This window comes from Enterococcus villorum, assembly GCF_007990225.1.
Classification (GTDB): domain Bacteria; phylum Bacillota; class Bacilli; order Lactobacillales; family Enterococcaceae; genus Enterococcus_B; species Enterococcus_B villorum.
The window spans coordinates 1-205,025 of the sequence record NZ_BJWF01000002.1 but is presented as its reverse complement, the minus strand read 5'-3'; the positions used below and the strand labels follow the sequence as shown (position 1 = coordinate 205,025).

Sequence of the window (205,025 nt, the reverse complement as noted above, 5' to 3'; positions counted from 1 at the left end):
AGATTACATTATAAATCATGGGTTATGTGTTTACTAGCTTTGTTTTTACATCAATGCTTTAACATTTTTTTCATTATAAAAATCAATACAAATTGTAAAATTTAATCATCAATTTGAGGGAGTTTTGAAATAAACTCCAAGAGATAGGTGAATGATTCCAATTTCATCTATCCATTCAGTTGCCGTAAAATACAATCAAACTTCACAAGTGTTAACAATCGAATTGTCTAATGAAATTTACACTTATACAGGTAGATCAAATTGTTTATGTTCAACAATTTGCATCCTCGTTAAAAAAACTAGCATCACAATTATATTAAAAAGTATCCATTTCGCTCAGACTACTAATTCTATTCAGGTCTTGGTTCTAAGTCAATCTCCATTTATTCATTTTTATCCTATAATTCATTCAATTTTAACCGGAGATGAGCGCTTTTTAATACTAACTTAGAAACTTTATCTTGCTCATTTCTTTATTCTTTTTTATTCGTTCTCTAAACAAATAATAAATTTTCAAAGTAAGTGATTTTTTAAATTAAATGTTTCCAAAATGGCTGATGCGTTATTTTTTGTTCTCCTTGTATATCTTTAATTTCTTTATATATTAAAAATAATTCTAATAATGCAAACAACGCCGTACCAAGCAAGCTAGGAATTAAAATCCACCAACTAATATTAATATAGTTCACCAAGTTCAACCATACAGTTAAAAGACAAACTAAAAATAGCAACTTTGTATCACCTCTCTTAAACAAGAGTATATAATTTCTTGGTTTTCAAGAGGATCAAAAAACGTATTTGTTAATGGATAAAATCGAATTTGTGTTTTAATAGAAAAATACATAACATATAATTTTAGTTAGTAACGAGTGATTTTCTAAAAAACTTCTCTTGTCACCTTTCATTTATTGTAAAAAAACAAAATCGTTTTTTCAGTTCTAAATTTTAGTTTCATGGAAACAGGTCACTTACTTTTCTTTCATCTATTCCCTCAAATAAAATAATTTAACAAACAATAGCTGATAGATAATAAAAAACTTTAGAAAATGAACTTATAGCCTTTTTCTTCCTATTTTTGTTACTACCTATCAAAATACATCTGTTACAGGAATCGGAAAACCCATTTTTTACTTCAGTACGGTTGTCTTCAAATTAATTTGCCATTCTCCGTCTGATTGAATTTCGATCAGATAATTGTCGCCATCCTTTGTAATCTGGATCACCTGTTCTCCTTTATAATTGGTTTGCTTTTTCTTAATAGTTCCCACCACTGTTCCATCATTGTCTAATAGGCGAATGACTATTTGCTTGCCATTCGTAAAATCAACTGAGAGAATCATGGCTCCCTTTTTTAAAGAAAGTTGGGAATAAACGATATCGCCAGTTCCAGTTTGACTCCATGTACTAGCAAGGTTATTCTTGTCTGAACTAGTCGTTGAAGACATCTTTTCCGTTCCTACGCCATAATTATCATCTCTTGCAGATTGTGGACTATTCACTTCGATACGGCAACCTACGAGTAACAGAATAACAAGAAGAAATAATAAATCTACGCTGATTTTTCTCATATTCTCACATCCTTACAATGACACATCCTGCTAAAATTACCACAAGTAAACTCAATATAGTAATTCTGATTAGTTTTTTCATTTTTTCCTTCCACCCCCTTTAGGTAATATACTTGGATAGATAATTCTGTATTTCATTTCCCTTCAATTAATATTAAAATCATGTAGTTTCTAGTAACTTTCCCTTTCCTGAATTTATTTTTATAATCACTTGAACATTGTTGGTTAATTTCTGCTTCTTATGACAACATAGAATGTGTAGCTACTACTCAGAATTTATATCATGAATGATTATTAGTAACGCATAATACTTTATCTAGCGCATACTTTATACACTGTGTTCAGATGTTACCTTTACTAAAAATTTTCACCGTTTTTCATTTAACAATCACCATTTTAATGATTATTTTATTGACACATTTATCTAGTCAAAATTCCAAAAGTTTCTATTTTAGAAACTTTTGATACAAAAATTTTTGTCACTGGCCTATCTAATACATTCACTATATGAGATCATCCTTCTCTCTTTTAATTAAACTCATCTATTTTCAACAATAATATTTTATTTTTAAATCCTATAGAATCCACTATTTCTAAAAATACCTTTTGTTTCACATAATTCTTTTGGCAGATAAAAAACACAGTTATTTCATCATTATCACCCCGTTAGTTTCTTTTTTAGCAACTTTACATATTCATAATACATTGCGTTTTTAGATACGTCAACAAATAAAGTTTCTTTTTTCGCACTTTTTTAATATCTTTTTTCGCAACTATGGTACAATAGTTGTGAAAAAAGCAACGTGGGGAGGCTTTTTAAGATTGAATAATAAAGAGTTGATCAATAGAATCATCAATTTAAGAGAATCCAAAGATTGGACTCAAGCAGAACTGGGCAGAAAAATTGGCTTAGAAAAATCTGCTATGAATAAAGTTGAAAGTGGTTCAAGAAAAATTACTACTGAAGAACTACAAAAACTTTCAAAAGTATTTAATGTAACAACTGACTATCTTTTAGGCATAAATCAAACACCTGATTGGGCTGATGATAAAGATTTAGTTGAACTAGATAAACTGTTAGAATCCAATGTAAACATGGCTTATGGCGGAGAAACTCTGACTCCTGAACAAATTCAACGTGTCAAAGACATTCTTACTGCAACTTTTTGGGATTTAAAAGAAGAAAACAAACGTAAAGAGAAGTGAGTTTTATATGGAAAGGGACGTTATTCATTTAGTGGGAAAAATTACGCGGAAATATCACTCCGCTAATCCTTTTATCATTTGTGAACAAATGGGCATTCTACTTAAATATGTTCCCTTTCTTGAAAATCCAAAAGGACAATTCCAAGAAATTCTTGGAAAACCTATAATTTTTATAAATGACTCACTACGGGATTCTGAGGAAAGATTTTACGTTTGTGCTCATGAGTTAGGTCACGCCTTATTTCACAGAGATTTGTCTAGTTATTACGTCTCAACAAGAACTTCACGTAATAAGTCAGAAAGCGAAGCAAATTGTTTTGCTGCTAATTTGTTAGTTTCTTTATATAAAGAAGAGCTGGACCACTATCCACGGCAAATTGAACTGCTTAGTAAATACTATGGACTTCCAGTAGAAGCATATCATTTTTTGACTTAATTCTGGATTTATTTTTTGAATATTTGAATAATAAAGTATGTTTTATGTCTTCTGGGGAGTTGGTCATAATGCCATACTTTTTATTATGGCGACTATCACTACCTGCCATTAAGTGGGAGTAAAACTTTATAAATAGGGATGATTTATTTAATGAGAGTATTTGACTTTTTTCAAGGTAATAAATTTAAAAAACAGGTTGAAGAATTAAAGCAGGAACTTAATACCCTTAAGGAAACAAGACTTTCAGTAGAACAAATGACTGTAATAGAACTTGATGAGACCATTCAAAAAAAACAGAAAGAAATAGAACTTCTTGAAGAGAAAATCTCCTCTTTAGTAGAAAATAAAGAAGAATATAATAATCAGATTGCAGATAGAAAAAGTGAGCTTAATGAACTAAAACAGAAACTTATTTCAACTGAAGATAGCATTGAGATGGAATCGTTCGGTTTATATAAACCGAAATATGACTTTGCAAGCTCTTTAGCATACAAAGAACAATTACAAGTAATCAGAGGGTCTCAAAAAGAAGAAATTAAGAATAAAACAGCTACATATTTTTCGACAAACTGGACTGTAAATGGAAGTATAGCTAAAGGTCGAAAAATGACAAATGATAATATCAAACAAATACTTAGATCCTTCAATAATGAATGTGAAGCTGCTATTAATAAAGTCAAATATAGTAATCTAGCCTCTATCGAGAAAAGAATACAAACTTCTTATACTCAACTAAATAAAATGAATGAATCAGTTTCGGTAGCTATTACTCCAAAATATTTAGACCTTAAACTTCAAGAGCTATATCTTGCTTTCGAATATGAACAAAAGAAACAAGAAGAAAAAGAATTATTGCGCGAACAAAGAGAAAAAGAACGAGAAGAAAAAGCTCTCCAAAAAGAATTGCAATCTAAGAAAAAAGTAATTGATAAAGATATCAATCACTATAAAAAAATGATCGATGAACTAAACGAAAAATTAAAATTAGTTTCTGAAGAAGGAAGACTTGATTTAGAACAAGAAATCCTTGATTTACAAACAAGTGTGCAAGAAAAAGAAGAAGAAAAACAAGAACTTGATTATAGAAGTGCACATGCTTCTGCTGGATATGTGTATATTATTAGTAACATTGGAGCTTTTGGTCAAGATGTGGTTAAGATTGGAGTTACTAGAAGGCTTGATCCTCTAGAGAGAATTGCAGAACTGAGTAGCGCTTCTGTACCATTTAAATTCGATGTTCATGCTTTAATTTTTAGCTACGAGGCTTACCAGCTAGAATCCGATTTACACAATTACTTTGATAAATATCGAATTAATAAAATCAATCACAGAAAAGAGTTTTTCAAAGTCCCTATAGATGAAATCGAAAGTAAACTAGAAGAATATAAGAATTTAACTATTGATTTCAATAGGAATCCTGATGCTGAAGAATACCATCAATCAATTGCTGTTATTAATAAAAATTTAAATTGATGTAAAGAAAATGGGAAAAGAATGCGCTGTTTGCAGTAATAAACTCGGACTTGTAAGATATACTTCCTCTGACAAATATAAAATATGTTGGAAATGTATAAGGAAAGCTGGTTACGGAATGAATGCATCATTTTTAACCATAAGAAAAATACCTTTAGAAGAAATTAAAACACGTTGCGAAAATTCAAACTTCGCTCTCCAAAATTTTGATTCGCAAACAATATATACTCAATTTGATGACTTACTACAAAAAGCTACTTTTAATGCAGCATTTAATCAAGAAATTGTAGTAGATTACAATGATATTATAGACTATTCAATCTATGAGGATGAAGATACCTTGACTAAAAGTGGCTTAGGAAAAGCGATTGCTGGTGGTATAATTGCTGGACCTGCTGGCGCAGTAGTTGGAGCTATCATAGGCAAAGGACAGCCAGGAAAACCTGTTGTCTCACGTTTGGGTATAATTTTAGAACTTGCTGATGGACGCACTATTACAGTTCCATTTATAAAAAAGTGACAAAAAAAATTCCTATGAAACTAGTTTAGTTTACTCTTACCTTTCAAAAACTATAAAAAAACTGCAAGAAATAGTACTTATGGATGATGTTGAAGAAGAAAATGAAGTTATAGAAGCTAAACAAGAAAATCCTAACTCAGTACAAGAAATTGATGTCCCAACGCAACTTCTTAAATACAAAGAATTACTAGATTTAGGGGTAATCACTCAGGATGAGTTTGAAGCTAAAAAAAAAGAGTTGTTGAATTTATGAAAATCATACAATAATCCAAAATCTATAATTTTATAATTTAAAGTGAGAAAGGATAAGTAATATGTTAGAAGTTACAGGTTTTATCAAAGATCAATATCCAAATATTCCTCACAAAAAATTATTATCACATACTACTTATGAAGATGGTTTTTACTTTAAGATTTTTGTTGATTATGATGATATTAGTGATCGCGCTATGGCAATTGAAACTTCTGGTTCGATTATAGTAAACGCTGTAAATAAGAAGTATAATACTGACTTTCGTAAATCTAATAGCTATACGTACTTAAACCAAATAAAAATAAAACCAATTTTAAAAGATTTTTCAGAATTGATGCATCTCGTAAATGATGAAATATTCAGTTATCAATTTATAGAAGCCAATGAAGTTTACGATCAAAATTTATTCTTAGCAGCTGGTTGTGTTTATGGGGTATGCGTTGAACGCCTATTATTTTTACTAGGACAACGTCATGAATTAGACATCGAAATAGACAACACTCAATTAGGAACATTAATCAATAAACTAATTAAAAATAAAATCATTGAAAAAATAGACGAAAATAGATTGAAAAATGCTGCCAGATTTAGAAATCAAACAGCCCATACAAATTCTTTTTCTTTAAAAATGGATTGTGATATTTTAAGAAGCTGTATAGACTATATTATAAAAAAATATTTTAAATAGATATCTCAAAATGATATCTATTAAGATTACTATATTCATCCTTGCCTGTGTCTAATTTGAAGAACATTTATATAAATACGAATACATACTTTTTTATTTTTAAACAGAATGCAATAAATAGATAAATTCTTACTATTTGAAAAAAGCTACGATAGGATTGATTTGTATGCGCGGAGGCGTTAGAAAATGCGGAAAACGTTGGTATTATTTTGAAGATATCAATGAAGATGGATCAAGAAAAAAAGTAGAAAAAGTCGGCGGAGATACTCGAGAAGAAGCTGAAGCTGCTTTACGTAAATTCTTGATAGATATTGATGAAACTGGACAGTATTTTTTGGGTACAGATACCCGAGTAAAACAATATCTTGATTTTTGGATGGAAGAATATGTCAAATTGAACTTAAAATACAATACTTACGTAAATTACCGTTATACTATCAAAAATCACATCAACAAGTATTTAGGAAAGAAAAAGCTAACTAGTCTCTCTCCTGCTCTACTTCAAAACTTTATTAATGATGAGTTTAAAAAAGGCTATTCAAAAAAGACAATGACCATTACACATTCTGTACTTAAAAATGCATTGAATATGGCTGTCTATCCGTGGGGATTAATTAAACAGAATCCTATGTTATATGTAAAAATACCCAAATACGAAGACCTTCCAACTACAAAAAAAGATTTAAAAATCATTTCTCTTCATGATTTTGATCGAATGCTTGAAATTACTCCAGAAGGACATCCTTTTTATATTCCTTTAAATATTGGATTTTAAACAGGCATGCGTGTGGGAGAAGTTTGTGGACTTACTTGGGATAATATAGATTTTTCTGCTGGCACAATTACTGTAGAAAAACAGATGGTAAAACAAGACAAAGAATGGGTATATGGTACACCAAAGACTAAGAGTTCAAATAGAACGATCTTCATTGGACAAACGTTACAATCTATACTTAAAAAACATAAAAAACAGCAATTAGAAAATAGAATGAAATATGGAAAATTTTACAGTAAGTCAAACGCAGTCTGTACGAAAGAAGATGGTGAGTTGGTTACACCAAGTGTTGTAAAATGGAATACTAGACGAATATCGAATGCCTTGACCCTCTCTTTTAATTTTCATTCGTTGAGACATACCCATGCTACACTCCTTCTTGAAAATGGAGCAAAGATGAAAGAAATTTCTGAGCGATTAGGACACAGTAGAATTTCAATTACTATGGATACCTACTCACACGTTACTAATAAAATGCGAAATGAAACAGTGGACATCATGGAAAATTTGAGACAGAACACTTAAGTTCTGCCACCGAAAAAAACCACCGGTGGCAATCCGGTGGCAAATCCATGTAAACATGGTCTATTTTTTACAACACTTTCAAACAAACCCTTCCTATTTCTTCGGTTCGTCCTCATCCATTTTCAGAACAGCCATGAAGGCTTCTTGTGGGACTTCAACAGAACCGATCTGTTTCATCCGCTTCTTCCCTTCTTTTTGTTTCTCTAATAATTTGCGTTTACGAGAAACGTCACCGCCATAACATTTTGCCAATACGTTTTTACGCAAGGCTTTGATGTCCGAACGTGCGACGATTTTTTGACCAATAGCTGCTTGGATTGGCACCTCAAATTGTTGACGTGGGATGAGTTTTTTTAGTTTTTCTACAATGGCTTTACCACGCTCATAAGCAAAGTCGCGGTGAACGATAAAGCTCAACGCGTCCACTTTTTCACCATTTAATAAAATATCCATTTTTACTAACTTGCTTTTTTGATAACCAGACATTTCGTAATCAAGAGAGGCATAACCTTTTGTGCTTGATTTTAACTTGTCAAAGAAATCAAAGACGATTTCTGAAAGTGGAATATTATAGACCACATTTACACGATAATCATCCAAGTAATCCATCGTAATAAACTCACCACGTTTTCTTTGAGAGAGTTCCATTACTGCGCCAACATAATCATTTGGTACCATGATTTGTGCTTTTACAAATGGTTCTTCCACATCTTGAATTGTTACTGGCTCTGGGAAGTCAGCTGGATTGTCTACAACTGTCATTGAACCATCTGTTTTGTTTACATGATAAATAACAGAAGGTGCTGTTGTTATTAATTCTAAGTTGAACTCACGCTCCAAGCGTTCTTGGACAACGTCCATATGCAACAATCCCAAGAATCCACAACGGAAACCAAATCCAAGTGCTTGTGAAGTTTCAGGCTCAAATTGCAATGCTGCATCGTTTAATTGCAATTTTTCTAATGCTTCACGTAAATCATTGTAACGAGAAGTATCAATTGGATACAACCCACAATAAACCATTGGATTCATTTTACGGTAGCCTGGTAAAGCTTCTTCTGCTGGGTTATCTGCTAATGTTACTGTATCCCCTACTCGTGTATCTTGAACTGTTTTAATACTTGCAGTAATGTATCCGACGTCACCGACCATTAAGAAGTCTCTAGCAACAGCTTTCGGTGAAAAAACACCTACTTCAGTCACATCAAAAGTTTTACCATTGCTCATTAACTTGATTTTATCACCTGGCTTGACCATGCCGTCTGTAATTCTGACATTTAAAACCACTCCTCGATAGCTATCATAAACCGAGTCAAAAATCAAAGCTTTTAAAGGTGCTTCGAGATCCCCTGATGGTGCTGGTACATATTCAACAATTTGTTCAAGAATGTCTTCAATGCCAATACCAGCTTTCGCACTTGCTAAAACAGCTTCGCTCGCATCAATTCCAATAACATCCTCGATTTCTTGACGCACACGTTCAGGGTCTGCTGCGGGAAGATCAATTTTATTGATCACTGGTAAAATTTCAAGATCGTTATCTAAAGCTAAATAAACATTGGCTAATGTCTGTGCTTCAATTCCTTGAGCTGCATCGACAACTAACACAGCTCCTTCACAAGCCGCAAGACTTCTTGATACTTCATAGGTAAAATCGACGTGCCCTGGAGTGTCGATCAAATGGAAAATATAGGTTTCGCCATTTTTAGCTGTATAGTTTAATTCAACGGCATTTAATTTAATCGTGATCCCACGTTCACGCTCTAGATCCATTGAGTCTAATAGCTGATCCTGCATTTCACGAGACGTCACTGTGTTCGTCTTTTCTAGAATACGATCGGCCAATGTTGATTTTCCATGGTCGATATGAGCGATAATCGAAAAATTTCGAATTTGCTCTTGGCGTTGCTTCATTTTTTTTATATCCATAGCGTCTCCTCTTTTCGTTTAATCAGCATCTCCCATTATATCAATGAAATGAGGGAATTTAAAGACTTTTTACGTAGTCAGCTTTAGAAGTTTTTTTTTGAAAACTTTGCTATACTAATAGCAAGTAACTAATTGGAGATGAAAGAATGGATCAAAAAGATTTCAGAGAAAATCTTGTGCTAAAACCTGTTACCGAAAAAGAAGTCGATCAATTTAATGAATTATTGTCTTACGTTTTTCAAGTAACAGAAGCAGATATTGAAGAAAGTGGTTTTGAAAATAAGCGGGCATTTATCCGCTCAAAGCGTCCTATTTTAGAATTATCCGAAGTTTTCGGATGGTTCCATGAAGATAAATTGATTTCTCAAATTGCCATTTACCCTTGTGAAGTGAATATTCATGGTACGCCTTATAAAATGGGCGGTGTGACTGGTGTCGGTACTTACCCAGAATATGCGAACCGTGGCTTGATGCAAGATTTGATTCTCGTTGCTTTAGACAACATGCGTAAAAAGAAACAATGGATATCTTATCTCTACCCTTACAGTGTACCTTACTACCGACGCAAGGGATGGGAAATCATGTCTGATAAATTGACTTTTAAAATTCGGGATACACAATTACCAAAACATGTTCCTGTAAAAGGCATGGTGGAACGTTTACCAGTTGATCATCCCGATGTCTATCGAGTCTATCAAAAATTTGCCACTCAGAACCATGGGGCTTTATTTCGTACTCATTTTCACTGGGAAGAATATTGGCGTTTTGAAAATAAAGAAGAACGAACTGCCGCAATCTATTATACGAATGACCATGAACCAATTGGTGTTTTATTTTATTGGGTGGCTGAAGAAATTTTCCATGTAAAAGAAATGTTTTATTTAAATCAGGAAGCACGAAACGGTTTATGGAATTTTATTTCTGCCCATTTTTCAATGGTTTATTGGGTTCATGGTGATATTTATAAAAATGAACCTCTTGCCTTTTTAATTGAAGACAGTCAAATCAAAGAACAAATCGAACCGTATTATATGGCAAGGATTGTTGATGTCAAAGAATTTCTCAAACAATTCCCGTTTGTTTCCACCGCTTGTCCTTTCCATTTTGTCGTGGAAGATCCTGTTGCTTCATGGAACAATGGTATTTTTGGTTTAGTTTGGGATCAAAATGGTCAATTGGATATTGTAAATGAACCTGTAGGAGAACCTGTTCAATTGTCCATCCAAACATTGACCTGCTTAATGATGAATTATCGTCGTGCGACTTATCTTGCTAGGATCGAACGGTTAAAAACAGATGATGAAACGCTTAAAACACTCGAATTGATTCTTCCAAATATGGAAGCTTATTTCAGTGATTATTTTTAAAAAGGATGTTGAGAAGATGAAAATTTATTTTGCTGCCCCACTTTTTGCCAAAAGTGATTTATTATATAATGCAATGCTTGTGAAAGAAATTAGAACACTGTCAGAGGATATAGACATATACTTGCCACAAGAAAACGAAGCAATCAATGATAAAACTGCTTATGCTGATAGTAAAATGATTGCTTTAGCTGACACGCAGAAAGTATGTGAAAGTGAGTTAATGATTGCTTTGTTAGATGGGGGAACAATTGATCCAGGCGTAGCCTCAGAAATTGGTGTGGCGTATGCAAAAGGAATCCCTATTATTGGTCTTTATACAGATAGTCGGCAACAAGGTGGTACTCATCCTAAAAAAATTGATGCTTTACAAGAAGTTGCAGAAAACCAATTTCATTATATCAATCTTTACACGATTGGTTTGATTAAATTAAATGGGATGATTGTTTCGAGTGAAAAAGCATTATTCCATAAAATAAAAACTTATTTAGATGGGGGCCTGTTCCGTGAATAAAACAATGAAAAAAATTCAGACGGCACTATTAATATTTGGTGCTTTCGTCGTTTGCTATAATATTTATGAATTTACCGTACAAAAATATTCAACTACTCAAGGGATCACCTTTATCATTGAATCACTAGCTGGAATTTTATTGATTTTTCTTCCCCAAATCGTGAGAAAAATAGCTAGAATATATGTGCCAGATGCCATTGTTCTATTTTATTGGTTTTTCTTATTTATTTCTGTATTTCTAGGAACTGGCATGCACTTAATTAGCATTATCTCTTTTTGGGATAAAATTTTACATGCGGTTAGTCCGATGGTTTTGACGGCATTAGGTTATGGTTTGATTGGCCTATTAATGAAAGATGCACCGATTTCTAAAACAAATCCTTGGCTATTTTTACTTTTCGGTTTTGCTTTTGCTGGCGTATGTGGCGTCTTTTGGGAATTTTGGGAATTTCTCTGTGATCAATTTTTAGGAATGAATCTTCAACGTTTTGCTGCTTCTGACGGCACGTTATTTGTAGGTCGTGCGGCTTTAATGGACACGATGGGTGATTTATTTACAAATACAATTGGTGCATTGATCATGGGCATTTTTGCTTGGGTTCAAGGAAGAAACAATAAAGAGTATTTTGAAAATTACCGACTAAAAATATTAAAGTGAATAGTTGATTCGATCAGTACAAAAAAAGAACCGAGATTATCCCTCGGTTCTTTTTGATTTATTCTGTTTCTTTTAGTTCTTCCGTTTTAAATTGAAGATTTCCATCTAGTAAGGTGATTGTCACTTTTGATTTTGGTAAAACATGTCCAGCTACAATTTCTTTAGCCAATGGTGTTTCAACTTCTTTAGTAAGGAAACGTTTCAATGGACGCGCACCATACGCAGGCTCATAGGCATTTTCTGCGATCCAAGTTTTCGCTTCGTCACTAATAGTCAAGATAATTTCTTGATGTTCAAGTCGTTTAGCTAGTTGAATAACCATCTTATCCACGATTCCCTTCACGTTTTCAAGGCTTAACGGTGTGAATAAGATTGTATCATCAATTCGATTTAAAAATTCTGGTTTAAAGTGACCACGAAGAATCGTTCTTACTTGTTCTTCCACATCCTCTGGAATTGTTCCATCAGCTGAAACACCTTCAAGTAATAATTGAGATCCAATATTGCTGGTCATAATCAGCACAGTATTTTTGAAATCAACAACACGGCCTTTAGAATCCGTCAAACGGCCATCATCTAAGACTTGTAATAGAATATTAAAGACATCTGGATGAGCTTTTTCAATTTCATCAAGTAAAACAATTGTATAAGGGTTGCGACGCACCGCTTCCGTCAATTGCCCGCCTTCTTCATAACCCACGTAACCAGGAGGCGCTCCAACTAAGCGAGACACCGCATGTTTTTCCATATATTCACTCATATCAATTCTGACCATATGATCTTCAGAGTCAAATAAGTTTTCCGCTAGAGCTTTGGCTAACTCTGTTTTCCCCACACCTGTTGGTCCTAAGAAAAGGAAAGATCCTAATGGGCGATTTGGATCTTGCAATCCTGCGCGCGAACGGATGACAGCATCACTGACAGCATCCACTGCTTCGTCTTGACCAATCACACGTTTATGCAAGGTTTCATTAAGCTTGATTAATTTTTCACGCTCACCTTCCACTAGTTTCGTCACTGGAATACCTGTCAGTCTTCCGACAACTTGTGCAATTTCATTTTCAGTGACTGACTCTTGCACCATTTTAATCTCGCTCTCTTTAGCTTTTGCTTCTAGTTCTTGAAGTTCTTTTTCTAATTGAGGAATCGTACCATGTCGCAACACAGCAGCTCTTTCTAGATCATAGTTATTTTCAGCATCCTCTAGTTCATGTTTGGCTTTATCAATTTCTGCACGTTTAGAAGAAACAGTATTTACTTCTTCTTTTTCTGTTTCCCATTGCATCTTCATAGCATTAACTTCTTCACGAAGGTCTGCTAGTTCTTCTTGTAAACTTCTTAAACGCTTTTTACTTGCATCATCAGATTCTTTTTTCAAAGCCGCTTCTTCAATTTCTAATTGCATCAACCGACGTGTCACTTGGTCTAATTCAGTTGGCATAGAATTCATTTCCACCCGTATCGTCGCACTTGCTTCATCAATTAAATCAATGGCTTTATCGGGTAAAAAGCGGTCGGTAATGTATCGATCAGACAATGTTGCAGCCGCAACTAATGCATTATCATGAATATTCACACCATGATGGATCTCAAAGCGCTCTTTTAGCCCACGCAAAATGCTGATTGTATCTTCAACAGTTGGTTCTTTCACTAGTACTTTTTGGAAACGACGTTCTAGTGCTTTGTCTTTTTCCATATATTGTCGATATTCATCCAGCGTCGTAGCTCCTATCAAATGCAATTCACCACGAGCAAGCATTGGTTTTAATAAGTTCCCTGCATCCATGCTACCCTCAGTTTTACCTGCGCCAACGATATTATGGATCTCATCAATAAATAAGATGATCCGTCCATCACTTTTTTTCACTTCTTTTAAAACAGCTTTCAACCGTTCTTCAAACTCTCCACGGAATTTTGCACCAGCGATTAATGCTCCCATATCTAAAGAAAAAATTGTTTTATCTTTTAAGTTTTCAGGAACATCTTTTCGTACGATTCGTTGAGCTAAGCCTTCAACAATCGCTGTTTTTCCTACACCAGGTTCCCCGATGAGTACTGGGTTATTTTTCGTTTTACGAGAAAGAATCCGAATCACATCTCGAATTTCTTCATCTCGTCCAATGATTGGATCCATTTTACCGCTTCTCACTTGCTGCACAAGATCGACGCCATATTTTTCTAGCGCTTTATATTGCTCTTCTTGATTTTTAGATGTCACTTTTTCTCCTCCCCTCATGTCTTCAATATTTTTACGTAATTCTTTTTCAGATAAACCATTTTTGGTTAAATAAACCGTTAATGGGTAATGTTTTAATTTCATCAACGCCAAGATCACAATTTCAGTAGAAAGAAATTCATCTTGGAAACTTTCCCGTAGTTGATCTGCTTCATTTAATAAGTTAAATAAATTTTGACTTAAGTTTTGACCATATTGAACATTGCCTCCTGATACAGATGGATATTCATCTAATACACGGTCGACTTCTTTTTCAAAAGCCTCTACATCTATTCCAGCATCAGTGTAAAGATTTCTTCCAAAATGATTTGGCTGTAAAAAAATCTTCCATAAATGGGCAATATCAATTTCTTGATGCTGTCTTGTCACAGCAATTTGTTGTGCTTCGGCAATCGCTTCTTGGAGCGTAGTTGTCATTTTTTCAATATTCATTTCATATACCTCCTAATTAGAGAATGCTTAGGTAAATATTCATTTCGACCCTTATTATAACTCTTTGGTCAGTTTTGGTCAAAAGATAACTTTCACTACTATAAAAAAACACCACAAAATGGATGAAATTGTAGTGACGCCCAAAAATTAGATTTTTGGTCTAACTTTTGGGGTCGCTTCAATCTCCAAAATTTGTCGTGTTTTTTCTTGTTTTATCTTGAATCATTGGTTGATCTTTTTTTCACGTCTCTGATCTCTTGTTTAATGACCTTTCTTCGATCAGCCAGTACATAAAAGAATCCATAAATAAAGGGCAAAATAAATGAACTGAATCGATAAAGCAATAAAGAGGAAACCGCATCTACCGTACCCACAAGTGGCTTAAATAATAATAGATAGACAAATTCAAATGAGCCGATTCCTGCTGGGGTTGGAATCACACCCGACAAAACCACAGCAAAACTGATAAAGGAAAAGGTCAATAAGAAATCAATTTTAGGATGATTCTCTACTAAAAAAAGGTAAGGCATAATATACCAAAATAGAAGTTTAAACATATTCCAAAAATAAATACGCCATAATGCGGTTCGATCTTTAAGAATTGTTTGAACAGTTTCTCTCAAAGAATAAATTTGCACATTGCATGTATCTACCCATTTTCTCAAACGTTCACTTTTAAATAATCGATTGGAAAGTCGAACAAATAAAATTTGTAAACGAAGACTCATTGAGATCGTCAATAAAAAGACAATAATCACACCAGTTAAAATAATTCCTGCAATAATGAACCAAATCATAGCTGGTCCTTTTGAATAAAATAATGAAAATTGGATGATTAATCCAATGACTGCATAAGTGATCACAGCTAATTTGTACATGATCATGTGTAAAGCAGTGACACCTGCTCCTTGAGAGTACTTCATTCCTTTTTTATTATAAAAATAGATTTCTGAAATTAACGTGCCCGTCCCAAAAGATACGATTCGATAAAATGCAACATAACTAGATGTCCAAAATCCATCAAAAGTTGAAAAATGTGGAGCAAAGGGGGTAACAATTTCTTTAATTGAACGTCCCTCTACTATTTGATAGATGGTTCCTAAAAGAAGGGCTATAAAAAGAACAATCAGACTCGTTGATAAAATTTCAGCAAAGATTTCAGCAAAAGATTGATTGATTAAATAATAAATAATAGCAAATATCCCAATTAATAAAATCAAATTCAACCCTATTTTTAATTTTGCTCCTTTTGTTGACATGGTTTACTCCTTAATGAAAAAAATAAATTAAAATCAAATCAACAACTACTCCTGCTGCAAATCCAATTGTAAATTTCTTTTTTCTCGTTTTATGACGAAAGACTTCACGTGAGATCAATCCACCAATCCCACCACCTAATAAGCTAACAAAGATCAAGTTACTTTCAGGTACACGCCACTTTCCTCTTTTTGCTTGATATTTGTCGTATCCCATTAAACAAAACAAATAGATATTTACCAAAACAAGATAAAACCATAAGGGATTGTGTATGAATACATCCATAGCTATTTCCTCCAAATTCCAGACATTTATTCTTTTTCTTGAGGTGCAAATACAGCTAGGCCTTTGGGAACTACAACTAATTCGATTGGTAAATCATCGGTCGCATCACCATCTGTACGTGTACCCACATTTTTTTCACGTGCTTGGATGTTTATTTGGCTGGCAGTCAAATAGTTAATCCCTGGTACGGAATAAATTTTTCCTTTAATGATTCGAGGAAGATAGAAAACAAAGCGAAAAATGTCTAAAGAAGGTATGATCGTTACATGAAACATGCCATCATCTGGAGAAGCAGAGTCATCAAAATTCGTATACCCGCCCACAGAATTTGACATCGTAACCGTTAATAATTGCGTTTTTCCTTTCCAATGTTCTTTCTCCGTTTTTATATCTAAATGATATTTTTTCTTTTTCAATAATAAATGCACAAATCGTTTAATAAAAATCCAAGAACCATATCTTTGCTTTTCTTTCTGACTAATCCAAACAGCTGTATCTGCTAATATTCCGATAGTTAACGTAGAAATAATTACTTCATCATTGACTTTTCCATAATCGATTTTACGTATTTGACCATCCAAGATGATTTTCGCTGCTTCTTCTTTATCTAAGGGAATGCCAAGTACACGTGCTAGATTATTCACTGTTCCTCCTGGTAACAATCCGACTTGGTAATGATCAAGTTTTTCTTGAAAGGCTTGAACAATATGGTGAATGGTGCCGTCTCCACCGATAATGATTAGAGTATCTACCTGATGTTCTTCCGCTTTTTTGACTAAAGTCGCATGTTTGACTGAAGGACCTGTTTTTGTCAGGTAAACTTTCAGTTCTGGTCGTTTCTTTTTGGTATAGTCTTGAAACCAGTTTGCTAATTTTTCACCTTCATCTTGTCCTGAACTTTCATTATAAAAAACTAGCAATTTTTCCATTCCTTTTCCTCCTCTTTCCTACAAAAACAAAGGGGGTTAAACGCTCCATTAACGGCTTCGTCTCCCCCCCATTTAGAAAAACAAATCACTCGAAACTTCGTGTGGCTCGATTCTTCTTTCTATTTGATTTTAAACGTTTGTATTCAATTCTGCAATTTTTACAATCACATCTGTTGCCTTTTCCATCACTTGAAGAGAAACAAACTCAAATCGTCCGTGCATATTTTCACCACCTGCAAATAAATTAGGTGTAGGAATACCTAGATAAGAAATTTTTGACCCATCTGTTCCGCCACGGACTGGTTCGATCACGGGTTCGATGTTCAAATCAATCATTGCTTGTTTTGCTAATTCGACAATACTCATATCTTTTTCGATAATCTCACGCATATTATAATATTGATCGTACATCTCTACTTTTACACGGATTTGATCGAAACGACTATTTAGTTTTTCTTGGATGTCTAGAATCTTCGCTTTACGTGCTTCAAATTTTTCACGATTGTGATCTCTTATGATATAACTCATTGTTGCTTCTTCGGTATTACCGTTCAATGCCATTAAATGGAAAAAGCCTTCATATCCTTCTGTTTTTTCTGGCACTTCATCTACTGGTAGCTCATTATGAAAATCAATGGCTAATTGCAAGGCATTAACCATTGTATCTTTGGCTGTTCCTGGATGAACGTTTTTACCTTGAATAGAAATATTTGCTTGGGCGGCGCTAAAGGTTTCGTATTGTAATTCTCCTAATGGTCCGCCATCAATGGTGTATGCAAAGTCCACATTAAATTGATCCACGTCAAATTTATCGGCTCCAACACCAATTTCTTCATCAGGACCAAAAGCTACTTTGATTTCTCCATGAGGGATGTTTGGATTTTTAATCAAAATTTCCATTGCTGTCATGATTTCGGCAATTCCAGCTTTGTCATCTGCACCTAGCAATGTACTTCCGTCTGTGGTAATCAGTGTATGACCACCATAATTTTTTAAATTAGGAAAATCTTTGGTGTTCAATGTATATTTTTCTTCACTATCCAAAACAATGGTTGATTCACCATCGTAGTTTTCAATGATTTGAGGATTCACATCCACAGCGTTAAAGTCCGCAGTATCCATATGAGCAATAAAACCAATTGAACGGACTTTTTTATCCGTATTACTTGGCAATGTTCCCATGACAAATCCATTTTCTTCATTGTAAAAAACATCAGATAGTCCTAATTCTTCTAACTCTTTTTTCAATACTTGTGCAAAAGCAACCTGTGTTTGAGTAGATGGGGTTGTTTTGCTCGTTCCATCAGAGCGTGTTTCTGTTTTAACATAACGTAAAAAACGTGGTAAAAGATTTTCGTACATAAGCAGCTCTCCTTTTTATTTAAATTGAAATGGGTTAGTATCCGTTTCAGAAACAAAGAAATCGATTGACCAATTTTCTTCTAACTTCCATTCCTCAAATTTTTCGACAAACTTTTCTTTACATAACGCTTCGATGTAATGTCCCGGATCAATGGCAGTTAATCCTGCACTTTGCATGTCTTGTGCTGTATGATAATAAATATCGCCAGTAATATAGACATCTGCATGTTGGGACAAGGCGTGTGGATAAAATTTTTCACCACTTCCCCCACAAATCGCTATTCGTTTCACCATAATATCATCAAAATTAGGACGGACCACTCGAAGTCCTTCTAACTGAAACGCTTCTTTTACACTTTCTATAAATGTTTCTAACGGAATTGCATCTGACAATTCGCCTATTCTACCAATTCCCCATGTTTCTACTGGTTCATTGATAGAAAACAAATCAAAAGCTACTTCTTCATAAGGATGCACGTGATACATCGCTTCCAATACGTCATTTTCAAGATTTTCTGGGAAGATGACTTCTACTTTTGCTTCCGTTACTTTTTCAAGTTGTCCCTTCTTTCCAATGCTAGGATCAGCTTCTTCATTCGGGCGGAAACGGCCTTCGCCAATCGTTGTAAAGCTTGTACGATCGTGGTTTCCTTGTTTACCGGCTCCAGCTTTGGCTAAAGCGTCACGTAGTTTTTCAGCATCTTGGACTGGTACATAGACAGCTAGTTTTTTATAATGACGTTCATGTGTTTTTAGCAAATAATTTTCTACTTTGATTCCCAATTTTTCACAAAACCAGTCATTTAAGCCATCTTCAATAATATCCATATTGGTATGGGCTGCATAGACCGCAATCTCATGCTTTAATAGGTCTGCATACATTTTTTCTTGTGGATTATCCGTTGTTAAACGTTTGACTGGTCGAAAGATTGGCGGATGTTTTGCAATCAGTAAGTCAATCTTTTTTTCAATAGCTTCTTGAACTACTTCCGGACGCACATCTAAGGTCATCATCACGCGTTGGATTGGTCTATTCAGTGTCCCAATATGTAACCCGACTGGATCATTCGCTTCTGCGAGCCATTGGGGACAATATTCTTCAAATTTTTGAATAAAAACTTTACCGTTTATTGCCACTCGTTCAACGCCTCCTCTATCCATTGGATCTCTTGTTTAATTATTTCCATTCTTTCCTGTTGATTTGTGGCTTTTGATAATTGGTTTACAATGCGCTTTCGTTGTTTCAATTCTCTTTGCCATTTGCTTTTAAAAATTTCTGTCTTTTCTTGTAATAAAATAGGACCAAACATGATCTCTTTCTCATTATACATACGCATTTTTTTCGTCTTTTCTGCGACAATAATTTCATATATTTTCTTATTTTCTTCTAAAATCTGCTCAGCAATGATTTCATACTGATTTTCTTGCAACCATATGCGTAGCGTTTGCTCCCCAATATTCGGTTGCAAAATCAAACGTTCATTTCCAGTTAAACGCTTGTTTTGAGTTCCTGCTTCTAAAATATCGCGAATCAACGAACCGCCCATCCCAGCAATTGTAATAGTCGTGATTTGATCCGTTGCTTCTATGGCATCTAAACCATTTGCTAGGCGAACAATAATACGTTCTTTCAACCCATTTTTTTGCACTTGTTTTTTCGCCGAATCATAAGGACCTTTCACCACTTCACCAGCTACTGCAAATTCAATTTTTCCTTTTAACATCAATGCAACTGGTAAATACGCATGATCAGAGCCAATATCTGCTAAAAAAGCACCTTTAGGAACAAATTCACCTACTGCTGCTAAACGTTTTGATAAGTCTAAGTGGTTCATACTGTCACTCCTTTTCACGTCATTATAGCATTTTCAGCATAAATTAAGGAGACTTGAAAAATAAAAACATCAAATCTCCTTGATTTTATTTCTATTTTATCTTTCTTTATTCAATCACTGAGATTTTAATAATTGAATGACCAGGAATTTGTGGTGGAATAGACATCGTCATCATTGGTTTTTCTGTTAAAATAAATTCAACTTGATCGCCTTTTTGAAAAGCTTCTTTTCCGCCTTCTAATTACTCATTAGAGGCGTTTAATGTCACTCCATCGTTTGAAAAGGAAGTGCCAATATTTTCTGGATCTTCTATTTCTTTTACATTCACTACTTTGATTTGAATTGTTGTTTCATCTGACTCAGTGATACTTTCAATATCACCTTGAAAAACGCTTTGCTCCTCTGTTGAAGAATGACTTATTTTTGCAGGCGTTTCCGCACTGATTGAATCAATTGATTCTAAACTTTCATCTTTACTACCACAGCCTGTCAGTAAAAACAGTAATCCCGTCGCAAGCAAACAAGAAAAAATCACTTTCATCCCTTTGTCCTCCAGATAATATTTATATTGATTCTATTGATGATCGGTTTTTTTCACCATTTACTAAATGGTTAACACCCCATCATTCTTTTTATAGTCAATCGATTTTTATCACTTTCGATAATTGATCATTGGAAATTTGCGGCGGCATTTTTTTTGTTGCTATGATGCGATCAGACGAAAAGATAAATTTTATTCGATCGCCTCTTTTTAATTTTTTTATCTTACCTTGAAATTTCTCTTTTGGTATTTTGATGGTAAAAATTGATGAAAAAGGGTGGTCCTTAGCTGTCGCTTGTACAATTCCAACATAACGACCTTCTTCTTCCAAGTCACTGATTGTTTCGATCGTTCCGATTACTACGAATGGTTGATGCACTAAGGTTTGTCCGATTTGTTCAGTCTGTTCAGTTGATTCTCTGCCTTCATGAGACAGATTATTGTTGCTGTACATAAAACAAAATAACAGAAACAACGGAAAGAACAAACTTAGTATCACAAGTTTCATAGTAATCTCCTTAAATAGTTTTCGACTTTTATCCGTTTCTTCGATTACGTCCGGTCATTTCAATCTCTTTGGTCAAATAACGGATTCGTTCCATGATTCGTTTGGCTTTTAATGGTTCTTCATCCCCACGTTGAGTTACAGATAAATGTTGTTCAAGTTCATTCATCGTAAAATTCGATGAGAAAAATGTCGGTAACTGTTCTTGCATTCGGTACTGTAATATGACACCGAAGACTTCATCTCTGATCCAACTGCTCATGGCATCCGCACCAATGTCATCCATCATTAAAATAGGTGAACGTTTCACTGCATCTAACTTTTCTGCTACTTGGTCTTTGCCGATCGCTTGTTTCATCTCCACAGCAAATGTGGGAAAGTGTACTAAAGTTGTCGTATAGCCTTTAACCGCTAATTCTCGTGCCGTTGCTCCTAAAAGGTAGGTTTTACCGATACCAAAGCTACCTACTAAATAAAGACCTTTGTGATAACCTTTTGGATCCGCACTGTACTGTTCAACAAAATTTAGTGCCTCAAAGCTTGCATAGCTACGTCCATCGCTTCGCTCAAAGTTCTCAAATGAAGCTTCTTGAATATCTTTTGGCATATCCACGGCTTTAATTCGATTTCGAATTTCTTCTTGCCTTTTCTTCGCTAACAAAGCTTCTGTAGGCACGTATGTGACATCTACATAATGAAAGTTCAATGTTAATTTGGGCTCATAGCCGGGAGCGATCATCGTCGGATCGTTTTGCTCAAATTTTCGTTTTTCTTGGACAAATTCATATAATTTTGCATAACTTTTCTCAATGTCTTCTTGTGTCAAGGCTTCTTTGTGAGCCGTTAAAAAAGCCTGTACATCCGAATCATTTAAGACTTCTTCAATCATTTCAGCAAATTTTTGTTGATAATTTCGTTTGCTGATGATTCGCTTTAATTCTTTTCCGACATCTTCCATTAGCTATCTCCCTCCTTTTTAGCGAAATATTCTTTGAAACGTCTTTCAATCTCTTCTTTTTTCTCACTACTGATCTTTTTCTCTTCTTTTGGTTGATTGACCCAATCTGGCAGTTTTTCTCGGCGAACGTTACGGCGATTAGTAGCATACGTTTGTTTTGGTTTATTAGCTGTTTGAGTTGCTTTACTGCTGATTTTACGTATATGTTCCACGGCCTCTTCTGGTGTTGATACTTTCTTTTGAGCCCATTCATTGGCAATCGTATTTACATAATTGGCTGTCAAACTTGAGTGACCTTTGATGACAAGAACATAGTTAATCAAGACATTGATCACGCTATTTGAAAGACCTGATCGTGAAACCAACTCTTGGAGTAACCAAGTCTCTTGTTTCGAAACATAACCACCTTTTTCTTGTTTTAGTGCCTCTAAATATTTCATAGGTGGAATACTCTTGGCTTCTGTTATTAATTGTAGAGCTGCATTTGTCAAAGTTGGTACAGGCGCTTTTGTTTCGCTCTTAACCGTGGTTGCTACATTTTCTGGCTGACTAGTTTTCTTATACTGTTGTTTGGTTAAAATCAAACGTTGAAGTTCTTTTAAGGAGACTTCTTGAGCAGAAAAGTCATAAGCCTGAACAACCCATTCCCCTAGAGTTAATTCATCAAAACCATAAAGAAGATGATACATGGTTAATTGTTCTTTCAATGCAGGATCTATCGTTGGAATATGTTTTTTTGTGAGCCAATCAGTTAAAAAGTGCCAATCTAAAGAAGCTTGTTCCTCTTTATTTAGGACTGACTTCACGCTTGGTTGAGTAAACGAATCCTGCATTTGTTCAATTTTTTCTTGATCAGCCGCATATGTCTCTTCACTAAAGCGATAAACATCCAAAAACTTTTTAGTCATTTTTTGATAACCATTTGTTGAAAACTGTTTGGGTTGAAATAATTGGATCAACTGATCAAATCTTCTTTGCCCTACTTTTTCCAATAACAAAAAAGCAAGCACATGATCTTTGAAAAAAGCAAAAGGTTCCATAGGCTCTAATAGTTCATAGATAAAACAAGAACCTAAGCTAGGGTCTTCTTTGTAAAAAACATCTAATAGCCCGATTCCTTCTAATTTTTTACGTGCTTCATAAAATTGTGGCAATCCGCAATTCAAGCTACTTAAAAGATCAGCATGTAATCCTTCCGTTCCTTCTCCATGTTGTAAAGGAATTTCTGATAGAAGAGTAAAATACAGGCTTAAGGCTTCGCTACCGATTAAAGGTTGGTATAGGTACAGTAAAGACGTTTTCCCATCTTCCTTAAGAGGATAGCTTTTTCTTCCTTGGTAGATATTCTTAGGTTGAAGCTCTTTCCATGCATTGTCCAAGGAAATTGGCCTCCTTTTACTTCATTTTGTTTTTTTTAATTTATTCTTTATTATTTTCTTTGGCTTTATCCACAATATCTTGCAATTCTTTTAAGAAAACAGACATATCTTTAAATTGACGGTAAACACTAGCAAAACGAATGTAGGCAATTTCATCCAGGTTGACTAAATCCTCCATGACGTATTCCCCAATCAAAGTCGTCGATACTTCGTTTTCGCCAAGACTTCTCACCCGATTTTCGACATGGTTAACGATTTGTTCCATTTGTTCCATAGCAACCGGTCTTTTTTCCGCAGAACGAATCAATCCCCTTAAAATTTTGTCGCGATTAAATTCTTCTCGCTCTCCATTTTTTTTGATGACTAGTAAAGGCGTTGCTTCAATTCTTTCAAATGTAGTAAAGCGAAAAGAGCAGTTCTCACATTCTCTTCTTCTTCTTATCGCCCGTCCATCATCGGCTTGACGACTATCGATTACACGAGAATTATTGTGTTGACATCTCGGACATCTCATTTTTTTCACCTCTTCATAGGAGTAATTTACTTCTTAAAATCAAATATTTGTTACATATCTTAAATAAACTCAATAGTTATTTATTCTATTCAATTTTTATTGATAAATGATATACACTAATAGTTACGCAAAAGGTATTCTTTTCTCATTGTCGCTTATTTTCATAAAAAATATTTCCATCTGCAACTAGTTGTATTATAACATGAAACAATTCCTTCATGCGACTCTGCTATGTAAAATTCCCCTGTAGAAAAACATTTTTTTCTATATGTTTACCTAATTTGTCTTAAATATCAAAAAATAGCGCTTGACTTTTTAAACATGAGGTAAGAAATGAGAACAAAAAATGTAATAATTGACAAACAAAGAAAAAGTAACCGTAAGAAACCAGCTAAATGTCTAGTTTCTTACGGTTACTTCGTGCCACTTTTAAAGCATTAGATTGCTTAAAGTTTTTCTTCGATTCCTGTATAATGCTTCATCCGTTGCTCATCAATTTTTTGTTGTTCAGGAATATGATCTGCTTCTGGAAGTGGCGTTTTTTTATGCGTAGGATCTTCTTTGTGGCGTTCTTGCGTCAGGTCTTGTTCTTTGGCTTCTTTTTCTGCCTGTTGGTCTTCTAGTTCATTGATTCTTGCTTGGTAGCGTTCATCATTTTCTTTTGCAACTTCTGATTGTGCACGTCCTTCATCAATCAATTCATCTTTATTCAACATTTCACCAATTTTTTCTTTTGCTGAACCTACGATTTTATCTTTTTGATTTTTAAAAGTCCCCATAACAATTCCCCTCTTTTCTTTATATTCAGCATAGCAAAATATCTGAATATACTCAAAGAAATCGTTTAATGAACGTTCCCAATTCATTCGCTTTATTATCCATATGAGGTGAGTGCTTTCACTTACAAACGAAAATCTGCTAACCAATTTTCGATTTGCTGCGTCAGTTCTTCTTTACTTCCACGATTATCAAAAATGATATCTGCCCGTTCTTTTTTCTCTTCAATTGATAACTGACTTTGGATTCTTTGGGTAGCTTCTTCGTAGGACAACTGGTTTCTTTTCATTAACCGTTGTAATTGGAGGTCTTCAGGAAGATAGACAACTGCTACAGCGTCCACTTCCTCTTCATAATGTCCTTCAAATAGCAAAGGGATGTCTACAACGACTAATGGATAGTTTGCTTTTTTCTCCCTAATTTGCTCTTTGATCGCATGACGGATAAATGGGTCTAGTAGTTGGTCAAGTTTTTTTCGCCGTCTATCTGAATAAAAAACAATCTTCGCTAACGCACCTCGGTCAAGTGTCCCATCTTTTTTAAGGATCGCTTCCCCAAACTCTTGAACTAAGCTTCTTAGTCCTTGCGTATTGGGTTCAACTACCTCTCTTGCAATAATATCTCCATCAATCACTGGTATGCCATGCTTAAGAAATACGGCAGCTGCGGTACTTTTCCCAGTTGCAATTCCTCCGGTTAAACCTAGCACATAACCTACTTTTTGATTCTTAGTTTTTGGCAATTTGGACAATAGTGCGTCCCCCTTTGCGCTACTTTGGTTTTAACGATTGGCGTATGACAACGAATACATGGTTTTCCTGTTTGTCCATAAACATGTAAAGCCACTTGAAAGTTCCCTGATTCACCTAATGCATTCAAGTAACTTCTGATAGTTGTTCCTCCTGCTTCGATTGCTCGTGATAAGACATCAATAATTGATTTTCTTAACAACTCAATTTCTTTTGATTTTAGCGTATTCGCAGGTTGTTCAGGGTGAATTTTGGCTTCCCACAAAGCTTCATCTACATAGATATTTCCTAAACCCGTGACTAATTTTTGTTCCAACAGCAATGGTTTGATTGCTTTATGTGACTTTTGTAATCCTAGACTAAATCCGTCTAATAAAAATTGATCCGGTAATGGTTCTGGTCCTAATTTCATGATTCCTTTATAAGTAGCACTTGCCCCTTTTTCAACCAAGGTCATGCGACCAAATTTTCGTACATCATGATAGCGAAGCTGGCTTCCATCTTCAAAGAAAAAAATGATATGAGTATGTTTATCAATGAGCTCATTTTTTTCAACAAACTGATATTTTCCTTCCATTCTCAAATGGGATATCAGCTCATAATGGCTTAAGTGAAAGATTAAAAATTTCCCTCTGCGGTCAATGGATTCAATTTCTTCTCCTATTAATGAAGCTTCAAAAATCGGGGCTTCTGGTTGCTCCACAATTTTTGGCCATAAGACTTGCATTTTTTTGATTTTTTTTCCTGTCACTAAACGTGTTAGTCCTTTACGAACTGTTTCGACTTCTGGTAGTTCTGGCATTTTTTCACCTTCGTTTTATTTGTTCTGATTCACTAACTGTGCTGTTTTATTATTTTGCTTCATACCATGTTTTTCCCCAACTGCTATCAGTAATCAATGGTACATGTAAGGAAACTGCATTTTCCATGACTTCACTGACTAACTTATCCAATGTTTCTAACTCTTTTTCAGGCACTTCAAAGACTAACTCATCGTGTACTTGTAAGAGCATCGTCGCTTCAAGCTTTTCTTCTTTTAAACGTTTATTTAATTCAATCATCGCAATCTTGAGAATGTCTGCTGCACTTCCTTGAATTGGTGTATTGATGGCTGTTCTTTCTGCAAACGAACGGATATTATAGTTTCTAGAATTGATATCTGGTAAGTAACGACGACGATGATAAAGAGTTTCAACAAATCCTTGATCTTTAGCTTGCCGAACAATTCGCTCCATATATTCCTTTACACCTGGATATTTTTCAAAATAGGTATCAATATATTGTTGAGCTGCTTTTCTTGTGATTCCTAGATTTTGTGACAAGCCGTAATCAGAGATACCATAAACAATTCCAAAATTAACAGCTTTCGCTTGGCGACGCATATTTGGTGTCACATCTTCCGCCTTCTCAATACCAAAAACTCGCATGGCCGTACTTGCATGGATGTCTTGCCCTTCAAGAAAGGCGGCTTTTAGATGCTCATCATTCGAAATATGAGCAAGTACACGTAATTCAATTTGAGAGTAGTCAGAAGAATAAATGAGCCAATCTTTTTCTCTTGGAACAAACGCTTGGCGGATTTTTCGCCCTTCGTCCAATCGAATCGGAATGTTTTGTAAGTTTGGGTCAACGGAACTTAAGCGTCCAGTTTGTGTTAAGGTTTGAATATATCTCGTATGGACTTTCCCATCTGATTGAATCACTTTCAGCAATCCTTCAACATATGTCGACTGAATTTTCGCAATTTGACGATAAGTGAGAATATCATCCACAATGGGTGCTTGTTCTCTTAGCTGTTCTAAGACATCCACGGCAGTTGAATACCCCGTTTTTGTTTTTTTAATTACTGGTAGACCCATTTTTTCGAATAAAATGACCCCTAGCTGTTTTGGTGAATTTAAATTAAAGGTTTCTCCTGCTTCTTTATAAATAATTTGCTCGATTTCTTTTAGACGTTCAGAAAATTCAATTTTCATTTCTTGTAAACGTGAAGCATCGACTTTGATTCCGGTGATTTCCATTTCAGCAAGGATGATGGAAAGTGGTAATTCCATTTGCCGGAAAAGTTCCATTTGATTTTTTTCTTCTAACTCTTTGCTTAATTGTGGGGTCAAAACATTAATAGCGGCTACTTTTCTCGCAAGATGAGCAAAGAAAGCTTCTTCGTCTGCCGGCAAACCTTTTTTCGCACCTTTTCCATAAACCACTTCATCTGAATGGACTTCATGATAGCCGTAATGCGCAGCAATTCCTTCAATATCTGTGCTTTTCTCATTTGTATCCAGTAAGTATGCGCCAAGTAATACATCAAAGTCGATTCCTTTGGTTTTTGTCGTATAACGGTTCAATGCAACATAGGTCCGTTTCGCATCATACACTTTTTTTAATCGATTAGGGTCAGCTAACCAAGAGTAAAATGCATCATTTTCAAAAATCCCTAAATCATTTGTCACATAAATTTTCTTGTTTGTGCCCCAAGCGACACCAACGATATCTTCTGTGTGATAATTATCCCCCATCATTTCCACGTATAAAGCCATATCCGTGGTAAACATGTCCTCATGAAATTCATGGACAACTTCAAATAAGATATCTTCCATTTTTACTTCTTCTTCAACAACATCCAATTTTGAAAGAAATTGTTTGAAGTCCATTTCTTTATAGAAAGTGATTAATTTTTCTAGATTTTTTCCTTCATACTTCAACCCTTCAATGGAAACTTCCACCGGAGCATCTGTATTGATCGTAGCTAATTTTTTAGATAAGAATGCTTGCTCTTTATCATTGATTAAATTTTCTTTCATTTTGCTTTGCTTCATTTCATCAATGTGTTCATAAATTCCTTCAACAGACCCATACTCTTTTAATAATTTGATGGCGGTTTTTTCACCGATTTTCGTTACGCCTGGAATATTATCTGATGCATCTCCTGCGAGTCCTTTTATGTCGATAATCTGCTTGGGTTCTAATCCATCATATTTTTCAGCGACATGTTCAGGGGTGTAACTTTCGATGTCACTGACACCTTTGACAGTAATGTCGACTTTGACTTCTTTACTTGCCAATTGAGTCAAATCGCGATCGCCTGATAAAACAACCACATCAAATTCTTCTTTATTAACTTTTTCAGCTAATGTCCCAATGATGTCATCGGCTTCATAGTTTGGTAGTTCGTAATATTTTACACCTAAGCCTGTTAATAATTCACGAATATAAGGCATCTGCTCTTTAAACTCTCCAGGTGTTTTGGAACGTCCTCCCTTGTATTGGGCATACATTTCTGTTCGAAAAGTCGTTTTTCCTGCATCAAATGCAACAAGCACATGCGTGGGTTGTTCTTTTTGCATGACATTTTCAAACATCGTGTTAAACGCATAGATAGCATTTGTATGCAATCCATTTCGATTTTTAAATCGCTCTAATGAATTGTGTAAAGCAAAAAATGCACGAAAGGCCACACTATTTCCATCTACAAGTAATAATTTATTTTTTGTCATTTGCTTAACTCCTTACTGTAAAGTTCTTATCCATTCTAACAAAGAATACGGAGGAAAGCGAAAAGAAAAACACGCAAAACAATATTTATGAAACAAAAAAAGAGTGAAAAGCATTTGAACTTTTCACTCTTTAAACGTTGCTTCGATTATACATATTATGCGACTTAATTGTTTCTACCAAAAATTCTTAAGAACGCTAAGAATAAGTTGATGAAATCAAGATAAAGTTGTAACGCCAAGAAAACGGCAATTCCGCTATGAGCGGATCCATTTGATTGCAGATAAACTGTGCGGATTTTTTGGTTATCATAGGCGGTGATACCAGCAAAGATTACCACAAGAAGAAGTGAAATAAATAATTCTACCGCACTACTTCTTAAGATAAACACATTCAGGATCATTGCGATAATCACACCGATCAACGCAGCCATCCCTGCACGACCTACGCCACTCAAGTCTTTTTTAGTGAATACACCCACTAATGACATTCCTAAGAACATGCCAGTTGCTGTGATAAAGGCTTTTGTAATACTACCAATGTCGTACCAAGCAAGAGTAACGGCTAATGTTAAACCATTTAAGATAGAGTAAGCAATAAATCCACCGATTGCTAAACTTGGGTTCTTTGCTGCTTTGACTCCAAGAACAACAACTAAGATCAATTCGATGAGCCAAAGTCCTGTAAATCCTAATGGAAAGTTGCGGATAAATGTAAAGACTTGTTGCGGATAAACTTGCAACGCCAGATAAGAAATCACCGCACTTATCGCCAATCCCCCACCTAAAAAGCCATAAACCTTTGCATAAAATTGATTGATTCCTGATGTAACTGTTCCTTGATTATTCATATGATTCACCTTCACTTTCAAGTACGCTTTCTGTTTTTAGTTCTAACGGCGGTTGAACCAGAACTACTGCATCTAAGACTCTTCTTTCTTCGCCATTTGATGCTTCAACAGAAATTGTCACTACGTTTTTCATTTTGTCTACTTTGATGACCTCAAACTGAAAAGTCAATGTTTCGTAATGGAAAACTGGTTCAATAAAATTCACGGAAAAATTAACGACATGGGAGCCAGGACCAGGTAAGTGTTTGGAAATGGCACTTGTTATAATCCCCATCAACATGACTGAAGGAACGATTGGTTGATGATATTCCGTATTTTTTGCAAAATCATGTTGGATATATAATGGGTTGGCATCATTCGTTAGCCCTAAATACAATAGCAATTGATTATCTTCAATTGATTCTGTTAGAGATAACGAGTCACCTTCTTCTAGTTCATTGATTGTTTTTCCAAGTTTACGTGGTTTACTTATGTTCAAATTAGTAACCCTCCAGTTTATATATTAATCACTATTTATTGTACCAAAACACCTTAAAAAGGCAAGTTCCATTCCCTCAATTGAAAAAAGTTTAAGGAATACAAAATAAACATACCAAATTTTATTTTGTTATTTTATCCTTTTTTTATAAAAATAGATATTTTTATTGAAAAAATATTTATTTATGTATAAAAATGATCTCTATCTGCTAATTTTTTACTTTAACAAAATAGAGATCACTTGATTTATTTGCGCTCAAAAACATTTTGCTAAACGGATAAAACGTTTATAGAACATTTTTGGTTGTGTTACTTAATAATTTTTCATATGCATGTTCGAATTTTTGAACATCTCCTGCACCCATAAAAATAATGACTGCTTCATGGTAATCAAGCAACGGTGAAACATTTTCTTCACTGATGACTTGTCCACCTTTTTTAATTTTGTTTCCAAGGTCTTCGATTTTGACATCGCCTTGTTCTTCACGTGCAGAACTAAAGATATCACATAAATAAACTTTGTCTGCTAAATCAAGAGCTTCAGCAAACTCATCCATCAAAGCAATGGTACGTGTAAAGGTATGTGGTTGGAAGACTGCAATAATTTCTTTATCAGGATATTTTTGACGAGCACCATCAATCGTTGCTTTGATTTCAGCTGGGTGATGAGCATAATCATCAACAACCGTCATATCAGCAACAATTTTTTCACTAAATCGGCGTTTGACACCAGGGAAAGTTAACATTTCTTTTGCCACTTCTTCAAGGTCTAAATGTTCAAAATAAGCAACAGCAATCACACCTAATGAATTTAAAATATTGTGTTTGCCAAATGCTGGAACGGTGAAATGACCAACAAATTGATCTTTGTGGTATACGTCAAAAGCAGACCCAGTTGTTGTACGTTCAATATTTCGCGCTTGAATATCATCATCTGGCGATAATCCGTAATAATAAATCGGCACATCCGCTTGTAACTTTCTTAAATAAGCATCATCCCCATAAGCAAAAATGGCTTTTTTGACTTGGTGTGCCATTGTTTGAAAGGCAGTAAACACATCATCAATACTTGTATAGTAGTCAGGATGGTCAAAATCAATATTTGTCATAATGACATAATCAGGGGAATACGCTAAAAAGTGACGACGATATTCGCATGCTTCAAAAGCAAAAAATTCCGCTTGAGGATCGCCATGTCCAGTACCGTCACCAATCAAATAACTTGTTGGACGGATACCTGTCAACATATGTGAAAGTAAACCTGTCGTACTTGTTTTACCATGGGATCCTGTGACAGCAATACTTGTATAGTTTTGAATAAAATCGCCAATAAAATCATGGTAACGAACAACTTCTAAGCCCAATTCTTTTGCTCTTTGAATTTCTTCGTGCGTATCTGGAAAAGCATTTCCAGCAATCACTGTCATCCCTGGTTGCACATTTTCTGCGTTAAAAGGCAAGATTTTAATATTTGCTTTTTCTAAATCTCTTTGTGTAAAAAAATATTTTTCAATGTCTGATCCTTGTACTTTTAATCCTTGTTCATGTAAAACAAGTGCCAAGGAACTCATACCTGATCCTTTGATACCAACAAAATGATACAATTTGCTTTGATTTTCCATTTGAATCCTCTTCTCTTAAATATCATCCATTATTTATTTACTATTACAACACGTTCCCCATTATCGTATAAACGATGAAAAATTTCAACCAAATATGTTTGAGTTAGCTGATGCTTGTCATCGTTTCAAGTAATGAAAAAACAACAGATCTTTTTTTATTTCTACTGATTCTTTTTTTTACTTATTTTATGTGCGTAGGAAACTTCCATTTGTCGTGGAAGAAATCCGTTGATAAGCATCCCAGACGTTAGATGGTATATCGACATGATTCATGTAATTCTTTCCTTTTGGTCCATAGCCGTGTTCGTCATCATTCAAGCGAATCATTTCCCCTAAAACTAATGAGTAAAAATATTCCTTTGGCCATTGTTCATTTAGTGCTGAGGGGACAAAACGCAAACAAGGATTTAATTCAATGATTTTTGGAATAACTGGCACATAATTGATCCAATTCACCTTTTCTTTTTGCCAGACCTTTTCAAAAGTTGCCTTTGTTCGTCGTTGCAAGGTTGGGTCATTCATCAATAAAATTGATTCGGGTATTTTGCCTTTTGAACGAAGAATTTCTAAAGAATTTTGTGCGTTTTCCCCAGAGTTCGTCGAGTTTGTTTCTAAAATAAATACTTCATCAAGTATATGGTATTTATTTGTCAGATAGTGGAAATACATCTCACTTTCACTTTGTTCTTCATTGAATAAAATGCCTTGATTGGCGAAATTTTTTCGAAGAAATTTGGTCGCATGACCAATACCGCCTACTAAAAAAATTTTCTCGACTTGTCCATTTAAATAAAGCGCCGCTGCTTTATCAGCTAGAATTGGCAAGCAATTCCCTGCTAGAATCACTAATGGTGCCGATATTCTTGTCTCGTTCGGTTCAGCTAAAAAGGATAGTAAACAATTCCAATCCTTTAATTGATCCTCTTGATTCTTCATTGCATCCTCTCCTTTTTAGGTTTTTGTTTTTTCGATTCTTTTGATCACTCATTTATCCTATTTGGACTTTTTACAGTTTTTTGCCAACTCAATTTACCACGGCATTTTCCGCAAACATATCGTTTCGTGTCAATTTTACGTTTACGATAAATATTGGTTTCACACTCCTGGCATTGATACCATTCGATTTTGCTTATTTTTTGAGAAGAAACTGCTGGGGCATAGCGAAGCCCCCCAGTTTTTTTTAAAAGAGCTTTAAAATCTGCATCTTGGTGTCGGTACCCTTTCTTCAATAGGTGTAAATGGTAGTGGCACAATTCATGCTTGATAATGCCCACTCTGGTTGCTTCATCTACTTCTTGAAACATTTTAAAATTGAAGTCTAAATGATGATCGGTCAAATGATAGCGCCCTCCAGTGGAGCGTAAACGCTTATTGAAGACTGCTTGGTGTTTAAATGGCATTGAAAAACAAGTTAAGGAAATTTCTTCAACAAGTTGTTGCAATTCTTCTTGTGTCACTTTTAATCCTCATAAGGAGACAGCATAGTCAAACTGATTCTGCCTTTGTTAGAATCGACTTCTTCAATCCATACTGTCACGACATCGCCAACAGAAACAACGTCAGTGGGATGTTTGACAAATTTTTTGCTTAATTTAGAAATATGCACTAATCCATCTTGTTTTACACCAATATCTACAAAAGCACCAAAGTCAATCACATTGCGTACCGTTCCTTTCAATTCCATTCCTGGTTTTAGATCCTCCATGCTCAATACGTCAGAACGCAAAAGTGGTGCAGGCATTTCATCTCGCATATCTCTTCCCGGTCTTGTTAATCCTTCTAAAATATCAGCTAACGTTTCTTCGCCAACTGCCATTTCCTTTGCTAAATGCGTTGCGGATAAATGATTCAGTGTTTCTACTGCTTCTTTTTGTCCTAACTCTTTTTCAGATAAACCATGCGTTTTCAAAATTTCTTTAGCGATACTGTAGCTTTCGGGATGAATGCCTGTATTATCTAGAATGTTTTTCCCCTCTGGCACACGCAAAAATCCGATGGCTTGCTCATAAGCTTTTGGGCCCAAGCGAGGCACTTTCTTCAATTGTGCACGAGTCTCAAAGGCGCCATTTTCTTCTCGGTAGGTGACAATATTTTGAGCGGTTGTTTTATTTAATCCAGCAATATGCTGCAACAATTGAGGACTGGCTGTGTTGACATCCACTCCTACCTGATTGACGACCGTTTCTACTACAAAATCCAATTGAGCGGCTAAACGCTTTTGCGAAACATCATGCTGATACTGACCCACGCCTACCGCTTTTGGATCAATCTTAACTAATTCAGCTAATGGATCTTGTAATCGTCTGGCAATTGAAATCGCACTTCTTTCTTCGACTTGTAAAGTTGGAAATTCTGTTCGAGCGATATCACTCGCTGAATAAACAGATGCACCTGCTTCATTGACAATTGCATAATAGGTTTTGTGATCTGCTGATTTTAGCTGTTCCGCAACAAATTGCTCGGATTCACGACTGGCTGTTCCATTGCCAATTGCAACCATGTCTACTTGGTATTGATTAATCAATTGAACAAAAGTAGATCCTGCTGCTTCACGTTTTGCTTGTGGAGCTGGTTTATGTGGGTAAATCACTTCAATAGCTAAAACTTTTCCTGTTGCATCAACGACTGCCAGCTTACATCCTGTTCGATAAGCTGGATCAAATCCCAAAACAACTTTTCCTTTCAAAGGAGGTTGCAACAAGAGATTACGCAAGTTTTCTCCAAAGATGGCAATGGCTTGTTCATCAGCCTTTTCTGTCAATTCATTGCGAATTTCTCGTTCGATGGCAGGTTGAATAAAACGTTTATAACTATCCTGGTAAGCCGTTCTCACAAATATAGCTGCTGGTGACGTTTCACTTGTGATTAATTGCCGTTCCAAATAAGTAAAAATAGCTTCTTCTTCTACTTGGAGAGCCACTTTTAACACGCCTTCTTTTTCGCCACGGTTGGTTGCTAAAATTCGGTGAGACACGATTTTGTGAATCGGTTCGGAAAAATCATAATACATTTCGTATACCTCTTTTTCATCTAGTTCTTTCTTTTTCACTACGCTGACATATGAACCTTTGTTATACGTGTAAGAACGTATCCAAGTTCGATATTTTGCACTGTCGCTGACTTCTTCTGCAATAATTTCATGTGCTCCTTGTAAAACTTCTTCAACGGTGTGCACTTCTTTTTCTTCATTGATATATTTTTTTGCTTCTTCTTGCACATCGCCATTAGGCAATTGGCGTAACCATTGGGCAAATGGTGCTAATCCTTTTTCTTTGGCAATGGTTGCTTTCGTTCGACGTTTTTGTTTGTAGGGACGATATAAATCTTCCAGTTGTTGCATTTTTACAGCGCCAATAATGTCTTTTTCTAGTTCCGGTGTTAGTTTTCCTTGTTCATCGATCAAACGAAGAACTTCTTGCTTTCTCTTTTCTAAATTCTCAAGATAAGCATAACGTTCTTCAATCTCTCTAATTTGTACTTCATCTAAACTATTCGTCATTTCTTTTCGATAACGTGCAATAAATGGCACCGTATTGCCTTCATTCAATAAGTTCAATACAGTCACAATTTGTTTGGAATGATATTCAGTTAGCTCTTTTTGAACCAATTGAATAATCGTTTGATTTACATTTTCTACCATCAAGATGCTCCTTTTCCACTAAAAAATCATTCTTACCAATTTATGTTTCAATTGAAAAGAATGATCATTTCTCTTGTACTTGTCTATTTTAACATACTTTGTAGCAACGAATAACCAAACAAATAAGACAGAACAAAATCCTCTAAAAAATAAACAAAACTTGGCTTTTTTGCCTCATCTGCAAAGATTGATTCTCTTACGTTATACTTTTTACTAAATGCCTTGCCAAGGACCTTCATTGTTTTGGTATTCAATGTCTTGAACAATTCCTTTTTCATTGAAGATAACGCCGTGCATGGATCCGCCAAATACTGCGCCTCCGTCGATCCCAATTTTCTGATCTTTCTTCCATAAATCTGTTGTTTCCATGTCTCCATGTAGCATAGGTGTAATTGTATGGCCAAATACAATGGTTTTTCCTGTCTGGTTCTCGCCTTCATGGAATGCCTCTCGAATCCAAATGAAATCATGAGGACTTGTTTGATGCCAATCTTTTTTCGACAAATCTACCCCAGCATGAACAAATATGTAATTTTTCCATTCATAATAAAGTGGACGTTCGCATAAAAAATCAATTAATTCACTGTATCTCGAGCGAATCATCATCGCTATTTCAGTAGGTGAATATTCTTCAGTTGCTCCTGTGTGTAACAAACTTTCAATTGTTTCTTTCCCCCCATTACGCAAGTAAGGTTCGTACCAATCTTCTGGCTCTTTGAGAAAATCTAAAAAATATTCTTCATGATTTCCACGAAGATAAATAGCACCTGTTTCTTTGACCAATCCCATTCCCAATAAAAAGCATTCCTTAGTTTTTGACCCACGATCATTCAGATCGCCAATCAACACTAATTGATGAAGCAATGGATCATATTCTTTTACTAGTTTTTCAAACAGATCATATTTCCCATGGACGTCACCGATAGCATAAATAAATGGTTTCATTGCTTTTTCTCCTTTTCTCTTTAAGTAACAACAAATGTAAATCAACTTAGAAAAAGTTTGAATATTATCTAAAATTTTAACTTGTTATTTGGTAAATAACAAATAAATACGCAAAAAAAGCCTAATCCAGAAAAAAATCGTAGAAAGCTGTTCAAAATGATCACAGAATCGATTTTGACCTTCCATTATTCTACCATTCATGACTGTTTCGGCTTATTTTAGTTTTTATCTATTCATCCAAAAGAAGCTAATTTTGCTTCAATTTCTTCGTTTGATAATTGATGCTCTTTGAGATAGCGATTTTGAGGGTGTTTCGCACATTCTATGCAACAAGAGCCTAAATGTTGCTCTTCATTTTCGACAGAAGTTAAAAACTGTCGATTACATTCAGGATTGCCACAGTTGATGTATCGTTCACAAGGCGTACCATCGAACCAATCTTTTCCTACAATCTGTTTATCCACATGGTTGATGTCAACTGCAATACGTTCATCAAAAACATACATTTTTCCATCCCATAATTCGCCTTGGACTTCAGGGTCTTTTCCATAAGTCGCAATGCCTCCATGCAATTGTCCCACATCTTTGAATCCTTCTCGTACTAACCATCCAGAAAATTTTTCACAACGAATCCCACCTGTGCAGTAAGTGACTACTCGTTTGTCCATAAATTCTTCTTTATGGTCTCTTATCCATTGTGGCAATTCTCTAAAACTACGGATTTCCGGACGCACGGCGCCACGAAAATGACCAAGATCGTACTCATAATCATTTCTTGCGTCAATCACCACAGTCTCTTCATCTAAAATTGCTTCTTTAAATTCCTTCGGTGATAAATAATTACCTGTCAATTCTTTGGGATTGATGTCCTCTTCTAGTTTCAATGAAACAAGCTCAGGTCGGGCACGGACAAACATTTTTTTAAATGCATGCCCATCGCTAGGATCAATTTTAAAAAAAGTATCAGCAAAGCGAGCATCGTTATGCATCTCTTCTATATATTTCTCAGTTTCTTCGATTGTTCCAGATAAGGTACCATTAATCCCCTCAGTGGCTACTAATATTCTGCCTTTTAAATTTAACGATTGGCAAAAAGCAAGGTGTTCTTTTGCGAATTGTTCAGGGTCGTCAATTGTTGTGTAATTATAATAAAGTAATACTTGATAATCCATCGTTTCTTTCCTTTCTTCTTTTCCTTCGAAAATAGTATAGATAAGAAAAACAGGTTTGACGATATTTTTGCTTGTGTAATGATGTTCAAGCAACTATGTTTACATAATATAATTATAGTTATGTATAATCAACTTAGCTGATTCTCTTCAAAACATTCATTCAATAACTATAGGCCATCAGCTTACAATTAAGATTTCAGCTGATAGCCTATGAAATTTATAAAATCAATTTTTTTCAAATAAGCCGAACAAATCCATTAACGTACAAATAAATTTATAGCTCTTCATTCACTAACTTTGTTTTGTTATTTTCCATCACTTTGAAAAAAGGATAATAGATGATCGCACTAATGAATATCAATATCAGACAAAAAACAATATTTCGCCAATCCATGCTTGAAAGATAGGCTTGCGCAAAAAACGGAGTGAATGAAGGATCAACGATAAAACCAATACCAATTAAGCCAATTTTTTGAGCAAAATAAGTTAGCAATAAAGAAATGACGGGCGTAATCAAAAATGGAATAGCTAGAATTGGATTAAACACAATCGGAAGTCCGAAAATGATTGGTTCATTAATGGAACAAATCCCTGGAATAATAGATAATTTTCCAATCGTACGATATTCTGAAACTTTGCTACGCATCATCAGAATAACTAGCCCAAGTGTCCCCCCTGCACCACCTAAAACAGAAATACGAAACATTTGTAAATTCATGAGGTGGGTCATCTCTTCCCCGTTAGCCATTTGCTCTGCATTCAGACCAGTTTGAGCCATTCCTAAGGTAAATACAATGGGAAAAATAATCGATGATCCATTAATCCCAAACAACCATAAGATATTTCCTAAAGTTACGATTAACAAGAACCCACCAAGACTTCCAGCAATGTTAGTCGCAGGTGTTAAGATGTTCATGATTGTTTCTGGAAACATATTGTTAGTCATACTCAAAAAAATGAGATTCGTTCCATAAAAAAGGAGAATATTTATTAACAGTGGAACTAGTGTATTGATAAAAGTCGCTACCATTGGCGGTACGGTATCTGGTAGCTTTAGTTTAATATTTTTCACTTCAAAAATCCGATTAACTTCCACGACTAACAGTCCAATGATAATTGCCACAAACAAGCCATTGGTTCCTAAATAGTGTAAATTTATGGTTCCATCTTTTACTGGTGTACATACCATTAGAAAAATAACGGATGCGACCATTCCATTCATTGATGGATTGATTTTGTATTCACTTGCAAGAGAAAAAGCAATACCAAATACACTAATTAGTCCGATAATTCCCATAGTTAAATCATAAGGAGCGGTAATTAAATCGTAATTAGCCACGGCAAAATCTTTCCATCCCGCCAAAAATTTCATAAATAGGTTGGCTGTTTCTGGATGGTATTGATTTAAGTCAATGGGTGGATTAGCAAAAATTAGAAAAAAAGAACCGATGACAATAAACGGCAGGCTAAACATCATACCACTAGAGATTGCTTTAAGATGACGCTGATTCCCGATTTTTGCAGCGATAGGACTAAGCATATCATTAAGTTTTGTAATGATAGTAGAATTTTCCATGAAGATGCCTCCTTTACACTTGCCAAGGGTTAAAAACGAAGGTACTTGTAACGACATGATTTGGGTCATATTTTTTTAGAATTTCTTCATATTGTTCTTTATAGTTGTTGTCTATTTTTGCTTGAGGAATCACTTTGCTGGCTTCATGTAAAAAATGTTCTGAACCTCTTCCCATTTCTTGCCCACGAATCGTATGCTTATCTAGCGCAATATCTGGAATTTCAGGAACATATCCCATAGCAAAATTCTTTATAACAATATTTTTAAGTAAATCAGAAGAGCGGTCTTTTTCAGATCCACATAAATAACGAATTGCATGAAAGAAAAACATAGCCCGATCAGATTCATTGTATTGAAATTCCTTGCGCATTATATTCAAATTATTGATCATAATTGCTGCCATAGGATTCCCCATGCCAATATCCTCTACGCTGATAGCCAATAATCGTCGCCATAATTTCTCTTCAAATTGTGGCGAAGTAATATACATTTCATAGGCAATTTCACAGGCTTCTTTTTCTTTTCCTCGACGAATTAATTTTTGTAATGCCGAAATCACTTCGTCGCCTCGCAGACCATTTCTAGTAAGCATTTTTGCCCAAGGGTCTTGAATAAAATTTTTTTCTGTCATATCATAATACTCCTAACTAAAGAATCGAATTTGAGGTGAATCTTATGAATACTGAAACGCTAATTGAAAAATATCAGTTAAATGATTCAGAAGCTGCTGTTCTACGATTTATGGATAACAACCGCAAAGAACTAAAAAATTTAGGTATTCGTGACGTGGCAAAAGAAACCTATGTTTCAACTGCAACAATCATCAATATGGCGAAAAAAATTGGATATTCTGGTTATAGTGAGCTAGTATTCGCCTATCAAAACAGACAAGCAACAAGCAATTTTTCTCAGTCTTTCTCAACACTTGAGAAAGAGAAATTCATCCACTTACTATCCATCTATCGTGAAAAAAGAATAATGATCCTAGGGTCAGGCTTCTCTCAAAATATAGCCAATCATTTTTCTGAAACATTAAACCTTTATGGATTTCGTGCAACAGCAAACAGCCATTTAGAATTTCTTCGAAAAAATGTTGAAAAAGACGTTTTAATCATTATTGTTTCAAATTCTGGTGATACGTTTCGCTTAACTGAACTTGCAGAAATGTCAAAAAAGCATCATATCGATTTAATTGCTTTTGTTGGGGAAAAGAACTCTAAAATTGGCCAACTAGCAACTTTAACCATCAGTACACAGACTTATACACCACAAGTTTTATCCACACATCAACCTAATTTTTTCTTTGGAACAGCGTTAAATCAATTTGAACAGTTACTAAGTGAAGCACTAAAGTTTATCTTTGATTAGAAGAATAAGGTGGCCACTGTTTCTTCATTTTTTAATATAAATGTTGAACCAATCATTTTAAGTAATTTCTGAAATTTAAAAACATGTTTTTAAATTTACAAAATTGTTTAATAAAATTTTTAAATTATAAAGTAACACTTGCCTTGTCATAAAATATAGGAGAGAAATGTAGCCATTAGTTATTTATTATTTTCCCAAACCAACATAACCATACAGCTAAGCAAGGCTTACTAGAGATAGAACAAAAATTTTATTTTAGTATAAAAAATCACTATTTTCAGTCTCTAGCTGATTCTTCTCTATTCAAAGAAGATTTATAGATTCTTCCGTTTAAAATAAGGATCTAATCTTAAGTAAACAGCATTTGAATTTTAGAAAATATTCGTTACAAGAAAGTTTTCCATAACAGTATCAAGGCAACAAAAATTAGGTAGCATTAGCTAACCATGATTGGTTAAATAATGCTACCTAATTTTCGTTGAACATTTTTATGTTTTGTTATCTTTTCTCTTTGCTATTCTCTTATTCTTGGTTACTCTACAATTTCATTTAGCTCTACTTTTTACTATGTCTTTTTTATTCCATAAAATAGGAGACTAGAACTATTAGGAATCATCTTTTTGACGTTTAATAGCTGATGCCTTTCAATCTCTTATCCTATTTATTCTTTACCTGTAACTGCAAAATAATTGCCATCAGGATCAGCAAAATTAAAGACGTATTCTTCTCCTAATTGTACTAGATCACCTAATGTCGTTCCTTGTTCTTGCATTTTTTTATAAAGTTCAAACACATTTTCACTATAAAACATTAAGGAAGGTGAACTTCCAGCAACTTCTGGTGAGTGTTGTTCAATAAATTCGCGATCATATAATACCAGCGAAGCAGTAGCTGTTTCAGATTGAGCGATTTCGACAATTAATGTTCCATCCATTTCTTGGCGATCGATTTCTTTGAAACCAATTGCACGCCAAAAAGCTACGTTTTTTTCAACTCCATCCACGTAGAGCATGATTTTCATTTCGTTCGTAAACATCTTTCATTCCTCCCATATTTCTCCTCATTAGAAGCCATAATCTTTACTAGTTTAGCATACAGATACTAGAAAATCTATGTTTCTCACGTTACGTGTCGGAAAGTAGATTATTTGATTGAATAAATTTAGTGATTAGTCGTTACTATTTTTTCACTTTTCGGAATAAAAAATACTTTTTATTTATTCGCATGAAAAAACAGCCTCATTAAAAATGAAGGCTGTCTTTTTTTATTTATTGTTAAATAACTATGCATTAACATCAATTACTTTTGAGTCGTCTTTAATTGCTTCTCGATCCAAATCCTTAATTCTTGCACTTGTCACGATACCAGCTACCATGCTACCACTAACATTAGTTGCCGTACGAGCCATATCAATCAATGGCTCAACTGAGATCACTAACCCAACGATGGCGACTGGTAAATTCATTGCGCCTAAAACGATCAAGGAAGCAAACGTTGCGCCTCCTCCCACACCGGCTACACCAAATGAACTGATCGTTACAATGGCAATCAGCATGAGGATAAATCCAGGGCTAAAGACATTAATACCTGCTGCTGGTGCCACAATGGTTGCTAACATTGCAGGATAAACACCAGCACAGCCGTTTTGACCAATCGATAAGCCAAAACTTGCAGAAAAGTTTGCTGTTGCTTCATCTACTCCTAGAGCTTTTGTCTGTGTTTCAATATTTAATGGCAATGCGCCAGCACTTGATCGAGAAGTGAAAGCAAAACTCAATACTGGAAAGGCCTTTTTAAAGTAATCGATTGGATTTACTTTCACAGACATCAAGATCAGTGAATGAACAATTAACACAGCAAACAATGCAAGATAAGAAGCAAGCACAAATTTCCCTAAATTGACGATGGCGACAAAATCACTAGTAGCCATGACGTTCGTCATTAAGGCAAACACTCCATAAGGTGTTAAACGTAAAACTAAAGTAACAATTCGCATCACTATCTTGTATAAACTATCAATCAAATTGGAAAAGAATTCTGCTTCTTTCGGTGCTTTTCTTTTGATTCCTAAGTAGGCAATTCCTACAAAAGCAGCAAAAATCACGACCCCGATCGTACTCGTAGCACGTGAACCCGCTAAATCAGCAAATACATTTTTAGGGATAAAAGATAAGATTTGTTGTGGGATGGTCATCCCTTCGATTGTTTCTTGTCTTGTTGCTAATTCTGAGATACGAGCTGTTTCAGCTGCTCCTTCTGTGAATTTCGCTCCTTGAAGGCCAAATAATATGGTTGTACCAATACCAATCAATGCTGCAATCGCTGTTGTCGCAAGTAAAGAAGTTAAAACCGTCGCACTGATTTTACCTAGCTTTTCAGAAACTTTCATTTTTGTAAAAGCACCAACGATCGAAACAAAGACGAGTGGCATAATCAGCATTTGTAAGAAACCAACATACCCTTCTCCTACGATATTGATCCATTCCATGGACTGGCTAATCACTTCATTATTGACGCCAAAAATTAGTTGCAATAACCCACCGAAAACGATTCCGATAGCTAATGCTGTATAAACACGTGTTGAAAATTTTGCATGGCGCTTTTGCATACGGTAAAACACATATAATAATGCCGCAAAAACTAGAACCACTAAAACTGTGATGAGTGTTGTCATTTTTTTCCTCCTCTAATTTTTTAATGACAAGTCCATCTAAGGAAGTAAAGGTTCCCGAAAATGATTCTTCAATCATTTTCCTGAAAAAGTATTTTTTTCAGTGACTCACTCATTTTAGACTATTTAGGGAGAAAATACATTCGTTTTGCTTACAATTAGTAATAGAAAAAAACAATTGGTGATAGCTATAAACTATCACCAATTGTTTTTATGCTTCATTTTCTGCTTTTTCTGATTGAAAATTCAATTTCACACCTGGTTGATCCAAAGCAATCTCTGTTACTTCATACGCCATACGTTTGACGATATCAAATAACGGAGCAACTAATTCGTCCACTTCTTCTTGTGTTACATCGTTTTGTCCTTCAATTTTCCGGTTAAGAATATGATTGATTTGGCTAACACTTCCGGATAAAACATATGTATCAAATACTAAACGAAATTCTAGTCGTGCTCCTACAATACTGTGTTCTTTAGGATAATTTTCAATCGTTTCTTTCAATGGCGAAAACCCTACTTTTAAATCTGTCTCGACTTCTTGATCAGGCATTCTTAAATCGTAGTGAAATGCCTCTACTACTTCTTTTTGTCTTTTGATTTCCATCTAATCACTCCTTAATAAAATTATAACACATCCAACTTTGAAAGGGGATACTAATTTGTTATTTTTCTGTCATATCAAGGATTTTAATTAGCTGGTCAACGATATAATCGGCAGAAATATCATCTAAAACGTGATCGTTATCAAACAAACAAGTAGCGACACCAGCATTTTTGCCGGCTTCTATATCCAAACGTCGATCGCCAATCATAATTGTCTCAGATTTTCTTAGCTGATGTCTTTTGATTAAATCATTTAATGAGTCAGGCGCTGGTTTACGCGGAAAATTCCGATCAATTCCTACTACTTCATTGATGTACTCCGACAATTGGAACTTATCCAGTAATTCCCATGTAGATTCTGTCAAGCGATGTGTGAGGATAAAGTGCGATGCTCCCTGTTTTTTTAACGTTTTTAATACTTCTTTTGTCCCTTCAAATGGCTGAGATAATTTGGGACTTTGCGATTCATAATAGTGAAACAAAGGGGTAAACTCTGTTTCATTTAGTTGATAATCTTTTACAAGCTGACGAGTAGAATGCTTTTTCATGATAGGATAAATCTCTTCTTTTTGTACATTAATGCCTAGTTCTTTCATTGCCTTAATTGCACCATTAACCATCGCTGGATAAGTATCAAACAATGTTCCGTCAAAATCCCAAATATAATTTTTTTTATTCATTTACTTCGTTCCTTCAGCTAAAAATATTCACGATTCATTACTTTTATTCGGATTTTTTCTTTTTTAGAGCAATATTTTATCAAAAATTTCTAAATTCGTATTTAATGTATATTCAATTGGCTGAGCATTAGGAATATCAATGGTATCCATTTTATTTTCTGGCACATTTTCTAAATACTTCGTTAAGGCACGTAAACTATTTCCATGTCCTACTACCAATAAATTTTGCTCATCCATTAAACGAGGAGCAAGCTGATCTTCCCATAATGGCATAATCCGCTTAACGGTCATTTCCAAACTTTCACCATGAGAAATTAAGCGTGGATCTAAAAAATCGTAACGACGGTCAAAATGATTTTCTAATGCCAAGGGAGGAACTTCTTTGTATCCTCTGCGCCATTTCTTTACTTGATCTTTCCCATATTCTTTTTTCATCTCTTCTTTATTTTTCCCAACCAGTGCCCCATAATGACGTTCGTTTAGCCGCCAAGTTTTTTCAATTGGCAAATACAACTGCCCCATTTCTTCTAATGCAAGTTGGGAGGTTTTAATGGCTCTTTTTAACACGGATGTATAAACTTTATCAAAAAATAATGCTCTTTCTCTCATTTTCTTTCCTGCGTCAATAGCTTGAATCATTCCTCTTTCTGTTAATGCCACATCCAACCAACCTGTCCAATAATTTTCAAAGTTTGCCTCACTTTCGCCATGACGGAGTAAAACTAATTTCATTTTTCTCACCTAAACTTTCGTTTCAAATTGTGTCCCACATTTTTTACAAGTCACTCGAATTTTTCCCTTTCCTTGAGGCGCTCGTTGATTTTGTTGGCATGTTGGACACGAAAAGAAAGTATAACGCATCACCTTTTCATTCGCTCGTTTCTTGTTTATTAAACGAAACAAAGTTTTTTTCCAATGATCAGTTTTATGGAGAAATGTTTGATTTTCATTCAATCTGGGATATATTTTTTTTGAAAGATAACGATAAGACAGCAATACAAAGAAAACCATTGCTAGAATATACCCCATTGAAAATGGTAACCAAAAACGAAACAAAATAAAAAACAAGGCTAGAATAAGCAATGTGCGATTAAGAGCATCAAATTTTGCATATCTTCCTCGCATCAATTGCTTATATTTTCTTCTACCTTCTATTAGGCGCTGTAGCCAAATTTGTGTCATAATAAAACTCCTCCTATTATTAGGTCTATTATGTCAAAAAAAGACAAAAAGAAAAAGCTTTAATTTGCTTTTTCCATGGTTAATTGATGGAGTACATTGCGATTTTTAGTAAAATCAATGACAATGACTTTCTTCTCATGTTCTCTTTTTACGACTCGGAACGTATCATCTAACGGCAGAATTAGTTTTTTTGATGATCTTTCCTTCAATCGAATAAATCGCCGTATCAACGATAAAAGCTGTGTGAATTGTATAGAGGTATGCAACAAATTTGGATGCCTTTTCAATAATTGTGCAATTTTGAATAGATGGCGCTTTTTCCCAATTTCATTTAAAAAACTTTTCAGAATCCTTTGTTGTCTTTGAAAAATCGAAAAAGAATTTTTCTCATCTATTTTGTAACGCATCTGTTCCTGTAAATCTTTGGTAGACAGATGAAGTAATTGTTCATTCTCTTTAATTTTTAATCCATTAGGAAATAGTTCTGTCATGACTTTATCCCAGCTTGTTAAGGAAAGTTCTAGGTATTCTTTTACCGGTAATTCTAATTCTTTATTGAAAAAAAGTAAAAGCTTAGCCAAACCTTCTCTTTGATAAATTTCCCCCAAGGTTTGTCCTTCTAAATGAAACTCTGGCGAAAAATGCAGTAAAGTTTTCCCCTCATTTAATTGAACATAAAGAAATGTCGAACGATCCATCACTTTGTCCTTTAAAACAACTAAAACATTCATTTTTCTCCCCCTTATCATTTTAAAAATAGCATATTTTTGTAAAGTTGTCTGTTAATAATAAAGGGCTTCATAAAAATTTAGAAAATCACTCAATTGTTGTTTGTTCAAAAAGAATAATTTGTTATTTTTCCTTTTCTTCCGGTCTACCTTTAGCTTCATCTCTTATCTATATTGGTGATATTCCGTCATTCTTACTATTTGTTTAAGCAAATAAACAAAAGAAGGTCGAACATGGAAAAAACAATAAATAATCCCCTATTTCCTCAATCAAAACAAGCCGAAGAGACGTGAAAATATTGGATTTTTCCGTCTTCTTCCGCTTGTTTTACCCACAATTACTCGTCGTGGTTTATTCTTGGAATTTACTCCTAACACTTTCTTTGTTGTTTAGCTTTAGATACTCGCTTTTTCTTTGGTTTTGGCATCTATCTTTGAAAGAAGCAAATCAACCAGTTGTGTTCTAAATTCTTCGTAAAAGATGTTTTCTTGATTAAATAATAATGGATTACTTGTATGGCTATCACTCATCCATTCTCTTGGCTCATCACTACCTAAAAAGTCATGAATCAATTGTTGTGTTTTGGCTTCATTATACTTTTCCGCCTGTTTAATCAAATAAAAATCTTCTATTCCTCGTTGCAACTGTTTATACCGTAAAGATAGCAATAGATGACCAGAATAGCTTGGATAAATCAGACAGGTATCACCGATTGGTAAAGAACTTGTATTATAGCGAATATCTTCTCGTACATTTTCAGGCCAGCAATTATATGCCCAGCGAAGCATGCCATTTGTTTTGAAACAATGAGCTAGAACGCCTTGAATCCTAGTTTCTAATAATGGACTATGCAAAAATGTATTTGGTCGATTAGGATAATTACAAATATAATATTGCGTTTTTCCAGAATGACTTTGTGATAACTGCTGATAATTGTTGCAGGTACAGTAAAAGGAAGTCACAGGATAATCAATATCCGGCAATAATTGTTCTAATACATTTTCTTTATCAAAAGCTACTTTAATTTGTACATTTTTATCAACTGATTTTAGTTCAGATAACGAAGCTTTAAAGGTTGTCACTTCATGAATCTTTGGTTCATCAGAAAGAATCCTTACTTTATCCCATACGCCAATTTCTTTGAAATGTTCAAATAATAATTTGAAATATGTTTTTAATTCGGTTTTGCTTTCGATAAATGACATCTTTTGACAAGCTTCATCAAAATAACGAACCACGATTTTCTCTGGATAGTCCAATTTTTTGATCAATGGGAAAAATGGTGGTTGCCAAACACCCAATAACCCAAAAACATCAATTTCTTGGTCAATACCTGCTTTGGACATACACTTTAAATATCGATCTAAAATAGAGAAATCACAAACCAATTCCCCATTTTGATCTTTTCTTACTTTAATCATTGAATATTCATATAAGTTCGCTGGATAATCTTTAACGATATAATTGAACCAGCCTTTCCAAGGGATTTCTCCAGCAATCACGGTCACCGCCTTTTGTCCAATTTTAGCTAAGCTTTCTGCCATCTCCTGAATCAAATCAAAATGGGCATCACTCCATAAAGGTACTTGAAAGCTACGAGCCAAATTAGAAGGTTGCTGCCAAATATCCAAGTTAAACTCTTGTGTCACATTTTCTGGAAAACAATAATTAGACACTTCCATTTTTAATTTTTTTGTCAATACAACTTCATCACTTGCTGTAAGATGCGAACGATAAAGAGTGATTTCTAAAGAGTAAGTCCCTGCTTTTATTTCAGAATCTAAAGGAAATTCAAGATAAATCGGCGCATAGCGATCTCCTGAATAAGTTTTACTTGTTTGTTCTAGTAATTTATCTGCATATAAAATGTCTTGATTGCCCAAATAGTAATCAATAAATTGTGCTTTTACCGGCAAGTCAGACCGAATAGCGACACGATAAATCGGTACCTCGATGGCATCTGGTATAGAAAATTCTTGTGTCAAAACAAAATGATTTTTCATCCCATCATGTAAGAGCAATTGACAAGCATTGTTACTGTTTTTATATAGAGTTAATTGTTCTATTTCTTTTGGTTTTTCAGCTATTAAACGATTGGACGCTTTATAACTTTCATGGACAAGATAAGCCTTCATTTCTTTCCCCTCCTTGGGTTGTTTCAATTCCGTCAGTCATTGTATAAATCGAAAAGGCATTGTTTTTTTCATTTACTGTTGTACCCACTATAGTAAAATCTCTCACGACTAAAATCACGAATATTCTTGATTAATTGATAAGGTCATTCTGATTGTTTTATAAAAATCATTGCGTATTAGTTAAGTGCCTTCTCATATATAAATAAATTTCCTTCTATCAGAAATCGCTTCTAAAAATTATTTGCAAAAAAAGGATCTCCCGTGGGATCCTTTTTTACTTTAACCCATTTGACAAAAATCATTTAAATCCTAAAGTAATATTTTTGCTTGTCTTCAAACATATTTCCTGTGAATGGAATATAGTATCTATTTCCTCTTACAAGAAAAAGTTATCTTTTGCTCAGTCACTAATCTTCCAAACCATTTTTTGCGATCACCTTTTGATACCAGTAAAAGCTATCTTTTTTATAACGAGCTAGGTCAAATAATTCTTCATCTGTGCGATTAACATAAATAAAACCATAACGTTTCTTTATCCCTTCGTGAGTGCTGATTAAATCAATGGCACTCCACGGACAATAGCCTAGCATTTCTACCCCATCTTCAATTGCTAGTTCCATTTGTTGGATATGTTTTTGTAAGTAATCTATGCGGTAATCGTCATGTACTTTGCCATCTTCCAATTGTTCGGATGCACCGATTCCATTTTCAGTCACCAGTAATGGTAAACGATAACGTGAATAAATTTCATTTAATGTAAAACGGAAGCCTTCTGGATCAATGGGCCAGCCAAATTCTGTCATTGGCAAATTGGTGTTTTCTACCGTTTGGAAAAAACCAGGAATACCAAAACCAGATTGTTGGTCTATTTTTTGTTCTTTGTCAAAGTAGCTAGAAACGGTCATCGTATTATAATAATTAAAAGCAATATAATCACAGGTTCCTTCAGCTAAAATCTGTTGATCACCCTCATTAAAGGTTGGTGCTGCTCCGATTTTTTCTAACAGATGCCAAGCATTATGATTATATTTACCAAAAACTGCAACATCTAAAAATAACCAATTTCTAAGCGCGCTCATATATAAAGCTGCCATTTGGTCTTCTGGTTTATCAGATGCAGGATAGACACTGGCAATATTAGGTGCCGGTCCAATTTTACCACCATAGTTTCCGTTATGGTAGTTCTTAGTGACTAGCGCTTGCGCCACTAACATATGATGATTTTCTTGAAATTTCTCTTTCATGCTTTTGTTACTTGTCCCAATGATCGAACCTGCTAATGCCATTACATTTTGTTCGTTAATTGTTTGCCACAAAGGAACATCTTGACCAAAGTTGTCAAATAATACTTGGCAATAATCAGCAAAAGCCTTAATTGTTTCTCGATTTTCCCAACCCCCTTTTTCTGCAATATAAACGGGCAAATCAAAATGAAAAACAGTGGCAATTGGCTGGATATCATTTTCAATTAATAAACCGATCAAGCGTTTATAAAAATTGATTCCTTCTTGATTGATTACCCCATCCGGCATCACTCGACTCCATGAAATGGAGAAACGGTAAGCTTTTAATCCTAGTTCTTTAAACAAACGAACATCTTCTTCGTAACGATGGTAGTGATCAGCCGCCACTTTAAAATCCGTCGTGCCTTCTGGAATATCTTTGACATCTTGAACAGAAGGACCTTTCCCATCTTCATTCCAAGCCCCTTCTACTTGATACGCACTGGTAGAAGCCCCCCATAAAAAATCATTTGGAAATATTTTTTTCATTCTTTCAGCTCTCCTTTATGGATGCGCCAATTAAATTAGCATCCGCTTGAAATTTTGCCGCTTCAATCGTCATGGGTTTAAGTGTTTTTTTAATAATAGGCGCTATTTCAAATAACGATTGATATGCTTTTTGAATGGTTTGAATCAAATAGTGTTGTTGACTGATCCCACCACCAATCACAATTTTTTCTACATCTAAAATTGTTTGTAGATTAAAACAAAGGACTGCTACATCTTTACAATAACGATTAAATAATTCTTTAGCAGCTTCATTTTCACTATTTTTTAGCGTGAGAAAAACTATTTCTCCATCATTTTCTACAATCAACAATTTTGCTAGCTTATTGATGAGAAAAACGGCTGAAAGACCCATGCCCACAAATGAATCGGCACCTGTCATTTGTCGATCACGGATCAAAAAACTAATTTCTCCCGCCTGATAATGGGTTCCTTTATAAAGTTGACCATTGATACAAATGCCCATACCGACGCCCGTACCTAAAATAATGGCAGCCCCGTTTGGAACATCTTTCAAGTTGCCATACTTCATTTCACAAGCAGTAGCGGCTTTTGCATCGTTTTCTACTGTGATTTCGACGTTTTCCAACTTCAAGCAAGATTTCAAATCAATTTGATCAAGATAAGGAACAGCCCCCCCGAAGAAGACTGTTCCTGACTTATCCACTGATCCAGGTACCGAAAACGCAATTTTGCGAATCGATTGGATCTGCTTGTATTTATCTATAATTTCAATGATTAATTGTTGAAATTCTTCTTTTTTCTTTGGGGTTGGAAAACGTTTTTTATAAGAAATTCCGGTTTGATGGATCAACGCAGTTTTAATCATCGTTCCACCAATATCAATTCCTAAAACACTCATTTTCTTTCCTCCATTACGCTTGAATTTCTTCTGTAATGACTCCGTCCATTGATTCTTTTTCTTTTTTTATTTTCGCTTCTGCTGCTAATTCCAATTCGTATTCTTTCTTATCTGCGATTTTAATAAATGGATACCACATAAGGATCCCAATTCCCATACAGATAACCATTAAGATTGTGTAATTCAATCCACCAGAAAATGGCATTTTAATAAATGTTGGTGTTGTCCAAGGCAATAAACTCATCGTAGGATTTAGAGAAATTGGTAAAATCGTTGTTGCTAATCCCCACGTCACAAATCCAGCAATTAATTGTGCAAATACTTGCGGGATAAAGAATAAAGGATTCAAGATAATTGGCATTCCAAACATAACTGGCTCAGTAATGTTAAAGATTGATGGAATAAATGATAGTTTACCTAATTGTTTCATCTTAGCAGATTTACTACGGATCATTGTGAAAGTAACGAATCCCATGAAGCCAGCGGCATACATTCCCATATAAATAACCGAAGGAATCAAATATGGTAATTCTTGACCTTGTTGGTAAGCACCAATATTTGATACGATCATCGTCATACTGATTGCGCCAAGAGGTCCTTGCAACACGGCATTATGAATACCGAAGAACCAAAGTATTGCTAGTAATTCCATGATGATAATGATAGATAATGGACTAGCAACAAGTGAATTAAGAGGTGCATTAATCACATCAATAAAGAATTGGAAAATAGAACCAGAGCCTGTAAGTCCAAACAATACACGTACGATAAAGACACAAACAAAAATAATTGTTACTACAAATACTGGTGCTAAGGATTGCGTAACCATTGGTGGCACACTCTCCGGTAATTTAAGGACAATGTTTTGTTTTGCTAGAAAAGCATAAAAATGAGTAACAACTAATGCGACGATCATTCCAATAAATAATCCTTGACCGCCTAAGAAGTCTAAGCGTAAAGCCGCAATTGATGAATCAACTGCTTTCCCATCTTGCATGACTAACGTTGCTACTGTTTGTGGCATTAACATGATAAAACTAGCTAAAGAAATAATTGCTGCATTTCGTTCATTTGTGCCAAGTTGTTTGGCGTATGAAAAAGCTAAACTATACACTACATAAAGTGAAAAAACACCAGTTGCACCATTGGTAATGGCTTCCACATGTTCATATACATGAATTGAAGTTAAATAATCGGTCCAACCAGGAATAGGAAAGTTCCCTACAATTGTAATCAAAGCAATCCCAAGAGTGATTGGACTTGTTCGAATAAATCCTTCCATTAATGCAGCTAATACTTTATTTTGTTGCAATTTTTGTGATAATGGCAATAACTTACTACTTAAAAACCCTTCTAATTTTTCCATTATATTCCCCTCCAGTTTTTATAATTCCAAATGTGATACTTTTTCTACCCCTGCAATATCTAAATAGAAATGATACGTCCCTTTTTCCAACCACTCCTTACCATTATTATCGATAACCGTTAAGTCCGAAATAGGAATTTTTATTTTTAGTTGTTTTTCTTCTTGTCTATTTAAGTAGACTCGCTGACTGCCGACCAATCGTTTATTTGGTCGAACAATTGCAGATGATTCTTGATGCAAATAGATATGTGCCACTGTTTCAGCTGCAAAAGAAGAAATATTTTTAACAAGATAATCCAATTCAATCTGTTGATCTACTTTTTTACTTACTAATAAATTGCTTTCAAATTCTGCGTAACTTTTTCCTGTACCGAATTTAAACAATGGCTCATTTGATTCATCAAGATATTTTGAGATAAAGCGATCAGAATGTGTGCCGCTCTCTAGTGGTCTTCCTGTTGAATACTGTGCAAAATAGATCGGAACCTGCCCTTCACTTCTTGGGAAAGTCATAGCTAAACGCCCAGAAGGACTGGTTTTTCCTGCCAATAAATTCGCAATGCCCACGCCTCCCATTGTTCCAGGGAACCAAGTAAGTAATAAACTATCAAAGTACTGTTCCACTTCCGTCAAGACTAACGGACGACCTGTATACAGTATACCTACAATAGGTTTGTTTAATTCACGTAATTTTTTTATTAAACGCTGTTGCTTCAAAGGTATTCTTAGATGTGCTTTTGAAGCACCTTCGCCACTTTCAATGAATTGCTCACCAAAAGTTAATAAAATGACATCTGAATCTTTTGCAACCACTAACGCTTCATCAATTAATTTTTCTGCTTCTTCAATTGGTCCATTTAACATTTCCATCCCTTTTTTCAAAGGCCCGAACCCTTCATAGGAATCAAATAAATTATAGCCTTTGGCAAATGCTAGCTGATTGGATTCAAAATGTTGGCTTAATCCTTCTTCTAAGGTAACTGTATCTTGTGGTTTCCCACTAACAGAAGCCCAAAAACCTAATGTTAATCGGCTCTTTCCATATGGTCCAATTACCGCAATTTTTTTATCTTTTTTTAGTGGTAGAGTGCCATCATTTTTTAAAAGAACGCAACTTTTTTCTACAAGTTCAATGGCTGTCTTTTTGGCTTGATCTGTTAATATTTCGCCAGTATTTTCTTCTTCTAAGCCACGAAATGGGTGTTCAAACAAACCAAGTTTATTTTTTAATGTTAAGATTCGCCACACCGCTTCATCAAGTAGCATCATAAAATGAGGATCTTCTACTAATTCCGATAAGTGATTCGCATAAATGGACGTCATCATGTCCAAATCGACCCCTGCTAATAACGCTTTTCTTGCTGCATCTCTTTTGTCTTTCGCATATCCATGTGGAATTAATTCTTTAATGGCCGCGTAATCGGAAACTAATAAGCCTTCAAACCCAAAACGCCCTCGTAAGATATCCCGATTCAACCATTCGTTGCCAGTAGCAGGCACACCATTTAATAAGTTAAATGCGGTCATAACTAATTCACAATTTGCCTCAATGGCTGCTTGGTAAGGCTGAAGATATTCATTAAACAATCGTTGATTAGACATATCTACTGTATTATATTCGCGTCCTGCCTCTGGAGCACCATAAGCCGCAAAATGCTTCAAGCAAGCTGCTACATGGTTTTTAGGCACCTGCGTCCCACTTTCTCCTTGATAGCCTTCCACTATATTTTTGGCAAACTCTTTGGCTGTATAAACATCTTCTCCTGGAGATTCCATCACTCTTCCCCAGCGAGGATCACGTGATAGATCTAACATCGGTGAAAATAAGACATGTAAGCCGCTTAAGTAACTTTCCTTTGCTGTTAATTCCGCTGCTTTTTTAATCAGATCGAAATCATATGAACCAACTTGTGCAAGTGGCATTGGAAAAATTGTCCGAAACCCATAGATGACATCTGACATAAACAACATAGGAATTTTATGTTTACTGTTTTCCAAGACTTTTACTTGCAACTCTTTTAGTTTTTGAGGATCATTTACATTGTAAATCGATCCAAGCTCATAGACATTTAGGTCCTTAGGCAATCCAAGTTCTTCCATTGGACCCGTGTTCATTACGTCATTTTCGATGATGACACTGCCGTTCAATTGGATCGTTTGTGCAATTTTATCTTGGACGGTTAAATTTTTAAATAATGTTTGTAACTCAGATGTTTTCATTAGAACCTCCTTTTTGTAACCGCTTTACGAGATTGATTATAGAGGATAAAAAACACATTTTATATAAAAAATCACTGATTTATATCAAAAAATTAATGCGATAGAAAAATAATTAATGTAAGATAAACAAAGAATCATTTTTAACATAAGGGGGAGTCTTTTGTAATGAACATTGAGAGTGTTAAATTGACTATGGATCTTTTGTATCAAAAATTTCTTATTCCGATGATCCTATTTGATGAAGAAGGAAAATTGATTTATCCAGAAGGGTCGGAAGAATTAGAAGATTCTGTAAAAAAACACATCACCTTTAAAAAATCTGAACGAATTCAACTGTATAATATGAAAACCTATCTATATGGTCATTTCTCGTTTCAAGCTGAACAAAAAAAATTCCATATGATTGTTGGGCCTTGTGGCGTGATCGGCTCTAAAGAAACTTCTTGCTTTTTTATGGGGCATGAATATCATTACGACATTCACTATTCAAAAGAAGACAAGTATTCATTTGAAGAATACATTCAACTTTTATACACAATCCTGACACAAAAAGCTACAACAAAAGAGGATTTTCTTTGGTCTTTCCAACAATCAGAAGATAAGAAAAGTCTACATACTGATCATAGTTTTGAAAATAATATTTATGACCGACGAGTGCATAAGGAAACATTTGACTCCTATCATTTTGAATTGCGCTATTTAGATTATATTAAACGCAATGAACCTGAAAAAGTAATTTGGATTTTCAATAAAATGAAAGAAACTTATAAAGTAGCTTTATCTCCTTTTGAATTAGAAGGACTAAAGTTGAAATTCGCTGCTTTTGTCGCTATCGTTACTCGAATGAGCATCGAAGAAGGCGTCCCAATCAATCAAGCGTTTGGTCTCTCTGATTCTTTAATACAAGGTCTGGTTCACATCCATTCAGCCAATGAATGCTTGCAATACATGAAAGAAGCAACTTACCGCTTTATGGAATTACTTCACAGCTATCCGTTAGCAGAAAAATCACTCTTAGTAAAAACAATTGTCAATCATATTGACAACCATTTATATGAGCGTGTTACAATCGATGAACTCGCAGCAATTACTGAAAAACATAAAAATCATTTATGCAGTCATTTTAAAAAGGAAATGGGAACCACTGTCCATCGCTACATTCAAGAGAAAAAAATTAGTGAAGCGAAACATTTACTGCTATTTACTGATCACTCCTATGATGAAGTCGGCAATCTCCTTGCATTTTCTAGTCAAAGTCATTTTATTCAATCATTTAAAAAAATAACTGGTTATACACCAAAAGAATACAAAAGCCTCCACTATGCTCATTCATTAGTTTAAAAAGTTGCTTTTCTTATTATACGGTTATTTAACAAAAAGAACATTCAGAATTTAAAAAATTCTGAATGTTCTTTTAATAAAGACGTCTAAGTGTATTTATTTATTGAAAAAACGATGTCTTTTATTCCAAAATTCATTTTTATCTAAATAAAATACCATATTTTGTCATATAGGTCTCTCGATTTTCTATGTGTTGAATGGCTGCGTACAGCTGTTTTTTCAACGTCGATTTTTCCAATGGTATTGGATAATATCTTTCTTGCGCGATCAGTTCCTTACCCAAGACATCAATTTTTTCCGTAATTTTTTTATCCAGGTCGTTCATTACCACTTGATTTTGCAAACCTAAATCTGTCAACACCCAGCGATTTATATTTTGCGTGCGATCAATCATTTCTTCAGAAGAAGTTAATCGATTCTTCGTTTCTGCGTGATAGATTTCAATCACATCTCCTTTTTGTAAGGAAATGTTCACTTCCTCTACTTTAGCGTTCGTTCCTTCTACATTTTTTGTATATTTTAAATTTCCCTCTCTATCTTTTATAGAGACGGTTAAATAAGTTTCTCCTACAAAATAAACATGAGGTGATTCGCGTGTAATTGACACACTCACTTCTTGGTCGTTTAAATTTGTGGTCAGTGAACCAAAATAGGTATCTCCAAGACCAAGAAAATCAATTTGTTGATTAGCTAAACTGCTAATTTTTATTTTCTTCATGTCAATGGTTTCATGATTTTGTGTTTCTTTAACATATACATACACATTTTGTGGAATAAATTCTTTCATTTTTGCGCCGCTAAATTCCAAATGATAAATGCCGTTAGGAATATTTTTGAAAGTCATTTGCTTGCCTTGGATGGTTTGGCTAGCAATCTCTTTGGCGCCATCTTTTAATCTTACTTTTATGCCAGATAAGTCACTGATATTCTCCGTTTCTAATTGAACCGTCAGATCACCTGCTAGGTTTAATGCTGCAATTTCATCATTTCTTACCATCTCAAAATTTGAATTAATTAAATAAGAAGGATCCACCAACGCACGTGCGCGTGTTAGTTGACTTTCAGGAACAACATCTGCTAAAGAAGCCACTGCTGGATAGCCAGAAAAACGATTTTTTTCTGCTTGATTTTTTTCAAGCGAGATTCCCCATCTTTCTAAAACTGGTGTAAAATCTTGTTTTGAATTGTCACTATAAATGCGATTCATTAATTCGGGTAATGGGTAATCCTCCCGTTTAAAGTTTGGTTGTTTAACCAATTGTCGATATTCTTGATACATTTTAGTAAAAGAATCATCTCCTGCTTTTTGTTTCAACAAAGACAGTAAAATAAGTTTTTGTCGGTGACTTGCGACAGCATAAGTTCCATCTTGTTTCATCATTAAATCGTATAACTCTTTTTCAACTTGTTCCTTCTTACCATAATCAAATAACCAACCATTTTGATCTGCCGCTTTGCCATATTTACTATATTGATACTGCGTTCCAAATAAATTATTGGAGACTTCACCAGTGTACATACCTACACCATCAAATCCTGCTTGGTAACCATGAGCAATTTCATGTAAACTTCCCCAACTATTTTTAGTTAACCACATGTCAACGGTATCTTCACTATTCGCTGTCCATCTACTTCCATAATACGCTCCCCCTGGGCCGGATTTGTCTGCTTTCAAAAAGTAACGGTTCTCTCCATTTTGATTTTCTTTTGTCGAACCATCAAAACCAGCTATTTGATTGTATAAAGAAAATATATCAGTATAATAGTCAATCACTTCATCTAACGAATGAAAATCTTTTAAATTCCGAGTAATTTCTTTGTCTTTTTTAGGAATAAACAATTGAAAATCTGGTCCTTTAACTAAAGCAAATTCACTATCATATTGATCCCACGTACCAAAAAAACTTTGTTCACTTTTATTGTATTCGTAAATAGGTAGTGGTTTTTGTGTTTTCGAATCAACCACTTCATATTCAATTTGTGCGGATACGCTTTCATAAGGTGTATCGATAAAAGGAACTAATGGAATATCAGCACTAATGCTTACCCACTGCGAACCTACATCCATACTTTTTTCAACTGAATTATCATTTCCTAATAATCTAAGTTTTAAGTTCGCTTTAAAATTCGTGTTTGTTTGTCTTACCTTTAAAACGGTGTTTTCTCTAAGTATAAAGCCTAAATCCTGACGATCGTGTTCTTTTCCTTTACTCATCCCTGCATCAAATATCCATGTAGGTTCTGAGATACTAAAGATTTCCTTTTTGACAATCTCTTGTGCATGAACATTTACCGAAAAGAAACAACCAAAAAACAACAAATAAAATAAATTAAAAAAACACTTCTTCATAAAAAAATCCCCTGTCTAGTTATTTTAAATAACATAATAAATAAATACATTATAATATTATGTATGATTTCATTATAATGCAAATTTATTTTTAAGCAATAAAATACCAAAAATAAACAACATTATTTAATGTAAATCAAAAAGAAGGCATTTTCCTCCCCATCAAAATCACACATAAAAAAACGATAGTTAGTAATAAAATAAAAAAACATATAACGAATAAAGAAAATAAAAATACAAATATAAATTAAAAAAATATCCTATTTCTTAATTATTTTTTCCATAATTTTAACCAATAAAAAAAACTTAAACACTTATCTCCGTGCTTAAGTTTTTTTCAATTGATTTCTCTTCTTTGATTACTTCACTGAGCCAAGCATCCCTTGAACAAACTGCTTTTGTAAAACAAAAAACACAATTGCCGTTGGTAAAGTAGCAATTACTAGACCTGCCATAATCATACCGTAATCAGGTGTATAGGATGCGCCCATCGCTGATAAAACCAATGGAACAGTTCGTTTATCTGGTGATTGTAGCGCAACTAATGGCCATAAATAATTATTCCAACTACTCATAAAAGTAATGATTGCTGCAGCCGCATAAGTATTTTTAGCAGTTGGCAAGTATACGCGAAAGAAAATACTCAGTTCTTTTAATCCATCTAATCGAGCAGCCTCTACCAAGTCTTTAGGGAAAGCTTTGGCATTTTGTCGAAAAAAGAAAATCAGAAAAGCGGTACTAACGGATGGCAAAATAACTACTAAAAAACTATTTATTCCTAAGATTGTCCCATTTAATTTTGAAAACATACGGTATAAAGGAATCATCAGTGCTGCAAAGGGAACCATCATTGATAAAAGTAAAATATTAAAAATTCTTTCTTTTCTTTTACTTTTATAAATTTCAAATCCATACCCTGCCATGGAAGAAATCAAAAGCGCCAGTACCGTGGTCACTAGTGCAATCAGTGCAGAATTACCTAAAGATCGAGCAAAATTTAGGTCGTTTGAAAAGAGTTTTTGAAAGTTAAGAACGATTTCATTTCCAATTTTTAATTTTCCTGTTGTAATATCAATCGACGCATTTGTCATTCCCAAAATCATCCAAATAAAAGGAAAAATTGAAACAAACGAAGCAATGCTTAATGAAATATATTTCAACATGTTCAACCACTTAAAAGCTTTTGTTTTCCCTTGTGTTCTTTCTGCTATTTCGTTACGTTGGATCATCGCTTTCATTTATTTTCACCTCCAATTTTTGATTGAATCATTGATAAAAGTACAATAAACACAACAATCACAAACGATACTGCAGCTGCATAGCCGAAATTAGGAGTGAATTTATAACTTAAATTATAAATATATTGTGAAAGGGTCGTCGTAGCATTAGCTGGTCCTCCATCTGTAATGTTTTTTACTTCATCAAAAAGTTGCAATGTACCGATCGTCGAAGTAATGGAGGTAAACAAAATGATTGGTTTCAAATTAGGGATGGTGACCTTTATTAATTGTTGCCACTTAGAAGCACCATCGATATCTGCTGCTTCGTAAATCTCTGGATCAATGTTTTGCATGCCTGATAAAAAGAAAATCATATTATAGCCTGTCCAACGCCATGTAATTGAAATGATGATCAATACCTTTGCCCATGTTGGATGAGTTAACCAAGCAATAGGATGTTCAAGTAAGCCGATTGTCAATAAAAAGTTGTTGACTAAACCCGTTTGAGAAAACAAACTTTTCATAATAAGAGAATAGCTTACCATTGAAGTAATACAGGGCAGAAAAATCGCTGTTCGAAATAAACCTTTCATCTTTAAGTTTTTGTCGTTTAATAAATTAGAGATAAATAACGCTAAAAACAACATGATCGGCACTTGAACAATTAAATATAAAAATGTATTAAAAAAAGCCTTTTTAAATGTTGTGTCATTCAGCATCCTTTGATAATTACCTAGACCATTGAAAGTCATATTCATAGCAGGACCTGTTTGAAAAGAGGTAATTAATGCTAAGATCATTGGGATAAATACCATGATGGAAATCATTAGTACGGGTAGAATAAGAAAAGCATTCCCATTTTTAAATAAGTCTTTTTGCTTCATCTTTTTACTCACTTTCATTGCATCATTCTTTTGTTTCATTATCAAAATCAATATAGATAACGGTATCTACGCTAGAAATCACTTTATTCAACTAATCAAATTTTATTAACTTCTTACAGGATCTAAAAATAATTGCTTTTATTGCTATCCTAATAAAGGATATAAGTTTTTCAAAAGACATTAAGTTTGTACGAACGTCTCTTTTGTCCCTACAAACTTAATGCATTTAATGAATGTTTTAATCAGACTAATTTGCCAATTGCGCTTCTACTTGTTTTTGCGTATCTGCCAACACTTTATCCGTGTCTTCACCATTAATAATACGATGCAGAGATTCGGCCACAACGGCTTCAATCGCATATGTTTCTTGTCCGTAATTCACTTGAGGGATAGCCGCTGTCCATTTTGAAAAATCTTCGAATACCTTTTGTCCGCTATAAAAATCTGATGCTTCTTGATAGACTTGTTGGTCTTTTGCACTTAACATTGTAGAAACCAAACCAATTTCTTTTGCCAATGTTCCCATCAAATCTTCATTCGTTGCAAAAGTTGCTTTTAGAAAATCTTTTGCGTTTTCCTCACCTGACACACCTTTGATCAGATACCAACCAGCGCCACCTAAATTAGAAGCTTGTGCTTTTTGCATACTTTCTGGTAAAGAAGGGATTGGCGCAATAGCCCATTTGCCTGATTGATCTTGTGCCCCTTGAATCGTAGAGGAATACCAAGCGCCAGTTGGACTTGAGGCAACAGAACCTGATTGTATCGCTGTCACCCCAGCATTCCAATCAGACGTTTGCTCTACCAAGTCTTCTTTTAACAATGTGGCGAATAAGTTCAGTCCGTATTTTAATGATGCATTATTTTCAATCGTTACCGTTTTTCCATCTTCTGAGGTGTACCATTCACCCGCTTCTTGCATGATCATACGGACACGCCCTAGATCAGATGGATTGACTTCTGCCATCTTTTTACCAGTTTTTTCTTTTACATCTCGTGCTACTTGGATATAGTCATCCCAGCTTAGGTTTTGCATATCTTCTTGACTATACCCAGCTTCTTTTAATAAATCAGTTCGATAAAAATTCGCTGTAACTCCTGAGTCAAAAGGCACCCCATAAATCTTATCGTCTATTTTATTAACGGCAAATTTATAAGAAGCAAAATTTGATTCATCAACAATATCCGTTAATTCAGAGAAAGCATCCGGATAAGAATTCAAGTAACCTTGTATCCGGTAATCTTCGATCAGTACAATGTTTGGTAAACCATCCGTATTTCCACTTGCTAAAGCCGTGTTCAATTTCTGAACAATATCATCTTGTGACATTGTCACTACTTCCACTTCAACATCTTTATTTTCATATACCTTTTTTGCTTCATTGACTGCTTTGATATTAAATGTCTCATCCCAAGCCCAAACACTAATTTTGTTTTCATTGTTCGTCGATGAATTTGATGCATTTGCACATCCAGCAAACAAAGCAGTTGCCGCTGCTAAAAAAGTTGCACTTATGAATAATTTTTTTAGTTTCATATCTAACCCACCCTTTTTATTTTTGTTAGGTACAAGGAGAATAATAGCAGATAATGTAATCGTTTTCTTTATTTTTCAAAGACTTCAAAAAAATCTCCTAAAATAAGAAAAAAATACAAATGTGCACACAAATTTTTTTGAGATTTTTATCAATTCACCTTGCATTTCAATGAAATAGAACGTATTTTAAAAATAGAAATAGTTTAAAGGAGGGAAACAATTGATCAATCTAATGCTGATTGACGACGAAAAAACAATTCTTCACGGTATATTAAACTTGCTTGATTGGTCCAGTCATGGTTATCAAATAAAAGGAGCTTTTTCAAATCCCTTAGAAGCACTTGATTTTTTTTCGAATCATCCAATCGACATCGTTGTTACTGATCTGGTTATGCCTGAACTAAATGGAATCGTCTTATCTCGCCTCCTCAAAGAAAAAAATCCAGACGTCCAAATTCTGGTATTATCTAGCCATGATGATTTTCAATTGGTGAAAGATTCTTTTAAGGAAGGTATCTCTGATTATTTACTGAAGCCGAAATTAAATCCAGAAAATTTACTTTCTGCATTAAATCATTTAGTGAAAAAGAAAAGAAATAGCGCTTCTTCAAGAATGTCATTAAATAGCGCACTAACACAGTATTTTTCGGGACAAGATACCGCACTAACGAGCAACTATTTTCACCATTCAACCTTTTTTTTGATTTATGGTGAAAACGAAGATTTATCTCATCTTCGTTTACTAAATAAAAATAAAGTTGCTTTTCATTCTTCTGTTGAGTTTTTTCCTTTTGTTACCATTGATCATGAATATGGTTGTTTAGTGAATGTTTCTTCCATTGATCGTATAGAAAAAATCAAAAACCTTTTAGAAGAAACAGCCAAAGAAAAAGATCATTTACTAATTATTTCGACATTTTTTAATTTTGCTGAATTGTTTGATGGGTTCAAAAATTTAAAAAAAATCGGAAAAGGACAACGATTTTACCAAAAAAATGCTGGCGTCATTTCCCAAGAACATTTACTTCCACTTATCCCACATTATGAACAAAGTACAAAAAGTTATTTAACTAAAATTGTTAATAAAGATTATGTATCCGCTATCAGAGAGATAAAATCAACCATTGACACACTAATAGCTTTAAAAATCAGTCCTTTGTATTTAAAACACGAAACGATTAATCGATTATACGTCCTCATCAACGCAATGGAAGATGAACAAGAAAATAATACCGAGTTGACTCATTTAAAAATTACTTTACCAACATTTATTACGAACCAGTCAACAATTGAAGCTTTCTCAAAATCATTTACTAAAACTATCAATCAATTAATGGACTGGATCGCTCCACAGCCAAAAGAAAACTCAGCAATCCTGACAGCGATCTATGAATATGTACAGGAAAATTATCAGCAAGATTTGACACTTCAAATGATTGCGGAAAAATTTCACTTTTCTTATAGTTATTTATCCACTATTTTTACAGAAAAATATGGAATTAGTTTTACAAAGTATTTAAAAAAAGTGCGCATTCAACATGCAAAACGCTTGTTAATTGATTCAAAAGATACACTTTCAGAAATCTCTTACAAAGTTGGGTTTGCTGATCTAGGTTATTTTTCAAGAGTATTTAAAGAAGAAACAGGAATTAGCCCTTCCCACTATCGAAAAGGAAAATTAAACAATGAAGAAAAAGTTCAAAGAATATGAATTATTTACAAAACTTCTCATTATTTTATTTATCGCTCTTTTTACTCAAGCGATGATTATTTCTTTTTTTATTTATGATCGTTCAAAAAATGCTTATATTAATTTATTTGATAAATCAAATGAATTAGCATTAGGAAAAATTCAACGTGATTTCGCTATACTAAATGACAATATTGAAAATACTTTGACTGTGATTGCAGATAATCCAGCAGTCGAAAATTACTTTTCTAAAAAGAATCAAACTTCTCTTATGAATTTTAATCAGTTAAAAGAGATACAGCAAATGAATCGGTCTTTTACCATTATCTCACCCTATATCAACTATGATCTGATGATTTTTGGCGAAAATGGACGAACTTTTATTGGCAATGATATGATAGCCAAGCTGAATGCTTCTACCTTTTTTCAGTCACAAGTCATTAAAAAAGTAAGTGCCAATCAAGCAGCCACACAGATGATTTTTGTTGATTTTGGTTTAACGACTCGTGATCAAGCAGCGCATAGTATTCTTTTTATCAAAAAGTTAACAACTGCATTCAATCACATTTATGGTTATGCCGTTATTGCCATTACTTCCGATGAATTTGCTAACCTCTTTAACGATACCATCCATTCAGAAATATCTAAGATTTATCTGGTCAATGATTCAAATGAAATTATTGCTTCAAATGAAACTAGTCTAATCGGAAACAAAACCGACCTTTTGAAAGATTTAACCAGTAATGAAACAAAAACAATCGGACATAATCGTTTGACACGTGTTCCTTTATATCGGCAAAATTCCGCTTTGATCAGTAAAATTGATATTCATTCCTTGACCAATCAAATGGGGGTGGTATTTCCAATTATCTTATTTAATTTTATAACGGTAATCATTGTAGGCTCCGTTGTCTTTAGCTCCATGAATCATCAAACAAAATCGATTTATGCCTTGATTCATTCTTTAAAACATATCAAAAATATTCCAAATAGGACGCAAATAAACGTTCAAGGCACCTACGAAACAAAAATACTAGGAACAACAATCAATCAGCTCTTAACAACAATTGATGAAAATTACATGATTTCCATTGAGAATGAAAAGAAAAAACGAAAATTAGAGATACAGACAATGCAAGCACAAATCCATCCTCATTTTATCTATAACACATTGACTAGTCTAAAATTTTTGATTTGGCAAAAAGAAAATCAAAAAGCGATTAATGGTATCGATAACTTTATTGATTTACTGAGAAGTACGATTGGTAAAAAAGACGAACTCATTACGGTCAAAGAAGAATTAAAAAGCGTGAAAAGTTATGTCAATATTTTGACTCTAAGATATGGAGAGGATATCTCTACTCGTTTTATGATTCCTGATGAATTACTTTTTTATAAAGTACCAAATATGATGATTCAGCCCATTATTGAAAATGCTTACATGTATGCTTTTCAAAACAAAAAAGTTGGTTTCATTACCTTATTTGGAAAAATGAATAAAAATCAATTATTTTTTGAAATCGTTGATAACGGGGACGGCTTTGATACAAACAAAAAGGAAAACGGAAAGGACTATTTTTCTGGGATTGGTATTAAAAATGTCAACGAGCGTATTCAATTGCTTTATGGACAAGACTATGGCGTTCACATCCATTCGATTATTGGTTCAGGTACAACTGTCACAATCGTTTTGCCATTGCTTGAATAAACAAAAGTCAAGCGCTAAAAAACTTCTAAGCGGTTAGTGTTTCATTCACCGCTTAGAAGTTTATTTCATTATTTCACTATAAAGCTAAATTCATGATTTTTTTCTGCACTGATACGATAAGCTTCTTCCACATCTGCTCCCCAACTGTTAATTCCACCCACACCTCTTACTTTACCTAATATAACTAAAACGGTTCTTCTTGCTGGTGGTAACTCTTCTATGTGAGTGGCATTTTCAAGTTCTTCTGCTTTATAAGGCAAAGCAGAAAAAGCAAAATCACCCGTTACTTGTTCAAACCTTAAAGAAAATTCTTCTCTTTTTTTGTCTGCATTATTCAACGTAGCATCCCTAGTGATTTCTAACCACTTTGTTTTCATATGAACCCCACAGTCTTGCGGTACAAGATAAGGAGTAACAGGTAACCCCTCCACCCTGTACACGCCTTCTTTTCCCCCAGCCATTCGATCTGGATAGGTTTCGCCAGAAAGACCTTCGTATTCAAAATACTTTGCTGGGGTAGGCATAATAAAACGAAGACCTAACAACGGCAGATCAGGTAAGCCTTTTTGCCCGTAATAAGTCACAGTAATTTTCATCTCCCCATTCTTTTGAACAATATAACTTACATTAACGGTTGTTTCTGGTACAGTATGAATCGCTAATGTAAAAATAATTTCTGCTGACTGTGCGTATTCATGATTAGAATAGCGGTTATTGATTGGGGCAATTGGTCGTTTTATCTCTTTTTGATCGACTCGCACTTGAACGTCTTTTACTTTTGGATACATCCCTGCACCTAGCCACATGGATGAACGTTGACCAAAACCACTCCCCCGATCATTATCTGTTAATGCACGCCAAAAAGTCGGCAATGTTTCTCGGTATAACCATTCTTTTCCGTATTTATTTAATGATTCCAACCCACCTCTTGTATAAGAAAATAGATAATGAAACCCATTTCCTTTTAACGCAAAGGTACAATCCCCATAGATGATTCTCATCTTAGTTGCTGTATTTTCCATAATAATACCTTACCTCCTGCAATGCTGGTTTTTCTTGTCCATCGGCAAAAACGATTCCATTACCAGAAAATTCATAATCACTTGGCTTATCATCAAAATCGCCACCATATCTCATGACTTTTTGTTGGGTGATTGGATCTGTCACTTGAATGGCTTGATCTTTGAAATCCCAAATATAACCACCTTGATACATAGGATATTTTTTTAATAACTCCATATAAGAACCAAGTCCTCCTAAGGAATTACCCATATCATGCATAAATTCACATAAAATAAATGGCTTTTGCGCTTCATTTTCCAAATAGTTAATAATTTCCGTGGGTGAAGCATACATGCAGCTTTTCACATCAGAAATGGATTCTTCGAAAGCTGGATTAGGAAAGTTTCCTTCATAATGAACCAGTCGATCTGGGTCTTTTTCTTTGAAGTAATCATTCATTAAACGAATATTTTCCTCTGCATATGATTCATTGCCTAAAGACCAAAATAAAATACTCGTGTGATTTTTGAACGTCTCAAAATTTGACTTTGCTCTATCAAGTACAATTTCGCGCCATTGCAATATATTCCCGGGAACGTTATATGATGGTTCAAAAGCACCCATTTTTTGCCAAGAGCCATGAGATTCTAAGTTTGTTTCTGCCATAAGATGGACACCTGCTTTATCACAAAGATAATACCAAGGAATTTGGTTCGGATAGTGGGAGGTTCTAACCCCATTGATATTTGCTTTTTTTATCGTTTCTAAATCTTTCTTCATGTCTTCGATGGTAATTACCCGTCCTGTTTCAGGATGCCATTCGTGACGATTGACCCCATTAATGATCATTCGCCGACCATTTAAATAAATCACTTTATCCTTGATTTCAATTTTACGAAACCCAAAAGGATAGGAACTGTATTCCGTTATCCCAGTTTCGTCGAATGTTTCAAATTCAGCAGTATATAAATTGGGCTGAAAATGATCCCATAATTTGATGTTTTCGATTGGGATATGAATCGAAAGTTCATCTTTAAGCACTACTTTCTTTTGAAAAATTTCGTATCCTGTACCATCAAGAATACGAACACCTAATTGTCCTTTGGTTGTTTTATTTTCAATTGCTAAGTGGATATCGACCCACCCATTTTGAAAAGAATTATCGACTTGCGGTTTAATCCACATATCTTTTAGATGATTACACCCTCTAGCAACTAACTTCACATCTCTAAAGATACCAAAGAAACGGAAAAAATCTTGATCTTCAAGAAAAGCGGCTGTACTTCTTTTGTGTACTTCTACGGCCAATTGATTTTCTTCTTCTAGGTAGGGAGTCAAATCAAATTCTGATGGTGTAAAGGAATCCTCTGCATAACCGATAAAATGACCATTTAACCAAACATACATCGCCTGCTCCACCCCTTCAAAAAAGACAGAAATCGAATGCCCTTTCATTTCTTCCTTCAAACGAAAGGTGGTGAGATATGAACCGACTGGATTATACTCTGCTTGAGAAAACATTCCAGCTGTTTCTTCTTGACTAGCCGTTGTAAATGGAGGACGTCTAAATTCATGACCTTCCCATGGATACATCGTATTAATATAATGGATTTTGTCATATCCCGCTAATTCAATATGTCCTGGCACGTTGATCTGATCAAAACCAGATGAATCAAACTCTTTTTCAAAAAAATTCACTGGACGTTCTAGCGCATTTTTTGAATAGTGAAATTTCCAACGGCCATTTAATGATTGGATACGTGAACTCCCTTTTTGAACTTCCTCCCGGTTTGCGTAAAACAGATGGTCGCTATGGGCATTCATTTGATTCATGCGATATACTTGTGGATCGTCTAACCATTCAATCATTGCTTTCATTTACTTCTTCTCCTTTATCTATACTTATAAAATGGATCAATTCGGTTTGAAAATCACCATAAAAATCTGGAAAATAAATACCGACAGTCATGAGCTCCGAACCCGAATAAATATCACCAGTCTTTTGATTTTTGTAAAGCTTTTCTGGGACTAAGCCAACTAAGCAAACCTCATGAAAATCCGGTTGTGCGTTTGCCAGTCTTCGACTTAAAAATAAAAGAACTTCATTTTGGTCTTTGGACACAAATTCCCAAGAAGCGATGTTTTGTTCAAAAGGATTTTTCAATCGATAAAAATCACCATATTGAACTGTCTGTCTAATTTGCTTATAAAAATCAACTTGTGTTTTTACAGCCACTTTTTCATCTGCAGATAATTTGGTTAAATCTAATTCATAACCAAACACCCCACCCATTGCCACGTCACTTCGTGTTTTTAAACGAGTGATTCTACCGGTTTGATGATTAGGAACTGCAGAAACGTGAGCTGTCATGGCAGAAATTGGGTACCCTAGGCTTGTGCCATACTGAATATTAATCCGTTCCACTGCATCTGTATTGTCGCTTGTCCAAGATTGTGGCATATAATGAAGTATTCCCGCATCAAATCGTCCACCACCACCAGAACATCCCTCCCATAGAATATGAGGATAAGCTTTCGTTAGATTTCCCATCATCTCATAAAGCCCTAGAACATACCGATGCATCACTTCTCCTTGATTTTGCTTTCCTAACGAAGCGGAATAAACATCTGATAACGACCGATTCATATCCCATTTAATGTAATCGATCTCAATACTATCTAGCAATTGGCGAAGCTGTTTTTCAATAGCCATTCGCACTTCTTTTTGAGTAAAATCAAGGACATGCTGTGAACGTGATGCGGCTGGTACTCGATTGGGTTCTTGCATCATAAATTCAGGGTGTGTTCGATATAATTTTGAATCTATTGAGATCATTTCAGGCTCGATCCACAAACCAAATTTCAATCCTTTTTGATGGACATAATCTGCTATTCCTTTTAATCCACGTGTTAATTTCTCTTGATATTCAAACCAATCCCCTAAGGAAGATTGATCAGAATCTCTTTTACCAAACCAGCCATCATCTAAAACAAACATCTCAATTCCTAGTGTTTTTGCTTCATCCACAATCGCTTCAATTTTTTTACTTGTAAAATCAAAATAAGTGGCTTCCCAGTTGTTTACAAGAATCGGGCGTTGTTGGTATTGATGAGTTCCTCGGGCGACCCTTTCTTGCAACAATTGATGCGTGACTTGACTCATACCATTCAATCCTTGATCCGAATAAGTCAAGATTACTTCTGGTGTCTGAAAATGATCACTTGGTTGTAATTCCCAAGAAAAATTATAAGCGTTAATCCCACCAACTAAGCGAACCTGATTGATTTGATCTTTTTCAATTTCAAACGAATGATTTCCTGAATAAACTAGATGGATCCCTATGGCCTCGCCTACAAATTCAGTCGTATATTTATTGGTTAAAACAATAAATGAATTCATTTGATGGCTACTTGTTCCACGTCGACTTTCAAAGGACTTGATTCCATCTGAGATTGTTTGTCGTGAAAGTTGTCTTTCTTTGACATGAGCACCAGGTAAAGCAATCACTTCATCAAATCGTCCTGAATTGGTAAAATCAATCTGAAACGAAGCCGCTTTTTCAAGCATAATTGAACTTTCTGATTCGTTTCGGACTTTCACTGAACGAGTAATGATAGCTCGATCTCTATAAATGGTATAAGCTAAATCAACATAAATATCTTCTTGGCGATCTTTTAAAGTAACGATCAGCGTTTCTGCCTCGTTTTCTTCTTTCACATATGCTTGGGGCAAGCCATCTAGTGTTAATTTCCCTTTTTGAATCTGATGTTTTTCATATCGTAAATCAAGTAAATTGGAGCCATTCTCTCGACGGATCATAATAGAAGGAAGGCGATAGTCCATTCCCCCATGACCTGAATATTCTTGTGGTAAGGTATCCTTAGAATAACTACGATCGTCATTTAATGGCACATTACCAGAAAATCCACGATCTCTTCTGGGATATTTTTTATGATGATGGTATTTTTGTATTTTCTTGCCAAAATAAATATGAGCAAGAATGTCACTTTCTTCCACTTGAAAAAGATAGGAAATTTTTTGATTGGTCAAGTGAAAGACTTTTTCATTAGTATCAAATGTTATCAATGTTGCTCGTCGTTCCTCATTCACTGGTCTCATTTTTTCACCTCTATATGTTGTCGTAACCGTTTACTTTTCTTACATTTCCTGTATACTGTTTACTAAACATAATTGTCAATAAAATTTTTTATTTTTTAGAGGTGAAGAAAAATGGTTGGAATTAGAGATGTCGCAAGAAAAGCAAATGTTTCTCCCGCTACGGTATCTAGGGTCTTAAATGAAGATAAAACCATTAGTGTATCAGTATCAACCCGACAACGCATTTTTGAAGCTGCTGCTACTTTGAATTACGATATCAACAAGCGAAAATATGTAAAAAAAAGGCTCCCTTCTATTGGAGTGATTTCAGCAATTAGTAAAGCAAGTGAAGAAAAAGACATCTATTATAAAGATTTACGTGCGGGATTAGAAGAAGAAGCTAGTCGCTTACATATTGGAATGAATCGCATGTATAACGTATCCGACAATCCAAGGAAATGGAAAGATTTAAATCAGTTAGGGGCCTTAATCGTCGTGGGCACCATTGCTAAACCAGCTATTGCTGACCTCTTGGCGCAAAATCAGCATTTAATAGTGGTTGATAATCCAGACATCCAACAAGAAGTGGATATGGTCTATGCTGATTTAGAACGAATGACCAAAGCTGTCTTAGAACTTTTCATAGAGCAAGGTCACACTAATATAGCCTATATCGGTGGTTATCAAATTGATATTAATGAATTGGGTGAAAAATCAACAACTGAAAATGAAAAAAGACTTCGTGCTTACCTTCACTTTATGCGAGATAACCATTTAGAAAAACAAATCAATTATTATTTAGGCGAATGGACGGAAGAATCCGGCGAACGACTAACAAAAAAACTATTGAACAAACAAAAACAAGATTTACCTACAGCAATTCTTATCGGTAGTGATCCTTTAGCATTAGGTGTCTATAAAGCATTACAAAAAGAAAATATCATCATCGGTAAAGACATCGTTCTAGTTAGTTTCGATAACATCGAAGCCATTGCTCATTTATCTCCAGGATTAACTAGTGTAGCAATCAATGCAAAAGCAATTGGTCAATCAGCCGTAAGACTAGCAGTTGAACGAATTGATCATCTAAGAGATGATCCAATCATCTTGACCTATCCGACCAAACTTGTCGTGAGAGAAAGTTTTATACCCAATAAATGAAAACGATAAATGCACACTACGTTTCAAAAGTACTTAAAATTTGTAAGATATGAAAAGGTCAGAAAAGTAGTGATTAAATCCGAGCAAATAAGCGCTGAATTGTTAAAATAGCTTTTCCTATTTTAACAATTCAGCGCTTAATGTTGAGATGTTACTACTTAAATGACATGGATCAGTCTTCTTTTTTATAATAAATGAATGTCTCAGCTTCACTTCAATTTTTTAAGTGTTTTTTCTTAGAAAAGAATGGTTGAACCTTCTCTTTTTTCTCAGTTAATCATCTTTTCATCCTCGTTTTTTCTTTTTGATTTCTGAATCCCCTAACCAGTAAACATGAAAACTACTCTTTATTTGAAGTTTCTATCCAAGCCTGATAATATTCATAATCTTTTCCTTCTTTTGTCCGATTCGTCAATAAATACTGACCAATTACATTTCCTGTCTCATATCCTTGACTTGTTAACTGTTTTTTTACTTCCTCAATATTATTGTTTTCCGTATGATTCACTTCGACTTGCAATAAGAAACGATGATAGTTTTTATCTGGATCATTCTGCCAAACAACTTTAGAAAGCTGAATATTCTGTGATTCTTTCTCTGTACAAAAACCATAAATCATTTCTTTCCCCTCAGAAAAGTCAAAATAGCCACCGAAACTGGCATAGTTTTCAAGATATGCTTTTGAATCTAAAATATCCTCTGACTCAACAATTACAATCGCTTCAAAAGGGATTTTTTCAACGGATAGTTCTTTATTTTTTTGATCAATCATTAATTTCAGTTGCTTTTTTCGAGCCAATATTTCTTCATGTTTTTTTTGTAAATTGTTTTTTTCTCGCATAATGCGTTGTTCTGTTTCCGCAATCGTTTCATAAAGTTCTTCCATCGTTTTTCCATATAAATCCTTCATTTGTTTGATTGGAACATCTAATTTCCGATAAAAATTGATGTCATAAATTTGAAAAATGTCTTCAATGCTAAACATTCGATAATTATTTTCTTCCTGACGTAAAGAATGAATCAACCCTTGTTCATCCCAAAAACGAATCGTTGATCTGGGCACATTCAACAGTTCTGAAACTTCACCTATTGTATAAAGTTTTTGCATACTTTCACCTCAACTAAATTTTATCGTTTTTTTTATTGACCTTCAAGTAACTTTAAGGTGTAGAATTCATTATTGTCAGGCAAAAGGAGGAAACAAAATGAAATTATTAAAAGAATTTTTATGGAAAAATAAAAACATTGTTTTATTGACATGTTTATTTATCTGTTTTCAAATCATTGGTATCCTTGGGGTTCCCAAATTAGTGGCAACTTTAATTGACGAAGGAATCGCTAGTGGTCAAACAAATAAAATTTACACTATCGGATTACAAATGTTGATGGTTGCATTATTTGGAACAATTTCAGCTATCGCTTCAAGTTACTTTTCTGCTTTAGTTTCTGCAAAATTTGGCTATCAAACAAGAGAAAGATATTTTGACAAGTTTCAACAATTATCGATCAAAGATATTGAAACATTTGGCAATGCTTCTTTGCTTACACGAATGACAAATGATGTGGATAATGTTCAGCAGATGATCGTATTGTTTTGCCAACTGATCTTACCAGCACCAGTGATTACAATATTTACGTTAGTGATGATGCAACAATACTCAAATATATTGGCTTTTCTTACATTCGTAGCCGTCTTTATTTATGCTGTCGTCATTTTTATTTTAATGAAAAAAGGAACACCACTTTCTCTTAAAATTCAACCTAGAATGGATCGTATTACCATTACGTTAAGGGAATTTTTTACTGGTGTAAACATGATACGCGCATTTAATAATCAAAACTATGAAGAAAAGCGCACCAATCAAACTTTTGATCATTATGCCACGCAAATGATTCGGGTAAATCGGATTTTTGCATGGGTTACACCCATTGCTTTTTTACTTATGGGTATCGTTTATGGAGCGATTTTGTGGTTCGGGGGCTCTCTTGTTAGTGAAGGTACGTTACAAATCGGTATGGTTACAGCAAGCGTTGAGTATGCAATACTGACCTTAGCTTATTTAATGATTGCTGCAATGGTACTAGTAGTTATTCCCAAATCAATATCATCCCTCAAAAGAATTGAAGAAGTCTTGAATCACTCTGTTGAAATCAGCGATCCGAAAAATTCACACTCAGAAAGTCTCACGATAGATAGCGAAACAGCATTAGCCTTTGATCACGTTTCTTTTAGTTATGCAAAAAATTCAGAGCCGGTATTAAAAGACATTCATTTTTCTGTTCCAAAAGGTAAAACGACTGCCATTGTTGGTGGGACTGGTTCAGGAAAAAGTACCATTGCAAAATTAATTCTTCGATTAAACGAAGCGACAAGTGGACAGATCACTTTAAATGGTCAACCCATCAAGCAACTAAAACAAGAAACGCTTCGTTTAGCTATCAGCTATGTTCCTCAAAAAGCTTTCTTATTTAGCGGCACGATTCTTTCAAATTTACAAATGGGAAATGCTAATGCTACAGAGGATGACTTGGCACGTGCCGTTCGTATTGCTCAATTAGAGGAAGTTTTAGATAAATTACCAGATAAATTAACAAGCTACGTATCTCAAGGTGGAGATAATTATTCAGGAGGACAAAAACAGCGAATATGTATTGCAAGGGCATTAATTAAGCCGGCTGATATTTATCTTTTTGATGACAGTTTTTCTGCTTTAGATTATAAGACAGATGCAAAGTTAAGAGGCGCTTTGCAAGAAGAAATGTCAGATAAGACCTTAATTATCGTGGCACAAAGGTTACGTACGATCATGCATGCCGATCAGATTATTGTCTTAGATAATGGTCGTATTGTCGGTCAAGGAACCCACGAGTCCCTTTTGGCTAATTGTCGCTCTTATCAAGAGTTTGCGAAATCACAAGGAATTTTGAAAGAAGGTTTTTTATGAAAATAAGTGAAGTAACCATCAAAAAACAAAGTTTTAGCCGTTTTTGGAAAATGATACAAACAGAACATCCCCTTTTTTACGGATTGCTTTTTTGTAGTATTATCGGAAATTTAATGGTCGTTGCAATGCCTATGATCATGGGGATTGGAATTGATCATCTCTTGCGTCGTATTCATGACGTTGGGATTGGTCATATGACTATGACGGATGTCAGTGAAACCCTCCTGTTACCAGTTATTTTATTAGTTGTTTTTTCTTTTCTTAGTAGTATCGCTTCCTTTATTCAAGAATACACAATGGCTTCATTGAGTGAAAAAATTACCGTAAAAGTACGAAAAGAAATAACCAAAAAATTTAAGACACTACCAATGTCTTTTTATGATCATCATCAAGTAGGAGATATTATCAGTCGCACAACTACTGGATTAAATCAATTGTCACAAGTTTTACTCACAGGCATCAATCAATTTTTCTCCTCAATTGTAACGATCGTATTTGCTTTATTGATGCTTTTTTATATTGATGTCAAATTGACTCTATTCGTCTTCTTGTTAATTTTTGGAAGTGCATGGGTAACTCAAAAATTTGCCAATAAAAACAAAGTGAAATCTGATGAAAACCAAACAGCACTTGGTTCTTTGAACAATAAAATGGAAGAATATTTGACTGGTAACTTAATCATCAAATCATTTAATCAACAAAATGATGCAGCTAAATCCATTCGTAAAGCCAATCAATCACAATATGAAGCATTTAAGAAAGCACAGTTTATGAACTTTGCCATTTATCCAGTGATTCGCTTGGTCAACCAGTTAGCATTTATCGCAAGTGCCATCTTCGGAAGCTTTTTAGTTTTTTCTGGTAGTATCACTCTTGGTCTTTTACAAGCCTATTTACAGTATATCAACCAAATTTCTGAGCCTATTTCGTCCGCTTCTTACGTCATTAATTCTATTCAATCTGCGATGGCTGCGATTGATCGTACTTTTGAGATCATGGATGAACCGAATGAATTACCTGACTTTACAAATAGTCCATTGATTCATACACCAAAAGGGGCCATTGCTTTTAAAAATGTCCAATTTGGCTATACACCTGATAAAATTTTGATGGAAAATGTTAGTTTCTCTGCTAAACCAAAACAAACAATTGCTATCGTTGGACCTACTGGAGCTGTTAAAACCACTTTAGTTAATTTATTGATGCGTTTTTATGAATTAAACAATGGTATGATCACCTTTGATGGGATCGATATAACTGAATTTTCCAGAAGTGAACTACGAAAACAATTTGGCATGGTTTTACAAAATACTTGGCTTTTTGAAGGAACCGTCGCTGAAAATATTGCCTATGGTAATCGTCTAGCATCAAGAGAAGAGATCATTGCTGCAGCAAGAATCGCACAATGTGATCACTTTATTCGTACACTTCCAAAAGGCTATGATACGATCATTTCAAGTGAGAATGGCGCTCTTTCTCAAGGACAACAACAACTTTTAACGATTGCTCGCGTCTTATTAGCTGATCCCGCTGTCGTTATTTTAGATGAAGCCACTTCTAGTGTGGATACACGTACAGAAGTAATGATTCAAAAAGCCATGAACGCCGTAACAGACAACCGTACAAGTTTTGTTATCGCCCATCGATTGTCTACTATTGAAAATGCCGATTTGATTTTAGTAATGAAAAACGGCAACATTGTTGAACAAGGAACACATGATACCTTATTAAGTAAACCCACACTTTATGCAAGTTTGTATAATAGCCAATTTCAAGCAACCTAATAAAAAAGATGTCTCTTTGAAAAATCAAGGAGGTACTCTTAAGCATCGTCTCATCCTACTTTTTGTATTTTCAAGCATGAATCAAGAAATAGACTGCGACGAGTAACCACAAGAGAAAAAGTCAAAGAATTTGAAATAGCTTTTCCTATTTTCCAAATTCTTTGACTTATTTTTCGTAAAAGTTGTTTCTAGAACATCATCCAAAAACAAGCGATACCAACACCTATTAACACCCCCCCTACTCCAATCGCTAATTGTTTAAACTGACGATTGACCCTTTGTTTGGCTTTGATCTTGCTGAGCTGTTAAGTAATCTCAGGAAAATCTTTTTTCACTGTTCTTTGTATTTAACTAGACACACCTTTTATGTTGTTTGCATGTTTTCAATCTAATTCTTTTTATTTCTCCAGATGAAAAAACTTCCCTGCAACGCTTGACACTGCCACTGAGAAATTGGCACACTTCTACCTTGCTATAACTGACTTTCGTTTTCTCGCTGAACGGTTCCTTAATACATTTTGTTTATTATTTGTAGCGATACTTTCTAGCTTTTTTGAAAGTCTTTGTTTTTCTTTATTATCTGTAGCTGTATTTGCTAGTTTTTCTGAAAAGCTTTGTTCCAATGATAGGTCTCTTTTCTTTCTTTTATTATCACTTTCAATGTCAATATAATATCTTGGCAATTCAAACTTATCCATGAGTTTATTGTACTCACTCCTATACTTTTCTGCTTCTACTGCGCTCATTTTTCCTGTTTTCAAAAGTGATTCGATAGCATTTTTCTCATTCATTATTTGAGATTGAACAAAATCTCTTCTATACTCTAAACTTGGAAGTAAGTCATATCTTATCTCATCACGTTGTGCTCTTAAGACTTCGATACTATTAGGAAGGCTTAATTCAGGAACCTGCTCCTTAAAAAACAACATATCGTCTATATCATTAGTTTTATTATTTAAATAAGTTATTTCTTGGATGACCATGTCTAACTTTAATTCAAGTATCTTATTTCTCCTTTGAATATATGTTTCTGGAGTAGAAATAGTAGGAGTAGTAGGAATCTCCGTTGTAGTTGTCATAGCTCTCTTCGTGGTGGATGTATTGTTATCCATGTTAACGCCGTAAAGAGGCTGTTTAGATTTATCAATAAGTTCATTGTACTTATTAATATACTCTCTTGCTTCCACAGCGCTCATTTTCCCTGATTTTACAAGCGCCTCAATAGACTTTTTCTCATCCATTAGGGCAGATTGAATAAACGTTCTTTGTTTCTCTATGGGTAATAAGCCTGCTCTTATATTTTCACGTTCTTCTCTTAATTTTTCAATACTTAAAAGGTTGTATTCAGGATTCTTCTTCTTTTCAAGTAACAACTCCTCAATGTCATGAACTTGACTACGTAATGACGTTATTGCTCCTATCACATCGTTGAAACTTGATTCAACTTCTTTAATTCTTTTTCGAGCCTCCGATTCTGATGTAAAAATAGTAGGGCTCGCTGGTGTAGTTGTCGCAATTCTCTCTGTCGTAATTGTATGATTAATCATGTTAATATCAGGAATTGGCTCTTTAAGTCTATCAATGAGTTCATTGTACAGATTAATATACTCTGTTGCTTTCACAGCACTCATTTTTCCTTTTTTTACAAGCGGTTCTATAGAATTTTTCTCATTCATTAGGACAGATTGAATACCCGTTCTTTCATTCTCTAAAGATAGTAGGCGCGCGTTCAAAAATTCAAGCTGTTCTCTTGATTCTTCAATACCAGGAATCCTATCATCATCAGGATTCTTCTTCTTCGCGAGTATCATATCCTTTGCATATTTAGCTTGTCCACGTATTCCCGACACGCTTATCCTCATCGCTTCGTAACGTGATACACGTTCCATAATTCTTTTTTGAATATCTAATTCTTGCGGAGAAATAGTAGGTCTCGCTGTTGTAGATACGTCTATAGTTGGTGTAGGTCTTTCTGTTGTAGGCGCGTATTTTGTTAAATAGCTTTGTTTCACTAAACTGTCTATTCTCTCTTTTGCGTTATCGAGGTTAATGTCAGGAATTGGCGGTTCAAATTTATTAATCGTAATGAGTTCATTATACTTACTAATAAACTCTTTTGCTTCCACAGCGCTCATTTTTCCTGCTTTTATAAGCGAATTTATATAATGTTTCTCATTTATTATTTGATCTTGAATAAGCCCCCTTTCATAGTCTAATTTCGGAAGTTGGTTATTCTTTATCTCATCACGTCGTGCTATTAAATCTTCAATCCTATTATCAATTTTAGGATTTTGCTTCTCCGCATACAAAGCGAACTCTATGTCAGTAAGATGCCTATAAATCTCCGTTGTTCGTTTTTTTACCTCATAGAAATTTTTTTCAATCATTTTATTTCTTATTTGAATATACGTTTCTGGTGTAGAAATAGGAGGTCTCTCTATTGTAGTTTTGTTATTTTCAGCTATCGCCGAAGTGTATTTTGAAAGGCTTTGTTTCACTAAACTGTCTATTCTCTCTCTTGCGTTATCAATGTTAAAGTCATGAATGGGCTTTTCAAGTTGATTAAGGAGTTTCTCATACTTATTCATACACTCCGCTGCTACCGAAAAGTTTATTTTTCCTTCTTTTATAAGCGAACTTATATAATCTTTTTCATTTATTATTTGAGATTGAACCAAATCTCTTTCATACTCTACTTTTGGAAGTTGGTTATTCCTTACATCATCAAGTTTTTCATTTAAGTATTCATCGCTATAAATAGGTGTATATCCACCAGGGTTCTGCTTCCTCTCGAGTAAGTTAAATTTTAAGTTACTACTAGTTGCCCAATCAACTGTATCACGTAAATACTTTATTTCTTTCATCACCCTGCTTAAATCTGATTCAAGCATTTTATTTCTTCTTTGAATATATGTTTCTGATGTAAAAATAGTAGGGCTTTCGGTTGTAAATGTATTATTTACAGCTGTTGTAGGAGTAAAATTTGGAAAAAGTTGATTCATTCTTCTGCTATCAATATCAAACTCTTTACTTGGCTTTTCAAATTGATGAATGAGTTTATCATACTCATTAATATATTCTTTTGCAAATGAGGGGCTCAATTTTCTGTTTTTTACATGCTCCTCTAGACATTTTCTCTCATGAATTATTTCAGATTCAATCTCCTTTCTATCAAACTTTAGTTTGGGAAGTTTCTCATTCTCCATAGTATTAATGGCTACTTTTATCTCCTGAATATCATATGGAGTAAGATTCTTATAAGTGTGCAACCGTGAATCTAAATTATTAATTTGTGAACACAAATCATTGATTTTTTGAGTTAAATCGTTGTACTTTTCTGAAAGATCTGAAAATCTTAATACCGTATATCCCTCTAGTTCAGAAAGAGGAGGTATCGTTGTTTTAGGAGTGCTCTCCACATGGATTCCCTTTGGTTTTGTAGACTCTTCTAAAGAAAAGCTATAAATTGGCCCATCAGAATTACTAATGAGATCATCATACATCTTAATAAACTCTGCTGCTTTATCAGAGTTAATTTTTCCTTCTTTTACAAGCGACTCTATATTTTTTTTCTCATCAGTTATTTTATCTTTAACTAAATTTCTTTCCTTCTCTAATTTTGGAATTAGATTTTTATTTATATTCTCAATATCTGTTTTTATGTTATTAATATTATGAAGAGGTTTAGCTTGAGGAGACTGCTTATTCTCGAATAATTGTATTACTAACTTCTTAGCTTTTTCACTTAATTTATTTATTTCATGAGTTAAGTCGGTGTACTGTTTTGAAAGATCTAAAGCGCTTATTAGAATCTGTCCACCTTCTCGAGAAATAATAGGTTTCGCTGTTGTAGTTGTTGTAGAAGTATTCCCCAAACGGGTTTCCTTTGCCTTTGATTTTATAGACTTTTGTAATTCTTTTATCATTTCTTCACAATCGGATATAAGGTTATTAATAGTTTCTTCATCTATTTTTGATTTATTTATTTTAAAATCATACTTTTTAACATATTTTAAAGCATTCTCTTTATCAACGATTTTACCATATTCTAAAAATATATTAATAGTCCTCTGTTGGTCTATCATCATAGTTTGATTAATTAATAACCTATCTTTCAGGTCATGAAATTCTTTGTAGAATTTTTGAGTGTGCCGAAGAGTAAAACTTTTACTGTGACTTTCTTTTTTTAATTCGTAAAATTCTGTCCTTTTATTTTTGATAAGTTCTTTTATTTTTTGTTGTTCAATTTGACTCTGTTTAAAATCTTTCTTATAAGGTATAGGTAGCTTTTCTTTAGGACTATGAGCAGAATATGGATGCCTGTGATAACTATCTGCCATTTTTGAGGATTGTTGAGAATCCATCTCATTTCTATGTTTTGTATGTCTTTTTTCGCGTAGATGCGTTTCATCTGATAAAAAGCTAATTTCAAAACTGTTTTCTAAATCTGATATTTCTCCTAATTCCTTTCCTTGGTTTTGATTCTCTGAGTGAAGTGTTCCATTTAAAATGTTCGCTGTTTGAAGCGCCATAGTTACTATTTGGTCTAGTTTCATATCCTATCAATCTCCTTTTCATTTTATACTTTTCACTTATCCTACAAAAAATAAAAAGTTAGACAAAAAAAAATCGCAACAACTTATAAAAACTATTATATAAATGGAAAACGCTCTCTGAATTTGTTTCATATAGCGTACCATAAAAACGCTTTCATATCTATAAGAAGTTTCAAGAATTCTGATCATAATTTTTCTGGATTCATTCGCAAATGCTGAAGCAGTTGAAGAATTTGCAGAAAGTGCCAAAGAAAATGAGAGAAGTTATCGTGAAGTAGACGTAGGTATTCTAGGAAAGATGTACTCCCTTGAAGACCATGATTTAGACAGGAATACTTTACTGTATGGATAAAAATGAATGGTTAGTCTTCCAACAAATCGTTTTGACACTAGTTTATCCAATCAGCGATTAATTTTTTCTTCGATCATAAAAAAGAACCAATACAAAATCATAGATTTTGTTGTTGGTTCTTTTCAAGCAAACATCAGTTGCTTTTTTGACTATTGTCATTTACTTATTATAAATTTTTGGTCCTTTACGCATATGACGACGATCATTTTTTGGTTCGGCCATTTTTTTTGAACGGCCTCCCCCTTGTTTCTTTTTAATTAGTTCAAGCATTTTTTCTTTTGAATCCATAATATCTCCCCTTTTTTTCACAAAATAGCATCTATTCATTTTAGTACTTGTCTCAATCAACCACTAATAATCATGCTTTAGGTGTAATCAACGCAACAAGTTCTACATGATGAATTTGTGGAAATAGATCAACCGGCTGTACTTTCCTTACTTCATATCCTGAATCAGCAAATAACTTCGCATCTCTTGCAAAAGTTGCTGGGTTGCAAGAAATATAAATTATTTTTTCTGGAGACATACCAACTGTTGATTCAATAAAATGACTGTCCAATCCTTTTCGTGGTGGATCAACAACGATGACTGATGGTTTGATTCCTTTTTCTTGCCACTTTTTCATCACTATTTCTGCTTTGCCGACTTCATAATGCGCATTCTCAATTTTATTGGTTAATGCGTTAAATTGTGCATCTTCAATTGCTTCTGGAATCAATTCCATGCCATATACTTGTTTCACTTGAGCCGCTAAAGATAAACCAATTGTCCCAATTCCAGAATAGGCATCAATCACCACATCTTCTTTCTTTAAATCAGCAAATTCAATAGCCGTTTGATATAGTTTTTCAGTTTGTTCGGCGTTCACTTGATAAAATGATTTAGAAGAAATACGATAAGTATTGCCTAATAATTGATCCTCAATGTAACTTCTGCCAAATAACACTTTTTCCTTATCACCTAAAATCACATTCGTTTTCTCTTCATTAATATTTTGTATCACAGAAACGACTTCTGGTATTTCTTCATGGATAACAGCAGCAATTTCTTTTCCTTTAAAGAACTTTTCTTTACGTGTCACTAAAACAACCATCATTTCATGAGAATAATGCCCTCTTCGAATGATAATATGACGAATTTGCCCTTCATTTTTGGCTTCATTGTAACCACGTACTTGGAAACGTTGTAAAATTTCTCTGACACATTGAATCGCTTCGTCAATTGCTGGATCTTGAATATAATAATCTTCAATTTCAACAAGATCATGACTATTTTTTTTGTAAAAGCCTGTCGCTAAGCGCCCATCAATTCGTCTGACTGGAATCTGTGCTTTATTACGATAGCCAACTGGATTTTCCATACCAATCGTAGGTAAAATTTCCACATCCGGCATTTTAGCAATTTTGTTCATGACATTCTCCACTTGTTTTTGTTTAAATTCAAGTTGTTTCTCATAGATTAAATGAGCAAGCGGAGCAATACCTGTCCGAAGCAAACGATTATCTTTCAAAGGCTGGCGATCAGGTGACTCAGTTAGCCATTTTTCAACCTTTGCGTAACCAAACTTATTTCCAGCCTTTAAAACAAGAACCTCCACTCGTTCACCTGGTAAGGCATTTTCGATAAATAACGGATAACCATCAACTTTAGCCACCCCCATTCCTTCATAACTTAAATCAATAATATCCAATGTATATCGTTCATTTTTTTTAACAAACTGTTTCTCTTTCATAAATATCTCCTTTATTTGAGGTTGCGAAAAGAGCTTTTTGACCTAAGTAATAGTAAAAAATTGAAAAAAAGCTTCTTACATTTTACAATTTTCTTCACTATTTCTGAAGTTCGGCTCTTTGAATACCTTTTTCAAAGCTGTATCAGAAGCATTCAGCTCCCAGAAAGTAAGAGATGATTTTCTAAAATAGCTTTTCATATTTTTAATTTTTTGGACTTATTTCCGTAGAAGCAATACTTTAAACACCGTGAATAGATCGTGACAGAAGCATCTAGCTCTGAGTGAGAAGGGTAACGAAAGAAAAAAAGACTCTTTTTTCTGGTTTTCTGAGTTTTAATTACTACCAAAGTGGTAGCTCCGAAATATCCACTACCTTTAATCTTAATAAACTAAAATACTTTTTCTTCTTTTTCGACTGTCACAGATTTTTTCTTTGCATCTTTTGTTCATAAGTAACACAAGATTACCTGACTCCTAGTTAATCAGAACTTTTACTTTTTATCATACGAAAGGGTGGAACGATCATTTGTCCCACCCTTTCCTCATTTTTCTTTATCTGCAATTTTGCCATCACCATCGATGTCTTCATCGGTCAAACGTTCAACTTCCTTCACAAATTCTTTGCTTACTTCTTCTAGTTCTTCTTCTTCTGAAGCAGTTATCGCTTCATCAGGTATTTGATCCGTATTGGCAAAAAATTCGATATGTTGATGCAAGTTTTGGAAATTCATTGGTGCATTACCACCATATTCGCCATCTAAATTGATCATGACAGGACGATTGATATCATCTTCTGTTTCTACAAATAAATGACTTGTTTTGGTATAGATGACACGAGAATCATCAACGTGTCGTCCACCATTTAACATCAATGCTGCAATATGCAAAATTTCAAAAATATTTGCTGTTTTAACAATGATCAATGAAAATTTTCCATCATCTAATTTCGCATCAGGCGCAATTTTTTCAAAACCACCGACTGAATTAGTCAGACCTAGGAAAAACATGGAGGCATTGCCAATATATTCTCCTTCATCATACTTCAAGCGCATTTTTATGGGCTTGACCCTCGGTAACATTTCTGCTCCTTTAGCTAAATAAGCTAAATAACCAAAAATACTTTTTAACTCAGAAGGGACTTCATAGGTTAGCTCAGTTAAATAACCGCCAGCGGCAATATTAATAAAATAACTATTATCGGTCTGACCGATATCCATTTTTACTGTCTGATTTTTTTTAATGACTTCAGCAGCGGCTTTAATATTGTCTCGAGGAATTTTTAATGCACGTGCATAGTCATTCGTCGTACCAGCTGGAATAATCGCCATCTTTGGACGTTGTTCAAGAGGAGCAATGCCGTTGACAACCTCATTGATTGTACCATCACCACCAGCAGCCACTACTAAATCAAAGCCCAATTTTGCTACGCGTTTTGCTTCATTTCTGGCAGAATTTTTTTCTGGTGTAGTAGCATATGCACTTGCTTCATAGCCAGAATCCTCCAAAGCTTGGAGGATATCTGCTAGATTCTTTTTCAATAATTCTTTACCAGAAGTTGGATTATAAATAACACGAGCTTTTTTCATGATTTACTCCTAGCGTTTCGCTAATTCATCTTGAAGCAATTTGTTGACAATTCCTGGATTTGCCTGTCCTTTGGTTGCCTTCATGATTTGTCCTACTAAGAAACCAACAGCACGGTCTTTACCATTTTTAAAATCATCAACAGATTGTTGGTTGTTGTCTAAAATTTCATTGATTATTGGTAAAAGTTTGCTTGGATCAGAAAGCTGTACCCAACCATTTTTTTCTACGACTTCTTGGGCATGCCCACCGTTAGTAATTAATTCACGGAACACTTTTTTCGCAATTTTAGAACTAATAGTTCCATCAGCGATCAATCGAATCATACCTGCTAGGTTTTCAGGTGTTAAGTTCGTTTGAGCTAACTCTAATTTTTCACTGTTTAAATAAGCAGAAACTTCTCCCATTAACCAATTTGATGCTTGTTTAGCATCAGCACCATTGGTTAATGTTTCTTCGAAGAAATCAGACATCTCTTTTGTTAATGTCAACACCATAGCATCGTACTCTGGCAAACCTAATTCTTGGATATAACGTTGACGTCGTGAAGCAGGCATTTCAGGTAAGCTTGCTTTTACTCTTTGAATCCACTCATCATCGATCACAAATTTTGGAATATCAGGTTCTGGGAAATAACGATAATCACTAGAACCTTCTTTGACACGCATCAAGGTTGTTTTATTTGTCGTTTCATCAAAACGTCGTGTTTCTTGTTGAATTTCTCCGCCTGAAAGCAATACTTTTGCTTGGCGTTTTTCTTCAAAAGCTAGACCTTTTTTTACAAATGAAAGTGAATTTAGATTTTTTAATTCTGCTTTGGTTCCAAATTCTTCTTGACCATAAGGACGTAAAGAAATATTTGCATCACAACGCATTGAACCTTCTTCCATCTTCACATCACTAACTTCAGTAAATTGAATGATTGAACGTAATGCTTCTAAGTAAGCATAAGCTTCTTCTGGAGAACGCATATCCGCTTCAGAAACGATCTCAATTAGTGGTGTTCCTTGACGGTTTAAATCCACATAAGAATAGCCACCAATTCCGTGCATGTTTTTACCAGCATCTTCTTCTAAATGAACGCGTTCAATACGAATTTTCTTTTTCTGCCCTTCCACTTCGATTTCAATCCAGCCATCATGTCCAATGGGTTGATCAAATTGTGAAATTTGGTAAGCTTTTGGATTGTCTGGATAAAAGTAATTTTTACGGTCAAAATGAGTATCTTTAGAAATTTCGCAGTTCAAAGCAAGTGCTGCTCGCATCCCAAATTCTAAAGCTGCTTTATTCATTACTGGTAAAACACCAGGATAACCCCAGTCGATGACATTTGTGTTGCTGTTTGGTTCAGCACCAAAATGAGCAGGCGCTGGAGAGAAAATTTTTGAGTTTGTCTTTAGCTCCACATGGACTTCAAGCCCAATGACTGTTTCAAAATTCATTCTTATTTCCCTCCTAAAATTTCTGGTTTTTGTTTATTAAATTCTGTTGCTTGTTCAAAAGCATAAGCTGCTTGATACATTGTTTTTTCGTCAAAGTAATTCCCGATAATTTGTAGACCAACTGGCATATTTTCTGATAAACCAGCAGGAACGGACATGCCTGGTAATCCAGCTAGGTTAACAGGAATCGTTAAGATATCGCTCATATACATGGTGATTGGATCGTTGATATTTTCACCGATCCCAAAAGCAACTGTTGGAGAAGATGGACCAATGATCAAGTCATAATCTGCAAAAACTTTTTCAAAATCTCGTTTGATCAAAGTTCTTACTTGTCCCGCTTTTTTGAAATAAGCATCATAATAGCCGGCACTCAAAGAGAAAGTTCCCAGCATAATCCGGCGTTTGACTTCTTCACCAAATCCTTCCGTACGTGAATTTACGTAGACATCTTCTAAGTTTTTCACGTTCTCAGAACGGTAGCCGTAACGGATACCATCAAATCGTTGTAAGTTTGAGCTTGCTTCTGATGAGGCAATGATATAGTACACTGCCACGCCATATTTTGAATGCGGTAAACTAACTTCTTCTACGGTTGCGCCTAATGAACGGAATGTATCAGCTGCTTTTAAGATTGTTTCTTTCACACCAGGAGCTACTCCTTCTCCTAAGTATTCTTTTGGCAAAGCAATTTTCATTCCCTTAATTTCGCCAGTTAAACCTTCTGCAAAATTAGGCACAGAAACACCAGATGAAGTTCCGTCTTTTTCATCATACCCGCTGATCGCTGTCAATGCTAATGCATTATCTTTTACTGTACGAGTCATTGGTCCAATTTGGTCAAGAGATGAGGCAAATGCAATTAAACCAAAACGTGATACCCGTCCGTACGTAGGTTTCATCCCTACGATACCATTAAATGACGCTGGTTGACGGATACTTCCTCCAGTATCACTACCTAAAGAAACTGGAATTTGTCCGGCAGCAACTGCTGCTGCAGACCCACCAGAAGAACCACCAGGTACTTTTGAATGATCCCAGGCATTCTTAGTTTTCTTAAAGTACGAGGTTTCTGTACTTCCGCCCATCGCAAATTCATCCATGTTTAATTTACCAACCGGAATCATGTCCGCTTGATACACTTTATCCATTACAGTTGCATCATAAATTGGATCGAAATTATATAAAATTTTTGATGCAGCTGTTGTCAATAAGTCTTTAGTCACAATATTGTCTTTGATCCCAATCGGAATCCCAGCTAATACATTGCTTTCGTCAATACCTTTTTCATCCAAAGCTTTTGCCTGTGCTAATGCCTTTTCTTCATTCAATGTAATGAATGCTTCAATTTCTGGTTCCGTTTCTCTGATACGATCAAAAGTGGCTCTTGTTAAATCTTGTACAGTAATCTCTTTGGATACCAACATCGCATGTAGTTCTTCTAGAGAAAGATCATATAATTTTGTCATTATGCGCCAGCCTCCCCATTATCCATAATAGCTGGCACTTTAATAAAGCCATCTTCTGTTTCTGGTACATTTCTCAATAATTCATCGCGATTCCAACCTGCACTTGCTCGATCTTGTCGCATGACATTCACTGTTTCAACCACATTTGATGTAAATGGAACACCTTCAGTATCTACTTCTTCTAGCATTTCCACCATATCAATAATTTTTCCTAATTGATCAGTAAAGCTTGCTAGGTCTTCATCTGCAAACGCAAGCTTTGCTAATTTGGCAACGTGTTTTACTTGTTCTTCACTGATCGCCATACTACCCCTTCTTTCTTAAACGAGTTAAAAACTTTGCTCTCTATTTTAACACAAGAGTTTCCTAACTGAAATTGTTTATTGAAATTTGTCTGAAAAAAGTCAACGATTGGTTAGACAGAATGACTTTCGGCTAATGCTTTTGCCATTTTTTCTTCCGTCCATATTTCAATTCCTAACTCTTGCGCTTTTGTTAATTTACTGCCGGCGTCTTCTCCTGCCACGACGATATCCGTTTTTTTCGATACACTTCCTGTTACTTTCCCTCCAAGATTTTCGATTGTTTCTCTAGCTTCTTCACGAGTAAATTGGGTTAATTTACCTGTCAAGACAACAGTTTTCTCTTTGAAAGGAGACTCAATTGTTTCGATTTGTGCTGTTCGGATACCTTTGTAGTCAAAATTCACGCCTGCTTGTTTTAATTCAGTCATTAGATCATGTACTTCTTCGTTACTAAAATAAGTCACCACACTGTCAGCAATCGTATCGCCAATAGTATCTAAAGCAACGATTGATTCAAAATCGCTTTTACTTAATGTTTCTAAATCACCAAAATGTTCAGCTAATATTTTGGCTGCTTTTGCTCCCACGTGACGTATTCCTAATCCAAAAATTAAACGTTCGACTGAATTTTCTTTGCTATCATGAATAGCCGACAAAATATTATTGGCTGATTTTTCTTTGATTTTATCTAATGTTAACAACTCTTCTTCTGTTAGTTTATAAAGGTCAGCGACGTCTGCAACTAAATGTTTATCATACATTTGAGCTAAGACTTTAGGTCCTAAGCCATCAATATTCATGGCATTACGAGAAACAAAATGATTTAAGCCTTCTTTGATTTGTGCCGGACATTTAGGATTGATACAGCGCAATGCCACTTCCTCATCTAGATGGACTAGTTCACTATGACAAATAGGACAATGAGTTGGTAACACATATGGCTCACTGTCTTGAGGACGTTTCTCCATCACTACCTGTGCCACTTCTGGAATAATATCCCCTGCTTTATAGATTCGAACGAAATCATGTAAGCGAATATCTTTCATTTTGATGTAATCACCATTATGAAGACTGGCACGACTAACGGTTGTACCAGCAACTCTTACTGGAGTCATGATCGCTGTAGGTGTTACTACCCCAGTACGACCAACAGTCCATTCAATTTCTTGGATTGTTGTTTCTACTTCTTCAGGTGGAAATTTGTATGCTGTTGCCCAACGAGGTGCTTTTACTGTAAAACCTAATTGGTCTTGTAACGTAAATTCATTTACTTTAATCACGATACCATCAATCTCATAAGGCAGATCTATTCGTTTGTCGTGGTATTCTTCAATAAATGCCCAAACTTCTTCGATCGAATGGCACAAACGTTTTTCATGATTCGTGTGAAAACCAATTTTATCTAATTCTTCTAATGCTTCATATTGCGTCTGTGCTTTCATCGGCCCAAAATCAGCCACAGTGTAAAGAAATGTATCTAAATTTCTTTTCGCAGTTATCTTGGAATCAAGTTGTCTTAATGATCCTGCTGCAGCATTTCTCGGATTTGCAAAAATGTCTTGACCTTGTGCTTCTCTTACTTGATTCAACTGAACAAATGATTTTTTGGGCATAAAACATTCACCACGAACTTCGATACTAATATTGTCTTTTAGCTTCAATGGCACTGATCGGACTGTTTTTAAATTCTCAGTAATATTTTCTCCTACTGTGCCGTCTCCTCTTGTTGCGCCCCGAACAAATTCGCCGTTTTCATAGCGCAAAGAAACAGATAAGCCATCGATTTTTAATTCACAACAATAATCAACTGGTCGACCAATCACTTTTTGAACACGTTGGTCAAATGCAAATAGTTCTTCTTTATCAAACACGTCATTTAAACTATATAGCGGAATATCATGGGTCACTTTTTCAAAACCAGTAAGGACTTTTCCACCTACTCGTTGTGTAGGTGAATCAGAAGTGATTAAATCAGGATATTGTTCTTCAATTGCCACTAATTCTGCATATTCTTTATCGTAAACATAATCTTCAACAGTTGGTTTATCTTTTACGTAATATTCTTTGGACCAACGATTTAACCGAGTTCGTAATTCTTGTGCTCTTTTAGCAGCCTCGTCAATTGTCATTTCATGTTCCATCGTTTATCCCCCCACTAATTTTACACTTTTTCAATCGGCGCAAATGCAGCTAATAATCGCTTGACTCCCTGACTAGGAAAAGCAACATCTAATTCCAAGTCTTTGGCATCACCATTTACTCGAACAACAGTACCAGTTCCCCATTTTTTATGATTGACTTTATCGCCAGCTTTCCAATTGTTACTTTCACCACCTGTTGCAGCTTTCGTCGAGACTCTAGTTGTTGCAGGTTGTTTATAGGTTTGATTGGCCGTTCTAGCTGTAAATGGGCTCGTTTGTTTTGGTGTTGGACGCATTCCTTGGATTTCTAATAAGTCTTGATCGATTTCTTCTACAAAACGAGAAGGACGATTGTATTGAGTGCGTCCATAGAGTGTACGAGAAAATGCGTTGGTCAAATATAAGGACTCTTCTGCTCTAGTAATTCCTACATAAGCGAGTCTTCTTTCTTCTTCTAACTCTTGTTCTTCCATCAAAGCTCTGGACAGAGGAAAAACGCCTTCTTCTAAACCAATCAAGAAGACCACCGGAAATTCAAGGCCTTTAGCTGCATGTAAAGTCATCAAAGTCACTTGTGTTGTTTCTTCTTCTAAATTGTCAATATCAGAAACTAGCGCTAAGTCATTTAAAAAGACGATTAATTTTTCTTCTGGTTCCTCAATATTTTCTTCCATCTGTTTTTCAAATTGTTTATCAAATTCTTGGGTAACCGTCAAAAACTCTTCCAAGTTTTCTAATCTTGCTTGTGACTCTAATGTATTCTGAATTTTTAAGTCTTCCAAATAACCACTGCGTTCTAACACTTCTTTTGTTAATTCTGTCACGGTCATGTAAGGAACCATCTGAGTGACTTCATTGATCATTTCTCCAAAAGACCCCAGTTGTTGTCCAGCTTTTCCACCAATATTTGTTAAATCAACGTTTTGTGCTGCTTCAAGTAATGGCCATTGATGAATATTGGCAAAGTTTCTTAGTTTCTCAATTGACCCAGGTCCGATTCCGCGTTTTGGTGAATTGACGATGCGTTCAAAACTGATTGAGTCTTGTGGATTAGCAATCACATTTAAATACGCCAAAATATCCTTGATTTCTTTTCGATCATAGAACTTATGACCACCCACCATTTTGTAAGGGATATTGGCTTTTAATAAAGTTTCTTCCATCACACGAGACTGCGCATTCGTGCGATACAAAATAGCAAAATCTCCATAATTACGATGATGTTCTCGTATTTCTTCTTGCATGCGATCGACGATAAAACGCGTTTCATCGCGTTCATTGTCAGCGCGATAGTAAGTGATTTTATTTCCTTCACGATTTTCTGTCCAAAGATTCTTTGGTTTACGATTGTTATTGTTTTCAATCACTTGGTTTGCAGCACTTAAAATATTTTTCGTTGAACGATAATTTTGTTCTAATAAAATGACTGTAGCATCTGGATAGTCTTTCTCAAAATCCAAAATGTTTTGCATGTCAGCTCCACGCCAACCATAAATACTTTGGTCCGCATCACCCACGACGCATAAATTTTTAAAGCGTTCCGCTAATAAATTGACCAACGTATATTGTGCGTGGTTGGTATCTTGATACTCATCTACATGAATATAATGGAATTTATTTTGATAATAGGTCAAAGAATCTGGATGTTCTTCAAATAAACGAATTGTGTTCATAATCAAATCATCAAAATCCATACATTGGTTATACTGTAATTCTTTTTGATAGGCTGCATAACATTTTGCTGCGATTTCTTCATAGTAACTTCCTTGCAATTTGGCAAATTCTTCTGGGTTTTGTAAATTGTTTTTTGCCTGTGAAATCGTACCAAGTAGGCTTCTGGGATCATATTTTTTAGGATCAATGTTTAATTCTTTTAAAATACGTTTCATGAGCGACAATTGTTCAGAAGAATCAATAATTGTAAAATTACGATTATAGCCAATAAAATCGACATCTCTTCTTAATATGCGTACACACATTGAGTGGAACGTGGAGACCCAAACGTCTTCTCCCCCATATTCCAAAATTGCGTTGACCCGTTCTTTCATTTCTTTTGCTGCTTTATTGGTAAAAGTAATCGCTAGGATGTTCCATGGATTCACATCTTTTTCTTCAATTAAATAAGCAATTCGATGGGTCAAGACTCTCGTTTTCCCACTTCCTGCACCGGCCATCAATAATAGTGGTCCTTCCGTATGAAGAACCGCTTCTTTTTGGCGAGGATTCATTCCGTTCAATAATTCCAACCTGGATGACATTTACAACATCCTTTCTTTTATCAATCCTGTTAATTATAGCATTTCCCCAGCTTTCATTAAAGAAAATATTCACCTATAACTTGTGTGCATGGATGAATAAGAAGAAAGAAATGAAAATTCATTTGAAATGAATTGAATTTGAAATGAAAATTTTTTTCTTTTCATTTCCTCTTGTAAAAATGATCAATTCACGCTAAATTAAATTGAAGCGAGGGATTTGATATGAATGAAAAAGTGTTTAAACATGTAGATAAAACACAATTGTATTACATTTTAAAGGGAGTGCTAGTTGGTTTACTAACAGGGATTGTTGTCAGTATTTTCCGCTTGGCAATTGAAAAATTTGGTGATTTCACACAAAAATTTTATCTAACGAGCCAAAAACAACCAATGATTTTGTGGCTTATTTTAGCAATTTCGGTGATCATTGCGATCTTCGTTGGCTTACTGATAAAAAGTGACCCAGATATTAAAGGAAGCGGTATTCCCCAAGTTGAAGGTCAATTACAAGGAGAATTGACTGTCTCATGGTTTTCTGTTTTATGGAAAAAATTTGTTGGCGGGGTGCTGTCTGTTGGATCTGGCCTCTTTTTGGGTCGTGAAGGCCCTTCTATTCAATTAGGAGCAGTGGTTGGAGAAGGAACGAGTCATTTGTTGAATAGCACTTCCGCAGAAAAGAAAATTCTTATTTCCAGTGGGGCTAGTGCGGGTTTGGCAGCTGCCTTTAATGCGCCAATTGCTGGATTATTATTTGTTTTAGAGGAGATTCATCATTCTTTTTCACCTTTAGTTTGGTTGACTTCCTTTACGTCTGCCATTACCGCTAATTTTGTTTCGCTTTATTTTTTTGGATTAAAACCTGTTCTGTCATTAGGGAAAATCCCTTCTTTGCCGTTAAAATATTATGGATTTTTAATTCTTTTAGGCATTATTCTAGGCGTGTTAGGATTTATCTATCAACAGGTTCTGCTGAGTTTACCAAAATTTTATGAAAAATTACCAATTCCTGCTCACTTTCATGGTATACTCCCATTTTTAATGATTCTACCGATTGGTTATTTTTGGCCAGGAACATTAGGTGGTGGAAATCAAATTATTATTACTTCAGGTCATGTTTTCTATCCTTTGTCCATTATTTTTGGTCTTTTCATTTTACGTTTTTTCTTTTCCATGGTTTCGTATGGTGCTTCGTTACCTGGAGGAATATTTTTGCCGATCTTGACATTAGGTGCTTTAATTGGTTGTTTCTATGGTACGTTGCTCGTGCACCTAACTGGAATGAATCCAATATACGTAAAAGATTTTATTGTAATTGCCATGGCTGGTTATTTCACAGCTATAGGAAAAGCGCCTCTAACAGCCATTATTTTAGTGACTGAAATGGTAGGATCATTGAATCATTTAATGCCATTAGGAGTTGCTTCGCTGTTTGCTTATATCGTGAACGATTTATTAGGTGGCAATCCAATCTATGAATCCTTATTAGAACGATTGATTCAACAACAAAAACAGCCAATATTAATTGGTAAAACGACTTTTGAGTTTCCAATAACAGCCGATAGTTCTTTAGACGGCCGAATGGTCAGAGATTTTAACTGGCCAAAACACATGCTTTTGGTTTCCATCATCCGTGGGAATAAAGAGATTTTGACACATGGTGATACGATTATGAATATTGGAGATATTCTAGTTATTTTAACCGATGAGCAACATCTTTCTGACGTTAGAAAAACGATCCGTGAACGTTCCTCGATCATGACAACCAAGCAAGCATTTTAAAGAATAAGGAATGGCTTTTACTATTCATCTAACTGAGTAGTAAAAGCCATTAAAATTAAACAGATTGATTTTATAATCGACTATTTCACTAAAAAACGAAAAAAACGGTTTCTACATTTTCCATATTTTTATTTATTTGATCCAACAAAGTCTTCATCTAGATAAACCATTCATCCAATTTACTCTTATCTAACTCCTGATTTCATCAATTTTTTAATTTCCTCAAAGTAGACGTTTTTCAAAAAAATTATCTGTCTATGATATCCCAAATAAAAAATAATTGTCGCTATGATAATTTGTTCAACAAAATAACCTCCTTATGAAGTTCATTCCTAAACTTTCATAAGAAGGTTACCTTATAACTATTAATAAAGATTATGCTGTGGTCACTTCTGGTGCTTTTCTTAATAATCCATAGATCACACCTGAAACGACTGCACCGATCGCAATAAATACTAAATACATGATTGGATGACTTAATAAGAAGACCACAAAAATCCCACCATGAGGAGCTAGTAATTTAATACCAAATGCGCCAACTAATCCACCTGTTAATGCTGAGCCAATAATAAAACTTGGAATTGCACGAATTGGGTCAGCTGCGGCAAATGGGATAGAACCTTCCGTTACAAAAGATAATCCCATGATAATATTTGTTAAACCTGCATCTTGATCCGTTTTACTAAATTTATTTTTAAATAAGCGAGTAGCTACAAAGATTGCTAAAGGAGGTACCATTCCACCGGCCATAACAGATGCCATCACAACACTTCCTCCGGTTGCTACGGTTGTCGCTAAAGTAGCCGTACCAAAAACATAAGCAGCTTTATTAATTGGTCCACCTAAATCAGCAGCCATCATTCCTGCAAGTAAAGCACCAAGTAAGGCCGCATTCGAGCCACTCATACTTGTTAAGAAGCTATTCAGCGCATCATTGATTGCTTTCATCGGAACATTGACTAAGAGCATTAAAAATCCTGTAATTAATAACCCAAACACCGGATAAAATAAAATCGTTTTAATCCCATCCAATGATTTTGGTAAGTTTTTAAATAGTTTACGTAAAAATACGATGACATAACCTGCTAAGAAACCGCCAATTAGTGCTCCTAAAAATCCTGCTCCCCCGGCATTAGCTAAAGCACCAGCTGCAAACCCTACGATCAATCCAGGACGATCGCCAATACTAGATGCAATGAAACCTGCAAGAACCGGTAACATAAAACCAAAAGCCGCTTGACCAATTTGATTAAACCAGCTAGCTAATTGATTATAGTTTCCTAAATTAGCTAGTTGATCTTGGGGAACTCCCATAAATTGATCGACCATAAAGGAAAGAGCAATGGCAATCCCGCCACCGATAACAAACGGTAACATATGTGAAACACCATTCATCAAATCTTTGTAGATTCTTTGACCAATTGTTCCATCTGCATTTCCTTCATCAGAGGCACTTTCTTTTCCTCCACCATGATAAACTGGCGCAGTTCCACTTAACGCAAGGTTAATTAGCTCTTCTGGTTTACGTATGCCATCACTGACAGGACGATTAACTAATTCTTTTCCATCAAATCGATCCATAGCAACTTTTTTATCCGCTGCTACAATCACACCGTCTGCTCGGGCAATATCTTCTGCTGTCAGACGATTTTTGATTCCTTCTGAACCGTTTGTTTCAACTTTAATTTCAACACCCATTTCTTTCGCTTTTTTCTTCAAAGCATCTTCTGCCATATAGGTATGGGCTATTCCTGTAGGGCATGCAGTTACCGCAATCACAAATTTGCTTGTTGGATTTGTCGTTGATTTTTCAGCTTGCATTTCTTGCTCTGCTTTTTCCTCAGCTGCTTTTTGGTCTTCAGCCGTTTGAAATAATTCTTGTACAGCTTCCGGTGAGTTTGCTTCTTTTAATTTTCCAACGAAATTGGGGTCAATCAATAATCGAGACAAAGCAGCTAAGGCTTGTAAATGCGTATCATTTGCGCCTTCTGGAGCGGCAATCATAAAGAATAAATAAGTTGGTTGCCCATCTAAGGCTTCATAATCAACGCCTTTTTTACTTTTAGCAAATAAAACAGTTGCTTCTTTCACCGCTTCATTTTTCGCATGCGGCATCGCAATTCCATCACCTAAACCAGTAGAAGTTTGTGCTTCTCGTGCTAAAATTCCTTTTTTATAGGTTTCGATTTCAGAAATTCTGCCTGCATCAAACATTTTTTGGACCATTTCATCAATTGCCCCTTTTTTATCAGTGGCTTGTAGATCCATGATCATGGCCTCTTTGATCATTAAGTCTTTAATATTCATGGTAACCCTCCTGAAAATTAATCTATTTTTGTAATTTCAACTTCTGGTAATAATTCATCAATCAATGCTCTGGAAGCTAAATCATCAGAAAATGCTGTGGCACTTCCACAAGCTACGCCCCATTTAAAGGCTTCAATTGGGTCCTGTTTTTTACTGTAAGAGCCAATAAATCCAGCAATCATCGAATCCCCAGCACCAACGGAATTTTTCAACGGACGAACTAACACATTGGATTGATAAGCCCCTTCTTTAGTAAACAGTAGCGCACCATCTCCCGCCATTGAAATCAAGACATTTTGTGCTCCTTCAGCTAACAATTTTTCCCCATAAGGAAGAATGTCTTCTACATCATGAAATTGTGTTTGGTATAATTCTGCCAGTTCATGATTATTCGGTTTAATCAATAATGGATTTTTCTCAAGGGCATTCTTAAGATCCTCACCTGTGGTATCAATAACAAAATCTGCGTCTTTTTCACGAATAATGTCAATTAACTCTTGGTAAAATCCTTTTCTTAAACTAGCTGGTGCACTACCAGATAAAACAACGATGTCGCCTTTTTCAACAACACTTAGCGCACGTTTTAATTCATCGATTTCTTCTTCTGAAATCAGTGGGCCTAATCCATTAATTTCAGTTTCAGTATCTGATTTTAATTTGATATTTATTCTAGTGTCTGATTGTACCGTTGTAAAAGAGGTAGAGATCGCTTCATTTTTTAGCCAATCGGAAATAAAGTTCCCTGTAAATCCTCCTAAAAAACCAAGTGCAGTTGAATTTGAATCAATTCTTTTTAAAATCCGAGAAACGTTAATGCCTTTTCCACCTGGTAATTTAAAATCTTCCTTCATTCGGTTCAAATGACCGATTTTTAACCCATCAACTCGTACGATAAAGTCAATCGATGGGTTTAACGTGATAGTATAAATCATTGTATTGCCTCCTTAATTGTTGTCCGCTCACGATAGTCTGCGACAAATTCCATTGGACAACGTTCGGTTACGATCGTAGCTGCTGATAAAGGAGCAACAGAGGTAAAGCTCAACTGATTAAACTTTGAATGATCAATTAACACAAAACTTTCTTCTGCGTTTGCCATTGCCAATCTTTTTATAGCTGCTTCTTCAGGATCAGGTGTGGTAAATCCATGATTTAAATCCGCCCCGTTCATTCCCATAAACGCCTTATTAAAATGGAAATTTTTTAATTGATCTATCGTATTTGAGCCCAGAACAGCATTTGTAGATATTTTTACTTGACCACCTAAAATAATGGTAGGAAGTTGTAAATCAACCAATTTTGCAGCATGTTTCACTGAATTAGTGACGATAGTGACCTTTTTATCTTGTAAAAAGGGAATCATCTCCAATGTTGTGGAACCAGCATCTAAGTAAATAACTTCATCTTCGTTGATTAGCATCGCAGCTAGTTGAGCGATAGTTTGTTTTTCTTGAACGTTTTTGATCGTTTTTTCAGACATATTTGGTTCAAAGCCTAATAATTGTCCTTTTTTAGCCCCGCCATGAATTCTTTCTAATAGGCCTTCATTTTCTAATTCCTGTAAATCTCTTCTAATCGTTGATTCAGAAGCATTTAATTGGGTGACTAAATCTTGGGATTTCACAATTTTTTGTTGGTCTAATAAATGCAATATTTTTTCTCTGCGTTCTTCTGTAAGCATTTCCACGATCACCTCACACCGAATGTTAGCATATTATTTTTAATTTAGCAACAAAAATCATTCATTTTCAGTCAATTACATTCTAAAACAGTCAAAAAAAGTCTTTGCTATGAAAAAGCAAAGACGTCAGCTCATTTTTTGTTTATTTCTTATAAAGTAAATAACCATATCTTCCTAAACCAATAAAGATAATTAAAAATCCAAAGATAGAACGTAATGGTAGATTAGGAATAAAGAACATCAGAAAAGCGACGATCGCAGTTGGCATCATGACACGATAATATAAGTGTTTATCCATTTTATCACCTCATACTTTTTGTAATGTTGCAAATTTATTCAATTTCGGATAATCATAAATTTCTACTCTCAGGTGATTATCCCCTTTTTTTACGTCAAAACTAATCCGCCCGCGTCTTTTTCTAAATCGTTTAAATTTGATATCTGGTAATTGATCTCTAATTTCATTTATTGGTAATTGCGTTAAATTTTCGGTTGGTACGTAAAGACGTAAAGTGACTAGATATTCTTGGTATTTTTCGTCTTCAACTGCTACCTCTAAATATTCTCTTATATAGTAACAATAGGCTTTAATACCATTATCTAAAGATACTCTCGGATCAATCACTTTGTAAAACATCATTTGCGCTCTCTGTTCATCTACCCAAGGAAAATAAGCTTGTGTATTCAATTTGCCACTTACCCTTTTTTCTCGATACTCATCTTTGACAAAATTATAACTACGAGTAACAAAAAAAGTAGCATTTTTCTTTTGTGTCGGTTGCATTTGCTTATTTTGGTATTGAACCGATTGAATGCTTTGATCTGTATATGCATATTCAATAAACGGTGCTTTTAAAATTCCTATACCATTATCCCAGGCAAGATGATCAAAACCTAGCTGATCTCGATAATAGGATTGAAATTGAAGATTGACTTCTTCTCGCCATTTAAAGGGGTTTCGATAGATTTGAATACCAATGATTCCATTCTCATATTCTTTTACATATTCAACTTGTTGAACATCTAAAAAAACTTGCTTAGGAATCATTCGGTAATAATATGGACTGTAATACATTTCCCAACAAGAGGTAAAGCACAATCCTTCATGAGACAAATCATAGCCAGGAAATTGATTACAATCTACCACTATCTCTCCTGATTTTTCTTTCATCTTTGGTAAATGTTCAATTTGCTCTTTTGTTTCAAACGTTAACCGTTCATTGATTTGTTTTGTATTGTGATAAATGTATTCATTGTAAGATCTCAAATAAGCAAATACCCCATGATGAACCATTTTCATTTGAATGTAATCTCTAATTATGGTCTCATTCTGCCAAAAATTTTCCTTCTTCAAAATATTTTTTATAATTAGTTGTTGACCATCAAAATGAAAACTACATTTATTCTGATCATCACCAATAATTAACCAACCAAATGGAAATTGATTTTCTTGCAATGATAAAAATGTATCTTTTTTCAAATCAAACATCTTCATCTCTTGATGAGAAGATTGGAAGAATGATGGTTTAAATATCATTCGAATAAAGAACAACCAATCCCTTATTTCACGTTCTCTTTGAATTTTACTTAAATTCGTGAGTTGCATTGTTATAAACAATTTGTCCTCTCCCATTCTTCTCTCACCACTTTCAAATTATTTTATAATTAAATTATAACTGAATATAAAAAAAACTAAAATTTAACGACTTCACCGATTTTTTTTCTATTCCGTGTTAAAATAAGAAATAAATAACCTAAAGAGGTGAACACTATGGGACTTAAATTTGAACGTACAGATAATCTTGATAAATTATTTGAATCCTTTGCCGTTGATCCAGAAAAAACAGTAGCTTCTAAAGAAGAAATTGATCGTTTCTTAAATCCAAAAAAAGAGCAAAAAAAAGAACAAACGAAAAAATAAAAAACTTGTAGTCATACAACGTTTTCCTTCATTGGAAAACGTGTATGACTACAAGTTTTTTTATTCGGCAATCGCTGTTTCAATCGCCTGCCAAGCTTCTTCTTTTCCTTGTTTAGTTACGGAAGAAAACAAAATAAATTGATCATTATTGTCAAAGTTTAAAGCTTTTTTTATGACACTTTCATGTTTGTTCCATTTACCTCTCGGAATTTTATCTGCTTTGGTCGCCACCACGATAACAGGAATATCATAGTATTTCAAAAATTCATACATTTGGATATCTTCTTGGGAGGGTTCATGTCTCAGATCAACTAATGAGACTACGGCACGTAATTGTTCTCTGGTAGTAATATAGGTTTCAATCATTTTCCCCCATTTTGCTCGTTCCGTTTTCGATACTTTGGCGTATCCATAACCTGGAACATCGACAAAATGTAAAGCATTTTCAATCAAATAAAAATTTAATGTTTGAGTTTTACCAGGTTTACCCGAAATACGAGCCAAATTTTTGCGATCAATTAATGTGTTAATAAATGAGGACTTCCCTACATTCGAACGCCCAGCTAAGGCAATCTCAGGCAAATTAGATTCAGGATATTGCTTAGGTGCAACCGCACTAATAACGATTTCTGCATGATGTACTTTCATAAAATCTCTCCTAAAAAAGGTTGTGAGAAGAGCGGTTTGCCCCGATCAGTAAGGCAAAATCTTTCGAAACAGCTTTTCATGTTTTGTAAGATTTGGACTTAGTGCTGAGGGGTAGCTCTTCGAACACCGTCTATCAAAAAGGGGTTAAGAACTGTTTCCTTTGGGTATTAACGACCAATAAACAAAAGGTGTTTGGCTTTTCATTTATTCGAACTTAATATTGAGGAGTTAGCTCGTCCGTTTTGTTTACAAAAAATGCTGATCAGTGAAACTAACAAACAAAAGCTGACGCAAAAGCAATAGCTAACTTTCACGACAGCTTTCTAGTCTCTATCCAGCTTTTTTCTCAGAATCTTTATAAACAATCGTTGGCTTACCAGTAAGCTCAGCCGCTTCTTTCGTGATGATTACTTTTTCAATTTTTTCATCTGAAGGAATATCAAACATGACATCCATCATGATCTCTTCAATAATTGAACGTAACCCACGCGCTCCAGTATTTCGATCAATTGCTTTTTCCGCAATCGCTGTTAAGGCATCTGGTTCAAATTCTAATTCTGTATTGTCCAAAGAAAGTAGCTTTTTGTATTGTTTCACTAATGCATTCTTCGGTTCAGTCAAAATACGAACAAGATCTTCTGCCGTTAATTTTTCTAAAGCAGCCATCACTGGTAAGCGTCCAATAAATTCTGGGATTAATCCAAACTTCAACAAATCTTCTGGAATGATTTGTTGCATCACACTTTCACCATCTGCTAATTTTTGATTTTGTGTACCAAAACCAATAGTCTTTTCGCCCAAACGATTTTTCACAATGGTTTCAATTCCATCAAATGCCCCACCAACAATGAATAATACATTCGTGGTATCGATTTGTATAAATTCTTGATGCGGATGTTTCCGTCCACCTTGTGGCGGTACACTAGCTATTGTTCCTTCTAAAATTTTCAGTAGCGCTTGTTGCACACCTTCGCCTGATACATCACGGGTAATAGAAACATTCTCGCTTTTACGTGCGATTTTATCGATTTCATCAATATAAATGATCCCTTTTTCTGCTCGCTCTACATTGTAATCAGCAGACTGTAATAGTTTCAATAAAATATTTTCAACATCTTCTCCTACGTAACCCGCTTCTGTCAAACTCGTTGCATCTGCAATTGCAAATGGCACATTTAATGTTTTAGCTAAAGTTTGTGCTAGAAATGTCTTACCTGATCCCGTTGGACCAATTAAACAGATATTACTTTTTTGTAATTCAACCTCATCCGTGTCTTCTTGTGCTTGTTGATTCACCCGCTTGTAGTGATTATACACAGCTACAGCTAATGAGCGCTTCGCACGATCTTGTCCAATGACATAATCGTTCAAGACTTCCAAAATCTCTAAAGGTTTTGGTACTTCTGTAAATTCACGTACCGTTTCTTCATAAAATTCTTCATCAATGATTTCTTTGCATAGGTCAATACATTCATTACAGATGTAGACCCCCGGACCAGCTACAATTTTTTTTACTTCCTCTTGCGTTTTCCCACAAAAAGAACAACGTACGGTCTCATTGCCGCTTGGATTATCATACATGGTCTTCACCCCTTAACTTGCATGGTTACTGCAAGAAACTATCACAGACTTTACAGTCTTTCACTATCATACCATAATTCAAAAAAAAGAAAAAGCACAAAACAAAAGAGGAAACAAAAAACCGAGAACGCAACTACTTTCTGATACAACATAAAAAGAGCAACTCCAATTATTGCTTTGATTTGACATCTGATGAAAGAAGAATCGTTCCTTTTTGTTAAAATTTTTTAACTTCCCCCAAAAAAAAGAGGTTATTTTCTACAAGACCAATTATTCCGAGATTAAAACATGAAACATTAAACTAGACAAAAAGTTAAGAAAAAGTGTAGTGGAATTATGCTATAGCGGGCACTAGGAGAGAAATTTGTTACAAAATGTCAATCATTCATGCAAGAAGATGAACAACAAGCTATTTTGCATGTAAAATGAATTGAGTTGCAAACTGGCTTAAAAAATTCTAAGTCTTCCTGAAAGAAAAGGAAGACTTCGGTAATTTTTTGTTTATAAAAGAATATCTTAGAAAACTATTTATTTTAGAAGACTTGTCACTTATCTAAACTATCATCCAGTCTGTAGATTATTTAGAAAATGACTACGACTAAAAAAAGCACATTCTAGTTTGGGATTCAAACGCTAAATAGAGTTTTTACTTTCATAAAAGTAATCTATCTTTTTATCCATAAAGATTTTATTATTCTACTTGAAAAATATTGCCTCAATTTTTTTATGATTGATTTTTTTCATTTCTAAAAATATTTATTGAAATTAAATGTCTTCATAACCTCCATTCTGCCAATTCATGACATAATTCAGCTGTCTTTTGGTAAGTTTTCCGATAGGTTTGATAGACTGTTTGATATTTTTTTACATTTTCTGGTTCTGGGGTAATTTCTTTATTATAAATGACAAAGGTTTCTGCACAGCTTTTCGCATCTTTAAACAATTCGGCTCCAATTGCTGCTAACATCGCTGCGCCCATCCCAGGTCCTTGTTCTGTAGAAAGTGTAACAACCATTGTATCAAAAACATCTGCCTGTATTTGAAGCCAATCTGGATTTTTCGCCCCACCACCAACAGAAATGATTTTTTTAAAGGAGCGACCTGTTGTTTTTTCCATGATTACTTGAGAGTCTTTTAAAGAAAACGTAATTCCTTCTAAAACAGCTCGAATGAAATGCTTCTGCTGATGGCTTGTATCAATCCCAATAAAACTCCCACGAATCTGACTGTCTGTATGGGGCGTCCGCTCACCGACGATATATGGCGTAAACAGCAGTCCATTAGCTCCTGGAGCAACTTCATGAATATCTTCCAGCAATTCGGAAAAACTGCTTTCTGATGCAAAGGTGTCTTTAAACCAGTTTAGAGAATTTCCTGCTGCTAAAGTTACTCCCATAGAATAATAGCTATCCTTCAATGTATGATTGAACAAATGCAGCTCGCCTGCATATTCCGTTTTTGCAGATGGCTCAAAGGATAAGAATACACCACTCGTACCAATCGAAAGCATCCCGATTCCTTCTTTGATGATTCCAGCCCCTAATGCTGCACAAGCATTATCTGCCCCGCCGGCAAACACCGGGATCTCCTTTTCAAAGCCGAAAGTCTCTTGCAACAAAGGACAAAGAACACCTATTTTATCTGTAGATTCAAAAATAGGTGGCAAAAGATCTTCAGAAATTTGAAATTCATCAAGAATCTCTTTCGCCCATTTCTTCTGAGAGACATCTAATAACAGGGTTCCCGCTGCATCAGAATAATCAGTTGAATAATTTCCCGTCATCCAAAAAGCAAGATAGTCTTTTGGCAACATTATTTTCTTTGTTTTCTCCCAATTTTCTGGTTCATTTTCCTGTATCCAGAGGATTTTGGGTAGCGTGAAGCCTTCTAGCGCTTTGTTTTTCGTTTGAGCTAGTATTTTTTCACCTAAAGTAGCCATAATTTTTTGACACTGCTTTGTCGTTCGAACATCGTTCCATAAAATCGCTGGGCGAATCACTTCATCTTTTTCATCAAGCAAGATCAGACTGTGCATTTGCCCTGAAAAACTAATACCAACTAAATCTTTTTTCAAATCCGAAAGTTTCTCAATCAATTTCGTCAAAACGATTTCCGTCGCTTTCAACCAATCATTTGGCTCTTGCTCACTATACCCCGCTTTCGGTGCTGCCAGTGGATAATTTTCACTTACTTCAGCAACTAGTACACCATCTTCTTTAAAAACAAGTCCTTTCAATGAGCTCGTTCCTAAATCAATTCCTAATACGTATGCCAATAGTTTCACGACCTTTCTATCGGTGTCTTCTTCGACATTAACTCAAAAAAATACAAAAAGCTATTTTGTATTTTTCTCCATTATTGTACAAAGTTGAGTAGTTCTTGGTAGGCAGTACTCAAAGGCTTGCATCTGCGGCAATAAGCCCATACAGAGGAAAAATATGAAAAGCTATTTTTCTCTGTCCGTTCTTATTGCTTGATGCAGACCAGCCTTTTCACGACCTCTCTTTATAAATAAAATAATCAAAGTCTGCTGGTTGTCGGTAGCCAGAATAATCAATATTGCTAATCCCACAAATGCTCCGGTGAAGAATCCTCCCATGGTTTGATTCACATAATCGTCTGATAAAATCGCAGCATCTAGTTTAAAGGGGAGTTCTTCCCATTTTTTGCCGTCAAAGGAATAGGCATAGGTATAAGTCGATTTTCTGACAATTGTTTTAAAATAGACAGCCTCCACATCTTCAGGTACTGGAATTGCCCTTTCCTTCAAAAAGCTTTTGAAATTCCCACTATTATTTTCTGTGACTTCAATGACGCGACCGTTTTCCTCGTTCCAGGTGATTTGGATCATTGACCAATGTTGGGTATTATAATAATTCGTCAACCCTGCCATTTGCTGGAAGGTTGTTGGCTGATAGTTTACTTTTGTTGATGCTTCAAATTCAAACGCTTGCCAGCGCCTAGCGACAAGAGAAACGTCATGTTCGTTTGTTAAAGAACCTTGTCCAAATAATCTTAAGTGACCAGGTTTTTCCGTCAAACTACCCATTTTTTTAGTAAATGGCACTCGTAATGTCTGAAAATGCAGATTCAGCTGTTTTTCGTCAAAGTCTTCTATCATCTGAACATTTCTTTCATAAAGATACTCTTTTGTATCTTTCGGTGCTTCAACAAAGATGCTACCTTGTTTTCCACCAATAATATGCGGCCATTTTTCTTCATCCCAAACAACTTTTTGGATCGCTGTCTCACGCCCTAGTGTACACCATCCTCTCGGATCGTGACTTGATTCTTGCGGATGATGCCAAGGACGCCCTGTTAAATGTGCAAAATACCATTCACCGTCAGGAGTTTCTACCAATGAGCCATGACCACACTTTTGCAAAGGATTGTCTGGAGAATCAAATGCTGTCAAAAAAACTTCTGGCTGCTTCTCATATGGTCCAAAAAGTTTATCCGAACGAGCAACCACTTCTTGGTGAGAATAAGTTGTTCCTCCTTCTGCACAGAATAAGTAGTAACTTCCAAAAAGCTTATAGATATGTGGACCTTCCGTTAATTTGACTTCTGTTCCTCGGTAGATGATCTTTGACGTTTCTGGCAACAAGCATTGTTTTTCCATAGAGTATTCTGTCAGCTTGATTCCATTGAATGGATGATGGTATTCTCGGTGATCCCACTCCATTTGCACCAAATATTTTCGCCCATCATCATCATGGAATAAACTAGCATCAAATCCAACACCGTTTAAACGAATCGGTTCAGACCAAGGTCCTCGAATATCCTCTGCAATTGTCAGATAATTCGTACAATCTTTAAATGCCCCCTCTGTTACTTTTACATCAGTATAAACCAACCAAAATTTGCCATCAGCATAAGACAAATCCGGGGCCCAAATACCGGCTGAATCTCGATTACCTTTCATATTTAAAAGGCTGACTCTATTTAAAGGATGCGTGATGAGTTGCCAGTTGATCAGATCCTTAGATTCATGGATCTGCACGCCTGGAAACCATTCGAATGTAGAAGTAGCAATATTGTATGTATCTCTTACACATATAATAGAAGGATCGGCATTAAATCCTTTCAATATCGGGTTTTCTATCTTCATATTTTACCTCGCCTCTTATTATTCTGCTTTTTCCGACATTTGTACTTGTTTGTTTTCACCGTATTCCACGAGATCTTTTGCTTGTACGTAGTTTACAGAAATCGGAATCGTAGAATCAATAGTTTCTCCTTCAACAGCTTTCACAAGATTTTCGATCACTTGGACACCTATCGTATAAGCATCTTGATCGACAATAGCTGTAATGCGCCCGTCTTCGATTCCTTTTTTCCATGTATCTGTATAATCAAAACCATAGTGAAGGATGTCTCCAGCTTTATTTTGAGATTCAATTGCTTCCATCACACCTACATTTGGGCCCTCAGAACCAAGAGAAAAAACCGTTACGAGGTCACTATTTGCTGTAATTTGACCTTCTAACTGAGATTTTGAAACAGCGGCTTGGTCATTATCTTGGATGGTTTCCAACCATATAAAGTTCGCTGCATCTGCCCCCATTACATCTTCAAATCCTTCTTTTAGCCCTTTTTCCCGAGCAATCATCGTTGGTTGAGATTTGTCGACACAAACAATTGACAGAGATCCTGAAGTGATGCCTTTTTCTTTCATTTCTTTTGCTGCATTCTCACCTAATTTCCGGCCTGCCTCTACATTGTCCGTTCCAACATATGCTGCACGATCTGCTTCATTTTCTAAATCCGCATCAAAGGTGATAACTGGGATACCTGCATCTTTGGCTTCCACGATTGATGGTTGAAACATGTTTTGTTCAATAGGTGCGATTGCGATACCCGTAGCATTATTGGAAATTGCTTCTCGGATGAAGCCAATATGTTTTTCATTTTTTTGGGCCTCTGCCGGCGGTGAAGTTTTTACAATCAAATCATACCCAAGCTTTTTGGCAGTCTCTTCCGCCCCACTTCTCATTGGGCTCCAGTAAGCACCTGTGTCAACGATTGGAATAAAGTAAAGAGTTTTATTTACTCCATCTGAACTTTTTTCTGATGATGAGCTACAACCAGCCATAAAAAATAGTAAAGTAGCGACCCCTAATAAATAACGCATTTTTTTCTTCATTTTTCCCTTCCTTTCTCTTATCCTATCATTTATTTTTTTCTGTTCTTCTTCTTAAATAGTCGATGATAATGGCGAAAATAATAACCGCCCCTGTCACAGCTTGTTGCATAAATGCATTCACACCCATGATCGCCAAACCGTTTGTGAAAATCTGTAATGTAAAGATACCAACGATTGCACCACCGATGGTTCCAACGCCACCGCTAAATTGTGTACCACCCATGATTGCTGCTGCCATTGCTAAAAGATCCAAACCTTGTCCCTCATTTGGTCCGCCGACATTCAAATTTGACATCAATAAGATTCCGGCAATTGCTGCCAGTATGCCTTCAATAATGAAAATCTTGATCACATGTTTATCTGTTTTGATCCCCGATAATCTTGCGGATTCTGGATTGGATCCAATCGCATAACAGTATTTCCCTAAACGAGTGTATTTCATAATGAATGAAAAAATGATGATCAAGAGAATAAAAATTAATGTATTGCTGAAAAGCACATTTCCTATAATCTTAGTAGTCGCGATTTTTCTAAACCAAGGTGGTGCGCCGGTCACAAAAATCCCATTTGTGACAAACATGATGATGCCACGAATTATGTAGTTAGTGCCCAGTGTCAATATAAAAGAAGGCAAATCCAATTTTTTAATTAAGAACCCATTGATTGCTCCAAATGTGCCACCGATGATTAATGAGATCAAGATGACAAGGATAGGACTAATGTCAACCGATGCAAGATAAGCCGCTGTCGTTCCAGAAAATGCTGCGATTGAAGCAATTGATAAATCAACATATCCTGTAATCAAAATCAGCGTATATCCAATCGTCAAAATCCCAACTGGCGGTATCTGACGGAAAAAGTTTCCGACATTTCCCTGACTCAAAAACATTGGACTAGAAAACGAAAAATACAAAAATAAGATGATCAGTACAATATAAACTGAATATTTTAAAAACAGCGTTTGCATATTGAAGCGTCGCTTTTTATGTACGGGTTCCTCTAAGATCGTGCTTTTTTCCTCTGCCATTTTTTCCTCCTATTATGTTTTATATTGTCGCTTGTGGTGTAGCATAAGCCATGATTTTTTCTTGCGTCGCTTCATCTGTCTTCAGTTCCCTTGTTACCCTCCCTTCACTCAGTACATAGATCCGATCACATATACCTAATAATTCTGGTATTTCCGAAGAGACAATCAGCACCGTTTTTCCTTCCTTGGCTAATTGATTGATAATTCCATAAATTTCGGATTTCGCACCGACATCGATTCCTTTTGTTGGTTCATCAAAAATATAGATTTGATTTTCTGTATTCAGCCATTTTGCTAAGACGACTTTTTGTTGATTCCCACCTGACAGGCTAGATACGGGATTATTATCATCATTTGTTTTTATTCGAAGCGTTTTCACAAAGTATTTTGAGGTTTCACTCATTTTTTTATTATTGATCAATGTTTTATTCAATGAACTAATATTGATGTTGTCCTTGATCGACAAAGTTAAGGCTAATCCTTGTTGTTTTCGATCTTCTGTTAGGAGGCAAATCCCATTTTTGATTGCATCTATAGGGGAGTTGATTTTTACTTCTCTGCCTTGGATACTAATTTTGCCAGATGCTGAACGATCTGCGCCAAAAATCATTCGCATCGTTTCTGTACGACCACTGCCAACAAGCCCTGCAAAACCCACAACTTCTCCTTTGCGTGCATAAAAATTGATATTTTTCAGATAACCTTTTTTATCCGAAAGTCCTTCTACTTTCAAATAAATATCGCCAATACTTACTTCTTCTTTAGGATAAAGATTATTTAAAGAACGTCCTACCAACTTGTGGATGATTTCATCATTTGTCAGTTCCTCAACTGGGTTTGTACTGATATATTTGCCATCCCTCATAATAGTGATGCGGTCGCAAAGTTCATATATCTCTTTCATCCGATGCGAGATATACACACTAGAGATCCCTTTTTCTTTCAAAGCTCGAATCACAATGAATAATACTTCTACATCTTGTTCCGACAAAGATGTAGTTGGCTCATCAAAAATAATGACTTTAGCATTCAAACTGATGGCTTTTGCGATTTCGACTAATTGCTTGTTTGCTGTAGAAAGATGTTCCACAATATCTGTTGGTTTAAATTTTGCACCTAAAATATTCAAAATATTTTGGGTTTGTTGGTAAAGTGCTTTGAAGTCAATGATCCCTAATATTTTATTTTTACAAGGCAGTCGATTCATGAAGACATTTTCTGCTACACTGATTGATTCTGCCAAATTTAATTCTTGATGGACAAAGCCAATACCAAGCCGTTCTGCGATTTCAGGTGTTGCTTCTTTGATTTCTTTTCCTTCAAATTCGATCGTGCCGCTGTCTTTTTTTAGTGCACCGCTCAAAATATTCATCAAAGTGGATTTTCCTGCACCATTTTCCCCCATCAGTGCATGAATCTCCCCTTTATTCACTGTGAATTGGACATTTTTCAGTACTTGAACTTTACCAAAACGTTTATTGATGTTTTTCATAGAAAATAGATTTTCCATATGATTCTCCTTGAATTATAAACTGACTAGACCAACAAATAGCTCATGACTGAATAGTGAAAATCAATCGTCATTTTGGCGAAAGACCAAGTCTGAAAAACACAAAAAAGAAGTAATTGTTTTCGACTTTTTCAGACTTGACACGTTGGACAGTCTGTTTCTAATTTACTAAATTATTCTTAGGAAGATTTTTGGTTATTCAATCAGACCAAGTAATCATTCAACAGATTTTTAATATATTCGATATGGCTGGATGTCATTGTTGGTTCATCGTGGGACAATGCATATTCTGTTAGACTTTCCAGATTTTCTTGATTTTCGACTATTTTTTTACCGATTCCTTTTTCAAATGAGGCATAACGTTCTTCTTTCAAGCGATCAAAGAAACCATCTTCTTTTAATTTTGCTGCTGATTTCAGTCCTCTTGCAAAAGTGTCCATTCCAGCAATATGTGCAAGCAAAAGATCATCTACTTCAAAGGAAGAACGACGGACTTTTGAGTCAAAGTTGATCCCACCCGGTGCGATTCCACCATTTTCGAGTACTTCATACATAGCAAGTGTGACATCGTAAATGTTTGTTGGAAATTCATCTGTGTCCCAGCCGAGCAATACGTCGCCTTGGTTTGCATCTAACGAGCCCAACGCATCGTAACTGCGTGCAACAGCAATTTCGTGTTCAAATGTGTGTCCAGCTAGTGTCGCATGGTTTGCTTCTAAGTTTAATTTGAGATCTCCTTCTAAACCGTATTTTTGAATGAAGGCCATTGTTGTTGCTGCGTCAAAATCATATTGATGTTTCGCTGGTTCTTTTGGTTTAGGTTCAATTAGAAATTGTGGCTTATGACTAATTTTCTCCCCATAGGCCACTGCCATTTTAAAAAGACGAGCGATATTTTCTTGTTCAAAACTCATATTCGTATTTAATAATGTTTCATATCCTTCACGACCACCCCAGAAAACATAATTTTGTCCACCTAATTTTTTTGAAATATCTAATCCTTTTTTGACTTGCGCAGCGGCAATTGCATAGACCTCTGCGTTATTTGTGGAAGCAGCACCATTGACAAAGCGAGCATTTGAGAACATGTTAGCCGTATTCCAAAGCAGTTTCACCCCTGTTTGATCCATTTTTTCTTTGATCAAATCAGTGATCTCATCAAGATTTGCAAAAAATTCTGCTAAGGATTCTCCTTCAGGTGCAATATCTACATCATGAAAACAAAAGTATTCAGCACCCAATTTTTCACAGATTTCGAAAAATGCCTCCACACGGTTTCTCGCAGTTTCCATCGGTGTTTTACCAAACCAAGGTCGCTGATTGATCGGATTACCGAAAGGATCAGATCCATCTTGGGTCATCGTATGCCAATAAGCAATCGCAAAACGCAGATGTTCTTTCATCGGTTTCCCTAAAACAATCTCCTCCGAATTATAATGTCGAAAGGCGAACTGGTTCGTTGTATTGCTCCCTTCATACTTAATCTTTTCTACATTTGGAAAATAGGTCATGTTTTTCTCCTCCATCATATGAATAATACTTGATTTAAGTTTGTTCGTATACTAAACTAACTTACATAACTTATAATAGACATCAACAAAATGATTGTCAAGCGCTTTCAAAAATTTTATAATAAGTTCTGCAATAAGATTGGAGTTTTTTAATATGGTCATATCGAAATATACGATTAGAGAACAAAATGAGGCAATGCTTTTAAATGCCATCATTCAGAAAAAAGAAATTTCCCGTGCCGATTTATCCAGCTTAACTGGTTTAACTAAAGCTTCTGTTTCTGCTATTACAAAAAAATTGATGGACGATTCACTTATTATTGAAGAACGTGTAGGTAATGCTTCTACTCTTGGTGGAAGAAAGCCAATCATGTTAACTTTCAACCGATATGCTGGTTTAGTGATCTCTATAGATATCGGATATAACTATCTAGAAGCAATGCTTGCCTATATCGATGGAACATTAATCAAACACTTGTCCATGAAGCAAGTGTCAATCGACAAAAACAACGTATTGGAAAATATCCAAACTGTTTTCAAAGAATTTTCAAAAGCAAGACCAGTTGTTCCTCACGATATTATTGGCATGACGATCGCCATTCACGGGATAGTTTATGAGAATCAAATCACATTTACTCCCTACTATAATTTAGATGATTTTCCACTTTATGAAGAATTACAAAAAATCTATCCATTTCCTGTTACTCTTTATAACGAAGCGAACTTAGCTGCCTTGGGAGAGTATACTTTTTCTTCATTATCAAAAAATCTGATCAGCATCAGTATCCATAGTGGTGTCGGTGCCGGTATCGTTCATGACGGCGTAATAGAAATCGGCAAGCACGGTCAAGCTGGTGAAATTGGTCATTCTATCTTATTTCCGCAAGGTAAGCCTTGTCCATGTGGGAATCATGGTTGCTTAGAACAATATACATCCAGCAAAATAATCTATAACGAATTTGGTTCTTTGAAAAAAATAGAATCTGTAAATTCTAATATTTTGGCCTATTATATCCAAAAAAAAGACCCTGACGCATTGGCAATCGCCAAAAAAAATGCGGAATTACTAAGCATTGGTATCAATAATCTGATCATGCTCTATGATCCCGATGTTATTGTGATAAACAGTTCACTTTATCGTTTCGTTCCTGAAATGGTCGATTGGGTCAAAGAACACTTAGCAAGTAGCTTTTCCAAAGATGTGATCATTCGTAATACATTTTTGCAGAATATGGCTATTCTTTATGGTGGCTTGGCAGTAAGTACACAAAAATTTTTGAATATCCAAGAATTGAAATTAGTGTAAAGTAGTTGTTGATAGCTCTGGCTGCTTCAAACTTACTTCTGAAAAAGTAATGCTGTGAATACCAGTTATGCAGAAGCCTTTAGGTAACATAATTAAATACAGAATGACTAAATTAACTAAATTGATTCTACGGCAGTAAATTTCTGGCTGATCATCCTATAGTTTTTTCAAACTCACTTAGTTAAATCCTGACTATTTATTAATAGCTTGATCATCTCATTACACCATTCACTGCCCAATGATCGATTCGAAAATTTAGAATGATTGAATGACTAAATTCTACTGAATCTTTCATTCCTTAGAAGAATCGTATTATTTTGCCAAAAAGAGCACCCAAATTTATTTTACTAAATTTGAGGTGCTCTTTTTTTTGTTCATCTTATTCTATTATGGTAATCGTTCCAAATAGTGGTTTTCCTACTTTTTTACAACGATTATTTTGCTTCAGTCGCTGTGCCAGTAATCAAATCAATTGCTTTTTTCATTGTTACATCATGTTCTAACATATCATCTGTTAAGACACGTTTGATTTGTTCAATTGGCATGTTGTAAGATTCTGCTAATTCTTGAATTTCAGCATTGATTTCTTCTTCTGTTGCTTCTAATTTTTCAGCTTTCGCGATCGCTTCAATTACAAGGTTTGTTTTTGTGCGCATTTCTGCTTCGCCTTCAAATTGTTTGTGTAAGTCTTCTTCTGTAGAACCAGTTAATTGGTAATACATTTCAGGAGAAATACCTTGACGTTGCATGTTATTTAAAAACTCATCCATTGAACGGTGCACTTCATCGTGAACCATTACATGTGGAAGGTCAACGATCTCTGCATTTTCAACTGCTAAGCGAATCGCCGCTTCGTCTTTTGCGTCATCTGCAGCTTTTTCTTTTGCTTCAGTTAATTCTTTCAAATATTTTTCTTTTAATTCAGCTAATGTAGATACTTCATCATCCACATCTTTGGCAAATTCGTCATCCAATTCAGGAACTTCTTTTGCTTTTACTTCATGAACAGTGACTTTGAAGACTGCTTCTTTACCAGCAAGATCTTCTGCTTGATAGTCTTCAGGGAATGTAACAGTTACATCTAAGCTTTCGCCTGATTTTTTACCGATCAACTGATCTTCAAATCCTGGGATAAATGAGCCAGAGCCTAATTCAAGTGAATAGTTTTCGCCTTTACCGCCTTCAAATGCTTCTCCGTCAACAAAACCTTCAAAATCGATGACTACAGTATCGCCATTTTCAGCCTCAGCATCTTCTTTAATTACTAGTTCTGCTTGAGCATCTTGTTCACGTTTGATACGTTCTTCGACATCTGCTTCCGTTACTTCACGGTCTTGTTTTTCAACAACTAAGTCTTTGTATTGACCTAATTTAACTTCAGGTTTTACTGTGACTTCTGCTGTGATTACCCAATCTTGACCCTTTTCCATGCTTTCCACATCAATTTTAGGTTGTGACACAGGTTCAATCCCAGCTTCTTTAACTGCTGCTTCATAACTTTCTGGTAATACAGCGTTTAAAGCATCTTCGTAAAGAGCTTCTTCACCATACATGCGATTAAAAACTTGACGAGAAACTTTTCCTTTGCGGAATCCTGGTACGTTCAAGTTTCCTTTTACTTTATTAAACGCAGTTGTTAATCCTTTTTGGATCTCATCTTGCGCAATCGTAAATTTTAAAACACCATCATTTGTGCCTTTTTTTTCGAATGTTGCAGTCATTTAATTCCCTCCGAGTTTAGAAATTCATTTTATACATCAACAACGTTTCATGCATACCACTAAATAGTACACTAACCCTTTCAAATTGTAAACATATTGAATGGTTAGAATCCACGTTTTTCACGACTTTTTTATCTTAACTCCATCAAAAACTCTCTTGAAAGAGACGTATTTGATTGAAAATATTTTTTCTTTTTTCCATAAACATTCTGTTCTCTTCAGTAATTTGCTTTTTCTCATCAGTTTGTGCGTAGAAACGAAGCGTATCAGCAAACCATTTTTTTGAATCAATGATATATCTATCATAAATCGGATAAAGAAGTGCGCATTGCATCGCAAATTCCTCTTTTAACAACGCACTAAGTTGGGTATTCTGATCCTCATATTTTTCAGCTAACGCCATTAATTGTTGATACGCTAACTGTTTATCTGGTCTTGGTAGAGTTTCAGGAACAACTTCGATTAATTGATCTTCTATGGTTAAGTAAGAAATTGGTTGATTGTATTTTACTTTGACTAAAGATTCTAACATTTTCGCTCTTACAAACAAATGATTTTTGGGCATAATGATCAATTTTTTGATTGTTTCAACCAAATCATGATAAGGGAGTTCTTCCATCTGTTGAATCATCACTAATTGTTCCATAGGAGACATGCTTAGCAATCTCGCCACGTCTTGGTGAATAGCACGTATTTTTTGGCGTTCATTTTGACTCATAAAATTCTCTGCTTGTTGTATTTTTTTTAATAAACTTTGCTCGAACGAATCCGAATATTTAGAACTAGCAATTAATTTTCGAGCATATAAATAGTCGTTTGTTTGTATTAGCAAGTCAAAATAAAATAGAGCAGCTTTTTCTTCGGCTAAGTAATCCTTCTCGTGGGGAAGTGCTTGGTTCAATGCTTCTTTTTTTTCATCCATTTCAAATAAGCAAATCACCAGTAAACGATTCGCTTCGAACGTAGCATTTAATTCATACGCACGTTGAAGTAAATCTTTGGCTTGAAAATATTCTTGATCGACTATTTTTTTTTGCGCTAAACGTATGAGGTTTTCATACTTATCAGGAAATTTGATTCGATCCATTTAAATTCCTCCCTTCACTTTTATTATTTACGATGAACTATTGACACTCCCACAACTTAAGTCGCAAGTCTCATTTCTACGGAATTGAGGTGGGATTCTTTGGTACCAGATTGTACGCTGTTCATTTCTGTTTTGTACTAACCCAAAGCTAAGGGTAAAAAACAATAAGCCAATAGTAGCAAATAAAAAAAAGCATGACAATCCTTTTTAGATTGCCATGCTATAAATAGCTCAATTTAAGCATTCACTTCTTGATTAAAGGCTTTAATCAAATTAAGTGTTACTACACTTGTATTTGAAAAATAATCACCTACATGCTGCTTTTTTTGACTAAACATCGCAGGTAGATACCCTACAAATAGCAGAGGAAATTTTAAGATAAAACGGCAAGCACCTTCTCTAACAAAGACTGTTGACCAGCTTAATTCTGATTCGTTAAAGCAAATGACTCGGATGCCAAAAATCATTTTCCCAATCGTTTGCCCATGATTTAATTTTGTTAATAAAATAAAGTAGCCAAGGTAAACGAACAAAGCAGTCAATCCATAAAAACTCAAATAAGAATCTGAAAATGTCAGCCAACCAAAATTAACAGCCAATCCCAATGTTAAACGAATAATCGAACCGATACAAATTAGATCCACTAAGAAAGCAGCGAACCGAATCCAAAATCCTGCATAAAAATAATTAGGAAAATCATTGACTGAACTTTTTTCTTCGGAGTAAGCTGTGTACTTCTTCCATTCCTGTTGCTTTGTTTTTATTTCATTTTCAGTCAATGGTTTTTCTTTGAAAGATTGCAGTACTTTTTGTGAAAAACTAGGATCTGGTCCAACATTGGGACGATCATTTATTTTCTTTGTTGTTTGTTCTTTTTGGTTCTCCGACATACTTACTCACCTCCGTAATAATACATGGCTTTTGGTGATTCTGCTGTGCCTTGATTTTCTAGAAAGGTCAAAATTTGATTTGTTTCAGTTGCCTGTAACCCTTGTAACTGAGCTAATTTTGATCCTAACCACGTATTAGCAAATCCAGTGGAAGTTGTTGTATACTCAACTAATTGAGCATTTTCTAATTTTTGTTCTTTTCTCATAGCCCGTAATGCATCTTGGGGATAGCCGATTTCATCCACTAATCCTACTTCTTTTGCCTGTTCACCATCGTAAATCCGGCCATCAGCTATTTTTTTCACTTCTTCTTCTGATTGATGTCTGCCTTCACTTACGACCTTAACAAATCGATTATAGGCATTATCAATATAAGCTTGTAAAACAGATTGATCCGCTTGTGTTTGGGGTCTGGTACTAGATCCAATGTCTTTTAACGCACCACTTTTCACAGTTGTATCTTCTATGCCTAACTTTTTTAATAGTCCAGAATAATTTAATCCAGACATGATCACACCAATAGAGCCAGTAACAGTTTCTTCCGTTACATAGATTTTATCTGCTTGTGCAGAAATATAATAGCCCCCACTAGCTGCTGTATTTTTCATGCTAACATACATCGACATGTGACGATCCTTTCGTATATCACTGAGTGTCTTAGCAATTTCAGCACTTTCGTAGACGCCACCACCGGGAGAATTGACTTCTAAAAAGATACCTTTGATACTTTTATCTTCTTTAATTGCATTTAATTGCTCCATAAATTTTTCATGGTTATAGCCTTCTGTCGCAAAAAGTCCCGTTGATCCACCACTTGTAATCGTGCCATCTACTGACAATTTGACAATTTTATCTGTGCTATTTCCTTCTTCTAGAATTTTTTGAGAAAGTTCATCTTTCCCATACAATAAGCTGTTCAGCCCACTTACTTGTTTTTCCTCTTGCAAATTTGATGTCAAACCAGCAGATAGTAATGAAATGATAAAAAGACCAGCCGCAATCAACACCGCAATCCAACGTTTTTTATTCATATAATCCCTTTCCTAATACAGATTTTTAATCACAATCACTTTTTCTTTTGGTCCTTCAGCTTTCATTTTTTCAGCTTTTTCTTTTAAAGCATATCCATTGAATTTTTCTTTTGTCCATTCATCTTCTACAACGAATTGTTGCGCTTCACTAACCGTCAAGGCATCTGGTGCAATTTCTTGAATACTATCCCAACCAGTATCTAAAAATATTTTTGTCTCATCCGTGACAGAACCTGAATGTTCCAGTTCAGCAAGTTGCGCCTTTAACATCCCTAACGTTAGAACCTCTATTTTTGATTCCATTTTTTATCCTCCTTTTTTCTTCTTACCTCATTATTGTACCGAACTCTTTGAAAAGATGATAGTCAAAAACAATGCTTCTTTCACCCCATTAATATATATACCAATTCTTGTATATAACTTTTTTATTGACAAATTACATACAAAAACATTATTATTTAAAGTGTTTCCAGAAAATATATAAAAGGAGGATAGATATACCATTAACCATTTAAGGAATAGCGCCTGATCTGTAAAAACAGATGACGAGGATAGGTTTTATCGAAATATTCGGCGGATGGCCCTAGGGACTGCACTCTACAGAATAAAAAAAACTATCTGTGAAGGTAGAACAAATAATATTCATGCAGCTGGAAACTTTCATATGATTTTAATATAGAAAGTAGGATTTTTTTATGTGTGGAATTGTTGGAATGATTGGGTTAGAAAATGTCACCCCTGGATTAATTAACGGATTAGAAAAATTGGAATATCGTGGTTATGATTCCGCTGGTCTTTTTGTGGCAAATCAAGAAAATTATTTTCTTATCAAAGCTCAAGGAAGAATACAAAATTTAAAAGATAAGCTATCAAATGAAGTGTTCGGCAACATCGGGATCGGTCATACGCGTTGGGCTACCCATGGTGAACCTTCTAAAAATAATGCACATCCTCACACTTCACAAAGTGGTCGTTTTGTACTTGTTCATAACGGTGTGATTGAAAATTTTGAAGAACTAAAAAATGAATATTTAGAAAATGATCAATTCTTAGGTGAAACAGATACCGAAATTATTGTACATTTAATTGAATTTTTTTCAAACAATGGCATGGATACCAAATCTGCTTTTGTAAATGCCTTGCGTTTAATTAAAGGATCTTACGCTTTTGCTTTAATTGACCGCACTTCCCCCGATAAAATTTTTGTTGCTAAAAATAAAAGCCCACTTTTAGTAGGTTTGGGAGATGGCTTTAACGTTATTGCAAGTGATGCTATGGCGATGCTTTCTTATACAAAAGAATTTGTTGAAATCGAAGATGGTGAACTTGTGATTGTTACTAAAGAAAATACATCGATTGAAACAATCTCAGGCATTCCAATTGAACGTGAACCATTTGAAGCCCAAATTGATGCAGCTGATATTGAAAAAGGAACTTACCCTTACTATATGCTTAAAGAAATAGATGAACAACCGATTGTTGTGCGAAAAATTGCTCAAACATATACTCAACACGATCAAGTCACAATCGATGCTCAACTTTTAGAAACTGCACAACAGAGTGATCGTATTTATATTATTGCTTGTGGTACGAGCTATCATGCCGGTTTAGCAGGAAAGCCAATTTTAGAACAACTGGCTCAAATTCCTGTGGAAGTTCATCTTGCTAGTGAATTTGGCTATCATGTGCCTATTCTTTCAGAAAAACCATTTTTCATTTTCTTAAGTCAAAGTGGTGAAACGGCTGATAGTCGCCAAGTATTAGTAAAAATCAATGCGCTCCATCATCCTTCTTTAACAATCACAAATGTACCAGGCTCTACATTATCAAGAGAGGCTACTTTTACACTACTTTTGCATGCTGGTCCTGAAATTGCAGTCGCTTCGACAAAAGCCTATACTGCACAAATTGCCGTTTTAACAGTACTGGCTAAAGGTGTTGGTAACAAAAAAGGAATACAAGCTGCTCTTGCTTTTGATGCTTATCATGAGTTTGGTCTTGTAGCAAATGCAATGGAAGAAGTTATTGCCCAAAAAGATTACTTGCAAGAACTGACAGACATCTATCTAACCGATACACCAAACGCCTTTTACATTGGTCGTGGTGCCGATTATGCCGTTTCTTTAGAAGCTGCATTAAAATTAAAAGAAATCAGTTATATCCAAGCAGAAGGTTTTGCAGCAGGAGAATTAAAACACGGAACTATAGCTTTAATTGAAACTAACACACCAGTTATTGGGATGATCAGCGAGCAAACGACAGGTGCTCACACTAGGGGAAATCTCAAAGAAGTAGAAAGCCGTGGAGCAAAGACTCTGATCATTGCGACACAAGGATTGGACAAAAAAGACGATCAGCTTGTTTTGCCTATTGTTCATCCATTGTTGACCTCATTAGTTATGGTTATTCCTACTCAATTGATTGCTTATTATGCGACTTTATTAAGAGGTCTTGATGTTGATAAACCAAGGAATTTGGCCAAATCAGTAACCGTCGAATAACTAAACAGCGCCCATCATTCATTCTTTAAAAAGCGTAAGAACGACGAGAAATCAATGATTTTCGTTGTCCTTACGCTTTTAGTAATTAAAAATAATTAGATTCAATTCTTTTTACGATTCTTCAAAGTTCTCAAAATTATCCATCCTACGAATCCTACGATAATTATTCCTAACATTTGAATGATTGGAGAAACTTTACTTCCAGTTAATGGTAATGTGGTAGTCATTTTTTTATTTGTATTGTCCGTAGCTGAATTGGATGTTTTTTCATTTTTGGGTTTTAGATTATTCGTCGTTTGATCTTTTGTATTATCTGAACTAGCGCTAGTTGTTTGTTCTTTTGACGAGGATGTTTCTATTTTTTTACTCGTTAGAACTTCTATAGAATTACTGTCTTTAGAGAGATTTCCTATCGTGTTTTTTGCTTTTACTGTGTAACAATATTTCGTATTTTCTGTTAACCCTGTATCTGTGTAAGTAAATGTTTCTCCCTTCACCTCTCCTACAGGAAGACCATTTCGATAAATTTGGTACGTACTGATTTCCAATGGATCAGAAGGTGCATCCCACATCAAAACAACTTTATCTTCCATCACTTTTGCTGCTCTTAATGCAGTCGGTGGCATAGGCACAGTAAGTTCTTTATCGACACTTGTCCTAGCCTTTACTGCATTACTCGCTTCGGATTTGTTTCCTGCTTGGTCGATCGCTCGAACTTCGTAAGTATACTCTGTATCGGCTGTTAAGCCTTCGTTTATGTATGTCAGGGTGTCGCCATCCACTTGCCCCACTTCTTCTTGGTCTCGATAAATCAAGTAGCCTGTCACTCCTACATTATCTGTCGATGGTTCCCAAGATAAACTCACACTGTCCGTTGTCACACTCTCAACTTTTAAGTGTAGCGGGACGGTAGGAGCTTCAAGGTCTAGCGACGTTGCTTGAATATTATCAAAATAGGCTGTACCATTTCCACTTGAAGCAAATCGAATAGCATAAGTATTCTCTTCTTCTGGTGTCACAAATGTAAACTCGTGTTGTTTCCACGTCTCCTCCTCATGTTTTTCTTCTTTCAGCGATTTAAATCCTTCATCATGATTTAATGTACCAAATTCTACAACTGCTGGAAAACCAGGAGTGCCAATGACATAATAAGTAAACTTATAAGTCATATTAGGTTTTAATTGAACATATTGGAGTATGCTTTCTCCATTACTTGCTTTTACATAATTATTCCCATTTTCATCTGTTACAAGACTTGGGTTGTTCGCATCTGGATTAGAAACCACCCAATCATTCAATCCATCATTAAATTCACCGTTTTTGATAATGACATCTTCTGCTTTTTCAGCTAACGAAACAAAAGATTGATCAACCGCTATTGCCATTACAGGTTTAAAAAAAAGAAACCCAATGACCAGTAATTTGATAAGCTTACTACATACTTTCATTATTAAACTCCCTTCAGTTTAATTGTTATTATTTCGAAGATAGTTTAATACATAATAAGATCAACAAAATACTTTTTTTTTGATAACTAGAAAATAAAGTTTTAACATAACATTTATTCACTTGTTCACCTAGGAAAAATCAAGGATTTAATAGGATAAATATATGAAAGAAATCGAAATGAAACATTTCGGTCTTGCAAAAAAATTAACGAAAAAACCGTTATTCACTTTTTTTGCGAATAACGGTTTTTTCTCTTACATGCTGAGCTGACTTATTTCGTCTTACACTCGTTTTCTGGCTTCATAAAAGGAACTTCTTTTTATTCAAGTCCAATTTCTTCTCTTACTACGGCAGCAATTTTCTCCACATAATAAGCGACTTTCTCATCAGTTGGTGCTTCTGCCATCACACGTAATAACGGCTCTGTACCAGAAGGACGTACTAAAATTCTTCCTTCGCCAGCCATTTCAGCTTCTGTTTCTTCAATCACTTTTTTGATTGCAGGAACTTCCATCGCACCATTCTTATTACTTACACGAATGTTTACTAATTTTTGAGGGTAAATTGTGACTTCAGCAGCTAATTCAGACAATTTTTTCCCAGTTTGCTTCATGATGTTTAGCAATTGAATGCCCGATAACATACCATCACCGGTAGTATTGAAATCAAGAAAAATCATATGTCCAGATTGTTCTCCACCAAAGTTATAGTCATTCTTACGCATTTCTTCTACGACATAGCGGTCACCCACTTGAGTAACCACATCTTTTAGACCAATTCCTTCTACTGCTTTATGGAAGCCAAGGTTACTCATGACGGTTGTCACGATGGTGTCCTTTTTCAAACGATTTTTTTCTGAAAGGTATTTTGCGCAGATGAACATGATCTTATCACCATCCACAATATTACCTAATTCATCTACTGCAATCACTCGGTCTCCATCACCATCAAAAGCTAAACCAGCATCCGCACCTTTTTCAACGACCATTTCAGCTAATTTTTCAGGATGCGTTGAACCGACACCGTCATTAATATTTAACCCATTAGGACTTGTTCCCATTGTATAGAAGTCCGTTTCTAAGTCAGCAAATAAACGATTGACAGATGTCGCTGTCGCACCATTTGCAGCATCCACACAAACCGTTAATCCCGATAAATCGCCATTGATTGTTTGTACTAAAAATTGAGAATATTTCAATAGTCCTTCAGGAAATTCCTCCACTGTTCCTAACCCTTCAGCAGAAGGACGAGGCAACTCATCCACTTCGGCATCTAGCAACGCTTCAATCTCCAATTCTTGGTCATCGACTAACTTAAATCCATCTGCGCCAAAAAACTTAATCCCGTTATCTTGTGCTGGATTGTGAGAAGCAGAAATCATGATACCTGCGCTTGCTTTTTGCAATCTTGTTAAATAAGCAACTCCTGGAGTGGAGATTACACCTAATTGAAAGACTTCAATACCAACTGATAATAAACCAGAAACCAAAGCCTCTTCCAACATTTGTCCTGAAATTCTTGTGTCACGACCAACTAAAACACGAGGTCGTTTCTCTTGTGTCTCATGTTGACTTAAGACGTACCCACCACATCTACCTAGCTTAAATGCTAATTCTGGTGTCAGTTCTTTATTGGCTTCGCCACGGACACCATCTGTTCCAAAATATTTACCCATAATTGTAAATTTGCTCCTTTAACTTAATTTTCCGAGGAATTCGTTTGCTTTTCTTGCGTGCTTACTGTTGTAGATTCGCTCGAATCTACACTGTCAGACGATTGTTTTTTTTCTGACTGTGTAGTTGAAAGTGGAGTTGTCGAACTTGATGTCGAAAAACTCGTGCTTGTTTCATTGCTATTGTTTGAATTTTGATTTGTACTAGTTGAAGAACTAGTTGTTGATGTTTCTAAAACTGGTGTGATTTCCACTCTGATTGAGTTTGGTGAAATACTCATCCCTTCTTCAACAGGAATTTCAATCGTCCTTGTCGTTCGATGGGTAATTCCTGATATATCAATTGGTACAGGGAAACTATCACCAATTTGTGCGAGTTGGTCTTTTGAACCAGTTATTTCAGCATCCAATTCTGAAAATTTAAAGTCATAACTCTTGATCCCATTACTTGGCATTCCTTGCTGCGTTCCATATAATCGAACAGATTTGGTCGGTTTAATTGCATCAGCAGAGATATTTACGTGAACAGGATCAGAAACGATGCTTAAAGCTTCTCCTGCTTGATTTAATGCTTGAACAGCAACATTACTATTGATGCCATCATCTGTCACCATTGAAGGCGTTACTTTCGCCACTACTTGGTGAATTTCTGCCAACGTCTTATCACCGGTAGTAATCGTTACTTTACTTGGATTTGCTGCTGTTTCAGTCAAACTATAACCTGCCGGGGTGGTTTCTGATGGCAGAACCACTTTTACATCAAAGTCTTTCGTCACTTTCTTTTCAATTGTAACCGTGATCGTTTCTGGTTGCAACTTTGCGGTGACTGCACTACTTAGATTTTTTATTTTCAATGGAACTTCATGTGTTCCTTCTCCAAGATCCGTTAGATCAGCGGTTACCTTAAAGGTACGCGTATCTCCATTTACTTCACTAATCAACTGAATACGATTAGCACTAGACAACTTTACAGTGGCTTTGTTCTCGTAACCATGAATATAGTATTTGTCAGTGTCGTACAAAAGTTGGATCGGAACATCGGAAGCGGTTTGCGTATACGACTCATTTCCAGATAGAGTATTTTGTACGGATTGACCATTGGCATTGAAATAAAGGACGATACTAAATAGTAACGCAACAAACCCGTACAAGATACTCGTACGTTTTTCTTTTGAGATCACTTCCGATCCCCTCCCTTAGTCATCGCCTCCAAGAAAGATTGAAGTCCATTCTTTTTATTTTTCGTTTTTTCTTCTATGATGAGTTGTTCTTGTAAAATTGATAAATATTCTTCTTGAGATAGTCCCGGTATCAACTGATTATCTAATGTGATACTAACATCTCCTGTTTCTTCTGAGACAACAATCGTGATTGCATCGCTGACCTCGCTAATACCGACAGCTGCTCGGTGACGAGTTCCAAATTCTTTGGGAATTAACATACTTTCTGATAACGGAAGATACGCACTTGCTACTGCAATTTTTCCATTTTTTACAATCACTGCTCCATCATGAAGTGGTGTATTAGGAATGAAAATATTGATTAGCAACTCACCTGTGATATCCGCATCAAGCGCAATTCCTGTTTCAATATATTCATCTAAACCAGTGTGCCGTTCAATGGTGATCAATGCACCAATTTTACGTTTAGACATATATTGAATGGCTTTATCAAAGGACAAAATCATCTTCTCATCTTCTTGTTGCTCACTTTTCGTCTGTTTAAAAAGCGAACTTCTGCCTAGATGTTCAAGACCGCGTCTTATCTCTGGTTGAAAAATGACAATAGCCGCAATCACTCCATAAGTGATGACCTGATTCATCAACCAAGATAATGTGTGTAGTCCGATCAACTCAGCTACAATACGAATAACAATGAAGATGGCAACCCCTTTAAGCAACTGGATTGCTTTCGTCCCCCTTAGTAGTTGTATTAGCTTGTAAACCAAATACCATACTACTAAAATATCCAGTATGTTTACCAAAAAATTCAGAGAAAATAAGTCACCGGAAAACATTTGCTGCCAATACTCTAAATTAAAAAGTTCCCCGATTTGAAATGACATAAAAAGCCTCTCTTCTCTTTTGAGATTTCCTTTTTAAGTATATCATATGTTTGGAAATATGAGGCCATTCAACCTACCTTTTTTCATATAAATACTAGTTTTTTTCAGAAAAATTACACAAATTTCAAAATTTATATTTCTTGATTCTTTTTGTCATCCGTAAGCGATTGTGCGGTATGTTAAAATTCTAACAACATCAGTTTCTTAGTTAGACGTTTCTTTGCGTTTGGCTCGTCGGGCTGCTCTGCGTGACACAGCTTCCTCATCCACCTTTCGCTCTTTTCTTACTTTTATTAGTTCTTCCTTAACCGTTTGAGGTTCTAACTTAGCTTTAATTTTATCCAGTTGTCCAGCTAATGAAGCATAATTGTAAAAGCGAGTTTTCGCATCATGCACTGTTTTTTCAAATAATTTTTCTGCTAACTGTGGATTTGCATTTTCTAAGGACGAAAAGCGTACCTGTTTACGCATAAAATCGGGCATCGTAGAGAAGTCTGGTTTTTTATAATCTAATAACATTGGTGTCTTATTCTTTTCAACTAAACTTGGATTATAACGATAAAGCGACCAATAACCAGAAGAAACTGCTTCTTTTGCTTCTTTAATTGATTCTTTCATTCCACCGAACAATCCATGTGTGATACAAGGAGTATAGGCAATAATTAATGACGGTCCCGGGTATTTTTCTGCTTCTTCAAACGCCTTGATCGTTTGCATTTGATTAGCACCAGAAGCAATTTGAGCGACATAAACATTGCCGTAAGTCATCGCCATCATGCCTAAATCCTTTTTCGAAGCATATTTACCACTTGCAGAAAATTTTGCAATGGCTGAAGCTGGAGTCGCTTTAGACATTTGACCACCAGTGTTCGAATATACTTCGTTATCCAATACAAGAATATTGACATCTGCGCCACTCGCTAACACATGGTCAATTCCACCAAAGCCAATATCATAAGCCCAACCATCTCCTCCAATAATCCACTGACTGTTTTTAACAAACATATCTTTTTCTTTAAGAATATCTATTAATGCTGGTACCTGATCAATTTCTGCTTCGATAGCAGACTGGAGTTTAGCCGCTCGTTGTTGGGTACCTTCGCTATCAAATAAGTGGATTAACCAATCGTCCATTAACTCTCGTAAATTGTTGGAAACAACTGACATAATTTTTCGAACCGCATTTGCCAAAGCTTCACGGCGAGTCTGCGCAGCTAATAACATCCCATAGCCAAATTCAGCATTGTCTTCTAACAAGGAATTAGACCAAGCTGGGCCTTGGCCACAAGCATTAGTAGTAAATGGTGATGCGGGAGATGCCCCTCCCCAAATGGAAGAACAACCTGTTGCATTAGCAATCATCATGCGATCACCAAACATTTGTGTCAGCAATTTCACATATGGGGTTTCCCCACAACCAGAACAAGCACCAGAAAACTCAAGTAATGGTTGATTGAACTGAGTTGATAACACCGTATTTTTCCCTTTTAGCGGATTTTCTTTTTGTTTTAACGTCATGGCAAACGCCCAATTAATAGCTTGTTCTTTTTGTTCTTCATATGGCTTCATCACTAGTGCTTTCTCTTTTGCTGGACAAGCTTCTACACATAAGCCACAGCCAGTACAATCTTCAACGGAAACTTGAATACGATATTTTAATCCATCTGGTCCTCTCATCTCTCGAACAATAAATCCTTCGGGCGCCTCTGTCATTTCTTCTTCATCTGCTAAAAACGGACGGATGGCGGCATGTGGGCAAACAAAAGCACATTCATTACACATGGTGCAACGATCACTGATCCATTCTGGCACTTCTAAAGCTATCCCACGTTTTTCAAAAGAAGATGTACCCAAAGGCATTTCTCCAGTGGTCATCTGGTTTGCGACCAAAGTTCCTACCGATAAATGATTGCCTTCTTGCGCATTTATGGGTGCTAAAATTTCTTCAACATAACTAGATTGTGCCTTTTCTTCTCTTTTTGGTACTTCTAATGCCCGCCAATGTTCTGGTACGTCAACTTTATGAAGCAATTCAATTGTCCGATCAATCGCTAGGCAATTTTTTTCCACAACCTTCATTGATTTATGACCATAACTTTTTACTGCTTCTTCCTTTAAAAGGGGGACGACTTCTTCAAAAGGCATGATATTTGCTAATTTGAAAAAGGCTGTTTGCATCGCTGTGTTGATGCGTCGTCCTAGCCCGACTTCTTGAGCTAATTTCATCGCATTGATCGTATAAAATTGGATATTATTTTCTGCTAAATATTTTTTTAAACGTATAGGTAAATGTGTTTCCAGTTGCTCATCTGTCCACAAGGTATTTAATAAAAAGGTCCCACCTTTTTTCAATCCTTTTACCAAGTCATAACTGTGTAAATAAGCAGGCTTATGACAGGCAACAAAGTCCGCATGTTCAACTAAATAAGTCGAACGAATCGGCGTATCACCAAAGCGAAGATGAGAGATGGTTAACCCACCAGATTTTTTCGAGTCATAATAAAAATAACCTTGCGCATATTTTTCTGTGTGATTGCCAATGATTTTGATCGCTGATTTGTTTGCTCCAACAGTTCCATCCGAACCAAATCCCCAGAACTTTGCTTGATAAGTATCGGCACTAGTTAAATCTAATATTGGGCGCGCTTCAAGGGACTGATGAGTGACATCATCTATGATCCCTATCGTAAATCGTTTTTTCATTATATGTTCTTCTTTTTTCAATTCGTCAAAGACAGAAACGATTTGATCTGGTGTAACATCTTTTGAACCTAATCCATAACGCCCACCAATTACTTTTGGTCGAATGCCAGCATCATATAGAGCATTTTGAACGTCTAAAAGCAGAGGTTCGCCACCGGCTCCCGGTTCTTTACTTCGATCCAGCACAGCAATTGATTTCGTTGTTAAAGGTAATTGGCGAAGCAGGGTTTCTACAGGAAAAGGCCGATAGAGATGGATATTCAAAAAACCAACTTTCTGTCCATTTGCATTTAAATAATCCACTGTTTGTTCAATCGTTTGAGCGACTGATCCCATCGACACAATAACTTCTGTGGCATCTGGTGCACCATGATACGTGACAAGATCATAAGACGTTCCACGTAACTCGTTAATTTTTGCCATGTATTTTTGGACGATTTTAGGCAGGCGCTCATAGTATGAATTAATCGTCTCTCTTTGTTGAAAGTGGATATCAGGATTTTGATTGGTGCCACTAACCGTTGGATGATTTGGGTTCATTCCTCGTTTTCTAAAAACTGCTAATTTTTCTTGATTAATAAGAGGAGCTAATTCCTCGTATGCCAATACTTCAATTTTTTGAATTTCGTGGCTTGTTCGAAATCCATCAAAAAAATTTAAAAAAGGAATCTCTGCCTCAATCGAAGCTAGATGTGCCACAGGTGCTAAATCCATCACCTCTTGGACACTGCTTTCTGATAGCATCGCAAAACCGGTTTGTCTGGTTGCCATTACATCCCCATGGTCACCAAAAATGTTTAAGGCATTGGTTGTGACTGCTCTACTAGCCACATGAAAAACACTCGGTAGTAATTCCCCAGCGATTTTATACATATTAGGGATCATCAAAAGTAACCCTTGTGAAGCTGTATAAGTCGTTGTCAATGCCCCTGTTTTTAAAGAACCGTGTACTACACCAGCAGCTCCAGCTTCCGATTGCATTTCTACGACTTTTACGGGCTCACCAAAGAGATTTTTCTTTCCACTGGCTGACCACTGATCCACCAATTCTGCCATCGTTGAGCTGGGTGTAATGGGATAGATGGCAGCGAGTTCCGTAAACGCATAAGAAATATAAGCTGCTGCTGTGTTTCCATCCATTGTTTTCATTTTTCTCATTTATCATCATCCTTGTTCAAACTCTCTCAAACATCTTTCCTATTATAACGTAAAAATAGTAGAAAACCCACATATTTTACAAATCACTTCACAGGACTCCATAAAGAAATTACTCACTCTAATAAACAAAAAGCTAGGATTTTCTAAAAAAAATGATTACAATAACAATAAATGAAAGAGGTGTTTAAGAATGGATATAACAATCATTAACGCAGAAAAAACAAATACAAAAAACGGAATATTGTACGGAGATCCCGATGCTCCTAAAAAAATGGCTGAATTTATCAATTTAGCGTGCCCTTATTGTCGCCAATGGTTTAATGAATCTTACGAATTACTAGAAGAAGCAGTAAAAGCAGGTCAAGTACAGCGAGTAATCAAACTTTTTGATAAAGAAAAAGAAAGTTTGCAACGAGGAAATGTTATGCACCATCATATTTCTGTATCAGCCCCAGAAAAAGCACTCATAGAAATAAAAAAAGTTTTCGATTGTCAAGATGAATGGAAAAATCTGTCCTTAACAGAAGTCGCAGATTATGCCAAAAATAAATTGGGGTTAACTTTCCAAAAGGACGCACAACTTTCACAAATCATTATAGATGAAGCCAAAGAAGCAAATATCCGTTTCGTCCCAACTGTCATTTTAGATGGCCATATTTTCGATGAGTCCATTCAAGAAACAACTTTATCTTCCTATATCAAGGAATAATACAGAAAAAAATTGACGTTTCTCGGCGTATGAGAAGCGTCAATTTTTTACTTTTTCCTTTGATCACTCTTTCTAAGATTTAAAAAAACTTCTTCCGACATCGCTATTTTCATCTTTCATTTTCCGTCATTCTTTTGAAATAAAAGTATTCTCCCCTGTTAATTTTTGCAGCGATTGGCATCTTTCTTTCAAAGCAAGCATAATGCTGTCTTGGCTTCTCTGTTGCGCTTTTTCAGTGATTGCTTCTAAACGTCCCTTTTTTGATATAGGTTGTAAAGGACAATATTCACTTACTATGACTGAAGGTCTCTTTTGTCTTTCTACATGCTGAAAGATACTCATAGTTGAAGTACCTGCTTCTTTATTAGGAGGATTAATGTCTTTTTTTATTGTTTCGTCGTATACAAATTTACCTTGTTCATTCACAGCAAAATCAAATTCTTTAGCAATGAGAGTCAGTTGTTTTCCCTTTTTCCTTTCTCTTTCTATGTAATTAAACAACAGTACTCTCAATTCTTCTATAGACACACCAAATTTTTTTAAAATGAACTTTTCATTTTTATTGTTTAGCGAAATTTCACTTGGGTTATCTTTTTGTAAATATAAATGAGCTTGATTATGATTTTTTTTAAGCTCATAGATGATACAAGCATCACGAAATCCAGGAGCACTTTCCAGATCCTGTTGAAGTTCTGTATGTATCCTTAAAATAGGGAAGCCTCTTTCTATTTTTTTTTTCGCATAATTTTTTCTAATTTTGACAATTTTATCTTCCTCCATCTGAAGCACCTTGGATATTTCATGAATACTTTTCTCTTCTTTTAATGCACCGACAATATAGCTTTCCAAAATGTCTGATTTTTTGCATCTCATAAGTTTAGTCGTTTCACGAATAAATTCAGGAATCATAGTTTTATATTTAAGTGTTTTCTTGATATAATCATAACAAGCGTTCTCAATTTCTTTCACTTTCACTTTCAGCTGATCGGTCAATTCATATTCAGACACCCCATTGAATAGTTGACGCGCGATATATAATTTCCTTTTTTTTAAAACCAATCTGTAAGATATATCGTTGTCACGTGCGATAAGATATGCCGGTATACCTTTCTGGATTTGTTTAATAAGATATTGGTCTTTTATTTTTTCCAATTCATGGCTCCTCAGCCTTAAATAGTTTTTGACAATTTTCCAATCATTATGCTTATCATACATTTCTATGGCTTTATCATAATCTACTCTTTCTTTTGGCACTTTTTTCATCCTTTCTATTTTAAAAGACATCTTCCTAGTTATTTAATTTTAATCATATCTTTTGATCCTATAAGAACTTTTTTTTAGAAAAAAAGAAAAAAGAAGAGAGAGCCTATTCATTTACTAAAAATAGTTAACTTATATTTTCTCAATAACAAAGAGCATGTCGATTGAAAAGATTATAAAAAAGAACTTATGGTAACTATAAATAAAAAAATAGGATTCATTATTGCACCAAATAATGACACTCTAGTTATCAAGTGTTTTCACTTTATTCTGCATCAAATGTAACAAGATACGAAAGCAAGAAAATCTAAATTTATAGAAAAATTTCAAAGTATTCCAAAAAATTTTTGATATAACTAAAGGGATAAAATCAATGACGATTGATTTTATCCCTTTCTTTCCTTATATGTATTATTTAAAAGTAGTATAATCTCTACGTTTTTTATTTCATTCCTTTTTTCTAACAAATAAAAAATAACACTACTTGACAACCTCTGTTAAAGAAACGTCATCAACATCCAGTGACATCCCATGATAACTGATGAAAGTTAAATCAGCCGATTTAACTTCAGGTGTTATGTCGAATGTTTGATTAAAATTTTTTTCAATCTACTCTTTTCACATAGAAGATAATACTACTATTCGGAAAGTACCTCGACACTTAATTTATAAGGTCAAAAAAACAGTTACTCTTTGAACACGTTTAAAGAGTAGCTGTTTTCTATGTTCTATAATCAATGGGAATGGAGATTTAAGTTCCTCTTGCCTTTAAAGTCAACGAGAAAACTAAACGAATCAGACCGCCTCTTCTCGTATTTTTTCGGCAAATTCATTGATTTTTCTAATTCGATGATTGATTCCTGATTTTGAAATAGCTCCAGATGGAATCATTTCTCCCAATTCTTTCAGACTGACTTCAGGATGTTGCAAACGTAATTCGGCAATTTCTTGCAATTTCTCAGGCAAAGCATTTAGTCCAACTCGGCTTTCAATTAACTCAATATTTTCAATTTGTTTAGATGCTGCATCAATCGTTTTATTCAAATTAGCTGTTTCACAATTTACCAATCGATTCACTGAATTTCGCATATCTCGCACAATCCGCACATCTTCAAAACGTAGCATCGAATTTGTTGCTCCGATCAAAGTCAAAAAATCAGCAATTTTTTCTGCGCCTTTCAAATAAGAGATATAACCATTTCGTCGTTCTAATGTTCTGGCATGTAACCCATAATAATTTAACATATCACAAATATCTTGATTGTGTTGTTCATAGATTGAGAATATTTCTAGATGGTAACGGCTGGTTTCAGGATTGTTCACAGAACCAGATGCCATAAATGCACCTCTTAAATAAGAACGCATTTTTTGAGAATTGCCCATAATTTCATCAGAAACATGTCCATTAAACATCAAGACATCCATGATATCCAAATCCATCAATACGTTTTTCGTTCCTTGTTTTAAACGAACGATGTAGACGTTATTCTTTTTTAATTTCATTTTTTTTCGAACGAGTAACTCGCTTCGAACATTGTAATGATCTTTTAAAAGAGAATAGATACGTCTAGCGATAGCTGCATTTTCTGTTTGTACATTCAAGATAAATTGTTGATTAACAATTCCTAAAGAACCATTCATCCGCAAAAGTGCAGCTAATTCTGCTTTGGCATGTTCACGGTGAACTTCAAGTCCAGTCAGTTCTTTTTTAACATCTGCCGCAAAGGACATTCTATTCTCCTCCTTTCTTTTCGTGACATTCGATTTAATATTTTGATCCAAAAACTAAGCGGAATAACTCTTCCACTACTTTTTCCCCATCATGAAATACGCCACCATTTTTTAACTCTAAAAAATCAGTTGAAATAACACGACAACCTTCTTTTCGTAATCCATTAAAATCATGTGTCACTTGGACAAGATATTCATCATAAATATCTGGGTCCATATATCCTTCAGGTACCTTTTCTGTATTAACAAGTACAGTATCGATAAACGGTTGCTTTAAATGTTCATGTAATACTCGTATGTGATCAGCATCAGTAAAATGTTCGGTTTCACCTTTTTGAGTCATAATATTACAAATATAGACAACTTCAGCATCTGTTTTCGCTACTGCTTCGCCGATTTCTGGAATGACCAAATTAGGTAGAATACTTGTAAATAAACTTCCAGGACCTAACACGACCATATCAGCTTCCAAAATAGCAGCAATAACTTTTCGTGCAGGTTTTGCTTCGCTATCATCCGATGTATTTCTTACATACACATGATCAATCGTTTTACGATCAATTGCAATTTTTGACTCACCAACAGCTGTTGTTCCATCTTTAAAAACAGCATGTAAAGTTAAAGGAGTTTCAGATGAAGGGTAGATATGACCATCAACATGCATCATTTTAGATAAAAGTTGTACAGCATCATAGGTACTTCCTCTCATTTCTGCCACAGCAGCAATGATCAAATTACCAATTGTATGATTTGCTAAAAATTGATCTTCTTTTTTAAAGCGATACTGAAAAATATCTTCGTAGAATTGCGGCATATCAGACAAGGAAACAAGTACATTTCTTAAATCACCTGGTGGGGCCATGGCAATCATTTCTCTAATTTCTCCACTACTACCACCGTCATCTGCTACAGTCACGATTGCTGTAATATCTGCCCCTTGATTACGCAAACTTTTTAAGATAACTGGCAAACCTGTTCCACCGCCAATTACTACGATTTTAGGTTTTCTTATGCGATATGTTTTCATTTTCACGAACGATTCACCGTCTCTTTCCGTTTGTCTTTATCACGGTGAGTTACATTGACTTTATATTTTTCACTTAGTGACTTAGCTAAACGTTCGGTTAATGCAACTGAACGATGTTGTCCACCCGTACAGCCAATAGCCACCGTCAAACTGCTTTTACCTTCTTTAATGTATCCTGGTAAAACGGTCTGTAATAAGTCCAAAAACTTATTATAAAATAATTCCGTTTCATCAAAAGACATCACATAATCATATACAGGTTGATCTTTACCTGTTAACGGTCTTAATTCAGGAATATAGTGCGGATTCGGTAAAAAACGAACATCCATGACAATATCTGAGTCAATAGGCAAGCCATATTTAAATCCAAAAGAAACAAATTCGATACGAAATCCTTGATCTCCCTTTGATTTAAAGGTCTGATTGATTTTTTCTCTTAATTGACGTGGCGTCAAAGTTGTCGTATCAATGATCACAGATGCTTGTGTCTTTAAATCATTTAATATGGCACGCTCTTTGCGAATCCCTTCTGTTACTAATCCATTCATCGCCATTGGGTGTGTGCGTCTTGTTTCCTTATAACGTGCTACCAACTCTTCATCAGAAGCATCTAGAAATAAAATAGACGTGTCAATAAAATTGGTGTTTTCAATTTCGACTAACATATTTTGGATTTCTTCAAAAAAAGAACGAGAACGTAAATCTACTACTAGGGCCATTTTCGTTACTTTCCCTGACTCTTTGATTAATTCCCAAAACTTTGGAATAAGATTAGGCGGCATATTATCAATACAAAAATACCCCATATCTTCAAAACTTTGGATTGCTACCGTTTTCCCAGCCCCACTCATTCCAGTAATAATTACCAATTGTAAATTATCAGCCATCTTCAAATGGCCTCCTCTCATCGTTCTTTTTAAAATTATATCATTCCGGGCGTATCCTTACTAGTTAAAATATTCTTAAGTGAATTTCCTACAGATAAAAAGAGGGACAAATACCTTAGAGGATATTCGTCCCTACTAAATCATTTCAATTAATTATAAAATATTGTTTCGCGATTTTGTAATGCTCGTTCGATTGTTCGATCAGCCAAAATTGATTGAGCATCAATAACTGGATAATTATTTTCTGGTGCGTATTCTTGCATTAATGACAATTCTGTACATCCGAGAATCACCTTTTCACAATCAAAACGCTCGATCGCTTCTTCTAAAATAGCGTAGTATAACTCTTTGTTTAAAAAATCAGATTCTTTGATATCATGATAAATCAAGTGATTGATCTTCGCTTGTAACTGATGATCAGGTATCACTACATCAAACCCTAACTTTTTGACTTCTTTTTCATAAATACCGGCTTTCATGCTACCTTCTGTCCCTAGAATAGCTACTTTACCTGAAGTATTTTGACGAATTAATTCATTCGCTGCTTCTCTTGGCATATGAAGAATTGGAATATCTGTCATCGCTTGTAATTCATCAAAAAAGTAATGAGCCGTATTACACGTTAAAACAATAAAGTTAGGCTTTAATAAATTTTGTTTTTCAATATCATCTAATAAATAAGGAATTGGGTTTTCTTTTTTATTATCCAAAATATAAGCCGTGCGATCAGGAACAGTCGCATGGTTGAACAACACATAATTTAAATATTCCTGATCTTTGGTCGCTTTTGTTCGATGATTGATTAAACGGATAAAACTTTCCGTTGCCATCGTACCCATTCCGCCCAAAACGCTAAAAAAGTTTTCCATGAATCAGCCCTCTTTCACATGAAAGTATTTTTTAAATCGTGGAATGTAGTTTCTGAACATATACTTCATCAACAACCAACGTTTGATGGACTGATCTTTCTCATAAAAAACAGTCGTTCCAAAACGATTTTCTTTAATCATTTTTTCCGCAATTTTTTTATCGTCATTTTCTTTTGCATAAGCCAAAAAGATTTTTTTAGGTACACCCATCCATAATTTTGCTGTATTGGATTGACTTGTTCCATAAGTCGTTTCTGTAAATGGTTTTTCAAACACGCGATCTTCTGTCACAAATTTTGCTAAGTTTAAACCATTTAGTGTTACAAAGAAACTACTTCTTCCTTGTCGAAGATTGATTTCAAATAGTTTATATTCTCCATCTCTAGGGTCGTATTTCATATCAAAGTTAGCAAAACCCGTGTACTCAACGTCTTCTAAAAATTTCTTGATGGTTTGATAAATTTTTTCATTATAATCTGGCATAATAACCACGTAATTACCAATCGAAGCAGGAGTCGGGTCTTCTAATAAAGGATGCCCTAAGCACATCATTCTTACTTGATGATTTTCATCCACATAAGCATTTAACACACGCATATTACTATCATCACCAGGAATAAAATCTTGGACAATCATTTCGCTTTTATACCCAGCTTCATAAATTCGTTTTAAAATCAAATCAAATTCTTCCCGATTATCAATGATAAACGCTTTTTTTCGCCCTTCAAATTGAACAGACAAGTATTCCACACTATTTGCAGGTTTTAGCGCAACTGGAAATCCAAAAGGTAATTCTCGCTTCAATCTTCCCTCAACCAACATTTCTTCTCGAACAATCAATGTTTTTGGATAAGGCAATTTGTATTCTTCACATACTTCATAAAAACTTACTTTGTTGATCAAGCGTTCAAATAACGAATAATCAATGTAAGGACAAATAAAATAATTTGAAAGCTCTTCTTTGTGTTGAGAAATCAACTCTGCATAAACATCACCACAAGCAATCAATAAATATTTTTTCGTTTTATCTGAATATCTTTCTTTTGCTAAACGTCGCATTGATTCCATAAATATTGGATCTTTGTCAAAGCCAGGGATTACTTCTACTTTGACAATTTTACTATAGCGAGTAGGCGCTAATTGATTGGAAGCATAAGCTTGACATACTTTGCCATAGGCTTCATGAAATGAGCGCGCCATTCCATATACGTTCATATCACTGCCTAATAAAATAGGAATAAATTCTTCATTTACATTACTGTTCATTATTATCTCTCACTTACCTTACCCATAATCTCTAGTTTTTCTTTACTAACTACACAAGGAATATAATACCATAAAGAAAAAAGCAATCAAAGGAATCTCCTCCGATTGCTCAATTCTTTTTTGAACGGATTGAACTTATAGGAAGTTTTTATCTATACTAATTTAGTGTAGAAAGAACAACCATATCCGTATTTTAGTGAATACTAGTTAATAAAACAAGATCAGACATTAGTTTTTAATTTTTTTTTAACTATCCAATTTGTTTTTTTTCATTATTTTTTTCAAATATTGCCCTGTGTAGCTGTCTTTCACTTTGATGATCTCTTCTGGTGTCCCTATGGCTAAAATTGTCCCACCGCCTTCGCCACCTTCTGGTCCAAGATCAATGATATGATCCGCTGTTTTAATTACATCAAGGTTATGTTCAATCACTAATACCGTATTTCCTGCATCGACTAAACGTTGTAACACATCAAGTAACCGTGCAATATCATCCGTATGAAGTCCAGTTGTTGGTTCATCTAAAATATAAAAGTTTTTACCATTTGAAATTTTGTGTAGTTCACTGGCTAGCTTCATCCGTTGTGCTTCACCACCTGATAAAGTTGTAGCTGGTTGTCCCATCGTTACATACCCTAATCCGACATCAACAATCGTTTGTAATTTCCGATGAATCTTAGGAATAGGTTGAAAAAATTCCACAGCATCTTCTACCGTCATTTCTAAAACATCCGCAATATTTTTTCCTTTATAATGAACTTCTAACGTTTCAGAATTATAACGTTTTCCATGGCATACTTCACATGGAACGTAAACATCCGGCAAGAAATGCATCTCGATTTTAATAATTCCATCACCTCTGCATGCTTCACAACGACCACCTTTGACGTTAAAGCTAAAGCGACCTTTTTTATATCCACGCATCTTCGCTTCATTAGTTTGAGCAAACAAATCTCTGATATCATCAAATACGCTTGTATAAGTAGCTGGATTGCTTCGAGGAGTTCTACCAATTGGACTTTGGTCAATATCGATGATTTTTTCAATACTTTCATAGCCAGTAATTGTTTTGTATTTTCCTGGTTTAGCAGAATTATGATTGATTTTTTGAGCAAGCGCACGTTTAAGAATACTATTGACCAATGTACTCTTACCAGAACCAGACACACCAGTTACAGCTACAAATTCACCTAAAGGAAATTCAACCGAAACATTTTTCAGATTATTTTCTGTCGCTCCAGTGATTTTTATTGCTTTGCCATTTCCTTTGCGACGATCAGTAGGAATTGGTATACGTTTCTTCCCTGATAAATACTGACCAGTTAAAGAATGCTGATCAGCAGCTACTTCCTCAGGCGTACCAGCAGAAACAATTTCTCCACCTTGATGACCAGCACCAGGTCCGACATCAATCAAATAATCGGCTGCACGCATGGTGTCTTCATCGTGCTCTACGACTACTAAAGTATTACCCAGATCACGCATTTTCTTCAGAGAGCCAATCAAACGATCGTTGTCTCTTTGGTGAAGTCCGATGGAAGGTTCATCTAAGATATAAAGAACTCCTGATAAATTAGAACCAATTTGGGTCGCTAACCGAATGCGTTGCGCTTCACCACCCGATAAAGTACCCGAAGCACGACTCAATGTTAAATAATTTAAACCAACATTTTCTAAAAAAGACAAGCGATCATTCACTTCTTTTAAAATCGGACGTGCAATGATTTTTTCTTGTTCTGAAAGTGTCAGATTAGCAAAGAAATGAACTGCTTTTTGAATGGATAATTCATTGGTTTGACCAATATTTGTACCATTTATCTGAACAGATAACGCTTGTGGATTTAAACGATAACCGTGACATGTTTGACAAGTCAGTTCAGTCATATATTGTCTCATTTGCTCTCTTGTAAAATCACTGTTTGTCTCATGATAACGGCGTTTGATGTTCTTTAATACGCCTTCAAACGTTGTCTCTACGTCTCGGACACCACCAAAATCATTTTCATAATGAAAATGAAATACTTCGTCTGTCCCGTTCATTACGATTTCTTGGTGCTCCGTTGGTAATTCTTCAAAAGGCGTATCTAAGTCAATTCCATAACTTTCACAAGCTTGTGCTAGCATTTGTGGATAATATTGAGAGCTGATCGGATTCCAAGGAACAATAGCTCCTTGACTTAACGATTTGGTACGATCAGGAACCACTAAATCTTGGTCAACTTCTAATTTCACACCCAATCCATCACAATCAGGACACGCACCAAATGGAGCATTAAAAGAAAATAGTCTTGGTTCAAGTTCTCCAACAGTAAAACCACAATACGGACAAGCGTAATGTTCACTAAAGAGCATTTCTTCTTCACCGATTACATCAATTAGTACATATCCTTCCGCTAAACGCAGCGCTGCTTCAATGGAATCAAATAAGCGTGACCGAATTCCCTCTTTTAGAATAACACGGTCGATAACAATAGCTATATCATGCTTTTTGTTTTTTTCCAGCTCTGGCACTTCACTCAAATCATAAATTTCACCATCTACACGAACACGGACATATCCTTCTTTTTGGATACGTTCAAATACTTTTTTATGTTGCCCTTTTTTCTTCACAATAATTGGCGCAAGAATTTGAATTTTTGTTCGTTCCGGTAATTCCAACACTTTGTCTGCCATTTGATCAATTGACTGACTTGTAATCTCAATATGGTCGTTTGGACAGATTGGATGACCGACACGAGCAAACAACAATCGAAGATAATCATTAATCTCAGTGACCGTTCCCACGGTTGACCGTGGATTTTTACTAGTTGTTTTTTGATCAATTGAAATTGCAGGACTTAATCCATCTATACTATCAACGTCTGGTTTGTCCATTTGCCCTAAGAATTGTCGGGCATAAGCAGATAGACTTTCTACATATCTTCTTTGTCCTTCTGCATACAACGTATCAAATGCCAACGAACTTTTACCAGAACCCGACAAACCTGTCACAACGACAAATTTGTCTCTAGGAATCGTCACATTTATATTTTTTAAATTGTGTGCTCTTGCACCATGAATAATAATTTTATCGTTCGCCATGTAATCCCCCTACTCTGAAGCCTTTAATTCAAGAATCATGTCTCGTACATTTGCGGCTGTCTCGAAATCTAACGCTTTAGCAGCATCTTTCATTTCTTTTTCTAATTTCATTAATAAGGTTGCTTTTTCTTCTCTAGACATTTCTTCATACGATACTTGAACGGTTTCTTTGGCCTCATCCTCTGATTCTTTCGTAATTGAGATTAAATCACGAATCTCTTTAATGATCGTTTTTGGCACAATGCCATGTTCTTGATTGTATCGTTCTTGAATACTTCGTCGTCTGGCTGTTTCGTCAATCGCTTTTTGCATCGAGTCGGTCACTTTATCCGCGTACATAATCACTTTCCCTTCAGCATTTCGCGCAGCCCGACCAATTGTTTGCACTAAAGAACGTTCGCTACGTAAAAAACCTTCTTTATCGGCATCTAAAATAGCGACAAGAGATACTTCTGGTACGTCAAGTCCTTCACGCAATAAATTAATTCCGACAAGTACGTCAAATTCACCTAAACGAAGGTCACGAATAATTTCAGTCCGCTCTAACGTTTTGATGTCACTATGAAGATATCTAACTTTAATTCCTAATTCTTTGAAATAGTCGGTCAAATCTTCTGACATTTTCTTGGTTAAAGTTGTAACAAATACACGCTGATCTTTTTCTACACGTTCATTGATTTCTCCTACAAGATCATCGATTTGCCCCATGATTGGACGTACTTCAATTAACGGATCTAACAGACCAGTTGGACGAATGATTTGTTGAATAACCGTATCTGTTTGTTCATATTCATAAGGCCCTGGTGTAGCAGAAACGTAAACGATTTGGTTCACATGCTTTTCAAATTCCTCTAGTCGCAATGGACGATTATCTAAAGCGGATGGTAATCGAAAACCGTAATCTACTAACATTTGTTTTCTTGCTCGGTCACCATTGTACATGCCACGGATCTGCGGCATCGTCACATGTGATTCATCAATAACAATCAACGAATCCTCAGGAAAGAAATCAAGCAATGTATAAGGGGGTTCCCCTTCTTTACGGCCATCCATATGGCGTGAGTAATTTTCAATTCCAGAAGTATAGCCCATCTCTAACATCATTTCGATATCATAATTTGTTCGTTGCTCCAACCGTTGGGCTTCAAGTAATTTATTTTCATTTCGTAGAACCATTAAACGTTGTTCCAACTCTGTTTTAATATTCCCGACAGCTTGCTCCATATGTTCATCATCCGTCACGAAGTGGGTGGCCGGAAAGATGGCTACGTGTTCTGTCTCCCCTAATACTTCGCCTGTCAACGCATTCACTTCGCGGATTCTTTCGACTTCATCTCCAAAAAATTCAACACGTAGCGCACGTTCATCACGAGAGGCCGGAAAGATTTCCACGACATCACCACGCACTCGAAAACGACCGCGCTGAAAATCAATATCATTTCGTTCAAACTGGATACTAACAAGCTCACGAATCAATTGATTACGATCAATTTCAGCTCCCTTTCTAATGGAAACAACTTGTTTTTGGTACTCAAAAGGTGACCCTAACCCAAAAATACAAGAAACAGAAGCAATGACGATCACATCATTTCGCTCCAGTAATGAACTAGTCGCCGAATGTCGTAATTTATCAATTTCGTCATTTACGCTAGAATCTTTTTCAATATAAGTATCACTAGAAGGAACATAAGCTTCCGGTTGATAGTAATCATAATAAGAAACAAAGTATTCAACGGCATTGTTAGGAAAAAATTCTTTAAATTCTCCATACAGTTGTCCAGCGAGTGTTTTGTTATGAGCAATAATCAGTGTTGGCTTATTTACTTTTTCGATTAGATTCGAAACAGTATAAGTTTTCCCAGTTCCCGTTGCTCCTAGAAGTATCTGTGCTTTTTTCCCTTCAATGACACCATCCACTAATTGGTTGATCGCCTCAGGTTGATCGCCTGCTGGTTGATATTTTGACACCAATTCAAAGTGTCGGGAGGTATCTCTTTCTATCATTTTTCATCCTCCTTTTCGTTCTTTCCTCTTCATTTTACGACCACAAAAAAGAAAAGGAAAGCAAAGGCATTCCTTATTTGACTATTATACCACACCGAACATACTTTCGCCAACGTTGTGTTCTCTTGTTAAAAGCAAAACAACAACCATCGTATGTTATATTTTATCACATAGATTGTAACAAACAGATGATTATTTTTATGTTTTCAATGTCCTCAACTTGTAACAATTATTACTTTTCACTTATAATAAAAAAATATGAAAAATTATTTATTTTTAGGAGGCTGATTATGAAAAAAAAGCATTTGTTTCATCCCATTATTTTCATAATGATAGGACTTATTACATTTGTACTTAGCACCTCTGTGCATGCAGATGATAAAAATATAGAAGAGTCAAGTACAAGCGAAACAATGAAAAAAATAGAACCCAAAAAAGAGACTTATGTGATTGCTAGCGATTCTGCTTTCGCTCCCTTTGAGTTTCAGAACGCTGAAGGCAAATACGAAGGCATCGATGTTCGCTTAATGGAAGAAATTGCTAAGCTACAAGGTTTCACCGTACGCATGGATTATCGCGGTTTTTCTGCCGCTTTACAAGCACTAGATTCAGGACAAGCTGACGGAGTAATCTCAGGCATGACCGTTACTGACGAGCGTAAGAGAAGCTACGATTTCTCAGACCCTTACTTTGATAGTGGCATCCAAATCGCTGTAAAAAAAGGCGACAAATCAATTAATTCTTACAAGGATCTAAAAGGAAAAAAAGTTGGCGCCAAAGTGGGAACTGAAAGTGCTGATTTTTTAAGTGCCCATGAAAATCAATATGGCTATACGATCAAATACTTTGATGCTGCTGATCAACTATACGATGGTCTAAAAGTCGGAGCCATTGATGCCATGATGGATGATTATCCTGTCATTGGATACGCCATTAAAAACGGGCAAGAATTAGCAACTCCCATCGCCAAAGAATCTGGCGGTCAATATGCTTTTGCTGTCAAAAAAGGGCAAAATCCTGAACTTTTACAAATGTTCAATGAAGGTCTAAAAGAATTAAAACGGACAGGTAAATACGATAAAATTCTTGACAAATACATTTCAACTGATACTAATACCACCGCTAATCAAAAAAACGAATCAACGTTAATAAGTGTATTACAAAACAACTATAAATCTTTACTTAAAGGATTATGGAAAACTATTTTACTGACATTGATTTCATTTGCTTTAGCTTTAATTGTCGGAGTCATTTTTGGTTTATTTAGCGTCGCACCGATTAAGGCGTTACGAACGATCGCTACGATTTATGTTGATATTATCCGTGGTATTCCAATGATGGTTCTTGCATTCTTTATTTTCTTTGGCTTACCAGGTATTGTTGGCTTTACTATCCCAGACTTTATTGCTGGAGTCATCACACTTACCTTGAATGCAAGTGCTTATATTGCCGAAATCGTTCGTGGTGGAATTAAGGCTGTGCCAGTTGGGCAAATGGAAGCCTCTCGCAGTTTAGGACTTTCTTACAATCGGACAATGCAAAAGATTATTCTCCCACAAGCAATTAAAATTATGTTGCCTTCTTTCGTCAATCAGTTTGTTATTTCTTTAAAAGATACAACGATTATTTCAGCGATTGGCGTAGTAGAACTGTTACAAACCGGAAAAATAATCGTGGCACGCACGACACAGAGTACGTATGTTTACCTCATCATCGCTATCATGTATTTGATCTTAATTACGATTCTAACAAAATTAGCGAAAGTTTTAGAAAAGAAGGTGAAATAAGATGGCAGAAAAAATTTTAGTGGAACATCTTGTAAAAAAATATGGAGACAATACTGTTTTAAACGATATCAACGTTTCGATCAACGAAGGAGAGGTTGTCTGCATTATTGGTCCTTCGGGTTCAGGAAAAAGTACATTTTTACGATGTTTGAATCGATTGGAAGAACCAACAGACGGCGAAATTATCATCGATGGCGCACATTTAATGGATAAGAATACCGATATCAATTTAATCAGACAACATATTGGTATGGTCTTTCAACATTTCAATCTTTTTCCTCATTTATCCGTGCTAGAAAACATTACTTTAGCTCCAATGGATTTGAAGAAAGAGTCAAAAGAAGAAGCAGAAAAAAAAGCAGTTAAACTATTACAAACTGTCGGTCTCGAAGATAAAAAAGACATGTACCCAGAAATGCTTTCCGGGGGACAAAAACAACGAGTTGCGATTGCACGAGCTTTAGCAATGAATCCCGATATCATGCTCTTTGATGAACCGACTTCTGCGCTGGATCCCGAAATGGTTGGCGACGTACTAAACGTTATGAAAAAATTAGCTAAACAAGGGATGACCATGGTCATCGTTACACACGAAATGGGTTTTGCCAAAGAAGTTGCCAACCGCGTCATGTTTATTGATGGTGGTAATTTCCTTGAAGATGGCACGCCTCAACAAATTTTTGAACACCCACAAAACGTACGAACAAAAGATTTCTTAGATAAAGTATTAGATATTTAACTTACAAAAAGAAAAAAGAGGAAAAATTTAGCTTTACCTCTTAAAAGCAAGAATTAAAAAGAGCAAATCGACAAGTATACTTACTCATCGATTTGCTCTTTTTATTTTCTTTTCTTACCGCCAAAAGCATCTTTGACTTTATCAAAGAAACCATCTTCTTGTTGCTCTTCTACTTTCATTCCTCCAGCAGCTGCAAATGCACGTAGCGCTTCACGTTGCTGTTCATTTAAGTTTTTAGGTGTGATTAATTTTACTTTCACATGCTGGTCGCCAGTTGCTCCACCACGAAGTTTAGGCGCTCCCTTACCTCTTAAACGGAAGTTCGTACCGGTTTGCGTTCCAGCAGGAATTTTTAATTTCACATCCCCATGAACCGTTGGAACCTGTACTTCATCCCCTAACGCTGCTTGAACAAAGCTTAATGGCAATTCATAATAAATTTCAGAGCCATCACGATCAAAAATATCACTTTCTTCTACACGGAATACCACATATAAATCCCCAAATGGCCCTCCGTTTTCTCCTGCTTCACCTTGTCCTGCCAAACGCATTTGTTGGCCTTCTTCCACACCGGCTGGTACATTCACTTTTACAGAATGTGCTTTCTTTTCATGACCAGAGCCATGACAAGTTGGACAAGGTTCTTTTATCTCTTTCCCTGTGCCATGACAAACATCACAAGTTTGACGACTCATCACACGTCCAAGAGGTGTTTGACGTTCAACATTAATTGTTCCTGATCCATGACACTTATGACAAGTGGTTGGTTGCGTTCCTGGTTTTGCTCCATTACCATGACACGTATGGCAGGTTTCTTCACGGTTGTACTTAATTTCTTTTTCCACGCCAAAAATAGCTTCTTCAAAAGATAAATCTACTGTATATTGTAAATCGGCTCCTTGTCTAGGTGCATTGGGGTCCACTGTACGACCGCCACCGCCAAAGAATGAATCAAAGATATCTTCAAAACCACCGAAGCCACCACTAGAAAATCCACCAAAACCGCCAAAGCCACCACCGGCTCCACCAGCTCCATAATTTGGATCTGTGCCAGCATGTCCATATTGGTCATATGCTGCACGCTTTTGTGGGTCACTCAAAATTTCATAAGCTTCCGATACTTCTTTAAATTTTTCTTCTGCATCAGATTCTTTGTTAATATCTGGATGATACTTTTTTGATAGCTTGCGATAAGCTTTTTTAATTTCGTCTTCAGAAGCTCCTTTTGAGAGTCCTAAGACTTCGTAATAATCACGTTTTGTTGCCATAGGCTTTCCTCCTATTGGTTCTCATCATTTCCACGTCGCTTGTTATCATATCATATTTTTACTAAAACCAAAACTGCAACTTTGTAGTATTTTCAAAAGAAAAAGCCAAAGTAGCAACTTTGGCTTTAAACATGAGTAGTTCTAAAAATACAGATCGATAAAAACAATAATTTTAAATCCCCTCTTTATAGACCCAGCTATTCTTAGCAACCACTGCCTAATGAAGCGTTCAAAGACCTTCATTTTCTATTAACAAGTCTAGATAAAGAGTCACCCTTACCCTTTACCCGAAACTTGTCATTGATCAAAAGATAGTCTAATTGCGTCTACTTTGATGAGTGAATTATTTTTTATCGTCTCCATCGACTTCTTCAAAGTCAGCATCTACTACATCATCTGCGCCACCTTGAGCTGCTTCTGGATTTTCTTGTGCTTGTTGTTGCGCAGCTTGTTCGTATAATTTCACTGTAAGATTTTGAACGATTTCATTCAAGGCATCACGTTTTGTTTTCATTTCTTCGATATTATTTGCTTCTACAGCTGCTTTCAATTCATCGCGAGCTGTTTCTGCTTTCTTCACTTCTTCTTCGTCCACTTTACCTTCTAATTCTTTTAGTGTTTTGTCAACAGAGAATAGTAAGGCATCTACGTCATTACGCAAATCAACTTCTTCTTTACGAGCTTTGTCCGCTTCAGCGTTTGCTTCAGCATCTTTCACCATACGTTCGATTTCATCATCCGTTAAACCTGAAGACGATTTGATAGTGATTTTTTGTTCTTTTTGGGTTCCTAAATCTTTTGCTGAAACATTAACGATACCGTTTTTGTCAATATCAAAAGTTACTTCGATTTGTGGGATACCACGTGGTGCTGCCGGAATATCTGTCAATTGGAATCTTCCTAATGTTTTGTTGTCAGCAGCCATTGGACGTTCCCCTTGTAAAACATGAATGTCTACAGCAGGTTGATTATCTGCAGCTGTTGAGAACACTTGTGATTTACTTGTAGGGATTGTTGTATTACGGTCAATTAATTTAGTAAAGACACCACCCATTGTTTCAATACCTAATGATAATGGTGTAACGTCAAGCAAGACAACGTCTTTTACGTCCCCAGTGATCACTCCACCTTGGATTGCAGCTCCCATCGCTACTACTTCATCGGGATTCACTGATTTATTTGGTTCTTTACCAGTTTCTTTTCTTACAGCTTCAACAACTGCTGGAATACGTGTGGAACCACCAACCAAAATCACTTCATCAATTTCAGATTGTGACAACCCAGCATCTTTTAACGCTTGGCGAACAGGAATTTTTGTACGTTCTACTAAATCAGCTGTCAATTCATCAAATTTAGCACGAGTCAATGTCATTTCTAAATGCAATGGTCCAGCATCACCTGCAGTGATAAATGGCAAGCTAATTTGTGTACTTGAGACACCAGATAAATCTTTTTTCGCTTTTTCAGCTGCATCTTTCAAACGTTGTAAAGCCATTTTATCTTGCGAAAGATCAATGCTGTTTTCTTTTTTAAATTCAGCTACCATATAATCAATGATTTTGTTATCAAAATCATCCCCACCTAGATGGTTATCACCAGCAGTAGACAACACATCAAACACACCATCACCTAATTCAAGGATTGATACGTCAAATGTACCACCACCAAGGTCAAATACTAAGATTTTTTCATCACGATCAGTTTTATCTAAACCGTAAGCAAGCGCTGCTGCAGTTGGTTCGTTAACGATACGTTCTACTTCTAACCCAGCAATTTTACCCGCATCTTTTGTTGCTTGACGTTGCGCATCATTGAAATAAGCAGGAACAGTGATCACCGCTTTTTCAACTTTTTCACCTAAATAATCTTCAGCAAATCCTTTGATATATTGCAGAATCATAGCAGAAATTTCTTGAGGTGTATATGATTTTCCTTCTACTTCTACTTTGTATCCAGCTTCACCAATGTGGCGTTTGATGGAAGAAATTGTATTTGGATTTGTTACTGCTTGACGTTTTGCAACTTCTCCTACTTGGATTTCACCATTTTTAAATGAGACAACAGAAGGAGTTGTACGATTACCTTCTGGATTTGCGATGATTTTTGCTTCATTTCCTTCTAAAACAGCAACAGCTGAGTTTGTTGTACCTAAGTCAATACCGATAATTTTACTCATAATTAACGTCTCCTTATTTCAATTATTATTCTATCTATATTATGACTTTATTGTGCGACAATTACCATCGTTGGTCTTAATACACGGTCATGTAGTTTGTATCCTTCTTGCAATACTTCGACAATTGTATCAGCCGAAAGTTCCTCGGTTGCAGGCACTGTTTGAACTGCTTGATGAAGATTCGGATCAAAAGCCTCACCTTTTGCAGGAATTTTTTCGATTCCTTCTTCTTTAAGTGCTTGTTTAAGACTTTCTAATACCATTTCGACACCTTTTTTTAAACTTGCTCCATGGTCGTCTGATACATCAGTTGCCAAAGCACGTTCCAAGTTATCAATGGAAGGTAATAATTTTTTTGCTAAATCTTGTGAACGATATTTTTGTAATTGTTCCCGTTCATTTTTCCCACGATTTGCCATGTTAGCAATCTCTGCACGGGCACGCAAGAACTTATCTTCCATTTCTTCAAGTTCCGCTTTTAAATTTATCAGCTCGAATTCTTCTGCTTCGACATCAGAAACCCCTGAGTCCTCTGTAGCTTCCGTATCGATTTCGATATCTTCTTGCACATCCGTTACTTCTTTATCTAACTCTTCTTGGTTTTCTTTCACGATACACTCTCCCTTTCGTTATTCAGTCAGTTATTTGTTTCATACATTATGAACCAGACAAATCAAGTGATCGATAATAATCAGCAAGTTTCATTGCTAATTCTTGACGATAAACATCCACCAAACCCAACATTTTAGAATAAGGCATATTTGTTGGTCCTAGCAATGCTATTGTACCTCGACCGTGCCCAGTAATCTCATAACTTGCTTGAATCATACTCATATTTTGCAAAAGATCATTTCCTAATTCAGAGCCAATTTTAATATGAATGTTACTGTCTGTTGGAACAATCATTTGTGTTAATTCATAAGTGTCTGTCATAAACGAAAACATTGATTTGAATTGATCAAGATCTTGATGGGGTTCATAATCTAACAGATTCATTTGCCCACTTACATAAATTTTGTCTTCAAACGCATGCCCGAGTACCGTGTCAAAAAGATTAGATATCCCTTCAGTAGTCTGAAAGTACTTATGCAAGATCATTGGTATTTCCGTTCGCAATTTATGGTAAACCGTCATTAATGGTTCGCCTACTAAACGATCATTAACAATACGAACAATTTTTTCTAAATCTTGACTTCCTAAGTATTCAGGAAGCGTAAAAACTTGGCTTTCTACATTTCCTTTATCTGTTACCACAATAGCAATTACTTGACGACTATTTAAAGGAACAATGCGAAATCCAGTCAAGCGGCGGTCTTTGATTTCTGGTCCTAACGAGAAGGTTGTGTAACTAGTCAGCTCGGATAAAATCTCAGCAGATTGTTTAATGATCTCGTTAATTTCATGAAATTCTTTACTTAAAGACTGCCGAATCTGCTGCAAATCATCATTTGTTACACGAGCAGGTTTAAGCAAATGATCCACATAATGACGATAACCTAACGCAGAAGGAATCCTTCCTGAGGATGAATGGGTTTTAAGTAATAGACCTTCATCTTCTAAAGCTTTCATGTCATTACGAATCGTTGCTGAACTCGCCTCGACTCCTTCTTCCATTAATGTTTTGGAACCAACGGGCACGCCACTACTCGTATAGCTTTGGATGATTAGACGTAAAATATCACTTTGTCTTTGTGTTAACATCTTCCTCACCTCTCATTAGCACTCATAGTTTCTAAGTGCTAACCCACTTACTAATATAGCAAGAAGCGAATAGTGTGTCAAGAAAAATAGCTCTCTTTTTAGCACTCTAGTTATGCGAGTGCTAAAAAGAGAGCATTCTCTCAAAAAGGGTATTAAATCAAGTTTTTCTATCGTTTGAACTACTACATTTTTTATTATTTCCTTGAATCAATACACAAACTTAAACATTTCTTAGTTTTTTCAACTATTTTTCTAGCAAAAATCGTTCAAATACATTATTCCCTAAGAAAGTACCCTTAGGCGTTAAATATATCCGTTTTTCTTCATTCACAAGTAAACCTTCATAAACTAAATCATTCAATACTTCTGAATAAAGAGATTCAATCGTCTGATGGTAACGGTCATAAAAATGCTTCTTTAAAATACCAGTTTTCTTTCTCAAACCAAGAAACATTTCTTCTTCTATTTGATTTTTCATTGAAAGTTCTTCGATCTCTAAAACTGGTAATTTTTCTTCTCTTAACGGACGTAAATAATGTTGGATCGGTCCTTTATTTCGGTAACGTTTATTTTCAAGATAACCACTTGCCCCTGCACCAAATCCAAAATAATGCTCATTATTCCAATACATCAAATTATGCTGTGATTCATAGCCAGTCATGCCAAAATTACTGATTTCATATTGATGGCGGTTCTGTTTTTCCATTGCTTCTATCGTTTCTTCAAACATGCGTGTTTCAGTTTCTTGATCAGGAAACTGTAGTCTACCTTGTCGCACCCAATTCATAAACATTGTTTTATTTTCCAAAATCAAGGAATACAATGAATAATGCGGCAAATCTAATGCCAAAGCTTGATGAAGTGTTTCTCTATATCCAGCTAATGTTTGTCCAGGCAAGGCATAGATCAAATCAATACTCACATTTCTAAAATTTTCTTCTTCTAAAAAACGCATGGTTTGGTAAACATCTTCTGCGGTATGTTTACGACCAATTTTTTTTAATAATTGATTATCAAACGTTTGAACGCCCATAGATAAACGATTTACACCATAATTTTTCATTACTCGAAGTTTTTCTTGAGTTAAGTCCCCAGGATTTGCCTCAACAGTAAACTCTTTCCCATCTTCAAAAGGCAAAATATCTCTTGCTCCAGACAATAGACGATCTAATTGCTTGGCAGATAAAGATGTCGGCGTTCCCCCACCTACGTAAAGGGTCTCCAATTTCTTTACCGGATATTTTTCTATCATAATTTTCATTTCTTTTAAAAGCATCTCCACATACTCATCCACTGGTTGACCTTCCAAAAAAACTTTATTAAAGTCACAGTAATAACAAATATGCTCACAAAAAGGGATATGGATATACGCAGAAACCTTACGCTCTATGGAATTAATTGTTTCATTCATGAATATAACTTCTCCTTACGTCGAAAAGTCGTACTGATTTTCGACCACTCTTATATACGCATACTAAACGTATTTTCCAAACAAATCCACTAAAAAATCCAAGAATCGACTTCTTGGATCACTTTTTCTTTCGTAGCGCTGGTGACTTGGTTATAAATTTCAAGTGTGGTTTTCATATCGGAATGCCCGACACGATCCATAATCGCTTTGATTGGCACACCTGCTTCTGCTAAAAGTGAAATATGCGTGTAACGAAAGGTATGTGTCGTGACGTGTTTTTGAAACGCAGGATATTTTTCTCTTAAGATATCTTTCACGCATTTCACTGGCTTTTTATTATTTCCACGTCCATTCATAAACTCATTAAAGGAATGATAAACGACTGGTGTGCCATTTTGTGTCTGGAAAATCGTGGGCGAAAAAAGAAAGTTTGCGGAAGCCTTCACCTTTTTATGATAGGCAGTTTGGTTTTTTCTTTGATATGTCTTTATAAAAGTTCCTTTTTCTCGTTGTTTCATCTCTTTTTGTCGCTCTTCGTTCACTTGGATACGATTTTGAATGATCGTAAGAGAACGATCGTCTAAATTAATTTCTCGAATGGAGGAAATAGTTTTTGGTGGATTGCGTATGTATTGCTCAATCGTTCGCCCAGCTGCCACTACACCTTCATTGATTAACAATTTTTTGGCAGAGAAATTCACTTTTTCAATAGTCAATGCACTGAGTTCACCAATCCTCAAGCCATTTCGAATTAGAAATTCTGTTACATCCAAGTAAAGTTTGCCCATCTTATTGATTTCATGATTACTTTCATATTTCTCATCGATTGCTTGTAAAAGTATACGGATTTCCTCTTTTTCTAAAAATTTCTTTTTCCTACGCTGAATCGCTGGAATTTTTCGATCATTGGGGATTTTTAAGATAATCTTATTCAAATCGAATAGGACTAAATCATGTCGGTAGCCATAAGCGAGAATTTGTTTAAGTAAGGAACGAATCTTTTCTAACGTGGCTTTTTCTAGAAACGTTTTGGTTTGTTTGGAGCGGATCAACAAGATATCTGCCCAAGCTCCTTCCACGAACAAAGGAGTCAGTTGTTGCAGTCGCAGATTATCGGCAAAATGGGGTTGAAGGTATCGACGAAGTATTTCTTTTTGATACTGGACAGTTGTTTGACGTACTGTTGGCGACCAAGCTTTTAACCAAAGAATCGTCAATTCACCAAACGTTTCACAATGGTTCTCTTCAGCAAACATTGGATACTTTCTGAACTCTTTTTCAATCTGTTCCTTCAGATAACGCAACGCTTGTTTTTCGCTTTTGAAACCTTTTGCTTTCCAATTGACACTTTTCTTTTTCGTCTTCTCTTTTACTGGATCATAATAGGTTTGAAAGGTTCGTAAATAACTCTTTTTATCAATGGTTGTGTAGGAACTTCGTAAATACTGTTTCCATTCTGATAACTGCAACCACTCCCCCTCTTTTCTTTTACAAACTTTTCTTTTTGTAAGTCGTTAGAATTTTCTGAGTTAAACCTCTTTCTAAGACAATTTATTGATTGTTAAAATAAAAAAGCCATCCTTATAAAAGGACGGCTCAATAAATATAATAAAATTTAATAAAGTAAAACCAACATGACAATAAAGTTATAAGCAAAATGTACAGTTATTGAGTACCAAATATTTTTTGTTTTAATATAGATGTATCCCAAACACAATCCTAAGATTATATATGACCAGAACATGTAAAAATTCGAGGATAAAACGGTCTGGTGTCCAATTGAAAATAAAACAGAAGATAAAAATAATGTTACATATTTTATAATAGCTGAATGATTTAAACATATCAGGCAAAATCGATTAACTATTTCTTCAATGAAAGGTGCGAAAATCAAAGCATTCACAATTGAAAACCAAGTAAAGGAAACATCATTTATTTCAATTCCTTGATTGAACAAAAGATAGGATAACATGTAAAAAAATAAAAAAATTAAAATTAAGGAAATAATCACTAACTTAATACATTTTAAAAAATTGATTTTTTTTAAATCATTTAACAATACTTTACGAAAAAAAATACTTCCCAATAAAAGAAAACAAGCACCCAATAGAAATTGATCGTTATCGTAAAAGATTAACCAACGTGTACCAAAAATTAAAACTATATAGTAAAAATAAGTAAATGATATAACATAAATTACTTTTTTACACCCATATAAGCATCACTCCTGTTTTACTACTGTGCAATATCTTCGTACCAAGTTAAATTATTTGTATATGTTACAGTACCAATTTTTTTATTAGCGTATCGATCATACTTATCGTATCTGGAAGTCACCTTCCCAGTAACTTTATATCTTTTTGCTTTCATTGAAGTAGATATCTCACGTCCTAATTCTAAAGATAATTTTGCAGGACCTATCACTCCTTCTATTTTACCTTTAATCCATGTTTTTGTCCCCTTGTTTATTGTTCCTACGAATGTTCTACCTGTTTGCTGATAACTTATAATTTTACCATTTTTGTACAAATAACCACTTGTTGAGCGAGATAATAACTCTGAAGGGCTTTCCCCTATTACCACACTTTGTTCCGCATTTACTACTGAAGGAAAAGATAATACTACTACAAAAAAAGAACAGACAAAACTATATACCCATATTTTTTTCATTTTCCTTTCTAAAATAAGATACTTTATTTTAGAATGAAAGCGAATTCCCAAGTGAACTATTTTTTCGAAAAAAATAAAAAATAGTTCATTCAGTCTATCAATACTCCTGTTTCAACGTATTATAAGTCATCTCCGCAATTTTTCCATCTTCCACTTTTGCCAATAACAAGATACGGATGGGAGAACCATTTTGAATACAGTCCAATAAAACGGCATATTCTTCTTGATCATTTTGATAAATGGAAGTCACTTTTCCTTCACTTCCTAAAGCATTCCCGGTTTTGACATCAATGCCATTCATTTTGATACATTCTTCCGTCATGAGATCTTTTAGTTTCTCGTTGCGGTGATTGAGGTCTCTGAAATTGGCATAAGCTTCTCCGTATTTTTGTAATAAGACGGTGTTGTCTTCTTTTTCTTTGGTTTGTTCTGTTGATTGCTTTTCTTCTGTTTTTTCTTTCTGATCAGTTGATTCGACTGTCTTTGTATTTACTTTAGTTGTTTTTGTGGTATCTGTTTCAATAGACCTCATGATTGGTCTGCTTTCTTCAGTCGTTATTGTTTCCTGTCTTGTTTCTTGTTGCCCACATGCTCCTACAAAAAATGTTAAACAAAGAAAACCAACGAAAAGAAACACTTTTTTCTTCATTGATTTACCTGCTTTCGTTGATTAATTGGTACTCTGACCATTGCTTTGGCATAAACAATCTGTGAGCGTCTACCTGTTGAAAATTTTATTTTATACTCTTTATTTTTAACTGTAACTAAATAGCCATCTTCAAACCGACCTACCGAAAATTCATTTTTATGGCATTGAAATTTTTCACAAATTTGGTTGATCTGTCTTCTTGTTAATCCTGAATGTGTAAAGAACATTTTGATTCTCCTTTTATTTTTTTCTGACGATACTTGCGACTTTTGTAAATTCTCTTCCCCATTGCCTAGAATATTTCGCACAAATTTGTCCTTGTTCGGCATTTTGTTCATAGGTGATCAACCGTTGTTTACTTTCGACACTCGCCACAATCCCAGTATGTCCATAGACTCCTGGTGAAAGATTTTGCCCAGCGTACCAATTGATCACGTCACCTTCTTTTATCTCTGACGGCTTGGGATCAAAGATCACTTTCCATCCATGCTTATCCCAATCATAATCACTACCAATAGTTTCCGCATATACAAATCCTGAACCCATCATTTGCGGTCCACCTTGATTTTGGACATAATAGGCGGTTAAACCATAACATTGCCCCCCATTGATTATTTGTCCCATCACAGCTTCCAAAATGTCAATTTTACCACCTCCGATATTGGCAGAACCTCCACCAAGCGAACCTTCAAAAAGACGTTTGTACCAGTTGTTGGCACTGTTTTTTCGTTTTAATTGTTCGACAGGATCCTCTTTTGTACCTGCACGTTCCCAATATTTTAAGATATCTACTGCTAAAGCATCCACACTTGTTCCTTCTGACATTTTCTTTAATAGCTCGCTATCTGAACCATCATGATTCCAAGCAAAATCCATCTGAAAAGCAACATTTCGCCAATCTTTCCCTTGTTCTTTTGCCTGATTTAATAAATTCACTCTCCTACTTAAATCCCATTGGGCTAACCCTAACGCATAACCACCAATTTTAGGGTTATACGCCCAAATGTCATGAAATGGTAAATCACCCTGGATACGTGAAGGAATTAAACCACTCTCATGTTCCATATTTCCAATCCAAGCTGCCGCAAATTCTTTTGTTCCACCATGTTCTTGAACAAAGTGGGCAATCTCTAAGGCAACTTGTTCTTGAGGTGTTGACGGTTCAAATTCTGAAGCATCACCATTTTGATTCGCAGAAAAGACCACTAGAAATAATAAGAAAGGCAACAAAATTAGAAAAGGAGCAGCTATAACTACATACGCAATTTTTTTCATTTTTCACCACTTTCTTTAAAAATAAAAAAGAAGACTGACAAAATTACCAGACTTCTCCTTGTTCATCAATTGATCTTTCTTGCCAAGCATCAAAAAAAGTATCTTCTCCTTCTAAATTTTTAATTGTCAGTGCTTCTTGATTCCTTTCATTCATTGGTGGTTCATAATTCACTAGCAACTCCTGATCCTCTTTATGATCAAAATAAGCTTTTTCTTCTTGTTCAAATGTCAATTCGTCAAAATTATCAACAGTCACATTGAGATTGTCCATCATTTCAGGACTATGTGGCTCGTTTGTTTCTTCTTTTTCATTGTTCCCCTCTTCTTCGTTCCTTTCGATAGTAGCTAATGTGTCAGTGTCAACGGCCAATTCTGGTTCTGGGGGAATTTCTTGTTCTAATGCTTCAAAATTCAAATGATCTGTTTCATCTAATGAACGTTCTACTTCTGAATTGTGCGCATCCATTTCGGTGAACACATCTTCCATTGCTTTATCGTTCAATGGTTCTTCACTGATTATTTCCTTATTTTCCAAAGGCTCTATTGTGTCCTTTAATTGATTTTCTTGGAAAGTAGAAGGTGCTACTTCTTCATTTTCTCCTTTTTTAAATAAAGATTGAACACCCTGTTTCACTCCAGCAAATTGACCATTTTCATCCACAAAGTGTTCTCTGCCTAAATTTAAGGCTTTGTCTGGCAAAAGAGTTGTTGCTCCATTTAATGCCATCCCTAAATTTCCGGTATAAGCACCAGCTGCTACTTGCGCAGTACCTACGCCGATTTCACCTATTCTCGTTGCCCCTTCTTTGACTTTTTCATTGACTTGTTTTTCAAAGATTGGCTGTTGGATTTGACCATCTGAGAAAAAGCGCAACAAACGGTAGCGATTTTTCCAGACTGTTTTTATCATAATTATTTTAACAACAATCATAATGATTCTTGTACCCAATAAAACAATTCCGCCTGAAAGTACATTTAATAAACTTTGGTTAACCGTGTCGGCGACGTTTAGAAACACTTGATCGACTAATTGATTCATCCAATACAAAACGGATAAAAACACACTATAAACGACAGGCATAAATAAGATTCCTAATAATCCTTTAAAAAACTTAAACATGACCATTTGGCATTTTGGGAAGAACGAAGCAAAAGCAATGATTGGAAAAATCAGGATTAATAAATTGACTGCCATTTGCATAATGGTCAATAAGATGTTGATATAAAGGGGCGGTATTGCCAAGACGACTAAATTAATCACACCGATCCAAATGGCAAAACTTTTTTCCATTGTTTTTGAACCATCTTGCACAAAATAAGGATTTTCTTTTTCTAAAGTATCAATATATTGCTCTCTTTCTTTTTTAAACTTAGCCTTTTCACTTTCTGACAATCCTGGTACTTGTAATAATTTACTTTCTTCTAATTTTTCTCCATTTGCCATTGTGCCATCTAAAGAGCCACTGTTCACATAGTTAAATGTTTGTTTGACGGTCACATCAAACATGGTACTTTGACTTTCTTTTGAAGTATCATTGCCAGCGATAAATTGTTGTTGAATCGTTTTGGTTACTGCATGAACGGATTGAATAAAAAATGTTGGCACATTATAGGTACCTTGATTGGTCTGAATCTGTCCAAACCATCCGAAAAATAATAAAACAACCACAATATAATGAAGCAAAGCTTTCGAAAAATTACGTTTATTTGAAAAGAAATTTGCTAAGAGATAATAAGCACTAAACATGACTGCTAGACCCATTAACGTACCAGAACCAAAACTCGTGCCACCAAAGTTTTTTAAAATTTTTACAGACATTTCATAAGTTTCAGTTTGTTTACCAATAAAAAAATCCGATTGATTCAGCACGCTTTCACAAAAAAGGAAGAAGGAAACACATAGCTTCAGTATGAAGAAAGGAACACCGACAAAAAACCAGTTTACCGCTTGCCATCCTTTATCAAGCAAGCCACCACCAGTCATGTAAGCATCATAACTATCAATTAAATACTTCATTTTCCTACCTCCTTTCTACAACGCAAAACGATTTTCCATGATCGAAGCCTCTGAATCATCAACCGTTTTAAAAAGCTCTAACCATTCTTCAAACAGGACATGGACAACTACACGATTGACTTGATTGAACATGTCTTTTAAAAGACATTGTCCCTGAACCATATTGGATACCCATTTCATGTTCTGCTCATTATTTGGCAAATTCAAATAGCTTAAAATTCCTTCTCGATTTTGGACTTCATCAAAACAAATCACGGTACCAAAGCCTGTGCCATCTTCTTTATCATCCAAATCATTCACCGATTGCGTGATCAGTACCAAGAAATTATTAAACGAACGTCCAATCCGTTTCATGGATTTTAAAATGGCTTTTCCTTCTGGAGACGATTGGAAAATCCAACTTTCATCAAAAAAAGTGACCGTTTCTTGTTTAGGATTACGTGAACCAAATTTTGAACAAAAAGTACCTAATGCAAACATTAGCGTGACAGATAGACGTTTATTCTCATCCATATGTTCATTTTTATCGGTTGGTAGGTCTAAATCTTCTATTTCTAAAATCGTAACTTTCTTTTCAAAAGAGAGCCCTGGGGTTTCTCCATGAGAAAAAGCAAGTTCTAAAATAGATTCTTTAATGGTTGAAAGTAAAAAACGCCCCATATCCTCTACATCAGGAATGGAACTTTTAGCTAAGCGCTCGATTACGTGCCAGAAACCAACTTTTTTACCAGATTTTCGCTCCTTCACTACTGCAGCAATTGTTTCATTAATTTCTGTTTTTTGCTTCAAATTCCAAATCCCTTCGTAAATATTTGTAAGCATTGCTTTTGCAGTCGCAATCGCTTCGGTTTCATCAAATAAAACAATTGGATCCAATACACCTCTATTTTTCTTGTCCCGAACATCTAAAGTCACAAAATTAAAAGAGCGGACAAAGTCTGTATCTAAAGGATATTTTTTCTGATAGACAGGGTCATTAATTGTTCGCATAAATTGCCGACGCATTTCTTTTTTGGGATCAATATACAATACTCGATCTTTGAGCGTAGCACATTCCATAAATAACTTTTTAGCAGTGACAGATTTCCCATTACCAGTATCGCCAGTCAATGCCCAATGTGGGTTATTGGTTTTCTTACCAATTACATCTTGTTTATTGGCTAGGAACATGTTCATATAAATCAGATTTTTTGAATTTAGCAGGATACTTTGCCGATCTTCTTTTTCTTCCAATGTGGTATCAATTCGACCAAAGTAATAACCTAGGTTGGTCCCTGCTTTTAAGGAAGTAAAGAAATTTAATTCTGCAAAACTTTCTAATGTACAGGTATGTTGCCATCGTTTCTCCTTAAAACGCATAAAATTGCCAAATAGAGTGGATTGAAATAAATAAGGATCATCGAAAGTAGCTTTAATTAATGGAATGCCTAAACTATCAAAACGATTGATTAAATATTTTTTACGAGCTTGCAGTTGTTTCTTCGAACTTCCACAAACAATCAAAACAGCCGTCCAGTCAATGATATCAACGCCATCATCAATTTTTTGATCTAGGTCATCTAATGCTAATTGTCCCTCCACAATCTTTCGTTTTTGTTTTGATCCTGCCAAATGAGCTTCTTGCATAATATTTTTGGTTCGAGTACGTGCACGACTGGAACGCCCAGAAAGCGCCAATTGCCCTTTGCTTTCAGCAAAATTGACTTGTAACTTTACTTCAACAGGAAACGGCATTTTTTGAACGATTTCTAGTAAATGGTTACCATCAAGAAATACGCCAATATCTCCAACTGGCAAATAGGAAACATAGCTTTCTCCGTAGTCACAATTGAAATGTAAGCCCCCTTGAAAATTAGGTTTGATCTTGGTCGCCATCAGATTATCTAAATTTTGACTGGCTAACACCTCTTGTTTTTCGTGAGGAATATTTTTTAAAAACTGATACGCTTGATAGTAATACAGCTCCTCTGCTGTTAAACGCTCCACCAGCAATTCCGATAAATTTTGATAAACTTCCATTTCTTGATCTTGGAATTCTTGGTACCAAGCCTCATTTAATTCAATCGCAAACCCTAAACCAGTAACGATCTTTTCAGTTGCATGGTTGATTGCTTTAGAAATATTTTCTTTGATATCAACGGCAATTTCTTTTTTAACTAAGGGAATACCTATCATCCAAGCATATTCATAGACCATTCCCATTTCATTTTCTAGAGATACTGCAGTTTTCATTAATTTGTCTACCGCTACCGCATAATTTTCAGGATCAACCAATGAGCGCATGGCACCCATTTTCCCTCTGATATCGGCATTAACAGGTAACAAATTAATTTCAAATCCTTCACTATTTTTTAGTCGTTTTAAAACTCGAGCCACTTTTTTCTTGGTTTTTTGTTTCTTTTCCTTATCCGTCAACATTACTGTTTCTGAACGAATCCGATAATAAGCAATCGCTTGTTTTTCTTGTGTTAAAATCATATTTTTATGCGTATATTCTAACAATGGGTATTCTAATTGCATGTCATTTTCCTTTCTATTTGTTATCGTCTAAATGAAAATTCTGTTGTTTCCTGGATTCGCTCAAACCCAATCATTGGGCGTTGATCCATCACATAGTTTTTGAGGTAAAGAAGCATATCTTTTAAATAAACATTGGCTGTTTTACCATCTAATTCCGTTTCTGCATACCAACGAGCTATTTTATTGGGAAAATAAAGCAGGAGCAAAAAATTAAAATTAATATTAAAAAATGTTGGCAAGGGCATTTTTTGCCAAAGAACGCCAAAGATCACTAATCCTAAAATCAGTGTGAGCAGATAAGAAAGACTTAACGGTTGCGCAAATACCCATAGTGTTTTACCTTTTGGCGAGCGAATGATTTGAATGGAATAGGGCGCTTTTAATCCACGTGCATAATCATAATGATTCATTTTCATCCCTCACATCTTAATGCCAAACAAATTAAGGAACCATTTGATCACCGTAAAAATATTGTTTCCTTGATTAGTGGCAAAATCATTCAAAATGAGTGCAATTAAAATAACCGAGCCAATTTTCAACCATTCTGCGCCTCGCCAATGCTTAAAAATCAACACAATCACAGCAAAACTTAACAACGTAATAAATCCTGATTTCATAAAATTATCTAAATTAGAGACATTCATAAATTAATTTCCTTCCTTTTCCGTAAAATAATGTTTTAATGTATTCACAAAATATGAATTTTCTGTTTTTGACAACCATAGAGAAAAATCTTCAGTATGCGCAATTCCAGTGATTTTATCAATAAATACCACCGATACTTGCACCCCTTGTACGTCTTTTTGATTCGTTTTAAAATATTTCACTTCGTTTTTATTGAATTCTAAAAACGCCATATGATCGGTGGTGTCGATTGGTTCTTTCATCAACAACAGCAATTCTTGTTTCTTAGCTGTGGCATACTTTTCAAAAAACAGCTTCAAAAATTTTTCCATTTTGGCTTTTTCATCCGTTGACACTTCTGCTTGTTCGTCGACTGGTTCTAGGGCTTTTGTTTTCCCTTGGGGTAAAGTAGTCGCTAGAAAATAAGGCCGACTAACAATAGAGAAAAGTTGATCTTTTGCTTGAATCGGTAACACCATTTCTTTGCTTATCGTTTCTACTTTGTCCTTTTGTTTCACTTCATAAGTCGTATAGACATAAACCAAGAGGCACTCCTCTTCTTCTATTACTTTAGTGACTGAAGCTTCTTTAAACTGGCGCACAATCTCCAACTGTTGATTGGTTGATTCGTCCACCGCCTCCACATCTATGGATAGATAGTTAGATAATCGTTCCAAACGCTCATTCTTTTTGTTTTCGTCTGCTGTAGTATCCATATTCAAATACTCTTTTGCAAAACTGGTAGCGTAAAAAGAAAGTGCCACAATATCATAAGTGCTTTCTGTTTCCAAAGGTTCGTCGGACGATTCAGATAAATTGCGTACTTGACTATCTAATTGATCAAAGTTACTAGCCACCATGTTTGCTCGAATAACACCTACTGCTGAAGCAACACTAAGCAAACAGATTCCTGTAAAAACAATTTTGTTGGCTTTTTTCTGAGAAAGTTTTCTTATTTGTGGTCGTTTTACTCTTTTCTCCTTTTTCTTGATCTTTTTTAAATTCATGGTTCCTCCTAGCAATTTTCTATATTTTATTCATAAAAAAAATCTAGTTAAATCTCTCAATTCAAGAGTTTTAACTAGATTTCATTTATTATTTTTTGTAAAAAGAAATAGTCTCTTAATCATAGATATTTCTTCGGTGTCCCACTTGAATAGCAATGACAACCATTTGATCATCATCTATTTCTACCAACACTCTATATTTGCCAATCCGATAACGCCATTGCCCTGAACGATTGGCTGTTAACCCTTTCCCGAATTTTCTTGGGTCATCAACACCATCAATATGTTGATACAACCATCGAACGATCAATGTAGCTTGATATTTGTCCATTTTACGAAGTTATTTCTGAATTTCAGGCGTGAATTCTAAACGATAGGTCACTTTAGTCCTCCAAATTCATTCAGTATTTCTTCCATGGGTACAGTTGGCTTCCCACTTTCTATCCAATGTTTATGGGTAATTTCAGCTGTTTGCCGATCATATTCATCTTCTAATTGTTCCATTGAATAGGTTTTCAGTAGTTCAGATAAGGTAATTCCATAAAATTCCGCCATATAAGAAAGCCATTCTTTTTCAGCATCACTCACACTTACCGTAATCATAGCCATGTTATCGCCTCCATTTGTATCACACTGTAATACGGATTAATCAAAGTGTCAATTCTTGTTTCACTTATTTTTGGCTATTTTAACATTTCTAGGCAAAAAAATAGACTTAGTTATTCTTGAATTTTCAAGGGAATAACTAAGTCCATATGCTATAATAGTTGAGACAGTAAAGTTTAATGGCGGTGGCTATCCATTCGAGAGTGAGGTGGTGCGTATGCACATAATCTCAAACTTTAAAGAAAGGAGACGCCTTTTGTCTGTTGAAACAGCGTTAGGGCTAATGATTAGTTTCGGTTCGTTTACCGCAACTTTGATCTTTGGCATTCTAACCTTAGTCAACAAAAATGACAAAAAGAAGTAACCGTCACTTTAGCAGGCGATAGGTTTACTTCTTTTTGATTTAAAATTATCTACTGTCACCGTTCTTTAAACGGTGCTGTCAAAAGGGAACTGTTGACGCAGTTCCTTTTTTCATTTTCATTATAGCACAGCTTTCTTCGTTCTTTCAATCTTTTAAGCGGGTTGCCCTTACTTAACGTTTTTTAGACTGAGCGAACCAAACAAATCCTACAAAAGCAATGAATAAGAAACCTACAAGTACGACGAGAGTATTTTGTGCACTTCCTGTTTTGGGCAATTCTTGTGAGACTGTTTTTGGTATCTCTTTCTTCTCCAATTGTTTTTCTTCTGATTTTTTTGGTTGTTCTGGTTGCTTTGGTGTTTTAAAAGTAACGGTCTGGTCTTTATTCGTCAAATCGTCTTCACGTCCTACTTCATTTTCTTGTGCTTCTTCATAATATAAGACATGCGTGGCTGTTAGTTGTTCGCCATCTTTTAACGTATCTGCTGTCAAATCATCAATGATTACAACCTCTTTATTTTCTGTTGCTTCTTTTAAATATGGAGACCGAATTATATTTGTGACAAAAATCACTTTTATTTTTTAGTATTTTAATCATCTTTTCATCCATATTGTGTCTAGAAACGTAGGGCGGATTACTAATCACATAGTCATAAGTACTAAAATTTTCTTTCATTTTTATTATGTCCAGGGCATCAAGTTGTCTTATATTCCAATTTATCTTTTTACTAATATATTTTTTTGAAAGCTCATCTAATTTTTCAATACATTTTTTTATAGCATCTTTTCGGATGTCAAATGCTGCTATATTTTTTTCTAAAAATTCAATCTTTTCATCTTCAGACTTATCTTTATTCTTTTGGAAAAAATTTTTTATCACTAAAGACAATATATGCCCTTCACCTACTGCTGGTTCAATTAAAGAAAATTCTTCTGTATAATTTATTTTAAGTAATTTAACAAGTTTGTCAGCCAGTTTCGTATCTGTATAAAAAATCCCATTTTCCTTTATAAACTTGTTTTCTTCATTCACAATATTTACTCCTTCATATAGCAAATAATAAAAAATATTATGCTACGTAATAATTCTAAAAAAATCTCAAATTAATTTTTTTGATAGTAAAAATTAATTATTTTAACCAGCTTATGCTTAATATTTTAGCATAAGTTTACTAACTAAAAAGAGAATAAAATAAAAAAATCACAGCTAATTTACATTTGTGATTTAAAAGTTTAATCGTTATTTATTTAAGAGTACTATTTTTTACTTCTATTTCATAGTTTCTTTTTTTTAGTTTACATAATGCAATTATACTAAGAACCTCACACAAATAAGTATAAAAATGAAAAGAAAACTACTCAATCACTAGTAGCTCTCTCATCACTAATATAGAGTTCAATGTTGCCGATAAGATATTTGTTTTCTAGATGTTTCTATTTCTTGACACTTTAACCTAGAAATTTCATACCTCATCCTGAGCGTCTTCCTGTTTATATCGTGTACCTTAGTAATAAGCGAGTTTAGAGCAGAGAAATCTTTATTTTCTTTAGGCAATTTATTTTCAGTATCTATACAATCCTGCAAGAAATCACGCTCTGCTTGTAGGGCAGCTAGTTCTACTTCTAATTCAGTAATTTGTTGACTATCCAATACCAATTACTCCTTCCTTTTATTTGATGATTAAATTATAAATAAAAATAAAACAGCAGATTGACTCTTTTTTTCTCAAAAAAAAATTAGTTGGAATATCTTTATTTTATTAAGCCAAAACTAAAAAAGAACGTATATTCTCTCAACGTTCTACAATATCTTTACTATATCTACAAATTTTTTAACAAAATATTTTATCTTCAAATTTCTACATATTTCTTCTTAACTATTGTAGTTATCGCTTTTTTCAATTAAACCTGAATAAAAATATACATATAAAAAATCACAACTAAACTAATTCTTAGCTGTGATTTAAGATCTTAATAGTTATTTATCTAACCCTGTTAATTTTCGTTGTTTTCTATTTGACTCATTTGCTACATACTGTAGAACGGTCATAAATTCTTTTCTAGTTGCTTTTTTGTTTAGATCACCATAGCTACGGTTATATTTTTTCATAATCGCTTCCGCTTTTTGTTTATCAGTCATGTAATTTCTCCTCCAATTCTGCTTTAGTAAATGATTCTGGCAAAATAAGATCTATATCTGAAATATCTGGTACTACTGTGGCTATTTCATTATTATAATCTTTTAAAATCACATGTACAGAAATAGATTCCCCATATTGTTTTATTACTTCACGAACATTCTCCCGAGACTTAAAATAAGCATTGATAAAACGATCTTTTGGTACAAATCGTCCCTCTACTTTTTCTCGTATTTTTGTGTAATTCCAAGCAATAAGTGGATCTTGAAAGATAAAATAGATTGTCACATCATAATCTCGGGAAAGACATCTCTCAATATTTTGTTTTGCTCGACCAATTGCGAATGTTCCATCTAATAAAAATGAATAGCCGTTTTTCAATACCATATCTAAAGAATAATCCACTAACCAAGATGCCCCTCTTTGAAAATCAGAAGAATTACGACCAGTATACCCTGGAAACTTTGCTCGGAAAACATCAGCATCTATTCTACAGATATCTTCTGATAATTCCAGTAGACTAGTCGCTACCTCTGTTTTACCAGCGCCAGGTGTACCTGCCATAAATATAGCTTCCTTTTGATCTGGTCGAACAATTTTATCTTGAATCACTTCTTGAAAAAATTCCTTTTTATGATCTTTGGCATAGGCTTTATCATCCAATACTACTTCCTCCAATAATTTTCTCGAAATAGTTTTTTAACCGTCTAAATTTTCCAATAGGATACTAATTAATATCGTAAACTTATTTCTTTATTATACAACAATTTAGACTATAAAGTTACAGTAATAAAAATAGTTAAATAAAAAAGTCATACCCATTTTCTGAATATGACTAAACATTCATTTATTCGAACTCCTTGTTTCCTAATCCTTGAAAATACTCTTATTCTGTGATACATATGCCTTTCATAGGTAAAGTAACTTCGATCATTGCATCCAATAAAAAACTATTTTTTATTTTTCCTTTTAATAATCATTATCTGACTGATGACTAAAACTAACGTTACCCAAAATCCTCCACCTATAAAATCTTTATTGACCAGATACTCGATTGTAATACCGATTAAACTAGCTACTACAGCTACAATAAGAATACTAGCATAGGGATGACTTTTTGTATATTGTATCCAATTTTTACACAAGAAAATTCACTCCTCCATATTATTCTGTTTTATACTGTGTTGCTACGACTCTTCCTGCGCCATCGTAACCCGTTCTTTTATAAAAACCGATCCAACCATTTTTATTTTTATCCCATTTTTTAGCTACTGCTGAACCTGGCGCTGAACCTAAATTTGTCCAACTTGCACCTGTTAATAGTCCTCCTATTGCCCAACCCGGAATGCCAAACATTGCCACTGACGCCCCTGCTCCTGCATAAAAAGTAGCATTAATTGCATTTGCTGCCACTCCTGTACTTACAGCAATATTTGTATATTGCCATGTCCCCCAGTGTGATACATTTGCTCGGACATTCGTTTCCATTTTAGTTACAAGGATTTCCCCCGATGAATTTTGCTGAACAGCTATATCTCCTTCTGAGTAAAGAGTGATAGGCTCATTATTAAATTGAAAATCATTCTTATTTTCTTCTAACTCATTTTTACTTTGCTCTGTTGCCCAAATAATCGTACTACTTGGTACTACTATAGACGAAACAAAAGTTACTGCTACTATACTAATCCATACCTTCAATCTCTGACATTTCTTTTTCATTATGTATCCTCCAAAATTTATATTTGTCTTATAAAGACAATGTCACTATAAATTAATAACAAGGATATTGTTTAAATCTATCACAAAAAACGTTTTTGAATTCATAATCGTTACTGATTTTCGACCTTCTTTAAGCGGTGTCCAAGTGCTAACTCCTTGAAATAAGCCATAAATTTCTAAAACATGAAAAGCTGTTTGAGAAATTTATGGCTTATTGTCATCAGAGCTATCCAGCACTCTCACGATCTCTCATTAAACGGTGTTCAAACGATTGCTTCTGCGGAATTAAGTTCAAAAAATACAAAAATATGGAAAGCTATTTTCGATTTTTCGCTCTTAATTCTTGAAGCAGACTATCACTTTCACAACCTCTCATATACGCATACTAAACGTATTTGGCAAACAAATCCACTAAAAAAATCCAAGAAGTCGATTCTTGGATCACTTTTTCTTTTGTAACGCTGGTGACTTGGTTATAAATTTCAAGCGTGGTTTTATAACTTTTTCCAAATTCTAAAATATCATAAGTTACTGCTAGCCAAATATGTTTATAATCATAAAAATTACATGCATATGACTGCGCCCAAATGAGCAAATTTACTTTATATTTATTAGCAGTTTTTACTACATAACTATCAATTTTTCGTTGAAACTTGCTTCCTCTTTTTGATCAAGTTGATAATTGTAGTTTAATATTCTATGTTGATCAATAATAAATTCATAAAGTTGTTCTATATAATTTTCCATAAAGGGATACTTTTTTATCAATTATGAGTAACATTTATATGAGTATTTTCTAAAATTATCAAGTGAATTAGTCAGTAAAAAAGTATCAATATTGTTTAATAATTTAGGGATTTGCTGGTTCATCTTTTTATTATATTGAGTATAGACTTCAATAAGCCATCCTTGGACACTAGATGAATATTTTTCTATTTGTCTTTGATACTTTGCTACCTTCTCATCATTTTCAATTTGTAAAAATTGAGTCTCATCTATATTGATATAGGTATTAAAATAGTCAAAAACATAATTTATACAATCTTGAAGATTAGTTTCCTTCCTACTTAAATCCAGTAAATTTTTCTTGTCATCCATCAGCCTTTGTTCAATAAATTTGTCTAATGTAATCATAAGATCCCAATTCTAAATAAAATTTTTAAGAAAAAGCTTTATTTAACAGTAATAAATTCTGAAATAATTTTTCGAGTAAATAAATCCTTTTTTAAACAACATGTGTAACACTAAATAAATTCCTTATTATTGATTTTTGTCCATTAACTATCTAACTAAATTATTGTTGCAAAATAGAGTCCACTGTACAACAAAATGGCAATCATATTATAAAAAAGGCAATTACAATCCTTTTAAGTTTGATATAATCTTGGTTGTCGTAATCTAAAGTTTAATCCAATTCTATCTGAAGTACCTCCTTAGTTGCTGAAACCATTAGCTATTTCATCCCGAATTTTATGTTGTATGCATGTTTCAAATCTAATTCTTTTAACGATTCTTTTCTTTTTGTTTATCCATTTAAAAAACTTTTCTGTATCGCTTGATATAATCTCTGAAGGTTTACACATTTTTTTGTAGACTACCTACCAATAGCTGTCTCTCGTTTAACGACTGAAAGTTTCTCTAATTTTTCTGTATTATTTGTAGCAATACTTGCTAGTTTTTCTGTAAGGCTAGGTTTCACTGACAGATCTCTTTTATTTCTTCTGTTATCAGAATAATGAATTAGTTTATTGTACTCATCAATATACTCTTTTGCTAACGAGGGGCTTAAATTCCCTTTCTCTACAAATAACTCTATTCAAACAAGAGAGTCCTAAACTATACATTGTTACTTTAAAATTGGAAAATCTAAATTCAATTACCTGGTCTGTAATCTTATTTTTCCAAACCTGCCAAATATAGTAGCAACAATGTATAAATCCTAGTGTAAAGACGTTTAAAGTTAATACAACAGTACTCATTAATGAAATCATGCCATAGGCTAATTGATATATTTTCCCATTTTCCAACCTAGAGACACTTTGTAGTGGAAAATCCATCTTCCAAGTAATTCGAATTACTTTTACAAGAATTACTGAAAAAATAATTAAAAGAATAAATAATATGACACGAGCTACCCTAATTTGAACTGGTTCTAAATTTATTTTAAATTTCTTAATCACGGCTACTAAATTAATTAGACTAAAGCTACTAGAAAAAAATAAACTTAACCAAAGCTGACTATTCATCCTATCATCTCCATTAAAATTTGTATCACTGTCATTTTATAAGAGAATGTACACTTTTTTTACTGTGTTTCCACTTAATTTTAAATATATCAATCGTTATTATTTTAAATTATTTCGTTGTTTTGATTTCACATTAAATCATTCTGAAAAATCGAGGTTAAACGGGTCCACATTGTATTTTGATTGTAAGATAGCTTCTTCTTCGTCTTGCGTATCTAAATGGTGAAAAAGAACTTCGGAGCAAACATTGGAGTCAGCATTCTTATGGCAAATGTTTAAACACTTCTTTAAGCATCAAGAAAGATTTAAGGATTTTAACAAAGTAGTAGATTACTTTATCAGGAATAAAGTAACACTACGAAAAATAATCTTCCAGTATTTGGTAGTCAATGTCAGGCACTTATCGAGAAAGCATTCAACTTTTTTAAAGATTATTACTCCAGAAATGAATACGAAATCCTGCGATACTTGTTATAAAATTTGATAATTCAATATATTATTTTCAATTTCATTACTTTTTAATATTTTCTGTGTGGCCACAATAAAGTGAACAAGCATTAAAATACTTTTTAGTTGTTCCATTTTTCCTAGGTGTTATAATTCCTTCATTACATTTAGGACATATTTTTATATTTTTAGGTAAGGAGTTTAATAATTGATGTTTTAGCATTGTTTCTGGGATCAATTGATTTAACAATTTTAAGAGTTCATACCTGCCATACCACTCGATTTTATATGCTTTTTCATTTTCTGCTATTTGTTTATAAGCATAATTATTAAAAAAAGACGAAGTAATAAACATTTTTTTAGTCCAGTTTTTATCAGATATTCCTGCAAAATTTTTTACATCATTATCAGTGATCAATCGCTCATCACTTGCACTATTTAAGCGTTTTGATTTTGCTTGGACAGCTATACGTTCATTTTCTGTGGTTAAAATCAGATCTACCCCACCATCACCAGTATAGACACGATTGTCTTTCTTATAACTTTTCTTGGTAATTTCGACTTCATATCCAGCTAATTTAAACATCGCAGCTAAAAATTTTTCAAAATGATCCCCTTGTCTCACTCTGTCTCGAATATTACTTCCAAAATCTCTATCCATATCACTTAAAAAATCTATAACAATTTTTTCATCGGTATTTAGCCCAAACGATACTCTTTCCAATCCCATTTTTACTTCAGGAATAATTTCTTGAATCTCTGTTTCATTTTTCGTATGATTCGTTTTACCATTTAACTTCTGTAAAAATTTAAGAACCAATTTATTTTCTCCTTTCATAAAGTTATATATCATTTTTTATTGTAAATTAATAACAAGAGTATTAATTTGATTGCCTATAAAAAAATGTTTGTTTTATGAAAAAAGATTGACTTCAGAAATACTAAAATAAAAAAGTCATACCCATTTTCTAGATATGACTGAAACATTCAATTCATTCAATTATTCGTCTATTCGAATCCTTTGAATGATATTGTCAATCATTTCAGAACTATGTCATTCTTCTATTTTCCTCTTTTCAGGACTTTTTGAGAATAAAAAAATAATCAGAAAATAAATTGTCTTAATCGAATTAACATTGTTCCTTTATATCAATTGACTTTATTCTAGAAAAAGGAAAACCGTACAAGCAACTATTACCTTAGGATCAAAGGTTGCTTGTACGGTTTATGCTACTCTTTCAATAAATAGTAATAACAACCACTAAACTGGCTAGATATCACACCTGTTATCAATTAGCAAATACTATACACTGGAAATATTAATCATTTTCCTTTCTTCTTTTTTTTATTCCAAACAAACTAACTCCACTAAGACCAGTTAATAAAGTGCCTATAATCGACATTTCTAAATGTGCTTGCGCACCAGTTTTTGGTAATTCATTTCCCCCGCTAATTAAATTGGTACTGTTGTGATTATTCATTTTTTCATTTTTAGAAGAGTCATTTGTTGGCGTATTTCCTGTTACTATTTGTAAGTTATTAGTATTATTTAAGTCTTTTTCTTTATTCTTAGGAGACATTTGACTTAACTCTCTTTTTACTACTTGTCCATCCGCTTTACTTGATTGATTCTTTTTACGAGAGCTACTCAATTTCTCCAACTCTGGATTATCAGCTCTTTTAACTTTTGAAACAATCACACTCACAGGTTCGGATGGCACTTTCCCTTCTTCTTGTACCACCACATTGACTGGAATATCCTCTTCCCCACGCTCAACTGGAAAACTAAAACGACCTTCGGGATCCGTCGTGCCACTGAGTTCTTCCCCTTCTGGTGTGGTCACCACAACTTTGGTTCCTTCGGGGACATTAGAGACTTTGCCTTCTAATTTTCCTTTCGTTGGATCATTTGGATCGGAGACAAATTCCACTTTTGTTGGTGTGGCACTGGGTTCTTGTTTTGGTACCTGTGTTGTGACTGAATCGGATGGTACTTTTCCTTCTTCTTTTATCACCACCTGAACTGGAATATCTTCTTCTTTGCGTTCAACTGGGATACTAAAGTGACCTTCTGGATCGGTTTCTCCATGGAGTTCTTCCCCTTCTGGTGTAGTTGCCACGACTTGGGTTCCTTCGGAGATATTAGAGACTTTGCCTTCTAGTCTGCCTTTCGTTGGGTCGGTTGGATCTGCTATAAACACCACTTCTGTTGGCGTGGCGCTGTGTTCCTGCTTGGGCACCTGTGTTTCAACTGGGTCAGATGAAGCTTTGTCTTTTTCATTTACTACCACACTTACCAGCTCATCTTCTTCTTTGCGCTCAACTGGGATACTGAAATGGCCATCAGGATCGGTTTCTCCGTTGATTTCTTCACCAGTCGGCGTGATTACCATGACTTGGGTTCCTGTCGGTACATTCGGAACATTCCCTTCTAATTTTCCTTTGGTTGGTACACTTGGATCCGCTTCAAAAGTCACCTCCGATGGTTTTTGACTGCGTTCTAATTCAATTACTGAAGTTGCAACATTAGAAAATAAAATTTTCTTTCCATCAGATGTTCCGTTAGAAAGTCTAAGTTCTGCAGTAATTGGTACTTTATACTGAGCATCTTTTGAATTGTAATATTCTTCCTTTGCTTCTTTTTTATTGTTGATATTTGAAGAGACATCTACTTGAATATTTAAATCATATTTATCATTACTTGTATCTTTCGGTGTAACCGTAGCAATTGATTTTTCTCTATCATAATCAATTAAGAATTTATCAGAAATATCTTTTTCTGCATTATCTTTAATCTTTAGGGTTTTAAATCGAAAAGCATCTGGAAGTTTAATATCCAAAGAATATTGTTGTTTATCGCCAGTCTTATCATCTCTATAGGGAATATTGACATACACTTTATATTCTAGTTGATCATCTTTTATATTTGCATCTTCTTCATCTCCAACCACAATTGGAGATGTAAAATCAATAGGAAGCAATGATTTAGAAACATTAAAGCTCGCTGAACTTTTAATGTTTATATGATATTTCCATGTATGCGACTTCTTAAATAAGACTTGGACTTGTCCTCTTTCTGCTCCTACTGCTTGATAATCATGAGTGGGTGTTATATCATCAGATATCCCTATCAGATATAAATTGTTCTCATGCTCTTTTGTTTTTATCAGAGAACTTTGCGGTACGATAATTTTTTCAATCATGTTTTTCTCATATATATAATATTCCGTCCAATCTAAATCAGTGATAGTATTGTATCCTGACATTTCAATTGGCAAACCAGTTTTTCCGTTAAAAAATTCCATAGTTACATTTAACGCAAGGTTTTCCCCACCTACCGAAATCAATTCATTAGGGTCATCAAAAATATTTATTATTGTTTCATCCTGCTCGTTTAAATCTGGTATTTTCTCCACGCCATTAAATTCTTCTTTCTGAAATGTAATCAGAATATCAATAGGATCACTGTTTTCCAAATATCCCACATTTCGAACATTCACATAATGTTTAGCAAAATTATTGTTAATGTCAATTGTATTTACATCATTTCCATCAATCTGAACAGTCGTCTTTCCTTCGATGAACTTTGGGTAAAATGCATATTCTGCGGGAATTGCACTTTGTTGGTCAGGCTCCCCTTTGACTACAACCAATCCAGAATTGTTATCTTTAATAGATGGAAATTCATTATTATCAAGTTTATATTTAATAGGACATTCTAATTGCTGAAACTTTACTTCTTTGCTATCTGTAGTATTACTTATGGTATCATCGGCTCTTTTTACTCTCGACAATTTGTTATCATTTTTATCATCAATGATTGAACGCTTCTTCGAAAAGTTTAATTGTTGATTCGATTTTGTCTCTTCTGCATTTATTTGTTCCGTTACCAAGTTTGCATCTTCTTTACTTAAATTGTCTTGAGAACTGCTATTTTTAGCATTCTGTGCGTCAATTTTTGTTGGCTCTCCATCATGAACTGGGCTTACTGGTTCTGGAGTAACAACTTCTATGGGGACTGTATTCTGAGATAGTTCCAATTCTTTCTCAGCTCCATCTACTACATCAGGTTGGGGCTTATTCGTAGATACTACTGGCTCTGAAGAGTGTTCTGTCTCAATATTTACTTCTTGAGGAGTCTTTGGGTCGCTTTCTGTTCCTTCAGAAACTTTAGAAGAGTTTTCTTCAGGTAATAATATTCCATCCGAAGTCTCTATTTTCGATTCTCCTTCTTTCTTATATGAGCTTTCATTCTCGATAGGAGCTTGTTTTTCGTAAGTTTGTGTCTCTTCTGCTGAAGCCGATGGCGCTTCAATCACGAGAATTCCACCTAACCCTAAAAATAAAATTGGAGCAATTACCCACCTTTTCTTTGACTTATACATTTTAAATCGCTTTTTTATATCTTGTTTTTCAAATTCAGTGATACTCTTTTGCTTTTTATATTTCACAGTCCCGATTCCCCTTATCTAAATTTTTTTGTTTATTGATTTTCATCAAATATATTTATGGTTTTTAAAGATGGATGCCTAACATATACTTGAAAAAATAAATCTCACTATTACGTATTTTTTAAAATACAACGATGAAAGTACCTGATCTAACGAAAATCTGCTTTATTCTGTTGTCCTTTATCTACTTACTGAAAATTTTCCTCCAAACGATTATTATGACTACCAACACATTAACTGTTTACGCTATTCGCTAGTTCTAGATGGCAAATTTATTACTGAAATTACTCTAATCCTTTTAGATTTAACGGAAAATTGATGCTTTCATTTTAACTCTGCCTCAATGATCTTAAGTCTTTTATATTGATAAAACAGACTCATTTATTGATACAGAACCAATTTAATCACTTCGTTCACTCCCTCAATCCTTCTTTTTTGACAATCAAACTTCTTCCGTTGTATAAATACTAAAACAAACGGCATGACTCTAAAAAAAAAGATCTCAAAGTACAGCAAAAGATATCATGAGCGGGTCGTTTCAATGGGAACTTTCTACTTTTTTATATAGAATAGCCTTTGGATTCGCCTATCAATAAAATGTAAGCTTATGGTATGTAGGTACACGAATTATAGAATCGAAATAGACATCTTTGTCTAAAACAAACGATCTTTTTTCATTTTTTGAACCCTTTTTCTGAATTTTTTAATCAAAAAAAAGACATAAATTCTATGCCTCTTTTACTTTAGTATGAATTTTTTTAATTTATTGGTATAGATAATTTTTTCAAATTTTATTTACTAGTACTTATTTATTTTTCTACTAAAATTTTCTTTCAACCTTCAGTAAATGTTTTATTCTACACTTCTTTATAGGCTTTATTTATTATTATAAATCTTGTAGATTTCTGTTTGATAATTATCTTGAAAAAGCTACTTTTTCCATTGTTAGATCAATTTTTAAAACGCTTTTCACTTTGAGTTAATCTCTTCTTTGATTTGATTTCAATTGTTATCAGCAAATTATTCAGATTTCAAAAATCAAGAGAAACTTTCACTCTCTTAATCCTTATAACGAAAAAATTAGAAACTAAAAAACGATAGATATTTTTTATAAAAGTTGGTCACTTCTTTTTTTCTTGCAGTTGATTTAAATTATTAAAATCTTCTATGTCCTTTTCACGATCTATATTTCTACTTTCTATTTTTGCAATTATTTCTCTGACTTGTAGAAATACAGATTGATCCTTACTCCAATCGTCTTTGTTTGTCAACATGATCAAATTCCTTCTCAATTCTCTTTTACTTTTATCCATTCTATCGTCTCCCTCTTTTTTCTATTTGAATCAGCATTTATTCCTGAATGTTTGTATTGTATAAAATCATTCCCCCAAACAATATTGTCCATTATAAATTGTAAGAGAAAATGCTCTCACTTTGACTCCCAGTTATTGATAAATTCCTTAATATTTTCGAACGTCCTACTGAAAATTTTCTTGATAAATCTTTTTTGAATACGATTAAGCGTTTTGAGAAGTTTATTTCTGTCGCATTCATTAAATTGACTAAACAACTTCGGCTTGCACGAAACAATAATGGATATTTTTCTTCAAGTTCATTTAAGCGACTATAAAATTCATATTGACCGTGCTTTGTATATAAAACGACTCTATGTGGAATAATAGACGGTTCGATAAACTGAACTTCATCCATATCAATATTATATGTTTGTGTTCCAACAGAAAAAGTAAATATAGCTTTACGAGCTGACTTCACAGAATCTATTCTTTCCTGTCCAAGACTTAACATGTCCATTATCTTCGATCGAAATAAATCAAATTCTAGATCTTTTGAAACAAATCCAAGTGGTTCGACTCTTCTTTTCAACGTTAATGGAGCCAATTCATCATGTGTGGTGATAAAAATGATTTTAGCCTGTGCATCATGTTTTCTAATTATTTCAGCAAGTTGAATCCCGTCAATAGAGTGATTCAGGTCAATATCTAAAAAGTAAATACCATTTTGCGGTTGAAATTCTATCAGATAGTCTTTCACTTCCTGAGGACATTGAGTCTTTAACACAATTTTTAAAAGTTCACTATGAAAAAGGATATAATTTCGTATAATATTTTCCAATTGCTGTAGTTGTACTAAATTGTCTTCACATAAAATAATTGGATAGCCCATATTACTCCACTCCTTAACATAACAATACAATTTGAACAGTAAATTGCTCTTTTGTCTTTTCATACTGCACATAAACATTTGAATATTTCTTTTTTATATCTTCTATATTAGAAAGACCAAGACCTGAGTGTCCTTTTTTTGTTGAATAACCGGCCTTTAAAAGCTTTGGAATTCCTTCTTTTGTCTCTATGGCCGAATTTTGTATAATAAATTCTATTTGATTCCTATCTTTTATAATAGATACATTAATGAAAGGATTATTTGTTTGAATGGCAGCCTCTATTGCATTATCTAAACATACTCCTAGAATCCTTACCAAATCAAAAACTTGTATAGGAACAACATCTACCGGAACTTTGCATTCTATTTGAAACATAATATCTGATTCTTTCATGAAATACACTTTGCTGATGAAAAGAATTTCCAAGTATATGTCTTTGATATTTTCTATGTCATTGTAATTCCAATCTATGGAAGTAAAATAACATTCAGAATATTTTTCAAGAATCATAATTCTCTTTTCAAAAACTTTGGGATCACTTTCAGTAGCAAGTTGCTTTAAACTTAATAAGAGATTCTTATAATCATGCTTAAATTTTCGTAACTCAAGTTGGTTTGCTTCTAGTTGAACAGCATAAACTTTAAAATCTAAAAGCTGTTTTTCTAAAATTTTATTCTCATACTCATGCTTTTTCTTCTTTATTTCCTTCACCAAAAAAATGGCTAAAAATATAATTTGCATAATCAAGAAAAGCGCTATATTAAAAATAAAGTTTTCATACGCCTTAAAGTACTCTGCAACATATAAGAATAGTTGAATTGTAAGATAGTAAAAACTTAATAGGAGCGTAGAAGATAATGAACTGTATTGATATAGAAAATATTTTAAGTTTATTAATTTTGATATACGCCTTAATATTAAGATGACTGTTAGTTCTAATAAAATTTCAAGTAGTATATACATCGGATCTTTCAATTCACCCAGAAAATAATTATTCAAAACGCCTACAGATATTAACAGAGAGACTACGTATGGAACAGTTGCACTAATTAGTAATGCATTTAATAATGTAAAATTCTCTTGATCTTTTTTTTTAAAGATATAAAACATATAATGATTGGTACCATATCTCCAACCCCTTCTAGAGGGATTTGGACGATAAATGTAAGAGGCAACACCACAATTGGAAGGATTATTTTTTTCTCTAATGGTATTTCATTATACAAATTATAAAAAATGATATAGAAAAAAAAGAGTTCTAAAAACGTTCGAAAATTATCACAAAAAGATCCTATATCAACATACGTCATGCAGAACACCTCCATGCAGTTTCTGTTTTATTCTCAAAAATTTTAGACATAAATATAAAAGTGGAAATAATTCGTTCTTTTTGTATAACTATTGTACTATTGGAATATAACAAACATGGGAAGATGTCTTAAAACGTAGCAAAAAGTATCTTGAGCGCTAGTTTCTTAAAAAAATCAACATTTGTTAAAGAAAAAAATACTAATCTCTTCCATGACTATTTATTTGTAAATACAAATAGATTAGAACTAATGAAATCATCCTTTTGGCAATCTCAATCAGTTCTTTTTTTTTCTATTTCTATAGATACTCTTTATTTTCGTCTTCCTTTTGGTTGCACTCATGGTTTCTCTTCAACATTTTTCTATTTTATTCATAAAAAAATCTAGTGACATCTCTTTGCTTAAGAGTTTCACTAGATTTCAATTTTTATTTTTTTGTAAAAATAAATAGTTTTTTAATTCTACACATTTTTTGTAGTCCTACTTGAATAGAGCTAATCATCATCTGATTATGTTCTATTTCTACCAACACACTCTACTTACTAATCTAGTAGTACCATTGCCTCAAACGATTACCATTGATCCTTTTCTAAATTTTCTTGTATCCTCCACATCATCAATATGTTGACAGGGCTCTCGAGCGATCAACATAAAAGGTTACATTTCCATTCATTTTTTCTCTACTATTCTGATATTTTATATGAATTATTTAAACAGTTTATTTTACATAGTGCGCATCTTGAAACACCTTGCCACTAAACTTTCCATCTTGAGAAATAAAACTTAACTTCCCTTCTCCTTCTGCTAACCATGTTAATTCAGCTCTTTCAGAATCGTAATAATAAGGAATTTCCCCTGCACCTTGTATCTTTAGTTCACTTCCATCTAAATCTTTAAAAGCAATCTTTACTGGACTGAATACTGCGGCATTGGGTAGTTTGACGAGTTGGTTATCTGCCCTTAAATCAGTTAGTTTCGTTAAATGCTTCAACGGACTTAAATCAGTAATTTGATTAAATGATACGACCAATGTCTTCAAATTAATTAAATCTTTCAACGGTGTCACATCACTAATTTGGTTACCTGATAAACCTAGAGCTTCTAAGTGAGTCAATGCACTTAGCGCTTTAATACTTTCACTTGTTAGTTGATTACCATAGAAATTCACCTCAATTAGTTGAGACAAATTCTTTAATCCGTCAATATTACTTAATTGATTATGTGGCAAAAAAAGGCTTTTAAGTTTTGTTAAATTTTTCAACGGAGTAACATCTTTAAGATTATTATCTCCGCTACTTAAATATTCTAATTCGATCAGTTGACTCAAAGCGGTTAAATCTTCAATTTGATTTTGCTTTAATGTCAAAGTACGTAGATTCGTTAACGGTGATAAGGCATCAATTGTCTTAAGGTTATTATAACTTAACCCTAAGGAAGATAAATTGGTTAAGGAAGATAAATCAGAAATATCATCAATTTGGTTACGTTCCAATTGTAAAGAAGTTAATTTAGTCAACGTTGCTAACCCTTCAACCGATTGAAGATAATTGTCATTTAAGTGCAACACTTGTAAGTTTGTCAAGGAGGTTAGCTCATTGGTATCACTTAACTGGTTTCCTGTTAAATAAAGCGCCTGTAAACTTGTGAGCGATTGAACTGCTTGAAGTTGAGAAAGTGTATTATCTCTTAAATCCAAAGCAGTAATCTTCGATAATTGCGAGAGCTTACTGGTATCACTGATCTTGTTATCTCTCAGCATTAAAACTCTGAGATCTGTCAGGTTATGTAATGGTGAAATATCCGATACTTGGTTGGATTCTAGAGATAGTTGTGTCAAATTTTTCAAGTTCGCTAAAGGAGAAATGTCTTTGATTTCATTTAACTTTAATTGCATAATATTTAAATTAGTCAGATTTGCTAAACTAGTAATTGAAGTAATGTGATTGGCATTTAACCATAAACCAGTTAATGTAGTGATTTCAGTCAGCGGACTAATGTCAGTAATACCATTATAGACTAATGAAAGCTGTGATAAATTGGATAAACCTGTTAATGGTGTTAAATCAGTAATTTGATTGTAATCAGCACCTAATATCTCTAATTTCGTTAATCCTGCGATCGGACTCAAATCACTAATTTGATTGTCATTAATACGCAGATCAACTAAATTAATAGCATGTTGTAGTCCATACAAATTTTCGATCTGATTTCCAGATAAATCAAGTTCTGTTAATGATGCAAGTCTTTCTACTGTGATTTCCAAACCATTTTGTACGTTTAGAATTTTCATTAAGGCCTTTCTTAATTGTGGATCAAAAATATCAACAACTTTCTTTGGATTTTCTGGCACAAGCAAAGAACCATGGAGCGTTGCTTGGTTCAAATTTGTTAGCTCTGAAAGTTTAGATAGCATTGGCTCCTCTTTAGCAAATGCATCGCTTACTGAGTTTGCCACCACGTCCCCAGAAAATGAAACTGCCATCGCCCCTGCCAATACACCACTTAACATAAATAATCCCATTTTTTTACTAATCATTTGTTGTAAAACCTCCTTTAATTTTCATTAATAATATTTATAATTATATTTTAATTTATAAATTGTTATTTAATATCTTTTAAATGTTTTTTATTTATTGTATTTTCGATTAACTCATTATGAATATTTCATTTGAATTTTGTTTCTTCTAAAAAATATGATATTTGTATTATTTACAATGATTATAAATAATACAAGTATTATCAATCAGAAAAATGATTATCAAATATCTCCCCCCCTCCTGTCATTTACTAATTTTTTTGTTAACAAAGAATTAAATTAAACTTTCAAAAAAATTATTATCATCTAAAAATATTTTTTAAATGTTTTTTAAAAAAATTTAACGTTCTTTAATTATACAAAACAAAAATAATAACACAACAAAAAAACACACTGTTTTTTAATTTAAATTTAATTAAAAACAAAGAAGATTGCAGAAAAAAAGACCTGCAATCCTAGAAATTAGTTTTTCGCATTTATAAATAGTAGCGATTTGAATAAAACACTTGATTTCTACATTTAAGTGCAATTTATATTCACGAGTTTTTAATTCATCTGCTAATATCACATTTTCATAGTTACTTTTTGGTTAAGTGTTCATTATCTTCTAAGCATAGATAACAGTGACGATTGATTAAAATATTTGCCTAGCAATCGTATAAGTTTTATCCGTCAATCTTACTTCTACTCTATATTCAGATCCTGGAGTCAAATTACTAGTGGATAAAAAAACATGATTAGCTAAATTACCATAGTAAACTTTTCCATTTGTTACCTCTGCCATGTAACTCCCGTCTTTCAAGATTACTATTTTATAGTCTTTATATCTTTCGTCAACAAACGTCACAGCAAGTTTGTTTCCTTTGGCAGAAATACCTTCGATCAGCTCTTCTAAATAACTTTGTTGGATCTTTTGTAGCTGTTGGCTCAGTTTAGTTTTGACATCATTCGGTTCAGCTAATTGTTCAATTGACGACTTCAGCTGATTTATTTTTTCTTGTGTTACTACGTCTACAGATGTGTGGTTTTGATAACTGTTTAATTGACACATTATTTCTAGCAATGTTTTTTTCACTAAAGTAATTTCGTAGGATTGATTCGCATATTCAACCTCAACGCTAAAATTACTTGCTACTCCTTGTGTATTTAATTGCAAAATATTTCCATTTAAAGTGCCATTCGTTGCTGTGCCGTTATTTATTTCAGCAAGTACTTGCCCATCCCCTTTTACAATGATATGTTCATAGGATTGAAAACGCTCATCTGAAAAATAAATAGCTAATTCATTGTTTTCGCTTAATTCCATTTGATCAAATAGTGTATTTAAATAGGCTTGTTGTAATTTTTCTAATTGGTTTAAAAGTTCTCTTTGATCCTTTTGATCAGCTACGCTATTAATTGCTTCTCTAAAATGATCCAGTTCTTCTTGGTTAGTTGCTGTTGCTAATGAATTGTCAGCCATTAAATTAGTCATTCTTTCTGCTAATGTGTGAATATAAATACTACTCTCATATAAAGGATGTAACCCATCCTCTTTTTGAACAGCGATTTGAATGGTGTCTTCTTCAGCTACTGTTGTTTCTATTTGCCAACTATTTCCGTTTATGCTACTTGCTTGCCCATCATTCATTTCAGCAATCACTTCACCGTTTTTTAGTAAGACAATTTTTTCATTTGCTAAAAGATTGGTATCACTTTCTAGAAATTCGACTTCTACAGATTGTGCACTTAATTGTACATTCGAAATTATTTGCATTGGTAGTTCTTTGATTGTTTTACTACCTGTTTGCCAGATTTCACTAGTGAGGGTAAGATAATTTGACATTTCTGCTTTTATATTTTCATTGATTGTAAAGCCCCATTTTTTTCAAAATAATCCGCCATGTTGTACCCAGTTATTTTTGACACATTTAAGATAAATTGTTGTATTTTTTCCGCATCTGAAGAAATATTAATCCTGTTTTCTCGATAATATTGATGTAAACGTGGATAGAATTTTTCTCCAAAAATCATCTCTAGCTGTCCAAACATGACCATTTTCACATCATTACTTAAATCATTAAATACTTTTTCTGAATTGTCTTTTGCTAAATATTGATACATTTGCGGGTAATATTGATCTAACGCTGTTATCTTTCCATACAATTCTTTTTGTGCTGCCATCGAATAGATATTAACAGTCGACTCCTTTACCCCTGACCATTTCCATGGAGTTTGTTGCCGTTGATGCCCACTTTCATGCCACACTCCCCAACCGTTATTGGTTTTCAACAAGCGTTCCATTGCAAGGTCTCCATGAAATCCCATATATTCTTGATCTGTATACATATACTGAAATGGGACTTCTACAAAATGTTGCAAATGTCGATCTGTGTGATTAACCGGTTTTCCTTCATCTGTGATACCAGATACTTTGTCTTGAGCAAGTAAAAAACGGTCGTAATATCTCATTAGCTCTTCAGGATTTCCTAAATATTTCTTTGCCATGGCGTAACTTACAGTAACCATGGCTTTTTGACTGACCAGTTGAACATCTTCGGCATTTGTAAATTGAGTCATTTGTGCCTTAAATTCTTCCACAGTGGTCTCTCCTAAAGTAAAAAATGGCATCTGACCTGAGGCGCCATTTACACTAATCGTTACATCTTCGTCAGTTGTATTGATGACATAAACAGGACCTTCATTTTCTACTTGAATGGTATTTTCACCCTGTTTAAGTACAAAAGTTTTTTCAGTGTTTCTTTTTGGCGAACCAATTGCTAATTTCATTCCTTCCTTTTCTTGAACATTCACAGTCAAAACATCCCCTACTTGCGCATACACTCCTACTGGATCTAAATATGAGTACCGATAATCTCTCAATTGACTAATGCGATTGTTTTCGGCACCACCTCGTCCTGCATACACCTTGGTTATTCCTTTTTGTTCTGTTTCATTAATAGTTTCTTGGTTGCTCGTTTCCTGAGTTTCTAATACATCCGCCTTCACAGAAATACCACCTACAAAAATAAGCGAAAAAAACATCCAAAATAACGCACTTCTTTTCATTTTCTCTCTCCTTTCAAGTTTACCAACCTCAATTAAAATAATTACATTATAATGTTTTTAATTGTATTTCATTTCACAATCATGTGCAACAAAAAGGCTTGGCCTTTCAAAAACAATATGAGATTTGTATTTTTATCATTTGGCATCTTTAAATGAATAGAATCACTCGCATTTAAATGATAACTATTTGTGTGAAATTCCCTCTATTCATTTTGTAATCAGATACAATAGCATGATAAAAAAATAACCAAATAAAATTGAAACACACCCTAAATATTAGATTCTATATCTAATATTTAGGGTGTGTTCCAGTCACAAATCTATGATTTTTCTATATTACAAGAAGCAACTCATTGAACGGGAACTATTAAAAGAGGTGTTATAATTTTTTCCCACTATGATATTTTTTCTTTTACTTATTTCAACAGTTAATAATTTTATTTTGTTGTTTTATGAATGATCACATATTTTTTTCAAATCAATTTAAATCATCTTTTCTAGATTATTGAACGAGATCATTTACTTTGTTGCTCATATCTTTTTCGACCAATCCACTTTATTTCGTCCAACGGGCAATTTCATATACTTTATGCGGTAAACGAACTTCTACACTAAAGTTTTGTACTGCGCCTTGATCATTGACCCTTAAAGTATTATTGCTGGCAGAAGCGTAATAAATTGTTCCATTGGCTACTTCAGCTAAATATTTGTCATCAGCTCTAATAACAATTTTTTCATAATCTCTAAAACGTCTGTCTGCAAAATGCACTTGGAGTTGATTGTCTTTCGTCAGTTCAATCTTATTCACTAATGTATTTAGATAAGCTTGCTCTAACTTTTCTAATTGTTCTAATGGCTTTTTCTTATTGAACACATTATTAATACCATTAAGGGCTTCTCTTAACTCATCTAACTGATTTTGAGTGACAGTAGAAGCTAACGGAGTCGAGATACTTAGCTGCTTAATTTTTTCCTGAAGCTCATTAGCATACGGATCTGGTTTGTGTTCATATAATGTGTATCTTCCATAGCTTTTTCGAACTTCAATTCTAAAATGATCGTTAGCTCCAATGGTTGTATTTGTCCGCCAAACACCATTAGTAAAGGCACTATTAAAGGCTCTTCGATCTGTTAACTCAGAAAAATAGACGCCATTTTTCATTAAAACAATTTTTTCTCCTGCTAATAAATCCGTATCTCCATCAACCATTTCAACTTCAATTCTGTTGGGTGACGTTACTTGAACAGATGAAACTTTCTGAAGAGGTAATTGTTTGACTGTCTGATTATCATTACGCCAAATATCCACGTTTAATGGTGCATACTGTTTTAACGCTATGCGGGTTGATTGACTGATATTAAAGCCCCAATTTTCAAAATATTCAGTCATATCAAAGCCTGTTATTTCCGCTACATTCAGCATAAAGTGTTGTATTTTCTGAGCATTTGAAGGCATACTAATGTTATTTTCACGATAGTATTGGTGCAATAATGGATAAAATTTTTCACCAAATGTCAATTCTAGTTGACCAAACATTACTAACTTCAATTCATTACTTTGATTATTAAAGTCTTTTTCCGCATTTGGTCGATCTAAATATCGATGCATAGCCTCGTAATGTGGATCAAGAGCACTCATACTACCAGTTATTTCTTTTTGAGCGGCTAAAGAATAAATATTAACCGTTGCTTCTAAAACCTCGGACCAAGTCCAAGCATCTTGTTGGCGCTGATGTCCACTTTCGTGCCATGGACCCCAGCCATTATTCGTTTTTAATAATCTTTCTAAAGCAGCATCTCCATTGAAACCCATGTATTCATTTGAAGCATACATATATCCAGTGCTTACTTCCACAAAATGTTGAAAATGTCGATCTGGACGATTAGCCGCTTTCCCTTCATCTGTAATACCAGATACACGATCTCGAGCAAGTAAAAAGCGATCATAGTACTCCATTAATTCTTGCGGATTTTCTAAATATTTTTTCGCTCTTTCATAACTAACCGTGATAATTGCTTTATCGCTAACTAGCTGCACGTCTCTAGCTTGTGTCATCCTTGACATTTGTGTTTGAAAATCTCCTACAGAGGTTTCACCTAAAGAAAAATAAGGCATTTGACCACTGTAACCACTAAGTGAGACCGATGCTTGCCCACTATCGTTACTATTAATTATGTACACAGGACCATCATTTCTTACTTGAATCATATTTTGTCCCAGTTTTAACTGATATGTTTGTGCTCTATCTCGCGTTGGTGAGCCAATCCTCAATGAAAGACCATCTTGTTCTTTCACTTCTACCATCAAAGTATCACCGGTTTTCGCATATGCCCCTGTTGCTTCTAAAGGCGAATATCTTCGTTGCCTCCCTTGTCTATTTTTTTCTAGTTCAGCATCACCACGCCCAGGAAATATTTTGTGAATCACTTGATTTTCTACAAAATTTTTCGTTTCCTGCGCAAAATGGTTACTAAATTCCTTTGCTTTTTCCTCTGCGTTTGCCGTCACTCCGCCAATAAAACTTAATGACAAGCAAGCACTAAATAATACTAAATTCTTCAAATATTCTCTCCCCCACGATCATAAAATTATAAAATAACTATAAAATATTAAGTTAAAAAATGTCTTATATAATATATATTATAATGTTGTTGTTATTATTGCAATAGGTAATTTAAAAAAAATCATGGAATCAAATAAAATTCCTTTTAAAAAAAGGATTAAAAATTATATTTTTATCAATTATATAAACTTTCAATAAAAAAATAGATATATAAAATTAAAAATAAATGAGAATAACGAGTTCATAAAAAACAAAAAAAACAAATCAATGTCTCTTGTTTTTTTATTTTTTTGGATGATTTGATTCACACTTTTTTCTATTTGCGAAAATTGCTTTTTATTAGTATATTCACTTTTGATTCGTCGAAAATAATTTATCCATATTAAAAAGTCGCTTGTCCTACAAGTTGGGTTTCTATAATTGAGCATTTTTTATTATGAAATCACTTAAATAAGTTAGCTCAGCCAAATACTTCATGTTACAATAATAAAAAATAGCGTAGTTGATAAAATGAACTTCTTAGGTAACTTGATTTGGTTTATTTTTGGTGGGTGCATTGGAAGAATTGGCTGGTTTTTGGCAGGTATGTTTTGGTGTATAACCATTGTTGGTATTCCAATTGGTTTACAATGTTTTAAGTTTTCGGCGCTTACTTTTTTCCCTTTTGATAAAGAAATCATTTATAGTAACAGGCGTATCTCGTTAATTATCAACATTATTTGGCTACTGATTAGTGGATTACCTTTGGCTTTCACACATGTTGTTAGTGGGATTCTTTTATATATGACTATTATCGGCATTCCATTTGGTAACCAATCTTTCAAACTAGCGAAATTAGCCTTGATGCCATTTGGTACAAGAGTCGTGCCGAAGTAACATGACTAAATCAAAAAGATAAGAACCACTTGGATAAGTTTGTCCAAGTGGTTCTTATCTTTTTGATGAACAGATTTTTTATTTTTTATACCTCCCAAATAATTTCTTGTTGAGCAGCTAAAGGTTCTTTAATCAATGCTAAAACTTCTTCTTCTGTCAACGCTTTGGGATAATCACTCCAAATAGCAAAATAGGCACCTTGTACTTGCTTCATTTGTTCTTTTGTCAATTTTTGGTCTTCCGGAAAGTGATTAATCGCCCAGTTTTCTCGAATTTTTTGAGCAGTAGGATATTTATAACCCGCTCCTTCACCTAAAACAAAATAGAAAAAATGATCATTAACATTAATCACTTGATGCCCATGAGTTAAAAATTCAGTCACTGGTGCCATAATTGGTTGATGCTTTGTCCAATACGTAATTTGGATTGTTGGTTTTAATCTACTCTTCATAAGATAACCTTCTTTATAACCCCCATCATTCCAAATTCTAGCTTTTTTTCCTGATGATTCCACAAATTCCGCTAACTCATTGATGTAATCAATAAACACATCATATTGTCGAGTTGCATCATGATATTTCGTCACTGCCTTTTCTTTTAAAGCAGGATACTTATCCAATTCGGAAAATTCAATGTATTCATCTGCACCTAAATGGAAATAATTAGTTGTCTGAAACAATGCAATGTATTCTTTTATGATGCGTTTTACCATATCTACCGCTTCGCTTTTAGTTATATCCAGCGCACGATCAGCAGGAAAATTCAGCGAATCTTTACCTATTCTTTTCATCTGCCATTCTGGATAACGTTCAATCAAACGTTTCAAGTGTCCCGGACTATCAAATTCTGGAATGACATCAATTCCCCTGCCATTTGCATAGTTGATTAGTTCCGATACTTCTGCTTTGGTCCAGAATCTTTTTGAAGTAATTGCTGGAATAGTTTCGCATTCGATTCGAAAACCTTCATTATCGGAAAAATGAAGTTGTAACGCATTCATTTTCAACGAAGCCATATAATCAATCAATTTTTTCAAAAAATCAGTCGTATAAAACTTACGACCCATATCAATAATCAAGCCACGCTCCTTTAACGATGGTTTGTCTGTTTTGTTCATTTTCTTACTTCCTCCTTTTTTAGCTGTTTTGCTTCTTACTTAATCATTAATTTCCAACACCCGATCCCTTCCTTTGTTGTTTTGGGGATTACACAATCTGTGGGCTTTATTTGACAATTTTCTACTATATCTTCACGTCTTTTTTTCATCGGTTTTAACCTTTCTAAATAAATGATTGTAGCTTTGCTTAAAATTTGATGCTTCGACAGTGAACTGAATCGATGAAGGAAGAACTTCTTTGAATTTTTCATCCAAATAATATAAACGTTCTTTAGGAATCATTATTTCTACGGTTTGCACTTCGTTAGGCGCTAAAAAAACTTTTTTAAATGCAACTAATTCTTTTTCTCGGGGTGTGATGAAGCCTTGGTTCTTTTTCCCGTAAATTTGGATCGTTTCTGCTCCACTGTAATCCCCTGTATTCTTCACTTGGCACGCCACTGATATTGATTCATCAGATTGCTCATTCAGAAAAATTCCCATTATTTCAAATGTCGTATAACTTAAGCCGTAACCAAAATGATATTTAGGTTTCTCAGGATAGTCTGTATATGTTTCTTTAAACAATGTCTGTCGATAATTATAATAGACTGGTAATTGTCCTGAATGTTCAGGGATCGTAAAAGCAAGACGACCATTAGGATTTTTACCAAATAAAACATTCGCAATTGCCCGACCACCGTATTGACCGGGATAACCTGCAAAAAGGATGCTAGCTACATAAGGCTCAATAGCTAAAAGGCTATGTGGTCTTCCTTCAATAAGTACAGCAATGATGGGCTTATTGAGTTTTGCTAATTCTTTGACTAGATTTACTTGGCAGGCAGGTAATTCCATTTGTGCTAAGTCAATATTTTCCCCACTTGACATTTCTTGCGAACCATGTAAAGCTGCCCCATTTTTATCAAAAGCTGTCGAAAAATCTCTTGCACTGGATCCCCCTAATGTCACGATGATAGCATCCGCATTTTTAGCAACCTCGTTTGCCTTAGTCAGTCCATCAGACAGTACTTTTGTTATGTGACAACCTGGTGCATAAGTCACTTGGGTTTTAGTATTGGTAATTTTCTCTTTGATTCCTTGGAAGAGATTGCAACATCGTTCCAGCTTTTTAAAAGGAGTGTAATCGCCAAGAGAATGATAAATATTGTTTGCATGAGGACCGATTACAGCGATTTGTTTTAACTGCTCTGTCATTAGAGGTAAAGTGCCATCATTTTTCAATAAGACAAGGGATTCTTCAGCCAAAGCAGTACATGTCTTTTCTTTTTGTTTTTCTGTAAAAATAGCTTTTACTGGCTGTTTGTCAGCAAACAACCCCAATTGCTGTTTGATTTCAAGTATTCGTAAAACAGAACGATCAATGACCTCTTCTGTAATTAATCCAGAAAGAACTGCTTGTTCTAGGTTTGGATAAACATCGTCCCATAAACTAACATCCACACCACTGAGGATTGCTTTAGCAGCAGTTGCAATTGGATCGCCAAAAATATCTGCTACACGATCTAACCCACAGCCATCTGCCATGACAAACCCAGAAAATCCATATTCTGTTCGTAAAACTTCTTGCAATAAATGCGAATTGATATGGCAAAAAATGCCGTCAATGTCGTTATAAGCTGCCATGCAACCTTTTACGCCAGCTTTGATTCCAGCACGAATAGCAGGTAAATGAATTTCTCTTAACTCTCTTTCTCCGATAGCAACAGGACCAGCATTATGTCCTCCCATTGCATCTCCCTGTCCAGCAAGGTGTTTTAAAACAGCCAAAATTTTCTTTTTGTAACCCTTTTACAGCTGCTTCAGTAAAGGCAGCAGCTAAATAAGGATCCTCGCTAAAGCATTCTTCTGTTCTTCCCCACCTTGGATCTCTCAAAATGTCTAATGTCGAGATTAACCCTAAATGGGCGCCTTTTTCTTGTAATTCATCGGCAACTATTTCTTGAAGTTTTTGGTACAATTCGGGATTCCAACTACAGCCTACAGAAAAGTTGGTAGGTGTAGTCATAGAATCCAACGCCTGATGCCCATGTGGACACTCTTCCGACAGTAGTACAGGAATCTTTAATCGTGTATGTTTTACCACATATTGCTGGATCATTTGACTGACCTTTTGTGCTTCTTCTTTTGATAAACCGGTCAACTCGTTTCTTTCAGACCATGGATCGGCTCGAAACACCCCATAAATGATGCCAATCGTTCCATATTTTTCCACTTCATTTTTGAAATATTCGGTTAAAAAAAAGTGTCCCTCTTTTTTTTCATAGACTTTCCAACCATACAATCGTTGATTTAACTGGCCGATTTTTTCTTTCAACGTCATTTTTTTCAATAATATTTTTAAATCATCCATCTTACTCATCCTTTAGTTGAATTTTTAGCGTATGAATTTCATAAGGAGAGAAAATCACTGTTACTTCGTTCCCATTTTCTATAGGCAATTCTTGGAGTGGATTTTCTAAAAGATCACAAATTTGAACGTTTTTGATTGGTTGAGAAAACTTTAATACCGTTTGGGTTTGTTTGTTCTCAAATTCATATGCTCGCAAAATCAGTGCATGATCCTCTTCTGCTTTTTTCAGTGTCTCTAAACAGATATTGCGACTTTGGCCTGTCACCCATGAACCTTCTGGAAATCGTTTGTCTTCTTGACGTACAGATAAACAAGGAATGTTTAATTGCCGTGCTTCTTGATGCGTTTTTCCTTGCTTCCACGTTTGATCGTGGCAATAGAGTGAGTAAATAAACTGGTGTCGTCCCTGATCGGCTTTTTCATACGGATCGGTCGCAGATTTGATCAATGAAATCCCAAGATGTTGGTATTGTGCATCAAAACCGTATTTTGAATCCGTTAATAATGATACCCCGTATCCATCATCTGATAAATCCACCACTTATGTGCACAGACTTCAAATTTCGCTTTGTCCCATGAAGTATTCTTATGTACTGATCGTTGAAGATTTCCAAACTGAATGTCATAAGTTGCTTGATAGGCATTGACAGGAACAGGAAATTCAACTCTGAGCAAACTATGTACTTGGTGCCAATCCACTATTGTTTCAAAATCAATTCTAGTTTTATCATGGATAAGATGAATATATTGTGTGATCGTAGAGTCATAAAATTTTCTAACAATTTTCAACGTATCTCGAATGGGCCCTTGATCCATAATCCATGCTTCTACGATATTAGTCACGACTGTTGGTTTATTTTTATAATAATAATCAATATCCCAGGCATCAAAATTCAAAGGCAAATCTTCGTAAACGAGTAATTCATTCACCGCTTTTTTCGTAGCTAGTTCTCGCTGATTTTTTTTGTCAAACACACGAATCATTCGATAGCTTTCATCAAAAGAAATGATAAATTCTTTCGTCTCATACTGCTTAGTTAACGCAATGGGCTCAAAAGTTTTATCCGTTTCTTTTTCTTCAATTTCGTAATAAATGCCACCTAAAATAGGTAATTGATCAAATCGTCCAAGTATTTGCCCATCATAAGTTCTTTGCATCAACAATTCTTGTTGGTAGCTTTTAAGACTTTCCCCTTGTCTTAATGGTAATGAAACGATGTTTGCATTTGCAATATCGCTCGGATTAAAAAGATAAAGATACTTGCCTTTTGCTTTTTCAGGAAAAAGATTCGTTATTAGCTTTTGCATTTCATGAAACATTTCTTTATAATCGCTATCCGTCTGATCATACACTTCTTTAATCGAACTGCCTGGCAAAATATCATGGAATTGATTTAATAACAGTTTTTTCCAAGTTTTTTCTAGTACTTGATCAGGATAGTTCATTCGATCTAAAACACTATATAGCTTTTCAACCGTTTGTAACAAATTTTCTCCCAAACGATTGTTTCGTTTGTTTTTTCCTATGGATGTATAGGTTCCGCGATGGTATTCAAAGTATAGTTCTCCTAACCATTCTTTTTCTTGATGTGTCGTCATTACTTCTGATAAATCTTGGAAAAAATCCACAGCGTTGCTTTCAACAACTTTAGGCATACTTGGAAGTCCATTTTTCATTCTTTTTAGTGTTTCTAACATTTCTCGTGTTGGTCCGCCCCCACCGTCACCGTATCCATAGGCAAGCAAGATATGAGTATGAACATCTTTATCTAAGTAGCGTTCCCAACTCTTTTTGACTGTATAGGGATCTAATATCCCATTATATGTCGTATAATGAGGTGTTGGGCTATATCCTTCACTGATGGTTGTAATCAAATGAGTTAATGTCCGACTCCCATCAATCCCTTGCCAGTAAAAGCTATCATAAGGAATCTGGTTGAATTGGTTCCACGAAAGTTTGGTTGTCATAAAATAAGGAGTATTGGTCTTTTTTAAAATTTGTGGTAACGCAGCTGAATAGCCAAATACATCTGGTAGCCATAAAATTTGACTTTCTACACCAAATTCTCTTTTTATAAAACGTTTGCCATAAAGGAATTGGCGAACCAACGATTCTCCCGAAGTAAGATTACAATCTGCTTCTACCCACATAGCGCCTTCTGGAATCCATTTTCCTGTGATCACTTTTTCTTTTATTTTTTCGTAAAGCTCAGGATATGTATCTTTGATTAGTTGATACATTTGTGGTTGACTTTGTATGAAAGTTAATTCATCGTATTCATTCATTAAATTCAACACTGTTGAAAAACTACGTTCCCCTTTTTCGACGGCTTGCATGACTGTCCACAACCAAGCAAGATCAATATGAGTATGTCCAACTACGAATGCTTGAGGTATTTTTTTATCTACCATATTTTGGTAAAATGCTTGTTGCAAACAATCATGTGCTTGTTTTAATCCTTGGTAATATTCCACGCCATAAGGTTGAAAGAAATTCAACTTATTCACGGCTTTTCCTAATTCTTTTTCATAATAAAAGTAGTTGGGATCACTCTCATTTAAAGAGCGCCAACTGTCAAGTGCTACGAAGAAATCATAGAATAATTGATAAGATGGCTGATCAATCCATCTTAGTTCAACAGTTAAAGGATATCTCTTTTCCTCCCTACCGGAAAAAATTTCGATCCTTATTGGGATTTGCTCCCGAGTAGCTTGTTCTTGGGTGAGTCGTAAGGTTGTGTGATTAACGTCTAATCCTTGAATTAATTCATCGTCAAAATAAACTTTGATTTGTGGATTGGTGGAATTGTCCCACTCTGTTAATGATGAAAAAATAGCTAAATCAATAGTTTCTCCTCGAAATTCTTCAGGTAAGTTCAACTCTCCGACAATAGTATAATATTGATTTTTACTACCAAAATAATCACTGCTATGAAATGCTTTTGTCTCTTGGCCAGAAACAAAGAGTAATCCTTCGACTGGCTGTCTTTTTTTTATGATGTGCTTTCTCAGCTCTGCGATAATTCGCTGAACTCGTTCAAACTCTAGTAGTTTTTTCACTTAATCACCTTTTCTATTTTTTTAAAGCCAGGAAATAAATCATTGATTAGGATCCTGGCTTTCATTTTGGTATTAGTTTTGTTCTTTCTTCTAAGTGTCATATTGTGTTTGCATTTCGGTTATATTCTCTTCTAAGCCGACTACAGCCTTTTTCTTCTCCATATTTTCAAGTGTTTCATGGGTTTCTACTGATCCTTTGTTGATCAATGAAGCGATAGATTGTTTCAAATAATGCCACTAAATAAAGGAAAACATGATCAAAAACACAGATATCAAACTGAAATACCTCGCTATTTTCTGATAGATAATTAGGTAAAGATAAATAAAAAACGGCAAATTGACGGCTATAAAAAAAGATTGCTGAACACATTATAGATAACTCGGCTGGTCGTATCATAATTTTTTTCGAAACATGTCAAACTTTTCCCTCAAAAAACCAACTAATTATTTACGTATCTACCTTAACATAAAAGCGCTTTCTTGTAACTATCATTCTACTTTTTAAATTTTTTCTATTCATAAAAAAAATTTCTTGCTTTTTTATTGTTTTACTTACTTTATCATCCCATTAATTCTTGCTATACTTAGAGCAATGAAACTTGGAGGTGATGAATCTGAAAGTATACTATATTGAAGATAATATTTTTCATCAGGAAGAATTCCGGAAAAAATATAGTAGTAGCAATAATTTAGCAGCGATTTCATTAGTCATTCCTTTGCCTTCTCAGTTAGAAAAGTTTTACAGTGAACTTGATTTTATGCCGATTCAAGATTCAGACATATTCATTGTTGACATTGAACTTAACCGTTTTCATTCTGGCATTGACTTTAGTAAAAAAATTCGTCAAAGAAATCATTCATGCTCGATCATTTTTTTAACAAATGATGCTACTAAAGGAATAGAAATTATCAATCAAAATATTCATGCAGATAAATATTACAGCAAAAAAGATCTAGCAGAAGCGATAAACGGCTTAGAAGAATTATTATTTCAACAGCCAAAGCAAAAAAAAGAGCAAAGTAAACTCGTAAAAATTGAATCTCTATCCAAAATTTATTTAATTGATCCTAAAGAAGTAAACTATTTAAGTAAAGTCACTAGTTCTCGTTCAACTATTGAATTTTTCTGTCATACAGAATTTTTTATGATTCATGGAAAAATGGAAGAACTCAAACATACTTTTCAAAAATTTCATTATTTTAATGATTTAAAAGGGTATTCAATCAATGCAGCCAACATCAAATTAGTTGATAAAAAGCACAATGAGCTCATTTTTAAAAATGATGATACCTTAATCCTTAGTCGTCGAAGCATTAAAAAGCTAGTTGATTTCATGGATCAACTTGAAAAAGAAAAATTGTTGGTTCCTTAAAAATAAGTAAACAATTTTAAAACAAAAAAACATCCGATCTTTATAAGTCTAAGATTGGATGTTTTTTAGCTATTTTTAGCTTGGTCTTTCTTTTTTCAAACTCAACATGCAATAAAAGCGTTGTTCTTGTTTATCATATTTTAAATTCAAAGCAAGATTGGTATTTTCTTCAACGATTTTTTTGACGCTATATAAGCCGATACCTTTACTTTCTTTTTGTCTGGAATTCCCTTTTTTCAATAATTCAGACAGGTTATATCCCGTATTTTTACTTGGATTACTAAATTCAAAATAAAAACAATCCCATAAACTTTCTACTTTGATCAAAATCTCCTTTTGATCATTTGCCACATTTTTATCATAGTGGATCAATGCGTTTTCCGTTATATTAGTAAACAAACGGATCATATCATACGAATTCATAGACAGCTTGGGGATGATATGATTGATTTGAATTTTATAAGGTATCCCTAGTTCTTCCATTCGCTTAATGAACTTAACAAAAATCCCTTGCAATAATGGGTCGTAAATTTTTTGTAACTTCATATGTAAAGTATCATTCAGTTGCTTTTCAAAGAATTCTTTTTCATAACCTACGACCGTTTCAAGTTCCTGATTTGATTGGTTTTTTGCTAAAAGATCCTCCAGAACACCAATATAATTTTTGTAATCATGACGAAATTCTTCTAATTTTTGGTAATATTCTTCATTTTTTTTCATACTCTCCATATAAATAAGGTAGTGTTCTTCCTTTTTTTCATTCAATAAAATCATCAGCATTAAGAAACCATAAAAAGAATTACTCGTAATCAAAATAAAAGAAGTTAAAATATAATCAAGTGAAGTAATCGGAAAAAGCGTATGGTACCACAAAAGAAAGATGAAAAACAAAAAAATGAATGAAGTAGAATACATTCGTTTCTTTTTATAAGCGTAAAGATATGTGGTGATCCGATACTTTTGGTCTAATTTTCTCATCCCTATAAGGATAAGCAATAAAAATAAAATTTGCAGAATTGTGTTTGCTATAATATTGTATTCTCCTAAAAATCTAGGAATTTCGATTGCTAAAAAAACAGCAATTCCGATAAAATTGACACAAAACGTATTTAACAACACAATGATAAACAGATTTTTAGTTTCGTAAAAAAGATAGAACGCATTATAAAAATAGAACAAAATCAAAAAAAGTGGTGCCCATTCACTAAACCATAGATTAAGCAATAAAAAACACAAACGGATCAAAAAATCCCCTACAAAATGTTGTTTTGCAAATAAAATAAACCCTACAAGTGCAAAATTTAGATGAATAAACAATATATAAACAACCGCTTCCATCAATCAATCCTCCCAACAAAGACCCTATAGACAAGGCTAACCCAACTGTTTCATTTTTAAAGATAATTTCCATTTCATTACTTACTTGATAGGCTTCTGATATAAGATAACATGAATTTTAAAAAAATCTACAAAAAAAAGAAAACAAACTTAATATATTGGAAAAATTTAATGATTAATCGGTCAATATAGAAAAAAGCGGATCAAATCTTCTCATAGATTCCAATCCGCTTATTAAAGTAAACGTGCTTTTATACTCATGAAACATCGATTCAAACAGTTTTGTTTCCTACACTTTTTTCTCATCATGGTGCATTGACGATAGTCCATTCTAGCTCGGAGGAATATTCCCCAACATATCCTCCAGGTTGAACGTCAAGTGCAAAATAATTCTCTGTATTTTGTAAAATCATATATTGATGATCACTGCTTTCATCCTCAGTTTCAGTAACTGGGATCGTTATTGGTTGATCCTTAGAAAAAACTTGTTTTGTTTCTTTGTTCTGATAATAAAGAGTGGCAGGCAAACGTTTGTCATTGTCTTTAAAATCATCCATCTGACGTACCGTTAATTTCCAACTACCCACTTTTTCTGTCGTATCTTCGACTAAAAGATTGAAAGCTTGAGTTAGTTTCGATTGAATCGTCGTTCCTGCAATTGGGATAGATGAAAATAATAAACGATCGGGTACATTTGAAAATTTGACTGTTCCCTCTTCTTTGATCACGGTGAATGTTTCAACATTTGATCGTTGATTTTTTTCATCGATCGCATAGACTTCAAAGTGATTCTCACCAGGTACTAAATCAGCAAGTAACAGCTTCCTAGAAAACCCAACTGTCGTTCCTGGAGAAGTGTTCACTACTTCTGAATCGTTTAATTTTTTTTCGACACCGTTTAGTTTATAAAAAAGATTGATTTGATGACTACTCTCTGCTTCCCAATCTCCTCTAAGCGTAAATCCCTGATCATCCGGATAAAGATAGAGTGTCTGATCTTCAAGATTTTCTGATAGTTCGATAACAGGAGGTGAATCTCTTTTCGTCACTTTTAAAACAGCTGTGTCTTGCGCCGATAACCCACTTTCTTCTTGGATGATCAACGTAACGACATTTGACTCTGCTTGATTGGGTATTTTTCTTAAATCAATAGGTATACTAAAAGTTCCATCGCTGTTAAAATAAGAAAGCAAATCATCATCAGTCAAATTGATACTATTAATAGTTAATCTTGGTGTGATATTTTCAAGTGATCCCGTCCATTTTCCAGTTAAAGTGGTTTGTTCAGATGTTAACTCTTTATTGTGACAATCCGAATCAAAAGACAAAGAAAGAGCTTCTTCTTGAGATTGAAATTTTGGCATTTCTGCTGTCAAAAAATTCGCTACATCATAGTTTTCTTTTACACTGTCATAGACTGCTGCATGTAATTCAAAGGAATCTTTTTTTTGTACTTCTTCTGTGACTTTCGCTTGATAGGTGATCCTCATAGAATCCCCTTTGTTTTCTAACAAATTGTAAACAGAATAAGTATCTTCATAAGGGCCATCATCTATACCATCCGTAGTATATGGAAGAAATTCAGTTATTCTTCCTGAGAAAAGGCTAGGTTCTCCAATATTCCATCCCGAATAAAGATTAGCAAAAAGCAATAAATTTTTCGTTAACTCTCTATTAGCTGCTAATAATTCCCCTGTTCCTTTTATCCCAGCATGCGTATACGTAAGTGTAGGTTCTTCAAGTAATTGAAGTGCTTGATTCTGATCAGGAAATATACATACGAGTGATGACTGCTTGTAGTTATCAGCTAAAACACCGTCATCCAATTTTTCAAGTGTCGTCGTTACCGTGATTGTATCGCCAACCGCAGTATAGTCAGGATTCCCGGATTTTTCATAAGTGATTTTCGCTTTTACGTGTCCATCGTAAATGTTCGTTTCTGGCTTTCCAGCAGGAAAATTATCAGCAAATACCGGTTTATTAGAGGCGTTCAGTAGGTTTAAGATACCGAGCAAAGCAATACATCCTATCAAAATTAGGAACTGTTTATTTGTTTGCTGTTTATCCATTCCTTTGCTCACCTACCTTTTTGTTTAAATAATTTGTAACTTAAGAAAGCAATAATCCCTAACAAGAAAATGCCTACACCAATTATTATTGATAAGTAAGAAATAGACTCTTTTTCTTCTATAACTGCTTCTTTATTGATTTTTTTTGCTTTGTCTGATTTAATCGTAAATGTTTTGGTTAAGTGCCATTTTTTTTGCGTTTTTCCTTCCGTTGCATCCATTGTTAACGTATAGGTTCCCGCATCCATTTTCTTCTTGTCTAGACTTATCGGAAAGTTAAAATTCGTATTAGGAGCAATCGACATATTGTCTTTTTCTGCTGAATAAAGGACTTTTGAAGAACCATTTTTAGTGATCACTGCTTTCGTGTGCACTTGACTAATAATCGTTGGTGTTGGATTTTGTAAATGCGCAAAAATAGTAGCATAAGAATTTTGTAAGCCAGCTTTAACAGATAATAATTTCAAGTCTGGCGTGACAGGGTTACTGTTGTTTCTAAGCTCCACACCAACCACATAAGCATATTTATTTCGAATGGCTGTGCCACTAACTTTTTCACTTTGATTATCTTTTTTGCTGACATGGATTCCACCTAAAAGGATTCCATCAAAGGTCTCTTTTGGCATTTTTAAATGGAAGTGCACATCTTTTGCTTCTCCAGCTTTGACTGTAACTTCTTTTGAATCAGTTGTTAAAACATCACTGATCGTATATTTAGCAGAAGCATCCTTTTTAAATGTAGATTGGTTATAATCGATCACACCGTTTGTGTTGGTCGCTGCATTATTGATCTCTATTTCAAAAACGCTATCTTTTTCTCCGACATTAGATAAATGAATCGATAGGTCCCGTGTGTCATTTGGCGCTACCGTCAAATCAAAATAAGAAACATCTTTATTTGTTTGTTCTTCAGGTATATTGGCACTCACGCTGTAGGCAGAGTCAGTTGAATCGGCATACAGTGTTTCAGTGCTATTAAATAAGATTCCCCACAATCCTATTATTCCTACTACGAGACAAGTGAATAAATTACGCTTTTTTATCTTCATCATTTTGCATCAGTTGGACCCGCTGTCAGAGTCCAAGTAATCGTTGCTGAATACTCTTTTGCTTGTGCAGAGCCAGCTGGAACAGACAATTGAATATTGGTATTGTTTCCTTCTTCTCCCTCGAACACATCCAACCAAGTTCCTTGGCCATGTTGACTTTTCGCAGCCATGACTGGTAGCGCTTCATTATTGTCAAAAGTAAATCCATAAGAATCTGGTTTCTCACTTACATTATCAACAGTCGTTCTGGTGTCCCCTTTTGCAAAGGATAAAACAGCTCCTTTTAGTTCACTGTTGTCATCTGCCATAAATTTTGAAGCACTAGCAGTCAATGTCCAACCACCAGCTACTCCACGTTTGTCCGTTACTTGAACATATGTTTTTTCATTCTTCGCTGTATATACTGCTTTACTTTGAGAAATTTCTTGTGTACCAAAACTGATATTTGAGACATAGTCAATGGATAATGGACCTTGATCTCCTGTTCCATGGTTGTTTGGATCATTTGGATCAGTATTTTCTGAGGGACTATCTGGATCATCTGGATTAACTGGACCGGTTGGTTGGTTGTCATTTCCTTCAAATGTGATTTTAGCATTGGAAGTCGTGACGTCCTGTAAGAGATCCGCATGGACAGTAATACTCATTCCGCCAATTGCTAACACACTCAATAATGTGGTTGATAAGATACTTTTTTTCATTTTTTTCTCCTTTAATTAAGCTGGTGCATCTGTCAATGTCCAGACAAGCGTAGCAGAATAACTTCCAGCAAGGTTACCCGAAGGAACTTTTAGCGAAACACTTGTGGCTTTCATTTGATCTTCCCATGTACCAAGACCTGCTTTTACAGCTGCCGTCATGATATTTTGTGCTTCTTTATTCACCTTTACAGCAAATGTTTCTGCTGGTTGTGACTGATTGTCTGCTACTGATTTTGCTGTTCCTGCAGGTAAACTTAATTCAGCACCGGCTAATTCTGTTCCATCTGCGTTGAAAAATCCTGGATTTTCACTATCGTAACTGACTTGCAAATTCCAGCCTGCACCATTACCACGTAAGTCAGACACTTGAGATTCGACATAATTTGCTGGTGAGACAGCGAAATATCTTTTTGTGTCACTTGAAATTTTTTGTGTACCGAAGTCAATATTTGAGATATAGTCAATACGCAATGCTCCTGTATTACCTGTAGGTTCATTGGAATTATCTTCTCCATCTTGATCAATCGGATCAGTCGGATTATCCGTTTCATCTTGCTTTTCTAACCCAATTTTAGCAGTACTTACACCATATGTATTGTCAGTTGTTTCTGCAAGAGCGACTGCTCCTTTTGTCCCAATTAATAAAGCACTAAAAAGTGCAACTGTTAAAACTACTTTTTTCACGTTTATCCTTCTTTCCTTTTTTCAGTAAGAAAAAACTTCCCCCTGAAATCATAACTAATACACCAATAATACTGAATGAAATTTTTTGCTGATCATTGGTTTTCGGGAATTTTTCTGGTTTATTATTTTTTGAATAGTTCTCGTTGTTTTTTGTTACCTCTTGCTTGGATGTCGTAGTTGACCTTCCCGGTACAAAGCGTATCCCCACTGAGCTTTGTGCTGAGGTAGCATAAATAGTTGTTGATCCTATAAAAGCATCAATAGCGAAAACAGTCATCAGGAATAAAAAGAAAACTTTAGTTATCTTTTTCATTCACTCACCCTCTACTTTTTCTTTACATTAAATGTAACTAAAACCCCCTCTTTATACTTTTATCTAAGGAATAATTCTATTTTACTTATATCTATTCTAAAATAATCCATTTGAAACCGTTTAACCATGCAATTTTTGCTTTTGTATTTTCTTTCCATCATCATACGAGTCACAAAATGCAGGCGTCGGGCAATCTCATCAAGTGCAAATGACATCAGATGATACTTTATTACTATTTCCTTTTTTCATTTGCTAAAAATAAAAAAAACTCTCTCATTATCTTTGGATAATAGAAAGGTCCTCTTTTCATTCTTTTTAAGCATTATATTGGAGTTTTTCATCTAAAAGTATATTTTGACGAATCAATTCATGAATAAATTCTTCAACAAAAAGTTTCTTTTCTTCATTTGAATAAGTGCTAGTATCAGAGTAATAATTGATCACTATTTCTTTAATCTTGTTGATTTCGGTTTGTTTTTGTAGTAGTTCAAATATATAGATGGATACTTCATTATCTAAAATATAAATTTCATTATTTAGGGACAAATAAATTTCATTCCCCAATTTTTCATATGCCAGGCTACCATTGAGTCTCATCTTTTCACTCCTTTTCTTGCCACAACCGATACATTTGATTTTTTATTAACTCTTTTAATAATCGACATTCTGATGGATCAACACCTTTAAAATCATTGGTATGATAATAATGATTTGCCCGACATCCCCCACCACATAAATAGCGAAACGAGCATTTTTGACACTCAGTTAAATGATGAATGTTTTGTGTTTCAAGAAATCGTGTATTTTTTTGTTGATAGATTTCTTGCAATGTCTGTTGTCTAATGTTTCCTAATTTATAATCTTCTGATTCCAATAATTTACAAGCATAAACATCCCCCAGAGGATTAATTGCAAATTCACCTATACCTAAACCACAGGATTCTTTCATCGTAAATGGCTTTAAATAGGAGGAACGTTGTTCATCCTTTTCTTTACATTCTATGCAGACCCTCTCCTCAAATGTCAGTGAAATTGCAGCCTTACTTCCTCTTCCAAGTTCGCTAAAACCACCTAACTTAAATGAAATATTATTCTTCTTAAAAAATTCAATGGTATTATCAATAGATTCTAAGTTATTACTTGTTACAGTAGTGTTCACAGAGATATTTTTATAACCGATTGCCAAAAGATGCTTGATGGCTCTCATAGCAATTTCGTAACACCCACGTCCACGGTTCTTGTCGTTTTCTTCTTTATCAATCGAATCTAAACTGATCGTAATGGATTGGCATCTTGTGGCTAAAAACTGCGCATTACTTTTTTTACCAAGCAATGTACCATTTGTAATTAACCCAACTGACAGACCTATTTGATGTGCATAATCGATATATTTTAATGAATCATCATTTAAGCCAATTTCGCCCCCAGTAAATATGACATTTTTGACTCCACAGTCTTTCAACTGATTCAACGTATGAAACCACTCGACAAAAGTAAGAGGATTAGTGTAGTTTTTTGTCATTTCAGCTTCTGCGTAACAATAAACACAAGTCAAATTGCATTGATGAGTTAATACTAAATATACAGTTTGAGGTATAGTTATTTCAGATCTTTCAATATTCAATGGTTGATCTAAAAATAATTGAAACATATTTATTTTTTTCTGCGTTGTCTCTGATAGTTCGGTGTATTTTTGTAATAGAATCAATTCCAATTCTTTTTTCGAAATGACGATCCAGCTACTCCGCAAGACATTATGTAGAATAAATTTGTCAAGATAAGCATAGGCGTGTAGATTTTCCTTAATTTTCATTTTCAAATCCCTCTTTTGCTGACCAAATAATAGGATGACTGCTTGGTTAAACAATTTAATTAGGAAACAAAGTGGTCGTTTGATAAACAGGGGAGTTTTTATTTGACCACTTTGTTTCCTCACCTTAGTTTCTTGAAGACATTATTAAGAACCGTTACCGATAAGTGATCCACAAGAACATAGGGAAAGTCTTCTTCCAGAAACTTTTTTAAGTACAGGTTTTACAAACATAATATGTCTCCTTTCTTACAGCTATTAGGAAAATTTAGATAAAAGTTCACTATTTTTCCTACTACAAGTATAAACTTTCACATGAATTATTGTCAACCGATTATATAAATAAAAATCATAAAAACACAAAATTGAAAAATAAATATTTAAAAATAATGAGAGTTCAGCTACTATATATATAACAAGAATATCATTTATTTCGCTTATTTTTTCATCGTATTTATTTTGTATGGATCATTCTATATGCATAGAAAATTAACTTTTTCACACGTTTGTTATTTAAAATAACGAATATTAACATAATTAATGCTAAAACCTTTATTTTTTAATTAAAAATAACTTTATAGATAACACTTATTTCTTAACAAAACTATTTTTTTAGCGAAAAATTTAGTATAATTATGATCTGTAAAGCATGTTCATTCCTTATCTATATGACACTTACTTTTTCAATTAATAAGAAACATTTGTTAATTTCAAATAATTACTTTAAATAAATAGATTTATCATTAGGAGGGATATATTGAAAGGTTATTACTCAGTCCAAGAATTAGCTGACCAGCTTGGGGTAACCACTCGATCAATTAGAAACTACTTACATGAAGGAAAATTAAAAGGAACAAAAGTTGGAGGAAAATGGAAATTTTCTGAACAAGATTTGTTTAATTTTCTTTATGGGGATAAAGAAAATGCGGCACTTCAAGAAAGACAACATGTCATATTTCATGCACCCATTACGATGAAATTTTCTCTTATTGTAAGAGATCATCAAGAAATGGATGAGTTAAAAGAAAAGATTCTTACTTATCATTTAGACGTTTATGCCAATAAAAAAGATCGATTGCTCCAGTATACCCATTTCAAAGAAGATGAATACGAAATTTTAATTGGCGGTAATTTTAATTATGTCACTAGTTTTGGTTCCTGGATCAATGATTTACTACAAAAACAAAACGCAGTTATACTTAAAACAAATTAACTTTTTATTTCCTAGAAAAAGATTGTGACAAAAGCGATCAGATCCGAACAAATAAACCCAGATTTCCCATATTTTGGAAAATCTGGGTTTATTATTAAAGAATGGTTATTTAAATGCCGTGGTTAGGTTGTGAAAAACAGGTCTGTCTCAATCCATAAATCCCGAATAGAGGAAAAGTAGCTACTCCTATTATTGGGACTCATTGTTGCATGATCCACGCTTTAACCACCATTTACTTGGTACTTTTACGATAACTTGCTACCCCACCACCCTGGCTTATTTGAACTATTTTATACATGGACTTACAGCACATTATTATTAGCCTTTTCCACCTTGAAAAGATGGATAAAGCTTCATACCGCCATCAACGAATAAAGTAATGCCTGTGACATAGCTTGATTCATCAGAAGCTAACCAAGTAGCTGCTGCGGCTACTTCTTCTGGTTTACCTACTCGAGCCATAGGAATCATGCCTTCAATTATTTCTTTTTCCTTGGGATCATCGAATTTTTTCGCATTAATTGGCGTTTTAATTGCTCCTGGACCAATACTATTCACTCGAATATTGTCGGGGGCATACTCCATTGCAACCATTTCTGTAAAAAGCTTTACACCGCCTTTAGAAGCTGCATAATGAGCAAATGTCGGCCAAGGAATTTGCTCATGAACAGAAGACATATTGATAATATTTCCTTTTGAATTGTTTTCTTTAAAATAATTCAACGCTTTTTTTGTCCCTAGAAATACACCAGTTAAGTTCACTTTTAAGACTTTCTCCCAATCTTCTAGAGATAGTTCATGTGTTGGATGTTGTGTTTCCATCCCTGCGTTATTGACCCAGATATCTAATTTTCCAAAAGCATGAATGGCTGATCGTAGCAGCTGATCAATTCCTTCTTCTGTACTGACATCTGCTTCTACTGCTACAGCATCCCCACCAGCATCTTTAATTATCGCAACAGCTTCTTGCGCTCCTTCTTTGTCTGAATGATAATTCACAACAACTTGCATTTTTTCTTGACCGAAACGTTCACAAATGGCTCTTCCAATCCCTTTAGAGCCCCCAGTTACCACTGCTACTTTATTGGTTAAATCTTTATACATTGAAATTCCACCTTTCTTTTTTACAAAAGCTCAATCAGTCTTTAAATCAAGTGTACAATACACCCTGGTAACCAAAGCAAACAATACGCTTTTTATGTTTGTTCCTTTTGATTATGGAATTACAATAACCGATTTCAGTTTAATTAGAAAAATCCATTAATTAGAGCGTAGACTACAAAAAAAGAGTCTGGGGAAAAGTAAAGAATACTTTCGCCACAAACTCTAGGTATGTGTATACGGTGTTTACAGCATCAGTTCCTTGAAATAAGCCTAAAAATGAAAAAATATGAGTAGTTATTTTCACATTTTTCTTCTTAATTCTTGAAGCAGACCATGCTATTTGCGACCTCTTCTTAAACGGTGCT

At 34.6% G+C, this 205,025-nt stretch carries 164 protein-coding genes and 5 pseudogenes; 28 read left to right on the top strand and 141 right to left on the bottom strand.

Features of this window, described 5'->3' with window-relative positions; all coding sequences use genetic code 11:
* Positions 1-530: 530 nt before the first annotated feature.
* Positions 531-689, bottom strand: coding sequence for a hypothetical protein (locus EVI01_RS02065; protein WP_244150155.1), 159 nt, complete (start codon positions 687-689; stop codon positions 531-533).
* Between the two features lie 438 nt (positions 690-1,127).
* Positions 1,128-1,568: a hypothetical protein gene (locus EVI01_RS02060; protein WP_010751951.1), complete on the bottom strand. Its 441-nt coding sequence runs from the start codon at positions 1,566-1,568 to the stop codon at positions 1,128-1,130.
* 822 nt (positions 1,569-2,390) lie between these two features.
* On the opposite strand from EVI01_RS02060, the gene EVI01_RS02055 reads away from it, so the two are divergent.
* From EVI01_RS02055 to EVI01_RS02025, 7 genes and pseudogenes are all read left to right on the top strand, one after another.
* Positions 2,391-2,774 carry a helix-turn-helix domain-containing protein gene (locus EVI01_RS02055; protein ID WP_010751952.1) on the top strand — a complete coding sequence of 128 codons (384 nt, stop codon included), beginning with the start codon at positions 2,391-2,393 and terminating at the stop codon, positions 2,772-2,774.
* A 7-nt stretch (positions 2,775-2,781) separates the two neighbouring features.
* Positions 2,782-3,210, top strand: a complete 429-nt coding sequence (locus EVI01_RS02050) for an ImmA/IrrE family metallo-endopeptidase (protein ID WP_010751953.1) — start codon at positions 2,782-2,784, stop codon at positions 3,208-3,210.
* 150 nt (positions 3,211-3,360) lie between these two features.
* A complete protein-coding gene (locus EVI01_RS02045; protein WP_010751954.1) occupies positions 3,361-4,683 on the top strand; it encodes an SNIPE associated domain-containing protein in 1,323 nt (440 codons plus the stop codon).
* Between the two features lie 10 nt (positions 4,684-4,693).
* Complete coding sequence (locus tag EVI01_RS02040) at positions 4,694-5,203, top strand: hypothetical protein (protein ID WP_146811504.1); 510 nt, start codon at positions 4,694-4,696, stop codon at positions 5,201-5,203.
* A gap of 79 nt (positions 5,204-5,282) precedes the next feature.
* Positions 5,283-5,456, top strand: coding sequence for an SHOCT domain-containing protein (locus tag EVI01_RS02035; RefSeq protein WP_010751956.1), 174 nt, complete (start codon positions 5,283-5,285; stop codon positions 5,454-5,456).
* Between the two features lie 61 nt (positions 5,457-5,517).
* Positions 5,518-6,144 carry a hypothetical protein gene (locus tag EVI01_RS02030; RefSeq protein WP_010751957.1) on the top strand — a complete coding sequence of 209 codons (627 nt, stop codon included), beginning with the start codon at positions 5,518-5,520 and terminating at the stop codon, positions 6,142-6,144.
* A gap of 166 nt (positions 6,145-6,310) precedes the next feature.
* Positions 6,311-7,444, top strand: a pseudogene (locus tag EVI01_RS02025) (tyrosine-type recombinase/integrase).
* 93 nt (positions 7,445-7,537) lie between these two features.
* Here the strand turns inward: EVI01_RS02025 and lepA are convergent.
* A complete protein-coding gene (gene lepA, locus EVI01_RS02020) occupies positions 7,538-9,373 on the bottom strand; it encodes a translation elongation factor 4 (protein WP_010751960.1) in 1,836 nt (611 codons plus the stop codon).
* A gap of 146 nt (positions 9,374-9,519) precedes the next feature.
* Here lepA and EVI01_RS02015 point away from each other — a divergent pair, with 146 nt between their 5' ends.
* From EVI01_RS02015 to EVI01_RS02005, 3 genes are read left to right on the top strand one after another with little or no spacing between them, the layout of a single operon-like run.
* Complete coding sequence (locus EVI01_RS02015) at positions 9,520-10,740, top strand: GNAT family N-acetyltransferase (protein ID WP_010751961.1); 1,221 nt, start codon at positions 9,520-9,522, stop codon at positions 10,738-10,740.
* 16 nt (positions 10,741-10,756) lie between these two features.
* Positions 10,757-11,251: a nucleoside 2-deoxyribosyltransferase gene (locus EVI01_RS02010; protein ID WP_010751962.1), complete on the top strand. Its 495-nt coding sequence runs from the start codon at positions 10,757-10,759 to the stop codon at positions 11,249-11,251.
* Positions 11,229-11,909, top strand: coding sequence for a DUF2238 domain-containing protein (locus EVI01_RS02005; protein ID WP_174270070.1), 681 nt, complete (start codon positions 11,229-11,231; stop codon positions 11,907-11,909). The genes EVI01_RS02010 and EVI01_RS02005 overlap by 23 nt, the downstream gene beginning before the upstream one ends.
* A 58-nt stretch (positions 11,910-11,967) precedes the next feature.
* Here the strand turns inward: EVI01_RS02005 and clpB are convergent, their stop codons facing one another.
* From clpB to EVI01_RS01875, 26 genes and pseudogenes are all read right to left on the bottom strand, one after another.
* Positions 11,968-14,577 carry an ATP-dependent chaperone ClpB gene (gene clpB / locus EVI01_RS02000; RefSeq protein WP_010751964.1) on the bottom strand — a complete coding sequence of 870 codons (2,610 nt, stop codon included), beginning with the start codon at positions 14,575-14,577 and terminating at the stop codon, positions 11,968-11,970.
* A 212-nt stretch (positions 14,578-14,789) separates the two neighbouring features.
* Positions 14,790-15,836, bottom strand: a complete 1,047-nt coding sequence (locus EVI01_RS01995; RefSeq protein WP_010751965.1) for a lysylphosphatidylglycerol synthase transmembrane domain-containing protein — start codon at positions 15,834-15,836, stop codon at positions 14,790-14,792.
* Between the two features lie 10 nt (positions 15,837-15,846).
* Positions 15,847-16,119: a DUF1294 domain-containing protein gene (locus EVI01_RS01990; RefSeq protein WP_010751966.1), complete on the bottom strand. Its 273-nt coding sequence runs from the start codon at positions 16,117-16,119 to the stop codon at positions 15,847-15,849.
* Between the two features lie 26 nt (positions 16,120-16,145).
* Positions 16,146-17,048 (bottom strand): diacylglycerol/lipid kinase family protein, encoded by a 903-nt coding sequence (locus EVI01_RS01985; protein WP_010751967.1) that lies wholly within the window; start codon positions 17,046-17,048, stop codon positions 16,146-16,148.
* A gap of 129 nt (positions 17,049-17,177) precedes the next feature.
* Positions 17,178-18,410, bottom strand: coding sequence for a peptidase T (pepT, locus tag EVI01_RS01980; RefSeq protein ID WP_010751968.1), 1,233 nt, complete (start codon positions 18,408-18,410; stop codon positions 17,178-17,180).
* A gap of 15 nt (positions 18,411-18,425) precedes the next feature.
* Positions 18,426-19,571 (bottom strand): Nif3-like dinuclear metal center hexameric protein, encoded by a 1,146-nt coding sequence (locus EVI01_RS01975; RefSeq protein WP_010751969.1) that lies wholly within the window; start codon positions 19,569-19,571, stop codon positions 18,426-18,428.
* A complete protein-coding gene (locus EVI01_RS01970) occupies positions 19,538-20,245 on the bottom strand; it encodes a tRNA (adenine(22)-N(1))-methyltransferase (RefSeq protein WP_010751970.1) in 708 nt (235 codons plus the stop codon). Before EVI01_RS01970 ends, EVI01_RS01975 begins: the two co-directional genes overlap by 34 nt.
* A 106-nt stretch (positions 20,246-20,351) precedes the next feature.
* Positions 20,352-20,786, bottom strand: a pseudogene (locus tag EVI01_RS01965) (hypothetical protein).
* Between the two features lie 97 nt (positions 20,787-20,883).
* Positions 20,884-21,294 carry a hypothetical protein gene (locus EVI01_RS01960; protein WP_010751972.1) on the bottom strand — a complete coding sequence of 137 codons (411 nt, stop codon included), beginning with the start codon at positions 21,292-21,294 and terminating at the stop codon, positions 20,884-20,886.
* 28 nt (positions 21,295-21,322) lie between these two features.
* Entirely contained in the window at positions 21,323-22,249 is a 927-nt protein-coding gene (gene dnaI / locus EVI01_RS01955; RefSeq protein ID WP_010751973.1) for a primosomal protein DnaI, read from the bottom strand.
* Positions 22,249-23,628, bottom strand: a complete 1,380-nt coding sequence (locus EVI01_RS01950; protein ID WP_010751974.1) for a replication initiation and membrane attachment family protein — start codon at positions 23,626-23,628, stop codon at positions 22,249-22,251. Before EVI01_RS01950 ends, dnaI begins: the two co-directional genes overlap by 1 nt.
* A gap of 40 nt (positions 23,629-23,668) precedes the next feature.
* Complete coding sequence (gene nrdR, locus EVI01_RS01945; protein WP_010751975.1) at positions 23,669-24,142, bottom strand: transcriptional regulator NrdR; 474 nt, start codon at positions 24,140-24,142, stop codon at positions 23,669-23,671.
* Between the two features lie 446 nt (positions 24,143-24,588).
* On the bottom strand, positions 24,589-24,921 hold the full coding sequence (locus EVI01_RS01940; RefSeq protein WP_010751976.1) for a hypothetical protein: 333 nt from the start codon (positions 24,919-24,921) through the stop codon (positions 24,589-24,591).
* Between the two features lie 122 nt (positions 24,922-25,043).
* Positions 25,044-25,670: a dephospho-CoA kinase gene (gene coaE, locus EVI01_RS01935; protein ID WP_010751977.1), complete on the bottom strand. Its 627-nt coding sequence runs from the start codon at positions 25,668-25,670 to the stop codon at positions 25,044-25,046.
* Positions 25,634-26,470 carry a DNA-formamidopyrimidine glycosylase gene (gene mutM / locus EVI01_RS01930; RefSeq protein WP_010751978.1) on the bottom strand — a complete coding sequence of 279 codons (837 nt, stop codon included), beginning with the start codon at positions 26,468-26,470 and terminating at the stop codon, positions 25,634-25,636. Before mutM ends, coaE begins: the two co-directional genes overlap by 37 nt.
* 49 nt (positions 26,471-26,519) lie before the next feature.
* Positions 26,520-29,165 (bottom strand): DNA polymerase I, encoded by a 2,646-nt coding sequence (gene polA / locus EVI01_RS01925; protein ID WP_010751979.1) that lies wholly within the window; start codon positions 29,163-29,165, stop codon positions 26,520-26,522.
* Between the two features lie 164 nt (positions 29,166-29,329).
* The gene (locus tag EVI01_RS01920) at positions 29,330-30,013 is read right to left on the bottom strand and encodes a Bax inhibitor-1/YccA family protein (RefSeq protein ID WP_010751980.1); all 684 of its coding nucleotides are present in this window, start codon (positions 30,011-30,013) and stop codon (positions 29,330-29,332) included.
* Entirely contained in the window at positions 30,006-30,491 is a 486-nt protein-coding gene (locus EVI01_RS01915) for a MaoC/PaaZ C-terminal domain-containing protein (RefSeq protein ID WP_010751981.1), read from the bottom strand. The genes EVI01_RS01920 and EVI01_RS01915 overlap by 8 nt, the downstream gene beginning before the upstream one ends.
* 286 nt (positions 30,492-30,777) lie before the next feature.
* Entirely contained in the window at positions 30,778-32,112 is a 1,335-nt protein-coding gene (gene murC, locus EVI01_RS01910) for a UDP-N-acetylmuramate--L-alanine ligase (RefSeq protein ID WP_010751982.1), read from the bottom strand.
* Positions 32,113-32,298: 186 nt separating this feature from the next.
* Positions 32,299-33,048, bottom strand: coding sequence for a YdcF family protein (locus EVI01_RS01905; protein ID WP_010751983.1), 750 nt, complete (start codon positions 33,046-33,048; stop codon positions 32,299-32,301).
* A 44-nt stretch (positions 33,049-33,092) separates the two neighbouring features.
* A complete protein-coding gene (locus tag EVI01_RS01900) occupies positions 33,093-33,569 on the bottom strand; it encodes a SprT family protein (RefSeq protein ID WP_010751984.1) in 477 nt (158 codons plus the stop codon).
* A gap of 2 nt (positions 33,570-33,571) precedes the next feature.
* On the bottom strand, positions 33,572-35,752 hold the full coding sequence (locus EVI01_RS01895; protein ID WP_010751985.1) for a Tex family protein: 2,181 nt from the start codon (positions 35,750-35,752) through the stop codon (positions 33,572-33,574).
* A gap of 213 nt (positions 35,753-35,965) precedes the next feature.
* On the bottom strand, positions 35,966-36,697 hold the full coding sequence (locus EVI01_RS01890; RefSeq protein ID WP_010751986.1) for a metallophosphoesterase: 732 nt from the start codon (positions 36,695-36,697) through the stop codon (positions 35,966-35,968).
* Positions 36,698-36,930: 233 nt separating this feature from the next.
* The gene (gene trhO / locus EVI01_RS01885; protein WP_010751987.1) at positions 36,931-37,869 is read right to left on the bottom strand and encodes an oxygen-dependent tRNA uridine(34) hydroxylase TrhO; all 939 of its coding nucleotides are present in this window, start codon (positions 37,867-37,869) and stop codon (positions 36,931-36,933) included.
* A gap of 274 nt (positions 37,870-38,143) precedes the next feature.
* Entirely contained in the window at positions 38,144-39,445 is a 1,302-nt protein-coding gene (locus EVI01_RS01880) for a PTS sugar transporter subunit IIC (protein WP_010751988.1), read from the bottom strand.
* Positions 39,446-39,458: 13 nt separating this feature from the next.
* Complete coding sequence (locus EVI01_RS01875) at positions 39,459-40,076, bottom strand: AAA family ATPase (RefSeq protein ID WP_010751989.1); 618 nt, start codon at positions 40,074-40,076, stop codon at positions 39,459-39,461.
* Between the two features lie 44 nt (positions 40,077-40,120).
* Here EVI01_RS01875 and EVI01_RS01870 point away from each other — a divergent pair, with 44 nt between their 5' ends.
* Positions 40,121-40,813, top strand: coding sequence for a MurR/RpiR family transcriptional regulator (locus tag EVI01_RS01870; protein ID WP_010751990.1), 693 nt, complete (start codon positions 40,121-40,123; stop codon positions 40,811-40,813).
* A 661-nt stretch (positions 40,814-41,474) separates the two neighbouring features.
* On the opposite strand, the gene EVI01_RS01865 is transcribed toward EVI01_RS01870, so the two are convergent.
* The 12 genes from EVI01_RS01865 to EVI01_RS01810 all read right to left on the bottom strand — a co-directional run bounded on the left by EVI01_RS01865 (position 41,475) and on the right by EVI01_RS01810 (position 55,054).
* Positions 41,475-41,849 (bottom strand): VOC family protein, encoded by a 375-nt coding sequence (locus tag EVI01_RS01865; protein WP_010751991.1) that lies wholly within the window; start codon positions 41,847-41,849, stop codon positions 41,475-41,477.
* A gap of 246 nt (positions 41,850-42,095) precedes the next feature.
* Positions 42,096-43,487: an L-cystine transporter gene (locus tag EVI01_RS01860; protein WP_010751992.1), complete on the bottom strand. Its 1,392-nt coding sequence runs from the start codon at positions 43,485-43,487 to the stop codon at positions 42,096-42,098.
* A 208-nt stretch (positions 43,488-43,695) separates the two neighbouring features.
* Positions 43,696-44,091, bottom strand: a complete 396-nt coding sequence (locus EVI01_RS01855) for a DUF1149 family protein (RefSeq protein ID WP_010751993.1) — start codon at positions 44,089-44,091, stop codon at positions 43,696-43,698.
* A gap of 58 nt (positions 44,092-44,149) precedes the next feature.
* Positions 44,150-44,770, bottom strand: coding sequence for an HAD-IA family hydrolase (locus EVI01_RS01850; RefSeq protein ID WP_010751994.1), 621 nt, complete (start codon positions 44,768-44,770; stop codon positions 44,150-44,152).
* Between the two features lie 63 nt (positions 44,771-44,833).
* Positions 44,834-45,502 (bottom strand): 2,3-bisphosphoglycerate-dependent phosphoglycerate mutase, encoded by a 669-nt coding sequence (locus tag EVI01_RS01845; RefSeq protein WP_010751995.1) that lies wholly within the window; start codon positions 45,500-45,502, stop codon positions 44,834-44,836.
* 9 nt (positions 45,503-45,511) lie between these two features.
* Positions 45,512-45,952 carry a hypothetical protein gene (locus tag EVI01_RS01840; protein ID WP_010751996.1) on the bottom strand — a complete coding sequence of 147 codons (441 nt, stop codon included), beginning with the start codon at positions 45,950-45,952 and terminating at the stop codon, positions 45,512-45,514.
* Positions 45,953-46,011: 59 nt separating this feature from the next.
* Entirely contained in the window at positions 46,012-46,683 is a 672-nt protein-coding gene (locus tag EVI01_RS01835; protein WP_010751997.1) for an LCP family glycopolymer transferase, read from the bottom strand.
* Between the two features lie 393 nt (positions 46,684-47,076).
* On the bottom strand, positions 47,077-48,816 hold the full coding sequence (locus EVI01_RS01830) for a DUF4091 domain-containing protein (RefSeq protein ID WP_010751998.1): 1,740 nt from the start codon (positions 48,814-48,816) through the stop codon (positions 47,077-47,079).
* A 407-nt stretch (positions 48,817-49,223) separates the two neighbouring features.
* A complete protein-coding gene (locus EVI01_RS01825; RefSeq protein WP_010751999.1) occupies positions 49,224-50,588 on the bottom strand; it encodes a glycoside hydrolase family 1 protein in 1,365 nt (454 codons plus the stop codon).
* 4 nt (positions 50,589-50,592) lie between these two features.
* Positions 50,593-51,468 (bottom strand): ROK family protein, encoded by an 876-nt coding sequence (locus EVI01_RS01820; protein ID WP_010752000.1) that lies wholly within the window; start codon positions 51,466-51,468, stop codon positions 50,593-50,595.
* Positions 51,469-51,481: 13 nt separating this feature from the next.
* Positions 51,482-52,834, bottom strand: a complete 1,353-nt coding sequence (locus EVI01_RS01815) for a PTS sugar transporter subunit IIC (protein ID WP_010752001.1) — start codon at positions 52,832-52,834, stop codon at positions 51,482-51,484.
* An 18-nt stretch (positions 52,835-52,852) separates the two neighbouring features.
* Positions 52,853-55,054: a glycoside hydrolase family 3 N-terminal domain-containing protein gene (locus EVI01_RS01810; protein ID WP_010752002.1), complete on the bottom strand. Its 2,202-nt coding sequence runs from the start codon at positions 55,052-55,054 to the stop codon at positions 52,853-52,855.
* Between the two features lie 165 nt (positions 55,055-55,219).
* On the opposite strand from EVI01_RS01810, the gene EVI01_RS01805 reads away from it, so the two are divergent.
* Positions 55,220-56,395 (top strand): helix-turn-helix domain-containing protein, encoded by a 1,176-nt coding sequence (locus EVI01_RS01805; protein WP_146811502.1) that lies wholly within the window; start codon positions 55,220-55,222, stop codon positions 56,393-56,395.
* Positions 56,396-56,534: 139 nt separating this feature from the next.
* Here the strand turns inward: EVI01_RS01805 and EVI01_RS01800 are convergent, their stop codons facing one another.
* The 4 genes from EVI01_RS01800 to EVI01_RS01785 all read right to left on the bottom strand — a co-directional run bounded on the left by EVI01_RS01800 (position 56,535) and on the right by EVI01_RS01785 (position 62,386).
* Entirely contained in the window at positions 56,535-58,745 is a 2,211-nt protein-coding gene (locus tag EVI01_RS01800; RefSeq protein ID WP_010752004.1) for a putative mucin/carbohydrate-binding domain-containing protein, read from the bottom strand.
* A gap of 359 nt (positions 58,746-59,104) precedes the next feature.
* Entirely contained in the window at positions 59,105-59,983 is an 879-nt protein-coding gene (locus EVI01_RS01795; RefSeq protein WP_010752005.1) for a carbohydrate ABC transporter permease, read from the bottom strand.
* Positions 59,980-60,849 carry a carbohydrate ABC transporter permease gene (locus EVI01_RS01790; protein ID WP_010752006.1) on the bottom strand — a complete coding sequence of 290 codons (870 nt, stop codon included), beginning with the start codon at positions 60,847-60,849 and terminating at the stop codon, positions 59,980-59,982. Before EVI01_RS01790 ends, EVI01_RS01795 begins: the two co-directional genes overlap by 4 nt.
* Positions 60,850-61,096: 247 nt before the next feature.
* Positions 61,097-62,386 carry an ABC transporter substrate-binding protein gene (locus tag EVI01_RS01785; RefSeq protein WP_010752007.1) on the bottom strand — a complete coding sequence of 430 codons (1,290 nt, stop codon included), beginning with the start codon at positions 62,384-62,386 and terminating at the stop codon, positions 61,097-61,099.
* A 220-nt stretch (positions 62,387-62,606) separates the two neighbouring features.
* Between EVI01_RS01785 and EVI01_RS01780 the strand changes: the two genes are divergently transcribed.
* Entirely contained in the window at positions 62,607-64,097 is a 1,491-nt protein-coding gene (locus tag EVI01_RS01780; RefSeq protein ID WP_010752008.1) for a response regulator transcription factor, read from the top strand.
* Positions 64,072-65,784 carry a cache domain-containing sensor histidine kinase gene (locus EVI01_RS01775; protein ID WP_010752009.1) on the top strand — a complete coding sequence of 571 codons (1,713 nt, stop codon included), beginning with the start codon at positions 64,072-64,074 and terminating at the stop codon, positions 65,782-65,784. Before EVI01_RS01780 ends, EVI01_RS01775 begins: the two co-directional genes overlap by 26 nt.
* A 68-nt stretch (positions 65,785-65,852) precedes the next feature.
* Here EVI01_RS01775 and EVI01_RS01770 read toward each other — a convergent pair whose 3' ends face one another.
* From EVI01_RS01770 to EVI01_RS01760, 3 genes are read right to left on the bottom strand one after another with little or no spacing between them, the layout of a single operon-like run.
* Positions 65,853-66,806 (bottom strand): beta-galactosidase small subunit, encoded by a 954-nt coding sequence (locus EVI01_RS01770; RefSeq protein WP_010752010.1) that lies wholly within the window; start codon positions 66,804-66,806, stop codon positions 65,853-65,855.
* The gene (locus EVI01_RS01765) at positions 66,787-68,664 is read right to left on the bottom strand and encodes a glycoside hydrolase family 2 protein (RefSeq protein WP_010752011.1); all 1,878 of its coding nucleotides are present in this window, start codon (positions 68,662-68,664) and stop codon (positions 66,787-66,789) included. Before EVI01_RS01765 ends, EVI01_RS01770 begins: the two co-directional genes overlap by 20 nt.
* A complete protein-coding gene (locus EVI01_RS01760; RefSeq protein ID WP_010752012.1) occupies positions 68,648-70,906 on the bottom strand; it encodes an alpha-galactosidase in 2,259 nt (752 codons plus the stop codon). The genes EVI01_RS01765 and EVI01_RS01760 overlap by 17 nt, the downstream gene beginning before the upstream one ends.
* A 111-nt stretch (positions 70,907-71,017) precedes the next feature.
* Between EVI01_RS01760 and EVI01_RS01755 the strand changes: the two genes are divergently transcribed.
* On the top strand, positions 71,018-72,046 hold the full coding sequence (locus EVI01_RS01755) for a LacI family DNA-binding transcriptional regulator (RefSeq protein WP_010752013.1): 1,029 nt from the start codon (positions 71,018-71,020) through the stop codon (positions 72,044-72,046).
* A gap of 340 nt (positions 72,047-72,386) precedes the next feature.
* On the opposite strand, the gene EVI01_RS01750 is transcribed toward EVI01_RS01755, so the two are convergent.
* Positions 72,387-73,154, bottom strand: a complete 768-nt coding sequence (locus EVI01_RS01750) for a MerR family transcriptional regulator (RefSeq protein ID WP_010752014.1) — start codon at positions 73,152-73,154, stop codon at positions 72,387-72,389.
* A gap of 97 nt (positions 73,155-73,251) precedes the next feature.
* Here EVI01_RS01750 and EVI01_RS01745 point away from each other — a divergent pair, with 97 nt between their 5' ends.
* Both EVI01_RS01745 and EVI01_RS01740 read left to right on the top strand, forming a co-directional pair.
* Positions 73,252-74,991: an ABC transporter ATP-binding protein gene (locus EVI01_RS01745; RefSeq protein ID WP_010752015.1), complete on the top strand. Its 1,740-nt coding sequence runs from the start codon at positions 73,252-73,254 to the stop codon at positions 74,989-74,991.
* Positions 74,988-76,775 carry an ABC transporter ATP-binding protein gene (locus tag EVI01_RS01740; RefSeq protein WP_010752016.1) on the top strand — a complete coding sequence of 596 codons (1,788 nt, stop codon included), beginning with the start codon at positions 74,988-74,990 and terminating at the stop codon, positions 76,773-76,775. The genes EVI01_RS01745 and EVI01_RS01740 overlap by 4 nt, the downstream gene beginning before the upstream one ends.
* Before the next feature lie 464 nt (positions 76,776-77,239).
* Here the strand turns inward: EVI01_RS01740 and EVI01_RS01735 are convergent, their stop codons facing one another.
* The 9 genes from EVI01_RS01735 to pcrA form a co-directional block, all read right to left on the bottom strand.
* Positions 77,240-81,331: a hypothetical protein gene (locus tag EVI01_RS01735; protein ID WP_010752017.1), complete on the bottom strand. Its 4,092-nt coding sequence runs from the start codon at positions 81,329-81,331 to the stop codon at positions 77,240-77,242.
* A gap of 511 nt (positions 81,332-81,842) precedes the next feature.
* Positions 81,843-81,971, bottom strand: a complete 129-nt coding sequence (locus tag EVI01_RS13975; protein WP_010752018.1) for a hypothetical protein — start codon at positions 81,969-81,971, stop codon at positions 81,843-81,845.
* Positions 81,972-82,041: 70 nt separating this feature from the next.
* Entirely contained in the window at positions 82,042-83,415 is a 1,374-nt protein-coding gene (gene rlmD / locus EVI01_RS01730; protein WP_010752019.1) for a 23S rRNA (uracil(1939)-C(5))-methyltransferase RlmD, read from the bottom strand.
* 542 nt (positions 83,416-83,957) lie between these two features.
* On the bottom strand, positions 83,958-85,001 hold the full coding sequence (locus tag EVI01_RS01725) for a diacylglycerol kinase (protein WP_010752020.1): 1,044 nt from the start codon (positions 84,999-85,001) through the stop codon (positions 83,958-83,960).
* Positions 85,002-85,010: 9 nt separating this feature from the next.
* Positions 85,011-86,441, bottom strand: coding sequence for an Asp-tRNA(Asn)/Glu-tRNA(Gln) amidotransferase subunit GatB (gene gatB / locus EVI01_RS01720; protein ID WP_010752021.1), 1,431 nt, complete (start codon positions 86,439-86,441; stop codon positions 85,011-85,013).
* Between the two features lie 2 nt (positions 86,442-86,443).
* Positions 86,444-87,910 (bottom strand): Asp-tRNA(Asn)/Glu-tRNA(Gln) amidotransferase subunit GatA, encoded by a 1,467-nt coding sequence (gene gatA / locus EVI01_RS01715; RefSeq protein WP_010752022.1) that lies wholly within the window; start codon positions 87,908-87,910, stop codon positions 86,444-86,446.
* On the bottom strand, positions 87,910-88,215 hold the full coding sequence (gatC, locus tag EVI01_RS01710; RefSeq protein ID WP_010752023.1) for an Asp-tRNA(Asn)/Glu-tRNA(Gln) amidotransferase subunit GatC: 306 nt from the start codon (positions 88,213-88,215) through the stop codon (positions 87,910-87,912). Before gatC ends, gatA begins: the two co-directional genes overlap by 1 nt.
* Positions 88,216-88,325: 110 nt before the next feature.
* Complete coding sequence (gene ligA, locus EVI01_RS01705) at positions 88,326-90,356, bottom strand: NAD-dependent DNA ligase LigA (protein WP_010752024.1); 2,031 nt, start codon at positions 90,354-90,356, stop codon at positions 88,326-88,328.
* Positions 90,357-90,376: 20 nt separating this feature from the next.
* Positions 90,377-92,614, bottom strand: coding sequence for a DNA helicase PcrA (gene pcrA / locus EVI01_RS01700; protein WP_010752025.1), 2,238 nt, complete (start codon positions 92,612-92,614; stop codon positions 90,377-90,379).
* Positions 92,615-92,836: 222 nt separating this feature from the next.
* On the opposite strand from pcrA, the gene EVI01_RS01695 reads away from it, so the two are divergent.
* Entirely contained in the window at positions 92,837-94,393 is a 1,557-nt protein-coding gene (locus tag EVI01_RS01695; protein ID WP_010752026.1) for a ClC family H(+)/Cl(-) exchange transporter, read from the top strand.
* A 375-nt stretch (positions 94,394-94,768) separates the two neighbouring features.
* On the opposite strand, the gene EVI01_RS01690 is transcribed toward EVI01_RS01695, so the two are convergent.
* From EVI01_RS01690 to EVI01_RS01675, 5 genes are all read right to left on the bottom strand, one after another.
* Entirely contained in the window at positions 94,769-96,700 is a 1,932-nt protein-coding gene (locus EVI01_RS01690; protein ID WP_010752027.1) for a PTS fructose transporter subunit IIABC, read from the bottom strand.
* Between the two features lie 17 nt (positions 96,701-96,717).
* On the bottom strand, positions 96,718-97,632 hold the full coding sequence (pfkB, locus tag EVI01_RS01685; protein WP_010752028.1) for a 1-phosphofructokinase: 915 nt from the start codon (positions 97,630-97,632) through the stop codon (positions 96,718-96,720).
* Positions 97,629-98,381, bottom strand: coding sequence for a DeoR/GlpR family DNA-binding transcription regulator (locus tag EVI01_RS01680; protein ID WP_010752029.1), 753 nt, complete (start codon positions 98,379-98,381; stop codon positions 97,629-97,631). The genes pfkB and EVI01_RS01680 overlap by 4 nt, the downstream gene beginning before the upstream one ends.
* 142 nt (positions 98,382-98,523) lie before the next feature.
* Positions 98,524-98,679 (bottom strand): hypothetical protein, encoded by a 156-nt coding sequence (locus tag EVI01_RS13590; protein WP_010752030.1) that lies wholly within the window; start codon positions 98,677-98,679, stop codon positions 98,524-98,526.
* 9 nt (positions 98,680-98,688) lie between these two features.
* Entirely contained in the window at positions 98,689-100,014 is a 1,326-nt protein-coding gene (locus EVI01_RS01675) for a hypothetical protein (protein ID WP_010752031.1), read from the bottom strand.
* Positions 100,015-100,152: 138 nt separating this feature from the next.
* Between EVI01_RS01675 and EVI01_RS13585 the strand changes: the two genes are divergently transcribed.
* A complete protein-coding gene (locus tag EVI01_RS13585) occupies positions 100,153-100,302 on the top strand; it encodes an SPJ_0845 family protein (protein WP_010752032.1) in 150 nt (49 codons plus the stop codon).
* A 60-nt stretch (positions 100,303-100,362) separates the two neighbouring features.
* Here EVI01_RS13585 and yihA read toward each other — a convergent pair whose 3' ends face one another.
* The 8 genes and pseudogenes from yihA to xylA form a co-directional block, all read right to left on the bottom strand.
* A complete protein-coding gene (gene yihA / locus EVI01_RS01670) occupies positions 100,363-100,950 on the bottom strand; it encodes a ribosome biogenesis GTP-binding protein YihA/YsxC (protein WP_010752033.1) in 588 nt (195 codons plus the stop codon).
* A gap of 330 nt (positions 100,951-101,280) precedes the next feature.
* Positions 101,281-102,531 carry an ATP-dependent Clp protease ATP-binding subunit ClpX gene (gene clpX, locus EVI01_RS01665; RefSeq protein WP_010752034.1) on the bottom strand — a complete coding sequence of 417 codons (1,251 nt, stop codon included), beginning with the start codon at positions 102,529-102,531 and terminating at the stop codon, positions 101,281-101,283.
* Between the two features lie 775 nt (positions 102,532-103,306).
* The gene (xylB, locus tag EVI01_RS01660; protein ID WP_146811500.1) at positions 103,307-104,806 is read right to left on the bottom strand and encodes a xylulokinase; all 1,500 of its coding nucleotides are present in this window, start codon (positions 104,804-104,806) and stop codon (positions 103,307-103,309) included.
* A 217-nt stretch (positions 104,807-105,023) separates the two neighbouring features.
* Positions 105,024-106,642: pseudogene (locus EVI01_RS01655) on the bottom strand (glycoside hydrolase family 43 protein).
* An 18-nt stretch (positions 106,643-106,660) separates the two neighbouring features.
* Positions 106,661-107,677 carry a sugar ABC transporter substrate-binding protein gene (locus tag EVI01_RS01650; protein WP_010752037.1) on the bottom strand — a complete coding sequence of 339 codons (1,017 nt, stop codon included), beginning with the start codon at positions 107,675-107,677 and terminating at the stop codon, positions 106,661-106,663.
* A gap of 25 nt (positions 107,678-107,702) precedes the next feature.
* Positions 107,703-108,704, bottom strand: coding sequence for an ABC transporter permease (locus tag EVI01_RS01645; protein WP_010752038.1), 1,002 nt, complete (start codon positions 108,702-108,704; stop codon positions 107,703-107,705).
* A 19-nt stretch (positions 108,705-108,723) separates the two neighbouring features.
* Entirely contained in the window at positions 108,724-110,214 is a 1,491-nt protein-coding gene (locus EVI01_RS01640) for a sugar ABC transporter ATP-binding protein (protein WP_010752039.1), read from the bottom strand.
* 203 nt (positions 110,215-110,417) lie between these two features.
* Complete coding sequence (gene xylA / locus EVI01_RS01635; protein ID WP_010752040.1) at positions 110,418-111,725, bottom strand: xylose isomerase; 1,308 nt, start codon at positions 111,723-111,725, stop codon at positions 110,418-110,420.
* 154 nt (positions 111,726-111,879) lie between these two features.
* Here xylA and EVI01_RS01630 point away from each other — a divergent pair, with 154 nt between their 5' ends.
* Complete coding sequence (locus tag EVI01_RS01630; protein WP_010752041.1) at positions 111,880-113,031, top strand: ROK family transcriptional regulator; 1,152 nt, start codon at positions 111,880-111,882, stop codon at positions 113,029-113,031.
* 434 nt (positions 113,032-113,465) lie between these two features.
* On the opposite strand, the gene tig is transcribed toward EVI01_RS01630, so the two are convergent.
* The 5 genes from tig to EVI01_RS01605 form a co-directional block, all read right to left on the bottom strand.
* Entirely contained in the window at positions 113,466-114,752 is a 1,287-nt protein-coding gene (gene tig, locus EVI01_RS01625) for a trigger factor (RefSeq protein WP_010752042.1), read from the bottom strand.
* Positions 114,753-114,897: 145 nt separating this feature from the next.
* Positions 114,898-115,839: a hypothetical protein gene (locus EVI01_RS01620; RefSeq protein WP_010752043.1), complete on the bottom strand. Its 942-nt coding sequence runs from the start codon at positions 115,837-115,839 to the stop codon at positions 114,898-114,900.
* 236 nt (positions 115,840-116,075) lie between these two features.
* Positions 116,076-116,729, bottom strand: a complete 654-nt coding sequence (locus EVI01_RS01615; RefSeq protein ID WP_010752044.1) for an RDD family protein — start codon at positions 116,727-116,729, stop codon at positions 116,076-116,078.
* 2 nt (positions 116,730-116,731) lie between these two features.
* The gene (gene sppA, locus EVI01_RS01610; protein WP_010752045.1) at positions 116,732-117,760 is read right to left on the bottom strand and encodes a signal peptide peptidase SppA; all 1,029 of its coding nucleotides are present in this window, start codon (positions 117,758-117,760) and stop codon (positions 116,732-116,734) included.
* A 12-nt stretch (positions 117,761-117,772) separates the two neighbouring features.
* Positions 117,773-118,063 (bottom strand): hypothetical protein, encoded by a 291-nt coding sequence (locus EVI01_RS01605; protein ID WP_010752046.1) that lies wholly within the window; start codon positions 118,061-118,063, stop codon positions 117,773-117,775.
* A 392-nt stretch (positions 118,064-118,455) separates the two neighbouring features.
* Here EVI01_RS01605 and glmS point away from each other — a divergent pair, with 392 nt between their 5' ends.
* Positions 118,456-120,261, top strand: a complete 1,806-nt coding sequence (gene glmS / locus EVI01_RS01600; protein WP_010752047.1) for a glutamine--fructose-6-phosphate transaminase (isomerizing) — start codon at positions 118,456-118,458, stop codon at positions 120,259-120,261.
* 101 nt (positions 120,262-120,362) lie between these two features.
* Here the strand turns inward: glmS and EVI01_RS01595 are convergent, their stop codons facing one another.
* From EVI01_RS01595 to nifJ, 5 genes are all read right to left on the bottom strand, one after another.
* The gene (locus EVI01_RS01595; RefSeq protein WP_146811498.1) at positions 120,363-121,709 is read right to left on the bottom strand and encodes a fibronectin type III domain-containing protein; all 1,347 of its coding nucleotides are present in this window, start codon (positions 121,707-121,709) and stop codon (positions 120,363-120,365) included.
* Positions 121,710-122,029: 320 nt separating this feature from the next.
* Positions 122,030-123,385 (bottom strand): phosphoglucosamine mutase, encoded by a 1,356-nt coding sequence (glmM, locus tag EVI01_RS01590; protein ID WP_146811496.1) that lies wholly within the window; start codon positions 123,383-123,385, stop codon positions 122,030-122,032.
* 23 nt (positions 123,386-123,408) lie between these two features.
* A complete protein-coding gene (locus EVI01_RS01585; RefSeq protein ID WP_010752051.1) occupies positions 123,409-124,563 on the bottom strand; it encodes a CdaR family protein in 1,155 nt (384 codons plus the stop codon).
* The gene (cdaA, locus tag EVI01_RS01580) at positions 124,560-125,447 is read right to left on the bottom strand and encodes a diadenylate cyclase CdaA (protein WP_010752052.1); all 888 of its coding nucleotides are present in this window, start codon (positions 125,445-125,447) and stop codon (positions 124,560-124,562) included. Before cdaA ends, EVI01_RS01585 begins: the two co-directional genes overlap by 4 nt.
* Before the next feature lie 204 nt (positions 125,448-125,651).
* On the bottom strand, positions 125,652-129,308 hold the full coding sequence (gene nifJ / locus EVI01_RS01575; protein WP_010752053.1) for a pyruvate:ferredoxin (flavodoxin) oxidoreductase: 3,657 nt from the start codon (positions 129,306-129,308) through the stop codon (positions 125,652-125,654).
* 190 nt (positions 129,309-129,498) lie between these two features.
* Between nifJ and EVI01_RS01570 the strand changes: the two genes are divergently transcribed.
* The gene (locus EVI01_RS01570) at positions 129,499-130,017 is read left to right on the top strand and encodes a thioredoxin domain-containing protein (RefSeq protein ID WP_010752054.1); all 519 of its coding nucleotides are present in this window, start codon (positions 129,499-129,501) and stop codon (positions 130,015-130,017) included.
* Positions 130,018-130,143: 126 nt separating this feature from the next.
* On the opposite strand, the gene EVI01_RS01565 is transcribed toward EVI01_RS01570, so the two are convergent.
* The 8 genes from EVI01_RS01565 to uvrB form a co-directional block, all read right to left on the bottom strand.
* Entirely contained in the window at positions 130,144-131,271 is a 1,128-nt protein-coding gene (locus EVI01_RS01565; protein WP_010752055.1) for a hypothetical protein, read from the bottom strand.
* 801 nt (positions 131,272-132,072) lie between these two features.
* Entirely contained in the window at positions 132,073-133,008 is a 936-nt protein-coding gene (gene whiA / locus EVI01_RS01560) for a DNA-binding protein WhiA (protein WP_010752056.1), read from the bottom strand.
* A 34-nt stretch (positions 133,009-133,042) separates the two neighbouring features.
* Positions 133,043-134,041, bottom strand: a complete 999-nt coding sequence (locus tag EVI01_RS01555; protein WP_010752057.1) for a gluconeogenesis factor YvcK family protein — start codon at positions 134,039-134,041, stop codon at positions 133,043-133,045.
* Entirely contained in the window at positions 134,038-134,922 is an 885-nt protein-coding gene (gene rapZ / locus EVI01_RS01550) for an RNase adapter RapZ (RefSeq protein ID WP_010752058.1), read from the bottom strand. The genes EVI01_RS01555 and rapZ overlap by 4 nt, the downstream gene beginning before the upstream one ends.
* A 149-nt stretch (positions 134,923-135,071) precedes the next feature.
* Positions 135,072-135,791 (bottom strand): amino acid racemase, encoded by a 720-nt coding sequence (locus tag EVI01_RS01545; RefSeq protein WP_010752059.1) that lies wholly within the window; start codon positions 135,789-135,791, stop codon positions 135,072-135,074.
* A gap of 3 nt (positions 135,792-135,794) precedes the next feature.
* Positions 135,795-137,060 (bottom strand): D-aspartate ligase, encoded by a 1,266-nt coding sequence (locus EVI01_RS01540; protein WP_025480710.1) that lies wholly within the window; start codon positions 137,058-137,060, stop codon positions 135,795-135,797.
* A gap of 243 nt (positions 137,061-137,303) precedes the next feature.
* Complete coding sequence (uvrA, locus tag EVI01_RS01535) at positions 137,304-140,138, bottom strand: excinuclease ABC subunit UvrA (RefSeq protein WP_010752061.1); 2,835 nt, start codon at positions 140,136-140,138, stop codon at positions 137,304-137,306.
* 9 nt (positions 140,139-140,147) lie between these two features.
* Positions 140,148-142,142, bottom strand: a complete 1,995-nt coding sequence (uvrB, locus tag EVI01_RS01530; RefSeq protein ID WP_010752062.1) for an excinuclease ABC subunit UvrB — start codon at positions 142,140-142,142, stop codon at positions 140,148-140,150.
* Positions 142,143-142,330: 188 nt separating this feature from the next.
* Here uvrB and EVI01_RS01525 point away from each other — a divergent pair, with 188 nt between their 5' ends.
* Together EVI01_RS01525 and EVI01_RS01520 are read left to right on the top strand one after the other, a co-directional pair.
* Complete coding sequence (locus EVI01_RS01525; protein WP_371171746.1) at positions 142,331-143,929, top strand: amino acid ABC transporter substrate-binding protein/permease; 1,599 nt, start codon at positions 142,331-142,333, stop codon at positions 143,927-143,929.
* A gap of 1 nt (position 143,930) precedes the next feature.
* On the top strand, positions 143,931-144,668 hold the full coding sequence (locus EVI01_RS01520) for an amino acid ABC transporter ATP-binding protein (RefSeq protein ID WP_010752064.1): 738 nt from the start codon (positions 143,931-143,933) through the stop codon (positions 144,666-144,668).
* A gap of 101 nt (positions 144,669-144,769) precedes the next feature.
* On the opposite strand, the gene dnaJ is transcribed toward EVI01_RS01520, so the two are convergent.
* From dnaJ to relB, 18 genes are all read right to left on the bottom strand, one after another.
* Complete coding sequence (gene dnaJ / locus EVI01_RS01515; RefSeq protein WP_010752065.1) at positions 144,770-145,936, bottom strand: molecular chaperone DnaJ; 1,167 nt, start codon at positions 145,934-145,936, stop codon at positions 144,770-144,772.
* A gap of 343 nt (positions 145,937-146,279) precedes the next feature.
* Positions 146,280-148,112, bottom strand: a complete 1,833-nt coding sequence (gene dnaK / locus EVI01_RS01510; RefSeq protein WP_010752066.1) for a molecular chaperone DnaK — start codon at positions 148,110-148,112, stop codon at positions 146,280-146,282.
* Positions 148,113-148,159: 47 nt separating this feature from the next.
* Positions 148,160-148,723 (bottom strand): nucleotide exchange factor GrpE, encoded by a 564-nt coding sequence (gene grpE / locus EVI01_RS01505; RefSeq protein WP_010752067.1) that lies wholly within the window; start codon positions 148,721-148,723, stop codon positions 148,160-148,162.
* A 46-nt stretch (positions 148,724-148,769) separates the two neighbouring features.
* Positions 148,770-149,813 carry a heat-inducible transcriptional repressor HrcA gene (gene hrcA / locus EVI01_RS01500; RefSeq protein ID WP_010752068.1) on the bottom strand — a complete coding sequence of 348 codons (1,044 nt, stop codon included), beginning with the start codon at positions 149,811-149,813 and terminating at the stop codon, positions 148,770-148,772.
* Positions 149,814-150,057: 244 nt separating this feature from the next.
* Complete coding sequence (gene hemW / locus EVI01_RS01495) at positions 150,058-151,224, bottom strand: radical SAM family heme chaperone HemW (RefSeq protein ID WP_010752069.1); 1,167 nt, start codon at positions 151,222-151,224, stop codon at positions 150,058-150,060.
* Between the two features lie 89 nt (positions 151,225-151,313).
* Positions 151,314-152,693: a tyrosine-type recombinase/integrase gene (locus EVI01_RS01490; protein WP_010752070.1), complete on the bottom strand. Its 1,380-nt coding sequence runs from the start codon at positions 152,691-152,693 to the stop codon at positions 151,314-151,316.
* Between the two features lie 146 nt (positions 152,694-152,839).
* Complete coding sequence (locus EVI01_RS14250; protein ID WP_146811494.1) at positions 152,840-153,196, bottom strand: CPBP family intramembrane glutamic endopeptidase; 357 nt, start codon at positions 153,194-153,196, stop codon at positions 152,840-152,842.
* A gap of 263 nt (positions 153,197-153,459) precedes the next feature.
* A complete protein-coding gene (locus EVI01_RS01480) occupies positions 153,460-153,894 on the bottom strand; it encodes an LMxysn_1693 family intestinal colonization protein (protein WP_010752071.1) in 435 nt (144 codons plus the stop codon).
* Positions 153,895-153,991: 97 nt separating this feature from the next.
* A complete protein-coding gene (locus EVI01_RS01475; protein ID WP_010752072.1) occupies positions 153,992-154,543 on the bottom strand; it encodes an EF0163 family protein in 552 nt (183 codons plus the stop codon).
* A complete protein-coding gene (locus tag EVI01_RS01470) occupies positions 154,540-154,770 on the bottom strand; it encodes a hypothetical protein (RefSeq protein WP_010752073.1) in 231 nt (76 codons plus the stop codon). The genes EVI01_RS01475 and EVI01_RS01470 overlap by 4 nt, the downstream gene beginning before the upstream one ends.
* Positions 154,771-154,783: 13 nt before the next feature.
* Complete coding sequence (locus tag EVI01_RS01465) at positions 154,784-155,818, bottom strand: phage tail tip lysozyme (RefSeq protein WP_010752074.1); 1,035 nt, start codon at positions 155,816-155,818, stop codon at positions 154,784-154,786.
* Between the two features lie 43 nt (positions 155,819-155,861).
* The gene (locus EVI01_RS01460) at positions 155,862-157,835 is read right to left on the bottom strand and encodes a hypothetical protein (protein WP_010752075.1); all 1,974 of its coding nucleotides are present in this window, start codon (positions 157,833-157,835) and stop codon (positions 155,862-155,864) included.
* A 15-nt stretch (positions 157,836-157,850) separates the two neighbouring features.
* The gene (locus tag EVI01_RS01455; RefSeq protein WP_010752076.1) at positions 157,851-160,355 is read right to left on the bottom strand and encodes an ATP-binding protein; all 2,505 of its coding nucleotides are present in this window, start codon (positions 160,353-160,355) and stop codon (positions 157,851-157,853) included.
* A 20-nt stretch (positions 160,356-160,375) separates the two neighbouring features.
* Positions 160,376-160,765, bottom strand: coding sequence for a conjugal transfer protein (locus EVI01_RS01450; protein WP_010752077.1), 390 nt, complete (start codon positions 160,763-160,765; stop codon positions 160,376-160,378).
* Positions 160,766-160,774: 9 nt separating this feature from the next.
* Complete coding sequence (locus EVI01_RS01445) at positions 160,775-160,999, bottom strand: hypothetical protein (protein WP_010752078.1); 225 nt, start codon at positions 160,997-160,999, stop codon at positions 160,775-160,777.
* Positions 161,000-161,002: 3 nt separating this feature from the next.
* The gene (locus tag EVI01_RS01440; protein WP_010752079.1) at positions 161,003-161,986 is read right to left on the bottom strand and encodes a conjugal transfer protein; all 984 of its coding nucleotides are present in this window, start codon (positions 161,984-161,986) and stop codon (positions 161,003-161,005) included.
* A 115-nt stretch (positions 161,987-162,101) separates the two neighbouring features.
* Positions 162,102-162,317, bottom strand: coding sequence for a type II toxin-antitoxin system RelE family toxin (locus EVI01_RS01435; protein ID WP_010752080.1), 216 nt, complete (start codon positions 162,315-162,317; stop codon positions 162,102-162,104).
* A gap of 47 nt (positions 162,318-162,364) precedes the next feature.
* Positions 162,365-162,595 carry a type II toxin-antitoxin system RelB family antitoxin gene (gene relB / locus EVI01_RS01430; RefSeq protein WP_010752081.1) on the bottom strand — a complete coding sequence of 77 codons (231 nt, stop codon included), beginning with the start codon at positions 162,593-162,595 and terminating at the stop codon, positions 162,365-162,367.
* Positions 162,596-162,809: 214 nt separating this feature from the next.
* Between relB and comI the strand changes: the two genes are divergently transcribed.
* Entirely contained in the window at positions 162,810-162,956 is a 147-nt protein-coding gene (comI, locus tag EVI01_RS01425) for a competence inhibitor ComI (protein ID WP_146811492.1), read from the top strand.
* Positions 162,957-163,127: 171 nt separating this feature from the next.
* Here comI and EVI01_RS01420 read toward each other — a convergent pair whose 3' ends face one another.
* The 18 genes from EVI01_RS01420 to EVI01_RS01340 all read right to left on the bottom strand — a co-directional run bounded on the left by EVI01_RS01420 (position 163,128) and on the right by EVI01_RS01340 (position 185,599).
* Complete coding sequence (locus EVI01_RS01420; RefSeq protein ID WP_261766381.1) at positions 163,128-163,448, bottom strand: LPXTG cell wall anchor domain-containing protein; 321 nt, start codon at positions 163,446-163,448, stop codon at positions 163,128-163,130.
* A gap of 22 nt (positions 163,449-163,470) precedes the next feature.
* Positions 163,471-163,989 carry an Eco57I restriction-modification methylase domain-containing protein gene (locus EVI01_RS01415; protein WP_010752083.1) on the bottom strand — a complete coding sequence of 173 codons (519 nt, stop codon included), beginning with the start codon at positions 163,987-163,989 and terminating at the stop codon, positions 163,471-163,473.
* A gap of 363 nt (positions 163,990-164,352) precedes the next feature.
* Complete coding sequence (locus tag EVI01_RS01410) at positions 164,353-164,607, bottom strand: hypothetical protein (RefSeq protein ID WP_010752084.1); 255 nt, start codon at positions 164,605-164,607, stop codon at positions 164,353-164,355.
* Positions 164,608-164,934: 327 nt separating this feature from the next.
* The gene (locus EVI01_RS13580) at positions 164,935-165,096 is read right to left on the bottom strand and encodes a hypothetical protein (RefSeq protein ID WP_002342167.1); all 162 of its coding nucleotides are present in this window, start codon (positions 165,094-165,096) and stop codon (positions 164,935-164,937) included.
* Positions 165,089-165,757, bottom strand: coding sequence for a zeta toxin family protein (locus EVI01_RS01405; protein WP_010752085.1), 669 nt, complete (start codon positions 165,755-165,757; stop codon positions 165,089-165,091). The genes EVI01_RS13580 and EVI01_RS01405 overlap by 8 nt, the downstream gene beginning before the upstream one ends.
* 287 nt (positions 165,758-166,044) lie before the next feature.
* The gene (locus EVI01_RS01400) at positions 166,045-166,239 is read right to left on the bottom strand and encodes a hypothetical protein (RefSeq protein WP_010752086.1); all 195 of its coding nucleotides are present in this window, start codon (positions 166,237-166,239) and stop codon (positions 166,045-166,047) included.
* 19 nt (positions 166,240-166,258) lie between these two features.
* Entirely contained in the window at positions 166,259-166,813 is a 555-nt protein-coding gene (locus EVI01_RS01395; RefSeq protein ID WP_010752087.1) for a hypothetical protein, read from the bottom strand.
* A gap of 768 nt (positions 166,814-167,581) precedes the next feature.
* Complete coding sequence (locus EVI01_RS01390; RefSeq protein ID WP_010752088.1) at positions 167,582-167,947, bottom strand: hypothetical protein; 366 nt, start codon at positions 167,945-167,947, stop codon at positions 167,582-167,584.
* A gap of 623 nt (positions 167,948-168,570) precedes the next feature.
* Complete coding sequence (locus EVI01_RS01385; RefSeq protein ID WP_010752089.1) at positions 168,571-169,059, bottom strand: hypothetical protein; 489 nt, start codon at positions 169,057-169,059, stop codon at positions 168,571-168,573.
* A gap of 511 nt (positions 169,060-169,570) precedes the next feature.
* Positions 169,571-170,326, bottom strand: coding sequence for a restriction endonuclease (locus EVI01_RS01380; protein ID WP_010752090.1), 756 nt, complete (start codon positions 170,324-170,326; stop codon positions 169,571-169,573).
* A 499-nt stretch (positions 170,327-170,825) separates the two neighbouring features.
* The gene (locus tag EVI01_RS01375; protein ID WP_010752091.1) at positions 170,826-173,957 is read right to left on the bottom strand and encodes an LPXTG cell wall anchor domain-containing protein; all 3,132 of its coding nucleotides are present in this window, start codon (positions 173,955-173,957) and stop codon (positions 170,826-170,828) included.
* 1,121 nt (positions 173,958-175,078) lie between these two features.
* A complete protein-coding gene (locus EVI01_RS01370) occupies positions 175,079-175,270 on the bottom strand; it encodes a hypothetical protein (protein WP_010752092.1) in 192 nt (63 codons plus the stop codon).
* Positions 175,271-175,361: 91 nt separating this feature from the next.
* The gene (locus EVI01_RS01365) at positions 175,362-176,141 is read right to left on the bottom strand and encodes a LytR/AlgR family response regulator transcription factor (protein ID WP_010752093.1); all 780 of its coding nucleotides are present in this window, start codon (positions 176,139-176,141) and stop codon (positions 175,362-175,364) included.
* A gap of 13 nt (positions 176,142-176,154) precedes the next feature.
* Complete coding sequence (locus EVI01_RS01360) at positions 176,155-177,117, bottom strand: sensor histidine kinase (protein WP_167321067.1); 963 nt, start codon at positions 177,115-177,117, stop codon at positions 176,155-176,157.
* A 1,053-nt stretch (positions 177,118-178,170) separates the two neighbouring features.
* Positions 178,171-179,988 (bottom strand): leucine-rich repeat domain-containing protein, encoded by a 1,818-nt coding sequence (locus EVI01_RS01355; RefSeq protein WP_010752096.1) that lies wholly within the window; start codon positions 179,986-179,988, stop codon positions 178,171-178,173.
* A 634-nt stretch (positions 179,989-180,622) separates the two neighbouring features.
* The gene (locus EVI01_RS01350; RefSeq protein ID WP_010752097.1) at positions 180,623-181,813 is read right to left on the bottom strand and encodes a hypothetical protein; all 1,191 of its coding nucleotides are present in this window, start codon (positions 181,811-181,813) and stop codon (positions 180,623-180,625) included.
* An 8-nt stretch (positions 181,814-181,821) separates the two neighbouring features.
* A complete protein-coding gene (locus tag EVI01_RS01345) occupies positions 181,822-183,036 on the bottom strand; it encodes a M60 family metallopeptidase (protein ID WP_010752098.1) in 1,215 nt (404 codons plus the stop codon).
* Positions 183,037-183,592: 556 nt separating this feature from the next.
* Positions 183,593-185,599 (bottom strand): M60 family metallopeptidase, encoded by a 2,007-nt coding sequence (locus EVI01_RS01340; protein ID WP_010752099.1) that lies wholly within the window; start codon positions 185,597-185,599, stop codon positions 183,593-183,595.
* 511 nt (positions 185,600-186,110) lie between these two features.
* On the opposite strand from EVI01_RS01340, the gene EVI01_RS01335 reads away from it, so the two are divergent.
* Positions 186,111-186,476 carry a YccF domain-containing protein gene (locus tag EVI01_RS01335; RefSeq protein WP_010752100.1) on the top strand — a complete coding sequence of 122 codons (366 nt, stop codon included), beginning with the start codon at positions 186,111-186,113 and terminating at the stop codon, positions 186,474-186,476.
* An 85-nt stretch (positions 186,477-186,561) separates the two neighbouring features.
* Here EVI01_RS01335 and EVI01_RS01330 read toward each other — a convergent pair whose 3' ends face one another.
* The 6 genes and pseudogenes from EVI01_RS01330 to EVI01_RS13575 form a co-directional block, all read right to left on the bottom strand.
* Positions 186,562-187,593, bottom strand: coding sequence for a beta-N-acetylhexosaminidase (locus EVI01_RS01330; protein ID WP_010752101.1), 1,032 nt, complete (start codon positions 187,591-187,593; stop codon positions 186,562-186,564).
* A 132-nt stretch (positions 187,594-187,725) separates the two neighbouring features.
* Positions 187,726-188,076 (bottom strand): fibronectin type III-like domain-contianing protein, encoded by a 351-nt coding sequence (locus EVI01_RS13970; protein ID WP_244150164.1) that lies wholly within the window; start codon positions 188,074-188,076, stop codon positions 187,726-187,728.
* Between the two features lie 75 nt (positions 188,077-188,151).
* Positions 188,152-189,916 (bottom strand): annotated as a pseudogene (locus EVI01_RS01325) (glycoside hydrolase family 3 protein); the annotation flags it as partial.
* Positions 189,917-189,947: 31 nt separating this feature from the next.
* On the bottom strand, positions 189,948-190,211 hold the full coding sequence (locus EVI01_RS13965) for a glycosyl hydrolase-related protein (RefSeq protein WP_244150163.1): 264 nt from the start codon (positions 190,209-190,211) through the stop codon (positions 189,948-189,950).
* Positions 190,212-190,430: 219 nt separating this feature from the next.
* A pseudogene (locus EVI01_RS13960) lies at positions 190,431-192,283 on the bottom strand (alpha-mannosidase); the annotation flags it as partial.
* An 813-nt stretch (positions 192,284-193,096) separates the two neighbouring features.
* On the bottom strand, positions 193,097-193,234 hold the full coding sequence (locus EVI01_RS13575; protein ID WP_155853996.1) for a DUF3502 domain-containing protein: 138 nt from the start codon (positions 193,232-193,234) through the stop codon (positions 193,097-193,099).
* A gap of 380 nt (positions 193,235-193,614) precedes the next feature.
* Here EVI01_RS13575 and EVI01_RS01315 point away from each other — a divergent pair, with 380 nt between their 5' ends.
* Positions 193,615-194,379, top strand: a complete 765-nt coding sequence (locus EVI01_RS01315) for a LytTR family transcriptional regulator DNA-binding domain-containing protein (protein ID WP_010752107.1) — start codon at positions 193,615-193,617, stop codon at positions 194,377-194,379.
* Positions 194,380-194,454: 75 nt separating this feature from the next.
* Here the strand turns inward: EVI01_RS01315 and EVI01_RS01310 are convergent, their stop codons facing one another.
* The 8 genes from EVI01_RS01310 to EVI01_RS01275 all read right to left on the bottom strand — a co-directional run bounded on the left by EVI01_RS01310 (position 194,455) and on the right by EVI01_RS01275 (position 202,346).
* Complete coding sequence (locus EVI01_RS01310; protein ID WP_010752108.1) at positions 194,455-195,717, bottom strand: GHKL domain-containing protein; 1,263 nt, start codon at positions 195,715-195,717, stop codon at positions 194,455-194,457.
* Positions 195,718-196,022: 305 nt separating this feature from the next.
* Positions 196,023-197,786, bottom strand: a complete 1,764-nt coding sequence (locus EVI01_RS01305) for a hypothetical protein (RefSeq protein WP_010752109.1) — start codon at positions 197,784-197,786, stop codon at positions 196,023-196,025.
* Positions 197,787-197,794: 8 nt separating this feature from the next.
* Positions 197,795-198,838 (bottom strand): WxLIP family cell surface protein, encoded by a 1,044-nt coding sequence (locus tag EVI01_RS01300; protein WP_010752110.1) that lies wholly within the window; start codon positions 198,836-198,838, stop codon positions 197,795-197,797.
* The gene (locus EVI01_RS01295; RefSeq protein WP_010752111.1) at positions 198,835-199,536 is read right to left on the bottom strand and encodes a WxL domain-containing protein; all 702 of its coding nucleotides are present in this window, start codon (positions 199,534-199,536) and stop codon (positions 198,835-198,837) included. The genes EVI01_RS01300 and EVI01_RS01295 overlap by 4 nt, the downstream gene beginning before the upstream one ends.
* Positions 199,537-199,551: 15 nt before the next feature.
* Positions 199,552-200,220 carry a WxL domain-containing protein gene (locus EVI01_RS01290; protein ID WP_010752112.1) on the bottom strand — a complete coding sequence of 223 codons (669 nt, stop codon included), beginning with the start codon at positions 200,218-200,220 and terminating at the stop codon, positions 199,552-199,554.
* Complete coding sequence (locus tag EVI01_RS01285) at positions 200,186-200,533, bottom strand: LPXTG cell wall anchor domain-containing protein (protein WP_010752113.1); 348 nt, start codon at positions 200,531-200,533, stop codon at positions 200,186-200,188. Before EVI01_RS01285 ends, EVI01_RS01290 begins: the two co-directional genes overlap by 35 nt.
* 315 nt (positions 200,534-200,848) lie before the next feature.
* A complete protein-coding gene (locus EVI01_RS01280; RefSeq protein WP_010752114.1) occupies positions 200,849-201,130 on the bottom strand; it encodes a hypothetical protein in 282 nt (93 codons plus the stop codon).
* 4 nt (positions 201,131-201,134) lie between these two features.
* Positions 201,135-202,346, bottom strand: coding sequence for a radical SAM/SPASM domain-containing protein (locus tag EVI01_RS01275; protein ID WP_010752115.1), 1,212 nt, complete (start codon positions 202,344-202,346; stop codon positions 201,135-201,137).
* A gap of 754 nt (positions 202,347-203,100) precedes the next feature.
* On the opposite strand from EVI01_RS01275, the gene EVI01_RS01265 reads away from it, so the two are divergent.
* Positions 203,101-203,556, top strand: a complete 456-nt coding sequence (locus tag EVI01_RS01265; protein ID WP_010752116.1) for a helix-turn-helix domain-containing protein — start codon at positions 203,101-203,103, stop codon at positions 203,554-203,556.
* 318 nt (positions 203,557-203,874) lie between these two features.
* On the opposite strand, the gene EVI01_RS01260 is transcribed toward EVI01_RS01265, so the two are convergent.
* Positions 203,875-204,660 carry a glucose-1-dehydrogenase gene (locus EVI01_RS01260; RefSeq protein ID WP_010752117.1) on the bottom strand — a complete coding sequence of 262 codons (786 nt, stop codon included), beginning with the start codon at positions 204,658-204,660 and terminating at the stop codon, positions 203,875-203,877.
* A 172-nt stretch (positions 204,661-204,832) separates the two neighbouring features.
* Positions 204,833-205,025: hypothetical protein (locus tag EVI01_RS13830; protein WP_222593947.1), on the bottom strand; the 193-nt coding region annotated here is incomplete at its 5' end.

Excerpts from the sequence above, each read along its gene's own strand:
- EVI01_RS02060 (WP_010751951.1), bottom strand. The coding sequence starts at position 1,568 with ATGAGAAAAATCAGCGTAGATTTATTATTTCTTCTTGTTATTCTGTTA.
- EVI01_RS02050 (WP_010751953.1), top strand. The coding sequence starts at position 2,782 with ATGGAAAGGGACGTTATTCATTTAGTGGGAAAAATTACGCGGAAATAT.
- EVI01_RS02045 (WP_010751954.1), top strand. The coding sequence starts at position 3,361 with ATGAGAGTATTTGACTTTTTTCAAGGTAATAAATTTAAAAAACAGGTT.
- EVI01_RS02040 (WP_146811504.1), top strand. The coding sequence starts at position 4,694 with ATGGGAAAAGAATGCGCTGTTTGCAGTAATAAACTCGGACTTGTAAGA.
- EVI01_RS02035 (WP_010751956.1), top strand. The coding sequence starts at position 5,283 with ATGGATGATGTTGAAGAAGAAAATGAAGTTATAGAAGCTAAACAAGAA.
- EVI01_RS02030 (WP_010751957.1), top strand. The coding sequence starts at position 5,518 with ATGTTAGAAGTTACAGGTTTTATCAAAGATCAATATCCAAATATTCCT.
- lepA (WP_010751960.1), bottom strand. The coding sequence starts at position 9,373 with ATGGATATAAAAAAAATGAAGCAACGCCAAGAGCAAATTCGAAATTTT.
- EVI01_RS02015 (WP_010751961.1), top strand. The coding sequence starts at position 9,520 with ATGGATCAAAAAGATTTCAGAGAAAATCTTGTGCTAAAACCTGTTACC.
- EVI01_RS02010 (WP_010751962.1), top strand. The coding sequence starts at position 10,757 with ATGAAAATTTATTTTGCTGCCCCACTTTTTGCCAAAAGTGATTTATTA.
- EVI01_RS02005 (WP_174270070.1), top strand. The coding sequence starts at position 11,229 with ATGGGGGCCTGTTCCGTGAATAAAACAATGAAAAAAATTCAGACGGCA.
- clpB (WP_010751964.1), bottom strand. The coding sequence starts at position 14,577 with ATGAATATTGAAAAAATGACAACTACGCTCCAAGAAGCGATTGCCGAA.
- EVI01_RS01995 (WP_010751965.1), bottom strand. The coding sequence starts at position 15,836 with ATGTCAACAAAAGGAGCAAAATTAAAAATAGGGTTGAATTTGATTTTA.
- EVI01_RS01990 (WP_010751966.1), bottom strand. The coding sequence starts at position 16,119 with ATGGATGTATTCATACACAATCCCTTATGGTTTTATCTTGTTTTGGTA.
- EVI01_RS01985 (WP_010751967.1), bottom strand. The coding sequence starts at position 17,048 with ATGGAAAAATTGCTAGTTTTTTATAATGAAAGTTCAGGACAAGATGAA.
- pepT (WP_010751968.1), bottom strand. The coding sequence starts at position 18,410 with ATGTACGAAAATCTTTTACCACGTTTTTTACGTTATGTTAAAACAGAA.
- EVI01_RS01975 (WP_010751969.1), bottom strand. The coding sequence starts at position 19,571 with ATGGATAGAGGAGGCGTTGAACGAGTGGCAATAAACGGTAAAGTTTTT.
- EVI01_RS01970 (WP_010751970.1), bottom strand. The coding sequence starts at position 20,245 with ATGAACCACTTAGACTTATCAAAACGTTTAGCAGCAGTAGGTGAATTT.
- EVI01_RS01960 (WP_010751972.1), bottom strand. The coding sequence starts at position 21,294 with ATGAAACTTGTGATACTAAGTTTGTTCTTTCCGTTGTTTCTGTTATTT.
- dnaI (WP_010751973.1), bottom strand. The coding sequence starts at position 22,249 with ATGGAAGATGTCGGAAAAGAATTAAAGCGAATCATCAGCAAACGAAAT.
- nrdR (WP_010751975.1), bottom strand. The coding sequence starts at position 24,142 with ATGAGATGTCCGAGATGTCAACACAATAATTCTCGTGTAATCGATAGT.
- EVI01_RS01940 (WP_010751976.1), bottom strand. The coding sequence starts at position 24,921 with ATGGGGACTTTTAAAAATCAAAAAGATAAAATCGTAGGTTCAGCAAAA.
- mutM (WP_010751978.1), bottom strand. The coding sequence starts at position 26,470 with ATGCCAGAACTACCAGAAGTCGAAACAGTTCGTAAAGGACTAACACGT.
- polA (WP_010751979.1), bottom strand. The coding sequence starts at position 29,165 with ATGACAAAAAATAAATTATTACTTGTAGATGGAAATAGTGTGGCCTTT.
- EVI01_RS01920 (WP_010751980.1), bottom strand. The coding sequence starts at position 30,013 with ATGAATAATCAAGGAACAGTTACATCAGGAATCAATCAATTTTATGCA.
- murC (WP_010751982.1), bottom strand. The coding sequence starts at position 32,112 with ATGGAAAATCAAAGCAAATTGTATCATTTTGTTGGTATCAAAGGATCA.
- EVI01_RS01905 (WP_010751983.1), bottom strand. The coding sequence starts at position 33,048 with ATGAAGAATCAAGAGGATCAATTAAAGGATTGGAATTGTTTACTATCC.
- EVI01_RS01895 (WP_010751985.1), bottom strand. The coding sequence starts at position 35,752 with ATGGTAGAAAATGTAAATCAAACGATTATTCAATTGGTTCAAAAAGAG.
- EVI01_RS01890 (WP_010751986.1), bottom strand. The coding sequence starts at position 36,697 with ATGAAACCATTTATTTATGCTATCGGTGACGTCCATGGGAAATATGAT.
- trhO (WP_010751987.1), bottom strand. The coding sequence starts at position 37,869 with ATGGATTATCAAGTATTACTTTATTATAATTACACAACAATTGACGAC.
- EVI01_RS01880 (WP_010751988.1), bottom strand. The coding sequence starts at position 39,445 with ATGGAAAATTCTACTATCATTACAAAACTTAATGATATGCTTAGTCCT.
- EVI01_RS01875 (WP_010751989.1), bottom strand. The coding sequence starts at position 40,076 with ATGACAGAAAAAAATTTTATTCAAGACCCTTGGGCAAAAATGCTTACT.
- EVI01_RS01870 (WP_010751990.1), top strand. The coding sequence starts at position 40,121 with ATGAATACTGAAACGCTAATTGAAAAATATCAGTTAAATGATTCAGAA.
- EVI01_RS01865 (WP_010751991.1), bottom strand. The coding sequence starts at position 41,849 with ATGTTTACGAACGAAATGAAAATCATGCTCTACGTGGATGGAGTTGAA.
- EVI01_RS01860 (WP_010751992.1), bottom strand. The coding sequence starts at position 43,487 with ATGACAACACTCATCACAGTTTTAGTGGTTCTAGTTTTTGCGGCATTA.
- EVI01_RS01855 (WP_010751993.1), bottom strand. The coding sequence starts at position 44,091 with ATGGAAATCAAAAGACAAAAAGAAGTAGTAGAGGCATTTCACTACGAT.
- EVI01_RS01850 (WP_010751994.1), bottom strand. The coding sequence starts at position 44,770 with ATGAATAAAAAAAATTATATTTGGGATTTTGACGGAACATTGTTTGAT.
- EVI01_RS01845 (WP_010751995.1), bottom strand. The coding sequence starts at position 45,502 with ATGAAATTAGTTTTACTCCGTCATGGCGAAAGTGAGGCAAACTTTGAA.
- EVI01_RS01840 (WP_010751996.1), bottom strand. The coding sequence starts at position 45,952 with ATGACACAAATTTGGCTACAGCGCCTAATAGAAGGTAGAAGAAAATAT.
- EVI01_RS01835 (WP_010751997.1), bottom strand. The coding sequence starts at position 46,683 with ATGAATGTTTTAGTTGTTTTAAAGGACAAAGTGATGGATCGTTCGACA.
- EVI01_RS01830 (WP_010751998.1), bottom strand. The coding sequence starts at position 48,816 with ATGAAGGCTTATCTTGTCCATGAAAGTTATAAAGCGTCCAATCGTTTA.
- EVI01_RS01825 (WP_010751999.1), bottom strand. The coding sequence starts at position 50,588 with ATGAAAAAAATATTTCCAAATGATTTTTTATGGGGGGCTTCTACCAGT.
- EVI01_RS01820 (WP_010752000.1), bottom strand. The coding sequence starts at position 51,468 with ATGAGTGTTTTAGGAATTGATATTGGTGGAACGATGATTAAAACTGCG.
- EVI01_RS01815 (WP_010752001.1), bottom strand. The coding sequence starts at position 52,834 with ATGGAAAAATTAGAAGGGTTTTTAAGTAGTAAGTTATTGCCATTATCA.
- EVI01_RS01810 (WP_010752002.1), bottom strand. The coding sequence starts at position 55,054 with ATGAAAACATCTGAGTTACAAACATTATTTAAAAATTTAACCGTCCAA.
- EVI01_RS01805 (WP_146811502.1), top strand. The coding sequence starts at position 55,220 with ATGAACATTGAGAGTGTTAAATTGACTATGGATCTTTTGTATCAAAAA.
- EVI01_RS01800 (WP_010752004.1), bottom strand. The coding sequence starts at position 58,745 with ATGAAGAAGTGTTTTTTTAATTTATTTTATTTGTTGTTTTTTGGTTGT.
- EVI01_RS01795 (WP_010752005.1), bottom strand. The coding sequence starts at position 59,983 with ATGAAAGCGATGATCCAACGTAACGAAATAGCAGAAAGAACACAAGGG.
- EVI01_RS01790 (WP_010752006.1), bottom strand. The coding sequence starts at position 60,849 with ATGAAGCAAAAAGACTTATTTAAAAATGGGAATGCTTTTCTTATTCTA.
- EVI01_RS01785 (WP_010752007.1), bottom strand. The coding sequence starts at position 62,386 with ATGAAACTAAAAAAATTATTCATAAGTGCAACTTTTTTAGCAGCGGCA.
- EVI01_RS01775 (WP_010752009.1), top strand. The coding sequence starts at position 64,072 with ATGAAGAAAAAGTTCAAAGAATATGAATTATTTACAAAACTTCTCATT.
- EVI01_RS01770 (WP_010752010.1), bottom strand. The coding sequence starts at position 66,806 with ATGGAAAATACAGCAACTAAGATGAGAATCATCTATGGGGATTGTACC.
- EVI01_RS01765 (WP_010752011.1), bottom strand. The coding sequence starts at position 68,664 with ATGAAAGCAATGATTGAATGGTTAGACGATCCACAAGTATATCGCATG.
- EVI01_RS01760 (WP_010752012.1), bottom strand. The coding sequence starts at position 70,906 with ATGAGACCAGTGAATGAGGAACGACGAGCAACATTGATAACATTTGAT.
- EVI01_RS01755 (WP_010752013.1), top strand. The coding sequence starts at position 71,018 with ATGGTTGGAATTAGAGATGTCGCAAGAAAAGCAAATGTTTCTCCCGCT.
- EVI01_RS01750 (WP_010752014.1), bottom strand. The coding sequence starts at position 73,154 with ATGCAAAAACTTTATACAATAGGTGAAGTTTCAGAACTGTTGAATGTG.
- EVI01_RS01745 (WP_010752015.1), top strand. The coding sequence starts at position 73,252 with ATGAAATTATTAAAAGAATTTTTATGGAAAAATAAAAACATTGTTTTA.
- EVI01_RS01740 (WP_010752016.1), top strand. The coding sequence starts at position 74,988 with ATGAAAATAAGTGAAGTAACCATCAAAAAACAAAGTTTTAGCCGTTTT.
- EVI01_RS01735 (WP_010752017.1), bottom strand. The coding sequence starts at position 81,331 with ATGAAACTAGACCAAATAGTAACTATGGCGCTTCAAACAGCGAACATT.
- EVI01_RS13975 (WP_010752018.1), bottom strand. The coding sequence starts at position 81,971 with ATGGATTCAAAAGAAAAAATGCTTGAACTAATTAAAAAGAAACAAGGG.
- rlmD (WP_010752019.1), bottom strand. The coding sequence starts at position 83,415 with ATGAAAGAGAAACAGTTTGTTAAAAAAAATGAACGATATACATTGGAT.
- EVI01_RS01725 (WP_010752020.1), bottom strand. The coding sequence starts at position 85,001 with ATGAAAAAAGCTCGTGTTATTTATAATCCAACTTCTGGTAAAGAATTA.
- gatB (WP_010752021.1), bottom strand. The coding sequence starts at position 86,441 with ATGAATTTTGAAACAGTCATTGGGCTTGAAGTCCATGTGGAGCTAAAG.
- gatA (WP_010752022.1), bottom strand. The coding sequence starts at position 87,910 with ATGACAAAATTATATGATCTTTCTCTAGAAGAACTACATGCGATGTTG.
- gatC (WP_010752023.1), bottom strand. The coding sequence starts at position 88,215 with ATGGCGATCAGTGAAGAACAAGTAAAACACGTTGCCAAATTAGCAAAG.
- ligA (WP_010752024.1), bottom strand. The coding sequence starts at position 90,356 with ATGGAACATGAAATGACAATTGACGAGGCTGCTAAAAGAGCACAAGAA.
- pcrA (WP_010752025.1), bottom strand. The coding sequence starts at position 92,614 with ATGTCATCCAGGTTGGAATTATTGAACGGAATGAATCCTCGCCAAAAA.
- EVI01_RS01695 (WP_010752026.1), top strand. The coding sequence starts at position 92,837 with ATGAATGAAAAAGTGTTTAAACATGTAGATAAAACACAATTGTATTAC.
- EVI01_RS01690 (WP_010752027.1), bottom strand. The coding sequence starts at position 96,700 with ATGAATATTAAAGACTTAATGATCAAAGAGGCCATGATCATGGATCTA.
- pfkB (WP_010752028.1), bottom strand. The coding sequence starts at position 97,632 with ATGATTTATACTATCACGTTAAACCCATCGATTGACTTTATCGTACGA.
- EVI01_RS01680 (WP_010752029.1), bottom strand. The coding sequence starts at position 98,381 with ATGCTTACAGAAGAACGCAGAGAAAAAATATTGCATTTATTAGACCAA.
- EVI01_RS13590 (WP_010752030.1), bottom strand. The coding sequence starts at position 98,679 with ATGGATAAACACTTATATTATCGTGTCATGATGCCAACTGCGATCGTC.
- EVI01_RS01675 (WP_010752031.1), bottom strand. The coding sequence starts at position 100,014 with ATGGGAGAGGACAAATTGTTTATAACAATGCAACTCACGAATTTAAGT.
- EVI01_RS13585 (WP_010752032.1), top strand. The coding sequence starts at position 100,153 with ATGGGACTTAAATTTGAACGTACAGATAATCTTGATAAATTATTTGAA.
- yihA (WP_010752033.1), bottom strand. The coding sequence starts at position 100,950 with ATGAAAGTACATCATGCAGAAATCGTTATTAGTGCGGTTGCACCTAAG.
- clpX (WP_010752034.1), bottom strand. The coding sequence starts at position 102,531 with ATGTATGATAATCCAAGCGGCAATGAGACCGTACGTTGTTCTTTTTGT.
- EVI01_RS01650 (WP_010752037.1), bottom strand. The coding sequence starts at position 107,677 with ATGAAGAAAAAAATGCGTTATTTATTAGGGGTCGCTACTTTACTATTT.
- EVI01_RS01645 (WP_010752038.1), bottom strand. The coding sequence starts at position 108,704 with ATGGCAGAGGAAAAAAGCACGATCTTAGAGGAACCCGTACATAAAAAG.
- EVI01_RS01640 (WP_010752039.1), bottom strand. The coding sequence starts at position 110,214 with ATGGAAAATCTATTTTCTATGAAAAACATCAATAAACGTTTTGGTAAA.
- xylA (WP_010752040.1), bottom strand. The coding sequence starts at position 111,725 with ATGACCTATTTTCCAAATGTAGAAAAGATTAAGTATGAAGGGAGCAAT.
- EVI01_RS01630 (WP_010752041.1), top strand. The coding sequence starts at position 111,880 with ATGGTCATATCGAAATATACGATTAGAGAACAAAATGAGGCAATGCTT.
- tig (WP_010752042.1), bottom strand. The coding sequence starts at position 114,752 with ATGACTGCAACATTCGAAAAAAAAGGCACAAATGATGGTGTTTTAAAA.
- EVI01_RS01620 (WP_010752043.1), bottom strand. The coding sequence starts at position 115,839 with ATGGATCGAATCAAATTTCCTGATAAGTATGAAAACCTCATACGTTTA.
- EVI01_RS01615 (WP_010752044.1), bottom strand. The coding sequence starts at position 116,729 with ATGTCGGAGAACCAAAAAGAACAAACAACAAAGAAAATAAATGATCGT.
- sppA (WP_010752045.1), bottom strand. The coding sequence starts at position 117,760 with ATGAATAAAAAACGTTGGATTGCGGTGTTGATTGCGGCTGGTCTTTTT.
- EVI01_RS01605 (WP_010752046.1), bottom strand. The coding sequence starts at position 118,063 with ATGGAATCAAAAATAGAGGTTCTAACGTTAGGGATGTTAAAGGCGCAA.
- glmS (WP_010752047.1), top strand. The coding sequence starts at position 118,456 with ATGTGTGGAATTGTTGGAATGATTGGGTTAGAAAATGTCACCCCTGGA.
- EVI01_RS01595 (WP_146811498.1), bottom strand. The coding sequence starts at position 121,709 with ATGAAAGTATGTAGTAAGCTTATCAAATTACTGGTCATTGGGTTTCTT.
- glmM (WP_146811496.1), bottom strand. The coding sequence starts at position 123,385 with ATGGGTAAATATTTTGGAACAGATGGTGTCCGTGGCGAAGCCAATAAA.
- cdaA (WP_010752052.1), bottom strand. The coding sequence starts at position 125,447 with ATGTCATTTCAAATCGGGGAACTTTTTAATTTAGAGTATTGGCAGCAA.
- nifJ (WP_010752053.1), bottom strand. The coding sequence starts at position 129,308 with ATGAGAAAAATGAAAACAATGGATGGAAACACAGCAGCAGCTTATATT.
- EVI01_RS01570 (WP_010752054.1), top strand. The coding sequence starts at position 129,499 with ATGGATATAACAATCATTAACGCAGAAAAAACAAATACAAAAAACGGA.
- whiA (WP_010752056.1), bottom strand. The coding sequence starts at position 133,008 with ATGTCCTTTGCGGCAGATGTTAAAAAAGAACTGACTGGACTTGAAGTT.
- rapZ (WP_010752058.1), bottom strand. The coding sequence starts at position 134,922 with ATGGCTGATAATTTACAATTGGTAATTATTACTGGAATGAGTGGGGCT.
- EVI01_RS01545 (WP_010752059.1), bottom strand. The coding sequence starts at position 135,791 with ATGGAAAACTTTTTTAGCGTTTTGGGCGGAATGGGTACGATGGCAACG.
- uvrA (WP_010752061.1), bottom strand. The coding sequence starts at position 140,138 with ATGGCGAACGATAAAATTATTATTCATGGTGCAAGAGCACACAATTTA.
- uvrB (WP_010752062.1), bottom strand. The coding sequence starts at position 142,142 with ATGATAGAAAGAGATACCTCCCGACACTTTGAATTGGTGTCAAAATAT.
- EVI01_RS01525 (WP_371171746.1), top strand. The coding sequence starts at position 142,331 with ATGATTATTTTTATGTTTTCAATGTCCTCAACTTGTAACAATTATTAC.
- EVI01_RS01520 (WP_010752064.1), top strand. The coding sequence starts at position 143,931 with ATGGCAGAAAAAATTTTAGTGGAACATCTTGTAAAAAAATATGGAGAC.
- dnaJ (WP_010752065.1), bottom strand. The coding sequence starts at position 145,936 with ATGGCAACAAAACGTGATTATTACGAAGTCTTAGGACTCTCAAAAGGA.
- dnaK (WP_010752066.1), bottom strand. The coding sequence starts at position 148,112 with ATGAGTAAAATTATCGGTATTGACTTAGGTACAACAAACTCAGCTGTT.
- hrcA (WP_010752068.1), bottom strand. The coding sequence starts at position 149,813 with ATGTTAACACAAAGACAAAGTGATATTTTACGTCTAATCATCCAAAGC.
- hemW (WP_010752069.1), bottom strand. The coding sequence starts at position 151,224 with ATGAATGAAACAATTAATTCCATAGAGCGTAAGGTTTCTGCGTATATC.
- EVI01_RS14250 (WP_146811494.1), bottom strand. The coding sequence starts at position 153,196 with ATGTTATCCTATCTTTTGTTCAATCAAGGAATTGAAATAAATGATGTT.
- EVI01_RS01480 (WP_010752071.1), bottom strand. The coding sequence starts at position 153,894 with ATGAAAAAAATATGGGTATATAGTTTTGTCTGTTCTTTTTTTGTAGTA.
- EVI01_RS01475 (WP_010752072.1), bottom strand. The coding sequence starts at position 154,543 with ATGAAGAAAAAAGTGTTTCTTTTCGTTGGTTTTCTTTGTTTAACATTT.
- EVI01_RS01470 (WP_010752073.1), bottom strand. The coding sequence starts at position 154,770 with ATGTTCTTTACACATTCAGGATTAACAAGAAGACAGATCAACCAAATT.
- EVI01_RS01465 (WP_010752074.1), bottom strand. The coding sequence starts at position 155,818 with ATGAAAAAAATTGCGTATGTAGTTATAGCTGCTCCTTTTCTAATTTTG.
- EVI01_RS01460 (WP_010752075.1), bottom strand. The coding sequence starts at position 157,835 with ATGAAGTATTTAATTGATAGTTATGATGCTTACATGACTGGTGGTGGC.
- EVI01_RS01455 (WP_010752076.1), bottom strand. The coding sequence starts at position 160,355 with ATGCAATTAGAATACCCATTGTTAGAATATACGCATAAAAATATGATT.
- EVI01_RS01450 (WP_010752077.1), bottom strand. The coding sequence starts at position 160,765 with ATGAATCATTATGATTATGCACGTGGATTAAAAGCGCCCTATTCCATT.
- EVI01_RS01445 (WP_010752078.1), bottom strand. The coding sequence starts at position 160,999 with ATGAATGTCTCTAATTTAGATAATTTTATGAAATCAGGATTTATTACG.
- EVI01_RS01440 (WP_010752079.1), bottom strand. The coding sequence starts at position 161,986 with ATGAATTTAAAAAAGATCAAGAAAAAGGAGAAAAGAGTAAAACGACCA.
- EVI01_RS01435 (WP_010752080.1), bottom strand. The coding sequence starts at position 162,317 with ATGGACAAATATCAAGCTACATTGATCGTTCGATGGTTGTATCAACAT.
- relB (WP_010752081.1), bottom strand. The coding sequence starts at position 162,595 with ATGGCTATGATTACGGTAAGTGTGAGTGATGCTGAAAAAGAATGGCTT.
- comI (WP_146811492.1), top strand. The coding sequence starts at position 162,810 with ATGCACATAATCTCAAACTTTAAAGAAAGGAGACGCCTTTTGTCTGTT.
- EVI01_RS13580 (WP_002342167.1), bottom strand. The coding sequence starts at position 165,096 with ATGACTGATAAACAAAAAGCGGAAGCGATTATGAAAAAATATAACCGT.
- EVI01_RS01395 (WP_010752087.1), bottom strand. The coding sequence starts at position 166,813 with ATGAAAAAGAAATGTCAGAGATTGAAGGTATGGATTAGTATAGTAGCA.
- EVI01_RS01390 (WP_010752088.1), bottom strand. The coding sequence starts at position 167,947 with ATGATTACATTAGACAAATTTATTGAACAAAGGCTGATGGATGACAAG.
- EVI01_RS01385 (WP_010752089.1), bottom strand. The coding sequence starts at position 169,059 with ATGAATAGTCAGCTTTGGTTAAGTTTATTTTTTTCTAGTAGCTTTAGT.
- EVI01_RS01370 (WP_010752092.1), bottom strand. The coding sequence starts at position 175,270 with ATGGATAAAAGTAAAAGAGAATTGAGAAGGAATTTGATCATGTTGACA.
- EVI01_RS01365 (WP_010752093.1), bottom strand. The coding sequence starts at position 176,141 with ATGGGCTATCCAATTATTTTATGTGAAGACAATTTAGTACAACTACAG.
- EVI01_RS01355 (WP_010752096.1), bottom strand. The coding sequence starts at position 179,988 with ATGATTAGTAAAAAAATGGGATTATTTATGTTAAGTGGTGTATTGGCA.
- EVI01_RS01350 (WP_010752097.1), bottom strand. The coding sequence starts at position 181,813 with ATGTCAAATTATCTTACCCTCACTAGTGAAATCTGGCAAACAGGTAGT.
- EVI01_RS01345 (WP_010752098.1), bottom strand. The coding sequence starts at position 183,036 with ATGAAAAGAAGTGCGTTATTTTGGATGTTTTTTTCGCTTATTTTTGTA.
- EVI01_RS01335 (WP_010752100.1), top strand. The coding sequence starts at position 186,111 with ATGAACTTCTTAGGTAACTTGATTTGGTTTATTTTTGGTGGGTGCATT.
- EVI01_RS01330 (WP_010752101.1), bottom strand. The coding sequence starts at position 187,593 with ATGAACAAAACAGACAAACCATCGTTAAAGGAGCGTGGCTTGATTATT.
- EVI01_RS13970 (WP_244150164.1), bottom strand. The coding sequence starts at position 188,076 with ATGGGAATTTTTCTGAATGAGCAATCTGATGAATCAATATCAGTGGCG.
- EVI01_RS01315 (WP_010752107.1), top strand. The coding sequence starts at position 193,615 with ATGAATCTGAAAGTATACTATATTGAAGATAATATTTTTCATCAGGAA.
- EVI01_RS01310 (WP_010752108.1), bottom strand. The coding sequence starts at position 195,717 with ATGGAAGCGGTTGTTTATATATTGTTTATTCATCTAAATTTTGCACTT.
- EVI01_RS01305 (WP_010752109.1), bottom strand. The coding sequence starts at position 197,786 with ATGGATAAACAGCAAACAAATAAACAGTTCCTAATTTTGATAGGATGT.
- EVI01_RS01300 (WP_010752110.1), bottom strand. The coding sequence starts at position 198,838 with ATGATGAAGATAAAAAAGCGTAATTTATTCACTTGTCTCGTAGTAGGA.
- EVI01_RS01295 (WP_010752111.1), bottom strand. The coding sequence starts at position 199,536 with ATGAAAAAAAGTATCTTATCAACCACATTATTGAGTGTGTTAGCAATT.
- EVI01_RS01285 (WP_010752113.1), bottom strand. The coding sequence starts at position 200,533 with ATGAAAAAGATAACTAAAGTTTTCTTTTTATTCCTGATGACTGTTTTC.
- EVI01_RS01280 (WP_010752114.1), bottom strand. The coding sequence starts at position 201,130 with ATGAGACTCAATGGTAGCCTGGCATATGAAAAATTGGGGAATGAAATT.
- EVI01_RS01275 (WP_010752115.1), bottom strand. The coding sequence starts at position 202,346 with ATGAAAATTAAGGAAAATCTACACGCCTATGCTTATCTTGACAAATTT.
- EVI01_RS01260 (WP_010752117.1), bottom strand. The coding sequence starts at position 204,660 with ATGTATAAAGATTTAACCAATAAAGTAGCAGTGGTAACTGGGGGCTCT.